The organism is uncultured Rossellomorea sp. (assembly GCF_947488365.1).
Classification (GTDB): Bacteria; Bacillota; Bacilli; order Bacillales; family Bacillaceae_B; genus Rossellomorea.
The window spans coordinates 1-230,686 of the sequence record NZ_CANKZT010000004.1 but is presented as its reverse complement, the minus strand read 5'-3'; the positions used below and the strand labels follow the sequence as shown (position 1 = coordinate 230,686).

The 230,686-nt window shown below is 42.8% G+C and carries 201 protein-coding genes, 1 pseudogene and 4 riboswitches (1 of these 206 cut by a window edge); of the genes and pseudogenes, 47 read left to right on the top strand and 155 right to left on the bottom strand.

Annotation, left to right across the window (positions count from 1 at the left end):
• The 9 genes from Q1B03_RS15645 to Q1B03_RS15605 all read right to left on the bottom strand — a co-directional run.
• On the bottom strand, window positions 1-477 hold the start of the coding sequence (locus Q1B03_RS15645; RefSeq protein WP_299743283.1) for a HEAT repeat domain-containing protein. The gene continues 567 nt to the left of window position 1, outside the view; only the first 477 of its 1,044 coding nucleotides appear in the window; its start codon is at window positions 475-477; its stop codon lies off the left edge, out of view.
• 4 nt (window positions 478-481) lie between these two features.
• Complete coding sequence (locus tag Q1B03_RS15640; RefSeq protein ID WP_299743280.1) at window positions 482-2,083, bottom strand: diguanylate cyclase; 1,602 nt, start codon at window positions 2,081-2,083, stop codon at window positions 482-484.
• Window positions 2,084-2,486: 403 nt separating this feature from the next.
• Window positions 2,487-2,744, bottom strand: a complete 258-nt coding sequence (locus Q1B03_RS15635) for an HPr family phosphocarrier protein (protein ID WP_044338500.1) — start codon at window positions 2,742-2,744, stop codon at window positions 2,487-2,489.
• 26 nt (window positions 2,745-2,770) lie between these two features.
• Complete coding sequence (gene whiA, locus Q1B03_RS15630; RefSeq protein WP_299743267.1) at window positions 2,771-3,715, bottom strand: DNA-binding protein WhiA; 945 nt, start codon at window positions 3,713-3,715, stop codon at window positions 2,771-2,773.
• A gap of 57 nt (window positions 3,716-3,772) precedes the next feature.
• Window positions 3,773-4,735: a YvcK family protein gene (locus Q1B03_RS15625; RefSeq protein ID WP_299743263.1), complete on the bottom strand. Its 963-nt coding sequence runs from the start codon at window positions 4,733-4,735 to the stop codon at window positions 3,773-3,775.
• On the bottom strand, window positions 4,732-5,625 hold the full coding sequence (gene rapZ / locus Q1B03_RS15620; protein ID WP_044338286.1) for an RNase adapter RapZ: 894 nt from the start codon (window positions 5,623-5,625) through the stop codon (window positions 4,732-4,734). The genes Q1B03_RS15625 and rapZ overlap by 4 nt, the downstream gene beginning before the upstream one ends.
• A gap of 48 nt (window positions 5,626-5,673) precedes the next feature.
• Window positions 5,674-6,132: an 8-oxo-dGTP diphosphatase gene (locus Q1B03_RS15615; RefSeq protein ID WP_113970858.1), complete on the bottom strand. Its 459-nt coding sequence runs from the start codon at window positions 6,130-6,132 to the stop codon at window positions 5,674-5,676.
• Window positions 6,133-6,567: 435 nt separating this feature from the next.
• Window positions 6,568-7,284 carry a GDSL-type esterase/lipase family protein gene (locus tag Q1B03_RS15610; protein WP_299743256.1) on the bottom strand — a complete coding sequence of 239 codons (717 nt, stop codon included), beginning with the start codon at window positions 7,282-7,284 and terminating at the stop codon, window positions 6,568-6,570.
• A 509-nt stretch (window positions 7,285-7,793) separates the two neighbouring features.
• On the bottom strand, window positions 7,794-8,108 hold the full coding sequence (locus Q1B03_RS15605) for a MerR family transcriptional regulator (protein WP_299743253.1): 315 nt from the start codon (window positions 8,106-8,108) through the stop codon (window positions 7,794-7,796).
• A 182-nt stretch (window positions 8,109-8,290) separates the two neighbouring features.
• Between Q1B03_RS15605 and Q1B03_RS15600 the strand changes: the two genes are divergently transcribed.
• On the top strand, window positions 8,291-8,443 hold the full coding sequence (locus Q1B03_RS15600) for a Fur-regulated basic protein FbpA (RefSeq protein ID WP_299743251.1): 153 nt from the start codon (window positions 8,291-8,293) through the stop codon (window positions 8,441-8,443).
• 83 nt (window positions 8,444-8,526) lie between these two features.
• Here the strand turns inward: Q1B03_RS15600 and trxB are convergent, their stop codons facing one another.
• From trxB to hprK, 15 genes are all read right to left on the bottom strand, one after another.
• Window positions 8,527-9,474: a thioredoxin-disulfide reductase gene (trxB, locus tag Q1B03_RS15595; RefSeq protein WP_299743248.1), complete on the bottom strand. Its 948-nt coding sequence runs from the start codon at window positions 9,472-9,474 to the stop codon at window positions 8,527-8,529.
• Between the two features lie 150 nt (window positions 9,475-9,624).
• Entirely contained in the window at window positions 9,625-11,136 is a 1,512-nt protein-coding gene (locus Q1B03_RS15590) for a tetratricopeptide repeat protein (RefSeq protein ID WP_299743245.1), read from the bottom strand.
• A 125-nt stretch (window positions 11,137-11,261) separates the two neighbouring features.
• The gene (hisIE, locus tag Q1B03_RS15585) at window positions 11,262-11,891 is read right to left on the bottom strand and encodes a bifunctional phosphoribosyl-AMP cyclohydrolase/phosphoribosyl-ATP diphosphatase HisIE (protein WP_299743242.1); all 630 of its coding nucleotides are present in this window, start codon (window positions 11,889-11,891) and stop codon (window positions 11,262-11,264) included.
• Window positions 11,888-12,646, bottom strand: a complete 759-nt coding sequence (gene hisF, locus Q1B03_RS15580; protein ID WP_299743239.1) for an imidazole glycerol phosphate synthase subunit HisF — start codon at window positions 12,644-12,646, stop codon at window positions 11,888-11,890. The genes hisIE and hisF overlap by 4 nt, the downstream gene beginning before the upstream one ends.
• Entirely contained in the window at window positions 12,640-13,374 is a 735-nt protein-coding gene (gene hisA / locus Q1B03_RS15575; protein WP_299743236.1) for a 1-(5-phosphoribosyl)-5-[(5-phosphoribosylamino)methylideneamino]imidazole-4-carboxamide isomerase, read from the bottom strand. The genes hisF and hisA overlap by 7 nt, the downstream gene beginning before the upstream one ends.
• Window positions 13,371-14,006, bottom strand: a complete 636-nt coding sequence (gene hisH / locus Q1B03_RS15570) for an imidazole glycerol phosphate synthase subunit HisH (RefSeq protein WP_299743233.1) — start codon at window positions 14,004-14,006, stop codon at window positions 13,371-13,373. Before hisH ends, hisA begins: the two co-directional genes overlap by 4 nt.
• A gap of 3 nt (window positions 14,007-14,009) precedes the next feature.
• On the bottom strand, window positions 14,010-14,594 hold the full coding sequence (gene hisB / locus Q1B03_RS15565) for an imidazoleglycerol-phosphate dehydratase HisB (protein WP_299743978.1): 585 nt from the start codon (window positions 14,592-14,594) through the stop codon (window positions 14,010-14,012).
• Window positions 14,595-14,651: 57 nt separating this feature from the next.
• A complete protein-coding gene (hisD, locus tag Q1B03_RS15560) occupies window positions 14,652-15,923 on the bottom strand; it encodes a histidinol dehydrogenase (protein ID WP_299743231.1) in 1,272 nt (423 codons plus the stop codon).
• A gap of 198 nt (window positions 15,924-16,121) precedes the next feature.
• On the bottom strand, window positions 16,122-16,745 hold the full coding sequence (hisG, locus tag Q1B03_RS15555; protein ID WP_299743228.1) for an ATP phosphoribosyltransferase: 624 nt from the start codon (window positions 16,743-16,745) through the stop codon (window positions 16,122-16,124).
• On the bottom strand, window positions 16,742-17,929 hold the full coding sequence (locus Q1B03_RS15550) for an ATP phosphoribosyltransferase regulatory subunit (protein ID WP_299743226.1): 1,188 nt from the start codon (window positions 17,927-17,929) through the stop codon (window positions 16,742-16,744). Before Q1B03_RS15550 ends, hisG begins: the two co-directional genes overlap by 4 nt.
• A 218-nt stretch (window positions 17,930-18,147) precedes the next feature.
• Window positions 18,148-18,687: a DapH/DapD/GlmU-related protein gene (locus tag Q1B03_RS15545; protein ID WP_299743223.1), complete on the bottom strand. Its 540-nt coding sequence runs from the start codon at window positions 18,685-18,687 to the stop codon at window positions 18,148-18,150.
• Window positions 18,684-19,334, bottom strand: coding sequence for a pyrophosphatase PpaX (gene ppaX / locus Q1B03_RS15540; protein ID WP_299743220.1), 651 nt, complete (start codon window positions 19,332-19,334; stop codon window positions 18,684-18,686). Before ppaX ends, Q1B03_RS15545 begins: the two co-directional genes overlap by 4 nt.
• Window positions 19,306-20,271: a nucleoside recognition domain-containing protein gene (locus Q1B03_RS15535; RefSeq protein ID WP_299743217.1), complete on the bottom strand. Its 966-nt coding sequence runs from the start codon at window positions 20,269-20,271 to the stop codon at window positions 19,306-19,308. Before Q1B03_RS15535 ends, ppaX begins: the two co-directional genes overlap by 29 nt.
• Before the next feature lie 19 nt (window positions 20,272-20,290).
• Entirely contained in the window at window positions 20,291-21,127 is an 837-nt protein-coding gene (lgt, locus tag Q1B03_RS15530; RefSeq protein ID WP_299743214.1) for a prolipoprotein diacylglyceryl transferase, read from the bottom strand.
• Window positions 21,128-21,191: 64 nt separating this feature from the next.
• Window positions 21,192-22,127 carry an HPr(Ser) kinase/phosphatase gene (hprK, locus tag Q1B03_RS15525; protein WP_299743211.1) on the bottom strand — a complete coding sequence of 312 codons (936 nt, stop codon included), beginning with the start codon at window positions 22,125-22,127 and terminating at the stop codon, window positions 21,192-21,194.
• A gap of 251 nt (window positions 22,128-22,378) precedes the next feature.
• Here hprK and Q1B03_RS15520 point away from each other — a divergent pair, with 251 nt between their 5' ends.
• The gene (locus Q1B03_RS15520; RefSeq protein ID WP_299743975.1) at window positions 22,379-23,059 is read left to right on the top strand and encodes an N-acetylmuramoyl-L-alanine amidase; all 681 of its coding nucleotides are present in this window, start codon (window positions 22,379-22,381) and stop codon (window positions 23,057-23,059) included.
• A gap of 127 nt (window positions 23,060-23,186) precedes the next feature.
• Here the strand turns inward: Q1B03_RS15520 and Q1B03_RS15515 are convergent, their stop codons facing one another.
• From Q1B03_RS15515 to uvrB, 6 genes are all read right to left on the bottom strand, one after another.
• On the bottom strand, window positions 23,187-23,543 hold the full coding sequence (locus Q1B03_RS15515; protein WP_299743207.1) for a phage holin family protein: 357 nt from the start codon (window positions 23,541-23,543) through the stop codon (window positions 23,187-23,189).
• Window positions 23,543-23,746, bottom strand: coding sequence for a PspC domain-containing protein (locus Q1B03_RS15510; protein ID WP_299743205.1), 204 nt, complete (start codon window positions 23,744-23,746; stop codon window positions 23,543-23,545). The genes Q1B03_RS15515 and Q1B03_RS15510 overlap by 1 nt, the downstream gene beginning before the upstream one ends.
• A gap of 21 nt (window positions 23,747-23,767) precedes the next feature.
• A complete protein-coding gene (locus Q1B03_RS15505; protein ID WP_299743202.1) occupies window positions 23,768-24,895 on the bottom strand; it encodes a DUF4097 domain-containing protein in 1,128 nt (375 codons plus the stop codon).
• 22 nt (window positions 24,896-24,917) lie between these two features.
• Window positions 24,918-25,232, bottom strand: coding sequence for a DUF4870 domain-containing protein (locus Q1B03_RS15500; protein WP_113970834.1), 315 nt, complete (start codon window positions 25,230-25,232; stop codon window positions 24,918-24,920).
• 630 nt (window positions 25,233-25,862) lie between these two features.
• Entirely contained in the window at window positions 25,863-28,736 is a 2,874-nt protein-coding gene (gene uvrA / locus Q1B03_RS15495) for an excinuclease ABC subunit UvrA (protein WP_299743193.1), read from the bottom strand.
• Between the two features lie 7 nt (window positions 28,737-28,743).
• Entirely contained in the window at window positions 28,744-30,726 is a 1,983-nt protein-coding gene (gene uvrB, locus Q1B03_RS15490; protein ID WP_299743190.1) for an excinuclease ABC subunit UvrB, read from the bottom strand.
• Between the two features lie 623 nt (window positions 30,727-31,349).
• On the opposite strand from uvrB, the gene Q1B03_RS15485 reads away from it, so the two are divergent.
• Entirely contained in the window at window positions 31,350-33,347 is a 1,998-nt protein-coding gene (locus tag Q1B03_RS15485) for an N-acetylmuramoyl-L-alanine amidase (RefSeq protein WP_299743187.1), read from the top strand.
• A gap of 71 nt (window positions 33,348-33,418) precedes the next feature.
• Here Q1B03_RS15485 and Q1B03_RS15480 read toward each other — a convergent pair whose 3' ends face one another.
• The 7 genes from Q1B03_RS15480 to Q1B03_RS15450 form a co-directional block, all read right to left on the bottom strand.
• Complete coding sequence (locus tag Q1B03_RS15480) at window positions 33,419-33,649, bottom strand: CsbA family protein (RefSeq protein WP_148970221.1); 231 nt, start codon at window positions 33,647-33,649, stop codon at window positions 33,419-33,421.
• A gap of 72 nt (window positions 33,650-33,721) precedes the next feature.
• On the bottom strand, window positions 33,722-34,363 hold the full coding sequence (locus Q1B03_RS15475; RefSeq protein ID WP_299743183.1) for an HD domain-containing protein: 642 nt from the start codon (window positions 34,361-34,363) through the stop codon (window positions 33,722-33,724).
• A gap of 77 nt (window positions 34,364-34,440) precedes the next feature.
• The gene (locus Q1B03_RS15470) at window positions 34,441-35,211 is read right to left on the bottom strand and encodes an alpha/beta fold hydrolase (RefSeq protein ID WP_299743181.1); all 771 of its coding nucleotides are present in this window, start codon (window positions 35,209-35,211) and stop codon (window positions 34,441-34,443) included.
• Window positions 35,212-35,281: 70 nt separating this feature from the next.
• A complete protein-coding gene (locus Q1B03_RS15465) occupies window positions 35,282-36,457 on the bottom strand; it encodes a phosphoglycerate dehydrogenase (protein WP_299743179.1) in 1,176 nt (391 codons plus the stop codon).
• Between the two features lie 2 nt (window positions 36,458-36,459).
• Window positions 36,460-37,539 carry a 3-phosphoserine/phosphohydroxythreonine transaminase gene (serC, locus tag Q1B03_RS15460; RefSeq protein WP_299743177.1) on the bottom strand — a complete coding sequence of 360 codons (1,080 nt, stop codon included), beginning with the start codon at window positions 37,537-37,539 and terminating at the stop codon, window positions 36,460-36,462.
• A gap of 220 nt (window positions 37,540-37,759) precedes the next feature.
• Window positions 37,760-39,082: a TrkH family potassium uptake protein gene (locus tag Q1B03_RS15455; protein WP_299743175.1), complete on the bottom strand. Its 1,323-nt coding sequence runs from the start codon at window positions 39,080-39,082 to the stop codon at window positions 37,760-37,762.
• 3 nt (window positions 39,083-39,085) lie between these two features.
• Window positions 39,086-39,742, bottom strand: a complete 657-nt coding sequence (locus Q1B03_RS15450) for a TrkA family potassium uptake protein (protein WP_299743173.1) — start codon at window positions 39,740-39,742, stop codon at window positions 39,086-39,088.
• Between the two features lie 242 nt (window positions 39,743-39,984).
• Window positions 39,985-40,122, bottom strand: a riboswitch (cyclic di-AMP (ydaO/yuaA leader).
• Between the two features lie 416 nt (window positions 40,123-40,538).
• Here Q1B03_RS15450 and Q1B03_RS15445 point away from each other — a divergent pair.
• Window positions 40,539-41,390: a DUF1206 domain-containing protein gene (locus Q1B03_RS15445; protein WP_299743171.1), complete on the top strand. Its 852-nt coding sequence runs from the start codon at window positions 40,539-40,541 to the stop codon at window positions 41,388-41,390.
• A gap of 58 nt (window positions 41,391-41,448) precedes the next feature.
• Here the strand turns inward: Q1B03_RS15445 and Q1B03_RS15440 are convergent, their stop codons facing one another.
• Window positions 41,449-42,399 (bottom strand): polysaccharide deacetylase family protein, encoded by a 951-nt coding sequence (locus Q1B03_RS15440; protein WP_299743169.1) that lies wholly within the window; start codon window positions 42,397-42,399, stop codon window positions 41,449-41,451.
• Between the two features lie 168 nt (window positions 42,400-42,567).
• Here Q1B03_RS15440 and Q1B03_RS15435 point away from each other — a divergent pair, with 168 nt between their 5' ends.
• From Q1B03_RS15435 to Q1B03_RS15420, 4 genes are all read left to right on the top strand, one after another.
• Entirely contained in the window at window positions 42,568-43,800 is a 1,233-nt protein-coding gene (locus Q1B03_RS15435) for a hypothetical protein (RefSeq protein ID WP_299743167.1), read from the top strand.
• A gap of 23 nt (window positions 43,801-43,823) precedes the next feature.
• Complete coding sequence (locus Q1B03_RS15430; protein ID WP_299743165.1) at window positions 43,824-44,516, top strand: response regulator transcription factor; 693 nt, start codon at window positions 43,824-43,826, stop codon at window positions 44,514-44,516.
• Window positions 44,482-45,891: a cell wall metabolism sensor histidine kinase WalK gene (locus tag Q1B03_RS15425; RefSeq protein ID WP_299743163.1), complete on the top strand. Its 1,410-nt coding sequence runs from the start codon at window positions 44,482-44,484 to the stop codon at window positions 45,889-45,891. The genes Q1B03_RS15430 and Q1B03_RS15425 overlap by 35 nt, the downstream gene beginning before the upstream one ends.
• Window positions 45,892-46,067: 176 nt before the next feature.
• Window positions 46,068-47,303 (top strand): dicarboxylate/amino acid:cation symporter, encoded by a 1,236-nt coding sequence (locus tag Q1B03_RS15420; RefSeq protein ID WP_299743161.1) that lies wholly within the window; start codon window positions 46,068-46,070, stop codon window positions 47,301-47,303.
• Window positions 47,304-47,349: 46 nt separating this feature from the next.
• On the opposite strand, the gene cobD is transcribed toward Q1B03_RS15420, so the two are convergent.
• The 33 genes from cobD to flaG all read right to left on the bottom strand — a co-directional run bounded on the left by cobD (window position 47,350) and on the right by flaG (window position 79,908).
• Window positions 47,350-48,429, bottom strand: a complete 1,080-nt coding sequence (gene cobD / locus Q1B03_RS15415) for a threonine-phosphate decarboxylase CobD (RefSeq protein ID WP_299743159.1) — start codon at window positions 48,427-48,429, stop codon at window positions 47,350-47,352.
• A complete protein-coding gene (gene cbiB, locus Q1B03_RS15410; RefSeq protein ID WP_299743156.1) occupies window positions 48,401-49,366 on the bottom strand; it encodes an adenosylcobinamide-phosphate synthase CbiB in 966 nt (321 codons plus the stop codon). Before cbiB ends, cobD begins: the two co-directional genes overlap by 29 nt.
• The gene (locus Q1B03_RS15405) at window positions 49,363-50,070 is read right to left on the bottom strand and encodes an adenosylcobinamide amidohydrolase (protein WP_299743152.1); all 708 of its coding nucleotides are present in this window, start codon (window positions 50,068-50,070) and stop codon (window positions 49,363-49,365) included. Before Q1B03_RS15405 ends, cbiB begins: the two co-directional genes overlap by 4 nt.
• An 87-nt stretch (window positions 50,071-50,157) precedes the next feature.
• Window positions 50,158-51,354 (bottom strand): PDZ domain-containing protein, encoded by a 1,197-nt coding sequence (locus tag Q1B03_RS15400; RefSeq protein ID WP_299743149.1) that lies wholly within the window; start codon window positions 51,352-51,354, stop codon window positions 50,158-50,160.
• A gap of 237 nt (window positions 51,355-51,591) precedes the next feature.
• The gene (locus Q1B03_RS15395) at window positions 51,592-53,037 is read right to left on the bottom strand and encodes a S41 family peptidase (protein ID WP_299743146.1); all 1,446 of its coding nucleotides are present in this window, start codon (window positions 53,035-53,037) and stop codon (window positions 51,592-51,594) included.
• 174 nt (window positions 53,038-53,211) lie between these two features.
• Window positions 53,212-54,285, bottom strand: a complete 1,074-nt coding sequence (locus Q1B03_RS15390; protein ID WP_299743143.1) for a homoserine O-acetyltransferase — start codon at window positions 54,283-54,285, stop codon at window positions 53,212-53,214.
• A gap of 403 nt (window positions 54,286-54,688) precedes the next feature.
• Window positions 54,689-55,984 carry an O-acetylhomoserine aminocarboxypropyltransferase/cysteine synthase family protein gene (locus Q1B03_RS15385; protein WP_299743140.1) on the bottom strand — a complete coding sequence of 432 codons (1,296 nt, stop codon included), beginning with the start codon at window positions 55,982-55,984 and terminating at the stop codon, window positions 54,689-54,691.
• Between the two features lie 332 nt (window positions 55,985-56,316).
• A riboswitch (SAM riboswitch) is annotated at window positions 56,317-56,435 on the bottom strand.
• A 95-nt stretch (window positions 56,436-56,530) separates the two neighbouring features.
• Window positions 56,531-57,670 (bottom strand): PLP-dependent aspartate aminotransferase family protein, encoded by a 1,140-nt coding sequence (locus Q1B03_RS15380; RefSeq protein WP_299743138.1) that lies wholly within the window; start codon window positions 57,668-57,670, stop codon window positions 56,531-56,533.
• 125 nt (window positions 57,671-57,795) lie between these two features.
• Window positions 57,796-58,179: a DUF302 domain-containing protein gene (locus tag Q1B03_RS15375; RefSeq protein WP_299743972.1), complete on the bottom strand. Its 384-nt coding sequence runs from the start codon at window positions 58,177-58,179 to the stop codon at window positions 57,796-57,798.
• A gap of 91 nt (window positions 58,180-58,270) precedes the next feature.
• Window positions 58,271-58,852, bottom strand: coding sequence for a redoxin domain-containing protein (locus tag Q1B03_RS15370; RefSeq protein ID WP_299743135.1), 582 nt, complete (start codon window positions 58,850-58,852; stop codon window positions 58,271-58,273).
• Window positions 58,845-59,468 carry a hypothetical protein gene (locus Q1B03_RS15365; RefSeq protein WP_299743132.1) on the bottom strand — a complete coding sequence of 208 codons (624 nt, stop codon included), beginning with the start codon at window positions 59,466-59,468 and terminating at the stop codon, window positions 58,845-58,847. Before Q1B03_RS15365 ends, Q1B03_RS15370 begins: the two co-directional genes overlap by 8 nt.
• Window positions 59,469-59,501: 33 nt before the next feature.
• The gene (locus Q1B03_RS15360) at window positions 59,502-60,071 is read right to left on the bottom strand and encodes a class I SAM-dependent methyltransferase (RefSeq protein WP_299743129.1); all 570 of its coding nucleotides are present in this window, start codon (window positions 60,069-60,071) and stop codon (window positions 59,502-59,504) included.
• Window positions 60,072-60,405: 334 nt separating this feature from the next.
• Window positions 60,406-60,780 carry a hypothetical protein gene (locus Q1B03_RS15355; RefSeq protein WP_299743126.1) on the bottom strand — a complete coding sequence of 125 codons (375 nt, stop codon included), beginning with the start codon at window positions 60,778-60,780 and terminating at the stop codon, window positions 60,406-60,408.
• A 60-nt stretch (window positions 60,781-60,840) separates the two neighbouring features.
• Window positions 60,841-61,086, bottom strand: coding sequence for a type B 50S ribosomal protein L31 (locus Q1B03_RS15350; protein WP_299743124.1), 246 nt, complete (start codon window positions 61,084-61,086; stop codon window positions 60,841-60,843).
• A 30-nt stretch (window positions 61,087-61,116) separates the two neighbouring features.
• Window positions 61,117-61,386 (bottom strand): 30S ribosomal protein S14, encoded by a 270-nt coding sequence (rpsN, locus tag Q1B03_RS15345; RefSeq protein WP_282138593.1) that lies wholly within the window; start codon window positions 61,384-61,386, stop codon window positions 61,117-61,119.
• Between the two features lie 198 nt (window positions 61,387-61,584).
• The gene (locus Q1B03_RS15340; protein ID WP_299743117.1) at window positions 61,585-61,821 is read right to left on the bottom strand and encodes a hypothetical protein; all 237 of its coding nucleotides are present in this window, start codon (window positions 61,819-61,821) and stop codon (window positions 61,585-61,587) included.
• 126 nt (window positions 61,822-61,947) lie between these two features.
• A riboswitch (cyclic di-GMP riboswitch) is annotated at window positions 61,948-62,038 on the bottom strand.
• Between the two features lie 145 nt (window positions 62,039-62,183).
• Window positions 62,184-63,533, bottom strand: a complete 1,350-nt coding sequence (locus Q1B03_RS15335; protein ID WP_299743114.1) for a murein hydrolase activator EnvC — start codon at window positions 63,531-63,533, stop codon at window positions 62,184-62,186.
• 39 nt (window positions 63,534-63,572) lie between these two features.
• Window positions 63,573-64,457, bottom strand: coding sequence for a permease-like cell division protein FtsX (gene ftsX / locus Q1B03_RS15330; protein WP_299743111.1), 885 nt, complete (start codon window positions 64,455-64,457; stop codon window positions 63,573-63,575).
• Entirely contained in the window at window positions 64,447-65,133 is a 687-nt protein-coding gene (ftsE, locus tag Q1B03_RS15325) for a cell division ATP-binding protein FtsE (RefSeq protein WP_299743108.1), read from the bottom strand. The genes ftsX and ftsE overlap by 11 nt, the downstream gene beginning before the upstream one ends.
• 508 nt (window positions 65,134-65,641) lie before the next feature.
• Window positions 65,642-65,956 carry a cytochrome c551 gene (gene cccB / locus Q1B03_RS15320; RefSeq protein ID WP_299743105.1) on the bottom strand — a complete coding sequence of 105 codons (315 nt, stop codon included), beginning with the start codon at window positions 65,954-65,956 and terminating at the stop codon, window positions 65,642-65,644.
• A gap of 79 nt (window positions 65,957-66,035) precedes the next feature.
• Window positions 66,036-66,908, bottom strand: coding sequence for a YitT family protein (locus Q1B03_RS15315; protein WP_299743102.1), 873 nt, complete (start codon window positions 66,906-66,908; stop codon window positions 66,036-66,038).
• 545 nt (window positions 66,909-67,453) lie between these two features.
• Window positions 67,454-68,555, bottom strand: a protein-coding gene (prfB, locus tag Q1B03_RS15310) for a peptide chain release factor 2 (protein ID WP_156142358.1) whose coding sequence is annotated in 2 segments (ribosomal slippage) — window positions 67,454-68,482 and window positions 68,484-68,555 — 1,101 coding nt in all. Because the reading frame shifts where the segments join, the coding sequence is not laid out codon by codon here.
• Window positions 68,556-68,928: 373 nt separating this feature from the next.
• Complete coding sequence (gene secA / locus Q1B03_RS15305) at window positions 68,929-71,439, bottom strand: preprotein translocase subunit SecA (RefSeq protein WP_299743096.1); 2,511 nt, start codon at window positions 71,437-71,439, stop codon at window positions 68,929-68,931.
• Window positions 71,440-72,044: 605 nt separating this feature from the next.
• Complete coding sequence (locus Q1B03_RS15300) at window positions 72,045-73,175, bottom strand: YecA family protein (protein WP_299743094.1); 1,131 nt, start codon at window positions 73,173-73,175, stop codon at window positions 72,045-72,047.
• 129 nt (window positions 73,176-73,304) lie between these two features.
• Complete coding sequence (locus Q1B03_RS15295; RefSeq protein ID WP_299743091.1) at window positions 73,305-74,141, bottom strand: DUF1028 domain-containing protein; 837 nt, start codon at window positions 74,139-74,141, stop codon at window positions 73,305-73,307.
• Between the two features lie 156 nt (window positions 74,142-74,297).
• Window positions 74,298-74,876, bottom strand: a complete 579-nt coding sequence (gene raiA, locus Q1B03_RS15290; RefSeq protein ID WP_113971339.1) for a ribosome hibernation-promoting factor, HPF/YfiA family — start codon at window positions 74,874-74,876, stop codon at window positions 74,298-74,300.
• 370 nt (window positions 74,877-75,246) lie between these two features.
• A complete protein-coding gene (locus tag Q1B03_RS15285) occupies window positions 75,247-75,810 on the bottom strand; it encodes an REP-associated tyrosine transposase (protein ID WP_299743086.1) in 564 nt (187 codons plus the stop codon).
• A gap of 239 nt (window positions 75,811-76,049) precedes the next feature.
• Window positions 76,050-76,805, bottom strand: coding sequence for an ABC transporter permease (locus tag Q1B03_RS15280; RefSeq protein WP_299743083.1), 756 nt, complete (start codon window positions 76,803-76,805; stop codon window positions 76,050-76,052).
• A gap of 6 nt (window positions 76,806-76,811) precedes the next feature.
• The gene (locus tag Q1B03_RS15275; protein WP_299743080.1) at window positions 76,812-77,156 is read right to left on the bottom strand and encodes an MmcQ/YjbR family DNA-binding protein; all 345 of its coding nucleotides are present in this window, start codon (window positions 77,154-77,156) and stop codon (window positions 76,812-76,814) included.
• Between the two features lie 88 nt (window positions 77,157-77,244).
• Window positions 77,245-77,586: a flagellar protein FliT gene (locus Q1B03_RS15270; protein WP_299743077.1), complete on the bottom strand. Its 342-nt coding sequence runs from the start codon at window positions 77,584-77,586 to the stop codon at window positions 77,245-77,247.
• A complete protein-coding gene (gene fliS / locus Q1B03_RS15265; RefSeq protein ID WP_299743074.1) occupies window positions 77,583-77,987 on the bottom strand; it encodes a flagellar export chaperone FliS in 405 nt (134 codons plus the stop codon). The genes Q1B03_RS15270 and fliS overlap by 4 nt, the downstream gene beginning before the upstream one ends.
• 22 nt (window positions 77,988-78,009) lie before the next feature.
• Window positions 78,010-79,533 (bottom strand): flagellar hook-associated protein 2, encoded by a 1,524-nt coding sequence (locus Q1B03_RS15260; RefSeq protein ID WP_299743071.1) that lies wholly within the window; start codon window positions 79,531-79,533, stop codon window positions 78,010-78,012.
• A gap of 15 nt (window positions 79,534-79,548) precedes the next feature.
• Entirely contained in the window at window positions 79,549-79,908 is a 360-nt protein-coding gene (flaG, locus tag Q1B03_RS15255; RefSeq protein WP_299743068.1) for a flagellar protein FlaG, read from the bottom strand.
• Window positions 79,909-80,053: 145 nt separating this feature from the next.
• On the opposite strand from flaG, the gene Q1B03_RS15250 reads away from it, so the two are divergent.
• Complete coding sequence (locus Q1B03_RS15250; RefSeq protein ID WP_299743065.1) at window positions 80,054-80,908, top strand: DNA endonuclease; 855 nt, start codon at window positions 80,054-80,056, stop codon at window positions 80,906-80,908.
• 435 nt (window positions 80,909-81,343) lie between these two features.
• On the opposite strand, the pseudogene Q1B03_RS15245 reads toward Q1B03_RS15250, so the two are convergent.
• The 14 genes and pseudogenes from Q1B03_RS15245 to Q1B03_RS15180 form a co-directional block, all read right to left on the bottom strand.
• A pseudogene (locus Q1B03_RS15245) lies at window positions 81,344-81,457 on the bottom strand (flagellin); the annotation flags it as partial.
• A 341-nt stretch (window positions 81,458-81,798) separates the two neighbouring features.
• The gene (locus Q1B03_RS15240; protein ID WP_299743063.1) at window positions 81,799-82,587 is read right to left on the bottom strand and encodes a flagellin; all 789 of its coding nucleotides are present in this window, start codon (window positions 82,585-82,587) and stop codon (window positions 81,799-81,801) included.
• Window positions 82,588-82,744: 157 nt separating this feature from the next.
• The gene (gene csrA / locus Q1B03_RS15235) at window positions 82,745-82,966 is read right to left on the bottom strand and encodes a carbon storage regulator CsrA (RefSeq protein ID WP_044338358.1); all 222 of its coding nucleotides are present in this window, start codon (window positions 82,964-82,966) and stop codon (window positions 82,745-82,747) included.
• 4 nt (window positions 82,967-82,970) lie between these two features.
• Window positions 82,971-83,414: a flagellar assembly protein FliW gene (gene fliW / locus Q1B03_RS15230; RefSeq protein ID WP_299743058.1), complete on the bottom strand. Its 444-nt coding sequence runs from the start codon at window positions 83,412-83,414 to the stop codon at window positions 82,971-82,973.
• An 18-nt stretch (window positions 83,415-83,432) separates the two neighbouring features.
• Window positions 83,433-84,023: a DUF6470 family protein gene (locus Q1B03_RS15225; protein WP_299743055.1), complete on the bottom strand. Its 591-nt coding sequence runs from the start codon at window positions 84,021-84,023 to the stop codon at window positions 83,433-83,435.
• A gap of 75 nt (window positions 84,024-84,098) precedes the next feature.
• Window positions 84,099-85,004, bottom strand: a complete 906-nt coding sequence (flgL, locus tag Q1B03_RS15220; RefSeq protein WP_299743052.1) for a flagellar hook-associated protein FlgL — start codon at window positions 85,002-85,004, stop codon at window positions 84,099-84,101.
• A gap of 14 nt (window positions 85,005-85,018) precedes the next feature.
• Window positions 85,019-86,581, bottom strand: a complete 1,563-nt coding sequence (flgK, locus tag Q1B03_RS15215) for a flagellar hook-associated protein FlgK (protein WP_299743049.1) — start codon at window positions 86,579-86,581, stop codon at window positions 85,019-85,021.
• Between the two features lie 29 nt (window positions 86,582-86,610).
• Window positions 86,611-87,105, bottom strand: coding sequence for a flagellar protein FlgN (locus tag Q1B03_RS15210; protein WP_299743047.1), 495 nt, complete (start codon window positions 87,103-87,105; stop codon window positions 86,611-86,613).
• 12 nt (window positions 87,106-87,117) lie between these two features.
• The gene (flgM, locus tag Q1B03_RS15205) at window positions 87,118-87,387 is read right to left on the bottom strand and encodes a flagellar biosynthesis anti-sigma factor FlgM (protein WP_341356996.1); all 270 of its coding nucleotides are present in this window, start codon (window positions 87,385-87,387) and stop codon (window positions 87,118-87,120) included.
• A 113-nt stretch (window positions 87,388-87,500) separates the two neighbouring features.
• Window positions 87,501-87,917, bottom strand: a complete 417-nt coding sequence (locus Q1B03_RS15200) for a TIGR03826 family flagellar region protein (protein ID WP_299743044.1) — start codon at window positions 87,915-87,917, stop codon at window positions 87,501-87,503.
• Window positions 87,918-87,978: 61 nt separating this feature from the next.
• The gene (locus Q1B03_RS15195) at window positions 87,979-88,527 is read right to left on the bottom strand and encodes a ComF family protein (protein WP_299743042.1); all 549 of its coding nucleotides are present in this window, start codon (window positions 88,525-88,527) and stop codon (window positions 87,979-87,981) included.
• 142 nt (window positions 88,528-88,669) lie between these two features.
• Window positions 88,670-90,163, bottom strand: a complete 1,494-nt coding sequence (locus tag Q1B03_RS15190) for a DEAD/DEAH box helicase (RefSeq protein WP_299743039.1) — start codon at window positions 90,161-90,163, stop codon at window positions 88,670-88,672.
• Window positions 90,164-90,361: 198 nt separating this feature from the next.
• A complete protein-coding gene (locus Q1B03_RS15185; protein ID WP_299743036.1) occupies window positions 90,362-91,213 on the bottom strand; it encodes a DegV family protein in 852 nt (283 codons plus the stop codon).
• A 215-nt stretch (window positions 91,214-91,428) separates the two neighbouring features.
• Window positions 91,429-92,331, bottom strand: coding sequence for a DMT family transporter (locus Q1B03_RS15180; RefSeq protein WP_299743033.1), 903 nt, complete (start codon window positions 92,329-92,331; stop codon window positions 91,429-91,431).
• Between the two features lie 281 nt (window positions 92,332-92,612).
• Between Q1B03_RS15180 and murB the strand changes: the two genes are divergently transcribed.
• The gene (gene murB / locus Q1B03_RS15175; RefSeq protein WP_299743030.1) at window positions 92,613-93,533 is read left to right on the top strand and encodes a UDP-N-acetylmuramate dehydrogenase; all 921 of its coding nucleotides are present in this window, start codon (window positions 92,613-92,615) and stop codon (window positions 93,531-93,533) included.
• A gap of 276 nt (window positions 93,534-93,809) precedes the next feature.
• On the opposite strand, the gene Q1B03_RS15170 is transcribed toward murB, so the two are convergent.
• The 5 genes from Q1B03_RS15170 to Q1B03_RS15150 form a co-directional block, all read right to left on the bottom strand.
• Window positions 93,810-93,935, bottom strand: a complete 126-nt coding sequence (locus Q1B03_RS15170; RefSeq protein WP_299743027.1) for a hypothetical protein — start codon at window positions 93,933-93,935, stop codon at window positions 93,810-93,812.
• 139 nt (window positions 93,936-94,074) lie between these two features.
• The gene (locus Q1B03_RS15165; protein WP_299743025.1) at window positions 94,075-94,536 is read right to left on the bottom strand and encodes a hypothetical protein; all 462 of its coding nucleotides are present in this window, start codon (window positions 94,534-94,536) and stop codon (window positions 94,075-94,077) included.
• Window positions 94,537-94,605: 69 nt separating this feature from the next.
• Window positions 94,606-95,493, bottom strand: coding sequence for a tetratricopeptide repeat protein (locus tag Q1B03_RS15160; protein ID WP_299743022.1), 888 nt, complete (start codon window positions 95,491-95,493; stop codon window positions 94,606-94,608).
• A 745-nt stretch (window positions 95,494-96,238) separates the two neighbouring features.
• Window positions 96,239-96,628, bottom strand: coding sequence for a VOC family protein (locus tag Q1B03_RS15155; protein ID WP_299743966.1), 390 nt, complete (start codon window positions 96,626-96,628; stop codon window positions 96,239-96,241).
• Between the two features lie 78 nt (window positions 96,629-96,706).
• The gene (locus Q1B03_RS15150) at window positions 96,707-97,633 is read right to left on the bottom strand and encodes a manganese-dependent inorganic pyrophosphatase (RefSeq protein WP_299743020.1); all 927 of its coding nucleotides are present in this window, start codon (window positions 97,631-97,633) and stop codon (window positions 96,707-96,709) included.
• A gap of 176 nt (window positions 97,634-97,809) precedes the next feature.
• On the opposite strand from Q1B03_RS15150, the gene Q1B03_RS15145 reads away from it, so the two are divergent.
• A complete protein-coding gene (locus Q1B03_RS15145; protein ID WP_299743018.1) occupies window positions 97,810-98,049 on the top strand; it encodes a hypothetical protein in 240 nt (79 codons plus the stop codon).
• 76 nt (window positions 98,050-98,125) lie between these two features.
• On the opposite strand, the gene Q1B03_RS15140 is transcribed toward Q1B03_RS15145, so the two are convergent.
• A complete protein-coding gene (locus Q1B03_RS15140) occupies window positions 98,126-99,160 on the bottom strand; it encodes a DctP family TRAP transporter solute-binding subunit (protein ID WP_299743015.1) in 1,035 nt (344 codons plus the stop codon).
• Between the two features lie 74 nt (window positions 99,161-99,234).
• On the opposite strand from Q1B03_RS15140, the gene Q1B03_RS15135 reads away from it, so the two are divergent.
• From Q1B03_RS15135 to Q1B03_RS15110, 6 genes are all read left to right on the top strand, one after another.
• Complete coding sequence (locus Q1B03_RS15135) at window positions 99,235-100,845, top strand: sensor histidine kinase (RefSeq protein WP_299743012.1); 1,611 nt, start codon at window positions 99,235-99,237, stop codon at window positions 100,843-100,845.
• Entirely contained in the window at window positions 100,829-101,518 is a 690-nt protein-coding gene (locus Q1B03_RS15130; protein ID WP_299743009.1) for a response regulator, read from the top strand. Before Q1B03_RS15135 ends, Q1B03_RS15130 begins: the two co-directional genes overlap by 17 nt.
• Window positions 101,519-101,677: 159 nt before the next feature.
• Window positions 101,678-102,676 carry a TAXI family TRAP transporter solute-binding subunit gene (locus Q1B03_RS15125; RefSeq protein ID WP_299743007.1) on the top strand — a complete coding sequence of 333 codons (999 nt, stop codon included), beginning with the start codon at window positions 101,678-101,680 and terminating at the stop codon, window positions 102,674-102,676.
• A 42-nt stretch (window positions 102,677-102,718) separates the two neighbouring features.
• Window positions 102,719-103,192, top strand: coding sequence for a DUF1850 domain-containing protein (locus tag Q1B03_RS15120; RefSeq protein ID WP_299743004.1), 474 nt, complete (start codon window positions 102,719-102,721; stop codon window positions 103,190-103,192).
• A gap of 12 nt (window positions 103,193-103,204) precedes the next feature.
• The gene (locus Q1B03_RS15115; protein WP_299743002.1) at window positions 103,205-105,370 is read left to right on the top strand and encodes a TRAP transporter permease; all 2,166 of its coding nucleotides are present in this window, start codon (window positions 103,205-103,207) and stop codon (window positions 105,368-105,370) included.
• A gap of 15 nt (window positions 105,371-105,385) precedes the next feature.
• Complete coding sequence (locus Q1B03_RS15110) at window positions 105,386-106,177, top strand: SDR family oxidoreductase (protein ID WP_299742999.1); 792 nt, start codon at window positions 105,386-105,388, stop codon at window positions 106,175-106,177.
• Window positions 106,178-106,226: 49 nt separating this feature from the next.
• On the opposite strand, the gene Q1B03_RS15105 is transcribed toward Q1B03_RS15110, so the two are convergent.
• The gene (locus tag Q1B03_RS15105) at window positions 106,227-107,297 is read right to left on the bottom strand and encodes an SDR family oxidoreductase (RefSeq protein WP_299742997.1); all 1,071 of its coding nucleotides are present in this window, start codon (window positions 107,295-107,297) and stop codon (window positions 106,227-106,229) included.
• A gap of 179 nt (window positions 107,298-107,476) precedes the next feature.
• A complete protein-coding gene (locus Q1B03_RS15100; RefSeq protein WP_299742995.1) occupies window positions 107,477-109,477 on the bottom strand; it encodes a penicillin-binding transpeptidase domain-containing protein in 2,001 nt (666 codons plus the stop codon).
• Between the two features lie 467 nt (window positions 109,478-109,944).
• Here Q1B03_RS15100 and Q1B03_RS15095 point away from each other — a divergent pair, with 467 nt between their 5' ends.
• Window positions 109,945-110,910 carry a rhodanese-related sulfurtransferase gene (locus Q1B03_RS15095; RefSeq protein ID WP_299742992.1) on the top strand — a complete coding sequence of 322 codons (966 nt, stop codon included), beginning with the start codon at window positions 109,945-109,947 and terminating at the stop codon, window positions 110,908-110,910.
• A gap of 49 nt (window positions 110,911-110,959) precedes the next feature.
• Here the strand turns inward: Q1B03_RS15095 and Q1B03_RS15090 are convergent, their stop codons facing one another.
• Window positions 110,960-111,493: a DUF6241 domain-containing protein gene (locus Q1B03_RS15090; RefSeq protein WP_299742989.1), complete on the bottom strand. Its 534-nt coding sequence runs from the start codon at window positions 111,491-111,493 to the stop codon at window positions 110,960-110,962.
• A gap of 233 nt (window positions 111,494-111,726) precedes the next feature.
• Here Q1B03_RS15090 and Q1B03_RS15085 point away from each other — a divergent pair, with 233 nt between their 5' ends.
• Window positions 111,727-112,893, top strand: a complete 1,167-nt coding sequence (locus Q1B03_RS15085; RefSeq protein WP_299742986.1) for a 3-phenylpropionate MFS transporter — start codon at window positions 111,727-111,729, stop codon at window positions 112,891-112,893.
• 314 nt (window positions 112,894-113,207) lie between these two features.
• Here Q1B03_RS15085 and Q1B03_RS15080 read toward each other — a convergent pair whose 3' ends face one another.
• Window positions 113,208-114,140 (bottom strand): LysM peptidoglycan-binding domain-containing protein, encoded by a 933-nt coding sequence (locus tag Q1B03_RS15080; RefSeq protein ID WP_299742983.1) that lies wholly within the window; start codon window positions 114,138-114,140, stop codon window positions 113,208-113,210.
• Window positions 114,141-114,630: 490 nt separating this feature from the next.
• On the opposite strand from Q1B03_RS15080, the gene Q1B03_RS15075 reads away from it, so the two are divergent.
• The 3 genes from Q1B03_RS15075 to Q1B03_RS15065 all read left to right on the top strand — a co-directional run bounded on the left by Q1B03_RS15075 (window position 114,631) and on the right by Q1B03_RS15065 (window position 116,380).
• Entirely contained in the window at window positions 114,631-115,677 is a 1,047-nt protein-coding gene (locus tag Q1B03_RS15075) for an acyltransferase (RefSeq protein ID WP_299742981.1), read from the top strand.
• Between the two features lie 148 nt (window positions 115,678-115,825).
• Window positions 115,826-116,077 (top strand): hypothetical protein, encoded by a 252-nt coding sequence (locus Q1B03_RS15070; RefSeq protein WP_299742978.1) that lies wholly within the window; start codon window positions 115,826-115,828, stop codon window positions 116,075-116,077.
• 60 nt (window positions 116,078-116,137) lie between these two features.
• Window positions 116,138-116,380 carry a hypothetical protein gene (locus tag Q1B03_RS15065; RefSeq protein WP_299742975.1) on the top strand — a complete coding sequence of 81 codons (243 nt, stop codon included), beginning with the start codon at window positions 116,138-116,140 and terminating at the stop codon, window positions 116,378-116,380.
• 138 nt (window positions 116,381-116,518) lie between these two features.
• On the opposite strand, the gene Q1B03_RS15060 is transcribed toward Q1B03_RS15065, so the two are convergent.
• Window positions 116,519-116,935: a hypothetical protein gene (locus Q1B03_RS15060; RefSeq protein WP_299742972.1), complete on the bottom strand. Its 417-nt coding sequence runs from the start codon at window positions 116,933-116,935 to the stop codon at window positions 116,519-116,521.
• A 362-nt stretch (window positions 116,936-117,297) separates the two neighbouring features.
• Here Q1B03_RS15060 and treP point away from each other — a divergent pair, with 362 nt between their 5' ends.
• The 3 genes from treP to Q1B03_RS15045 all read left to right on the top strand — a co-directional run bounded on the left by treP (window position 117,298) and on the right by Q1B03_RS15045 (window position 121,036).
• Window positions 117,298-118,713 carry a PTS system trehalose-specific EIIBC component gene (gene treP / locus Q1B03_RS15055; protein ID WP_299742969.1) on the top strand — a complete coding sequence of 472 codons (1,416 nt, stop codon included), beginning with the start codon at window positions 117,298-117,300 and terminating at the stop codon, window positions 118,711-118,713.
• Window positions 118,714-119,059: 346 nt separating this feature from the next.
• Window positions 119,060-120,745 (top strand): alpha,alpha-phosphotrehalase, encoded by a 1,686-nt coding sequence (treC, locus tag Q1B03_RS15050; protein ID WP_299742966.1) that lies wholly within the window; start codon window positions 119,060-119,062, stop codon window positions 120,743-120,745.
• A gap of 123 nt (window positions 120,746-120,868) precedes the next feature.
• Window positions 120,869-121,036, top strand: coding sequence for an aspartyl-phosphate phosphatase Spo0E family protein (locus tag Q1B03_RS15045; RefSeq protein ID WP_299742963.1), 168 nt, complete (start codon window positions 120,869-120,871; stop codon window positions 121,034-121,036).
• 51 nt (window positions 121,037-121,087) lie between these two features.
• Here the strand turns inward: Q1B03_RS15045 and Q1B03_RS15040 are convergent, their stop codons facing one another.
• Window positions 121,088-121,699 (bottom strand): hypothetical protein, encoded by a 612-nt coding sequence (locus Q1B03_RS15040; protein WP_299742960.1) that lies wholly within the window; start codon window positions 121,697-121,699, stop codon window positions 121,088-121,090.
• A gap of 118 nt (window positions 121,700-121,817) precedes the next feature.
• On the opposite strand from Q1B03_RS15040, the gene treR reads away from it, so the two are divergent.
• Complete coding sequence (treR, locus tag Q1B03_RS15035; RefSeq protein ID WP_299742957.1) at window positions 121,818-122,540, top strand: trehalose operon repressor; 723 nt, start codon at window positions 121,818-121,820, stop codon at window positions 122,538-122,540.
• Window positions 122,541-122,665: 125 nt separating this feature from the next.
• On the opposite strand, the gene Q1B03_RS15030 is transcribed toward treR, so the two are convergent.
• From Q1B03_RS15030 to Q1B03_RS15020, 3 genes are all read right to left on the bottom strand, one after another.
• Window positions 122,666-122,830 (bottom strand): hypothetical protein, encoded by a 165-nt coding sequence (locus Q1B03_RS15030; protein ID WP_299742954.1) that lies wholly within the window; start codon window positions 122,828-122,830, stop codon window positions 122,666-122,668.
• 146 nt (window positions 122,831-122,976) lie between these two features.
• Window positions 122,977-123,654, bottom strand: coding sequence for a response regulator transcription factor (locus Q1B03_RS15025; protein WP_299742952.1), 678 nt, complete (start codon window positions 123,652-123,654; stop codon window positions 122,977-122,979).
• 30 nt (window positions 123,655-123,684) lie between these two features.
• Complete coding sequence (locus tag Q1B03_RS15020) at window positions 123,685-124,827, bottom strand: sensor histidine kinase (RefSeq protein WP_299742949.1); 1,143 nt, start codon at window positions 124,825-124,827, stop codon at window positions 123,685-123,687.
• Between the two features lie 539 nt (window positions 124,828-125,366).
• Between Q1B03_RS15020 and Q1B03_RS15015 the strand changes: the two genes are divergently transcribed.
• The 3 genes from Q1B03_RS15015 to Q1B03_RS15005 all read left to right on the top strand — a co-directional run bounded on the left by Q1B03_RS15015 (window position 125,367) and on the right by Q1B03_RS15005 (window position 128,332).
• Complete coding sequence (locus Q1B03_RS15015; protein WP_299742946.1) at window positions 125,367-126,011, top strand: YigZ family protein; 645 nt, start codon at window positions 125,367-125,369, stop codon at window positions 126,009-126,011.
• 370 nt (window positions 126,012-126,381) lie between these two features.
• The gene (locus Q1B03_RS15010) at window positions 126,382-127,443 is read left to right on the top strand and encodes a glycosyltransferase family 4 protein (protein ID WP_044338402.1); all 1,062 of its coding nucleotides are present in this window, start codon (window positions 126,382-126,384) and stop codon (window positions 127,441-127,443) included.
• 421 nt (window positions 127,444-127,864) lie between these two features.
• Window positions 127,865-128,332: an SRPBCC family protein gene (locus tag Q1B03_RS15005; protein ID WP_299742939.1), complete on the top strand. Its 468-nt coding sequence runs from the start codon at window positions 127,865-127,867 to the stop codon at window positions 128,330-128,332.
• Window positions 128,333-128,348: 16 nt separating this feature from the next.
• Here the strand turns inward: Q1B03_RS15005 and Q1B03_RS15000 are convergent, their stop codons facing one another.
• From Q1B03_RS15000 to galU, 4 genes are all read right to left on the bottom strand, one after another.
• Window positions 128,349-130,160, bottom strand: coding sequence for an LTA synthase family protein (locus Q1B03_RS15000; protein ID WP_299742936.1), 1,812 nt, complete (start codon window positions 130,158-130,160; stop codon window positions 128,349-128,351).
• Between the two features lie 172 nt (window positions 130,161-130,332).
• On the bottom strand, window positions 130,333-131,469 hold the full coding sequence (locus Q1B03_RS14995) for a glycosyltransferase family 2 protein (RefSeq protein ID WP_299742934.1): 1,137 nt from the start codon (window positions 131,467-131,469) through the stop codon (window positions 130,333-130,335).
• 71 nt (window positions 131,470-131,540) lie between these two features.
• Window positions 131,541-132,845, bottom strand: coding sequence for a UDP-glucose/GDP-mannose dehydrogenase family protein (locus Q1B03_RS14990; protein WP_299742931.1), 1,305 nt, complete (start codon window positions 132,843-132,845; stop codon window positions 131,541-131,543).
• Between the two features lie 16 nt (window positions 132,846-132,861).
• Window positions 132,862-133,734, bottom strand: coding sequence for a UTP--glucose-1-phosphate uridylyltransferase GalU (galU, locus tag Q1B03_RS14985; protein ID WP_299742929.1), 873 nt, complete (start codon window positions 133,732-133,734; stop codon window positions 132,862-132,864).
• A 317-nt stretch (window positions 133,735-134,051) separates the two neighbouring features.
• Between galU and Q1B03_RS14980 the strand changes: the two genes are divergently transcribed.
• Window positions 134,052-134,852, top strand: coding sequence for a glycosyltransferase family 2 protein (locus Q1B03_RS14980; RefSeq protein ID WP_299742926.1), 801 nt, complete (start codon window positions 134,052-134,054; stop codon window positions 134,850-134,852).
• A gap of 486 nt (window positions 134,853-135,338) precedes the next feature.
• On the opposite strand, the gene Q1B03_RS14975 is transcribed toward Q1B03_RS14980, so the two are convergent.
• The 7 genes from Q1B03_RS14975 to Q1B03_RS14945 all read right to left on the bottom strand — a co-directional run bounded on the left by Q1B03_RS14975 (window position 135,339) and on the right by Q1B03_RS14945 (window position 145,207).
• Window positions 135,339-136,307, bottom strand: a complete 969-nt coding sequence (locus Q1B03_RS14975) for a hypothetical protein (RefSeq protein ID WP_299742923.1) — start codon at window positions 136,305-136,307, stop codon at window positions 135,339-135,341.
• A gap of 5 nt (window positions 136,308-136,312) precedes the next feature.
• Window positions 136,313-137,686: an O-antigen ligase gene (locus tag Q1B03_RS14970; RefSeq protein ID WP_299742920.1), complete on the bottom strand. Its 1,374-nt coding sequence runs from the start codon at window positions 137,684-137,686 to the stop codon at window positions 136,313-136,315.
• Between the two features lie 57 nt (window positions 137,687-137,743).
• Window positions 137,744-138,097, bottom strand: coding sequence for a hypothetical protein (locus Q1B03_RS14965; protein ID WP_299742917.1), 354 nt, complete (start codon window positions 138,095-138,097; stop codon window positions 137,744-137,746).
• A 603-nt stretch (window positions 138,098-138,700) separates the two neighbouring features.
• On the bottom strand, window positions 138,701-140,962 hold the full coding sequence (locus Q1B03_RS14960; protein WP_299742914.1) for a SpoIID/LytB domain-containing protein: 2,262 nt from the start codon (window positions 140,960-140,962) through the stop codon (window positions 138,701-138,703).
• A 62-nt stretch (window positions 140,963-141,024) separates the two neighbouring features.
• Window positions 141,025-141,834: a hypothetical protein gene (locus tag Q1B03_RS14955; protein ID WP_299742911.1), complete on the bottom strand. Its 810-nt coding sequence runs from the start codon at window positions 141,832-141,834 to the stop codon at window positions 141,025-141,027.
• A 12-nt stretch (window positions 141,835-141,846) separates the two neighbouring features.
• The gene (locus tag Q1B03_RS14950; RefSeq protein WP_299742908.1) at window positions 141,847-143,907 is read right to left on the bottom strand and encodes a cell wall-binding repeat-containing protein; all 2,061 of its coding nucleotides are present in this window, start codon (window positions 143,905-143,907) and stop codon (window positions 141,847-141,849) included.
• A 202-nt stretch (window positions 143,908-144,109) separates the two neighbouring features.
• Window positions 144,110-145,207 carry a glycosyltransferase gene (locus Q1B03_RS14945; RefSeq protein WP_299742906.1) on the bottom strand — a complete coding sequence of 366 codons (1,098 nt, stop codon included), beginning with the start codon at window positions 145,205-145,207 and terminating at the stop codon, window positions 144,110-144,112.
• A gap of 229 nt (window positions 145,208-145,436) precedes the next feature.
• Between Q1B03_RS14945 and Q1B03_RS14940 the strand changes: the two genes are divergently transcribed.
• Window positions 145,437-146,870 carry a lipopolysaccharide biosynthesis protein gene (locus Q1B03_RS14940; RefSeq protein WP_299742903.1) on the top strand — a complete coding sequence of 478 codons (1,434 nt, stop codon included), beginning with the start codon at window positions 145,437-145,439 and terminating at the stop codon, window positions 146,868-146,870.
• A gap of 674 nt (window positions 146,871-147,544) precedes the next feature.
• Here the strand turns inward: Q1B03_RS14940 and Q1B03_RS14935 are convergent.
• From Q1B03_RS14935 to Q1B03_RS14910, 6 genes are all read right to left on the bottom strand, one after another.
• On the bottom strand, window positions 147,545-147,826 hold the full coding sequence (locus Q1B03_RS14935) for a hypothetical protein (protein WP_299742900.1): 282 nt from the start codon (window positions 147,824-147,826) through the stop codon (window positions 147,545-147,547).
• A gap of 30 nt (window positions 147,827-147,856) precedes the next feature.
• Window positions 147,857-148,966, bottom strand: coding sequence for an LCP family protein (locus tag Q1B03_RS14930; protein WP_366141300.1), 1,110 nt, complete (start codon window positions 148,964-148,966; stop codon window positions 147,857-147,859).
• Between the two features lie 157 nt (window positions 148,967-149,123).
• On the bottom strand, window positions 149,124-150,959 hold the full coding sequence (locus tag Q1B03_RS14925; RefSeq protein ID WP_299742898.1) for a cell wall-binding repeat-containing protein: 1,836 nt from the start codon (window positions 150,957-150,959) through the stop codon (window positions 149,124-149,126).
• A 107-nt stretch (window positions 150,960-151,066) separates the two neighbouring features.
• Complete coding sequence (locus Q1B03_RS14920) at window positions 151,067-153,118, bottom strand: S8 family serine peptidase (protein ID WP_299742895.1); 2,052 nt, start codon at window positions 153,116-153,118, stop codon at window positions 151,067-151,069.
• 173 nt (window positions 153,119-153,291) lie between these two features.
• Window positions 153,292-157,515, bottom strand: a complete 4,224-nt coding sequence (locus Q1B03_RS14915; protein ID WP_299742892.1) for a cell wall-binding repeat-containing protein — start codon at window positions 157,513-157,515, stop codon at window positions 153,292-153,294.
• A 499-nt stretch (window positions 157,516-158,014) separates the two neighbouring features.
• Window positions 158,015-159,328, bottom strand: coding sequence for a cell wall-binding repeat-containing protein (locus Q1B03_RS14910; RefSeq protein ID WP_299742889.1), 1,314 nt, complete (start codon window positions 159,326-159,328; stop codon window positions 158,015-158,017).
• Window positions 159,329-159,753: 425 nt separating this feature from the next.
• Between Q1B03_RS14910 and Q1B03_RS14905 the strand changes: the two genes are divergently transcribed.
• Entirely contained in the window at window positions 159,754-161,598 is a 1,845-nt protein-coding gene (locus tag Q1B03_RS14905; protein WP_299742886.1) for a LamG-like jellyroll fold domain-containing protein, read from the top strand.
• Window positions 161,599-162,005: 407 nt separating this feature from the next.
• On the opposite strand, the gene Q1B03_RS14900 is transcribed toward Q1B03_RS14905, so the two are convergent.
• Window positions 162,006-162,953 carry an NAD-dependent epimerase/dehydratase family protein gene (locus Q1B03_RS14900; protein WP_299742883.1) on the bottom strand — a complete coding sequence of 316 codons (948 nt, stop codon included), beginning with the start codon at window positions 162,951-162,953 and terminating at the stop codon, window positions 162,006-162,008.
• A 305-nt stretch (window positions 162,954-163,258) separates the two neighbouring features.
• Here Q1B03_RS14900 and Q1B03_RS14895 point away from each other — a divergent pair, with 305 nt between their 5' ends.
• The 3 genes from Q1B03_RS14895 to Q1B03_RS14885 all read left to right on the top strand — a co-directional run bounded on the left by Q1B03_RS14895 (window position 163,259) and on the right by Q1B03_RS14885 (window position 166,847).
• Window positions 163,259-164,635 (top strand): cell wall-binding repeat-containing protein, encoded by a 1,377-nt coding sequence (locus Q1B03_RS14895; protein WP_299742880.1) that lies wholly within the window; start codon window positions 163,259-163,261, stop codon window positions 164,633-164,635.
• Window positions 164,636-164,761: 126 nt separating this feature from the next.
• The gene (locus tag Q1B03_RS14890; protein WP_299742877.1) at window positions 164,762-166,162 is read left to right on the top strand and encodes a cell wall-binding repeat-containing protein; all 1,401 of its coding nucleotides are present in this window, start codon (window positions 164,762-164,764) and stop codon (window positions 166,160-166,162) included.
• 127 nt (window positions 166,163-166,289) lie between these two features.
• Window positions 166,290-166,847: a hypothetical protein gene (locus tag Q1B03_RS14885; RefSeq protein ID WP_299742874.1), complete on the top strand. Its 558-nt coding sequence runs from the start codon at window positions 166,290-166,292 to the stop codon at window positions 166,845-166,847.
• A gap of 43 nt (window positions 166,848-166,890) precedes the next feature.
• Here Q1B03_RS14885 and Q1B03_RS14880 read toward each other — a convergent pair whose 3' ends face one another.
• Window positions 166,891-168,036, bottom strand: coding sequence for a heparan-alpha-glucosaminide N-acetyltransferase domain-containing protein (locus tag Q1B03_RS14880; protein WP_299742870.1), 1,146 nt, complete (start codon window positions 168,034-168,036; stop codon window positions 166,891-166,893).
• A 120-nt stretch (window positions 168,037-168,156) separates the two neighbouring features.
• On the opposite strand from Q1B03_RS14880, the gene Q1B03_RS14875 reads away from it, so the two are divergent.
• The gene (locus Q1B03_RS14875; protein WP_299742867.1) at window positions 168,157-168,891 is read left to right on the top strand and encodes a PIG-L family deacetylase; all 735 of its coding nucleotides are present in this window, start codon (window positions 168,157-168,159) and stop codon (window positions 168,889-168,891) included.
• Between the two features lie 216 nt (window positions 168,892-169,107).
• On the opposite strand, the gene Q1B03_RS14870 is transcribed toward Q1B03_RS14875, so the two are convergent.
• The 7 genes from Q1B03_RS14870 to Q1B03_RS14840 all read right to left on the bottom strand — a co-directional run bounded on the left by Q1B03_RS14870 (window position 169,108) and on the right by Q1B03_RS14840 (window position 182,731).
• Window positions 169,108-171,561, bottom strand: a complete 2,454-nt coding sequence (locus Q1B03_RS14870; RefSeq protein WP_299742864.1) for a cell wall-binding repeat-containing protein — start codon at window positions 171,559-171,561, stop codon at window positions 169,108-169,110.
• A gap of 172 nt (window positions 171,562-171,733) precedes the next feature.
• A complete protein-coding gene (locus Q1B03_RS14865; RefSeq protein ID WP_299742861.1) occupies window positions 171,734-175,705 on the bottom strand; it encodes a cell wall-binding repeat-containing protein in 3,972 nt (1,323 codons plus the stop codon).
• Between the two features lie 239 nt (window positions 175,706-175,944).
• The gene (locus tag Q1B03_RS14860) at window positions 175,945-177,474 is read right to left on the bottom strand and encodes an AbgT family transporter (protein WP_299742858.1); all 1,530 of its coding nucleotides are present in this window, start codon (window positions 177,472-177,474) and stop codon (window positions 175,945-175,947) included.
• A 193-nt stretch (window positions 177,475-177,667) separates the two neighbouring features.
• On the bottom strand, window positions 177,668-178,975 hold the full coding sequence (locus Q1B03_RS14855; RefSeq protein ID WP_299743963.1) for a hypothetical protein: 1,308 nt from the start codon (window positions 178,973-178,975) through the stop codon (window positions 177,668-177,670).
• A gap of 6 nt (window positions 178,976-178,981) precedes the next feature.
• Window positions 178,982-180,214, bottom strand: a complete 1,233-nt coding sequence (locus Q1B03_RS14850) for a M20 family metallo-hydrolase (RefSeq protein WP_299742855.1) — start codon at window positions 180,212-180,214, stop codon at window positions 178,982-178,984.
• Window positions 180,211-181,533 (bottom strand): amidohydrolase, encoded by a 1,323-nt coding sequence (locus Q1B03_RS14845; protein ID WP_299742853.1) that lies wholly within the window; start codon window positions 181,531-181,533, stop codon window positions 180,211-180,213. Before Q1B03_RS14845 ends, Q1B03_RS14850 begins: the two co-directional genes overlap by 4 nt.
• A complete protein-coding gene (locus tag Q1B03_RS14840; RefSeq protein WP_299742850.1) occupies window positions 181,520-182,731 on the bottom strand; it encodes a M20 family metallopeptidase in 1,212 nt (403 codons plus the stop codon). Before Q1B03_RS14840 ends, Q1B03_RS14845 begins: the two co-directional genes overlap by 14 nt.
• Window positions 182,732-182,987: 256 nt before the next feature.
• Between Q1B03_RS14840 and Q1B03_RS14835 the strand changes: the two genes are divergently transcribed.
• Window positions 182,988-184,160 (top strand): YecA family protein, encoded by a 1,173-nt coding sequence (locus Q1B03_RS14835; protein WP_299742847.1) that lies wholly within the window; start codon window positions 182,988-182,990, stop codon window positions 184,158-184,160.
• A gap of 84 nt (window positions 184,161-184,244) precedes the next feature.
• Here Q1B03_RS14835 and Q1B03_RS14830 read toward each other — a convergent pair whose 3' ends face one another.
• From Q1B03_RS14830 to Q1B03_RS14810, 5 genes are all read right to left on the bottom strand, one after another.
• Window positions 184,245-185,066 (bottom strand): MetQ/NlpA family ABC transporter substrate-binding protein, encoded by an 822-nt coding sequence (locus tag Q1B03_RS14830; RefSeq protein ID WP_299742844.1) that lies wholly within the window; start codon window positions 185,064-185,066, stop codon window positions 184,245-184,247.
• 21 nt (window positions 185,067-185,087) lie between these two features.
• Window positions 185,088-185,753 carry a methionine ABC transporter permease gene (locus tag Q1B03_RS14825; RefSeq protein ID WP_044338425.1) on the bottom strand — a complete coding sequence of 222 codons (666 nt, stop codon included), beginning with the start codon at window positions 185,751-185,753 and terminating at the stop codon, window positions 185,088-185,090.
• Complete coding sequence (locus Q1B03_RS14820) at window positions 185,743-186,756, bottom strand: methionine ABC transporter ATP-binding protein (protein WP_148970314.1); 1,014 nt, start codon at window positions 186,754-186,756, stop codon at window positions 185,743-185,745. The genes Q1B03_RS14825 and Q1B03_RS14820 overlap by 11 nt, the downstream gene beginning before the upstream one ends.
• A gap of 71 nt (window positions 186,757-186,827) precedes the next feature.
• Window positions 186,828-186,933: riboswitch (SAM riboswitch) on the bottom strand.
• A 478-nt stretch (window positions 186,934-187,411) separates the two neighbouring features.
• The gene (chbG, locus tag Q1B03_RS14815; RefSeq protein WP_299742828.1) at window positions 187,412-188,107 is read right to left on the bottom strand and encodes a chitin disaccharide deacetylase; all 696 of its coding nucleotides are present in this window, start codon (window positions 188,105-188,107) and stop codon (window positions 187,412-187,414) included.
• A gap of 20 nt (window positions 188,108-188,127) precedes the next feature.
• A complete protein-coding gene (locus Q1B03_RS14810; protein ID WP_299742825.1) occupies window positions 188,128-188,853 on the bottom strand; it encodes a GntR family transcriptional regulator in 726 nt (241 codons plus the stop codon).
• A gap of 221 nt (window positions 188,854-189,074) precedes the next feature.
• Here Q1B03_RS14810 and Q1B03_RS14805 point away from each other — a divergent pair, with 221 nt between their 5' ends.
• From Q1B03_RS14805 to Q1B03_RS14790, 4 genes are read left to right on the top strand one after another with little or no spacing between them, the layout of a single operon-like run.
• The gene (locus Q1B03_RS14805) at window positions 189,075-190,382 is read left to right on the top strand and encodes a 6-phospho-beta-glucosidase (protein WP_299742822.1); all 1,308 of its coding nucleotides are present in this window, start codon (window positions 189,075-189,077) and stop codon (window positions 190,380-190,382) included.
• A gap of 23 nt (window positions 190,383-190,405) precedes the next feature.
• The gene (gene celB / locus Q1B03_RS14800) at window positions 190,406-191,698 is read left to right on the top strand and encodes a PTS cellobiose transporter subunit IIC (protein ID WP_299742819.1); all 1,293 of its coding nucleotides are present in this window, start codon (window positions 190,406-190,408) and stop codon (window positions 191,696-191,698) included.
• Window positions 191,695-192,009: a PTS lactose/cellobiose transporter subunit IIA gene (locus Q1B03_RS14795; RefSeq protein ID WP_299742816.1), complete on the top strand. Its 315-nt coding sequence runs from the start codon at window positions 191,695-191,697 to the stop codon at window positions 192,007-192,009. Before celB ends, Q1B03_RS14795 begins: the two co-directional genes overlap by 4 nt.
• A 12-nt stretch (window positions 192,010-192,021) precedes the next feature.
• Window positions 192,022-192,327, top strand: coding sequence for a PTS sugar transporter subunit IIB (locus Q1B03_RS14790; protein WP_299742814.1), 306 nt, complete (start codon window positions 192,022-192,024; stop codon window positions 192,325-192,327).
• Between the two features lie 101 nt (window positions 192,328-192,428).
• Here Q1B03_RS14790 and Q1B03_RS14785 read toward each other — a convergent pair whose 3' ends face one another.
• The 5 genes from Q1B03_RS14785 to Q1B03_RS14765 form a co-directional block, all read right to left on the bottom strand.
• Window positions 192,429-192,647, bottom strand: a complete 219-nt coding sequence (locus Q1B03_RS14785) for a DUF2922 domain-containing protein (RefSeq protein WP_299742811.1) — start codon at window positions 192,645-192,647, stop codon at window positions 192,429-192,431.
• Window positions 192,648-192,687: 40 nt separating this feature from the next.
• Window positions 192,688-192,906, bottom strand: coding sequence for a DUF1659 domain-containing protein (locus Q1B03_RS14780; RefSeq protein WP_299742808.1), 219 nt, complete (start codon window positions 192,904-192,906; stop codon window positions 192,688-192,690).
• 128 nt (window positions 192,907-193,034) lie between these two features.
• Window positions 193,035-194,414: a Glu/Leu/Phe/Val dehydrogenase gene (locus Q1B03_RS14775; RefSeq protein WP_299742805.1), complete on the bottom strand. Its 1,380-nt coding sequence runs from the start codon at window positions 194,412-194,414 to the stop codon at window positions 193,035-193,037.
• Between the two features lie 178 nt (window positions 194,415-194,592).
• Complete coding sequence (locus Q1B03_RS14770; RefSeq protein WP_299742802.1) at window positions 194,593-196,011, bottom strand: hypothetical protein; 1,419 nt, start codon at window positions 196,009-196,011, stop codon at window positions 194,593-194,595.
• Entirely contained in the window at window positions 195,998-196,516 is a 519-nt protein-coding gene (locus Q1B03_RS14765) for an RNA polymerase sigma factor (protein WP_299742799.1), read from the bottom strand. The genes Q1B03_RS14770 and Q1B03_RS14765 overlap by 14 nt, the downstream gene beginning before the upstream one ends.
• A gap of 279 nt (window positions 196,517-196,795) precedes the next feature.
• Between Q1B03_RS14765 and Q1B03_RS14760 the strand changes: the two genes are divergently transcribed.
• The 5 genes from Q1B03_RS14760 (at window position 196,796) to Q1B03_RS14740 (ending at window position 201,736) form a co-directional block, all read left to right on the top strand.
• A complete protein-coding gene (locus Q1B03_RS14760; protein ID WP_299742796.1) occupies window positions 196,796-197,584 on the top strand; it encodes an ABC transporter ATP-binding protein in 789 nt (262 codons plus the stop codon).
• On the top strand, window positions 197,568-198,323 hold the full coding sequence (locus Q1B03_RS14755) for an ABC transporter permease (RefSeq protein WP_299742793.1): 756 nt from the start codon (window positions 197,568-197,570) through the stop codon (window positions 198,321-198,323). The genes Q1B03_RS14760 and Q1B03_RS14755 overlap by 17 nt, the downstream gene beginning before the upstream one ends.
• A 68-nt stretch (window positions 198,324-198,391) precedes the next feature.
• Window positions 198,392-199,387, top strand: a complete 996-nt coding sequence (locus tag Q1B03_RS14750; RefSeq protein ID WP_299742790.1) for an aliphatic sulfonate ABC transporter substrate-binding protein — start codon at window positions 198,392-198,394, stop codon at window positions 199,385-199,387.
• 73 nt (window positions 199,388-199,460) lie between these two features.
• The gene (locus Q1B03_RS14745; protein ID WP_299742787.1) at window positions 199,461-200,051 is read left to right on the top strand and encodes an SCO family protein; all 591 of its coding nucleotides are present in this window, start codon (window positions 199,461-199,463) and stop codon (window positions 200,049-200,051) included.
• A gap of 452 nt (window positions 200,052-200,503) precedes the next feature.
• Window positions 200,504-201,736, top strand: coding sequence for a helix-turn-helix domain-containing protein (locus Q1B03_RS14740; RefSeq protein ID WP_299742784.1), 1,233 nt, complete (start codon window positions 200,504-200,506; stop codon window positions 201,734-201,736).
• Between the two features lie 388 nt (window positions 201,737-202,124).
• On the opposite strand, the gene Q1B03_RS14735 is transcribed toward Q1B03_RS14740, so the two are convergent.
• The 6 genes from Q1B03_RS14735 to Q1B03_RS14710 form a co-directional block, all read right to left on the bottom strand.
• Window positions 202,125-203,255, bottom strand: a complete 1,131-nt coding sequence (locus Q1B03_RS14735; protein ID WP_299742781.1) for a hypothetical protein — start codon at window positions 203,253-203,255, stop codon at window positions 202,125-202,127.
• On the bottom strand, window positions 203,248-203,682 hold the full coding sequence (locus tag Q1B03_RS14730; RefSeq protein ID WP_299742778.1) for a PilW family protein: 435 nt from the start codon (window positions 203,680-203,682) through the stop codon (window positions 203,248-203,250). Before Q1B03_RS14730 ends, Q1B03_RS14735 begins: the two co-directional genes overlap by 8 nt.
• A 13-nt stretch (window positions 203,683-203,695) precedes the next feature.
• Window positions 203,696-204,118, bottom strand: coding sequence for a prepilin-type N-terminal cleavage/methylation domain-containing protein (locus Q1B03_RS14725; RefSeq protein ID WP_299742775.1), 423 nt, complete (start codon window positions 204,116-204,118; stop codon window positions 203,696-203,698).
• A 196-nt stretch (window positions 204,119-204,314) separates the two neighbouring features.
• Complete coding sequence (locus tag Q1B03_RS14720; protein ID WP_299742772.1) at window positions 204,315-205,436, bottom strand: HAMP domain-containing sensor histidine kinase; 1,122 nt, start codon at window positions 205,434-205,436, stop codon at window positions 204,315-204,317.
• 179 nt (window positions 205,437-205,615) lie between these two features.
• Window positions 205,616-207,082 (bottom strand): cell wall-binding repeat-containing protein, encoded by a 1,467-nt coding sequence (locus Q1B03_RS14715; RefSeq protein ID WP_299742769.1) that lies wholly within the window; start codon window positions 207,080-207,082, stop codon window positions 205,616-205,618.
• Window positions 207,083-207,327: 245 nt separating this feature from the next.
• Window positions 207,328-207,453 carry a hypothetical protein gene (locus Q1B03_RS14710; protein ID WP_299742766.1) on the bottom strand — a complete coding sequence of 42 codons (126 nt, stop codon included), beginning with the start codon at window positions 207,451-207,453 and terminating at the stop codon, window positions 207,328-207,330.
• A gap of 476 nt (window positions 207,454-207,929) precedes the next feature.
• Between Q1B03_RS14710 and Q1B03_RS14705 the strand changes: the two genes are divergently transcribed.
• Window positions 207,930-209,582 carry a M4 family metallopeptidase gene (locus tag Q1B03_RS14705; RefSeq protein WP_299742764.1) on the top strand — a complete coding sequence of 551 codons (1,653 nt, stop codon included), beginning with the start codon at window positions 207,930-207,932 and terminating at the stop codon, window positions 209,580-209,582.
• A gap of 53 nt (window positions 209,583-209,635) precedes the next feature.
• Here the strand turns inward: Q1B03_RS14705 and Q1B03_RS14700 are convergent, their stop codons facing one another.
• From Q1B03_RS14700 to Q1B03_RS14640, 13 genes are all read right to left on the bottom strand, one after another.
• Window positions 209,636-212,056 carry a bifunctional diguanylate cyclase/phosphodiesterase gene (locus tag Q1B03_RS14700; RefSeq protein WP_299742761.1) on the bottom strand — a complete coding sequence of 807 codons (2,421 nt, stop codon included), beginning with the start codon at window positions 212,054-212,056 and terminating at the stop codon, window positions 209,636-209,638.
• Between the two features lie 14 nt (window positions 212,057-212,070).
• Window positions 212,071-213,243 (bottom strand): beta-ketoacyl synthase N-terminal-like domain-containing protein, encoded by a 1,173-nt coding sequence (locus Q1B03_RS14695; RefSeq protein WP_299742758.1) that lies wholly within the window; start codon window positions 213,241-213,243, stop codon window positions 212,071-212,073.
• Window positions 213,244-213,516: 273 nt separating this feature from the next.
• Window positions 213,517-215,295: a LamG-like jellyroll fold domain-containing protein gene (locus tag Q1B03_RS14690; protein WP_299742755.1), complete on the bottom strand. Its 1,779-nt coding sequence runs from the start codon at window positions 215,293-215,295 to the stop codon at window positions 213,517-213,519.
• 124 nt (window positions 215,296-215,419) lie between these two features.
• Window positions 215,420-216,448 (bottom strand): MupG family TIM beta-alpha barrel fold protein, encoded by a 1,029-nt coding sequence (locus Q1B03_RS14685; RefSeq protein WP_299742752.1) that lies wholly within the window; start codon window positions 216,446-216,448, stop codon window positions 215,420-215,422.
• Window positions 216,445-217,803, bottom strand: coding sequence for a PTS transporter subunit EIIC (locus Q1B03_RS14680; protein ID WP_299742749.1), 1,359 nt, complete (start codon window positions 217,801-217,803; stop codon window positions 216,445-216,447). The genes Q1B03_RS14685 and Q1B03_RS14680 overlap by 4 nt, the downstream gene beginning before the upstream one ends.
• 84 nt (window positions 217,804-217,887) lie before the next feature.
• A complete protein-coding gene (gene murQ, locus Q1B03_RS14675; RefSeq protein ID WP_299742746.1) occupies window positions 217,888-218,790 on the bottom strand; it encodes an N-acetylmuramic acid 6-phosphate etherase in 903 nt (300 codons plus the stop codon).
• Between the two features lie 730 nt (window positions 218,791-219,520).
• Window positions 219,521-220,081, bottom strand: a complete 561-nt coding sequence (locus tag Q1B03_RS14670) for a competence protein ComK (RefSeq protein WP_299742743.1) — start codon at window positions 220,079-220,081, stop codon at window positions 219,521-219,523.
• 284 nt (window positions 220,082-220,365) lie between these two features.
• Window positions 220,366-223,443, bottom strand: a complete 3,078-nt coding sequence (locus Q1B03_RS14665) for a cell wall-binding repeat-containing protein (RefSeq protein ID WP_299742740.1) — start codon at window positions 223,441-223,443, stop codon at window positions 220,366-220,368.
• A gap of 336 nt (window positions 223,444-223,779) precedes the next feature.
• Window positions 223,780-225,408 (bottom strand): cell wall-binding repeat-containing protein, encoded by a 1,629-nt coding sequence (locus Q1B03_RS14660; RefSeq protein WP_299742737.1) that lies wholly within the window; start codon window positions 225,406-225,408, stop codon window positions 223,780-223,782.
• A gap of 463 nt (window positions 225,409-225,871) precedes the next feature.
• Entirely contained in the window at window positions 225,872-226,693 is an 822-nt protein-coding gene (locus Q1B03_RS14655) for a hypothetical protein (RefSeq protein WP_299742735.1), read from the bottom strand.
• A 189-nt stretch (window positions 226,694-226,882) separates the two neighbouring features.
• A complete protein-coding gene (locus Q1B03_RS14650; protein WP_299742732.1) occupies window positions 226,883-228,691 on the bottom strand; it encodes a hypothetical protein in 1,809 nt (602 codons plus the stop codon).
• 114 nt (window positions 228,692-228,805) lie between these two features.
• On the bottom strand, window positions 228,806-229,249 hold the full coding sequence (locus tag Q1B03_RS14645; RefSeq protein ID WP_299742729.1) for a hypothetical protein: 444 nt from the start codon (window positions 229,247-229,249) through the stop codon (window positions 228,806-228,808).
• Between the two features lie 350 nt (window positions 229,250-229,599).
• A complete protein-coding gene (locus Q1B03_RS14640) occupies window positions 229,600-230,436 on the bottom strand; it encodes a tyrosine-type recombinase/integrase (RefSeq protein WP_299742726.1) in 837 nt (278 codons plus the stop codon).
• Window positions 230,437-230,686: the final 250 nt, after the last annotated feature.

The following is a 230,686-nucleotide window of genomic DNA, read 5'->3' as shown; positions in this document are numbered from 1 at the left end:
GATTTTCAGCAATTGAATTTCTTCCGATCTGCTCATCGATTTGGAGTCTTGGAGCTCCCTTAATGCTCCAGTCATACTTTCCATCTTGAAATCCTGTATCCAGTAAAGGGCATTCATCCTAAGGCTCCACCTTCTGTGCCTCAGCTGTGACAGAATGAACGTTTGAAAATGGTCTTCTGCAAACCCTTGCAATCGTTCCTGAATGTCGAGAGATGCAAACATCTTTGAAAAGCCGGCCAACAACTCAATGAGCGCCCTGGTCTGTAAAGGCGAGCCTTGCATTAACTTCTCATCCTTCACGCCCTCATGTAAAAACTGAAAAAGGGCTAATTGATACTCCTCTTTAAACCTCTCGATCTTACCCCGATTTTTATTGTCGATCATCTTTTTTATCATTAAATACAGGCAAAGGCCCGTTAACACAACAAGCAAACCAACCAGCACAATAGAAAAATAAAAAAGTTCCTCAGAGAACAATGTTCTATCTCATCCTTTTTAGCATTTGACCCAAACGGGCCTCAAGCTCTAATAGTTTAAACGGCTTCGTCATATAATCGTCCGCTCCAAGCTGAAGGGATCTTGAAATGTCCTTTTCGCTCCTCCGGGATGTCAGCATGAGCACCTTGTAGCGATCGGAATCACTCCTTGAACGGAGGCGCTCCAATACTTCAAGCCCATCCATCTTCGGCATCACCCCGTCTAATATCACCAGACAAGGGTTTGTCATATGCCACTCTGACTCTATAAAAGCGGCCCCATCTTTGAATGTCTGGATGTCATACTGAATATGCTGCTCACCCGGCAGCTTCGACACGATGTCCATCATCACCGTCCGGATGATTGGATCATCATCGACAATGGCAATTTTCATCGTTTTATGAGGAGTATGCTCACTTGCTTTCCCATCCATCTTCACAATATTCCTGCCGCTGCTTTTCGCCTCATAAAGGGCCTGATCGGCAAGCTTAAGCCATGTATCGAAAGGCTTCGTCGGATCAGCAATTTCTGTGACCCCTGCTGAGAAGGTACAGAAAAAGTCAGACTCTGCCTGAAACTTCAATTGACTGAACCTCTTACGTATATCATCGACAAGAGTACACGCTTCTTTTATAGACGTATTAGGGAACAATACGACAAATTCTTCCCCCCCAAAGCGAAAGACAGTGTCCTGAACTCTTGTTTCGGACTTTAGCTGTGAGGCAAATTTCTTTAAGACTTGATCCCCAACAAGATGGCCGTACCGGTCGTTCACTCCTTTGAAATAGTCTAAATCAAGGACGGCCAAACAATACGAGTCCCCGGTCCTCGCCCAATTACTTTGCACTTGAGCATAAGCCTGACTCAGGTATTTACGATTATAAACCAGGGTCAATTCATCGATCAGTACAAGCTCTTCCATCTGTTTCTTCCGTTCCATCTGCCTCTCTACACGGACAATAAACTCATCAAGCTCAAATGGTTTTGCAATAAAATCATCGGCTCCCATCTGATAGCTTTTCATACGGACTTCCTTACTGTTCTCCCCACTCACCATGACAGTAGGAATGAATTGCTGCTTCAACTTCTTCTTGAAAAAATCCAGGACTTCGAATCCGTTCGTACCGTCCATATAAATATCGATGATGGCACAATCCGGCCTCACATCATAGTAGGATATGATCGCCTTATCAGGGTTGGCGATAGGGACGACATACCACCCGATTTTCTCCAGCTCTTCCTTCATGTACATAAGGAAGGACGTATCATCATCAATGAGTAATATAACAGGTTCTTCCCCAGACCTGCTTTGTTTACCTGGTAATACTCCGATTGATTCCTCCTCATATTGATAACAGTACTGGATGATATCGAACAGTTCTTCCTTCACTTCCGAAATCGTCCACGTCCGGCCTTCTTTTTCCTCATACCGGTCCATCAATTCGCGGGACCTATCCCCGATTTTATGTAAGCCAAGGACCGAAGCTGATCCAGCCAACGAGTGGATGAACCTGTACACCTCTTCATGGGGGATGGCGACGGCTGTTTCCCACTCTTGCAATTTTTTTCGAATATTATTAAAGAAATGCTTTGTGTATTTTTCCATTCCGGCATCGTCTTCCTTTATCGTCAGCGTTTTTTACATTCATACTGCCTTCATTTTCTTTTTATTCTTTTCTTCCAAACTCATTATATTATACTCTCGTGTTTTCTAGTTTAATAGGTGGAGACTGGAAATAATATGTGTCTTTTTATCCATTTCACCTTAAAAGTACAATGTAACAAAAAAGCAAATATTCTTCCATCTTAAAGTTGAACATTTATGGAAAAAGGTTTAATTTTTCACCTGGTGTTTGCCTCGGGTGAAATCATCTTGTGCGGGTATTACTCACAGAGAAAGCGGAGTCCATGGTAAGCAGAACGGCCACGTACGTAATCGCGCCACATCAGAAATCCAATAAAAAAAGCCGATGACCACTCCCCGGTCATCGGCTTTTTATCAAGTAGATCTATGCTTCTTTTTGTACAAATCTCTCCAGTGCAACCAATGCTTCTTCTTCGTCACTTCCGTCCGCTACTAACGTAATGGCAGAACCTGTAGAAATGGCTAAACTCATTAAGCCCATGATGCTTTTTGCATTTACCTTCTTCCCATCCTTTTCTAAGAAGATTTCAGATGAGAAGCGGTTCGCCTCCTGAACGAATAATGCCGCCGGACGTGCCTGAAGACCTGTTTTCAATTTCACTTCCACTTGTTTTTCCACCATAATCATTTCTCTCCCTTTGCCCTTAATTATTGCATCTTCTCTCCCGCTCTGAGTTTCTCAGCAAGCTGGTCAATTTTCCTTAAGCGGTGATTAATCCCTGATTTACTGATGGTGCCGCCTGACACCATTTCCCCTAGTTCTTTCAATGTAACGTCTTGATAATTCACTCGTAATTCTGCGATTTCTCTTAGTTTATCGGGTAATACCTGTAATCCTACATGCTTTTCAATAAACTTAATGTTTTCGACCTGTCTTAAAGCAGCACCGATGGTTTTATTTAAATTAGCCGTCTCACAATTTACAAGACGATTAACGGAATTTCTCATATCCCTGACAATCCGTACATCCTCAAATCGGAGCAAGGCATTGTGGGCCCCGATGATATTCAAAAACTCCGTGATTTTCTCTGCTTCCTTCAAATACGTAATGAAGCCTTTTTTTCGTTCAAGGGTTTTACTATTCAACCCGAAGGAATTCATCAGCTCGGACAACGCATCGTTGTGTTCAGAATAAAGAGAAAAAATTTCTAAGTGATAGGATGAGGTTTCCGGATTGTTAACAGAGCCTCCTGCAAGGAACGCTCCCCTTAAATATGAACGTCTGCAGCATTTCTTCTTGATTAAGTCTTCCGATATATTATGAATAAAGGTGAAACCCTCACCTAGAATTTTCAAATCCTCGAGAATCATCTTTGAATCTTCTTTGATTCGTACAATGTAGACATTGTTTTTCTTTAGCCGCATCTTCTTCCGCACTAATAGCTCTACCGGGGTGTCGTATCCCTTTTTGATCAATGTATAGATTCTCCTGGCAATGGCGGCGTTTTCGGTTTGAATATTGACGACGAGCTTTTGATTCGAGAATGACAATGAACCATTCATACGAATCAACGCGGATAATTCTGCATTCGCGCAACAATCTTTTACTTCAATGTTGGTTAATTCTTTTTTCGTTTCGGACGCAAACGACATCCCCATCACCTCCTAGCAAACGCTTGCACAACCTTATACAAAAGAAATTTTCGTAGTTTATCTGGTTGATTTTTTAAGATAAGAATAAATGATATCAGCGACCTTCTCCGTGTTATGACGAACAAGATGGTTGTCATAGGAGAGAATCTCTTCTGCAATCACTTCTAAGCCCATGGACCTTAATTTTTCCATATCAAAGTGAACGGGACTCGCTTGTTCTTCATTATATCGGGCCTGCACCTCTTTCGGTACCTGCTTTTTGTTGACTAAGATATAATCAATGCTTGGCGTTTCCAGGTGATCGTATAAAGCCTTCACATGGTCACTTGCTGAATAGTCCAGTGTTTCACCCGCCTGGGTCATGATGTTGCAGATATACATCTTCTTCGCTTTCGCCCGGCATACCGCTTCGCCAATCCCTGGAACAAGGAGATTCGGTAAAATACTAGTATATAGACTTCCCGGTCCCATCACAATTAAATCGGCTTCCTTAATGGCCCTTAAGGTTTCTCCCAATGGCTTGATGCTATCCGGCTTTAAGAAGACCCGTTTGATCTTCTTCCCGGCTTTCGGAATGGCCGATTCTCCAGTGACAATCGTTCCATCCTCCATCTCCGCCTTTAAGATGACACTTTGATTCGCCGAAGGCAAAACCTTCCCCTTCACATTCAATACTCTGCTCATTTCCTGAATCGCATGAACAAAATCACCTGTAATGGAAGCAAGGGCAGCGATAATCAGGTTTCCTAAAGCATGACCGGAAAGTTCATTCGTTGTTTCAAAACGATGCTGAAACATTTGTTCCACCAGTGGCTCCACTTCTGAAAGAGCAGCCAGGACATTCCGTATATCTCCCGGAGGAGGAATATCCAAGCTGTCACGCAAACGACCTGAGCTGCCACCGTCATCAGCGACAGTGACAATGGCCGATATATCGATAGGGTGTCGTTTTAATCCACGAAGAAGGACGGGTAGGCCCGTTCCTCCTCCGATCACGACGACCTTGGGTGTATGTGTCATGTTGTTAGACCCTTTCTCTTCTGAATATCTCGATGAGAAATTTTCGTTTGATAGTCCTTTTCAAAATGATGGCCAAGATACTCTGCCAACGCAACCGATCGATGCTGCCCGCCTGTACATCCAATCGCGACCACAAGCTGACTCTTTCCTTCACGCTTGTATTGTGGAAGCATGAACGACAGTAAATCGGTCACTTTCTCGATGAATTTATTCGTTTCATTCCATTTCAGCACATAGGTGGACACTTCTTCATCCAACCCCGTTTTCGGCCGCATATGATCAATATAATGCGGATTTGGCAGGAAGCGTACATCAAACACCAAATCGGCATCTATCGGGATACCGTGCTTGAAACCGAAAGACACGACATTCACCGTGAAAATCGTCTTTTTATTCACCGAGAATTCCGTTAGAATCTTTTCCCGAAGCTCTCTGGGCTTCATGGTTGAAGTTGTATAAATTAACTGCGCACGACCTTTTAACTCTTCAAGGAGCTCTCTCTCCTGACGAATTCCTTCAAGAGGCAAACCTGAAGGAGCCAGCGGATGAGAACGTCGTGTTTCCTTGTATCGTCTGACAAGAGAGGAATCATCTGCATCAAGATATAAAACCTGCGGTGTCACCCAGGAGGTTTCCGCCAATTCGTCCAATGCTTTAAAAAGATGGTCAAAAAATTCTCTTCCCCTTAGGTCCATAACGAGCGCGACCTTATTCATTTTATTACCGGACTCTTTCATCAGTTCCAAAAACTTTGGCAGGAGAGTTGGCGGCAGATTGTCCACACAGAAAAATCCTAAATCCTCGAAGCTCTGAATGGCAACGGTTTTACCAGCTCCGGACATCCCTGTTATGATTACTAATTGAACATCGTTTGTAGAACCTGTACTCATACTCTTCCCCCGCTTTTATCGTAATGTTGTATTTGAAAAGTTTGTTGATCAACTTGGATCTAATCGATAAGACAATAACTTGAAATCAGGAGTATAGGTAAACGTTCCATAAATCGTATTCTTTCCGTGTAAGAGGTAGTCCAGAATATGATAATCTCCTTCAGCCATCGGAAGGTCCTTAATATCCTCGATCGGATGCCATTTAATCTTACCTTCTTCCGATTCCTGAAGGTTGACCCCATCCGCTTCGGTTGCAAAGAAAGAAAACATCATCCACTCCGATTTAATCTGATCGCCTTCTTTAATAATGAACGTAAAGACACCTTTCAAATCAGGATTCTTTAAATAGATGCCCGTTTCCTCACGATACTCACGAATGACAGCATCCCTGATCGATTCGCCGGACTCCATTTTCCCACCTGGAGCGACCCACCAATTCCTTCTTGGCTTTTGGAGAAGGAGCACCTTGTCTCCATCCAGATATAAACAATTTGTGACACGTTGCACTACCTTCACCTCAATCTTGATGATTAGGGAGCCAATGAATACATTAGTCCCACTTTCAGTCATTCTCATTCCTTATATTATACTATGATTGAAGACAAGCTACAATGTCTTGGCTTGCTGTTTGAAGGTTGTCGATTGAAATCGAAAGATATTGGGACATGTTTTGACATCATGGGGAATTGTAAATAATAGGTACAGGCACATCGGAGGCACTATAACAGGGAAAAAAAAGCAAAAAAAAATAGACACAGGCGAGTCCTGTGTCGTCAACGGGATTTATTACTTAAAAGGGGGTCAATTTCTTATTTTCTATATTACCCGAAAATTGTTTCACTAGTGTTACAACAGATTTAAAACGGTATTACGGAATTGTTAATGTATAACAACAGGATTTACGAAACTTCATAGATTCTGTTGAATATTGTCATTTCAGGGTTAGAATTCATAGTTTTTCATGATTTGATCTGCAAGTAGTTCGTATCCTTTACCATTTGGATGAAGAGAATCATGGAAATAGTTTTCCTTGGACTTCCCTTTAAATAAGGGATTGGTGGAGACGTATTTCACGTTCTCATGTTTCTCCGCTTCTTTCATCATGGATTCATTCCAATCATCCACGTATGCCTCGATTTTATCACTATCTTTATCTGGATATGGATTGTATAAACCTAACACGATGATGTCAGCTTCTTTATTGGCTGTTCCAACGATATTTAAGATTTTATCCAAATGGTCGAGATAATCCTTCTTCGCCTCAACAATCTTATCATGATGAAGAGGAAATAAGTCTCCACCATTGTTTTTAATCAAATCATTGGTCCCGATGTTTATAATAAAGACATCTGCTTCACTTAAATCCTCTGCTACCTCTGGTTTCACAATCTGTCCCAAGAGCTGATCCGATTGCTGCCCCGGTACTCCGAGGTTTTGAAAGCTATAAGATATCTTTGTATGCTCTTTATTTACTTTCTCTTCCAACCGTCCAATATAACCCGCTTCTTGTTTATCACCATATCCATATGTCAGGGAATCTCCCAATGCGATTACCCGCTTCTTGGATGATGATTGGGTCTCATCGGCATAAAAACTAAAATACACGATGGGAATAAGGGCAAACAACGCTACTAAAGAAACGATTTTCCATATTTTCATTCATGATCCGACCTTCCGAAAAAACCAGGATGACTTTCATAATGTTGGTTATTCCCTTTTTAGAGGGTTGTAATCCTGTTTATTTTTGGAAGTTTCCTGACGATCGAATCGTTTTTCATTTCTTTTCTTATTCGTGTCGAGGGGCGTTTTTTGGATGTAGAAATTGTCTTGTAGATGGCTATTGCATGAGTCTAAGTTCACTTTACACGGCATGAGTCTATTGTTGGCTTGGTCCTCACGGATTTTCCCTTTATGAGCGGTAGTACCCTATGCGGTATAGGGTATTCATTGAGGTTTAGTTGAAAAAATCCGGCCGCTTTTGTTAATAATAGAGCCGAAATCGATAAAAATACAGCAGTTTTTGGGATTAATCCGGCCGAAATCAGGAAAAATCCAGCCATTTTACTTTTTTTACCACACACAAAGCATCATATACCCTAATACACACTTTGCAGATTCACAAAACCCCGTCAAAAACGAACGATCTCCGCTCCAGAGGTCCGTCCCCCTTATTTCTTCTGAACTCCAAACCGCGCATTGAGCTGGCCCCTTATCATTTTCTGCTTTGCTTCTTTTCTCTCTTTTCTGGATAATTCATGTTTGATTTCCTTTGTCGTGACCCCTTCTTCTCGCTGGTCGGCGATATCCATTAATCGTTCTACGTCGGAAAAGGAGTATTTGCGATAGCCTCGATTCGAACGCTGTGGAAAGATCAGATTCTTCTCTTCGTAATAACGGATCTTCCTCTCGGTTAATCCGGTCAATTCACTCACGACACCGATTGATATCACTTTTTTATCCTTATAGGAAGGTTCATTTTCCACGCTCTCCTCATCCTCCTAGGCAGGGAATATCTTGATTATACATGTCCCTCTAACGGATTTGGACTATTATGTTAGAAAACCTCACAAAGAATTCTAAATTGGAAGAAAACTTTACAAACTAGAAGATTTCCACATTCATTCCCTTTACACTATGGATAAGAATCCAAAAGGAGTGAACACGCATGCCATTTTTACGTGAAGCCGTTGAACGAGAGAGGCAGCAATTTATTCGTCGGTTAGTAGAAGCTGGTGTTTACAAGCCATGTGATGAAGGATTGAAGAAGCTGACGTTGTCGGAACTGGTGTATGTTTTTAACAAACATAAGAGGGAATAACTCATGTACTGATCCTACACTCTTACCCTAATAAAACAAAAAAAGCCTTACGAAAAGTCTCTCCTTCTCGTAAGGCTTACTTATTAACCGTTTTTAACTTTTTCTTTTAGCTCTTCGATATAATGCTGAGCCGTTTGAGCGGCGATACTTCCGTCACCCGTTGCGGTAACGATTTGGCGGAGTTGTTTTTCGCGGACATCTCCGGCTGCAAAGATTCCAGGAACCTTTGTTTCCATTTGTTCGTTTGTTTCAATATAACCTTCAGAGTTGATGATTCCAAGGTTAGCGAATGGTTTTGTCAGTGGAAGCATTCCGATGTAGATGAAGACACCATCTGCTTGGAAATCTGTCTCTTTTCCATTTTCTGTAGAAACAAGGGTCACACTGCCTACTTTGCCATCTTTGTCGTTGATTTCTTTCACTGTGTGGTTCCAGATGAAATCAACTTTTTCATTATCAAAGGCACGCTGTTGCAGGATCTTTTGAGCACGAAGCTCATCGCGACGGTGAACGATCGTTACTTTGTTAGCGAATCTTGTCAGGTAAACCCCTTCTTCTACAGCAGAGTCTCCTCCACCTACGACCACAAGGTCTTTTCCTTTAAAGAATGCTCCGTCACATACTGCACAATAAGATACTCCGCGTCCGCCAAGCTCTTTTTCCCCTGGTACGCCGATTTTTTTGTATTCAGCACCCGTCGTGATAATGACGGCACGCGCTTTGAATTCTTTCGAACCGGTTTTGACGATTTTGAAGTCTTCTCCGTCAACGATTTCTTTAATGTCCCCGTATGCGTATTCCGCACCGAATTTCTTCGCATGATCGAACATTTTATTTGAAAGATCTGGTCCCAGAATATGGTCGAAGCCTGGATAGTTCTCCACTTCTTCCGTATTCGCCATTTGTCCACCCGGCACTCCTCTTTCAAGCATAAGCGTTGAAAGACTTGCGCGAGACGTATAAACAGCTGCAGTCATTCCTGCGGGGCCCGCACCTACAATGATTACATCATAAATTTTTTCTTCAGACATAATGACATTCTCCTTCCGAAACAGTCGTAAGCATGTTCTTTATTTAAATACTATGGATCGTAAACGTAATGGTGCTAAACCTTCCACCCATAGTATTAACTTCCTACACCTATCCTATAAAAAATAGGTTCCCATCGTCCAAAAATATGCTCACGGAAGGTAACTTTCCACGACTGCAATGTATTTTGTCAAGGTACTCGCAGATAAATTGAATCGATCACATAGCTGCTTCTTCGTGACCTTTTCATTTCGCAGCCGATTCCATACAAATTCGGTTGCCGCTGCAAAAGCTTTGGCATTCTTGAAAGTTTCCCGTTCTTTTATGCCTCTGTAGGCAATTGTAAACCAAGTAAGAAACAATCCGGACTCCACGCTCGTGATCGGTCGGTGATCCCCATAAAGGTGCAGAGCCACTTGATGCATATTCCGTATCTCCTGATTCACTTTAATCGAGCTGTTTCCGTTGCTGTTTAACACTTGTGCTAAATACACCTTTTCAACAATCGACAGGTCCTCCACATCACAAAAGTCTGCGTGAGTCAGGATGGCTCTCTGATTATCTGAAATAGACGTAAGAAACAGACCGAATAACTTTTCTTCCGTATATTCACTTTGCAGTTTTTTTAAAATCGATGTGACGTGATTTTCAAAGCCCTCTGCCTGCTTTTGATCGTTCCAAGGCTCGAGTCCCTCTTTTTCCGGGTTGATATCAAGTACCCTTTTCCACGCATTACGGGCAGTATCCTCATGACCCGTTTCATAAGCAGAATACGACAACCAATAATAGAAGCTCGCATCGCCCTCGAAGCCAATCTTCTGAAGGGACTTCAACCAATCATACGCCCGCTTCGAATGACCAACAAGCGCAAACGTAGCCCCCAGCTTGTAACGATGCTCATGAAGTAAGGGACGGACCTTCTCAAGACCCTGTATCAATTCGTCCAGTTCGTCATGACGCTTCTGATAGAAATAAAAAACAGCCGTATTGCACAGGGCATGAAGATTTCCAGGATTCTTCTCCAGCACCTCTTCCAACGTAGCAGCTGCTTGATCGACTTCACCTAAATAGAAATAGGCAAGTGCCAGATTATTATAAGCTGACCAGAATTCCGGATAATCTTGAATGACCGCCTGTAAGGTATCCACGGCTTTTTGAAAATGTCCTGATTCAAGAAGGTCTCTTGCTTTCTCCTGTTGGACGATGAGCTCATCATGCTCGTATAAATCGTCCACAATCAGATCGGAATCGAGCTCCAGAAGTTCTAATAAATCTTCTGCATCCTCGACGAATTCACCATATTCTTCTTTGTCAAGATAAGCCGAAACCTGTTCGTACGCCTCTTTAAATAAGCCTAAATGGGCATAATTGTTGGCCAAAAAATAATGACACTCTGACATTCTTGGATCCAGATCATCCAAGATTTGATGCAATAGATCATTGGAGCGCTTGTATTCACCAAGCTCTGTATACACAATCGATAATTGACAGGCAATCATCGGTTCTACTGGTTCTAATTGAAATGCTCTATTTAAATATTTTAATGATTTTTTAAGCTCTCGACGTTGATAAGCCTTCATCCCTTTGTTGTAGTAATACTCGCCAGTCGGGACAAAAGACAACACTTTCGCTTGTTCACTACCTAATTTTGACCCTTTTCTCATCAAAGTCCTCCGAAACGTTCATAGTATAACTACAGTAGTATATCATACAATACCCCCGTACTAAACTACCATATTTTGAGGGACGGGCCTTTGCGCGTATGCGCGAAGGTCCGTCCCTCAGTAGGTTATTTATTATGACGTTCCACAAGGACTTCCAACACATCTTGAAGTGGAAGTTTTTGTTCTCTTAATAATACAAGGACGTGGTAGAACAGGTCGGCGACTTCCCATTTCAGTTCTTCACTGTCCCTGTTTTTCGCAGCGATGATCACTTCTGACGCCTCTTCGCCTACTTTTTTAAGGATTTTGTCTACACCTTCTTCAAAGAGATAGGTTGTATATGCTCCCTCTGGTCGGTTGATTTCACGATTTTCAATGAGTTTTTCCAGAGTGAGGAGGATATTTTCTGTTGATGATTTTTCCTCACCGTACACTCCTTCATGGAAGCAGCTCTCTTCCCCTTTATGACAGGCAGGACCTTGTTTATCGACGAGGACAAGGATGGCATCTTTATCACAATCCCACGTGATATTCTTGACCGTTTGGGTGTTCCCGCTCGTTTCACCTTTATGCCACAGCTCCTGGCGTGAACGGGAGTAAAACCACGTTTCTCCTGTCCCAACCGTTTTCTTGAGAGACGTTTCATTCATGTAGGCCAGTGTTAAAACTTCTTTTGTCGAAGCGTCCTGGATGATGGCAGGTACCAATCCTTTATCATCGTACTTCACGGATGCGATCCAACTGTCATTTGTCATCGTACATGCACCTCCTGCTCTCTTAAGTAGCTCTTTACTTCTTCAACGCTCGTTTCTTTATAGTGGAAGATGGAGGCTGCAAGGGCCGCATCGGCTTTGCCCTCGGTGAATACTTCTTTGAAGTGCCTGGCATTTCCTGCTCCGCCTGAAGCAATCACCGGAATCGAAACCGCTTCGCTGACTGCCTTCGTCAGGGCCAGATTGAACCCCTGCTTCTCTCCATCGCTATCCATGCTCGTTAACAAGATCTCTCCCGCACCGAGTGATTCTACTTCCTTCGCCCATTCCACGGCATCCAGGTCTTTCAGCTTTCTGCCTCCATGGGTATAAACTTTCCAACCTTTGCTCTCTTCATCAAGTTTGGCATCGATGGCCACTACGATACATTGAGATCCGAAATAATCCGCTCCTTCACGGACAAGCTCAGGCCGCAGTACGGCAGCTGTATTAAGGGATACCTTGTCTGCCCCTGCACGCAGGATGGCTTTCATATCTTCAACTGAGTTAATCCCTCCACCTACTGTAAAAGGGATCGCCAATCCCGCAGCGACATGCTGAACGACTTCCACCATCGTTTTCCGTCCTTCATGTGAGGCTGAAATATCCAGGAAGACAAGTTCATCGGCACCTTGCTCATCGTACACTTTAGCAAGTTCAACGGGGTCTCCTGCATCTCGCAGCTCCACGAACTGAATGCCTTTTACCACTCTTCCATCCTTCACGTCCAGACACGGAACAATCCGTTTCGTTAACATGTTTTCACCTCATTTATGGCCTCTCTCACCGTGAACTTTCCTGTATATAGTGATTTTCCACAAATCGCACCGGAGACACCTTGGTTTTCGTATTGCTTTAAAGTCTTCAGATCTTCAAGTGAGCTAATGCCTCCAGACGCAATCACTGATTTCCCCGTTTGTTTGGCAAGATCGACAACCGCTTCAACATTGGGACCAGATAGCATTCCGTCTGTGGCAATATCGGTGAAGATGAATGTTTCTGCACCAGCTTCAGCCAGTTCTTTTCCAAGGTCCACCGCTGTAAGGGAGGAAGTTTCCAACCAGCCATGAGTTGCCACATAGCCATCCTTTGCATCGAGTCCGATGGCAATCTTATCACCATATTCCGACAGCCATTCCTTCACTAATTCTGTGTTGGAAACGGCGATACTTCCAATGATCACACGATCCACACCTCGGCTTAAATAGTGCGCGATGTCCTCTTTCGACCGGATACCTCCGCCAATCTGAACCTTGGCATCCAGCTTTTCTGCAACGGCGATCACGAATTCATCATTGATCCGGGAGCCTTCCTTTGCCCCATCAAGATCTACCATGTGAATCCACTCGGCCCCTTCATCGGCGAATTTCTTCGCCATATCAAACGGAGAGTCTCCATAAATCGTTTCTTGATTATAGTCACCTTGAACGAGACGAACGCATTTTCCGCCACGCATATCGATCGCTGGATAAATCGTAAAACTCATGAGACCGCCTCCTTTACCCGTTTTGTAAAGTTTTCTAACAGCTTCATTCCAAGCTCACCGCTTTTTTCAGGGTGAAACTGCATTCCAAATATATTTTCCCGGCTCACGACTGCAGGGATTTCAACTCCCGCATAGTCAGCACTTGCCACTATCACGTCTTTGGATCCTTCGTGCACATAATAGGAATGAACGAAGTACACATAGCCTTCTGATAACCCATCTAAAAGGGGGGATTTTTTTTGGTAACGCAGAAGATTCCATCCCATGTGAGGGACTTTGAATGCGTTTCCTTGACTGTCCTTTTTCGGGATGTGAAGCACTTCTCCCGGAAGAAGAGCCAATCCTTTTGTTGCTCCATTCTCCTTGCTTTCTTCAAACAGTAGCTGCATACCCAAACAAATGCCTAAGAGCGGCTTCCCGCTTTGGGCAAAAGTGAGGATAGTGTCTCTTAAGTGAGTGGTTTCAAGAAGATTCATAGCATCTTTAAATGCTCCGACTCCCGGTAAAATCAACCCATCTGCGTTCAGTAACTCCTCTTGTTGATCACTGATATAATAAGGAACGTTCAACCGTTCGAGTGCTTTACTGACGCTGAACAGATTCCCCATCCCATAATCTACAATGCCGATCATGAATTATAACATTCCCTTCGTAGACGGAACCCCTTTTACCCGGGGATCGATCGTGGTTGCTTCATCCAGGGCACGTCCCAGTGCTTTAAAGATCGCTTCGATGATATGGTGTGTATTGTGACCATAATGAACGATGACATGAAGATTCATTCGCGCCTCAAGGGCAAGCTTCCAAAGGAATTCATGTACAAGCTCTGTATCGAAAGTCCCGACTTTCTGACTTGGAAGTTCTGCACGGAACTCAAGGTGCGGACGATTACTCAGGTCCACTACGACTTGGGCAAGGGCTTCATCCATCGGAACCATTGCTGAGCCGTAGCGCTTAATCCCTTTTTTATCTCCCAGCGATTCCAGTAATGCCTGTCCTAAGCAAATGCCGATATCTTCTGTCGTGTGATGGTCATCCACTTCAATATCACCGTTTGCCTCGATCACACAATCGAATTGCCCGTGCTTCGTAAATAAGTCCAGCATATGACTCATAAACGGGACGCCCGTCTTAATCTCCGAATTCCCCTCTCCATCGATCCCAAAATTCAAGCGAATATCGGTCTCATTCGTCTTTCGAACAATCTCTGCACTTCTCACCATGATGTCCTCCTTTTTGGAGGGACGGACCTCTGTGAGGTCCGTCCCTCTTCCCTATTATTCTTTATCGAATCGAATCTCAACTGCTCTTGCATGGGCTTCCAGTCCCTCTAAGCGGGCAAGCTTCGCGATTTTTTGATGATTTTGTCGCAGTGCTGTTTCACTATATGAAATGACACTTGTCTTTTTCATGAATTCGTCTACATTCAACGGACTTGAAAAACGCGCTGTCCCATTGGTCGGGAGAACGTGATTCGGTCCTGCAAAATAGTCCCCGACAGGCTCGGAGCTGTAGCGGCCGAGAAAGATCGCTCCGGCATGACGGATTTTGGCCATCGTTTCAATTGGCTTCTCTGTCAGTATTTCCAAATGCTCTGCAGCGAGCTTGTTCACAACATCTATTCCTTCCTCTATGTCTCTCGTCACATAGATCACTCCGTAATCGGTGATGGATTGACGGGCGATCTCTTCACGTGGCAGGGAAGTCAGTTGTTGTTCAACCTGTGAGGACACCGCCTCAGCAAGTGTCTCCGAATTCGTCACAAGAACGGCAGATGCAAAAACGTCATGCTCCGCTTGGGAAAGAAGGTCAGCGGCAATTTCATCAGGGCGTTGATGTTCATCGGCCAAAATCACGATTTCACTCGGGCCGGCGATCATATCAATATCCACATCGCCAAACACTTCTCGTTTTGCCAGGGCTACATAGATGTTCCCTGGACCTGTTATTTTATCTACAGGGGTGATGGATTCAGTCCCATACGCCAGTGCGGCTACGGCTTGAGCACCGCCAACTTTAAAGATGTCTTCCACACCGGCAATTTTAGCTGCGACCAATACGCCGGGAGATAGCTTCCCATCCTTACCCGGTGGCGAAACCATCGTGATTTGTTTGACCCCGGCTACTTTAGCCGGCAATACATTCATTAATACAGAGGACGGGTATGCAGCCGTCCCGCCTGGCACGTACACGCCTACTGAATCAAGTGGCGTCAGCTTTTGGCCAAGCATCGTCCCATCCTCATTGGTGGTAAACCATGAGGCTCTCTTTTGCTTAAAGTGAAAGTCACGGATATTATCCGCAGCTTCTTCAATGATCGAGACCATCTCAGAATCCAGAGAAGCAAAGGCTTCCTCGATTTCACTCTGTGTAACCTTGTAGTTCTCTAATTGAACCCCATCAAATTTCTCCGTATACTCACGGACTGCCTGATCTCCATTCTCTTGCACAGAAGAAATAATCCCCTGAACTGCTCTTCGCTGTTCCTCCGTACCACTATCGATCGAGCGCTTAATCGACGCCCCGCTAATATCCTTAATAATCTTCATACCATTTCACCAGCCTTCGACGGGGACGGACCTGCTCACCACAGCAGATGCCGTATTCCCTATGTAATCTATATTTGGAGGGACGGACCTTGACGTGAATGAACAAGGTTCCGAACCTCGGAGTCTCTTTATACGTGTTGTAATCCCTTTATTAACGGGCTCCAGGCAAGGTCCGTCCCTCTTACCCACTCTTACCCATTAACCGATGATGCGTGTCAGCCGGGTGACGAGGTCTTCGATTTTTTCGTCTTTCATACGGTAGCTGACGGGATTGACGATGAGTCGCGAGGTGATGTCGACGATGGTTTCGTATTCCACCAGTCCATTTTCCTTCAGGGTTCTTCCCGTCGAGACGATATCGACGATGCGATCAGCGAGGCCGATCAAAGGAGCGAGCTCAATGGAACCGTTGAGTTTAATGATTTCCACTTGCTCTCCCTGCTCCCGGAAATAGGAAGATGCGACATTCGGATATTTTGTGGCGATTTTCGGTGCCACATCACTCATCTTTGTATTCGGGAGTCCTGCTACCGCCAGATAACAGCCGCTGATCCGTAAGTCCAACAGCTCGTATACGTCCCGTTCTTCTTCGAGCATAACGTCCTTCCCGGCAATCCCTAAATCAGCGACTCCATGCTCTACATATGTCGGAACATCCATCGGCTTCGCCAGGATGAACCGTAAATCTTCCTGGGGAACTTCGATAATCAGCTTTCTCGAATCATCGAATTCAGGCGGCAGATTGTAATCTGCCTTCCTTAATAGTTCTACTGCTTCTTCAAATATCCTGCCTTTAGGCATGGCAATGGTTAATGAACTCATGATGTTTCACCGCCTTTCGGGTCCCGCCCCACAACGAAGTGTACATTGCTGAAGCCCTTCGTAAACTCATCCACGTCTCCTACGCCCTTCCAGTTCTGAAGAACAACCTCGATTCCTTCACTTCTCAGCTCATGAGCCAAACGGATCGCTTCTTTCCTGCGTTCATCACTGAATAGCACACATTGCTGAAGGGTTGAGGATAACTGAACCTGCATAGCTTCCAGCACATAATCAAGACGCAGCCCAAATCCTGTCGCACCTGAATTTTTCCCGAACTTTTCAAGCAGTTTATTGTAGCGGCCCCCATTTCCGATCGCAAACCCTACATTTTCTCCGTACACTTCAAATAATATCCCGGAATAATAACTCATGTGGCTCACCAGACTCAAGTCGAACTTCACATATTGCTCCACTTCATAATCTTTTAAAATACTCCATAGGTCTTTTAGCTGTTTGAGAGCGTTAAGCCCTTTTTCCCCCTCTAAAAGGGAATGCGCTTCTCCTATCACATTTTCAGATCCACGCAATTGAAGAAAACGGAATAGTCGCTGCTTATCGATGGACGAAAGCGCGAGCTCATTGACATGCTGGCGATATCCAACATAATTTTTCTCATATAAGTATCTTCTTAACGTATTCGCACGCTCTTCTGTCCCAACGATCTGAGTGAACAGCTCTTGAACAAATCCAATATGCCCGATTGAAATTTTGAAGTTTTCCAATCCAGCTTCTTTTAGGACCGATACCATTAACGCAATCACTTCAGCGTCGGCGCTGACTGAGTCGTCGCCGATGCATTCGATTCCGACCTGCTCAAACTCGGCCGGACGTCCGCCTTCCCGCTGTTGTGCTCTAAATACTGAATTTGAGTAGGCCAGTCGCAGCGGTGCCTCATCTTTCAACAATTTTGATGCGGCAATCCGGGCGATCGGCGCTGTCATATCAGGTCTTAACACGAGGGTATGCCCCTGCTGATCCAGGAGTTTGAATAGCTGTTGATCCAAGATGGCAGATGCCTCACCAACCGTTTCATAATATTCAAGGCTTGGAGTTTCAATAAATTTGTAACCCCAGAGCTTCATCGCTTGTTCCATTTTATTCTTCGTCTGATCTTTGATTTCGTATAAATCAGGAAATGTATCTCTCATTCCCAATGGCTTCTCGAACATAAATAACTTAGTCATAAGAACCACCTTTGGCGTATTAATTCATCTATTTTCCCCCGATTTGGGGATTGCTACTAATTGTAGATTATTCAGAAATCCTTTAGTTCGCTAATGTGCTAATAAAATAAAGTTATTTGTAGTGTAGCGCTTCTTTTTTTATTCGTCAACCGTTTGATTTGTGGATTTTTCAAAAAAAAAAGGCAAAAATAGAACTCAGTCTATCTTTGCCTTTTCCCTTATTCTTCTCTTTTCAATCCGTAGATGGCATCTTCTCGCCAGCGTTCGGCAAGTTCGTCTTTGGTATAGATGATCCTCATGGGATTTCCACCGACGAATGCGCCTGCCGGGACATCTTTATGTACTAGAGTTCCTGCCGATACGATGGCTCCGTTGCCAATCTGAACACCCGGTAATATCGTGGTGTTGGCCCCGATCATCACTTCCGATCCGATTTCCACATCACCTAATCGGTATTCCTTGATCAGGTATTCGTGGGCGAGGATCGTCGTATTGTACCCGATGACCGTATTACGCCCGACCGATATTTTCTCCGGAAACATCACGTCAAGCATCACCATGAGGGCAAATGACGTATGTTCACCGATCTTCATCCTCAAAAACGTCTTATACAACCAGTTTTTCATCCCCAAAAAGGGTGTGTACCTTGCCAGTTGAATCACGATGAAATTTTTGACGACCTTCCCGAAAGGAACGGTTTTGTAAACATGCCAGAGAGAATTTGCTCCTTCTACAGGGTAGCGGGTCGTTCGTCTCATGCAGTAGGAACTCCAACAATCGGTAATAAGTCTTTCATATTATCCAGCATGAAGTCCGGTTCGTAGTGAGCCAGATGCTCTCTTCCCTTTGCACTCCACGCGACACCTGCCGAAAGCACTCCTGCATTTTTCCCGGCTAAAATGTCGTGGTGATTGTCCCCGATCATGATTGCTTCTTCAGGCGAGGACCCCAATGTCACGAGAGCTTTCTCAATCGGTTCAGGATGAGGCTTCGCGTTCTCTACTTCGTCCAGGGTGATGATGACTTCAAAGAAGGGACGAAGATTCATAAGGTCCAGCCCTTTTAAAACAACATCACGGACTTTCGTTGAGACAATCGCTAATTTATATCCATTTTCATAGAGGGCTTGAACGGTTTCATACACCCCTTCAAACTCAGTCACTAGTGCGTCATGATGCTCATGATTATAAGCACGGTAGTGGGCACACATCTCTTCCACACGATCGGGATCCAACCCTCCAAATGATTCTTCCAATGGTGGCCCCATAAAAGGATGAACGTCCTTTTCCCCGTACTGTCCTGGATAATAATGATTCAATGTGTGCAAAAAGGAAGAAATAATTAAATCATTGGTATTGATCAATGTTCCGTCTAGGTCAAATAATATTGTTGTAATCCTGCTCATAATGTCTCTCCTTTTCTTTCTTTGCATCTACCCTGTTCCAAATGTAGGAAACCGCCATCGTTAACAAAATCGCAGTGACCAGCCTGATGATCAGAAGGGGCAGGACAGGGATCCCGAGTGGGATAAAGATTAACGTATCCTCCACCACTGCGTGACATGAGACTAAAAAGATGAAGGCAATCGTGACATCCTTCTTACTCACGCCATCTTCTTTTACTGCCTGAATCATGACTCCTGCTCCATATGCCAGCCCGATGACGAGTCCCGCTACCATCGTGGATGAAGTATTTGCATTCATGCCAAGTGCCCGGGTGGCAGGGGACATCCAGCGTGAAAAAACATCCATCCATTTCAAATCTTTCATCACTTGAATAATCATCATAAGAGGAATGACGATAAGAGCTAATTGCAGGACACCAAACCCTGCTTTCTCAATTCCCAGGAGAATGATTTCTCCCCATCCATCCGGCTCGGCTTGCTGAGGAGGCATCATTCCGTACTTGGCGATATCAGTTCCACCTTTCCAAACAAGGTTGATCACAACAGCAGACAGCAGAGCCAATCCGATCCTTACCGCCACAATCAGCCAGATCTTCACGCCCACTTTTGCAGCTACCGTTGATTCAATGAACAAATTATGAGAGAAGGAGAGCATCACCGCAATGATGAATACTTCTTTTACCGTTAAATCAAGGGATAGGATTCCCCCGATACCTGCATACAAGTTAAGGAAATTCCCTAATACAAGAGGAATGGCCGCATCACCTGAAAGACCGAGGAGCTTCATAAAAGGAGAGATTTTCTCCATGACCCACGGAAGGACAGGCGTGTATTGAAGCAAAAACACAATCAGCGTGATTGGAAAGATGACCTTCCCTAATGACCAAGTGGTTTTCAATCCTACGAGGCCGCCATTTTTCAATGATGACATCCACATTCTCCCTACTCCCCTTTTGTTAAGCGTTTACGCTATCCGTTTTCTCATCGTATGCCTTTTTCGCAAGGCCTGCTTTTCTTCTGTAAAAGAACAATACAAGAGATCCAATAATAAGAACAATGGATATCACTTGAGCAAAGCGTAAAGGTCCCAGCATCAGACTATCCGTTCTCAATCCCTCGACAAAGAATCGCCCGATGGAGTACCAAACCACATACGTAAGGAAAAGTTCCCCACGACGGAGGCTGCTTGCTTTCCTTCTCATGACAAGAAGTAGGATCAGGCCTGCGAAACTCCAAAGAGACTCATATAAGAATGTAGGATGATAATATGCTCCATTAATGTACATTTGATTGATAATGAAATCAGGCAGCATCAGGTTTTCAAGAAACGCACGGGACACTTCTCCACCATGAGCCTCCTGGTTAACAAAATTGCCCCAGCGTCCGATTGCCTGACCTAAAATAATACTCGGTGCCGCAATATCAACAAGCTTCCAGAATGGCAGCCCCTTTATTTTGGCAAAAACAATGGTGGTAAGAACCGATCCGATCAATGCGCCATGAATGGCGATTCCACCATTCCACACTTTAATGATATCCCCGGGGTGATCGGCATAATAATCATTCCATTCAAAGATGACATAATAAGCACGTGCACAAATGATAGCGATAGGAATTGCCCAAACGAGCAAATCGATGAATGTATCGGGATGAAGACCCAATCTTTTGCTCTCACGAATGACTAAATAGAGTCCTAATGCGATCCCAAGCCCGATAATGACACCGTACCAGTGTACTTGGATCGGCCCAAGAGAAATGGCAATGGGATCGATTGGCGTAATGTTCTCGTTCATTTTGTCTCTCCTTTATTAATTAGATAGCATGTGATGGATAACATCTTTACGTTTTATGTAAGGATCAGATATCTTCATTCTCTCCATCTTCAATCACATCAGACAGACGGCTTGTAAATTGCTCTGCTGCATTTACACCCATACGTTTCAGACGGAAGTTCATGGCAGCGACTTCAATGATAACCGCAAGATTTCGTCCAGGACGAACAGGTACGGTTAGTTTGGTAATATCTGTATCGATGATTCTCATTTTTTCTTCATCCAGACCAAGTCGGTCGTACTGCTTCGCTTTATCCCATAGCTCGAGATTAATACAAAGTGTGATGCGCTTATAATTGCGCACAGCTCCTGCTCCGAATAACGTCATCACATTGATGATGCCCAAGCCGCGGATTTCCAACAGATGTTCAATTAACTCAGGAGAGCTGCCGATTAACGTATCCATGTCTTCTTGACGGATTTCTACGCAATCATCTGCTACAAGCCGGTGTCCTCTCTTCACAAGTTCCAGAGCTGTTTCACTTTTACCAACACCGCTTTTTCCGGTGATCAATACTCCGACTCCATAGATATCCACCAATACACCATGGATGGCCGTTGTAGGAGCAAGCTTACTTTCTAAATAATTTGTGAGCCTCGAAGAGAATCGTGTTGTTTTCATTGAAGAACGCATGACAGGAACATCATATCGATTCGATGCCTCCACTAGCTCAGGCGGGATTTCCAGGTCTCTGGAGATGATGATACCAGGCGTGATATCTGTACAAAGAGCTTCCATTCGGCGCTTACGTTCTGTATCATCCAGCAAATCCAGGAAAGATAACTCGGTTTTTCCCAATAATTGGATACGCTCTGCGGGATAGTAGTTGAAATAACCGGCCATCTCTAATCCCGGACGGGAAATATCACTTGTTGTGATCGGTCTATGTAAACCTTCTTCTCCACCGACAAGCTCTAATTTAAACTTATCGACGATATCTTTAGTGCGAACTTTTGCCACTAATAGCTCCTCCTTCACGTTACACTCGCCTCATATTTATAAACGTTTCGTACTCTAACCTATTTTAGCAATTATAGAGAAAAGCGCAAGGCAGCTTACTTGTGACAAGGGGAAGGATGCGTATTTCCTCTTCTCGGTTCAGCTATATGCCTGCTCCTTCCTGAAATTTGAAGGTCCGTCCCTTTTCAGCGGTACCCTTGAAACGACTTTTTACATATATGAGAGGTGAGAAGTTCGTTTAAGGGAGGATGATGAGGTTGAAGATTATGTTGGATGCCGGGCATGGTTATGAGACTCCGGGGAAGAGGACACCGGATGGAATGAGAGAGTATGAATTTAACAGGGATGTCGCAGCATTTTGCAGAAATGAGTTGGCAAAATATGATGTGGAAGTTTACTATTCTCACTCAGATTCAAAGGATATCCCCTTACAATTGAGAACGGATCGAGCAAACAACCTAAAGGTGGATGTATTTGTATCGATTCACGCAAATGCGTTTGGTTCAGGAGGCTGGAACGATGCATCGGGCATTGAAACGTATGCCTACATTACACAGCCTTCCAAAAGTACTGCCTTGGCAAGAGAGATTCAATCTCACTTGGTCGCCTCTACCCAAAGACGGGATCGCGGTGTAAAGTTTGCCAACTTTCATGTACTAAGGGAAACGGACATGCCCTCTGTTTTAATTGAATGCGGGTTTATGACAAACCGTGAAGAAGCAGCCCTGTTAAGAACCAGAACCTACCGTCAAATATGTGGAAAAGCCATCGCCAAAGCCCTTGTTGCCTTCTACCAATTGAAGTCTAAAGAGCACACCTCCCTTTACAAAGTTCAGTTAGGAGCATTTTCAAACGAAGAAAATGCCCTTCAACTGGCAAACCATCTAAAAAAAGCAGGATTCGCTCCTTATATTTATATAGAATCAAAGTAACAGAACGGTGACCTGTGCTACGCACCATTAAGTGCTTCGATGACATACGTAAAGTGTTTGTGAGCTTGCTTTTGTTCATTACGAAAAAAGACCCTGTCTCATGGCCCGAGACAGGGTCTTTTCTTTATTACTTCTCTTTCATAGGTTCAAGGACCGTTTTTTGAATCACCAGATTGGCAAGAGACAAAATGATCGATGCCAGAAAAGCCATGCCAAAGCCGGATATCTCAAAGCTGCTTCCCATCAAACCATCTGTCAGGAGTAACGTGATGGCATTAATGACGAAGAGAAACAGTCCCAGTGACAAAATCGTAACCGGCAAAGTCAGGATGATCAAAATGGGCTTCACAAGAACATTCAGGATCGACAGGATAAAGCTCGCTCCTATAGCAGCGCCTATGCCGGACACTTCGAACCCCTCGAAAAAACCTGCTAATGCAATAAAGATTACTGCATTGATTAAAATTCCTATAATCCATCTCATTATCTGATGGCTTCCTCCTCATGTGGCAGCACGAAGGCTAATAAAGCGTATACGACGACCAGAGGAAAGAATCCCGTCGGAATGAGAAGGATGATGAAAATCACCCTTAGAATCGTAGCATCGATTCCCACATAACGGGACAATCCCCCAATCACCCCAGAAAGCTTTCTGTTTGACCTTGATCGTGCTAATTGTTTTTTCATCTTTATTCCTTCTTTCTCATCTTATGCGTTGTCCTTATTAACATTCTTCTGTTCATGCTTTTTTATGAGGACAGATCCTGCTTTTGTTTCTGCAAAAAGATGAAGCTTATCTAACGAGTTGGTTTTGCGACTGAAACGAATCGACTTTTGGACCACTTCGTTTTTTTCTTCTAGTACATCAATACCCTGCAACTCAAGCTTAAAACTACCGAAGTTTGATTTTGCCTCCCCGGAAATGTTGATGTTCTCAGGTACGAGTAAATCGATGTTACCCGTTACCGTCTTTGCGTGGAGTGTATCCGCTTTTTCCCCCGTTAAGGCACAAACGATGTTTCCATTGAGGGACTGCACATCTGAATAAGAGATATCTCCTTCAACATGCACCTTGCCGTTAATGGATTCCGCTTCAATATGGTCTGCTTTCGCATTCATGATGGAAATCGCACCATTGGAGGTTTCGACCTCGGCTTTCTTCGTCGTCAGATGGTCGATATGAATCTTCCCATTCGCCGCCTTGGCACGAAGATCCTGGACCTCTAAATTCTCGGCTTTTAAACCTCCATTGAATAAACGGACAGAAACCCTCTTATATTGATGCTTTGGAATGTATAGCTTAGAATCCACTTTCATCCACTTTAATTGCGTCGAGTAATACAGCGTATCCCCGTCGACGGCAAAGGATGTATTCTCCATGAACTGCTTTCTCGCCTCTTCGTGATTTTCCGTACGATAAACCTTGGCCTCGCATTCCACACGGACTTCCTCACCGTCCCACGGAATAAGCTCAACCTTCCCATTGGCCACATCTATATCAATTTTCTCAAAATGAGTATTGGGCTGCTGGTAAACATGAGATAATTCAACCGATTGATTCCATTGAAAGTCGAAGTCGAAATTCTTGATTTTGTTTAACGCCGAATTCATGAAATCAAGGAGCTTATCTTTCGGATTCCCCGAATGGGACGAGTGATCTTTTTCACCCTTTTTCTCATCTTGAAAGATGGATACAAACTCATCAAGGAAATCCTTCTCTTTTGCCTTAGATGTATTCGGCTTTTGATCAAGTGCTTCCAATAACGCCACTGCTTCCTGTGCCGAAATCGTCCCATTTTCCAACATATCCAAAATGCGTTTCCGTTCTTCATTCATATTCTTTCATCCCCTTTATTGATTATAAAAGTACTTTGATGCCCTTATACACGTTCCAAATGACTACGACAACACTAAGTAATATGGCTAAACCGATCATGATGACGGTGAATATCGGCAATCCCGCACCACTGGCGAAAACCCCCATATCCAAAAACAAGCCTGCAATGACAAGGGGAACCGCAACGACCGGTAATAAGTGAGATAAAAAGGCTGCTTTTGCGTCCTTTTTCACATAAGGATTATCTGATACAAAATAAACGATCAGCGGAAAAAGGAAGCCTGCAAAAAATATACTGAAATAGCACAGGGCGGATAATACCTTATTGGTCTCCATCTTCATCATCTCCTCTACTACTATTTACGATACGTGAAGCAAAAGGTTTCAATGCATTTGTTTGTAATCTTATTTTCACATAGTGGGAATGTTCTTCACTCCAACTTGAGGCTGATTTTAGGTAGGTATGGAGGTGTGGTTTGGGTTGGTGGATGGAGATGGTAATGGTGTAGTGTTTTAGTTAAAAAGAGGCTGGGACAAAACTAAAAAACCACGATATAAAAATGAACAATAGAGGTGGAGGTTCTTTATACCGCTAATGATTTCCGTGCAAGACTACGCTTTCCGCGGGTAGCCCGTGAGCCTCCTCGGCAAGCCTGCGGGAAGAAAAGCGGAGGGGCTTTGTTCAGAGGCGGGTGGCATAAGGGAAAGCGCCCACGAAGGCGTTCTTTGCCTTCTTGGACGATTTGACTTATGACATGTGCCTCTAAGCCCCGGAGCTGGACGGGTCTCACATAAGCTACTTTTCCCGCAGGAGTCTTCGTCTTGCACTCCAATCAACCGCTGGAAACAGCTAAAATCAAATGTACCGAAATTAAATAATAAACCCGAACAAATCTGCCTACTAGGAAGCAGATTTGTTCGAGTTTTACTTAGACTAAAACACTTTTGTCCCAGCCTCTTTAGTCACTAATTCGTCACTTCTTCTTTTTCCCTGATCTTCTTCTTCATCCGTTCACGATCGCGCTCAAGCACAGGTTTCAGGTATTTTCCTGTGTAGGAACCTTGTACTTCAGCCACTTTTTCAGGGGTTCCGCTTGCGACGATGGTTCCACCTTTGTCCCCACCCTCAGGACCAAGATCTACAAGGTAATCGGCTGCTTTAATGACATCGAGATTGTGTTCGATGACGAGGACCGTATCCCCGTTTTCTACAAGACGCTGAAGTACCACTAAGAGTCGTGCAATGTCATCCACATGAAGTCCTGTTGTCGGCTCATCTAAAATGTAGAGAGAGCGGCCAGTAGAACGACGATGCAATTCTGAAGCAAGCTTCACGCGCTGGGCCTCTCCCCCTGATAGCGTAGTGGCGGGTTGACCTAATGTGATATAGCCAAGTCCGACATCAAATATGGTTTGCAGCTTACGTTTGATCTTCGGGATGTTTTCGAAGAATTTCACTGCGTCTTCGACTGTCATCTCAAGTACATCGGAAATATTTTTATCTTTGTATTTCACTTCAAGTGTTTCCCGGTTATATCGTTTCCCGTGACAAACTTCGCATGGAACGTACACATCGGGAAGGAAGTGCATTTCAATCTTGATGATTCCGTCCCCGCGGCATGCCTCACAACGGCCGCCTTTTACGTTAAAGCTGAAGCGGCCTTTTTTATAGCCACGAACCTTTGCTTCGTTGGTTGTGGCAAACACATCACGGATATCATCGAATACCCCGGTATAAGTGGCAGGATTCGATCTTGGGGTACGGCCGATGGGTGATTGATCGATATCAATGACCTTATCAAGGTTCTCAATCCCTTTCACTTCTTTATGCTCACCAGGCTTCGATTTCGCATTGTGAAGCTTTTGAGCCAGTGACTTATGCAGGATTTCATTGATCAACGTACTTTTACCTGATCCCGACACTCCTGTCACCGCTGTGAAAATCCCCAATGGCAGCTTCACTTTTACATTGTTCAGGTTATTTTCTTTCGCTCCTACAATTTCTAAATACCTGCCATCAGGCTTACGTCTTTCCTGTGGAAGGGGTATGAATTTCTTCCCTGACAGGTATTGACCTGTCAATGAGTTCGGATCGTCCATTACTTCCTGAGGAGTCCCGGCAGACACCACTTCTCCCCCATGAACACCTGCACCTGGTCCTATATCGATAAGATAGTCCGCAGCCATCATCGTATCTTCATCATGTTCCACTACGATTAATGTGTTTCCTATTTCACGCATGTTCTTTAAAGTGTCAATCAGTCGATCATTGTCCCTTTGGTGCAGCCCAATCGATGGCTCATCCAGGATGTACAGGACACCTGTCAGACGTGAACCGATTTGAGTGGCTAAACGAATACGCTGAGCTTCTCCTCCTGATAAGGTTCCTGCTGCACGGCTTAGTGTGAGATATTCAAGACCTACATTCACTAGAAAACCGAGGCGTTCACGGATTTCCCTCAAAATAAGGTTGGCAATTTTCATATCCTTTTCGGATAGCTCGAGTTTATGGAAAAACTGCTCTGCTTCTTCAATAGAAAATGCGGTTACTTCCCCAATATGAAGAGAATCTACTTTGACTGCCAGGCTCTCTTCTTTCAAACGGTGACCGTTACAGGTTGGACAATCTTGCTGTGCCATGTATTTCTCCATCTGTTCACGGATATAATCAGAGCTTGTTTCACGGTAACGTCGCTCAACATTCGGGATGACACCTTCGAAACGAAGATAGTTTTCACGAACTTGACCGAAATCGTTCTCGTAACGGAAGTAAATCTCATCCTTGCCGGACCCAAATAGGATCTTATCCATTTGCTGCTTTGGAATATCCTTTACAGGCATATCCATCGGAATTTCATAGTGATCACATACGGCCTTTAGAAGAGATGGATAGTATTGGGAGCTTGTTGGTTCCCATGGAGCAATGGCATGCTCGTCTAGAGTGCGATCCCAATTGGGAATCACAAGCTCCTTATCGACCTCAAGCTTTGTCCCTAATCCGTCGCAGCTTGTGCAAGCACCATATGGACTATTGAAGGAAAACATTCTTGGCTCCAGTTCCGTAATGGAAAACCCGCAGTATGGACATGCATGATGCTCACTGAATAAAAGCTCTTCTTCCCCGATTACATCGATGATCACCTGACCGTCTGCCAATCTGAGTGCTGTTTCAAGTGAGTCAGAAAGTCGGGCTGCCACACCTTCCTTCACAACGATTCGGTCGATGATCACCTCGATGGAGTGCTTTTTATTTTTTTCCAGGGAGATTTCTTCCCCAAGATCCTGGACTTCACCGTTAATACGAACTCGAACAAACCCTTGTTTTTTGATTTCTTCAAGGGTTTTCACGTGCGTTCCTTTTCGTCCAGACACAACAGGCGCCAGTACTTGAAGCTTTGTTCTTTCCGGGTACTCAAGTATCCTGTCGACCATTTGTTCAATCGTTTGGGAGGAGATTTCGATCCCGTGATTTGGACAAATCGGTTTCCCTACTCTTGCAAACAGCAGTCTAAGGTAATCGTAAATTTCGGTTACCGTCCCTACTGTTGAACGGGGATTACGACTCGTTGTTTTTTGATCGATGGAAATCGCCGGGGACAACCCCTCGATGGCATCGACATCGGGCTTATCCATTTGACCTAAAAATTGACGGGCATAGGCAGAGAGGGATTCTACATAACGTCTTTGTCCTTCTGCATAAATGGTGTCAAAGGCCAGGGAAGACTTCCCGGAACCGGAAAGCCCGGTTAATACGACCAGTTTATCCCGTGGAATTTTAATATCTATATTTTTCAGATTATGAGCTCTGGCTCCTTGTACGATTATTTGATCTCGCGCCATATTTCGTTCATCCTTCCGCCTTGAGCTCAAGAATGGTATCACGAAGCTGTGCAGCGCGCTCAAAGTCCAATGCCTTGGCTGCTTCCTTCATTTCCACTTCTAAGCTAGCAATAAGTTTTTGTCGCTCCGGTTTAGACATTTTCGAAACCTTTGTCTGTTCTCCTTCATAAACCCCTGCTTCTTCTGCGGCATGTGTTGCCCTGATGACATCCCGGATTTCTTTTTGTATTGTCGTCGGGGTCACGCCGTGTTTTTCATTGTATTCTTCCTGTATCGTCCGACGACGTTCTGTTTCATCAAGTGCTTTTTGCATTGAGTCGGTAATTTTGTCCGCATACATGATGACTTTACCGTTACTATTACGGGCTGCACGGCCAATCGTTTGAATGAGGGAACGTTCAGAACGCAGGAAGCCTTCTTTGTCAGCATCCAATATGGTGACAAGTGACACTTCGGGGATGTCCAATCCTTCACGAAGTAAGTTGATCCCGACTAACACATCATATTTCCCCAAACGGAGATCCCGGATAATTTCAATACGCTCTAACGTCTTGATCTCTGAGTGCAAGTATTGGACTTTTATCCCGATCTCCTTCAGATAGGCAGAGAGATCCTCGGACATTTTTTTCGTTAAGGTGGTCACCAGGACACGCTCGTTTTTCTCAATCCGTTCATTGATCTCACCTAACAAATCATCAATTTGCCCTTCGATTGGCCGCACCTCGATGAGTGGATCCAGCAGTCCGGTTGGGCGGATGATCTGCTCGACCATTTCAGGACTGTGCTCCAACTCATATGGTCCCGGAGTTGCCGAAACATAGAGAAGCTGCTGGGTTTTCTTTTCAAACTCCTCGAAGCGCAGGGGACGATTGTCCATGGCTGAAGGCAGGCGGAATCCGTGATCCACAAGCACCTTTTTACGGGCCTGATCCCCGTTGAACATCCCCCTGATTTGAGGTAACGTCACATGGGACTCATCGACCACAATTAAGAAGTCGTCTGGAAAATAATCCAGAAGAGTATACGGAGTCGACCCGGCCGGCCTTAGTGTCAAGTGACGGGAGTAGTTTTCAATCCCCGAGCAAAAGCCCATCTCCCGCATCATCTCCAGATCGTAACGGGTACGCTGCTCTAAACGCTGGGCCTCTAGCAGTTTATTTTCTTCTTTCATGATGGCTAGCTGCTCTTCAAGCTCTTTTTCAATATTCTTGATGGCTACCTGTAATTTTTCTTCACGGGTTACGAAGTGGGAAGCAGGAAAAATCGCGATATGATCTCGATCGCCCATGATTTCGCCGGTCAGGGCATCCACTTCACGAATCCGGTCGATTTCATCTCCGAAAAACTCTACACGCATACAGTGTTCATCCCGGGAAGCCGGGAAAATTTCCACTACATCGCCTCGCACACGGAAGGTTCCACGCTGGAAGTCGATATCATTTCGTTCATATTGTATATCCACAAGCTTACGCAGCAATTGATTTCGTTCGATTTCCATCCCGGTTCTGAGGGAAAGGACGAGCTCCCGATATTCTTCCGGGTTACCTAAACCGTAAATACAGGACACGCTGGCAATGATGATGACATCTTTTCGCTCAAACAAAGAAGATGTAGCAGAGTGCCTGAGTTTATCGATTTCATCATTGATGCTGGCATCCTTCTCGATAAACGTATCCGTTTGAGGAACGTATGCCTCCGGCTGATAATAGTCGTAGTAACTGACAAAATATTCAACGGCGTTATCAGGAAAAAACTCTTTGAATTCGCTGTAGAGCTGTCCTGCCAACGTTTTATTATGAGCAATGATGAGGGTCGGCTTTTCAACCTGCTTGATTACATTGGAAACAGTGAATGTCTTTCCGGTCCCTGTTGCCCCAAGTAAGGTTTGATGACGTTTCCCTTCATTTATACCTTTAACCAATTTTTCAATTGCCAGGGGCTGATCTCCCTCTGGTTTATATTTAGACTTGAGCTCGAATTGATCTTTCACCGTGAAACCTCCTATAATAAAGGACTGCTACCTTGTATTTACCTACTTATACCCATCTTAAACACTGTCCATTCATCTATACACATTCTACCACATTTCCTACATTATTAACCAATAATAAGCGAACAAAAGTTCGTTTTTCTTGATATTTAAGGGTCGGACCTCATGAAACGTCCTCTTGGTTGTGGATAACATTCGGTGAAGTAGCAAATTAGAGGCTTGAATTGAGATTTCGACATTTTACGGGAGGTGACAAAGAAATTTTCGACACAATCCGAGCATTTCTATACACACCCTGTGTACAACTATGTGTATAAGTCGATATTCCTTGTGGAAAATCCCTAAACTTATTCACAATTCGTCAAAATTCTTGTGAACAATGTTGATGAATGCGTATTCAATCTGTGAATAACCCGTCCAACACTTCATTTATTCACACTATTCTTTATTTATCCACAATTAAGAAACCTCTAACTGAAATGCTTTCTACCACATCATAAGGCTTATCCCGACACAAATATTCATCTAGGCATATCCCTAATAATTGATTGACTATTCTGTCTTATTTCCAATAAGCTTTTTTATAAGTTCTACAAAAAATACATAGTGTTCAGGAGGAATGTATGAAAAAATCTAAATGGCTACAAGTCGCCGGTTCCCTTAGTTTAACGGGATTTCTGTTGAGTTCCACCATTACCCCGATGGCACCATCGATCACCTCTCATGGAGTGGCAAAAGCTGAAGTTGTCGATTCACTCGAGTTGCAAAAAGCGTTCCAACAAGCTGCGCAGGAATTCAATGTCCCAGTTGAAATTCTACTTGCAGTGGGGTATAACGTATCACTGTGGGAGCATCACGACGGAAAGCCAAGTGCTTCCGGAGGCTACGGATTGATGCATCTGACGGATGTTAATACTGATCGTTTAGAAGATACCCACAGCGATGAACCCGCTCATATGTTTTTATCCGGTAAAGAGGACGCAGACGCTCAGCCCTTAGAAAAATCAACACTGAAAATCGAATCTACATTAGACATCCATGATCCAAAACTTCACACTCTGAATACCGCAGCTGAACTACTCTCTCTTCAACCAGAAACGTTAAAACAAAATAAAAAGCAAAATATCCGCGGTGCTGCAGCACTTCTGGCACAGTATGCCAAAGATACCACTGGAAAAACACCCTCTGACATAAATGGATGGTATGGGGCAGTCGCAAAATACAGCGGTTCAAACGACTACTCGGGAGCGAAGGACTTTGCGGACCGTGTATACGAGACAATCAATAATGGGGTGACGAAACAAACAGAGGATGGATCTTCCTTAACGTTAGCGCCTAAACAAACCAGCCCTAATCAAGAATCAATCCAATCGTTAAACTTAAAAATGGATACTGAAGAAACTGGGGCCGATTGTCCGAATAGCCTTTCATGTCATTACGTTCCGGCAGCTTACAAGAAGATTGACTGGGGCGGCGGGACCTACTATGAAACTTCATACGGCAATTACGACATTGCAAACAGACCGCATGACAATCAGGAAATCAAGTACATCGTCCTCCACGACACAGAAATCAGCTATGATTTAACCAAAACCGTGTTTCAGCGGGAATGGACCCAGGCTTCCGCTCATTATGTGATCCGTTCTTCCGACGGTGATATCACGCAAATGGTGGACAATAAAGATGTGGCCTGGCATGCCGGAAACTGGTATTTCAACTCCAAGAGCATTGGTATCGAGCACGAAGGTATCGCCATTGAGGGGGCAGCCTGGTATAACGAACAACTGTATCATGCATCAGCCCGATTAGTAAAACATCTTTCTAAAAAGTTCAATATTCCATTGGACCGCGATCATATCATTGCACATGATGAGATACCTGGGACGACAGCTGCAAGACAACCTGCTATGCACTGGGATCCAGGTCCATTCTGGGATTGGGCACATTATATGCAAATCCTTGGAGCTCCCCTGGAGTCAGGAAAAGGACAAAAAGGCATCGTCCAAATCCGTCCGAATTTCGAAACAAACAAGCCAATCCTTCAGACCCCATCGGGAGAACCTGTACCTGAACAATCGGCAAATTTTGTGTATTTGTATACAGCCCCAAGCTTTGATGCTCCGTTAATCAAAGACGCTGCCCTACCGAACGCCCACCCACTCGATGCGTCCAATTGGGGTAACAAGGCGGTTACAGGGCAAACCTTTTACAAGGCAGAAGAACAAGATGACTGGACAGCGATTTGGTACGCAGGACAAAAAGCGTGGTTTTATAACCCTAAGGGAACGAATTCAACAAAAGCATCAGGTATTGTGATCACACCTAAAGATGGAACTTCGGGTATCCCTGTTTACGGACTGGCTTATCCAGAAGAAGAAGCTTTTCCTGATGGCATCCCGGTAAGAGGAATGTCCCCTCTTCAGTACACGCTGACTTCTGATCAAAAGTATGTAGCAACCGAAAAAGTAAAAGGAAGCTACTACAGTGCACCTGTTTACACGTACAATCCAGAGACGACACATAAAATCGTCTGGGGGAATGATGAGTTTTATCTTATCCACTTAAACCATCGCCTGGCATTTGTAAAAGCCAGCGATGTCGATGTTGTAGCTACTCCATAAAAAACACGGGCTGACTTTTAAAAAAAGTCAGTCCGTGTTTTTTCAGAACTTCTATTCATCTGTCACCCAAATCATGCACTTCTCTTCGCTTTTTTCATCATCCGGTCACTATACCAGAATCCGACGGTCAATGAAGCCGCGTCTACGACAATCAGCAACCAGGAGTCCGTATAGCCCTTTGAAACCGAAGCTGCAATGAGGGCTACGGTCAAGATCAAACCGACATAATGATTGTACGTCACCCGTGTGAACAGAACGACAAGCAATCCTGGTAAAAATAAACCTAAAATGATTTTGGACACGTTCAACTCTCCTTAAAGATAAGGGAATAACACATATTCTACCGAAGTTTTCCCTATCTGGAAAGGTTTTTCCTACTCTTCACCCTGCTGAATTAATTTCTGGGTCCTATCCTTCAACTCACTATGAGGGATGAATTTCTCAGAAAGCATATCAGGCAGAATGTATTCCAAGAAGTAATGTACGCACTCCAGGTCCTTGTATTTCACAATGGTGGAAAGTGCTTCTTGATAAATTTCAATAAATAGAGGCTCTGGATTCCCTTTTTGAATTTCTCCAAAGGATTCATACAGAAGATCGATTTTATCTGCGACAGACAAAATTCTTCCTTCAAGGGATTCGTCTTTTCCCTCTTTAAAACGTTCTCTGTACACTTCTTGAAATTGCGGGGGAAATTCTGTAGTGATGAACTTATTGACCATCTGATCTTCCACCTGGCTGAAAAGCTCACGTAACTCCCCCGATGCATATTTTACAGGGGTCTTGATATCACCTGTAAACAGTTCCGCGTAGTCATGATTCAAGGCTTTTTCATACAGTGCTTTCCAGTCAAGTTCTTTCCCGCTCTGTTCTTCCACCGTTCCCAGGAATTGTGCGATTTTGGTAACCTTAAATGAATGACTGGCTACGTTATGCTCATGATACTTGAATCGCCCCGGACAGCGAATGAGGGTTTCAAGGTCGGATAAGCTTTTAAAATAGTGATGAATTCCCATCGTATTCTCCTCTCATTGGTCGACTTTACTTTATGAAAATAGTATCAAGTAGAAGAAGTAAGAGCAAAGATAAACCATTACCCCTCAGCTGCCAACCCTTCTAATTCTCCTAACAGTATATTATTTAGAGCATCGTGATAACGTGTGGGAATTTGGTGAGAGGCACCTGGAATGATATATATTTTCTTAGGATAGCAATCGTTATACAGTTTAAGTTGAGAATTGATCCAATCCGACCTTTCCCCGTAAATTAAGAGTAGCGGGATGGGTAGCTTACTTACCTGCTCTACCCCATCATAATGAAGTGATTGCTCGTAGAACTGATACCAAATATGGGGGTTCGCCTTATTCATATGACCCCTGAGTTTCTCACGCTCTAGCTTGTCCTTGAAATGCGCTCTGGAAATAATCCCGGAAAGGCGGTCCGGATGTTCCCGAACCATTTTCATTCCCATTTGGTGCATCCATTTCAGCTTGGGATTCGTGACTTTCGGGTATCCCCCTACCAGAATGAGGGAGGAAACCCGATCTACATAAGTACAGGCAAACATTTGTCCCACTACTCCTCCGGCAGAGTATCCGAGCATCACACATTCAGCAATGTTCAGGTGGTCGAGAACCGCCTTTATGTCTTCTACAAACTCCGAAATACTTATACTCTGTTTCATGGTAAAGGAGTCCCCGTGACCTGTTAAATCCGGAATGATGAGGCGAAAGTGCCTGGAAAGCACATGCTGCTTTATAAATGTCATCCTCCCCATACCCGGGGGATGGATCAAGACCAGGGGAGTCCCCTTTCCTAAATCGTCAAAATAAAGATCTCTATTCTTAAAGTGGATCATCGCCATAAAAATAAATCCTCCCTCAACCGCTTTACTACACATTGTTCTCGGGTTAAGGGAGTTCTAGTCACTATATTTAAATGAGACGGACGGAAACAACACCGTGTATTTCTTTTATCCTGCTTTTCACTTGATGTTCTTCTTCTTCGAGGAGTTTCTGATCCAAATCGATCATGGTATAGGCCCACGTATATTTACTGCGGTTGATCATATCTGCGATGTTGACCGCGTACCCTGAAAGAACATTGGCGATTTGACTGACCATATTCGGAATGTTTTGGTGCATGACCGTTACTCGCATTTTACCGCTATAAGGCAGTTCCACATCAGGCAGGTTAACAGCATGCTTGATATTACCTGTTTCAAGATACGTTTTCAGCTGCTTTGTCGCCATGATGGCACAGTTTTCTTCAGATTCAACGGTAGATGCGCCCAAGTGAGGAACAGGGACGACGTTTTTCATGTTCAATACCTTGTTATTCGGAAAATCCGTCACATACTTTCGGACAATTCCTGCTTCAAGGGCCTTTTCGAGAGCCCCTTCTTCCACTAGCTCACCTCTTGAAAAGTTTAAGATCGTCATAGCCTTTTTCATCTTCGTGAAGCCTTCTTCATTCACAAAGCTTGCCGTTTTGTCCGTTAATGGAATGTGCAGCGTAACGAAATCACACTCTGCCCATACTTCTTCTATATGATGAGCTCGCTTCACATCCTGTGATAAACGCCACGCCGCGTCAACGGATATAAATGGATCATAGGCGACCACATCCATCCCAAGGGCAAGTGCATCATTTGCGACAAGGACGCCAATCGCTCCCAAGCCTACAACACCCAGCTTCTTCCCTTTAATCTCACTTCCTACGAATTCTTTTTTCTTTGCTTCTACGACACTTGGTACGTCTTCCTCTGTTTCTTTTAACGTGTTCGTCCAGCCGACTGCAGAATACAGGTTACGGGAAGAAGCGATCAAATTAGCCAAGACGAGCTCTTTCACGGCGTTTGCATTGGCACCGGGCGTATTAAAGACCACAATTCCTTTTTCCGTACAGAGATCGATCGGGATATTGTTGACTCCTGCTCCTGCCCGTGCAATGGCTTTGACTGAAGCCGGGAAAGAATAATCATGCAAGTTCTTTGATCTTACAAGAATTCCATCTGGATCCCCATTCCCATTCAAATGGTAGTTCAGGTCATCCTCTATCAGTGAAAGTCCGCTTTGGCTAATGGCATTGTACGTATTGATTGAAATCATTCTCATAATCCTCCTTGATCAGACTCAAATTTTTTCATGAAATCGACTAGTGCTTCCACCCCTTCAAAAGGCATGGCATTATATAAACTCGCACGCATTCCACCCACGGAACGATGCCCTTTTAAAAATTCAAACCCTTCTGCTTTGGCTTCTTTTAGAAACCGTGCATCCAGCTCCTCGTCACGTGTTGAAAAAGGAATGTTCATTAAGGAACGATTATTTTCCGGGACAGGGTTATGGAATAAAGATGATTCATCTATACAGTGGTATAAGAGACCGGCTTTCCTCTCATTTTCAGCCTGCATCCCTTCCACCCCGCCATTCTCCTTTACCCACTCCAGCACAAGCTTTAATACGTATATGGAGAAGGTCGGAGGCGTGTTAAAGAGGGAATCATGCTTTACATACGTTTCATAATTCAACATCGTAGGACATGTATTCGATGCTTGACCGACCAGACTATCATGAATGATCGCCACCGTTACACCGGAAGGACCAAGATTCTTCTGAGCACCTGCGTAGATCAGTCCAAAAGAGGAAACATCTATTTTCTCAGAAAGAATGTGGGAGGACATATCGGCTACAAGTGGGATGCCTCCTGTTTCAGGCCACTCATGGTAACGTGTTCCTTCAATGGTATTGTTGGAGGTAATATGTATGTAGCTTGACTGTGGTGAAAAATCTTCTGGTGTATAAGCAGGGATATCGAACTTCTCTTGAGGTGATAAGGTTCGAACATTCCCAACCTTCTCCGCTTCTTTGACAGCTTTCTTCGACCAGCTGCCTGTCAGGATATAGTCAGCCTCTTGATGTGAACCGAGCAGATTAAGAGGAATCATGGAAAATTGCAGGGATGCTCCACCTTGCATAAATACGACATGGTAATCATCCGGGATCGAGAGCAGTTCACGCAATAAACCTTGAGCTTCTTCTATTATTTTTTGGAAAGGAGCAGATCGATGACTCAATTCCATCACAGACATACCCGTTTCTTGATAGTTCAATAATTCGCCTTGAACCTTTTTCAGAACAGGCTCAGGTAACACCGCAGGACCAGCAGAAAAATTATACACACGCTTCAACAACAGCACCGCCTAAAGTTCAGAATTTTTCAACAGTATAATCGCGCCCAGTGGTTTAGTCAATATCAAAAACCCATGATGAAAACGCTTAACATAACCGTTTTTAGGCTCATGCGTGGTTATGGATTGATTCTTTGTTGTTTTTAAAAACGGACATAAAAAAACCGGCTCCTCCATTTACCCGCGAAGGGCAAGATGAAGGGAGCCGATTGTATGAACATTAACCTGTTAAAATATCTTCTTTTGGATAGCGGATCTTTTCTTTGTCTGGTCTGGATAGGGAGAAGGCCAGTGTGAGGGGCCCCAGTTTCCCGACAAACATCACGATGATGATGATCCATTTACCTATTGATGTCAAAGATCCGGTAATTCCCATGGACAATCCCACCGTTCCAAAGGCTGATACCACTTCAAAGAGAATAGCCATGAAAGAAGCATTCCTTTCTGTCATATCAAGAAAAAAGAGAGCCGTAAAGACAAGGAGCACACTGATCATAGACACCGCCAAGGCCTTAAAAATATAGTTTTGATCAATCGTACGACGGAAAATACGAATCTCTCTTTTCTCCTTTAAGAAAGCAAACACACTCAATGAAATGACGACAAAGGTGGTAAGCTTGATTCCTCCACCCGTGGAAGCACTACCGGCTCCTATGAACATCAAAAGAATCGTGAGAAGCAATGTGGAGCGCTCCATGCTGCTATAATCAAGCGTGTTAAAACCAGCCGTGCGGGGGGTGACCGCTTGAAAATACGAAGCGAATAGTTTATCCAGTAGTGGCAATTGAGCCAGTGTATTCGGGTTATTATACTCCAGGATGAAAATCATCATAAAAGCGAATACATTGAGAACAAATGTCCCAACCACCATGATCTTCGTATGAAGTGACAGCCTTCTGATCGTTTTCGATTTCCATAGGTCCACTAAAACAGTGAATCCGATCCCTCCTAAAATAAACAGAAACGAAATCGTGATATTGACGACGGGACTTCCCACGTAACCCATTAAACTATCGGACCAAAGAGAGAATCCAGCATTATTAAACGCAGAAATAGAATGAAATAAACTGAAGTACAGCCCTCTTCTCCATCCGAATTCCGGTACCCATTCCGATGCCAATAAAAGAACAGCGAAGCCTTCTACAAGGAACGAAAAGATGAATAAATATTTTACAAGCTTGATGACTCCTCCTACGGAAGTCTGATTTAACGCCTGTTGAAGAAGAAGTCGTTCTTTAAACCCAATTTTCTTTCCGAGCATCATAAAGATCAAGACGGCAAAGGACATGATACCCAGCCCTCCGATTTGGATCAGACTCATAATGACCACTTCTCCAAAAAGGGTGAAGGCATCTCCTGTATCCACGACCGCAAGCCCTGTAACCGTCATGGCGGAAGTCGTCGTGAACAAGGCATCAAGCCATGTAATCGATTCCGTGGTGGCAAACGGCAGCTTAAGCAAACCCATTCCTACTATGATAAAGAATAGGAATGTCACAACGAGAAGCTGAGGAGGGCTTAACCGGATCACCTTATGCTTCATAAGTTATACACCTTCTTTTTCAAATCGGTTGATATCCCTGTTATGTCCAATGACGATCAGTAGATCTTCCATTTTTATGACTTCATCGGCAGAAGGGGATACAATGACTTCCTCCCCGCGGTGAATGGCAATGATATTACAACCGAATTTTGCCCGGACATCAAGATCATTTAAGGATTTGCCCGCGACCTTTTTAGACGCACGCACTTCTACAATACTGTGTTCTTTCGATACTTCGATATAATCAATGATCTTTTCTGACGTAATGTGATGGGCAATCCTTCGTGCCATGTCACGTTCAGGGTGAATGACTTTATCGGCCCCGATCCGGTCCAACACCTTCTGATGATAAGCGTTCGAAGCTTTCACCCATACTTCTTTAACCCCTAATTCTTTTAAAAGTAAAGTGGTAAGAATACTTGCCTCTATATTATCCCCAAAGGACACGATCACGTGATCAAAATTTCTGAGCCCAAGGGATTTCAACACAGATTCATCCATCGCATTCGCCTGCACGGCATGCGTGGCAATGTCTATATACTGTTGGACAACATCGTGATGAATATCTATGGCTAACACTTCAACATCCAGGTCAGCTAATTCCTGAACCAGATTTCCTCCAAATCTCCCTAATCCAATAACGGCAAACTGCTTTTTCATGATGAAATCCTCCAAAACCTTTTTAATAGCTTAACCATCTAGTACTTCTTCCTTACAACAAAAGCGCAGACAGCTCAAACAGAGACGGTAACATAAGACGAACCTGGCGAAGACTTCCTTTGCCTTTTTGGCAGGTTTGACTCATGTCCTCTGGCCTCCAGCCTCCGGAGCCGGACTTCTAAAACAACGCAAAAAGACCAACAGGAACTAAGCCTGTGGTCATCCATAATCGATCACAAGTATCATCCTCTCCCATTACGCTTACGAGGTTAGCTGACGGATTCGGGTTATGGAAGTAGCCCTACCTTTCAAAAGAAAGGATTCACCCCTTTAAATACTCGGGTCCCCCGCTTCAAAAATGAATTAAGCGATTAAGAATATTTATTTGATGATAGATATATTACTCCTCTCCTAATTCGTTGTAAATAGGTTTTATGTAAAATTTTTTAGTCTCTTTTCGTAAAGTTTTTTGCTATTGAAAAAGCGAGTAGTGGTTGATTTCCGCTCCAGGTGCTCGCTTTCCGCGGGGCGTGAGTTGAGGAGGCTCGGCCGAACGTCCGCGGAAAGCGAAGCAGTTCCCCTCACCATCCAGCACATTCTGATTGACAGAGCCAAAGCAGACCTTTTGTTAAAAAACAACAATCATTTAGTAAAGAGCAATTTTTCAAAAGAAAAAGGAAAAATTAAATCAAGCCATCCAGCATTTACTGTTCGTTAAAAAGGTTTCTCTTTTCTATATCCGGGGAATAGCATACATAAGTATTGCGAAAATAGAACCAGAAGGGAAGAAGTGTTTATGGCAGGAGTTTCATCCATTACAACATCAAGCAGTTCATCTGTTTCATCAAATGATATAAAACCTTGGATTCGAGGGTTTGCACGAATTGGATATATTTCGAGAGGAATTGTTTATATGCTGATCGGTGCATTAGCCGTTATGGCGGCACTCGGAATAGGAGGAAGCACTTCGGACTCGAGCGGTGCCTTTGCAGCAGTGGCGAGCAAACCCTTCGGGGAAGTCCTTCTCTGGATATTAGGTCTTGGTCTGATTGGAATCGTTCTTTGGCGCCTCATTCAAGTGGTAAAGGATCCAGAACATGTGAAAAACGACGGGAAATCCATGTTTAGAAGGCTGGCTAATCTGATCAGCGGGATTGCATACGGTTCTTTAACTTATAATGCTTTCGCGATTGCAATGCATGCCAAAAGCTCCGGGTCGGGTTCGGGATCTAAACAGACCTTATCTGCTAAGTTATTGTCTCAGCCCTTTGGTCAATGGATTGTCGGGATTGTCGGACTTATCATTATTGGATATGCACTCTATGAAATTCATAAAGCTTATACTGAGAAATACACGAATAAATTTAAACGGCATGAAATGTCCGAGAAAGAATGGGAAATGGGAAGAAAGACAGGAAAGCTAGGGTTATATTCCCGAGGCATGGTCTTTTTACTGATCGGTTATTTCTTTATTCAAACGGCGATCACAGCCGATCCTGATAAAACACAAGGATTGGACGGGGCACTTTCCAAGATCGCTCAACAACCTTATGGACAATGGCTGCTTGGATTTGTGGCGGCAGGATTGGTCCTTTATGGCGTATTTCAGATTCTAACAGGAAAAAACCGTCATATGAGCATTTATTAAGAATGAAAAGGAGCAGCCAATCGGCAGCTCCTTTTTCCTTGTTCTTCTGGCATCAATGTTAAAATGTAACTGGATCCATTTCTTCTGTTAAAGTCTTCATATTATATCCTTGATCATTCAACTTCTTAAGTAAAGAATCTAAATAAGCGAGTGTCGTATGCTTTTCATGCATAAGAATGACTTTTGACTGATTTTCATATGGAAAATAAGCTAACTGATCCACAACACTCTGAACATACTCCCCACTATGAAATTTCCAATCTTCACTATCCACATTCCAATCCCATAATCTAAATCCTTCTTTCTTTACTGCTGTCAAATATTCCGGTTTCATATTGGGTACGGACCCATAAGGAACGCGAATCAACTCGCTTCGAATACCTGTAATGGACTCTAACGTAGATTGAGCCGTCAGCATCTCCCCTACAACCGATTTACTAGATTGGTAGATTTCGGATACATCATGGGTGACACCATGCAACCCGACGCTATGCCCTTCTTCCACCATCTGTCGAACGGCCTCACTATGTTTTTTCATATTCGGTTCCAGCATAAAGAAGCTCGCTTTTGCCCCATATTGATTAAGCACTTTAAGAATCGCTTTCGTATTTTCATTAGGACCATCATCGAATGTGATGTAAACCGTCTTTTCATCCTCGAAGTTCCCTTGTTCATTCACATTGGTCGAATGGTCTTCTATTTTCACTTCCTCATAGTAATTTTCGTCTTTCACACTCTCTGCTTCATTGGAATTAACTCCTTGTTCCTCTCCTTGAGTGCTGTCATGGTCCTCATTCCCTACTACAGGTTGTCCCGATTCGCCTTCCTCTTTTTCAGAAGGTTCTTCCTGGACTGCTTTTTGTTGAGTCGTTGGTTCCTTTGAAATCTTCGCTTCCCCGGTGTCCAATACCCACGAAGTTGAAAGAATGAGTAATAATACGATCGCGCCCGCCAAGCCTCCCAATTCAATGGGCTTAATCCATTTTCTTTTTTTCCGTTGTCTCCCCATATCGATCACCTTTCTCCATTCTTGTTATGTTAAATGATAGGGTCATAGGCGATGAAAAGGGTTACTTGCCGGTTACAAAGCAAGGCGACTTTTGTAACTTTTTTGTTACTTTTGTCGATTGAGTTTACACTATACTAGTGAAAGCTATAGGCAGGATGTGATGATCAATTGAAGAAGATTTTGTTCCTTATGGGTTGTCTTTTCGTGTGTACGGGTTGCTCATTATTCCAATCCAATACATCGTTACTGAAGCCGCCTGAACTTCCGGTTAAACAGCAGGAAGTGAAACAAGCGATCGGAAAATATGTTCCCTCACAGGCGGAATGGGTTTCACCGATTGAAGACAAACAAGCGAATAAAATGATTGAAGCAGATTTGGATCACGATCAAATGAACGAATTGATCGTATTTTATAGACTAACTGATCAAACCTCTCAAATAGAAGCCATTGTTCTAAAGGAAGAAAAAGGGGATTGGAAGGAAAAAATGAAATTGAAAGACCTTGGAAGGGAACTACATAAAGTGGAATTTCTCGACTTAAATCAGGATGGATACCAAGAAATATTGGTTGGGTTCTCTTTCTCAGAAGACACCTCAGACAAAGCATTGATCGTGTACGACCTGAGTAAAGGTAAGCCTCAGAAGCTGTTTGAATCCCAATATAGTGCGTTTTTTTCAGGGAACTTCACGAAAGATGATCAAGGGGAAATCCTCCTCGCATCACTGGTACCAAACCAGTCTCATTCTGTTCGTCTTTATCAATTCAGCAACCATAAAATGAACGTGTTAGATGAGCTGAAATTAGATCCATATGTATACCCTTACTACCACTCCTTAGCCGGGTCCATTTCCCCTTCATTAAAAGGAGCGATACTGGATGCAGGTGTAGGTGCTCATTCGTCTACGTCATTCATTATTGGTGTAGAGGGTGAGAAGTTGAGGAATGTCTTACCGGAAAACATGAAGGAGGAAGAGCTTTTCAGGGCATATGCCGTGAATAGTGAAGATTCGAACGGAGATGGAATCCTTGAATTCACTCTTCAAAAAGAGGCAGGCGATGATAATCTTGCCTATTCTGACATGCCTTTCATCAATGAGTATTATCAGCTCAGCGACCAAAAACAAGCCGAGCTCATTCATCGATACTACGACAATGCAGCTTATTTATACAGGTTCGAGATCCCCCAGGACTGGCCCTCTGTATATATAGAGGAATCAGAAGACGGACGTTATGTGGAATTTCTTTCTACTAAAGATGGGAGCGTGCTATATGATGTATACGCGATTGACAAGGGTCAACCACTGCCAAAAGGGTGGAGTCTATTGTATGAAAGCAATCAATTCACATATGTAACAAAATACTCAACGGCAATAGGCAAGCGCCTTTTCCAGCCAATCTGATGACAAAATGGAGGTGTAGTTGGATGAAGAACATTTTGATTATTGAAGATGAAGAATCCATCCGTGGCTTTATCGAGATTAACTTAATGCGATACGGATACGCCGTCTTTCAAGCTGGGAGCGCAGAGGACGGAATCCACCTGATCAAGAGAGCACACCCCCCCATCGATATTGTCCTACTTGATGTCATGCTCCCCGGTATGAACGGATTTGAAGCATGTAAAGAGATAAGAAATTGGAATCCATCCATTGGAATCATCATGTTAACAGCCAAAGTGCAGGAAATGGATAAGGTACACGGATTGATGAATGGGGCAGATGATTATATCCCGAAACCATTCAGTCCAAATGAACTCATTGCTCGAATCGAATCGTTACTCAGAAGAATGAATGTTCATCGGGACAAGGAGGATAGCCAATCCCCCATCACGCTAAACGAACAGAAGAGACTTCTATTCGTTCAAGGAAAGAAGATTGACCTTTCCCCGATAGAGTATGAATTACTCAGCATCATTTTCAAGGCAAATGGAGAAGCGATCTCCCGCAATGATCTCTTGGATGAAGTATGGGGACTTCAATACGCAGGGGATCCGAAGATTGTGGACGTAAATATTCGGCGAATCCGTCAAAAAATTGAAAATGACCCTTCCCGTCCTCACTATATCCTTACGGTTTGGGGATATGGGTATCGCTGGAATGACGAAAATGGGAATTAAAAGAAGATTACTCATTCAGAACGTCTCTCTTATTACCTTAACCATTCTGTTATTTTTGGGCATTCTCGTTTCTGGAATCTATTCTTATTACTACATCGGTACAATAGATATGCTGAAGAATCATGCTGTGAATTCATCACAGTTTGCCAATAAATATATGAACCTGCATTCCTTTACCTTGAGGAATGAATTGACTAATCTCCAAAAAAATTTCTCCATCCCTCAAGCCGAAACACAAATATTAAACGCACGTGGAGACTTATTATCCTCTTCTAGTGGTTTTATTCCGGATGAAAAGCCTGATTTCAAGGATATTGAGGAGGCATTTCGAAATGGCAGCGGAACTTGGATCGGCAACCACCCTATAACAGGTGAGCATATCTTGGCTGTGTCGGTACCATTAAATGGAGAGAATAACACCATTGGATTGATCCGGTTTATAACATCCCTGGAATCACTGGATAACAATTTCCGAACAATCTTGCTTTCTTTGTTTTTAATTGGACTCGTTATTTTGCTTATCGTTTTTATGGTGAGTACACTTTTTGCACGTAATTTAACGAAACCTGTGATTGAACTGACCGAAGCATCACAGAAGCTTGCCAAAGGAGAATTGGAAACAAGAATTGTCGGACAGTACAAGGACGAATTCCAAACCTTGAGTACATCCTTTAATGACATGGCGAGGGAACTCCTTAAAACCGAGAAAATGAAGAATGAGTTCATCTCTTCGGTTTCCCATGAAATTCGCACTCCCCTTACAAGTATTAAAGGATGGAGCGAAACATTGCTGACGGGTGATTTACAAAATGTTCAGGAAAACAAAACGGGGTTGACCATCATTTCAAAGGAAACGAATCGATTAATTGGACTGGTAGAGGATCTATTGGACTTCTCGCGTTTTTCAAATGGATCATTTACGATTCACCCCACTACCTTTTCTTTCATTCGAACTCTGAATGAAGTCATTCTACAGCTGAATCAAAAACGGAAAGAAAAAGGTATATCCATTATGTTGGAAAGCGATGAGACAGTGGATCTATTCGCAGATGAAAATCGTATCCGACAAGTGTTGATCAATCTCTTAGATAACGCAATAAAATACTCGGACCCGAATTCAACGGTTTTCATTCGTTATATCCAGACGAATTCCCATTTTACCTTTGAAATAGAAGATGAGGGGCAGGGAATCGACCCGGAACACCTGCAACACATTGCCACCTTATTCTATAAGGAGAGGGAGAATTCAGATGGGGTAGGGTTAGGATTAGCGATCTGTAAAAACATCGTTGAATTGCACCATGGAAAATTTTTTGTGAAAAGTGATAAGGGTTCAGGTACAACGGCCGGTTTTACCATTCCCTTACGTTCTTAAAGAGCTTGGATTTTGAATCCAGGCTCTTTCTTTATAATCGATTAGGCATGAATTTTGACACTCCTTTCATTCTATTGTATCTTATGACAATGAATCCTCACTAAACCTATCAGAATTATAGAAATAGTATTTTTGAGATATTTGGGGAAATCTACTAAATAGAAGGAGTGGCTACAATGAAATCTCTTTGGAAAGGTTATCTAGATACGTCCCTTATTGTGAAAATAACCGTTGCTCTTGTACTGGGGATTGCGGTAGGACTGATATTCGGAAAAGATGCATCCGTCCTTTCTCCCTTGGGCGATATATTGATTCGCTTGCTGAAATTTCTTATCATCCCTCTTATCCTGTTTACATTGATGGTCGGCGTGAACCAGACCAATGTGAGCAAACTCGGACGAATGGGAGGAAAAACGTTCTTATATTATTTATTCTCTTCAGCATTAGCCATTGTGGTAGGCATTGCCGTTGCCAGTATTTTCAACCCTGGAACGGGCATGACCCTCGATACAACGGAGAAATTTGAAGTACCGGAAAATCCAGGGATGACCAGTGTACTCCTGAACATTATTCCGGAGAATATCGTCACGGCATTCACGGAAATGAACCTCCTGGGAATCATCTTTACCGCCCTTGTGTTTGGTATTGCCATTTCCTATTTAAGGTCATCATCCGAGCATCATGAACTGGGTGAACAAGTATATACAGTCGTGAACGGGTTAAACGAAGCGACCCTTGCGATCATGAAGGTGATCCTTCAATATGTGCCGGTCGGTATCTTCGCCATCATGGCGGAAACGGTCGGGAAACAAGGATTGGATACACTTTTGTCTCTAGGGAACATGATCCTGGTTCTTTACATTGCTTTGTTTGTTCAAATTGCCATTTATATCATCGCGTTACTCTTCTTTAAAATCAGGCCAGGCAGGTTCTTTGCTCAAGCTAGAACACCCATGATTACGGCATTTGTGACTCAAAGCAGTTCCGGTACCCTGCCTCTTACTTTAAACGCAGCGAAAAACCTTGGTCTGTCGAAGAGCTTATACGGATTCAGCTTACCCCTCGGGGCCACAATCAATATGGACGGCGCTGCAATCCGGATCGCAGTGTCCGCTATTTTCGCGGCTAATGTAATCGGAAATCCACTAAGCTTGAATGATATGCTGGTCGTCGTCCTCGTCGGAACCCTGGCTTCAATCGGTACAGCCGGTGTTCCCGGGGCAGGTATCATCATGATTGCCACTGTCTTCGCCCAGCTTGGGTTGCCGATGGAGACGGTTGCCCTGCTAACTGCGATCGATGCCCTTGTTGGTATGGGGTGTACAGCTCTTAATGTGACAGGGGATTTGGTTGGTACGTCGATTATTGATAAGACGGAGAATGGAGACAAACAAGAAGCCGCTTCCATCTAAATATTGAATAAAAAACAAGCTTGAGTTGGACTCAAGCTTGTTTTATTTAAGGACGGGATTTCCATTCCGTTAAGGCATCCATCAATTTTTCGTGCTCTTTTTCTCCCTTAACAGCAAACCTTAACCACCTTCCATCCAGCCCTTTGAAATTAAGGGTATGGCGGCTCACAATCCCATTTTCTAACAGAAAACGGAATAACTCAGTTTGGCCGTTAAGCTCCGGATCCCTTAAGAGATAAAAGTTTGTCTGACTTGGTGAATAGTCAAATTGGCATTCGTCGAAAAATGCAAATAGCTCCTCCCTCTCCCGTTTCACCATGCATTGAGTATGACGGATAAAATCCTTTTCCTCCAAGAGTGTTTCCCCTACTTTTTGAGCGATCCCGTTTACACTCCAATGAACCTGATAGGTTTCCAATTCTTTCACTACTGTCTCCCCAGCCATAAGAAAACCCAGGCGGATCCCAGGAATACTGAACATTTTCGTCATGCTTCTTAAAACCATGAGATTTGTATATTTCTTTACCAGAGGGGCTATCGTTACCTCCTCCAAAGGAAAATCATAAAATGCTTCATCCACAATCACGTAACAATTTTTATTATTAGCTTCTATAATGATTTCTTCTAACTTGGAAGCAGAATACAACACACCCGTGGGATTGGTAGGATTACATATAAAGACAGCATCCATTTTCGGCAGGGTTGCTTTCAATTGATTCACATCCAGGTCCCAATCATTCTCTTTTAAAATAAAATGATGGATAGTGCAATCATTGATTTGACAAGCTTTCTCATATTCTGAAAAAGTGGGATGGATGATCAGAACATTGGAATGGGACAGCCATCTACCAATTAAATGGATCAGTTCTGCGCCGCCATTACCAATGAGTATCGCTTCTGCCTCTATCTCTTCCTTCCGTGCAATGCTTCTTCGTAATGCTGCAGAATGCGGGTCAGGATACGTAATGATCTCATCTAATAGATCTTTCCATATTTTTTTTAAGACAGCTGGTGGACCGTGTGGATTAATGTTTGCACTTAGATCAACGATTTGGTCAGGCATCCTGATATCCATTGCTTTATATGTATACTGTGGATTAGATCCATGATCTGGTAATACCAACAAGAATTCCTCCTATCCAAAGAACAATGATGAAGATGAAACAAGCCTTCTGCATTCGGGCAATGGTTTTCTGGATATGATTTCGTTCTAATTCGAAAACCATCCTTCCCATTTTCGCCCGATCAGAGACTATTCCTTTATATGTATTGAGTCCTCCCAGTTGTATTCCTAAATTCGCAGCTACAGCCGCCTCTCCCCAGCCGCTGTTTGGACTGGGGTGTTTCTTGGCATCTTCAAGTAGAATTCCAAACCCCTCTTTGTAAGTGAAATATTCAGGACGTTTACAGAAATATAGGATGACTCCCGTTATTCTACTTGGAATCCAATTCAGTACGTCATCCATCTTGGCTGACCCCCACCCAAAATCGATGTACCGCTTGTTCTTGTATCCCACCATGGAATCACACGTATTCACACATCTGTACACGATGGCTAGTGGGGCACCTCCGATCAACGCCCAAAACAATGGAGCCGTTATCCCATCGCTAGTATTTTCCGCAACGGTCTCAACAGTTCCTCTTACGATTTCACTTTCATTTAAGTGTTCTGTATCTCTGCCCACGATATAAGAAAGCTTCTCCCTCGCTGTTTTCATGTCGTTTTTTTCAAGTGGGTGAAATACTTCTAAAGCCGCCAATTTAAGGCTCTTCTGGGAGATGGTCGTCATGATGATGATTGCTTCTACCAAGACTCCCATAATTGTATGAATAGAATAACTTGCCCAAATGATGCAGGAGGTAAGAATAAATGCCGATACTACCAATATCGATACCATCACTATGCCTTTACTTCTTAGAAATCCCCCTTTATTCAAGCTACGATCTAAACGAGAAATCGCTTTTCCCATCCATTTAACAGGATGTGGCCACTCTGGTGGATCTCCGATCCATAGGTCCAGCACATAGGCAATGGTTATAGCAATCAAGTGATGAATCATCATAAGGCACCCACCCTTTTCTTATACTTGGAAATCGCTTGGATGGTGCACTCATAAACTCCTTTACTAATCCATTTTCCTAAGGGGGTGATCGTTCCAGCATATTTCAGAAGCACTCCCTCTTCAGTGCTAGCGATTAATATACTGTCAGTAGAGGTACCCGTTGCTCCACTCCTTGTTATGGGATCTTTTACATTATGAGCCTCAAGAGCTTTCACCTTGGCTTCTGTTGCAGTCATAATCCCCTGTATGCTTGCGGCCTCTGATACTCTCCCATTGATAAACACCCAGATGTTAATCGTGCCCGGTGAATGATCAAACGAATGACGGTCACTCATACTCGCATCAACGGCATTACCTACTCCTGCGGTAACGACAATAAATACAGAAAATGATCCCCCCTCATAAAATCCCCAGCAGACATCTTCCAATTGAACAGCCGTCATCATCCCAACCGTGTCTTCTACCTGGGCACCCATTTGCTGAAGGAATCTTTCCATTTCTTCATGGTGGTCCTCACTATTATAGCTTTTTGATACATGGCGATTGACAAATGTTGAATACCAACCTGTTCCGGCATTGGTGACTCCAGAGGATACTGTTTTTAGTGGGAGTGGTGATTGAAGGATGATCTGGTCCTTGGAGTGACTAAGTAAGTGCTGATTGATGATTAAAAGATTTTGAAACTCTTTATTTCCGTTATTCATTATTATCTGCTCCTCCCAGGCCATATCAATAACATTATTTCTATTAAAAAAGCAAACTACTGTCAGTAGTTTGCTTGAAAGAAAAGTCTATGAAACCCGATGGTGCTCCCACCCCGATGACTCATCCGCAAAAATGATTCCCAGCTCGTGATGATCACCTTCGTACAACGCTCCCTGCGTAAATCGGTTTTCCCCATTTGTCCCAAGTACCTCAAGCTTACAGTACGCCCCGTTCTTTTGAAGGGCTTCATAAAACGCTCTTTCCGTGTTTACTTCGACCCCGTTCACTTTCAGGACGATTTCTCCTACTTCCAGTGTCAATTTCCTCGCTGGAGAAGCTGGCAATATTCCCAGGATCATGACTCCCTTCGGCTGCCTTTTGAAGAAATATGGTTTTGAATCCTCAGAGATTCTGTAGCGGTAAGCAATCCATGCCCGTCCACCAACTGCCACAACCACTGCCCCGATTGAAAACGTAGGAGCCCAGATTCCTGCTACAGCCAGCGTTAAAACAAATGCTCCAAGCCAGAAAACCCTATAACCTGTATGCTTAATCGCAACTTCAGGCAAGGTACTTTTAACAAGCTGCTGAAAACCAATGAGAAACGGCACACAAAGGAGAGAATATGTCTCCGTCCCCAGTGGAAACACCGGCCACCATTCAAATGGAAGCGTCAATGTCCCGGTAGGAATCGGCACAAACATCGGCACAAGCCATAGTTTCTTCCCTTGATGGGCACCTACTTTCAGTCCACGTGCACTTTTAAGCAGGCGGGGTGAAGTATGATTCCACCCGTTCAATCGAATCAGGCTTCCTTCAATCATCGTCAACACTCCAAGAAGCACAACGATGGAGCTCAGCAGCCCTACATCCAAGTTTTCTACATATGTGTTCACATATGGGATTTCCCACTGAAAATAATCCACCGCAACCAGGATAAAATAAGAAAACCCTACCGTCATGGTCGCAGACATGAGGTGAAAACGACTCGTCAATGCAAACAGGATGGACACCAATCCTATCAGTATGATTCCGGCAAAAGGAATGACAACCCCTGCTCCAACAGTTACGACAGAAAACAGCAACCCAAGTACAATTCCATATGATAATAAAACCCGTGTATCATGATATCCGTCCAGCAATCTCGTATTAAAGTCTCTGCGTTCTCTTTTAACACGATAATAGCCCGTCATGATAGCGAAAAACACAGACAAATATAATACAGGATGAAGAAATAATTTTCCAAATCCCTTCACTACCTCCAGCAACCAAAGCTCAACCAATGATCCGTCACCACCTTTTTTAAGAAAATTTGCATTATCTACTATTTTATCAAAAGACTCCCCTAAAACCTATTGCAATTTTATATGATAGTTTTACGATTCGATTTCATTTCCGACAGTATTCTGCATATTTTCCCGGGAAATGATGTCGGATGGACAGGAAAAACAAGTGATTATGTGTGATTTTCAAAATAAAAATAGAGCCAACCATCATCATGATGGTCGGCCCCAAAATTATTAACGCTGTGCTGTTCTTTCTATATATTCTAAAGCGGCCTGCAGCTGCAGGTCATTCTTCTCATTCTTTACCGCTTCAAAGATTTCTTCCTGTAATTTTTCCGCTGTTACAGTATCAATGATCCCTGTAACATCAATACTCTCCTGGCTTTGAAAATCCTTTACGGCCTTTTCTGTTTCTTTGCTGAAATATCCATCCACGCGATCAATGGAGAATCCAAGTCCTTGAAGCATTTCCTGGGCGTTCTGAACCTGTTCATTGTTCATCCCTTCTTTAAGGGGCTTTTCAACTTGAAGCGGGTGGGCATAGAAATAGGCCGGCTGTCTGACAGGGATATCCGGTTTGATCCCCTTTTTATGAATCCAGTTTCCATTCGGTGTCAACCACTTGAACATCGTCAGCTTGATATTGCTTCCATCTCCCATCGGAACGGCTTGTTGCACGGTGCCTTTCCCAAAACTCTTCGTTCCGATAAGTGGATACCCTTCCGCTTCTTTTAGTGCTCCAGCCAGGATTTCAGAAGCTGAGGCACTTCCTTCATCTATCAACACCACAACAGGATAAGCCTTTCTTGCTTTACTGTTTGAGAAGGACTTCATCACTTCTCCACTTCGCTCTTGAATTTGCACATACGGCTTTTTCTCCGTTACAAATTCTTTGAGAATTTCTTCTACACTTGAAAGTAGACCTCCTGGATTCCCTCTCACATCAAGGACCAATCCTTCTACTTTTCTCTTTTCAAGTTCTTCTAATTGCTTTTTAAAATCAACGGCCGTATTTTCTGAGAAAGTAGTGATCTGGATGTATCCTGTTTTCTTCCCATTGACTTCCTTCACATCAGAGAGGACCGTCTCGACAGGAATCTCATCACGTTTCACAGATACTTTGATCGGATCCGTCAGTCCTTCCCGCGTAATTTCCAATTGAACCTCCGTACCCTTTTTCCCTCTGATTTTCAAAGTAGCTTCGTACAGGTCAAGTCCTTCGATGCTATTTCCGTCTACTTTAATGATACGGTCATTCGGTTTCAATCCTGCTTCTTCCGCAGGAGAATTTTTAAAAGGAGCAACAATGATCAGCTTTCCGTCCATGATCGTGACCTCTGCTCCGATTCCTTCGAAAGAAGAATCCAATGCGTCATTGAATTGGGAGGCAGTCTCGGCATTCATGTAAACCGAGTATGGATCATCGAGGGTCTTCAACATCCCTTGAATGGCTCCTTCCACAAGCTGCCCCTTGTCCACATCCTGAAAAAACTTGTCACTGATCAGATCATAAGCCACTTCCACTTTGTGCAGCTTGTCATTGAGCTCGCCTTTTCCGTCAAACTGAGCAAGCTCTTCCCCATCCTTGCCCGTCCATTCCAAGCCGCCATACATTCCTCCGGCACCGATCAGCATACTGATGATGATTGTGATGATGAGCTTTCTGCCCGTCCACTCCATATATTCCCCTCCAGCTTGTTGTTGGTCTTTGTATAGATAAGAGTGGTGCGACTAAGGACGCCAGCCTTTCTTATCCAACGAAAAAGACACCACACAAAAACGCGCTAAGGCGGTGCGATGTCTTTGCTTATCTAACTATATGCCGGAGGGGGACGAGTTATGATAAGAGAGCTCTCATTTTGTCCCTGTAAAAACTCTTTGAACGTGATGGTTTTTGAGGTGAGAAGCAATGATTCCTCCCCACTTTTCAAATTCAACCAGGAATCCGTCATGACCAAAGGCGGTGGAGATGAAGTAGTGTTCACTCTTTGGTACGAGATGTGTAAACTCCTTTAGATAGTGAGGTGAATAAATTAAATCACCTTCATAGCTAATCGAAATCAGTTCGCACTGATAATTCTTCGCTACCTCTTCTGTTCCTCCTCTCCCCCTTCCAATATCATGTGAGTTCATGGCTTTCAGCAGGGTAAGATAGCTGTTTGGATCAAACCGCTTTCCTAATTTCTTTCCTTGGTAATCGAGATAGCTTTCGACATTGAATTGTTCGTTTTGCTTTTCACGTTGGAAACGCTGATCGAACAGTACCTGAGTCCGGTACGTGACCATCCCAACCATTCTGGCAATCTCTAATCCTTTTAAGATAGCGCCTGGTGGATAATGTCCCTTTTGAAATCCGGGGTCCTCTTCAATCGCTGTGATCCCGATGTGATTAAAAGCGAGACCATAATCATTCAAGGAAGGTGTGACGGCAAGAGCGAAAACTTTATTTATATAGGCAGGATACAGGGCTCCCCATTCCAGGGCCTGCATCCCTCCCAGTGAGCCTCCGATAACCGCTTCGATGCGGTCGATCGAAAGTTGTTGGAGTGCTTCATATTGGGCATGGACCATGTCTCTTATCGTAACACCCGGGAAGCCCGGACCGTAACGTTCTCCGGTATGTCGATTGGTTGACGTTGGTCCCGTACTTCCTTCACATCCTCCTAATACATTAAAGGCAATCACATTAAAATGTTCGGTATCAATATACGACCCGGGACCAATCAGTCCATCCCACCAGCCCCGGTCTTCACTCGTTCCCTTTACGATATGGGTCCCGGTGAGGGCATGGCAAACCAGGATGGAGGGTCCTTCTTTGTTTCCTGTCCGTTCATACGTAAGATCTACATTTTTTAACGTGGTGCCTGACTCTAATGTGAGGGATGGGATGGTAATGGAGCTTACTTCATACGTGTATGACTTCTCCATTCCTCCACCTCCTTTTTTGGTGTTGTAGCGGGGGGATCAGGATTCCACACCAGATAGCCCCGCTTGTAAAACAGTTGACTTTGGACTGATTTTTGGATATTGCCATTAGGGCGTTGAGAATTCGTCGTTAAGACTTTCGTCAAGAATTCAGATATTCTTTCTAGGGGACGGCGCGTGCATCCTGTTCGCTGATACAATCCCGATTTTGCTGATATATAGGGAATTTCGCTGATAAATCGTCCGATTTCGCTGATATATTCGAAATTCCGCTGATAAAATCAGGTTTTCGCTGATATCTCCCTTAAGTAGACCCCGGATGCTCTATAAATAGTATCTAAATCCACCTTTTCACCCTGTAAAGTGATTTCAATGACGATTTTAGGGCCATATTCTCCAGTTTCTATCACACCCGTGATGTTTCCAACGCCACTTCAATAGCATGATCCAAGTCCTCGATCAGGTCCTTCGCAGACTCTAATCCAACAGAAAGTCTCACAAGATCCTCGGTTACCCCTGTAGCACGAATTTCCTGGTCGTTTAATTGCTGATGGGTCGTGGATGCCGGGTGGATGATCAGTGATTTTGCATCCCCTACATTGGCCACATGAGACCAAAGAGAAATGTTATCGACTACTTTCCGTCCGGAATCTCTTCCACCTTTAATACCAAATACGACGATGGAACCCGCTCCGTTTTTCAAGTATTTTTGAGCAAGCTTGTGAGACGGATGCTGAGGCAACCCTGGATAGGATACCCACGCAACGCCATTATGCTGATCTAAATGCTCCGCAATCTTAAAGGCATTCTCTGTGTGACGTTCGATGCGAAGATGCAGCGTTTCTAATCCCTGCAACAGAAGGAATGCGTTTTGCGGACTTAAGCACGCCCCTAAGTCACGAAGCAGCTGCACCCTTAATTTTGTAATGAATGCTGCCGGTCCTACATCCTGTGCGTAGCGCAGTCCATTATAGCTTCGGTCCTCTTCTGTGAAACCCGGGAACTTTTCATGATTCCAATCGAACTTCCCACCGTCAATGACAACTCCCCCGATTGCTGTACCGTGACCTCCGATCCATTTTGTTGCAGAGTGGATGACGATATCCGCTCCCCACTCGATCGGCTTACATACATATGGAGTGGCAAAGGTATTATCGATGATCAACGGGATATGATGGTCATGTGCCACTTTTGCTACCGCTTCAATATCAAGCACATGTAGACTTGGATTCCCGATTGTTTCAGCGAATACCGCTTTCGTTTTAGGAGTGATCGCTTTGCGGAAATTTTCCGGGTCTGTCGGATCTACGAAATGCACCTTGATACCGTATTTCGGGAGAGTGGTAGAGAATAGATTATAGGTTCCACCATAGAGATTGGTAGCTGCTACAATTTCATCACCTGCTCCGGCGATATTTAAGATTGATAGTGAGATAGCGGCCATTCCGGATGATACACCAAGTGCTCCGATTCCTCCTTCTAACAGAGCAAGGCGTTTTTCCAACACGTCTACAGTCGGGTTCATGATGCGCGTATAAATGTTACCCGGCTCTTCAAGGGCAAATAATTTTGCCGCATGATCACTGTTATCGAAAACGTAGGATGTCGTTTGGTAAATCGGCACTGCCCTCGAACCTGTAGATGGATCCGGCTCCTGGCCGCCGTGAAGTAGTAGTGTGTCGAAATCGAATGATTTTGTCATAGAGAATTCCTCCTAAATGGTTTTGGTGATTGGGTTTCCGTTTTGCGGTTGGATGTTTTGGACGTTTGCCTGTTAAAGTTTGTTAGAATTTTGACTGTTAAATTCAGAATGATATTTGACTGTTAAAATAATGCGTTTTTTTAACAGTTGAATTTTCGACTTATTTTAACTGTTAAATATCGTCCCATTTTCTCCTGTTAAATTTCCACCAAAATTCTGCTGTCGAACTCTGAAACTGAAAAATCGAAGAAGTATGTTTCCTTAAGAAGATAGAAGAGGAAAAAATAAAAAACCCTCTTCCTAAGAAGAGGGTCTAATTTAATAGGGTCCTCCTCTTATCTTTCAGGCAATCGCCTGCAGGAATTAGCACCTTTTCATGCGACGCATTACTGCGTACATGAAGGTTGCCGGGTTTCATCGGGCCTAGTCCCTCCACCTCTCTGGATAAGAGCATGTAGTTGTCAATGTGAAAATTCTTGCGTTGAGATGAATTATAAGGGGTAACCGACCTCAACGTCAAGAGTATTTTTAGAATTTTTACATTATTTAATTTTTAACCGAAGCTGTAATCGCTTCGTTAAATTGCACGACGATGTCTTCCCCATCCTCAATACCTAACGATATGCGCACGACATGTGTGTTTATTCCGAGTTTTTCCTGCGCATCCTTCGGCAGGGCACGATGAGACGTTCCTAATGGATATGAGACCGTAGTCTCCACGCCGGCAAGAGAAGGGATGATTTTAATCCAGCCAAGTGATTTGAAGAATGTACTGATGTCACATGTGTTGGATAGCTCGATCGTTACGATGGCTCCATTTCCTTTATCGGATAAATCCGTTGGGTAATAAACTTCCTTCACGTATTCATTTGCTCGAAGGTCCGCCGCAAGAACTTCGGCATTCCTTGCTTGGGTCCCCATTCGGAGAGCCAGTGTTTTCGCTCCGCGGCATGTCAGCCAGGCTTCAAATGGACTCAGGTTCGAACCGATGTTGACGACTTTTTCTCTCGCTTTTTGAACAAGATCTTCCTTCCCGACTATGACTCCTGCTGTGATATCACTATGTCCTCCGATATACTTCGTGGCACTGTGAGCGACCAGATCCACCCCTTCTAAGAAAGGGTGGCGCAGAAACGGTGTGGCGAATGTGTTATCGATCATTGTTTTCAGGTTGTGTTTTTCAGCGAATCCGACCATTTTAGGGATATCTTCCACTCGCATAAACGGGTTTGTAACGGTCTCACTGTAGATGAGTTTGGTTTGTGGAGTAATGGCTCCCTCTAATTCCTCTAAACTTGTAAAATCAACGAATGAAGTAGAAATACCGAGTGATTTCAGCTCTTCTTTCAGCATATGGAACGTACCCCCGTATAAATCCTCGGCAGCAATGATGTGATCCCCTGATTGCACAACAGCGAGGATACCAACAAGGATGGCCGATAATCCAGAAGAAGTTGCTACACCTGCCGGGGCTCCTTCCAAGTCTGCCACCATCTTTCCAAGCTCGTCTGTATTTGGATTTCCCGTTCTTGTGTAGAGATAAGGAGACTTCCCTTCATAGAAACCCTCCAACTCCTCTAAAGAAGTAAAAGAAAAAGCAGAGGTCTGATAAATCGGAGTCGTCTTACTGCGGATTTCCTCTGTTCCTTTTAACTGACTGTGCACGACCTTAGTTGTGAATTTCATCTCTCTTTCATCCTTCCTGAATCTATGTATTTTTAAAAGTGTATCATATTCAGAAGATTGTGAGGAGTAAGATCTTTTGGAGGCATAAAAAAACACCTGCCAAATTGCAACAGGTGCACTGCGTTTTATTGAACGTTTTCCAAACATCCGATCAGGCGATTTTCAATATCCAATGCCAGGCTTTTTAGTTCATCGTTATCCACCATCTCGATCAGCTTGCTTGGTTTTGCCATACCGATCTTGGTGGTACCGCCTTCTGTGTATACCGTCACTTTGCAAGGAAGGAAGTAGCTTACGAGCATGCTTTCTTCCAGCACCTTTTTAGCTTCATGTGGATTACACACCTCTAATACGACTACTTCTTCGTTGAAATCAAGGCCCTTATCCTGCAATTTCTGGGCAAGATCGAGATTCCATAGTACACCGAAGCTCTCATCTTTCAGGACAGTTTCTACCGCTTCCACTGCTTCTTTCACACTCATTGAAACTTCCTTTGTGTAATGAAACATGTTCACATCTCCTCCTTTTTTTATCACATTCATTTAATACCTCATAGAGTATAAGGTCAAACATCGATATTCAGAGGTCCGTCCCTCTCCATTATTCCATTCCTTCGACCATTTTACCCATCATGTCTTCGTTCATGGGGCCGACGATTTTGTGTTGGATGATGCCTTTGGTGTCGATCATGTAGGTGGTCGGGATGGTAAATACACGGTATTCGTCACCGACCGCCCCCTCTTTATCCATTGGGACAGGGAAGGTCAGTTCATAACCGTCGACAAATTGATGGACGGCCTTTTCCCCATCGTCCATGGAGGTCAGGTTGACGGCAAGGATTTCAACGTTTTCTTTCTCTGCATTGTTTTCGTAATAACTTTGCATATGGGGCATTTCAGCTTTACATGGTGGACACCAGGTAGCCCAAAAGTTCAGGATCACTTTCTTACCTTGATAATCTGAAAGCTTTACGGCTTCACCATCTAAGGTGGTTAATTTAAAATCCGGAGCGCGGTCCCCTTTTGCGAGCCCCTGCTGTGCATTAGAAAGATCCATGGATTCATTGGCTAATTGGGCAGCCTCTTCCCTGGCCTTCTTTTCCTGTTGATCCTGAAAAAAGTTCACTAAGAAAATGCCGATAAGAAGCGCAACGATGGCCAAAGCAAAATTTCGTTTATTCATTGTGTTTCCTCCTTATGTTTAAGAGAAAGATGAGATAGGTCATCATGATCAGATATGTCCAGGTGGTGACGGTAAATTCAAAGCCGCCGATGAAGGCACTTAGAAATAACTGGACTAAAGTAAACATGACTAATAACTGTCCTGCCCAGATATCACCACCGGAATCACTGGCTTTTTTAATAAAAAAGACAGTGATCAATAGATTGAGCAGTACTTGAATACCAGCTAGAAGATAGTGGTGATGAAGCATATGAAGGACAGCTTCAAAGACAAGAACTGTGACCATCCATGAAATGATGATAGTAGACGGATGATCCACTTTTTTAACAAATATGTAAGTAAGCGCCGCTATCAGTCCCAACCAGTACCCAACGACTCCTCCGTGAAAGTAGAGGATGGTAATGGGATGCTTCATAACCGTTTGAAAGTCAACCACAATCACACTCAGTTTCCAGACGAGTAAAAAGGTAAAAATACCATTGGAATACCAGTCGCTTGCCTTTCTATCCCAGAAGAAGAGGAACAGGAAAGTGAGTATGACCGAAGAGATAATGGCTCCCCACGAAGCCGGGAATGTGAAGGAGCCTATGGTGTACCACTGTTCAATCATAGCCATTCAACTCCCTCCAGTCACGTTCTGGTTTATCTATTATTCTTTTTTAACGACAATGTAATAAACCGATGGATGCAAGTGACCTATTGTTGTGTGGAACCCGGATGATTTGAGCTGTCGATCGAGTTCCCCGGAAGAAATGCGATGATCTAAAGGCGGTCCCATTTCTGATTCTACCTTTTCCCAATCCAGGATCAGCCAAATGCCATCTTCCTTCAGCATATCGTGTAAATCCTGAAATACTTTGATCAGATCGGGAACTTCATGCAAGACAAAGGCAGATACAATTTTATCCAAAGTGCCTTTATTGAAACTGAGGTATTCAAGGGACGATTTCACATAAACGATATTGTCTACATTTTCTTCATTTGCACGGTGTTTCAAGTATTCCAGCATTTCCTGCTGCAGATCTACTGCCTGGACATTCGATTCAACCGTTTTCGCAATGGGAAGGGTCAGGTAGCCATTCCCACAGCCCAAGTCGGCGACGATATCGTCTTCATTGAGTTTGAGAAGTTCGAGAACTTTTTCCACCGGTACGAGCTCTTGACGTCTTGGATCCAGGAGCTTTGAAGCTCTATGGTGTTCAAATAAATCTCCGGCCATTGGGAATTCCTCCATTCGTTAAATATACCCTTATATGTATTAGTATCTTAAATCTTTTATATACAAGCAAGTTATTTACTCATAGTGTATCCTATAGGAGAATTATTACAGATAGCATGGAGTAATGTGTGTCGAAATTTTGAATTATAAAAGGATTCCCCATGAAGGAGAATCCTTTATTTCTGCTTTTGTAGTATAGGGGTTTCCTCTATGTTTTTTGCAGTGATTGATCAGTGGACAGTATAGAAAGAAAAACACCGGTTCCCTGCTATTTCCTACTAAGTATTGCTTTTATAACGAAATGATTACGATTTAAACTCTAAACTTCTACTTATTATTTAGTATATGCATGATTCATGGAAAAGAAGAAGTATCTTGAATTTATTGCTTCTGTTCCTTTCATCGATCGAATGGTGTCTGTATAATCAATCCACGTTACATTTTGCAGCTTTTGATCTAATTTCGCATTAATCTCTTGTTCGATTTCCCTCATCCGCCTCATCAGCTCTCCAAAGCTCATTTTAAAATGAGTGGCTGCCTGTTGATGAGGAGAGTGTTTCACAAGTAAGGCCATAAATTCCTCAGACGTCTCGGATCGGCTCGCCAATTCATCTTCAAGACCGACCACATATTGATAGATGTCCCTTTTCTTATTTGGCAGGCCTTTAACAATATCCCGTGCGACAATTTCCATTAAATGTTCGTTCATCGTATTCACCTCGGCATAAGTTTATACCTTAACCTATTCTTTGTAGTGGTACGACATGCACTAGTTCATGTTGTATTTTTTCAAGAAGCGTTCTGCACGGCCTCCGCGATCAGAGAACTTCTGTCTTCCTGTATAAAATGGATGCGTGTCCGAACTTACTTCTACTTTTAATAAAGGATACGTGTTCCCGTCTTCCCACTCAATCGTTTCATTGGATGTTTTCGTAGATCCAGTTAAAAAGGAAAAACCGCTGTTCGTGTCCATAAATACCACTTGTTGATACTCTGGATGAATGTCTTTTTTCATTCTTAATTCCCCACCTTGAAGATTAATGTATTACCAACTTGATTTTTTGACGCCGGGTATTTGCCCTTTATGAGCAAACTCTCTGAAAGCGATACGGGACATCTTAAATTTACGGAGATAGCCTCTTGGTCTCCCTGTAACTTCACAGCGACTGTTTAATCGCGTCGGCGAGGAATCCCTCGGCAGCTTCCTTAACGCTTCATAATCACCCTTCTCCTTTAAATCCCTGCGCAAATCTGCATACTTCTGAACAAGCTCCTGACGCTTCTTCTCTTTTACTACCTTTGATTTCTTGGCCAAAATGATTCACTCCTTCTTTAATCGTAATCATTACGTTTTATAACGGAATAATGTCATTAAAACATACTCTCTATCTTTTTGCAATGATATTTACCTGCTATCTTTTGGAGTGAACTTTCCAGAACCGATCTAAAATGAAATCTATTAAAAATAGTTAAAACCGAATACCATTCAACCCGGCATTCGGTTTTATATGTCCTATGCTGCTTTTAAACCTTCTAAAATAAGTATAAAGTATTTAACTGTATCTCCGCTACGGCGATTGATGACTTCAATGTCCATTAGGATTTTCTTAACCTCTTCAGCACCTATACGTTCGATAATTATCTCTGTGATTTCTTCAGCTGTATATTCACCTACATCAGTAGACCTCAAAGCAGTCCTATTCCTTCTACAAAAACTTCTTAATTGCCTTTTTAATTCAGTCAATTCCAACATCATCATCCTTACTACAGATTCAAATCCTACCAAACACGTCGTATAGATAAAAAAGCCCACCAAAAAGGCAGGCTAAATGATACTAATAAACGTTCGGAATAGTATTCATTGTAATCCATTGTTTTCGGTAACCCGGCCATCGTTATTCTCATCTGAGAATGGTAGACCCGAGGCTTTGCGTCCTAATCTTTCAATTAGTTTGCCCTTATCAAATTGTAGGAACTACAGTTGTCATTATACTAAAAAACGTAATGTATGAGAAGATTCTTAATGGAATTAGTGAATATTCTCTAGACTTTCATATAACTAGAAAACCCGTCGTAAAAAAACCCCGCTTCTATTGAAGCAGGGTTTTAAGATTAAAAGTTAATATATTGACGTGGGTTTACAGCATTTGATTTCGATGCATTCCATGAACCTGCATGAAGTTCAAAGTGTAAATGCTGCCCGAAAGAGTATCCTGTGTTACCCATGTAACCGATTCTGTCACCCTTGTTAACTGCTTGTCCAGTGCTTACAGATGAAGAAGCCATGTGGGCATAAACAGTTGTGAACGTTTGACCGTTGATTGAGTGAGTGATGTATACTACATTTCCATAGCTTGAGCTATAGTGACTCTTGATGACATATCCATCAGCAGCTGCAGAGATTGGAACACTGCCGCGCGCTGCGATATCTGTACCATAGTGAAAACGCTTTTTACCGTTCAACACGTCCCAGCCAAAGTTTGTTGTAATCGTTCCGGAAGCTGGAGATGTCCAGGCACCGGCACTTACTGGTGCACTTGGAGCTGTTTCAGCAGGAGCTGAAGAAGAACCACCGCTGCTGCTTGTTGTTGCTTGTTGTTGAGCTGCTGCACGTTTAGCCGCTTCTGCTTCCGCTTGACGCTTGCGCTCGATCTCACGCTGACGTGCAAGTTCTGCTAAGCGTGCTTGTTCAGCCTGGATTTCACCTTCAAGCTGGTGTTCCATTTTAGAAAGCTCATCCGATTCTTTTTGAAGATCTTTTTTCTCTACTTCAAGAGAAGCCTGTTGTGCTTCAAGCTGCTTGAATAACTCAGCTTTTTGAGCTTTTTGACTATCAAGATCTTGTTTAAGAGATTCAAGACTTGCTTTAGTAGATTCTAATTCTGCAAGCTTTGCTTCTACTTCTTCTTGTTTCTTTTCTAATTCAGCCTGATCACGTTTTTGTTCGTCCATGATCTTTTTATCGGCACTTACGATTGTATTTACTGCTGTTACACGGTTGATGAAGTCACCGAAGCTGTCCGCGCCAAGTAGTACATCAAGATAATTTGCAGAGCCGCCTTTTTCCTGGATCGCACGTGCACGTTCTTTTAATAGTTCGTTTCGTTCTTCAATCTTTTTCTTTAGAACCTCAATTTCTTCTTTAAGTTTATTGATTTCTGCAGTTGTTTCATCAATCTCTTTTGTTTTTTCAGCTATCTTATTTTCAGTATCTTTTAATTTTGTACTGATTTCAGCAATTTGTGTCTGGATCTCTTGTTGTTTATTGATGTTTTGGTTAATTTCTGACTTTTTCTCATCAATCTTTCCGTTAATTTCTTCTTTTTTAGAAGAAATGTCATCTTGCTGTTTCTTTAGATCCTCCACGGAGGAATGAGCGTTAGCAGTTGTCCCCAATGTTGGTAGACTTCCGATTGTTAATGCTGCTGCAATTGATAATGATATGAAATACTTCTTGTTCAAGCGGCATGCTCCTTTCAGCTTCTATCAACCTATCAAATTTTACACTTTTAAGAACTTACGAACAGACATAAAGCTTCCCCATGCCCCGATCAAGCAACCCATTAATAGAATCAATCCGTTTACTTGATAGATAAAGGGGGTAAAATCCAATATCTGAATAAAATGGTTTTGTAGTTTTGGTTTAATAAAGTCATAGGCATAGTAGTAACCTGTTGTTACAAGAGCGATCGGGATAATAGAACCTAAAATTCCAAGCCATAATCCTTCTAGTATAAATGGCCAGCGTACAAACCAGTTGGTTGCACCCACGAGTTTCATTATCTCGATTTCCCTTCTTCTTGCGACAATCGTAATTTTTATTGTATTTGAGATGAGGAACATGGCGGTAAACAACAGACCGATGATTAACACCAGGCCAACGTTTCGGCTCATTTCCAGTACGTTAAATAATTTCTCGATCTTCGCTTCACCATACAGGGCTTCATTTACATTCTCATACTTGCTGATTTCAGCAGCAATCTTCCCAGTGTCTCGAGGATTCTCTGCTTTTACAATAAACACATCATATAATGGGTTATCTTGTTCAAATAATCTGAAATCGTCTCCCAGATCTTTCACAAGGTTCTGAAGTTCCTCTTCTTTAGAGGAATACTCGACGGATTCGACTCCACTTATTTGGTTAATCTTCTTATCTATTTCATCAATTTGAGCTTTTTCAGTACCAACCTCGAGTAGGACGCGAACTTCAACGTCTTTTTCAATATCGGTTGCAACCTTGTTCATGTTTAGCATTAGTACCATAAACACACCGACAAGCAGTAAGGTTACGGTAACGGCACTCACTGATGCAAACGTCATCCAGCCGTTACGTCCGATGCTTTTGAAACTCTCTCTAAGGTGTCGACCATACGTTCTAGCTTTCATAACCGTAATCACCTCGCTGTTCGTCACGAACAATTCGGCCATTCTCAATGGCAATTACCCGATGCTTGATAGTATTTACGATCTCCCGGTTATGTGTAGCCATGATCACTGTTGTACCACGGTTGCTTATTTCTTCAAAGATGTTCATGATATCCCAAGATGTTTCAGGATCGAGGTTTCCTGTAGGCTCATCTGCAATCACAAGCTTCGGCGTATTCACAATGGATCGTGCAATTGATACACGCTGCTGCTCTCCTCCTGACAGCTCATCAGGAAGCATTCTTGCTTTATGCTTTAACCCTACCAGGTCAAGTACTTCCATAACTCTCTTTTTGATTTGCTTAGGGTGTTCTTCTATTACTTCAAGTGCGAAGGCAATGTTTTCATAGATAGTAAGCGATGGTAGCAACTTAAAATCCTGGAACACGACCCCAACGTTTCTTCTTAAGTATGGAACTCTACTATTTTTTAATTTTGCCAGATTGATACCGTTTACGATGATATCTCCTTTAGAAGGTCTTTCTTCACGATACATCATCTTAATAAAAGTAGATTTTCCGGCGCCACTTGGACCCACAACATACACAAACTCGCCTTGCTTAATGTGGACGTTAAAACCATTAGCAGCCATGACACCATTGTTGTACTGCTTATATACGTCTTTCATTTCTATCATTATAAAATCACCTAATTTGTATTATGTAGTTCCCCTCTTGGCTGTTATCGACATATGTACACGGTATGAACTCAACAATGTTTTTACCATAATTAGACACGAAATGGCGAAAAACCTCGAATTGCTCTCCCGAAAATTATTATAACATCACTTTATACGATGTTAAGGAAAAAAATTATTACATTTACGTTTCAAAACATAAAATAATGTGAATTTTTTACCTTTTTCACTGACAATTGTACCTATTTTCACGAAAAATGTAGTCTTTTGTATCTAGTATCAGGTACTAACACCAGATTCGAAAGATTGAGAATCCTTGTTATAGGAATACTAATCTGGTGCTAATCTGATTAAGTTACTAGGTTATAATCGCGAACGGTTTAAGTGCTGATTTCTAAGAGCGGTTATTGGATTAGCTTTTGTAACAAATATTTAAAAAAGCGAGAGGATAAAATTTGTGGATATATAAAAAAAGAAGAATCCTCACGCAGGGACTCTTCTTCCTCACTTATTTCTTATTCGCCAACCACTCTGCCACTGCTTCTGCTTCTTCACCTTTGATGAGTCCTGCAGGCATTTGACCTTTACCATTTTGAATGACTTCCAAGATTTGATCTTTGTTTAATTCAGCACCAATTTTATTAAGGGCTGGACCCATTCCGCCTTCAAGGTTTCCACCGTGACAGCTGGTGCATTTATTATTTACGATTTTTTCAGGGTCTACTCCGCCAGAGCTTGTTTCTGTACTTTCTTCGCCTCCGCCACCACAGGCTGCAAGTACCAATGAAGCGCCAAAAACAATTCCAAGTAGCTTTTTCTTCATTTTTATCCCCCTAGGAAAACATTTTAAGAGTAACGGGAAGTATCAAGGTCCGTCCCTCTATTAGTTAATTATACCAAGGTTAAACCCGTTTGAAACCTTCACCTAACACCTCTGAGGCGTCCATTGTGACGACGAAAGCAGAGGGGTCAATGGTTTTGACCAGTTGTTTCAGTTTTGTGAATTCTGTTTGATCGACCACACACATAAGGATCGGGCGCTCATCGTCCGTATAACCACCGTATGCAGATAGTTTTGTCACACCACGATCAATTTTATTCAGGATTCCTTCGCGAACTTCTTCCTGTCTGTTTGTAATGATAAGAGCCATCTTTGAACGACTGATGCCGACTTGAACTAAATCAATTGTTTTACTAGTTACGTATAAGCCGATAAGGGCATATAAACCACGCTCGATGTCAAACACGATCGCAGCCGATAGAACAATCATTCCATCGATAAGCGCCACACATGTCCCAAGGGATAAACCTGTGAATTTGTTTACAATCTGGGCTGCCAGGTCCGTCCCTCCCGTGGATGCTTTACCTCGAAAGACGATTCCTAAACCCAATCCTACACCGATTCCGCCGAATAATGCGCCTAATAAAGGCTCTTCTGTCCAAGGCTCCCAACCTTCTGTTAAGAACACCACTAATGGCAAGAAGACCGTACCGATGGCTGTTTTGACACCAAATTGAAGGCCCAGGAAGATTAACCCTGCAATGAATAACGGAATATTAAATGCCCATTGAACAAAGGCAGGTTTCCAATCAAACAGACCTTTAAGGATGGTGGATATCCCGCTCACTCCCCCTGAAGCAACCTCATTCGGCAGTAAGAACACATTAAACGCAATGGCCACAATCGTTGACCCAATCACAACAAACAAATACTCTAACAACTTCTCTTTCCGCGGATTAAATGCCTGCTCACGACGTCTCTCTTTCAAACCCATCCAGTACGACTCCTTTAACCTATGTATTTATAGTATGAGTACAACCTCTTCCTTTATGCAGAGGGACGGACCTATAATCAAGGGTTTCGTCTCGTCTGTTAAGAGGAAGGTTGTTCACCAATAGTCTCTTTCAACTGATCGTAGAGGTAATGAATTGAGGTGACAAATAGAAAAATTCACCCTTCAAACATGCTCTGAATCAACCTTTGAGAGTATAGCATGGGCACATAGTGGTGTAAATAACACTTCAATAACGTGGTAAAGCATTAATGGGTTGGGGTGTTATAGTGGTGAGGGACGGACCTTGAGAAATGGGAGGTTATACAACTGAAGTCCGGTTTTCGCAAAGGAAAATTCAGATTCACCTTTCTACAAACGTAATAATACCAGTAGTTTGTGCGCTTGCCCGTGTATGTAGAGTATATTCCAACCTCACATTTATACATATAATGGAAGAAACTCATCTCTCTTTGAGGTCCGTCCCTAAATAAATTCAGAAAAAAGCTGAACCCTCCGTTGGATAGGTGGGTTCAGCTTGGGAATTATTATTGAATTTTGGAACGAAGGTAGGCATTGATGAATGGATCGATGTCGCCGTCCATGACGCCTTGTACGTTACCGGATTCTGTGTTGGTTCTGTGGTCTTTGACCATGGAGTATGGATGGAACACGTAGGAACGGATCTGGCTTCCCCACCCGATTTCCTTTTGTTCTCCACGAATTTCAGCAAGCTCTTGCTCTTGTTCTTCAATTCGCTTTTGATACAGTTTTGCTTTAAGCATTTTCATGGCTGACTCACGGTTCTTGATCTGAGAACGTTCAGATTGGCATGTTACCACGACATTCGTCGGTAAGTGAGTGATACGGACAGCCGAATCCGTCGTATTGATGTGCTGCCCACCGGCTCCACTTGCACGATACGTATCAATTTTCAGGTCTTCCGTACGGATTTCGATTTCGATTTCTTCATTAAACTCAGGCATGACTTCACAAGACACGAAGGATGTGTGACGACGGCCGGACGAATCAAATGGAGAAATACGTACAAGACGGTGTACGCCTTTTTCAGCTTTTAAATACCCATACGCATTGTGACCTTTAATGGCAAGGGTTACACTCTTGATTCCCGCTTCATCTCCAGGAAGATAATCAAGGGTTTCTACTTTGAAACCTCGTTTCTCACCCCAGCGCGTGTACATGCGAAGAAGCATGGAACCCCAATCCTGAGACTCGGTCCCACCTGCACCTGGATGCAGCTCAAGAATCGCATTGTTCTTATCATGTTCTTCACTTAGAAGAAGCTGAAGTTCGTAATCATTTAATCGTTTGACTAAATCACCCAACTCCTCTTCAAGGTCCTTTTGAAGTTCTTCGTCCGGTTCTTCTTTGATAAGCTCAAGGGTAAGCTCAAGGTTTTCATGGGATTCAAGCAATGATTTGTATTCATTCACAAGATCCTTCAATCCGTTTCCTTCATTGATCAGCCCCTGGGCTTTTTGCTGGTCATCCCAGAAGTCGGGTTGAACCATGATTTCGTCAAGTTCTTGAATTCTCGCCTCTTTGTTTTCTAAGTCAAAGAGACCCCCTGAAGTCCGCTAATGTTTTAGCTGATTTTTCTAACTCTGCTCTGATTTCTGATAGTTCCATGTGTGGTCACCTCTATAGTTATTTGGGTTGTGCATTTATTTTTTCAAAATATTCGATTGCTCTGTTCAATTAGTATGGGTGTTGATTGTAATGGGATTCGCTCCCTTTCCGCGGACGAACCGGCAAGCCTCCTTGCTTCGCTGCGGGGTCTTGCCCAGCTCGTTTTTCCGCAGGAGTCTCGCCATTCCCCTTACAATCATACAAAGAATCAATGAACAGAGCGATGAAAAAATTAAATTATTTTGCAACAATTGTTCTTGAAAGCCCTTGGCCCTATAAAAAAATACATGGGCCGAGAACCCATAAAAAACGGAAAAGTACCTGGGACTTATTTTAGCAAAATAAGTCCCAGGTATCATCTCATTTCTTTTATTTATCCAGTTATGCCGTGGCAGTGTTTGTACTTTTTGCCGCTTCCGCATGGGCATGGGTCGTTGCGCCCTACGTCTTCTTGCTTGCGGACTGGTTGTTTCTTAGCTTTACCGCCTTCTTCTTTCGGGTTCACCGCTTGACCTTTGGCTACTTCCTGACGTTCAAGATTGTTGCGGATTTCAGCTTTCATGACGTATTTTGCCACGTCTTCTTCGATTGCGAGTACCATGCTTTCGAACATGGCGAATCCTTCATGCTGGTATTCGCGCAGTGGGTCGGTTTGACCGTAGGCACGAAGGTGAATACCTTGACGCAATTGATCCATGGCATCGATATGGTCGATCCATTTCGTATCAACCGCGCGAAGCAGGATGACTTTTTCAAACTCGCGCATTTGCTCCGGAGTAAGCTCTTCTTCTTTTTCATCGTAACGGTGTTTCACATCTTCATAGATCAGATCCATCATTTCTTCCGGCTCTTTTCCGCGGAGATCATCGACTGTTACGTCGTTTTCAGGAAGAAGATTCGCGTTCACATAATCAACGATGCCTTGAAGGTTCCAGTTTTCCATATCTTCTTCTGCTGTATGGGCTGCTACCTGACGTTCGATCGCTGATTTGATCATACCCTCAACAATTTCACGAAGGTTTTCTGAATCGATTACTTCATAACGCTGTTTATAAATGATTTCACGCTGTTGACGTAAAACATCATCGTATTGCAGAAGCTGTTTACGAGCATCGAAGTTGTTTCCTTCCACTCGTTTCTGAGCCGATTCTACAGCACGGCTGACCATTTTACTTTGGATTGGCTGAGTGTCATCCATCCCAAGGCGCTCCATCATGCTCTTCATATTGTCAGATCCGAATCGGCGCATCAATTCATCTTCCATTGAAAGATAGAACTGAGTCACACCTGGATCTCCCTGACGTCCGGAACGTCCACGAAGCTGATTATCGATACGGCGTGATTCGTGACGCTCGGTACCGATAACGGCTAGACCGCCACGTTCGATGACGCCTTCTCCAAGCTTGATATCCGTACCACGGCCGGCCATGTTAGTCGCGATCGTTACAGCACCTGGCTGCCCGGCTTCTAAAATGATTTCCGCTTCACGGCCATGGTTTTTCGCATTTAATACATTGTGGCGAACGCCTTTTTTCGTCAATAGCTTAGAGATAAGCTCTGACGTTTCAACGGCAACCGTACCAACCAGTACAGGCTGTCCTTTTTCATGACGCTCTTTGATATCCTCGACTACAGCAAGGAATTTCCCTTCTATAGAAGCATAGATGAGATCGGCACGGTCATCACGAACGATTGGCTTGTTCGTTGGGATTACGATAACGTTCATATTGTAGATATTACGGAACTCTTCTTCTTCCGTTTTCGCCGTACCGGTCATACCGGAAAGCTTTTCGTACATACGGAAGTAGTTCTGGAACGTGATCGTTGCCATGGTCATGCTTTCGTTCTGGATTTCAAGACCTTCTTTTGCCTCGATCGATTGGTGAAGTCCGTCACTGTAACGACGACCTTTCATCAGACGTCCTGTGAAAGAGTCAACGATGACGATTTCACCTTCCTGAACCACATAATCCACATCACGGTGCATGCTGACGTGAGCTTTTAACGCTTGATTGATGTGGTGGTTAAGAGTTACGTGTGAAATATCGAACAGGTTATCGATGTGGAAGGCTCTTTCCACTTTGCTGATTCCTTCTTCGGTTAATTGAACACCTTTGGTCTTTTCATCATATGTGTAATCTTCATCTTTTTTCAGTGTACGTACGACGGCATTTGCCTGAATATAAAGCTGTGGCGTACGCTGTGCATTACCGGAAATGATCAGAGGTGTACGTGCTTCATCGATTAAGATCGAGTCAACCTCATCAATTACGGCAAAATGAAGAGGACGCTGCACCATTTGGTCTTTGTACAGGACCATATTGTCACGAAGGTAGTCGAATCCGAATTCGTTATTCGTACCATATGTGATATCCGCTTTGTATGCTTCACGTTTTTCGTCTTTAGACATCGAGTTTAAGTTCAGGCCTACAGTAAGTCCCAAGAAATTGTATAGCTTGCCCATTTCCTCGGCATCACGGCTGGCCAGGTATTCATTGACTGTAATAACGTGAACGCCTTTTCCAGTGATCGCGTTCAAATATACAGGCATAGTCGCTGTCAGCGTTTTACCTTCACCGGTTTTCATCTCGGAGATGTTCCCGCCATGAAGGGAGGCACCACCCATAAGCTGGACGCGGTACGGATATTGGTTCAGAACGCGGCGAGCCGCTTCCCTTACGACAGCAAAAGCCTCAACCATCATATCTTCAAGGTCTTCACCCTTTTGATAGCGCTCCTTGAATCGTTCTGTTCTTTCACGGATTTCATCATCCGTCAAACGCTCCATATCGGGACCTAATTCTTCTATTTGATCAGCCAGCTTTTCAAGCCTCTTTAATTCTCTTTTATTCGCATCGAACACTTTGTTTAATAGACCAAGCATGTATAAACGCTCCTTTATCTGTGTTTAAATGAGAGTCGAACGTCACTAGTATAACGAATGAAAATGAAATTCAGATGAGATTGTTGAAAAACTCATGTAAAAAGTCACCATCATCAGCTTCCAATCACTCTACTAAAAATTCGCTACAAAATCCAAATATCCTCCCACAAAAACACGATATATTCCCTACCAATCTTACCACTATCCTATATGGGTTACAACTCAGGGAGGGACGGACCTCTCAATCACAGACCTTTCAAAGGTTGGATGCTTTACTATCAACCCGGATTCCTGGACTCATCATGATTTGCGAAGCCCATCCCTCTAGAAAAAGCGTCGATTGGGGTTCCCTTTCAGGGACGGACCTCAACGAATATAGAAGTCATCCTATGTTTGGCGTTATCATACTAATTTCATATGTTGTGGCTCTGGGATGAGGGGAATGAGTGGGATGAGGGACGGACCTCACCTACCACATCAATCCGACAAGAGTAGGAGACTTTACAGCATTCCCTCATAAATTTGGTGAAAGGTGAGGTCCGTCCCTCAAAAAAACAAAAAAGCCGCCTATGCAGACGACTTTTGAATGTTGATTATATGAATGGTCAGGCTTTTGTTGCTTTCAGTAGTTCGTAGACGGTGTCCTGGTAGCTTTCCCAGATCTGTTTACTGCGTCTTGAGATGCTGTTGGCAGAGACATCGAAGTATTCGGCCAGTTCTTTTTGAACGTGGCGGATGCTGATTTCGTCGATGTTTTTCGCCATGTCCACAAGTGCTCCCGAATAGATTTTCGGATTGCGGATCGTTGGGCGCTCTATGTAGAAGTATTTCTCCAATACGGCTACTAGCAGCTCACTTTCTTCTTTATCTTCCCCTTTTTCAGTCAGGAAGTTTTGAAGAGAGGTGATCGCTTCAACATATTCAGGAGTCTTCCAGATTTCAACTCCTTCGATTGCGTCTTCAGACTTTTCATCTGAACCAGAAGGTGCGTCTGCCGCATCACTTGCTTTATTAGGCGCAGATGATTTTCCGGTCTTTTTCTTCTCAGCACTATAAAGAACGAATCCGACATCAGCTATTTCCAGGTATTGACCAGATAAGTAGTCATGCAGAGTTTCAAACTCACCTTGTTCAAATCGAATCTTAACCAATTCCATCGCTGCTTTCTCAATCGCAGGATAAATGAAGTACTGAGCGAATGGAAGATACTTCTCCCCATTCGGCAATAATAATCCCAAGAAGAAACTATTCTCTTCTAACTTACCGAACTTTTCAGTTACAATCAGCACATCACCAGTGATGGCTTCTTCCACACGTAACGTAATGTCATCTACCTTCTCTACGGTACCTGCTGTCACACGAACGTTTTTCCAAGACTCCAGTACTTCAGCTGTCTGAGGACGAGTCACCGTGCTCAACTGCTTATCAACAAAACGTTCGATCAAACGAACATCGTCAGAATCCTTTTGAGTCGCTCCGTACCAGCTGACAAATGCCATTTCATAAATATCCGGATCCGCTTGCATCAGATCCATTTTCGCTAAGTAGTGGTGATAGGATTCTTCCATCTCTTTTGACTGTGCCGTAGCAATATAATCATAAAGCTGCGCCTGGAGCACATCAAGCTCCTGGCTTACCAGCGTATCTATATTCACAACATTTTCTTTTTCACAGCATTTCTTATATTTTTTCCCACTGCCGCATGGGCATGGTTCGTTTCTTCCGACTGTACTCATGTTTGTATTTACCTCCAACTTCTTGAGTCCCGTACACAAATGTTCATTATATAACATTTCCAGCGTTCCTTAAACTGTTTTAGAACAAGAAAAAAGAACCAATCACTTTTGGACTGGTTCCCTTCCAATCTATTCTCCTTGTTTTTTCATATAATCCAAGACATCTAAATCGATATAATTCTCATCCTGTTCACGCATTTCAAAATTCTCGGTGTGGAGATAGTCTTTCAAGCTCTGATGAAGAGACTGTCTTTCTTTTGCATAGCCGAGACGTGTAAGTTCCCTCTCCACTTCATCGTGGATTTCACCTTCCAGCAATACGACTCTACCAGGCTCTGACTCTTTAAAGTAGAGCTGATGCAACAGGTAGATTCGTTTCAATTCTTTAATAGGAGAAGCGTGATCATCCACCCTCAGATCGATATACCGATCATTGAAGCCACCATATCCACCACTTTCCTTCACTACTAGAAGCGCAGCAGACTGCATGCCTCGGGAATCGCCTCCCGCTTCCTGACCGGCATCGAGTGCATGGAGTAATCGTTCAGCGAGAGATCCGGTCGTCGACTCGAATGTCTCTGCCATCGCCTTTACGGTATTCTCATCCACTAAAATATTTCCTTGAGCAGCAAAGTGCTTACCTGTTTGTCCACCAGCCCAATCATAGCAGCCTTCTCCTGTAAAAGTGGCGGGATTTCCTCCAGCATCAATTAACCCTACTTGTCGTAAAGGACGCTCCGGATCATCCTGTGTGATGATATCCAGCGCTTCCTCTGCCGTCTTTCCTTCTTCCATTAATTGAAGTGCGTGGGGCCCGTAAGAGGTATTTGCGTAAGACTGAGTCGCCACTGCTCCCACTCCCGCTTTCGCAAAAGGCACGACAGAACCGACACCGAGGAATTTGGATTGTACCGCAATCCCCCACTCTTTCTCTTCCGGGTCATAGCCTACAATGGAATATGTCATGGTGAAGTCCTCCTTAAGTTCTTCTACTATAAATATCCTATCTTTGAGGGTGAAAACATAATGTCTACTTACAAACTTCTACAATAATTGTCAAAAATCCTTCTTATTAAAAAGATCCTGCAGTCATGTAGACTGCAGGATCTTCTCATTTAATAGTTAGTTCGTTTCAATCAAGCCATACTTCCCATCACGACGCTTGTACACAATATTCGTTGCATTTGTCTCTGCGTCTGTGAAGATAAAGAACGTGTGACCCAGCATATTCATTTGAAGAATCGCTTCTTCACTGTCCATAGGCTTAAGATTGAACTGCTTCGTTCTTACTACTTCCGTATCGTCCTCTTCCTCCAGTTCAACCGCAGCTGCACCATTTGGAGAAACGTGATTAAGATCTTCCTGAGCCGCGAAAAACTCCTTCGGGCTGCCCTTTTCACGCATCTTACGGTTCACTCTTGTTTTATGTTTGCGAATTTGACGCTCCAATTTATCTACAATCAGATCAATGGCCGCATACATATCCGTGTTGCGTTCCTCTGCACGTAACACTAATTGCGGCATTGGAATAGTCACTTCAGTTTTCGTATTTTTATCAGGATACACTTTTAAATTAACATGTACATTTGCATCAGGAGTTTCATTAAAGTAACGGTCTAACTTGCCAATCTTTTTCTCCACGTGTTCGCGAATCGCTGGAGTTACCTCAATGTTCTCGCCTCGAATGTTGTAGTTCAACATGTAAACTCCTCCTTTTAAAAATAAAGCTATGTTTATATATTCTCCATTCCCTTTGTGAATCCTCCTTAAACTTTCTAAATTTTTTGTCAATTTTTCGTAAAGTTTGTAATGTGGTGTCGAAAGTGGTGTTGGATAAGAGCTTGGAGAATATTAGAGTGAGGTGATGGTTGCGAGTATGTAGGGTTCACCTTTCACTCTTTCTATTATTATTTTCTCACTTTTTGAGGAGAATAAACGGTGGGAATTTGGAGGATTTGTGAATGGTTTGGGGCGGAATTGTGAATGTCTTGGTAGACCTGAAAGTGCCAGGAACTATTATCATGTTTGGTGCCTGGCACTTTTTAACTCGTTTTGTGCCTGGCACCCATTATTATTTAATTACGTCCCAATCTTTCGTATTCAATTTGGTGTCCACATAAAATTTGTACTTATCATGAGGATTATCACCAAGGTTTGTTAATATCTTTGTGGGATCTGCAAGGTTCTTGTAACCGACTTTTATAAAGGCTTTATAGCTGCTCCAATGATAATCTTCCGGGCTTTTTACATACCTGGACCTTACAGGATTCAGATGGATATAACTACTGGTATCTATCATCTGCTTCCAGTTTTTGATTAACTTGGCATAATAGCGATCTTGAAATACATGACCAATGTAATCGTACCTTTTATTAAAATACTTGGCGTAGTTAGAGTGGAGGTAATGGATGATTTGAGACAAAGGGTGTTCAATGGTTTCGATGATGAGGTGGATATGATTTGGCATGAGGCAATATGAGTGAAGAATGAAGGGGATTTTCTCCTTTGCTTTTTGTATCAGGAGTATATAGTATTGATAATCTTTTCGGTCACGGAAAAGGTTGTTCTTTCTATTTCCCCGGGCAGTCGCATGGTATATAGCTCCAGGATACCAAATTCTAGGCTTTCTAGGCATTGAATCTTCCTTTCTTCTTTGAGTATTTTAGACAAATAATTACATTCGACATTTAGATTAAAAAAACCTCTTTTTTTGTCGGATTGATGGGTGTCCTACGTGAAAGTTGGTGCCAGGTACAAATTGACCCTTTGGTGCCAGGTACTTTTCTGCCTGTTTGTGTCTGGCACTTTTCCCCTAATCGGTGCCAGGCACCAAATCATGCTTCCGTGCCTGGCACCCTATCAAGAACGGACTTCCTAAACATCCACATCCCGCCGACCAAAAAACCACCCGGCCAATCCACCAAATCCAATCAAGTACACCACAATAACGCCAATAGAAAATAAAAACGTCATCCCTTCAAAAGGTGGTGTTCCGAAGAAATACTGCTGCAGATCCGTATTTGCAAACAACAAATACTTCCCCCACTCCATTCCCCTTTCGTTCATTACAAGTAAGAATGTCCCTGCAGAGAATGTCAGAAAGATGGTCGATCCAATGGCAAAGGAACTGCTTCTCGTCAGTACAGACAGAGTGAAAGCAAAGGAACAAATCACGACCAGCTCAAGAAATCTCAGCACATATGCTCCCGCTACAATAAAAACGTTCACGCTGAAATCAAAGAAGCTGTCATAGAACCAGAGTATGCCCAGTATGGACGAAAATACAAAATGTACAGTGGTCAGAAGTGTTGCTATGACGATAACCGTTAAGTATTTTGAGAGAAGAACCCTCACACGGTTGACCGGACGTATGAGCAGTAGCTTGATGGTACCTGACGAAAACTCGCTTGATACGATGTCCCCTGCTATGATGAGGCAGAAGACTTGCAGGACAATGAGCAGGTTCGAGCTGATTCTCATATATTCCCAGAAGGAGAATTGGATTCCGTCGAATAGCATGTAGACGAAAAGGGATGCGATGGTGTTGATGAATACGATAACCCCAAGGGAAATCCACATGCGGGGACGTGATAGTTGTTTTATAAGTTCATTGGTGATTAGGTTGATCATATGTCTTCATCCGTTTCGAACTTGATTTGCCAGTTTCTTGGGTGCCACTCTCAAATAGCCTTCGTGAATCAAGGCTTCAATTGCTTGCCATCCTACTTCCTCTATCTCTACCAACACCCAGCCGTGTCTACCGATATAGGGAGCTTTTATGTAGCCAGGCTGCTCCAGTAAGATTTCTTGCATGGTGGGGAGGGTTTTAATAGATAAGGAGAAATTGTTCTCTTCGCCAATGATCACAAATGGTTTGTCTTTCACTCGAAAAGAAGTGTGTCCAAAGCCGTCTATGTGTTCATGGACTTCAGGATAGGTGACGCAAAGACATCTGATTTCATCTACCAGACGATTTTTCATCCCGGCTTCCTCCAGCATTTTTTCTATTATTATAGCATGAGAGTATTTGGAAAAAGAAAAAAACCTCGAGTTGGTCGAGGTTTTTTCGCTATTTCTTTTTGTCGTAAAACATGCCGTCATGTTGTAAAGATTCGTATGGGTTGGAGTATTTCTGTACGGAGGTTTTTTTCTTGGATAACCCGTTCAAATCTCGTTTTATTGAAGACTGCATTTGTGAGAGTTTCCTATCTATTTCTTGGTTCCATATGATCATTTGCTTTCCAAGCACATGTTCCTCTTCAGTAAATGGAGGCTTGATCGCAGTGATCAAACTCTGTCTTTTATCTAAAAGAGACTCTATTGTTTCGATCGTGGACTCTCGATTTACCGTATGTTCGAGTGCTTCTTTCAATTGCTTCGTAACCGAATAACAAAGAACGACCGAGCTCATGCCTGCCCTGCCTGACCTGCGTGCTGCTTCTGTCGATTCAGTTGAATGACTTCTTTCCACGTATCACGGAACTCTGTGATGAGTCCCTCTATTTCTACTAGAATAGAAGCATCATTTTTGATGTTGGCTTCTGTTAAGCGACGGTTGATGTAGTCGTATAAGGACATGAGGTTTTGAGAGACTTCAAGATCCATGTTTAATGTAACCATCAGCTCATTCACGATGGCCTGTGTCTTTTGGATATTTGTGTTCTTCAGTTCAATATTCTTATCTTCTATCGCTTTTTTCGCGATATGGATGAATTTCAGGCTTCCGTTATAGAGCATAAGGGTGAGCTCACCTGGTGACGCGGTGTTAACCGAGTTGTTTTGATATGCTGCATACGGGTTGTTGATGGCCATAGTGACCCTCCTTTAATTGTGATTAGCCGCCAAATTGGTTCATAAGGAACATGGATTGTTGGTTGGAACGCTGGATGGCTTTTTCCATGGCGGTGAATTGGCGCCAGTAGCGGTCTTCGACTTGGATCAGACGATTTTCAAATCGATCCATTTGATTGTCCATATTGTTTAAGAGGCGACCAAGGGTAAATGTATTATTCGTACTTGATGCTTTACCGGCTTTTTTCTCAATGCTGTCCATGGTATTTTTCAACGTATCACGGAGGCGGCGGGCGATTCCCTGTTCACCTGGGGTCTCTCCATTTTTCGCAAAAATCTCGTATAAGGCATTCGGATCTTTGGAAATGGCTTCTTTCAGCTTGCTTTCATCAATGATCAGCTTTCCACGATCAAGGTAATTGCTTGACGTTTTGATACCGATTTGTGCCAGCTGGTCGATGCCTGATGTACCGCCTAAAACAGGTGTGTACATGTCTGTTCGCATTTTGTTCAGGCCCGACGTTAACACTGAATCATTCCGCAACGTTCCACTACGGGACTTTTCTTCCCATAATTCGATTTCCTTTTCTTCCATCGACTCTTTTTGTTCAGCAGTCAACGGTTGAAAGTCACGGTATTTCTTTTCGTTTACTTCGCCGTTTACTTTTTCGATGAGTTTGTTGTATTCGTCAACGAATTTGACGATTTTTTCTAGGATTTTATCGGTGTCAGGCTGTGAGGAGAAGGTTACATTGGTATTGGATGCATTCTCCAACGTTAATTCAAAGCCATTGATCGTAAACGTATTGGATGAACGTTCAGTCGCCATTCCATTGTATGTAAACTTGGCATTCTCTCCAATGGAGCCTCTATTATTTGCCAGGGCAGTATCATTGTCAGCATCAAGCTTCAGGTGGGTAGTAAACAGATCTCCCTGCAACTCAATTTCAGCAACACCGGCATTGGCACCTGTATTCTTACTCATGACAGACATTTGCTTAGTGTGTTGATCATAGAACATCGTCACACCGGTCTGCGCATTGATCTTCGCGATTAAACTGTCTAACGTTTCATCTTCAGCATTAAATTTGATTTCGGTAAAATCAGCCGCCATCGTTCCGTCTGCTTTGATTGCCTTTACTTTGATGCTCTGCTCACCCGTCATCCCGAACGATTCACTCAACTTCTTCTTGGGATCAAAGGCTCCCCCATCTGACTGGGTAATCGCCGAGCTGTACATAGTAGCGGCAGTAGCTAATTTTTCCACCTTCAATGTTCCTGAGAAGTCGGTGGTAGAATTGATATTTTTAATGGATACTTCATTTGGATTCGAAACAGATACCGTTTTCTGAGTATACGTCCCCTGCTTCATTACTCCGTCAAAAATTAGATTACTAAAATCAAACATCATTTTATTCATATCACGGTAATCATCCCGCTGCCATTCTAGGAATTGTTTCTTCTGTTCCAGTTTATCCAAAGGAATTCGCTCTGCCTTCATCAGGTCTTTAATGATTTGATCCGTGTCCATGCCACTGGCAAGTCCACCAATTCTCATATCAGCCATAAGTATCTCCTTCCGTTAAATCTTCCTATCGACCATTAAACCAACAAATTCCGTCATAGCGGCATGCATATCAAGCATTCTCTTTGCTGGTATCTCTTTCACTATTTCCTGCGTACGATCATCCACGATCGTCACATAATATTCCTGTAACTTATCATGAAATTCAAATTTGAGGTGTGTATTCGAAGTGGACATAAACTCATTCATCCCATGAACGACATCTTCCATCTCTTCTTTGGTGACAGGTTCTTGGGTTTTGGTTTCTTCATGGTGTCGTTCCTGTGCTTGAATTTGTTTCACTTCTTCACTGTTTTGGTTCTCTAATCTAGTAAATGATTGTACTCCTGAAATCCCGCCTGTCACTTTATCAATCATCGTTTGATCCTCCTGAGGGTTATATGGGTTATATCGGTTTTTGGTGGGGAAAGTTTAGGGAGGTTGGGTTTTATTTTGTTTCAATAAAGATGGTATAGTATAATAAAAATAGAACATAAGTTCCTATTCGAAAGGAGTGTTATGGATGGAGAAGTTCCTGAATCTATCTTCTATTCAACGAAACTTACTAGTAGGAAGCATTCTGGGTGATGGTGAAATCACAAAGATATACCGTAACTCACGCAGGAAAAATCATAGTTATCGTGAACATTATGGTTTAGAACAAGAGAATTATCGTATCTGGAAGGCCACCTTCTTCCCAGGTCTCTTCTACCTTACTAAGAAAAGCCAAACCATGCGTTCAAAATCTGATCCCCTTTTCACGGAGTTATTTCCTTACTTCTACAGTAATCGCTCTAAGCAAATCCCGATAAAACTTCTAAAATACTGTACCTCCCCCTACTTCTTAACAGCTCTATATCTAGATGACGGTTCTCTATCAATCTCTAAAAGAATTAATCATCGTAATAAGAAGATTTACTTAACTCCTCACATTTACTTATACCTTCAAAGCTACCCCAAAGAGCAACTTGAAGTATTAAAACAACACATTTTAGATACCTTTCAAATTGAATTTAAGCTGAACAAAAGAAGAGATGGTTACGGTTATATTTTAAAAGGAACCTCAACTGGCCTAACATACAATTTCCTGAATTTACTTTCCCCAATCACTTTGACATGTGAAAGTATGTATTATAAATCCAATTGGGAATGGAGGCTAAAACGCGAGGAGCAAGAGTTGTTAAAACAATTTCCTAATTATCAAATCGTCCCTTCTTCGTCGAGTAGATTCAAAAATTATACTGAAGACGAAGTAAGAAAAATAATATTACTGAAGAGGAGCGGTGTAAAAGATAAAGACATTGCGAAAAGTTTATGTAGAAGCTATTGGTCTGTAGTGTATAAGATACGAGAATTACGACTAGAGGGGATATTGTGATTTTTTTATAAGAAGAAAAAAAAGAGACCCTAGGAAGCCCAGAGTCTCTCGTAAACCACTTAAAATTAACGAAGAAGTTGTAAAACTCCTTGTGGTTGTTGGTTCGCTTGCTTTGCGACTATGTCTTTCGATCATAGAATAGACTATATCTTCACCCTTGTATGTATGGGGCTGGGCACTTCGAACAGGATTTCCTGCCCTACGAGATTCATAGTCATAGCTTTGCCTTAGACCGTGTTCTCTAGTCGTTGAACCTTCTCCAGAGTTTCCTCACAGGAGCTTGGCTGCTGATTATCCATTGGTGCATCTCTATCATTTTCCGACCATTCCGCCTACTGTTTCCAGTTTCGTTGTGGTTGATAAAGCTTTAGGAAGTTCCAGCAATTCACCCAGTAATACTCCAGCTCGTTACCAAACTGGACGCCCTCTAATCAACTATCTCAGAAGTTGTAAAACTCCTTGAGGCATTTGATTGGATTGAGCCAACATTGCTTGCGCTGCTTGAGAAAGAATAGAATTCTTCGTTTGATTCATCATTTCTTTCGCCATCGTGCGAACATTTACTTTCATAAATGACCAGACTATATCTTCACCCTCTAACACAGAGGGGTTGGGCACTTCGGATTCACAATGCTGATGACCACTGTTTCACCTACGGATTTCATCATCATAGCTTGCGCCTTAGATGGTCTATCCTAGTCGTTGAACCTTCTCCACTCTTTCAAGACAGGAGCTTGGCTGCTGATTGCCCAATCTCTTCTTTTGTTAAAGCCATCACGCTTGTCGTTTCCAACTACGTTGTGGCAAGAAAAGCTCTCAGGGGTTTCCAGCAATTCACCCAATTATGATCTCTAGCCGTTACCAGCCAGGACGACTGTGCTTGTCACTGCTTAGGCAGCTAAAGCATAATCTACGTCACGGATACGTGATTCTGCTGCAGTAAGGTTTTCAGAAGAGGTACCTAGATTGTTGATTGTGTGTTCTAGGCGGTTTTGATAAGCACCTAATTTAGAACGCTCACCAGAAACAGTCTCAATAGCAGTATTAATAACATCGATAGCAGAGTTAGCTGCAGTTTGAGTAGAGATATCTATTCCCCCAGTTGTTGCTGCATCCCCACCAGCTGCTGTAGCTGCAGTTCCTGTTCCATTTGAAACCAATAAAGTTTCTGCATCCATTGCTGTAATATCTAAAGTTACGTTTTGTCCAGTATTTGCTCCGATATGGAAAGTTAACGATGCACCAACACCACCAGAATCACGTGTACCATCGATTAATTTCTTTGTATTAAACTCAGTATTATTAGAAACACGAGTAATCTCTTTAGCTAATTCATCAACTTCTTTTTGAAGTTCTCCACGGTCAGTGTCAGTATTCGTATCATTTGAAGACTGCACAGCAAGTTCACGCATACGTTGAAGAATTGAATGAGTTTCGTTTAAAGCACCTTCTGCAGTTTGGATTAAAGAGATACCATCTTGAGCATTACGTGATGCTTGTTCTAATCCACGCACTTGTCCACGCATCTTCTCAGAAATCGCAAGACCAGCAGCGTCATCCCCAGCACGGTTGATACGAAGACCAGAAGATAACTTTTCCATTGATTTAGATTGTGCACCAGTAGCACTATTCAACTGACGATAAGTATTCAAAGCAGCAATATTATGATTAATTCTCATTCCAAAATTTCCTCCTTGAAAGTAAGCCCACATCCATGTGAACTATAAAAGTTTAGTAGTTTGCAACGAGTTACAAAGGTCGGCCGCCCTTCTCCTCATTGCTTACACTACTAATATCGGTCGTTTTGACTAGTGTTTAATAGCTTCAGAAAAATATTTACTCATTTTTTGGCAAAAGGTTAAACAAGTTGTCGATTCCCTTCGAAGCTTCAGTGTTTTCTTCCTGAATAGAAAGATATACTTCTTTCCGATGGATATCTACGTTCTTCGGAGCGTTGATCCCCAATTTCACTTGATCACCTTTTACAGAAATGACGGTCAGCTCAATGTCATCCCCTATCTGAATGCTTTCCCCTGTTTTTCTTGTCAGTACTAACATCCCCTCACCCCTTCTTCCCTGCAGGCTGAGCAAAGATCAGGTGCTTGGTTTGGTAGTCTGTGTTGTTTAGGATGACTTGTTTTCCTTTGCGATTGGCCAGATTGATAATAATCGGAGCCTGGAGATTGGCGGTGGATTCGGCAAGGTGTTCTTTCACTGTCAGAATAGAGAGAACCTGGACTTCTTTTTCGGATGGGTTTTCCAGTAGTTCGACACTCGCTTGATCCAATACAAAATCATACTCTTTGAAAAAGACAAAGGGATCTGTGACGACAAATCCTAGTTGAGGTGTGGCTACCGATTGCAAGATATGAAACCATTCATTTTCAGGAAGGGGCAGCAGAATAAATTGCTTTTCTTCTCCAAATCCGGGGATTCCGTGTTCAAATATCAGGACTTCCTCTGAATGGATGTCTATGACGCCGTGGTATTTTGTCTCTATGTTCATCCTTCTCATTCCTTCGTTTTATATTTCTTGTTCGTACTTAATGCCGACATGCTTCAAGTTCGCGAAGTCGATTTGTAAATCGGCGTATCGTTTCAGGCTGATGTCGACTTGGGCAGGCATATAGTGGATGGTCGGTTTATGTGGACGAGTATGGTTGAGCACTTTTTGAGGTTCGAAGTTCACTCTGACACTTCCCGGATCATACCCGATCTTGACGCTTCCGGCAGAGGGAATCCAGCCAATATTAAAGTTGTACATAGGGTTTTCGCTGTTTCGTTTTGCCTGATCGGCTATCGCGTTTCCTCCATGTTCAATCATCATGAGTTCATCGCCGTCCTGGGCCACCCGGGCAAGACCCCCTAACCAGTCTTCATATCCTTGTTGGGAGTATTCTTCTATCCTGCGGCGCACGGATTTCAAATCCATGTCTGCCCTTGCCTCTGTTTGATCGATGGTTAATCTGGATGGTCTCCGTTCAATCTCCATTTTCCCCGCCGGCTGTTGAATATCTAGTTCTGCTTTGGGTTGTTCGATATCCATTCGTCCCGGAGTCGTTTGGATCCCGAGTTCCGCTGGAGTGGATTGTAACCGTATTTGTGGAATGTTCAAGACTGTTCACCTCCAATGAAAAAGGGACTGTCCCCTAAGGTGACAAAACACCTTAAAGGGTTAGTCCCCTTGCTTTTATCGTAAGAAGTCCATTAATGTCGGCTGCATGATTCTTGCTCCTACGCTAAGGGCGGCACGGTGGACACTTTCTTGGGTTTTCAGGTCGGTGATCACTCTTTCGATATCTGCGTCTTCGTTATCCGAGAGAATACGGCTGGCGGTCACTTCCTGCTGAGCCAATCGGTCATCGATCATTTCCAGCCTATTGTATCGGGCGCCCAGGTCTGAACGTTCCGCTGAAAGTGTATTCATCACTTCATCCAAGTTTTCAAGTTCCGTATCAAGGCTTGAAACATCTCCCGATTCTAATGCTTTTTGGATTGAGTGTACTGTGTTGAATAGTTGTTGACTAAAAACATTTGATGGGTTGGCGTTTGCTTTTAGTGATACGCCCTGTGAAACTTCAATGGCGTATTCACCATTTGTTCCATTGAGTATGTTATCAGCTACCCTCGGGGCGGTCCCATCTGCAGGTGATCCATCCTTCATTGGAGAATTTCCGACATCTGTTCCATTAAAAATGTAACGGCCTGCCACTTTTGTTTCAGCCACACTGACAAGGTCCTTTTTTATTTGTTCAATTTCAACGGCCACCGCTTTACGGTCTTCTTCACTGAGGGATCCGTTCTTCCCTTGCAGTGTCAATTCCCGAACACGCTGCAGTCCCTGATTGGCATGATCAATCCCGGACTCTGAATTCTCCATCCATAAGTAAAGTTCTGATAGATTCCTTTTATATTGTTCGATTTCCGTTAGATTGGAGCGATAGAACATACCCTTCATCGCAACGACAGGATCATCGGAAGGCTTGGTAATCTTCTTCCCCGTCGCCAACTGGTCCTGTAGTTGCCCCATCCGCCCATAAGAAGAACTGAGATTTCTCATCGAGTTCGCCGTCAGCATACTTTGCGTTACGCGCATATTCGTTCACCTACCTACCTTCCAACGGTTCCCATGCCGTTGATGATTTTATCGAGCATTTCGTCCTGTAGTGTGATCATTCTGGCAGAGGCGTTGTAGGCATGCTGGAATTTGATCATGTCGGTCATTTCTTCATCAAGGGAAACGCCGCTTACCGACATCCTGCGTTCCTCAACAGCTGATCTCAGGACATTCGAGTTGCTCGCAAGCCTCAAAGATTCCTGTGATTCAACCGCCATGCTTCCAATAACTGATTCGAAATGACCTTGAAAAGATGATTCTTTTTCCCCATAAGGTAATTTAGTGGTTGTGATGATATCAGCAAGGGCCAGCGCATTTGTTGCATCCCCCAGGGTGGGATTTTCTGCACTGGCTGTGGCTATGTTGTCGAGATTGCTAAGTTCATCAGCTATTTGAATTCGTTGAGCGAATCCTTCTTTATTATCCGGATCCAGATCTGATGAAGGATCTTTTGAATCCTGAAAGAATTTAGGTGTTTCTGCTGCGGAGGTCGGATTATTGATTTGTTCCGCTGTTACGCCTTGTTGATGCTGATCATTAAAGGCTTTCGCAAATTCAAACGCCATGTTGTCTAATTCTTGGAGCATGGCGACGTAAGATCCTTCTGCCTCACCTTTTTCATTTTCGAATCCATATGTATCGATAAGGGCCCTCAATTTCCCTTCACCTTTTGATAAAAATTCTTTTATAGCAATCGTTTCCCCACCGATGGTTACAGAATCCACCGTATCTTGTTCTCCATTAAATGAAAGACTGAGTTCCTTAGCTCCACTCTTATCAACCAGATTCACCGGATTCTTTCCGTCTTTCCCTACTAATGTGATGGTCACGGAACCTTCAGCCATAGGAGAAGACCCTCCACCATTCGACTGGTAACTTGTTTTAATTGTGACCTGTTTTGATAACTCATCAATTAAACGATCTCGTTCATCATACAAATCGTTCGGAAGATAGCCGTGGGGCTCTACTTCGGCAATTTGTTTATTAATGCTATCAATCTGTCTTGTAAGAGAGTTAACTTGCGTTTCACTCACAGACAATTCACTTTTCAAATCGTTTCTCACGCTTGTTAAAGACGATGATAAATAATTGAACGTTTCAGCAACGGCGATTCCACGCTGACGCACGACAGACCGGGCACCTGAGTTGGTAGGATTGACGGCTAGATCCTGAAGGGATTGCCAGAACATATCCATCGTTTTCGACAAGCCTGAATCAGATGGTTCATTCATCACTTCCTCCATCTTCTTCATGGCTTCCATTTTCGTATCCCAGTAGCCAAGCTTATTATTTTCCCCTCTATATTGCGTGTCTAAGAAAGAATCACGAACCCGCTGGATCGAACCGGCTTCAACGCCTGTTCCAATTTGACCGGGAATTTGCGGACGGTTCATGGAGGGTGCCGGGTAAGGTTCTGTTTGTGCAAAATTGACACGTTGTCGGGTGTAACCGGGGGTATTTGCGTTGGAGATGTTATGACCTGTCGTATAAAGGGCTCCTTGTTGGGTGTACATCCCACGTTTAGCCGTTTCAAGGCCCATAAAAGTGGATCGCATGGTGTTGCCTCCGTTTCAAATGATTGATGTTATGCTTTCGAATCGAACATGGATCTTCCTGCTGGTATCGACTTGTCACCGTTTGGACGAGAATAAGTCAATTTTTCTGATTGAGGCTGCAGCATCGATAGGTTCATATTGACAAATTGAAGAGATTGATAGACAAGCTTTTGATTGAGTTCGTTCCGGGCCTTTAACTCGGCTATCATATCAACAAGTTTCTGCTGCCAGTATCCAAGAGTCTTTTGATCTTCAGGTGAACTGTACTGAATACAGAGAGAGATCGTTGGGTTTTTCTCCAAACGGACTCCAAGCGATTGAAGATAGTACTCTGACTCCCGTTGTCTATTCATCTCAAGCGTATTGATGGCCGCGATATGCTTTTGTTCGTCCTTTAGTACAACGTCCAGTTCGTCCATGGCACCTCTCTTGATAACATCCGTTTTTCCAACAGAAAGATCGAACAAACTTTTGTGCAGCTTATATAGTTTTTCTAACGTTGCAATTAGTGACGTTACCGGCATGTTTGTTCGCTCCTAGTTTCCGTTATAAAAATTCTTTAAACCTTTAGCAATCGCTTTCGGATCAATGGTGTAGTTACCGCTCTGCACTTGATCCTTTAATTCTTCAACTCTGGCTTGGCGTTCTTTTCCGAGCTTTGAAACCTCTTGCATCTCTTTAGCAGCAGAAGAGATCTCAATCTTGTCTGAAGCCAATTTCCCCATTTTGCTGACTTGATCCATTTTGTTAAGATTGCGCTTATAAGGATTAATGTTTTGATTTCCGATATTGTTAATCTTCATCATTTTCCCCTCGCTTTCATCACGTCCATTGTTTCTACCTAGTATATCGGATAAAAACGTGGTTTGTTTAGCTCAAGTGACTGGTTAGTTCTTCCTGATTTTCTTGTGTGACGTATCTAGTTCTTATTTCTCACTGTGTAATACGTTTTCAGACCCGATTCCTTCACTTTACTCTCCCATTCTCTCTCCGCTTCGAACTGTTTAAGGTCATTTAAAAGCTCACTGGAACACCCTTCGCAGATCCTCCCCGTCCCAATAATCTTCCCGCATTTATCACACGGATAACCCATGTTCGGAAATTGTTTCGTTTGAATCCTGCCCTTTTTCACCCATTTATAGAGAAGCTCCTCGTCAACACCCGTCACTTCGATCACACGGGCCATGGTGGCAGCCCGGTTTTCCCGTTTCTTTAGAAATTGGTAGACTGCTTCGTACATGTTTTCTTCTTCTTTATAGCACGTATCACATACATCCCTGAATTTATTTTTCATAAAAATCTCGTTACACCGTGGACAGTTAATAATTTCTGACATCGTTTCATTCCTCCCTGATTCACTTCTGTTATTCTCTATATCGGCAGAAATAAGAGTTGCTTTAACCTCTGGAAAGAGTCAAAGAGGATACTTCAACAGCTCCCGCTTCCCGCAGCAATTTAGCTGCCTGCCTCAACGTCGTTCCAGTCGTATAAATATCATCAAACAGAATAATCCTCTTTCCCTTAACATCCGCTTCACCTAACTGAAATACCTGCTCCTGCTGTAATCTTTCCTTCCGTGTCTTTTTCGACTGCTTTTCCGAGTGTGAGCGGGTAAGGAGACAAGAGGGACGGACCTCTGCTTCTTCCAGCAACGCAGTGGATTGATTGAACCCTCTTTCATATAAACGCTCGTTACTAAGCGGGATGGGGATGACTATATCAAACTCACTTTTTTCAATATAGTTTTTGAGAATGTGCGCAAATGGTTTAGCCAACGCATAGTCTCCTCTATATTTGTATCGAGCTAGATACTCTTTAAGAAAATCGTTATATTGATAGAGTGATTCGTTCTGTAGGAGCAACCCACTCCACTCAGCGTCAGACTCCCAACGGCTGCAATCCAGGCACTGCTCCCCTTTTATTAAGTCAGAAGATAACACTTCCATTGCACGGGAACACCCTGAACAACGCTTGCCCTCTATTATCATCAATTGTTTTTCACACTCAGTACACAGAAACGGGGGGACTCTGTAAAATAATCCCTTCCAGGACATGACCTCCACAAGTTCATTCCCACAGTACAAGCAATTACTTACCATCAATCAACCCCCGCTTCACGGCTTCCCTATTCATGCCGTCGATATGAAGGAGCGCTTTGATCATCTCACCGGTACGGCCGAAGTGAAAATAGACGACGTCACCCTTCGGATAGTCCGAACTCCGCCCCACTCTCCCTGCAATTTGAACAAGGGCGCTTTCCGTGAAAATCTTTTCTTCTGAGCCGAGTACAGCTACATCGATATTGGGTATAGTGACTCCCCTTTCTAAAATGGTCGTAGTGAGTAAAATGGGGATCTCGTTATTTCGCATTCTCATGACTTTTTCTTTTCTTTGGGGATCTTCTGCATGCACAGATTCAATGAGAGGATCGATTTCTTGAAAAAGAGGGAGGGCTTTTTCCATGATTTCAACGGTGGGGAAAAAGATCAGGGCTTGTTTTGATTGGTGGAGTCTTGTGCACGTCCATTTTTTCAATCCACGAGGAATCCGGTTTTTCTTAAGGGATTTTTTCCAAAGTCCGCACCATTTAAAGCGTGGCAGGGGAATCGGATGGCGGTGGAAGCGTGCCGGGATTTGGATATAGGATCGCTTCCCTGCCGCGCATTGCTTCTGGGTGTTCCGATCAGGGGTTGCTGTGAGGTAAATAATAGAAGAATCGGGTTTCCGTGCTTTTTCTACTGCCCATTGAAGAGAAGCGTCAAAGGAATACGGAAAAGCATCCACTTCATCGATGATCATCACGTCAAAGGCGTCGTGAAACCGGAACAGCTGGTGTGTGGTGGTCAGAACGAGCTCGCCATAGGTGTTTCTTTCTTCAGACCCTCCGTAAAGTGTGATGATCGTTGTGTCAGGAAAGACCTTTTTGAGACGGGGAGACAATTCAAGAATGACGTCGGTTCTAGGTGCTGCAATACATACCCGCTTGTTTTGTTGAAGAGCTTCATGGATTCCCTCAAAGAGAACCTCAGTCTTCCCTGCCCCGCACACGGCCCATACGAGCAGGTCCTTGCTGTCTTTAACAGCAGTGACCATTTGCTGAGAAGCAACTTTTTGCGCTTCTGAAAGAGTTCCAAGCCAATGAAAAGTCGGTGGCGATTCAGGAACCGGTGCCGGACCACACCATGTCAGAAGCGGTGTGCATTCAGACACCCTGCCCATCATGATGCAATTCCGGCAGTAGGTACAGTTGTTGTGGCATCTTGAACATGAAAAGGAAGCGAACAAATGAGGCTTGTTATTTCCACAACGATTGCACAACCTTTCCTCCACACCTTTTCCATAGGCAATACATCCATTTAAATAATGCTCATGAAAGACTTCAATGGAAATTGGGATTTCATCTAATAGCAGGGATCGGCTGCTAAGAAAGGATTGGAGTTCTGAAGAATAGGTGAAGGATTCATTAAGGGGTCGGGGTGGGATGGAAGATAGATCTGAAATCCGCTGCAAACTGTGGTGCTTCTCTTTCACAAGTAATTCCGGAATCAAACGATTGTCTACAAAAGCAAAACGCAAACACATCACTCCTTTCTTGGATAATGATGTATTCTACACCAGGTTATGAAAATCCTGCCTAATAAAAAGGTGCCAGGCACATAAACATTGTTTTGTGCCTGGCACCGATAGTTCGGAAGTGTACCTGGTACATGATGACCTGATTGTACCTGGTACAGATAGCGCAATTTGTACCAGGTACAACCAATCAAAAACACCCAAACTTTAACGACTCATCTTCCGAGCCCATCCCATCCCCATCGATCCCTCACCTAAATGAGTACCGATTACAGGACCAAAAATGCTGACATTAAATTCAACGTTCGGGTATTTAGCCTGAAGCTCATTCATCCACTCAATCGCCTCTTCTTCGCGATTCGCATGGATGATCGAAGCTTGAAACTCTTCTCCGGAAGACACGGCTTCTTCAAGCAAAGACTCCACCCGCTTCAATGCTTTCTTCTTCGTACGGATTTTTTCAAAAGGAACGATGACTTTATCCACAAAGTGCAGAAGTGGTTTCACCTGCAAAAGGCTTCCGATGATCGCCTGTGCTTGTGATAATCTGCCCCCGCGTTGCAAATGAGCCAGGTCATCAACCATGAAGTATGCCTGTACAGATTGCTTCATTTCATCCAATAACGCAACGATTTCTCCAGCCGTTTTCCCTTGACGACCCAGCTTGGCCGCTTCAATCGCATAGAAGCCCTGAATCATGCAGCTGATCTCGGAATCATACGCATACACTTCAATTCCTTCGACCATTTCCCCAGCTTGAACGGCCCCTTGATACGTACCGCTTATCCCACTCGATAAGTGGATGGAAATGACGGCATCGTAGTTCCGTGAAAGTTTTTCGAATAGCTCGACGAACTTCCCGACAGGGGGTTGAGAAGTCGTTGGTAGCTTTTGCTGGATGCTGACCTCTTCATAAAATTCACTTGCCGTAATATCAACTTCTTCTTGATAAGTTTCTCCTCCCAAAATAACACTGAGAGGAATCATATGTATGTTCAGTTGATCACGCAATTCTTTCGGGATGTAGGCTGTACTATCCGTTACAATTGCCGTTTTCATAGAATTACCATCCTTATTGTTTATTTTTATAGCCCTTGTTACGAGCTTGTTTAGTCTACCTTATGTATCTTTCTCATTTTATATGAAAACAAGTTGGTTTGCATTAGTTTCTAGGGACTTTCAGCTCCACAAAACTAAACAAACGTTTGTTTAAGACCCCGAACCCTAGAGCTATAAGGGATCCAATGTCCTAATCAAACGTTTGTTTAAAGGTCTTACCTCGTACCGACAGGCATGGTTGAGACCAGTTTTTTCGATTTTCTGGAAGACAGGAACACTCCCGCAAAGATAATCAATAAACCTAAAATGAGATTATGAGTCACAGGCTCCCTCAGAAGAACAAATCCCCAAATCATCGCTGTACCCGGAATCAAGTACGTCACCGTCGAAGCAAATTCAGGTCCTCCATTGGTCATGATGTAGAAATAAAGAAGCGTCGCCACTCCAGACCCTAAACAGCCTAACCCTAAAATGCCCAGGATGACCTCGCCTGATAACAACTCGCCAACTGAGATTGGATTCGTCAGCATCATTCCCACAAAACCTACCGCTGACCCAATCAACAACTGGAATGTAGAAATCACAACCACGCTCGTTCCAGCCAGATACTTTTTCGTAAACTGTGAAGCAAACGCGTAGCTCATTGTCGCAAGCACCATCGTCCCTACCCCTACAAAATCAGAAGTGAAAATCCCGCTCACTTCGAAATTCATCAGGACGAGGATTCCTATAAACCCAACGATAATCCCAATCCATTGAAATCCGGTCAATAGGACCGAGAAAAATAAAAATCCCGCAAGTCCAGTCCAAATGGGAGTCGTTGCGTTTAAAATGGAGGCAGTGTTACTGTTGATCTGTGTTTCACTTAACGCGATCAGAGTCCAGGGCAACGCCGCATTACCAATCCCGACAACAAATAACTTCCACATAGGGAGCGATTTCTTCTCTCCTTTTTTCCTTTGTATAAAAAAGATCGGAAGAAGCACAAGAGCACCGGCTAAACAGCGTAAGAATACCGTCCCCCACACACCTACTGGATCCACCAGCCACTTAATAAAAACGAACGACATCCCCCAAATCAAACTTAAGCCAATTAACGCTATATATAATCTGGCCAATTTGCTTCCTCCTCTCCAGATTGTATAATTTAATAGTTAAATAGACGTTATAACATATTTTGTTAGTTCTATCCTATCTTACTTTGCTGGCGATGAAAACATTCTTTTTTCGTATTTTTGACCTATGATCAAGCATTCTTTTCCTATTAGAATAGGTTCATTCGAAGGGGATTCACATCTGCCAACTGAAACCATTTAACTTTCATGGGTTTTCGTCATATAATGGTTGGGTAGGATTTAACTTAGAGAAGACATAAATTACTTTATAGGACTGATATAGAATGTACAATAAGGAAAAAGTGTTTGAAGAATTATCAAAGGTGATGCATTCAGACAATATCAAACGTGACGAATTGTTAAGAGAGCATCTGTATACGAAGTTAGGCGGAAAAGCAGATTTCTTCTTAACGCCAACCACTTATGAAGAAGTGCAAAACATCGTGAAGCTGTCAAATGAAGTGGATGTTCCTTTTACTCTATTAGGAAACGGATCGAATTTGATTGTAAAAGACGGTGGAATTCGCGGGATCGTTCTTCATTTAAAGAACTTCACAGACATCAAAACGACCGATCAACTGATTGTCGCTCAAAGTGGAGCAGCGATCATCGATGTGTCAAGACGTGCGTTAGCTGAAAAATTATCAGGACTTGAATTCGCCTGTGGGATTCCAGGTACCGTTGGTGGCGCTCTATTCATGAACGCCGGGGCTTATGGCGGAGAAATCAAAGATGTTCTGGATTATTGCCATGTCGTCGACCGTGAAGGGAACTTGGTAAAGCGTACAGCTGCAGAATTGGAGCTTGATTACCGTCACAGTAATATTTCTGAAAAAGGCGATATTGTACTGGAAGCAACCTTCAGCTTGAAGCCTGGCGACTACGAAGAGATCAAGGCCATCATGGACGATCTGACAGATAAACGGGAATCCAAGCAGCCACTGGAATATCCATCTTGCGGAAGTGTCTTTAAACGCCCGCCTGGATATTTCGCCGGAAAGCTTATTCAGGATAGTGAGCTTCAAGGAACGAACTTTGGCGGCGCTGAAGTCTCCACGAAGCATGCCGGTTTCATCGTGAATAAAGACAATGCGACAGCCTCGGATTATATTTCACTCATTGAACACGTTCAAAAAACAGTGAAAGAAAAATTTGATGTGGAACTTGAACGGGAAGTACGCATCATCGGTGAAGATCTAGAATAAAAAGTCAGGAATCCTTTGATTCCTGACTTTTTTGCTTTACAGCATCTACAATCCACGTTAAAAATTCAGGACCTCCATCCTGATTCAGATGATTGAACGACTTGGAGTGATAGATGTATCCTCCCTTCTCATTCCCATGTTCGAAATGAAACTCAAGCTCTTTTGATATGTACTGAATTGCGTTCTATGGACGAATGGCAATACCTCTTTTAAACGAAAAAAACAGCCTAAAAGAGTTTTAGACTGAGCAGGGATGATTCGATTTAATTTTTCACGTTATCTTTTTTTGACAATGGGGGCGGGCTTCGTTCTACGAAATTCTCTCAGCTTTATCACTTGGGATTGAGATACTTTCGCATCCAGCTCATAGGCTTCACGAGCTTTAAAATAGAGTAACGACACAGCTAATGCCCTCCTTTATAAAATAATTAGTTTCTTTTTACCCGAAAAATTCTAAATAAAACCAAATCAGAAGAAAAAAACAGACCTTTTTTAACTTTTATAAACCCCTTCCTTTTTCACCTCAAAATGAACGCTTTTTTCAAAAGCTATAATCCCAGAGTATCTTCCATTCTCCTTCTTCCAAGGCAACATAACAGGTTTGACTGATGGTCAGTTCACCGAATTGACTGTCAAAGAATAAATCGACCTCTGCTTTTCTTACATTTTTAAACGTAAGACCTTCCTCATTAAACGTGAACTTTTCTAATTTTTCTATTTTTCCCACTTCCACCTCAAACTCATCTACCACCATATGCCCCATGAATACATGGTTCTTCGTTTGAATATATGATGACTTGGGAAACTTGTTCTGCATTTCCGGATGAAATAATTCCCATGCGTTACCGAAATCACCGGATTGTTCAAACTGATAAAACTCCTTGATGACTTCCTCTGGTGTATCAGGTTCCCGGCTTTCCCCTACTATCATGAATAGGGCCACTACGATCAGAATGGAGGCAATTACTCCAATGACCAGAGGAACCGGGCTTCTTCTTCTCATTGCTCCACCACTCCCTGTCTATAGTAATCTTTATGAGGGACTTGCTGGATGTATGAAAATAAAAGACATTTATGAGAGTGTTTTTTGAGATATCTCCTCTATTTTGTTTGTCAAATAAGTTAAATGCTCATCATTTTCAAGCATTTCAAAGATCAAAATCGATTTTTTAATATAAAGTAAGGCTTGTTCGTAATTCTCTTCCAACTCAAAATTATACCCAATATGATAATGCAGCTGTCCTAAACCGTACAAATGCTCTTCTTCAATACACCATTTTATCGCTTCCTTACAATACTTTATGGAGTCCTTGTAATTTCCTAATCGTGTTAAGACCCTTGCAATATTGTATAGCAAGCGTGTTTTAATTGATTTATCATTTAGTTGCCCGGTAGTATTTATAGCTCCTCTGACTTCCTCATAGTAATCAAGAGCTTCTTGATATTTTTCCATACCAAAATAGAAGGCACCAAAAGCAAGAAGAATCTCCATCTCCCTTTCTGACAATGCTTTCTTACTATTTGCTGTCAGGGAAAATGCTTTTTCCAGTAGTGGAAAAGCATCCTCCCAGTTATGCTCAACCTCAAATTTATAGATTCCTTTATGCCAATAAAGAAGCTGAAGATTAGCCTCTTCTTTAAAGAGTGGGTTGTTTTCTTCTGCAGCCACCATCTCCATCATTTCTGTATATCTGTGCTTGATTCTTAATTTACGCAATTGACGCTCAACCTCTTTTATGTAATCAAGACGGGGAGTCGTCCCAATTTCAAAGAAATAGTTAACATCCACTCCGAGTTTCTTTGAAATTTGATAGAGAGAAGTAGCGCTTGGATAAATGTCTCCTTTTTCAATTCGACTGATGAGAGCTTGGGTACAAATCCCGTCTGCTAATTCACCTTGAGTCAATCCAACTACTTTTCTTAGCTCTTTAATTTTTTTCCCAATAACAGAATAATCCACAGTCTCACCACCCAGAAAATATTAATATATTTATATTTTAACAGAAAACAAGCAATTTTTTTAGGGAAATCCTCACACCTGTCCTCTCAAGCCCGTAGAGCGACAATACATACATTTTAAATCTATGTTTTAATAAACCTAACGACAAATTACAATACCTTTGGACGGCACTTCTCCTTGTGGGAAGTGCTCTTTTTTTGAGGGACGGACCTCGCATTCAATTGACTATACGCAAAGGGTGCCAGGCACACAATAGAGGTTCCATGCCTGGGAGCCATTTCACAATATTAATATTTTAATAAATATAAAGATAACAGAGATATTCATAAGAAATGCCTCTATATATCAGCCAAAATCGTGCCACAACGACAATACATGCGTTCACAATCTGTGCTTTAATATACATACGACAAATTACAATACCTTTGGACAGCACTTCTCCTTGTGGGAAGTGCTCTTTTTTTTGAGGGACGGACCTTGCATTCTAATGATGATACATGAATGGTGCCAGGCACAAAAAAGAGGTTCTGTGCCTGGCACCCCATTTCACCAATATTAATATTTTAATAAATATAAAGATAACAGAGATATTCATAAGAAATGCCTCTATATATCAACTAAAATCGTGCCACAACGACAATACATGCGTTCACAATCTGTGGTTTAATATACCTAACGACAAATTACAATACCTTTGGACGGCACTTCTCCTTGTGGGAAGTGCTCTTTTTTTAGGGACGGACCTCTACTCGCTTTCATATATTTCTAGTGGAAGTCCATCGGGATCCTCAAAGAAAGTGAAACGTTTATGAGTATATGGATCTAGTCTTATTTCTTCTGTTTCAATATCCTTTTCATTTAAACGTCTTACACTCTCCTCAATATCCTCTACTTCAAATGCTAAATGGCGTAACCCTTGAGCTTCCGGATAACTTGGGCGGACCGGTGCGTCAGGGAATGAAAATAGTTCGATGATGTATTCTCCATTTAGCGCTAAATCCAGTTTGTATGAGTCTCTTTCTTCCCTGTAGATTTCTTGTTTTATTTCAAAACCAAGTTTGTTGACATAAAAGTCTTTTGAAAGATGGTAATCTAAGCAGATGATTGCGATGTGGTGGATTTTTTTGAAATTCATGGTCATGGGCCACAGGCACCTCCCGTTTTTTGTCGAAAAAAAAGAAGCAGCCAAAAGACTGCTCCTCTCAATTCTTTCTTATTTCATCGCATCCGTCAACACAGGTACGATCTGCTTCTTACGTGATACAACGCCTTTTAATAGGGCTGTATTGTTTTGAAGTGTTACATTGAATGCTTTTTCCACTTCCGCAGTTTTGCTTCCAAGAGCCAATGCCGTTGAGTCATTTTCCAGAATGTCAGTCACAACAAGTAAGAAAAGATCCAATCCTTTTTCTTTGATCATTGTTTCCATCGCAGCTTCCACTTCCGCTTGACGTCCGAATACGTCATTCACATCGACAACGTTGATTTGAGCCACTTCCACCTTCGCGTTGCCCATTGAGAATTCTTTCGCATCAAGGGTTACAAGCTCCGCCACGGATTTCGTGCTCATGTTCGCACCGGCTTTTAACATGTCCAATCCGTACACTTGAGCATCAACACCAGCGATTTCAGCCAGTTCATTCGCTGCTGCTACGTCTTCATCAGTACAGGTTGGAGATTTAAATAATAGAGAATCTGAGATGATCGCTGAAAGCATTAATCCAGCCATTTCCTTCGTTACCTCTACTCCTTTTTCCTTGTAAATCTTGTTTAAGATCGTTGCCGTACAACCAACCGGCTCTGCACGGTAGTATAAAGGGTCTGCCGTTTCGAAGTTGGCGATTCGGTGATGGTCGATGACTTCAAGAACACGTACTTCTTCGATGTCTTCTGCGCTTTGCTGGCGCTCATTATGGTCAACAAGGATAACCGTGTCGGTTTCACCGGCAACCTTTTCAACCAAACGAGGTGCGTCAACGTTAAAGTAGTCAAGGGCATATTGGGTTTCACCGTTGACTTCACCTAAACGTACAGGCTCAACGTCCATCCCGATTTTTGTCTTCAAATCAGCATATACGAGTGCAGACGTGATCGTATCTGTATCTGGATTTTTGTGTCCGAAAATAAGTGTTTTACTCATCATCATTCTCCTAACTCTATGTAATAGTCATCATTGATTTCTCTCTTTACATTTTCTTATATTACCATATTTAATAGCAAAACCGTATCCGTTGGGGAAGATTTTTTCCAGTGATTATGAAGGCAGCATTCCCAAATTCTTTGTTATACTCGGGTGAAAAGGAGGTTACAAATAACTTGGATCAGATTTTACAAGCCGTTAGAGAGTTGCAAGGGCAGATGACTCGATTTGAAAACAACATGAATGAACGCATGACGAAATTAGAAACCCGTATGGTCAAGCTTGAATCCAGAATGACCGTCCTCGAAGAAAATCAACAAGACACCCAGGATAACATCACGATTCTGATAAAAGAAAACTGGGATCACAAAAAGGAACTTCATAAAGTAAAACGACGAGTGGGAATGGAGCAATAACCAAAACTTTTCACTCCCACTCTTTCCTCTTAGATAAACTTCAGCATTAACCACCAATCACATACCTGACCACTTTTCATTCAATCTCCCTCATTAATTCCTTCCCTATTTCATCTTTGTATTCTTTATACATAGGAGCCAGCTTCTTCATCCACTCTTCTTTTTCCGAATTCAACAGAATGTGAATATCCAAATCAGTATTTCTCTTTAATTCACGCATATGGTCATCATTGATTTCTATGGAATGCCGGCGGATCCATTCAGTCGTTTGCTTCATCGCTTCTTCAATTTCCACCCGGTATTCTTCAGGCAAGTCCTCCCAAAATTCTTCGTTCATTAATACAACATAGCCTAAATAAGTATGATTGCTGACAGTAAGGTAGGATTGATGGTCATAAAGCTTCTTGGAGTAAATATTCGAAATGGTATTTTCCTGTCCATCTATAAATCCTACTTCTAAGTTCTCGTATGTTTTATTAAAAGGCAGGTGACTTACGGCAGCCCCCATCCTTTGATATTGATCTTTTATCACCTCACCCGGCATTGTACGGAAGTGGAGCCGATTGAAATCACCCGGCCTGATCAAGGGTCGCTGACTATTGGTGATTTGTTTAAATCCGTTATACCAAAAGGTAATCCCCTTCACGTTTTCTTGTTTTTCTACCTTTTTAAGTAATATATCTCCTATATTCCCCTCAAATGCCCGTTGAACATCTTCATAACTATTAAACGCAAAGGGTAAGTCGAACACACTATACTCAGGAACATAAGCAGAGACTTTAGACGTGGCAGGGATAATCATTTGAACATTATTATTTTCAAGGGCATTCCATTCACTAATATCCGAATAGAGCGAGCCGTTTGGGTAGATTTCAACCTTCACTTTTCCCTTGGTATTCTTTTCTACTAGTGCTTTAAAACGCCTGATTGCTTTTCCTTTCGGTGTGTTTTCGGAAACAACATGACTGACTTTAATGACGATGCCATCTTTCAGCTTTTCTTGATCGTCATCATATTCCGAGGTAAAGCCGGTCTGAGATTGAAATCCAACAAAATAGGCTGTAGCAATTCCTGTTAAAATAAACAACCCTATAAAGAAAAATGTTTTCATTATGGGACCTCCCCTCTCTCCGTTCTATTAAAAATGGTACAATAACTTTGAATGAAGAGGAAGGAATATTCAGAATGAATCGAAAACAAATGCCCATCCGTTGGAAAATGACGATATTATCCTTTGGTGTAGTCCTGTTTGCGCTAATCATTGGATTTATTATATTTGTAGGAAAAGCGATTGAAATGAAGAAAGAAGAGTTAGGAAACCAGGCACTTATTACAGCTAGAACAGTAGCGAATCTTCCAACTGTACAAAGCCATCTCGAGGATTCCGGAGGATGGGGTGAAATCCAGCCCATTGTAGAAAATATCAGGACTGTAAATGGCTCTGACTATATCGTCGTCCTCAATATGAACCGGATCCGTTACTCACACCCGTCTGATGAGCAGCTTGGGATCATTTCTGCCGGAAAGGATGAAGGTCCTGCTTTTGCCGAGCATAGTTATGTGACGACAGCTAAGGGGGAAATCGGTACGGCGGTCAGGGGGTTCGTTCCGATCATGAACGATCAGCACCAACAAATAGGTGTGGTCATTGTAGGCATCCTGCTCCCTTCTACACTCGATATAATAAGGAATCTCCAAAATGAACTCATCATTATAGGTGCCATCACTCTCCTGTTCGGCATCATTGGTTCTTGGTTACTGGCAAGACAAATAAAGAAAGATACCTTTCACCTGGAACCTCATGAAATTGGAAAACTTCTGGTGGAAAGGACCGCTACTTTTCAAGCCATGAATGAAGGGATCATTGCCATTGATAATCAAAAAAGGATCACCGTCTTTAATGAGAAAGCCAAAGATATATTGGTGTTAAATGGAGATCCAACCGGAAAATCCATTCAAGAGGTACTTCCTTCTTCAAAATTACCGGACGTGTTACACAAGAAGGAACCGATTTATCATGAGGAAATGAGATTAGAGAATAAGATCGTATTAAGCTCCAGGGTTCCTATTCTGGTAAACGGGGACATTGTCGGAGCCGTCGCCGTGTTTCAGGATCGAACGGAGATGACTCAACTGGCAGAAGAGCTGACTGGAGTGAAAGAATTCGTTGAGGCATTGAGGGTCCAAAATCACGAACACCAGAATAAATTACATACCGTTGCCGGTCTGATTCAATTAGAAGAAGGAGAGAAAGCTCTCGATTATATCTTTCTATCCTCTCAAGAAGAGGAAAATCTCACCACCTCCCTGACACGGCAGATCAAGCTTGATAGTTTGACAGGATTACTATTAGGCAAGATCAGGAGAGGAAATGAAATGGGGATAGAAGTAAAGATCGATCCCGATAGCTATCTATCATTCCTTCCCCCTCTTCTGGATGAACATGATTTTGTCATTATCTTAGGTAACCTGATTGAAAATAGCTTTTATGCCCTAAAAGATTCTGAAGAATATACCAAGGTCATTCATGTCTATTTAAAAGAAGATCTGGACACTTTTCATATTGAAATAGAAGATAATGGAGCAGGAATGACGAAAGAACAGCTTCCCCACTTATTTCAAAAAGGATACACTACCAAAGGAAAAAATGGCTCAGGAATCGGACTCTACTTGATTCATAGCATTATAGAGAAAGCAGATGGTCATATTAAAGTGGAGTCAACCCCTGGTGAAGGGACGTTATTCCAACTTACTTTTCCAATGAATGGAGGGAACAATCATGAAGGAACCGATTAACGTATTACTTATTGAAGACGATCCCATGGTTCAGGAAGTCAATCGAATGTTCATAGAACGTGTACCGGGCTTTACAGTGTGTGCCATTGCGGGAAATGGACAGGAAGGTGCGGAGAAGGTTTCTTTCTATCAGCCTGACCTTGTCCTTCTGGATAACTTTATGCCTAAACAAAATGGTCTTGAAACCTTACAAGCTTTCCGGCAGCAGGATACAGACGTGGATGTAATTGTCATATCTGCTGCACAGGATAAAGAAACCATCAAGATGATGATGAGATTAGGAGTATTCGATTACATCATTAAGCCTTTCAAGTTTGAACGATTGAAACAAGCTCTTGAGAAATACCAAATGTTCAAACACCGAATGACAGGAGAGGGACCCGTGGGACAGCAGGAATTAGATCAGCTTCAGGGTGTTCCCTCCCCCATTGAACCACAGGAAAAGAAAGAAGAATTACCAAAAGGATTGAACCAGCAAACGTTACAGCAGATCATTCAATTTATAAAAGACCAAAAAAGCCCCTTATCAGCAGAAGAAACCGCTGAAGGAATCGGCATCGCCCGTGTAACAGCCCGAAGATATTTAGACTATTTACAGAAATCAGGCCAGGTTCAAATCACGATCGAGTACGGTGGAATTGGGCGTCCAATCAATCGATATCAATGGCAGTAAATAAGAATGAGGCGAAAGGTGGATGCCTCATTCTTTTTTATTCTCCTCAATCGCACTCCCAGACCAAAAAGACCAAAACGTCCTTTAAGTTCTAAATATTCTCATTTTAATATGTAAGCGTTACCATATTTAATAGGTAACGTAAAGGAGGACGAAACGATGAAAAAATTAAAATGGATTTCGATGGTAGCCATCATTTCATTATTATTGGCGGCATGTGGCAGTGATGGTGCAAGCGGAGACGATTCAAGCAGTGGCGATGACTCTTCCAGCCAATCAATCGTATTTGGGACAGGTGGAACGTCCGGTGCTTATTATGCGATTGGCGGATCACTTAAACCAATTTTCGAGGAAAGTGATTCGATCGGGAATGTAACAGTAGAATCGACAGGAGCTTCTGTAGCCAATATCCAGAACATTACAGACGGTCTAAATCAAATGGCGATTGTCATGAGTGATGTTGCTTATGATGCAGTAGAAGGAAAAGGACAGTTCGAAGGCAATAAAGTAGAGGTTCAGGCGCTTGCGGGCATGTACCAAAACGTTGTACAGGTAGTCGCTATGTCTGATAGCGGAATTAAGAGTATTGAAGATTTAAAGGGTAAGAAAGTGGGAGTCGGCCAGGTAGGTTCCGGCGTGGAACAGAGCGCTAAGAAAGTATTGGAAGCGGCCGGCTTAACGTATGATGACCTTGAAAAAGTCACTCACACAGGGTACGCGGATTCAGTACAGGAAATGAAAAATGGCACACTTGACGCTGCATTTTTCACTTCAGGTGTACCGAACAGCAATATTACAGACCTTATGCAGCAAAATGATGTATCGTTTGTTGAAATCAAAGGAGATCTTGCTGATAAGCTAATGGAGAAATATCCGTTCTATAAAACATTTACGATTGAGTCAGGAGACGAGGCAAAATATAATCTGGATTCAAAAGTTGAAACCGTCGGGATTCAAAATATGCTGATTGTATCGAAGGATGTAAGTGAAGACACAGTATACGACTTAACAAAACGTTATTACGACTACTTAGGAACAGACGCAGTTGCGGTTGCACCGCTTAAAGAAGTCAACCGGGATGAAATGGCGAAGGGTCTCATAACTCCCCTGCACCCGGGAGCGAAGAAGTTTTATGAAGAAAAAGGATTACTGGAATAATAGAGAAAGGGCATCAATCCTGGTGCCCTTTTCATTCTATCTATGAGAAAAAGATTTCTGGGCGCCTCTGCCCTTCTCCTTCTTACCCTTCTCGCCATTGTCCCGATGAACACGATCATCTTATCCTATGAGAATAAAAATATAGTCGTGCAGCCTGTTTTCAACCAAAAGGAAGTATCCATCCGCTGGACACATTCTGTTGAAAAAGAAGATTGGGAAGAATTTTTTCACATTAAAGATACTACCATCACCTTGACCTCCACCCGTTTCAAAACGTTTGGTGCCGGTGTTCCGGACCATGCAGGCGAAGACACATATATTAAAGACGGATGGGTGTATATGACGAATATCCATCAATCGATTGGAGACTCATTGCGCTTCCAGACAGGTAAGAATACGAATCATCGAATTTCATTCAATGAACGAACTCTAGTACTCGATTCTCAGCGGTCCTACCAATTATCGGTGAGGTCCGTCCCTATGTATCAACTGATTTATATGATTGTTAATGATTAAGCGAGGTGACTCATGATGAGAAAACAAAAGAACACATCTGTGGAAGAGTTGGATCGGGAGGGAAATACGAGAAGCCAGTTCCCCAAGGTGATCGGTTTATTTATTTTAGTAGTGGCAGCCGGGATTGCACTCTTCCACTTATACACGTCTTATGCAGGTGCATTAGTCGATGTAAAGCAGCGAAGCATCCACTTATATGGCTTAATGGCGATTGGATTTATCCTGTACCCTATTATTAGTAAAAAGAAAGGCCACCCTGTTCCATTTTATGACTATATCTTAAGCGGGTTGTCCTTATTCGTTGGTATTTATCTGTTATTCAGTGCGGAGCGCATCATTAAAATGGGGGGACAAATCAACGATACCGATTTCATCGTCGGGATACTCGTCATTGTCCTTCTTCTCGAACTGACAAGGCGTGTGACCGGATGGGGCTTGACCCTTCTTGCCCTTGGATTTTTAATCTATGGTCTCTATGTAAAGCTGGCCATCTATCCGGAATTGAATTCTCAAATCACATTGACTGTGACAAAGAAAATGATTTCCCAGCTTGTTTACATTACGGAGGGGATCCTTGGTACAGCGATCGGCGTCTCGGCAAGCTACATCATTCTCTTTATCTTGTTTGGAGCATTCCTTAGCCGCTCCGGCATGGGGAAATTATTCAATGACCTTGCACTGGCAGTCGCTGGTCATACAAAAGGCGGGCCTGCTAAAGTTGCCGTTATCGCCAGTGGATTTCTCGGTTCCATTAATGGTTCGGCTGTTGCCAATGTCGTGACAACAGGGGCTTTCACCATTCCATTGATGAAAAAAATCGGCTATAAGAAAGAATTTGCAGGAGCGGTTGAATCAGCGGCAAGTGTCGGTGGGCAGATCCTCCCTCCCATCATGGGTGCAGCCGCCTTCATTATGGCAGAGAATCTGAATATTCCTTATACCAAAGTGATCTTGGCAGGTATCATCCCAGCACTGCTATTCTACATCGGTATCCTGCTTCAGGTGCACTTTAGAGCTTCCAAACGCGGATTGCATGGGGTACCGAAATCAGAACTTCCATCCGTGAAAGCCGTTTTGGCCGAACGGGGACATTTGATCATCCCGATGGTGATTCTCCTGTACTTATTATTCTCAGGAAAAACACCGTTCTACGCTGCGTTCTGGTCGATTTTGGCAACGATTATCATTTCTGGTTCGAAGCAGGTCCTGGCGTTATCAGCCCTTCTCGGAGTATTTTTCATTTTCCAACCACAGGTCAATGGCATCCTTTCAGGAGAAGGCATCCCTCCCCTCAAAAACGGATGGTGGGAACTCCTGTTGATTGTGGTAATTCCATTAGTCATCAATCTCGTTAGGAAAACCAAAAACCTGGAAGCCGAAGAAATAGGCTTAAAGGATTGCGTACAAGCATTGGAAGAAGGAGCGAAAACGACGATTCCGGTTGCAGTCGCCTGTGGTGCTGTTGGAATCGTCGTCGGAATTGCTTCACTCACTGGAGTTGCACTGGAGCTCGCAAACAGTATTGTCGGTATTGGTGAAATGATTGACAGCCCGCTCCTTCAGCTCGTTATTACATTACTGCTGACAATGGTCACTTCCATCGTGCTGGGAATGGGCTTACCAAGTATCCCAACCTATATCATCACGAGTACGATGGCAGCACCTATCCTTTTACAGCTGCCATTGTTCCGTGAATTGGCCGGATCGACGGAAACGGCCGTGTTTGTTGCTCACATGTTCGTGTTCTACTTTGGAATCTTTGCGAATATCACCCCGCCTGTCGCCCTGGCAGCGTTTGCCGGAGCAGGCATCAGTGGCGGTGACCCGACTAAGACCGGATTCCAGGCGATGAGACTTGCGATTGCAGGGTTTATCGTGCCGTTTATGTTTGTGTTTTCCCATGAAATGCTGATGGTTGATGCATCTGTTACGAGTATTCTTGTCCTGACCGTTACATCTGTTATCGGAGTGTTCCTGTTGTCGGTTTCCATCGAGGGTTTTTTCAAGAAGAAAATCCCTGTCAGTATGCGCTTGATAAGTGCAGTAGCCGCTTTTCTCCTGATCTATCCTGGCTGGATGACGGATATCATTGGCTTCACCGTCTTCGTCTTTGTTCTGTTTTGGAATTACCAAGGAAAGGGTAAACCGATGAATAAGGAGATCAATATTCCCAATTAAACGAGGTGGATTTTAATGGATTTTGGCTTAAAAAATAAAGCAGTGATTGTCACTGCTTCCAGTAAAGGATTAGGAAAAGCAACGGCACTCGAGCTTGCAAAAGAAGGAGCTCACGTGCTTATTTCCAGCCGAAATGAACAAGAGCTTAGATCTACTGCAAAAGAAATCATTGAACTGTCCGGGAATCACCAAGTCTATTTTGCAACATGTGACATGACGAAACCAGGAGACATTCAAGCACTCGTTGAAACAGCGGTAAATAAACTTGGAGGAGTCGACATTCTCGTCAACAACACAGGAGGTCCACCTGCAGGGGGCTTCCAGCAATTCGATGATGAAGACTGGCAATATGCCTTTGAGCTTAACCTGCTCAGCTATATCCGGACCATCAGAGAGGTTATTCCCCATATGAAAAAGAATAAGGGCGGACGGATCGTCAATATCGCTTCTTCCTCCACGAAGCAGGCAATTGATGGTCTGATTCTATCCAACACCTTCAGAACAGGTATCGTCGGCTTATCGAAGAGCTTATCAAGGGAACTGGCCCAGGATCATATTCTTATCAACACGGTGGGTCCAGGTAGAATCGCAACAGAACGAGTGGCTCAGTTGGATCAATTAAACGCAGATAAACAAAATGTTTCTCATGAGGAATTTAAGAAGCAAAGTGAAAAAGCGATTCCGATGGGAAGGTACGGCGAGCCTGAAGAATTTGCCCGGGCCATTACCTTCTTAGTTTCAGACGCCAACACTTATTTAACCGGTCAATCCCTCGTCGTTGATGGCGGATTGGTTACCGCACTATAAAAAAGCAAAGCCCCAATGGCTATTACCATTGGGGCTTTGCTTATTCTGTTTATACCGTAACTTTCCCACCGTTAGGCTCGCAACCCATCCGTATGATCATCTCAATCGTCTCATTCGACATATCCAAATGGGACACCCCGGTACCTTTCATCAGGTCTTGAGTATTGCGATCATCAAACGTCAACGCCCCTGCCAGATACACCTTGAACACATCAATCAAGGTATTAAGCTTTACTTCCTCTTCATCTAACTCATACTCACCCGTGTTTTCAACGACCGATAAGTTCTCAAATTGAAGAGCTTCTTTTAACATCTTCAAAAGCTCGATGTTCTCAGGAGGATTCGGATTCGTAATATGATAGATTTTGTTCGCTTGGGCTTTTTCTGGAGCCAGGCTTAGAATGTCCGCAACATAATCCACTGGAACAAGATTGGAAGTACCGTTTTTCGCAGCAACCAGTCTGTAGGTCCGCTCTTCTCCCTTGCGCCTTGCCGTCTTACGCTTGAACACCCCGAGAGCACGCATGAATCCGTACAGTGTGAATTGAGAGTCCGCTTCCCCCGTTTTAGAATCTCCTACAATAATAGCCGGGCGGAAAATGGACACATCCATTTTGTCTCGATAAGAAAAAACAAGATGCTCCGATTTCACTTTGCTCTCCTCATATGGATTATGGAACTCTCCATTTGTTGGATAGAGCTCTTCAATCCCTTTATTCAGCTTCCCGACCGTGTAAGCCGTACTCACATAATAAAACTTCTTCACTTCTAGAAGTGAAGCCAATTCAAGGATATGCTTGGTCCCATCGTAATTAGCAGCAAACAATTCATCACGCAATTCCAAATCAAACTTTACCAGGGCAGCGAGGTGATAAACCGCATCAATTTTTCCCGTTAACCATTCAAGGTCATCCCTGCTCAGGCCGGCATTGGGAATGGTAATGTCCCCTTGAAATATGTGAATTCTCTTTTGCTCATCCGCTTCAAAGGAATCTCTTAATCTTTCAGCCTTCTCTACATTTCTCACTAAAATATAGACTTCGTTCACTTTATTTTGTAAAAGGTTCTTGATGAGCCTTCCACCAAGGAAACCTGTCGATCCCGTTAAAAATAAATTCAAATTGATCACTCCTGTTGAATTTCAACCTCAAGGGCTATTTTGTCTATCATAGCACATATTGAAAGCGGAATCGTTGTGAATGAGAGAGTTGGAACATGATGTCAAAATGCGGAGCTTTAATAGAAAAAAAACGGTGAGACTATGCCTGCTCACCGTTTTTGATTCATTTTCTTTCAACTTCACCAGCTATCATAAAATCTCTTCGTCACTTCTACCGTATGCGTACTACCTCCCGCATCTTCTACATCTTCAAGAAGCATGGCAAGGAGCATCGTCGGGTCATTTTGATCATAGGATACAAATAATCCATTTTCAGTCCCGGTTGTCCCCTGTTCAGATTTGATTTCTGCCGTACCGGTTTTACCGGCGATTGCTTTCCCTTTTACACTCGCTTTTCCGGCAATTCCTTCCGTGACAACTTTTCGCAAATCTGTTTTCAGCATGTCAGCTTGTTCTTTCGTCAGTAAGTTTTCCTTCCAAACCTCATGTTCTTCATCCATTAGAAGCCTCGGTTTCATCATTTTTCCATCATTGATGATGCCGCCATAGGCGCTGGCAAGATGTACGATACTCATGAGAACTTCACCTTGACCAAAGGCTGAATCGGCCAGTTGGACCTCTTTGGAGATTGTTCCGTCATTTGAAATCTGTGATTTGTAAATCGGATAGGAAGATGGGATCTCCTCACCAAAACCAAAGTCTTTCAAACCGGCGATAAAGGTTTCTGCCCCCATCTCCAACCCGACTCTTGCGAAATAAATATTATCCGAGAATTTCAACGCACTTTCTAAGTCAACCTTACTGTCATTGTCAAATACACGGACGACCTTGTAATTTCCCCAAGAATCATCCTTTTGCCACTTCTTCCCCTTAATATCATAGATTTTATTTGGATCTAACTTTCCGGATTTCAATCCAACGGAAGCGGTGATCCCCTTCATGGTTGAACCGGGAGAATAAGCAATAGGGAAACGATTACGGAATGGCTTTTTCGGGTCATCCGCAAGTTTCTTATACTTCTCAGAAGATATTCCCAGTACAAGCTCATTTGGATTATAAGCAGGTGTGCTGACAAGGGCCAGTGCTTCACCTGTTTGCGGATTAAGAGCGGCAGCTGTTCCTGTTTCACTCTTCATCTGTTCATAAAGCTTCTTTTGCATTTCGGCATCGATGGTCAAGGTGATGTTTTTGCCATCTTCCACCGGTTGTTCTGCAACGGTGACTACTTCTTCAGATTCTTCTTTTTTTAAATAAATCCGCTGTCCATCTTTTCCTCGCAACTGATCTTCATATACTTCTTCAGCACCGCTGAGACCCATTAATGACTGAGCTGTATAGCCTTCACCTTTTAGTTTCTCCAGCTTTTCTGCAGTCAGCTTTCCAATATATCCGGTCAGGTGGGCGGCAGCTTCTCCGTATGGGTATTCTCTTGCAGGCACCCGCTTAGAGTACAGACCGCCTAATTCTATAACTTCCAGAGCTAAAGGTCGCTCAGTAAGGGCGATCTTTTTAATCGGCACAAAAAATTCCGGTTTCACCCAGCTCTGATCAAGCTTACCCTGTATGGATTCCGCTGACATATCGAGCAGGGATGAAAGCTTCTTTAAGTCACTCTCGTTAAACTCTTTCGGTACGATCCCCAGTTCAAATGCTTCTCCATTCATCGCAAGGGGCTGTTGATTCCTGTCAAGTATATCTCCACGCTTGGCGGTAATACTTTCTACGCCTACTTTATCTCCCTTTTCCAATTCCGGCAGGATAAAAGAAGGCTCCCATTCTACAAACCAATTTTCATCTTCACCCTGTTTTTCTTTTGTTAAAGTGATTTCTTTATCATAGGAAACCTGACCAGCCAAAGTATTGAACGAAATAGTCAAAGGAAATCCCGCTTTTGTTTCTTTGTCCCAGTCCACTTCTTTTTCCGGCTTTTCAAAAGATACCTTTACATCCTTCACTTCTAAATCTTCATAGATGTCCTTGTATCTCGTGACGAAATCTGCTTTTTTGAACGAATCTTGAGTGGAAGTGTTTAGATACCCGTCAAACATATGATCGAACTTTTCTTTATTCCAAAGATCGACGTATTCCTGCAAGCGATCATCAGGCTTAGGCTTTTCTTGACATCCGGCGACCAACAGGCTAGCAACTAAGAGACAAAACAGCATGACTTTTCTATACATATGTACTGACAACCCCTATATTAGACTTTTCATCTCACTTCTAATTCTTTCAAAAATAACAAATTTTTTCAAATTTAATGTATCTATATGCTTGTATCTCTCGGTTATGATGATGACCTGAAAGGGGAGCGAAATTTGTCGTATATTGATAAGTGGCAGATATATCAGATTTTTGGCAGATAAAATGAAAATATGGAAGATATATTTTCAAATATGGCACGTAAATCCGAAATACGGCAGATAAATCTCAAATACGGCCCATAACACTCCGGAAAAGCCGATTATGCGCACCTCTCCCCCTCCAAAAAACCAAAATCCACCACTTTTTCCTCACAATCCCCAGCTTTTCTCCACCATACATAATGCATTTCTTTAAAAATTTGTTATAATAGTACATCGTAAGAGTAATAAGGAACAGAATCCTAAGATTATATCTTGCAAATATATATCGATAGGTGGAAATAAACATGAAAAATTATCGAGTACTACTGTATTACAACTATGTAGCCATTGAGAATCCCGAGGAGGTTACGGCCCAGCATAAGCAATTGTGCGAGGAGCTTGGCCTTATGGGACGCATCCTGATTTCATCTGAAGGAATCAACGGAACATGTTCCGGTACGATTGAACAGACAGATGCATATATGGAAGCGATGAGAAAGGATCCTCACTTCTCCGACACAGTGTTTAAGATCGACGAAGCAGACGGTCATGCCTTCAAGAAATTGAAAGTTAAGCACCGTCCAGAGTTAGTGACACTTCGTCTTGAAGATGATGTGAATCCGAATGAACTCACAGGTAAATACCTTGAACCAAAAGATTTCTTTGAACAAATCCAGCAGGAAGATACGATTCTTCTTGATGCACGTAATGACTATGAATATGAATTGGGACACTTCAGAGGAGCCGTGAAGCCGGATATCAAAAACTTCCGTGATCTTCCGAATTGGGTCCGTGATAATAAAGATAAACTGGAAGGCAAGAAAATCATCACGTATTGTACAGGTGGTATCCGTTGTGAAAAATTCTCAGGCTGGTTAGTGAAAGAAGGCTTTGAGGATGTGGCTCAGCTTCACGGTGGAATCGTCACCTATGGCCAGGACCCTGAAGTTAAAGGTCAGCTATGGGACGGTCAGCTTTACGTATTCGATGAGCGTATCGGTGTTCCTGTAAACCAGACAGAGCATGTCGTTGTCGGGAAAGACTTCTACACAGGTGAACCTTGTGAACGCTACGTAAACTGTGCGCACCCGCCTTGTAACCGAAAAATCCTTTGCTCTGAAGAAAACGAGCATAAATATATGAGAAGCTGCTCAGATGAGTGCCGCAAGAGCCCTGAAAACCGCTATATTAAAGAGCATGGTTTGACGGAGGAAGAAGTGGCAGAGCGTTTGGCAGTGATTGAGAATGAAAAGGAAACAGCAACAATCTAATTAATACTAAAAAAGAACCGTCTGCAATGAGCCGGTTCTTTTTTAGTATTTATCGCTTCTCTCTCTTCTGACTCTCCATATACTTCTTTTCTTCCTTAGTCGACAGCAATCCTGTTGCTCTTCCGATATTCCCGTTTCTCATTCTCCAAACGGCATTATGATCGCTGACTGCATCTGAAAAGTCTCCTTCTTTCCAGCTTACTAAGATTTCGTTGTAGGTATGTTCATGCTTATATTTGTTAATCTCTAATTGTGAAAGCAAGTAATCGATTCGTTCATCGGTGATTTTAAAGTACGACCATTTTTCATCTGCCTCAACCTTTTGATGACTCATCGCGTGTATGTATTGTTGGATCAGATCTTCACTTAGCGGCGTCTTTACTTTTTCCCCGAATGGGTTTTCCTTCCCCGTTTTGGTTTGTGGTGCAGTGGTTTCCACACCAGCGGTAGAGACTACGTCAGTCTGGGTTGTATCTTCATTGGTGCTGGTATTGTTTAAACTGCCTACGGCGATATACACTCCGATGGCCGTTAAGAGCAGGACGCTTCCCACTATAATGATAAATGATTTTTTTCGTAGCACGATGATACTCCCCCTGTATGCTATGGAATCTGTGTTTTTTCTGTAGTACTTCCTTCTATATATTAGGCTAAATGTCCTGCAAGGATCTGTAAACGAATTGTAATACTACCATATTTTTCTTTGATACTAAAGAGATAGTCGCTAAGTTGGTTGTATTCCCCATCTAACTTCTATATAATTACTCAATGTTTGTAAATTGATTTCCAGTCTACATAAAGGGAGTTTTGATAGATTTGAAGAATCAGACGTGGTTGTCCGTTCAATTCTTTACGATTTTTTTCACTTGGGGAATTTTCATACCTTATTGGACAGCGTGGCTGGTGGAAAGTAAGGACTTTTCCATTTCGGCTGCAAGTACGGTGATTGCAGTTGGGATGATTGCGCGGTCGTTTTCGAGCTTTTTCTTATTTCCAAAATTGAGTCAGACGGTTGCATTGGGACGACTTGCTCGTTGGCTGGTATTGATTTCCGGGGCTTCATTGCTGCTGTTCCTGCCTATGAATTCGTTTGGGATGATTTTGGTTTGCATGGTGTTATTCAGCCTTGTTTATCCGATGCTGCTTCCCATGGTTGAGAGCATGGCGGCTGTGATGATGAAGGAAGATGGCATCGATTATGGCCGGAGCCGTTCGTGGGGATCAATTGGATATACGGTTGCGCTGCTTGCGGTTGGATTTTTGACGTCACTTTTTACCGAGGGTGCCGTGATTTATCTGTTATTCGGTGGGATTGTGGTGATATTACTGTCTTCTCTTGCGAAGCTGCCTCAGTCCATGAGCGGGACCCGTGGTCAGGAGAAGCTTTCGTATCGCGGATTGCTGAAATCCCGTAAGTTTGTCTGGGCAATGGTGATTGTCGTGTTGATTCAGGGTGCTCATGCTTCTTACTATAATTATGGTGTCCTTTATTTAAAGGAATTAGATGTAAGTTCTTTATATATAGGTGTTATTTTAAATGTTGCCGTTCTATCTGAAATTCTGTTCTTTACGTTTTCAGATCGGTTATTAAAAGGCAAGAGCATTTCCATTATGTTTATGATTGCAGCAGGGGCTGCTGTGACGCGTTGGACTTTGTTGTTCCTGTTCCCCAGCACCCCTGTGTTCATCTTTACCCAAATCTTTCACTCTCTAACCTTCGGATTGACACATTATGCATTTATGCGATTGATTTATGAAGAATTGGAGAGCAAAGACATCCCGGCTGCCCAGGGAGTGTATACGTCGTTGGGTATGGGATTGAGTACCGCGATTCTGACGTTTATCGGTGGATTCCTGTATGATATCTCGCCTGGTTCTGCGTTTCTTGGAATGGCTGTGGTAGTAGTTCCATGCGTGGTTCTTGGTGGATGGATGTATTGGAAGTATGATCGAGTGGCGGATGGTGTGTTTAGTTATAAATAGAGTTTGTTGGGAGGCCGTTCAGGATGTGGATTCTGGGCGGTTTTTTTATGTGAAGATGTTGGTGTACACGGTGGATTTGGTGGAGCCCTCCGTTTTGAGGTTGAGGGATTGCAGGATTAGTGTGGCTGATCTAGGCGATGACAGGTTCAGGAAGTTTCGCAGTTCCTGATTGGTGATGGTGGGTTTGGTGAGGAGGAAGAAATCCAGAATCTGATTTATCAATCCTATTTTGAATTAATTGATCCTCCGTGTCGAATTTCCTCGGAAATAACACAAATAAAAAACGCCCCGCCAAGGCAGGACGCTCCATAAAATTAGTTAAATCGCTTATATCCGACAAACTTCGGATTCCAATACGTGTTGCTCAACTTGGAAATCGTCACACCGCTGTCTGAAGCGTGGATGAATTCTCCGTTTCCAAGGTAGATTCCCATGTGGCTGATGCCGGCTTTGTATGTATTCTCGAAGAATACCAGGTCGCCTGCTTTCGGGCTTGAGACGAAGGATGATTTGCTGTAATAGCCATCTGTGTTGGTGCGTGAAATCGATTGTCCCGCTTGGTTGAATACATAGTAGATGAACCCGCTGCAGTCGAAGCCGGATGGTGATGTTCCGCCCCATGCGTATGGAGTTCCTACGTATTTTTTCGCAATGTCGACTACGTTTGAAGTAGGAGCAGGAGTTTGCGTTCCGCCGTCAGACGTTCCTTTAATAGAAAGTTTTTGACCGACGTAGATGTTATCGGAAGTTAATCCGTTCCATGACTTGATGGACGAAACACTTACATTATAGCGGACTGCGATGTGTGATAACGTGTCACCGGATTGGACCGTGTATGTACTTGATCCCGTTGGGGCTGTCGGAGTCGTGCTTGTTCCCCCTGAAGAAACGATCAGCTTTTGACCAGGATAGATGACATCACTCTTCAAGTTGTTCCATGCTCTAAGTTCAGCCAGATACACATCGAATTTGACACCGATTTTTGACAGGTAATCACCTGATTGAACGGTATAAGTTTTGGCAGAAGTACTGGTTGGTGCTGATACTTCAAGGACTTGGTTTACATAGATCATGTCGGAGCTCAGGTTATTCCAGCTCTTCAGGTTTGAAACAGATGTATCATATTTATAAGCAATCACCGAAAGGGAATCCCCTGATTGTACGCGGTAAGAAGCCGCTTCCGATGAATTGACAGCAACGGACGAAAGTAATGCAGCAGTAGTGAAGGCAATAATGGTTTTCTTCAAAAAAATGTCTCCTTTATCGATAATGTCGAATTTTGTTGCTTGTCCATTATGGAGGAAGAAGACTGATATTTTAATAGGCTAAAATTCTTATATGAAGAAAAATAAGGAAGAAACCCCAGTATAATAAGGTTTAGTAATTTATGGTTCTATTACCATAATCGGTAACTAGATGCCGATCCGTGGCTATTACATATGTTTTTATAGGTGAATGTCCTTATTTCCCCAAATATCCGGTTCATCCCCTCCCTCACGCACTTTAGAAATTTATGGTTGCGCTTCCATCCTTGTAATGACCGCTTTGTAGGTCTTTACTCGCGATTCTTTCCCATCTCATTCACCCTCTCACCTTTCCTATGGACCAGTCGATCCCAGGCAATCCCTCCCTATTACCCACTCCCCGATTTCATCAAGAAAATTCTGAATGACAAGACGATTTTTATAGATTAAAATGAATAGAATTTATATTTATGTAAACAAGGGGCGGGTTGGATTGGCGGAGAAAATTAGGCTGTCAAACTTTGAATCTCTCAGGGTACTGTCGATGGTCATGATCGTCTTGTTGCATTTCGGTACCTACGGATTTTCAAAATATATTTCGATATCAGAGTTAAGCATGGTGAATCAATATCTATTCCATTTCATAAAGGTGCTTTGTATCGTTGGGGTCAATGTGTATGTCTTGATTAGCGGGTATTTTTTATGTAAGTCACAATTTAAGATGAGTAAAGCGTTCAGAGTCGTAAGGGAAACATTCATTTTCTCGGTTCTTATTTTTGCAGGACTGACCGTTTTACAATTAACGGATGGGTCCTATACCAGCTTCATCAGGTCGGTATTCCCGGTGTATCTGTCCACCTACTGGTTCATCACCGTGTACATCGTATTGTTCTTGCTTTCACCTTATTTAAATATCTTGATCTATCAGCTCTCGAGGAAAGATTACGGAAAATTTCTCTTCTTATTATTTATGATCAATTGTGTATGGCAGTTCTTCCATCCGTTGGGAAGCTTCGGGGTGAACGGCGGCTATAGCATCGTGCATTTCATATTCCTATATTTTGTGGCAGGGTATTTACGGCAGCATGGACAGTTCCTGTCTTCCTTTAACAAGCACTATTATTTAAGCGTTTACATATTACTTGGGGCCGTTACGGCTTTGGTGATATTGCAAGCGTGGGAATTACCATTTAAGCTGTTGTCGTATAACTCACCTGTCATCGTGGCGATGTCACTTGCGCTATTCCTCTTCTTCTCGAAGCTTACGTTTGTATCAAGACCGATCAACTTCATATCGGGATATGTGTTGGGGGTTTACTTGATCCACGAGCATCCGTTGATCAGGCAGCGATTGTGGAATAACGTGATGGAATGGATGAGCACGGGGAATGAATCTTTATTGATTGTTCAATATCTTCTATTTGCAGTTGTAGTATTCGGAATTTGCCTGGGAATTTCGTACGGAGTTTATTCGATGATTAATTATAAGGCACTACTTAAGAAGAAGAAGCCAGTTGAAAAAGTGAAGATGGCCGGTTGATGGCATCCTTTAATATATGAAAGCACGCCAGCTTGCAAACAGCTGGCGTTTTTTTATTGGAATTACTGACGAATTGTCCCAAAGTGGTTTACACTTAGAAAAAACAGGTAAATTTACATATAAGTGTAAAATACTTAGGAGGGGTACTTTGGAAGCTTTATTTTATTTGTTTAATATTCTTATTGCCGTTTATTTGTTTATCGACGCGAAAAAGCATAACAAAAATAAATGGTTATGGGCCATTTTGGGACTGATTTTCAGTTTCGTCACGCTTGGGATTTACTGGATCCTGACGGGAAAGAAGGTTTTAGGCTGGGTGCTCACCATCGCTGCTCTCATTTGGATGATATTAGGGGTAATCGGTGTGGTTGCGGTTGGTTTGTTTAAAGCTTTCAATTAAAAGCCATGGAGAGTCATGGGTCGTGCATTTGCGTTTCTTCATCTTGAAAGGAGGTTCGATATGTGGGAAGGATATACGGAGAAGGTCGACAAAGGTTTTGAACTGATTTATTTCAGGCTCAGTTATAGAAGGAAAATGATCCGAACCCTTTGGATGACCCTGCTTTTCCCTGTTTTGTATGTTCTACTAAGATTTTTGGGCCTGGACCTTTTTTATACGTGGATTTTTATGGCGGCCTTCTTGCTTGGTCATGTTGCACAAATCGCTTATAACTATTATATGTGGAATAAGTATGAGAAATAGTCTAATGAAATAGATACTTAATTCTTACTGAAAACTCCTGTCTTGTGGAATTTAAATATAATACAATGAGGGAGTTTAGGTTAAAGGATATATGATGGAGTGCTGGGAAAGAGTCATTATTGGCTCTTTTTTTTGTCTTCACTTCACTCTATGTAATTCGATATTTTCAAATTTCCCGTTCCAACGCACCTTTACAATTAAGACCTCCTCCTTATTGGTTCTGTCTCTATTTTTCGATCCACCCTGAATAGTAAAACGTTTTGTGTTTAGTGGCTGATCAAATGTTGACGTAACACTAGCCTGATCGACGGTTGATTGAAAAGAGTAGGACAATAATTCGGTTGTTGCCAACTCTTCTATCGGTCCTTTATACGTTACGATGAGTTCATCCTCAACTTTGTTGAAAGCAGCAGTTTCACCGGTCCCCCGCTCTTTGTACTCTGCTTCCCAATACTCACTCTCACCAGTAAAAGTATATTCGTAATTGGTTGTTTCACTCGATGTGCACCCGGATAGAAAGATGCAAAATAAAACGCCACTCAACCATTTCTTCAATGCTCCATACTCCTCTTCTTCTATTAGTTCTTACATATATCTATTCAATTTTAAGTATCGCAAACCAATAGAGTTATTTCAATTCCCCCTCCCTCAAAATCACATAAATGAAAACGGCTACACTTTTCCATTGACAACTTGTATATACATGAATACAATAAAAGGAGATCTTGTATATACAACAAGACCCCCATTGGTTGAAAGCGTTTCGTTTTATCGGAAGTTTTTTACGAAAGCATAGGTAGAAGTGTTTTCCACATACTATTTAGGGGAATTCCATTAATAGAAATGAAAGCGGGTTCAAGACAACTTTCGACATTTTATGAGAGTTGCCATGGACCATCACTAAGGGAGGGAATTTCATGAGCGTGAAACGTGAAGACGTTCTGGAAATCATTGAAGCAATTGGCGGCAAGGATAATATCCGCACGGCTACTCATTGTGTGACTCGTCTTCGGCTGGTACTGAATGATGAGAAGAAAGTGGATAAAGAAAGATTAGAGGCGATTGATCTTGTGAAGGGTTCATTCTCTTCCAACGGTCAATTCCAAGTTGTCATCGGACAAGGTCTTGTAAATAAAGCGTATCAAATTTTAGCGGAGGAAACGGGGATTGAGCATGCATCCAAGCAGGATGTGAAGGATGCCGCTACTCAAAACCTGAATCCATTGCAGCGTGCGATCAAGGTGTTGGCGGATATCTTCATTCCGATCCTTCCGGCGATCGTAACAGCCGGTTTGTTGATGGGTCTGAATAATATTTTGACGGGTCCCGGGATTTTTTATGATGAGAAATCGGTCATCGATGTTCATAAACAGTGGGCTGATTTTGCATCGATCATCAACTTGATTGCCAACACGGCCTTTGTATTCTTGCCAGGGTTGATCGGTTGGTCAGCGGTCAAGCGTTTTGGCGGAAGTCCATTACTCGGTATTGTATTAGGTCTTATGCTCGTTCATCCGGACTTACTTAACGCATGGTCTTATGCAAGTGCAGAAAAGATTCCTACGTGGAACTTATTCGGATTTGAAGTCGACAAGATTGGATATCAAGGACAAGTCCTGCCGATTTTATTCGCTTCCTATCTATTAGCGAAAATTGAAATGTTCTTGGATAAGAGAGTTCATGATTCCATCAAGCTCTTGGTAGTAGCGCCAGTTGCACTCTTAATTACTGGATTTGCTTCATTTATCTTGATTGGACCGGTTACGTTCTTTATCGGTAACCTATTAACAGACGGTGTGGTTTGGGTATTCGACTCTGCTTCCTGGTTAGGAGGATTGCTGTATGGTGGTCTGTATGCGGTGATGGTTATCACAGGTATGCACCATACCTTCCTTGCAGTAGACTTACAGCTGGTCGGAAGCCAAGGCGGAACATTCCTATGGCCAATCCTGGCACTATCGAATATCGCACAGGGTTCCGCTGCCCTGGCTATGATGTTTGTAGCGAAAAAGGAAAACGAAAAGCTCCGTGGTCTTGCAGGTACGTCTGCCATCTCGGCTTATTTAGGAATTACAGAACCAGCGATGTTCGGGGTTAACCTGCGCTACCGCTACCCATTCATCAGTGCCTTAATCGGATCTGCCATCGGTGGTGTACTGTTAGCGATGACAGGAACAAAAGCATTCTCCATCGGTGTAGGTGGATTACCCGGATTCCTATCGATCATTCCTGAATACTGGCTATCCTTCTTCATCGGAATGGCCATCTGTATCGTCGTACCATTCGTCCTGACAATCGTATGGTCAAAATTCAGCAAAAACGAAGCAGCCTAATAAATAGATAGAAAAAACAGTTGTAACAACTTGTATATACAAGTTAAACTAAGGGGGACAAATCAATTCTAACCACTCGCCTGTTCAGGTTGTGTGTGATGGATGCTTGTCTCCCTTTTGTTTAGGGACGGACCTCCTAAAACCCTCTAGTGGTGCGGGGTGGTCGGTCACGTTGGTCAGAAATCAAAGGAATATGTGTTGGAGGTCCGTCCCTCTTCCGTGATGCGGGGACGGACCTGATGATAACTAAATCGCAGAAGAGTCATGTTTGACGGCCATGATGGTGTATAAGTGAAATCGATTGAGGTCCGTCCCTCAAAATTTAATCTAGGATGGTGTTTTAGATATGAAGCAGCCTTGGTGGAAGAAGTCGGTTGTGTATCAGATTTATCCGAAGAGTTTTTATGATACGTCGGGGAATGGCGTTGGGGATATTAAGGGGATTACTGCGAAGTTGGATTATTTGAAGGAGCTTGGGGTTGATGTGGTGTGGTTGACGCCAATTTACAAGAGTCCTCAGCGCGACAACGGATATGACATTAGCGATTATTTCAATATTCATGATGAATACGGGACGATGGAGGATTTCGATGAGTTATTGGAACAGGCTCACGAGCGTGGGATCAAGATCATCATGGATATCGTGATCAACCATACGTCCACGGAGAATCAGTGGTTCGTCGAGTCCCGTAAGTCGAAGGATAACGAGTACCGTGATTTCTATATTTGGAAGGATGCCAAGCCGGACGGTTCCGAGCCGACAAACTGGCAGTCCAAGTTCGGTGGCAACGCGTGGCAGTATGATGAGAAAACGGGTCAGTACTACCTTCACCTCTTTGACGTGACGCAGGCCGACTTGAACTGGGAGAACGATGAGGTCCGCAAGAAGCTTTATGACATGATGCACTTTTGGCTGAAGAAAGGTGTCGACGGCTTCCGCCTGGACGTTATTAACCTGATATCGAAGGATCAGGATTTCCCTGATGATGACGGTTCAGTGGCACCTGGAGACGGCCGAAAGTTCTACACAGACGGTCCCAAGGTCCATGACTATATGCAGGAGATGAACAAGGAAGTCTTCTCTCAGTACGACATCATGACAGTTGGTGAGATGTCTTCTACAACGATCGATCACTGTATCAAATACTCACGACCTGACCGGAACGAGCTCAGCATGACGTTCAACTTCCACCATCTGAAAGTGGATTACCCTAATGGGGAGAAATGGTCTGTCGCTGACTTTGATTTTCTTAAGCTGAAGGAAATCCTATCTACCTGGCAGCGTGAAATGAATAAAGGCGGCGGCTGGAATGCTTTGTTCTGGTGCAACCATGACCAGCCTCGTATCGTTTCCCGCTACGGCAATGACGATGAATACCGTAACGAATCGGCGAAGATGCTCGCGACGTCGATTCATATGATGCAGGGCACGCCTTATATCTATCAGGGTGAAGAGTTCGGGATGACGAATCCGAAATTCACAAGCATCGATGAATACCGTGACGTTGAGTCGATCAACATCTTCAATATTTTGAAAGAACAAGGGAAATCAGAGGAAGAAATCCTGGATATCCTGCGCCACAAGTCCCGTGACAACTCAAGAACGCCGGTTCAGTGGAATGGTGAAGAAAATGCCGGATTTACGAGCGGCACTCCTTGGATTCCGGTAGCTAAGAATTATAAAGAAATCAATGCTGAACAAGCATTGAACGACGAGAACTCTGTCTTCTATCACTATCAGAAGCTGAATCGCCTTCGTAAAGAATATACCATTATCGTGGATGGCGACTATCAATTGATTTTAGAAGATCACCGTGATATTTTCGCTTATGTCCGTAACGGCGATGGTGAAAAATTACTGGTAGTGAATAACTTCTATGGACATGAAACGAAATTTACTCTTCCTGATGAAGTCGATGTAGAAGGCTGGTCGAGTGAGGTATTGTTGTCGAACTACAGTGATACGGCGAATGTTTATAGGAATATTAGGTTACGCCCGTATGAATCAATTGTATTCCATTTTACTAAATAATGGTTGGAGAACCTGGCATCTACTTTAGATGTCAGGTTCTTTTTTACTGATAATTCAAAAAATATATACGAGAGTGATGAGATGTGTCATAATAATGGTAATTTATTTAAGGAGGATTCAGCGATGCCCCAAATTATAGAAATTCAGCCTACTCTTCAAGTAATGGAACAAAAAAGAATCGAGCTTCAGGAATATGCTCTATTAAATGGGGTCTCAAATCCTACTACCATCCAGATGAGTCAAGAACTTGATAAACTGATTAATGAGTTTACTCAACAAAAAGCTACATAACAAAAAGCCTGTGTGAGTCTGGAATGATTCGCACAGGCTTCTCCTTTATGATTATTCTGCCGCTTCCGCTTCCTCTTCCCCTTCACTAGCTAAGAAGAAAATCGCCGCAACCTTCCATCCATCTTCTTTCTTATGGAAGACGGTCACTTGCTTACCGGAACGAGTCACTTCTTTATCGCTGTTCGGGTCCTTCGTCGTCGCTTGAATTTCAGCATAAACGTCTGCTTTTTTACCAGCTGCGTAATTGATGATCTTCACGTTTTCCACCGTACGTTTCGAATCTACGGAGTCAAAGATCTGTTTGACATAGCGTTCTTCGTCCGCGTATTCGAAATTCACCGGTGTCTTCGAGATGACACTCATATATGATTCGAAGTCTTCTTCGTTAAATGCATTGATATATTGATCAAAGGCTGCGTTGATCGCCGTTTTCTCTTCTTCCGGGATACCCTCTGCTTCTTTCAGCTCGCTCGCATCCTCAACGATTTGTGTCATCTGATTCAGAGATGCCGCTTCGTCTGTTGCCGGGTCTTCACTTGGCTTTACCTCTTCCGTACTGTTCGTGTTCTCTTCCTTCTTCTCTTCATCTGCACCACAAGCACCCAATAGTAACGTACTCATGCCAATTCCCAACATAATTTTCTTCCAATGCTGTTTCGACAATGCTCTTCACCCTTTTCTAAAATTTGCGCTATCTCCATTCTATTGAAAATATTCACAACACTCAAGTTCAATCTCATTTCTTCCAATTAATTATGGTAAAATAATAGCAGGTGATATTATGACGAAAAGCAATAAATACAAACAAATCTTCGAGGACCTCTCTGAAAAAATACAGGATGGCACCTATACAGCGAATTCGATCCTGCCATCAGAAAACGAGCTCTCGGTGATCTATGCCACTTCACGTGAGACGATTCGTAAAGCGCTTACATTATTGGCTCAAAAAGGACTCATCCAGAAACTGCGTGGAAAAGGCTCCCTTGTACTCGATGTATCGCGGATGAGCTTTCCGATATCGGGGCTTGTCAGCTTTAAAGAGCTGCAGACATCGATGGGCCGGGATCAGATTGAGACATATGTTCATGACTTCGGCTTGATCGGTGCTGATGATCAGGTTGCATCACAACTCGAAGCCACTGCCAATGCTGAAGTATGGAAAGTCGTCCGCTCGCGTCGAATCGGCGGTGAGCGAATCATCCTCGACAAATCCTACTTCCTGAAGGAGCAGGTGCCGCTTCTGACAAAAGAAATATGCGAGAACTCCATATATGAATATTTAGAAGGCGAGCTTGAGCTCCCCATCGATTTTGCCAAAAAAGAGATTGTCGTCGAAGAGTGTACGGACGAGGACCGGAAGTACCTTGATTTACATGACTATGATCACGTGGTCGTCGTGAAGAACTATGTTCACTTGAAGGATGCGACTCTGTTTGAGTATACGGAATCACGCCACCGGTTGGATATGTTCCGGTTTGTTGATTTTGCGCGGAGAAAGCATTAAGGTGGGTCCACTTCCTGGTTGGGGAGTGGATTTTTTTGTTGAACCTTTGTCGTTGTTGCAGATTGAGAGTGGTAATGGACGGTCCTAACGCATGCCTACTAGTAAAGAATATTGGACACGGAGGATCAATTATTAGCAAAGAGGATTAATAAATTTGATTCAGGATCAATAAACCCCGTCAAGGATTGATTATCCCCATTCAGGATTGAAACCCCTTCAACAGGGATCAATTCCTTCGCGAGGGTATCCTTGATCAGGTATTTCACTCTTATTTCGGCCTTCAATCCCATCGAAAATCCCACTCCCGGCTAAAAAAAGACAATCTAAAGCCCTAAACCCATCCAAAACCCCTCCAAACAAACCAAAAAAACGGCCCTTCTCAAAGAAGGGCCGTTTTCTCAACAACAAATTAACAATACGCATGTCTCTCTAAACGTTATCGTACCTCTACCCAACCGTTCTTAATCGCAGTTACTACTGCCTGGGTACGGTCATTCACGTTCATTTTTTGTAATATATTACTTACATGATTTTTAACAGTTTTTTCACTGATGTACAGTCCTTCACCAATACCGCGGTTGCTCTTACCGTCAGCCAGCATTTGCAGTACTTCACACTCGCGGCGCGTTAATAGGTGAAGCGGGCGGCGAACTTCGGATTGTTGGAATCCACCTGAGTTTTGGGCGTTTGCCAGGCGCTTGTATTCTGCTACCAGGTTATGGGTTACCTTCGGATGAACGTAGGAGCCGCCATCTGCGACGATCTTCACTGCATCAACCAGTGCTTCTGAGTCCATCTCTTTTAATAGATAACCGAGTGCTCCTGTTTTTAGCGCATGGTTTACATAGTTTTCGTCATCGTGAATGGATAGAATGATGACTTTAGTATCCGGGTATCTGTCCATTAGTTCACGAGTTGCTTCTACGCCGTTTGTTTCAGGCATATTGATATCCATCAGGACAACATCTGGTTCGTGTGCTTCTACTAGGTTCATGGCTTCTGAACCGTCATCGCCTTCTGCTACTACGTTGAAAGAAGGTTCGAATTCAAGGATTCGTTTTACTCCCTCTCTGAAAAGCTGATGATCATCAATGATAACAATATTTGTTGCCATGTCTTTCGCCTCCCTAAACCTTGGAAAAATTTACATATTAAGCGGGACTTGGATCAGGATCACCGTTCCTGTCCCTACTTTTGAGTCAATCGTGATGTCTCCTTCGAGAAGGTCGACACGTTCTTTCATCCCCATGATGCCAAAGGATCCAGTTTTCTGTTTATCTTTATCGAATCCTTTGCCGTTGTCTTTGACAACAACTGTTATTTGGTCTTTCTTTACTTCTACTTTAACTTGGACATGTGACGCTTCAGCGTGCTTAAGTGCGTTTTGAACACTTTCTTGTACTAATCGGAACAGAGCGACTTCGAATTTTGAAGGAAGTCTGATATCAAGCCCCATATTCACAAACTGAATGGAGGTCTTCTGGTTATACTCTTCGATAGTACTCAAGTATTTTTTGAGGGTCGGAATCAACCCCAGGTCATCAAGTGCCATTGGTCTGAGGTCGTAAATGATGCGTCGGACCTCGTATAGGGCTGAGCGGACCATCCGTTTGAGGTCGCGGATTTCCTTGATGGCATCGTCTGTCCCTTTTTCACGGTAGACACGTTCGATCAAATCGGAACGCATCAAGACGTTGGCCATCATTTGTGCAGGTCCGTCGTGAATTTCACGGGATAAGCGTTTCCGCTCGTCCTCTTGTGCCTCGATGATTTGAAGGCCGAAATCCTGACGCTGCTTCGCGTCCTCCAGTGCCTCATTCACTTGCCTTAAGTCACTATTCAAATAATTGAGAACGACGGATATTTGCGAGCAAAGATTTTCTGCCCGTTCGATCGTGTCCCCGAGTGTGTGTAATCGCCTTTCGAGTTCATCGCGGCGATCTCTCAGCTGCTTTTCATGCTGTCTATTCATTGATAGTTTCATTTGCAGGTCATGAGCTTTCTCGTACGCTTCTCTAACCTGGTCTTCTGAATAGGTTTGAAAATGTTTGCTTACTTCGGAAAGTCTAAGCCGTGCAAACTTGGATTTCTGTTGGAGGTCATCTCCTTGATCAATCACCTTCAAGACCATTTCTTTTACATCCAGTAATTCTTTCATCAAATCTTCATAATCAGTTCGACATTGCTCGCCAATCTGGAAGATTTCATCCTTACTTTCGTCAACCGTATCGACCATCTTTTTCAGGATGCTATCTAACATCTTGGTGTTTATTTTTTTAAGTGACACGGTACACCCCTCTTTTGTTCCACAATAGTAGTCAACCTAGCATAAAGCTTTATGAAAAACTATTCTTGCATAATAATAATTGATTTTTCAGCTTGCGTTCGTTATGTCCATAGACCTACCACTCCGCTTTAAAATCGTACCTCTTATCATTTCAATGCAAAATCACAAAACTCCTTTATTCATCTAGGCATATTCCTATGTAATACCTCTACCAAGGGATCATTCGCTCAAGGTTCGAAGAGAATGAATGGGAATTATCTAGACCATTCGACTTCCCTTTAAAGAGCTTTGGAACAACTGAAGTATTACTATCAGCGTCCATTATACCATGTCATATATTGTCGGAGATTAAAGTTTGATTACATTGTATTACCATTATTTCATGTAGAACCAGTTTTTTCCGTAGGTAATTGGAAATTGATATTTATTTATGTGCAATCCGTTCTACTTTTATATATAGTAGATATAGGATGCAAATAGAGATTAAACGCGTATTTCGCCATTATTCATACATATGGAATTGGAAAGGAGAAACCGTATTGCTACATCACTATAATACCGTCAAGGGTTACGGAGAGCATGAAATTAATATAGAACGTTCCAGGTTCATCACCTACGTCAATCGGGTGGAATCAGAAGAAGAAGCACAGGAATTCATCGCAGCCATTAAGAAAAAGCACTCGGATGCAAATCATAACTGTTCCGCCTATATGATCGGTGAAAATAATCTGATCCAGAAAGCAAATGACGATGGTGAACCCAGTGGTACTGCGGGTGTACCTATGCTCGAGGTATTAAAAAAGAGGGATCTTAAAGACACCGTTGTCGTGGTCACCCGTTATTTCGGTGGGATCAAGCTTGGCGCCGGCGGACTGATCCGTGCATATGGACGTGCGACGTCAGAAGGCTTGAATGCTGCCGGTATTGTGGAAAGAAAGCTGATGCGCATCATGAAGTCTACGATTGATTATACATGGCTTGGAAAAGTGGAAAACGAAGTGAGGTCCTCCCATTATCAACTGAAAGACATTCATTACCTGGAAGCCGTCGAGGTCGAGGTCTATGTCGAGGAAGCCAAAAAGTCCGCGTTCAACGAGTGGATGACGGAGCTCACAAATGGACAGGCTGACATAAGAGAAGGCGATGTGGAATACCTTGAAACACCTGTTGAAACCAACCCGTAAAAATCTTTACATTGGAAAAATCTTTTTTCTTACAAAGCCATCATTAAACTCATACTAATTGTATAGAAGTAACACGGAAAAATGACTCTTTAGACGGATAGAGAAATAACCTTTTTTCGCCTACAATGGTGAAATTAATTGGACATCCTAACGTTTAGATTCATCTGGTTAATGGGTAGTAATAAATTAACTTGTTACTTTTGAAACTTTTCACTAAAATTCGACGTCTAATGAAGAAAGCCTCTGCTTTTTTTGACAAAATAGCCACTACGCATTTTAGTAATTGTTCCCTTAAAAAAAATGTTGCACATCATTAAATATGTGGTATTCTTACAATTGGAGTGCCCATTGAAGAAAAAGAGGTGAACGAATGTACTCTCTAATCGATTTTGTAATTGCTTTTGCTATTTCTTTAGTTGTTTCTGTAGCAGTGACTCCATTCGTAATCAAATTCGCCAAGCGATTTGGCTTTGTCGATAAACCAGACCATCGAAAGGTCCACAAAGGACTAATGCCTCGTGTGGGCGGCTTGTCGATCGTCATAGGTGCATCAGCTGGCTTGCTGTATTTGAATGATCTGATCGCTCCACTTTGGCCGGTCATTCTCGGGGGTGGAATCATCCTGATCGTAGGGATCCTTGATGATCGCTTTACCCTGTCACCAAAAGCTAAGCTTGTTGGACAAATCCTGGCAGCTTGTATCGTCGTGTTTGCCGACTTTAAAATTGACTTCATTACTTTGCCTTTCGTGGCAGAGCGTATATATTTAGGGAATTTCAGTTATGTGTTCGGTATTCTGTGGATCGTAGGGATCACCAATGCCATTAACCTGATCGATGGACTGGATGGACTTGCAGGGGGAGTATCCGTCATTGCCATGACTTCCATTATGGCTCTTGCAGCTATGAATGGTCAGTATATGGTGGTTGCCCTTACCGTTATCCTGATCGGAGGGACAATCGGATTCCTGTTCTTCAACTTTAATCCTGCGAAGATCTTTATGGGTGATACGGGAGCATTGTTCCTTGGCTATTGTATTTCCATCATCTCGCTCCTTGGATTGTTTAAGAGTGTCACGATCTTCAGTTTAGTTGTTCCAATTATCATCCTGGCTATACCGATTTTTGATACGTTCTTTGCGATTATCAGACGTATTCTGAATAAGCAAAAGATTTCAGCACCTGATAAGTCCCATTTACACCATCGCTTACTGGCAATGGGCTTCTCTCATAAAGAGACGGTCCTGATTATTTATGCGATTGGAGCATTTTTCGGACTATGCGCGATCCTATTCACTCGATCAACCCTTTGGGGAGCTATTCTCTTCTCCGCTGTCCTGGTGATTATCATTCAGTTGACGGCAGAAGTGGTTGGATTGATCGGTCAGCATAAGCCTTTGATCAATACGATGAAGAAATTACGCGAAAGATAAGCACACGCTCACGTTTATGCGTGGAAAATACTAGATTAGTAGAAAACCTTGGATGATTATCCAAGGTTTTCTTTTTGTCTGATTGAGATCGATTATGGCTCCAAATTGGCTGATTACAAGGATTTTCTTTAGATTGTCCTTTTTTAGCTGGGAATGTAGTTTAAAGCCAGCCTAAAGGCCGATTCTGGTGACGGATCTGTAGGTTGAGATGGGCTTCGCGGGAGAATTGATCCGGTTTGGGATATAATTGATCCTGATATCCGATAATTGATCCTTATTGGGCTGTATTAATCCTGAATCTGATTAATTGATCCTCACTTCATTTTATTGATCCATCGTGTCGAATTTTCTTGATAAGCGTACGATACATCGAGGACCGTCCCCCTTATTGATTGACCAAAGACAAGGAGTTGACTCTATTTTGCCCACCATTCGTCAAATCACGCATATAAACGCTCCTGTTTCTGTTTGTTTCGACTTAGCCCGCAATGTGGATATTCATACTCAAACGACCTCTAAAACGAAAGAGAGGGCCATAGGAGGCGTCACAAGCGGTTTATTGGAGATTGGAGATACCGTGACATGGGAAGCCGTTCATTTTGGCGTTAAACAGCGACTGACGGCTCAAATTGTCGAAATGGACGCCCCCCATTCGTTCACGGACGTTATGGTGAAGGGTGCTTTTACATCCTTTACTCATATCCATGAATTTAGCCAACAGGATAATGGCACACTAATGAAGGATACTTTCTCATATGAAGCTCCACTGGGCATAATCGGGACGCTTGCAGACAAACTCTTTTTAAAAAGGTACATGCACACGTTCATCAAGATGAGAGCAAACGAATTGAAGAAGATCGCTGAACAAACAAACACTCCTACCTCATGAGATAGGAGTGCGAGCGTTATTCTTTTTCCTCAAAATAATTGCTTCTGATGATCAGATCCGATACTTGCTGAGCTTTCAATTCGAATTCCTTCTTATCGTCGGACAGTTCACGATCTGATCGAATCGTATTCTCGAGTGGGATGACGGCAAAACTGTCATCCGATGTAAGCATGTTTCTTCCCATTACCACATCTCCATACTTCTTTTCCTCAATGCCCATGACATAGGCCAGCGTAGGGAAGATATCGACTTGACCGTAGGCCTTGTCCAGTTCCATCGGTTCCATGCCAGGATTGTAGAGGATGAACGGCACTCTGCCCTCTTCGTCGATCCCTTCAACCTTTGGATTTTCTTTCATCATTTGATCTTTGTAGCTGTTTTCGAAAGCGGCGTGATCACCGAAGATCGCAATCATGGTGTCATCGAGCATATCGTTCGCTTCAAGATCTTCCATCAGCTTACCGACCGCCATATCCGTGTAGTGTATGGACTGCAGGTAATGAGCAGCGGATGTATCGCTGTATTGAGCTTCAAATTCAAGACCTCTGAATTGTTCCGGGATGACGAACGGCGTGTGACTTGTCAGCGTAATCAAATAGCCAAAGTAAGGCTGCTCCTTTTTACTCAAGAATTCAACCGATTGATGGAAAAACTCTTCATCACTCAAGCCCATCCCGATTTCTTCGCCTTCATGAAACTCCTCAATGGCATGATATTCATCAATCCCGATATGCGGGTAAGCTTCACGTCTGTTCCAATACGTTCCCTCGTCCCCGTGGAAGGCATAGGTTGAATACCCTTCCTCTTTCAACAGTCCGGGAAGCGTCGTATAATCATTCGTCGGATAGCGGAAGAATGTGCTCCCCTCCATGACCGGAAGCAGGGATGTATTCACGACAAACTCTGCATCAGAGCTTCGTCCGCCCTTTGTCTGCGGATAGAAGTTGGACGCATAGATACTGTTCTTCAACAGTTTGTTCAGGTTGGGGGTTACTTCTTTCCCATTCACCTTTTTATTCAGCACCCAGTTTTCAAGTGATTCAAATTGAAGGATGAGCAGGTTTTTCCCTTCTCCGACTCCTTCGTACTTATTGTTTAAGTACAGCCTTTTTTCTCTATTTTCCTCTTTATTGTCAAACCATTCTTTTACGAGGGTTTCCTCTTCCTCGTTCAAGTCGATGTAGCGATTGTTTTGATAAAACAGGTACATATCCAGCACACTGTATTGAAGCGGATTGAACTTCAATATGTAATCATAGCGATCGTAAATCTTGAAGATCTGGGCATATGGAGTGCCATCGATATAGTGATTCTTCAAAGGCTTCACGGCAAGGATGCTGAAACCTGCCAGGAAAATGATGATAAAGGTTTTCCATTGTACCTTGGGAATCGAAAAGGATTTCTTTTTCGTCAGGATGAGCAATAGGATGATATCCACTACAAACAGGACATCCAGCCCGTTGATCAGTTCCATGATGCTCGGTCCGAGTCCTGAAAGATTGGACGTCTGCAGTAAGGCAAAGAACGATAGTGGTGTTCCAAAGTAGCGGATATACCATAACTGGGACAGCAATAGGAAGGTCGCGACAATATTTAGACCGATGATGGCCGTCTTTCTCGACCAGGTTTTAAACAGAAACACAAATGAAAATAACATCAAAATACTGCCCGGAAGCGTCACGAATAAGCTTTTCACTTCAAATAGGCCTTTTCCTAATAATAAATAGAATAATACGACTTTAATGGAAAGACCAACGGCAGAGATGAGCAGGAGTTTGTCCTGCCATATGGAAAGCAGTGCCTCTTTTAGCTTGTTTACTAGATTCATAATCTTAATACCTCGTTTACATAATTGTAATAAAATTTTAACACTTTTCCTTTTACTTATAAAGTCAGGGTTTGACATTTTATTGTAGAAATCGACTTTATTAGGGATGGACACGACAAATAAAGTCGCGAAAAAACCCGATTTGAGAGGCTCAAACCGGGTTTCGTTTCCATTATCTACTAGTCGGTGTCCATGTTGCCTGTCTCTTACCTGAGATCGCTCTCAGCGTACCAAGGAAGGCTGCATAGTTTACCAGGCAGAAGTAGTAAGGGATATACGTGATTTTGTTGCTCGTCACTTTGCCTAAAAGTGCGAGGAGGTAGAATGCCAATTGTAAGCCGAACATGACTTGATAGAATGGCTGATCCAGTAAGAAAAGATTAATGATAAAAATGGCAATCATATAGTAAGGAACAAGCCATCTCAAGAATTTATGAGACATGTATTTATAGAAGAAATCGAAATTCCTGAACGGATTCAACACATGCTTGTAGCTCATGATCCCTGTGAAGCTTCGCGTTACGATACGGACTTTCCGGCCAAATTCTTCTGATGATTTTGGTGATGTCTCTTCCATCGTGATCGCATTCGGTTCATAGACGAATCGCTTTTGCTGGTTGATGATGATCAGCGGGTTCTGCATATCATCGCCGACGTTCGGATTCATCTCTTTGAATAATTCTTTACGGAGCGCATAGATCGAACCATTTGCCACGATCGTCGTACCTGTTGCCGTTTCGAGCATTTTCAGGAGCTTCTCATACTTCCAGTAAGCACCCTCTGATTCTCCGATAGATGAGTTTGTTGGATTGGTTAATCTAAGCTCACCACAAACCCCACCGATTTCTTCATCTTTAAAGTGCTTCACTAAATGATGAACAGCATCCTTATTGTAAAGCGAGTTCGCATCCGAGAATACAAGGACTTCACCAGTTGCCAACGGAACGGACTTGTTCAGTGCCGCTGTCTTCCCTTTTCTTCCTTTTACGACATTCAGCTTCACGTTCGGATATTTCGCCACGAACTCATTGACGATGTCGTTCGTTCTGTCGGATGAATCATCTGACACAACGATGATTTCAAGCTTGTCCTGTGGATAATCAAGATCCACAGAATTTTGTACTTTTTCAGCGATGACTTTCTCTTCGTTGTATGCTGCGATAAAGAGCGTTACCTTTGGTTCATAGCCTGTATCCGTGATTTGATCCTTTTTGACAACTCCTGATATGAGCTTCAGCAGGATCGGATAACCGGCATAGATATAAACCGAAAGGAGGATCAGCAGCCAAAAGATTATTTCCAGTATCATATCATGACTTCCTCTCATCTATCCTTATTACCAATTGAAGGTGGACCCTGATGAAGGATCCACCTATCATGTTATGCTTTGACCGTTTTTCTTCCGATTGACGCATAATAGAATCCGTTCTCTTCCATATGAGCAGGATCAAAGATATTACGTCCATCAACGATGACTTTGCTGTTTACTAGTGTAGCTACTTTTTCTAAATCCAGCTCTCTTACTTCATCCCACTCTGTCAGAATCAGGATGGCATCCGAGTTCTGGATGACTTCATACAGGTCTTGTCCAGTACGAAGATTTGGAATGAGCGCTTTAGCGTTTTTCTCTGCAATGCGATCATAGGCGGTGATGTCCGCTCCCAGTTCTTGCAGTTTAGGAATGACATCAACAGAAGGTGCGTCCCTCATATCATCTGTATTCGGCTTAAATGCAAGACCAAGGACAGCAATTTTCTTGTTTGTCAGGTCGCCATCAAAGGCTTCTACCAGCTTGTTTACAACCTTAAAGCGCTGAAGACCATTCACCGCTTCAACGTCTTTGACGATTTTGAAGTCGTAGCCCACTTGATCGGCAATCTTGACAAGGGCACTTGTATCTTTAGGGAAACAAGAACCTCCGTAGCCGATTCCAGCGTTCAGGAATTGAGGGCCGATACGCGGGTCATATCCCATTCCTTCTGCTACCTTCGTCACGTCCGCCCCAACAAGTTCACACACGTTCGCCACTTCATTGATGAAGCTGATTTTCGTTGCAAGGAACGCATTGGACGCATATTTGATCATTTCAGATGTTTCGATGTTTGTCACGACGATATTTTTGGTAAAAGGAGCATGTAATTCCTTCAGGATCGCCTCTGCTTTCTCTGATTCCACACCGATGACTGCTCTTTCCATATTCACTGTATCATAAATGGCCGACCCTTCACGAAGGAATTCAGGGTTTGATGCCACATCGAATTCTTCATGGCCGACTACTTCTTTGATGACACCTTTGATCATGGCACCTGTTCCCACTGGAACCGTACTCTTCGTCACGATCACTTTATAGTCATGAAGGTGCTCTGCAATCGAGCGGGCAGCCGCTTCAATATATTGCAGGTTCGCCTCACCATTCTCTTTTGGAGGAGTTCCAACCGCAATGATGACAAGATCTGCATCCTTCATCCCTTCAGCATAATCCGTTGTGAAGGATAAGCGGCCTTCGCTGATGTTCTTTTCTACTAATTCGGTTAAGCCCGGCTCGTAAATAGGGATGATCCCATTTTTCAGGTTCTCTACTTTTTGAGCGTCTATATCCAGGCATGTCACTTTGTTTCCGGCGTCACTGAAGCATACGCCTGAAACAAGTCCTACATAACCTGTACCAATTACACAAATGTTCATCTTAATTTCTCCTTGTTCATTCTGAAATGATGTCTTTTAACCAGCTTTTCAATGGACCTTTAAGGTCATCTCTCATTAAAGCAAACTCTACTGTTGCTTGAACAAAGCCGTATTTGTTTCCAATATCATATCTTTTACCATTAAAAGAATATCCGTAAACATTTTGCTTCGTATTTAATTCTTGAAGAGCGTCTGTCAATTGAATTTCATTTCCTTGACCAGGCTCAAGGTTTCCTAGAATATCAAGGACATCCGGAGTTAGAACATAGCGCCCCATGATAGCCATGTTGGAAGGAGCATCCTCTAATTTCGGCTTTTCTACCAGTCCTTTGACTTTGAAAAGTGGACCATCGTTCGCAGGGTCTTCCACGTCGATGACACCATATTTGGATACGTCCTCGTCAGGAACTTCCTGTACGCCGATGATGCTTGATTCTTTCTCTTCGAATTCATCGATCAGTTGTTTAAGACAAGGTTTCTCAGAGATGACGATGTCGTCTCCAAGAAGGACTGCGAAAGGATCGTTCCCGATGAATTTTCTTGCACACCAGATGGCATGTCCGAGTCCTTTAGGCTCTTTTTGACGAATGTAGTGAATGTCCGCCAGATGAGAGATTTGTTTGATTTGCTCGAGCTCATCATATTTTTCTTTCATTGCAAGCATTTCTTCAAGCTCTAAAGACTTGTCAAAATGGTCTTCGATGGCACGTTTTCCACGGCCTGTGACGATCAGGATATCCTCTATCCCGGAATTCACCGCTTCTTCGATAATATATTGGATTGTAGGTTTATCTACAATTGGTAACATTTCTTTCGGCTGTGCCTTTGTTGCTGGTAAGAATCTCGTACCTAAACCCGCAGCCGGGATAATCGCTTTTTTTACTCTCAAAGAACTCACCTCTTAGTTTTGTGTAAATCATTTGTTCTTATTCTACTGATTCGAAGTCTTTTTAATAGTGTCTGCAGATTTTGGCTCATTTACGCCCTGTGGAGACAAAACGCCTGAGCAAATTTCTTTGCTCTTTCGTTTTGTTTCCACAGGGCGTACTTTCAGCTGCGCTGAAAGCGATTGAAACGTTCGTTTCAATCGATGAGCCAAAATCATTAATTTTCACGAGTATTATACCATATGTTGTTGATTTCTTAATCTCACAGGTTTATTGTGCTATAATATAGCGAGTAATTTCAGATGTGAGGATGAAGAAAATGATTAGTGTAATCGTACCAACTCTTGGAACGAAGCCAGAGGAATTGAAACGATTGTTTGAAAGTCTTAATAATCAATCATACAAAGACTTCGAAGTCATTATTGTATCACAAGACAATCACAATTATATTACATCCGTTTTAAAAGATGTTAACTTTAAATACAATCATATTGAAATTGACCGCAAAGGGTTGTCACTTGCCCGGAACGTTGGTATTGAGCATGCGAGTGGCAGCATTCTGACGTTTTCGGATGACGACTGCTGGTATAATGACGACTCGTTCCAGCTTGTTGTGGATTATTTCAACGAGAATCTCGAGACCGATGTCGCATGCTTCCAAATCTATGATCCGATCAAGGGCGTTTACTATAAAGAATATGACGAAGAAGAGCAGAAACAGGTTACAACCGGTAAGCTGTTGAAGAAGTCTTCTATTGAAATCTTTATTCAAACGGCGAATATCGAGCCCTCCCTGATTCGATTCGACGAGAAGTTCGGCTTGGGTGCGATTTATCCATCTGGTGAAGAGAATGTCTTCTTATTCGATTTAGCCAGAAACCATAAGTCCATCAGCTATTATCCGAAGGTTGTCGTGAATCATGAGAAGCCTGAGATGCAGACCCGTTTATATGAAAAATCGTTTATCGGAAAAGGTCCTTTGTTTAAGAGGATGTACAATACCCCTACAGCGGTGGTTCTATTGACCCTTTTTACGTTGAAAAAGTATCGTCATTTAGATGAGCCATTCAGCTATTACGGTAAAGCGTTTAGAGAGATTTTCAGGTATGAGAAGAAGTAGTGTTTGATCGTTATGATTCGAGTTGCGGCAGGTGCCCGGTTGTGGGCGCTTGCCGTTTTTTTGGTATGTCGTAGATTTAAATTGTGAACTGATGGCGGTTTTGGTTTATAGGGAATCGATTTCTGTTTGTTTTGGATGGGGATTTCTTTTAGATTGTCCATATTTGGGTGGGAATGTGCTGTTTGGGTAGGTTGCAGGCCGATTTGAGGATGTAATCTGTGGAGTTGGGTTACCTTCGCAGGATAATTCGGTCCTGTTTTGGAGGAAATTGATCCTGATCATCGATCATTAATCCTCGATTGGCTTTTTCAATCCTGAAATTGATTTATTGATCCTCATTTCAATGAATTGATCCTCCGTGTCGAATTTTCTTTATCCCGCAGGTACCAACCGTACCGTCTCCATCTACAGATATCGTTTGCACATCATGTGCCCAATGCAGAATAAAAAAGGTGCACCCATCTCCAATGGGTGCACCTCAAGTAATCACTTCTCTTTTAAAATGACTTCTGTAATCATGTCATTTTCTTTTGTTAATTTCAGCTCATTTTGTTCGAGATCGAGCTCATTTTCGAGATCGCCATGGATCTTTTCGAATTCCGCTGCGGGAATGTTTACCGGGAACTTGATTTCCACAAGTCGCTTATCTTCGTTTAATCCAACAAAGGAGTTGAACTCTTTGTAGTAGTAGTAGAATTCAACTTCGCCTTGCCCTTCAAAGATGTAAACAGGATCTCCATATTTACGGAACAGATTCTTTTCCGAATATCCGATTGGAAGAGGCGTTTCTGGTAAGAGGCCTGCGTCCACGTATTGCAGGAATTCATCGGATAGGACTTTTCTGTTGTTCTTCTCGTAATCGATCCGGAAGCTCAGCGTACCGGACTTTTCGAGAAGCTCTTCGTCCGTTAGCTCCAGGAACTCTTCCGTTGCCAGCTCTTCATTTAATGCACTTATTAATTCGACAATCGGAATTTCTTCTTGAGCCAGTAATATTTTTGTAATCTTGCCCTCTTCTACTTCGAACACAACGCTCTGTTTCTTGATGATCATATACACATACGATGTGGTCGCATTTTCATCTGCTTTGTATTCAAACATGTCCAGCTCTAAGTTGTTGTCAATGACCTTTTGGAGGTTATCTCCTACATTGATCGTGTCAGAAATCTTGAACTTTTTATTGGATGTGATCAGGTAGTCTGCTTCTCCGCCAGTGAAGTGAACGCGAAGCTTCTGTTCTGAATCATCCAGTACTTTATCCTTGGATTCGGGATCTTTCATGACCTTAAATACTTCCTGATACCTTTCTCCTAAGCCGAAATTCAGGAGTGAATATTCGTTTCCGACCGATTTATATTCACTTTTTTGCACCTCTTTTGTTTTCACGCCAACAATAATGCCAAACAAAAGAACCACAAAGATCAGATATGAAAGAAAGATTTTGTATGAACTCAACTGTATCACTCCGTTACATTTAGCTTATCTTTGTGTTTCATTTCACCGATTTTCACTAGCACGGCGATAACTAATAGAACTGCCCAGAATCGTGGTGTGACATAATCCGCTCTGTATAAGGATGTGACCATCAGGTGAAAGTACTCGACTAATGCAATGAAGTAGTACATGTTCTTCATGCCGTTCTTCAATAGGAATACGGCGATGGAAATTAATCCTGTCAGTAAAAGAAGGAGTCCGATGACACCTTGCTCAAATAGCACATCGATAAACATATTGTTTGCCGAGATGGCCAGGCTCATCTGGGTATGAGGTACAATCTTGGTCCCCGCCAGGAACTCATAAGCTCCCGGTCCATATCCAAATAGTCCCGATATGATGGAATGATCGAACAGCCACTGGAATGGCATGACGTACATATAAATCCGGCTTGATTGTGTCGGATCGAAAAGGTTATCTCTTCTTCCCCAAATCGGAGAGAAGAATTTGGCCAGTAGATCCGGATTCACCAAATAAAGACCTGCAATCCCGATGATCCCAACCAACGGAATCATCCACAGGATTTTCTTCGGGAATTTTGGATGGAACATTAAGTAAACCATTAAGAAGCCGATCACCAGTACCAGATTGAAATAGGCGCTCACGGAAAATGTAAAGGCCAGGATGAATAGCGTCGGAATAAGTACGGCGACCGCATACACCCATTTCCGTTTTACAAACAGGAATGCCAGGATAATCAAATCAATCAAGAACGGTCCCATATAGCTTGGTTCATTGGTGAATGAAGTGATCCGAAAATCGAACAGTGTCACTCCTTCCACACTATGAACAAAGGAACGGGTGTTTAGATTAAGGAATGGAATGTTGAACATGAAATAGGCAAGCTGCCAAAAGGCTACAGCCACTAATAACAATATCGACAACGGGTAGACTTTGATGATGCTTGCATTATCCTTTGGCTCATTCACAAGCAAACGGTAGCCGAAGTACACAAACATGAAAAAGCTGAGATAATAGGCAAGTCGCGTGATCATCGAGCTTTTCAAGTAGCTCATATACTCTACGCTATTCAATACCGTAGCCGTATAAAAAGCAGAAAGAATAGCCAGTGCCAATGAGATAAGGAAAAGAATCAGGAAGCGTTTCAAGTATTTATCAAACTCTGAGGTTTGCGTTAAACGTTTTCGATTGAGTACGTAATACAGGAATAATAATGAGCCAACTCCCAATGTCAGCACCGCAGGAACGGGTACGGGGAGAAGCTTGATGTATTTAGCTTGAGTAGAGAACTGGGCGAAGAACAAATATCCGGCCACTAATATCAAGATGATCTGTTTCACCCTCGGCTCATACTTGTTCATGAGTGTGGAAAAATTCATACTAAACTCCTCATTGTCTTTATAGTTTATGGAAGGCTTATTTGTTTCATAAGAGCCTTATTGAATATAGTCTATATCTTTCAGTAGAAGAATTCCGTCCTTCTTCTCCCATTCCGTCATATAAACCAATTCATTTTCTTTATTAAAACGATAGAATTTATTGACAGCTTCGGTATGAAAATAACTTTTACGCTGAGATGTCAGTTTCTCTTTAAGATAGTTGAAGTCCGTTTCTGTCACTGTGTTGTCAGGACTCAGCATATATTTAAAGGTATCCCAATCCGTGTTTTCAATATTATTGCGAATGTATTGATCAGCTTCCAGAAGGTTTCTGAATTTCAATGGCTGATCACCGCAGCCGCTTAAGAATAAAGTGATCAAAATTAGTAGAACGGCAAACTGTCTTTTCATTACAAACTCCTTTCCTATGAGGACCATCGTCTCTTTCGAATTCCTTGTTTCCTATGTAAAAAGGGACGCACCCTGTTAAGTCTTGATAATCAAACAACAATAAAAAATTATACATGAAAACCAACCATTTGAAAATGCTTTGTTCCCTGCCCCTATACGCTTTGTCACCCCTGTCAATACTGAAAAATGACGCAGATTCTCTATGATTCCGTTATGTTAAATATGTGTTACAAACATGTTTTATAGTCATAATTTTGGAAGATTGATCTATATGAGGGAAAGTTACGCTTTTTCAGCTACTCGTTAACTGCCTGTTGGCGGGGGTGGGAGCTTGTATTGGATGGGCAAATTGAGTGTGCATTTAAAGAAAATTCGACCCGAGGATTAATTATCCCGCGAAGACCGCTTCAAGTCATCGATTCACCACTCGAATCGGCTTTCAATCCAGTCTAAAACCACCCTCCCAGCTATAAAGAGACTATCTGATGCCAAAAACCTTCCAGAAGTGAAAAAATAAGATCAATCCATCGTCACAACCCGAAGATCGGAAGTTTGTCCATAAAAAAACTGCCATCCCTAAGAATGGCAGCTTCATGATTCATATTAATTTGCTAAAGCCTGTTGGATATCTTGACGAACAGATGCTGAAATGGCCCCTTTACCGCCTAAGAAGTACGTATCGGCCAGGACCGTACGCTCATCCAGCCATGTTGCCACATTATCCGGTAAGGCATCCTTACGCGTCAGGATTAATGGGGATTTCATCGCTGCTGCCAATGAAGACGCAGGCAGGGCATCGATGAAAATGTCTCCCCGTGCGAAGAATAATGTCTTTTCTTCAAACTCACTGCTGTATTTCTCTGCAATCGTCAGACTTGTTTGGTAACGGTCATCCCCGTATACCCTTGACACGTCTGAAGCAAGATTCATTAATTGGCGTTCTACTCCTGAAGAAACAGCAGACTGACCACCAATGATCGTTACTTTATTAATACTATTCTCTTTCATGTATGCTTCAACGCTCTCATGAAGGGAATCCTTTGTCGTATACAGAATCGGGATTTGCATCATGCTCGCATATGAAGCAATCGACAGGGCATCTGGGGATTTCTCGTCTTTTGTCACAACAAAGATTTCATCATTGTTGTTGATTTCGTCTGCCACCTTCACTGCCGTCTCGTAACGCTCTTTTCCGCTGATGCGGGTAACATCAGATAAGCCTTTCAGCTGACTCTCTACATTGCCGCTGATGGCATTCGTACCACCAAGTAAGTAGACTTTTTCAGGCTGAAGTCGCTTGATTTCAGCCAGTACTGTTTCTGGGAGTGAATTGGATGTGGTTAATAATAACGGTGAATCCATTTTCTTCGCCAGTACACTTCCTGTTAACGCATCGATCGATAAATCGCCGCGGCCGATGACTACTGCCTTCGATTTATTTTCCCAGCCATACTCTGATACACTGACGCTTGTTTCATAGCGGTCGATCCCTTCAAGCTCATGAGAATAGTCGTTTAAGTCCAATTCTCTATTCACGCTTGTTGTTGGATAGTAGTAGCCAAGGATCGTTCTGAAGTTGTTTCCGTCTTTCGACATCTGGTAAGCACCGTATTGGCTCATCCCGATTCCGTGGCCGAAACCGCCGCCGTTGATTGTAAATCGCTCATCCGTCTCGCCAAGACTCTTCACATAAGGACTCTTCATGATTGATGTCCCCAGCATAAAGCGAATGTTATAAGAGCGATCGTTAATCGTTTTGGTTTGCAGTTTGATGGTTTCGTCTTCATTTTTCACAAATCCACTATCTTTTTTCTCAAAATAAGTGAACGATACGGTTCCTTTCAACACATCTGTTGAAGTGAAAGATGAATCCGGGATATCAAAAGAGACATCCTTTATATCGACGATTTTAATTTCACTTTTATCATCAATATGGTTTTTATTTTTCAACCATGATTTCATGTTCGAAATGACCGTTTGATCTTGTTCCTTCACGTCCGACCACCAGAATTCCGGTTTCTTTAGATCCAGCTTGCTATCATCGAATTGAGATTTGGAGAGTGGGACTGCCCAATTTCCGTGTGGTGAGATTTTCGCATCATAGATGTCCGGCTTCGTCTCCAAGTAAGGAACTAATGGGGATCCCCAAACATTTTGATTCGAGAATACTCTTCCCCCATTTGATGAAGAATAAAATGCTTCCGCATAGCTGTCGCCTTTTTTCAGAACTTCACCTTGAGTTTCATTGACCGCTTGCGTAGTATGAGGGTTCCAATCGTACCCTTTATAGACTTGATCACTTTGGCCATCATAAATCGTCCAGTTCCCTTTTTTCAATACAAAGGTTCTGGCTGCGACAGCTTGAGCCTTCAAAGCATCCAGTCCGCCGTTATCGCCCCAGGAAGCAGGCATTTCAGCAGGGACCACGCCTTTTAAGTAGTCTTCGAGATTGATATTGTTCACAGGTCTCACATATTTACTGGATTCAACGGTAAACTCGACTTCTCCTAAATATTGCTTGTCAACATTTCCTTTGATTGTCATGGAACGATCCATCGCTTCTGTAATCGTCGGGATGATCGTAGCGTTCCCATCGAACTTCTTCACGAGTGTGGAACCTTTATATAGAGATAGTTTCCCTGATTCCACCTTCATGGTGTAGGATGCACCCGGCTGGATGAAGATCGACGTTCCCTTCACTTGGTAATCACCGTTTGTCGTAAAAGGAAGTGAACTCTTACTTCCGATATAATTTTGAAGTTTTACAGAAATAGGCTCACCCGCTGCACTTGTATCAATCGGTGCTGCCATCATTCCCGTAACCATTGTGGAAAGAACCAGCATAGATAGTAACTTCTTCTTCAATGTTTTTCCTCCTTGCAGTATGTATTGATGAAGGCGTTCCAAAACGGAACACCTTCAGGATTTTATAGCTCTTCTACTTTTGTCAAAACGGATTCGATTTTATATCCGTTATCCCCGGTTTCTTCATATACTTCTTTGATCATGCCGATCCCGGGAGCATAGTACATGGTATTGATGGTATTCACCTTTCCATTCTTCACCGTGCTTCGAACCGCGACGACATTTTCGTACGTGTCGTAAGGAACTTCGACCGTTTCATCTTCACTGATGATTTCCCATCGGGTTGTGTCACCTTTTCCTTTATGCTTGATGTCGGCCAGTGGTTTTGCTTCTTTATCCGGAGAAAAGCTGTCCAAAATGCTTTCTTTCACGTTCTTCGGATTACTTTCTTCATACACGACTTGAATGGCATCCTGATCCCATTTAAGGATTTGAAGAGTGACCATCTCTCCCACTTTGAATACACGCTGAACATGCGTTTCATTGTGATCGACTACCGTTTCCGTCAAGCTGAAATCCTTGTTTTCAAACGTTTTAACCATGTTTTTTTCAGGCTTCAGCTGTTGGAGTAACAGGTTCACTTCTTCTTTTTCTTTTTCCGTCGTTTCATTATTTTCTTCAGATGTGTCTTCTTCGGATGTTACTTCTTCAGAGCCTTCGGACGGCTCCTCTGCTTCCACTTCCTCTACTTCTTCCTGGTTATCCGACTCTTCATTTACAGAAGTATCTTCATTGGACGTTTCGCTTTCGGCTGTATCCGGTTCTTCCTTCGTTGTTTTCTCACTTGGAGAGGAAGCATTACATGCAGTAAAGACAGTCATAGACAAGATGAGCAGAGAGACTAGAAAGATATTTTTACGACTGTTCAACACGGGTTGTCCTCCTTAATACAAGACATTCTTCATTTTTGCAATGATGGCGTCATCAACTTTCCCGCCAACTTTAATGACTTCTTTTACGCCACCGGCAGGCTGATACTCGAGAATGAAATCTTCTAAGTGACCATCTAATGTGCCGCCTACCAATACGATTGGCGCCTTTGTTTTAACAGATAGGGCTGATGCGGTTAAAGCATCCGGGTAATTCGTTCCCGTGGAAACGATGAATTTGTCCGAGCCCATCACTGATTTAAATTCTGTCAGTACTTTTGCAAGTGTTTTATAACGGTCCGCTCCGGAGAGTCTTTCCACATTGGTTGAATAGCGTTTGATCGATTGTTCAACCGTTGATGAAATGGCACTTCCCCCACCGAGGACCTTCACTTGCTTTCCTTTTACATACGATAGAGCGCTAGAATTGATGCTATCTTTACCTGTCAGCACAATCGCCCATTGATTGGCTGAAGCAATCGGTGCTGCTCCAAGGGCGTCGGCGTAATTTTTGCCTGATGCCACGAACACGCCTTTTACATTCGTCAGCTTTTTATTAATAAGAAGATTCGTAGCATAGCGGTCAGCTCCACCGACTCTAGTAACGGTCAGTCCAAGCTTCGCCAATCGATCTTGAACCGCAGTTGAAACGGCTCCTTTACCACCGATCACGTATACTTCTTTCGCGTTCAATCTCGCAAGCTCATTTTCTACTTCTGAAGGAAGCTGGTCCTTACTGGTTAATAGAATAGGAGCGTTATCCAGTTGAGCTGCCAGAGGCCCGACTGAAAGTGCGTCTGCGAAGTCATATGCCGTTGCGAGTACGACGGCTTTTTTCGCTTTGGAGCTTGAGAAACCGCTAGGATAAAGGTCTTTAGAAACCTTGATCGCCGTTTCCATTCGATCGAGGCCGATCAGGTTTGTATCGTTAATGTAACGATTGATCTTAACTCCATCGATACTCGACCAAATGACTCCTTTGGAATCAATATCAACCACTTTTAATGGTGTTGCCTTCCATTTAGCGTAATCGATTGCACTCTTGACATCGTAATACGACCATAAACTTTTTCCTGCTTCTGTTTGAACACTGTATTTTTTGGGTAAATAATTAGACCAAAGGATTTTTTCAGTGTGTTCATCCACTACTCTGGTATTCGTCAGAGTTCCTGCATATTGGATCGCGTCTTCCTTGATCGGGTATGTTTTAAGCTTGTCATTCCCTTTTTGATAGACACTGTATTCATTCAGATTCTCGTACACTTTTTTCTGCTGGTATTTATCGAATACATATGTATTGGATTGAGACTTGGAATATTGAATGGCTTCCTCTTTCGTCTTATAGACTTTAAGTCTCTTATTCTCTGCGTTATACACTTCAAACACTTTGAAATAGGAAACGATTCCGTTCTTGATACCCTCTGCGGCATTATTTTGGAATGTCCATGTTTTGATCAGGGCTTCTTCTGTCGGATTCGACATATACCCCATCTCCAATAAGAGTGATGGCATTTGCGTGTTACGGATCACATAAAACGCCTGATCATTTCTCATACCTTTGTCTGTCAGGCCGATGGCATTCACCGTACTCGGGTGAATCGTTTCTGCTAATCTCTTGGATTCACTTCCATACGCTACCTGAATGGGATCCGGCGGATATTCCGCTTCCCAGGCATATTTATTATCATAGTGATACGATTCGAATCCTCGTACATACGGGTTTGTAGGTGCCGCATTGTGATGGACCGAGACAAATACTGTTTGATCATTCTTTCCTTTGGCAAATGCATTCGCTAGATCTGTACGTTCTTGAAGACTCAAATACTTTGTACCATCATTATGAGTCATATACACGTTGAATCCCGCTGCTTTTAGCTTATCCCGTAATTTTTCAGAGATTGCCAGATTGGCATGCTTTTCATAAAAACCAGTTGAACTCCCAGAATATCCTGTTGTACCTGAATCCCAACCTCCGTGACCTGGGTCAATGACTACATTCTTCTCAGCCGATGCCAGAATCGGTATGACTAGAAACATAGCCATTGTCACAACAAGCATCGCAATCTTTTTCTTCATTATTCTGCATTCTCCTCCATTATATTAAAATTTTCCTTTATTCTACCATTAATATCGACAACAGTTGACATACTTTTGACATGTTTTCGTAAACTTTTACATAATTATAAAAAAAGACACTCCATTCTCCTTTAACAGGATCTTTGAGTGTCTTTGATATTTATAGGTTTGGAAAAACGCAGCTTCTTGAAAATAGCGACGTTTATCTCTCACCTTTTACTATTTTATTATAAAGATCAATCATTCTCTTAGAATTCTCTTCCCAATCGTAATGATTGATGACGTGGTCCCTGCCGTTTCTCCCCAACTTCTCTCGTTCTAAGGAATCCTTATAGAGATATAGTAGTTTGTCGGCCAGTGCTGCCGGATCTTTAGATGGGATCAGATAGCCTGTTTCCCCGTCCAGCACGACTTCCGGCAGACCGCCGACATTGGTTGCCACAACCGGTACACCACAAGCCTGGGCCTCTACAGCTGAAACCCCGAAGCTTTCAATCAAGGAAGAAATGACAAATATATGAAGAGACGAGATAAAATCAGGAACATCCTCATGAGCGATTCTTCCTAAAAAATCTACATTCTCATTAATGCCCAGGTCTTCTGTCAGTTTCATATATTTCGTCATATAAGGTCCGTCCCCTGCCAGTTGCAGGCGAACGTACTGGCGCTCAGGTCCCAGGGTATCCAGAAATAGTTTAAATCCCTTCAGGAGATACTCTATCCCATACTTCGGCTCCATCCCTTTAGCAATCCCGATTCTGAATTGACCTTCGACCTTTTCCGTCAGGTTCGGTTTGAATTGTGTCGTATCCACACCGAATGGGGTGATGGCCAATGGCTTATTTTCATCTATATATTTTTTTGTTTCCTGTTCCAGTGCAGGACTGGTCGAACAAATATAATCTGCCCTCTTTAATGCGTATTGGAGGATGATCCGATTCATCACATTCCGCTTAGGGAAGTCGTAGATATCCGATCCCCATACCGATAGAATGTAAGGACTGAATCCTGTCAGCGCCCCGATCAGCCCGTAGCTCGAAGCATAATGGGAATGGATCAGATCAGGTTTATAGTTTCGAATGATTTTCTTCAATCTGGAAACCGTAAATAAATAAGAAATCTTGTGATTCAATTTCAGATTTAAATAGACTCTGCTTACATTCTCCCAAGGGATGTGTTCAGTAGAGTCTTTGTGGTTCTCTAAGCTAATATTCATGACCTCGATACCAATCGAATTATAGTAATCAAGCCATTTCTTCGTATGTACATTATTCGCTGGTGCTAATAATAAAACTTTCATAACTCGGGTACCACACTCTCTTTTTTACTACTGACTTGCTGCTATGCCGGTTAACATACTTGTTATGAACAGCCTGACAAAAGAAATATATTCAACAATATCGTTTGTGATATAATATACTAATTGATTTGATACTTCTTATCATAATATAAAAAGCGGTTAAATTGAATTTATTTGTAAAAACTATATAAATTTTGTTAATAAAATGGATCAACAGAGAGGTATTTTCATGTTTAAACATACGTTCATTTATTTTCTATCAAAAGGTGTCCCGGGGATCATCAATTTTGTTGCGATCGCCTTATATACACGCCTTTTATCGCCAAGTGAATACGGTGAATACGCCCTGGTCATTGCGGCGGTCACCTTTGTGAATACAACCTTATTCCACTGGCTCCGACTGGGACTGCTTCGCTACAATCCTAAATACGAAGGCAACCAGAAAGCCATGTTCATCAGCTCCATCACGGCAACCTTTATATCCATGACGATCTTGACGGTCTTCCTGGGTACCGGAGCTTTCATTGTCTATACTCCTTTCCATTCGATGGCTCTCTTATGGTTCCTGGGTATTGGATTACTCACCATGCAAAGTATGTTCGACCTGTTCACTGAATACTTACGTTCTGAGCTTTCGTCTAAACTTTTTGGTGTAGTGACAGCCTTAAAAGTGGTATTGTCCCTTATCGTAGCTGTTGTCCTGATTAAATTCTTCGGATTCGGTGCAGAAGGAATCATCCTTGGGTTGATCATCGGAATCTTCTTATCCATCGTCTTCTTTATTCCGAAGTATCTGCATTTGATCAATATGAAGTTGATCGATCGTGACATGATAAAAGAAGTCGTGAAGTATTCCATTCCGTTCATTGCGGCCCTTTCAATGGAAGCCATCATCCTGAATACGGACCGTTACTTGATTGGCTGGTTAATGGACAAGGCATCTGTCGGGATCTATGCCGTTTCATACGACCTGGCCAAACAAATCCTGTTTCTCCTGATGATGATCATCAATCTGGCCGCTTATCCATTAGTGGTCAAAGCACTTGAAACAGGCGGGATCAAAGAATGCCAGAAACAATTGAATGAAAACACGTCCCTGCTATTACTTGTATCGGTACCGGCGACAACGGGAATGATCTTGTTAAGCGACTCCTTTACTGGGATCTTCCTGGGGGAATCCTATCAAGGGAAGGCAGCGACGATCTTTTCACTGATTGCCCTCGCGATCTTTATCCAAGGCTTTAAAATGTATTATTTCGATCTGGCCTTCCAGCTCGGGAAAAATACGAAGCTTCAGATCTGGCCTGTGCTGGTCGCTGCTATACTGAATGTGATCCTGAACTTACTCCTAATCCCGGAGTACGGAATATTCGGATCGGCTTACGCAACCATCATTTCCTATGTCGTATCGGTTCTGATGAGTGCCTTAATCGGCAAGAAGATTTTCCCGCTCACCTTCCCGTTCAAAGAAGTCGGAAAGATCTTTATCGCGACCGGTGTCATGGCGCTTCTTGTATGGCCGGCCCTTGCCATTGACGGCATCTTCGGATTTAGTGTACAAATTGCAGTCGGAATTATTGCTTATGGGTCTGTAGTATTGGCTCTGAATATTAATGGAATACGTCAGCTTGTGATGCGACGATTGAAGAAATCTCCTCAGTGATTGGGGGGATTTTTTTATTTTTGGGTTTGGTGTTTGGTATTGGGGAGGTGGATTGGGTGGTTTGTTTTTGTACCTGGTCCAATTGGGGGTTGTTTGTACCTGGTACATTTCGGGGTTATTGTACCTGGTACATTTCGGGGTTGTTGTACTTGGTACACTTCGGGGCTGTTGTACCTGGTACACGGATATCAAAGCAATTTAAAGCTAGAGACCCCGCCAACAGGCAGACCATCTATAGAATAGCGACCGTTTTTGCAGTTTTCATTCACTCCTGGAATGTTTTTGGCTTAAGATTGTCCTTTTTTAGCTGGGAATGTGCCATTTGATTGGCATGCTGGCCGATCCAGGGGTTGAATATAGGATGAGGAGTGGTCGTCGCGGGGGAATCGATCCTGATAGGGAGGGGATTGATCCCGATTCATGATAATTGAACCGGTTTTGGTTTTTTCAATCCTCGATATGATTATTCGATCCGCATTTCCATTAATTGATCCTCCGTGTCGAATTTTCTTTAAATTGGTACACTTTATACCCATCCGGCTCAAGCTCACTCCCCCGCCAACAGGCAGACAAACAGTAGCTGAAAAAGCGTAACTTCCGCACTTCAGATTCTTCTTTCAATCGGTGAACGTTTGATAATATTTCTTCACTTTTGGAAGGGTTTCTCTTTAAGATTATCCTTTTTCAGCTGAGAATGTGCCATTTAAGTGGCTAGCTGGCCGATCCAGGGGTTGAATATAGGATGAGGAGTGGTCGTCGCGGGGGAATCGATCCTGATAGGGAGGGGATTGATCCCGATTCATGATAATTGAACCGGTTTTGGTTTTTTCAATCCTCGATATGATTATTCGATCCGCATTTCCATTAATTGATCCTCCGTGTCGAATTTCCTTTACCGATACCCGCACCAAGCTCCAACCCAGCCATTTCACAACAACAAAAAACCCACAGAGCATCACTTCACTCCATGGGTTCGATCTATCATTCTATTCCTCATAACTACTTGAATCCTCGATTTCAGACGATTCCTCATAGACACCTGCGTCCTCTGTTTCATCATAACTGCCGGTATCCTCAACACCAGTCGAATCCTCGACCACGGCATCGTCACTCAACGTTTCTTCCTCTACATATTCCGCATATGACTTAGGTTCTTCACCATTCAAAAAGTCTTTTAACGCTTCGGTATTCGCATCGAGGTCTACGTCTAACACGGCACCCGCGCCTTCATATCGGGCATTTTCGAACGAATTGTCGATGGGTAATCTCATGGTTTCGATCTTATCGACCGGATTCAGGACAAATTCTTTTGCAAGACTGATGCGGTCCATGGACCCGATATTCGTTTCGATGTAGGGTGAGACTGTCCCCATCAGTTTAGGGATCTTGGATACTCCGTTTAATGACAGCATTTCGTCTTTCAGGGCATTGATGACTTCCTGCTGGCGCTTGACGCGGCCGAAGTCTCCCTCTGCGTCATGGCGGAAACGGGCATAGCCCAATAATTCCTTACCGTTCAATTTTTGCAAGCCGGGTTCCAGTGTCACATTAATGTTTGTGGACATTTCTTTTTCTACATTCATTTCAATTCCATCTGGTGCCAGTGCGTCCACAACCTTCTGGAATCCTTTAAAGTCCATTAACGCATAATATTGGACATCTATATCAAAGTTCTCTTTTAACGTTTGACGAAGGAGTTCAGGTCCACCGAGAAAATAGGAAGTATTCAATTTATACTTTCCGTATTCCGGAACATCCACATACATATCTCTCATTAATGAAACCAATCTGGCCTCACCTTTTTCGGGATCGTATTGGGCAATCATGATCGTATCCGTACGGGATTTTTCCTCTCCCCTTGTATCGGATCCGAGAAGTAGAATATTCACTTTTCCGTGCTCATCTTTTTTACCATTGAATTCAGGAATTTCTTCAGATGCCGCCTGGGTTTTACCGGCATTCATTTTTCCAGTTTGATACTGGTAGAGAAAGTACGCCGTTCCAATGCTTAATCCCAAGAAAGAAAGTGCAAGAAAAATCCGGAAGAATCTCTTCCTTCTTCTCATCCGCTGTCTATAGTCATTTCGAGTATTCATGTATGTTTTTCACCTTTCAAATCGAAGATCAATACGAAGAATAATTTTATCATGAAATAGATTAAAAAAATAGAATCTTACATAAATGTAATCTCTGTTTAATAATCCTATCAAAAAAAGACTCTACCTTTGATCGATAGAGTCTTAGTTTTCTATATTAATAATACAACTTTTTATAAAGATCTCCAAGCTCGTCTTCCACATTCATGGCACTTGGTCCTCCGAGCAGGAAGAACTCTTTAAATTCTTTAGCAGCGATGAAATTGTTGACACTTGTAGGCAGCTCTTCCGGGTTGGATAGAAGAAGTGGTGCCTTTTGCTTTGCTGCGAGTACAGATCCCGATAATGCATCCGGGTAGTTCTTCCCGCTCGCAAGAAGTGCTTTCTCATCCGGGTTGGCAAGCGGCAGCTTCTTCGCAATTTCAAGGGAGGTTTCATAACGATCCACTCCGCTTACTCTCTGCTCGCCTTTTACCTTTTTCATGACACCATCGCTGATGACGCCCGCTCCACCGACAACGATCGTGCTGTCCACTCCGGTAAGGGCTTGACTCGTATAGGAAGAAACGGCGTCAGCCGCTGTTAGAAGGATCGGATATCCTTTTACAGATGCATATGGGGCCACGGAAAGAGCATCTGGGAAGTTCTTTCCTGACGCGATGATGGCTTTATCAGGATTCGGATTCACTTGCTCTGAAATAAGCTGGGCTGTTTCGTAGCGATCGATTCCACCGATCCGTTCGGCATCCAATCCCATTCCTTCAAGAGCATCCTTGACTCCCTTGCTGACTGCCCCTTCTCCACCTAAAATGATGACCTTGGAAGCTTTCAAGCGTTTGATTTCAGCTTTCGTTGCTTCAGTCAGTTTGTTTTTTTCCGTCAATAGAAGCGGAGCATTGTTTTTATAAGCAAGAGGGCCACCCGTCAGCGCATCTGGGAAGTTATACCCTTGGGCCAAAACGACCGTATCCGCCTGATTCCAACCGGCCTGGGAAATGTCAACAGCCGTCTTGATCCGGTCGGTTCCGGATAGTCGCTCACCGATCTTGTTCAGTTCGCTTGAAGCGACGTATGCCTCTTGTTTATTGTCTTCACGTTCGGCGTTGTACCAGACGAAGTGATTCGGATTCTTGGATTGATCATATTCAAATCCTTTAAGGATCTCAAGGACTTCGGTTTCACCGCTTGGAAGTTTCGCAGACACTTCCTTGGACTCAGAAGTTGGCCGTTCTCTAAAACGTGATCCATCCGCAGAAATCACTAAATCCCCCGGTTGATACGAATGTTTTGTTGTATGAGCAAGACCATTCACCTCATACTTCTTCTTATCGAATAATAAATAATAGTTTGGCTCTCCTGTATAGGTAAAATCCTCTTTGGCAAAAGAAAGCTCGACTCTATCATTCTTGAAGATGCCCGGGTTTCCACTTGAGAGCTCAGCATATACCCGATCCTGGTAGCTTCCGAAGTTTCTTTCACCCGTTGCCATTTTGATCGGACTATTTTCCTGCACCTGTCCATTGTAAGCTAAAAGGGCAAAATACCAGTTCTCGATGATATCACGCTCATTGTCTCCAACGGTTGGGAGGCTGGTGGAGCGATTCCAATCGGTTAGACCCTTCTCTCCAAGCTTCCACTTTTCGTTCAGAATCTTGATACCTGCTTCAATATTGAAGGCGATGTCACTTTTCAAACGTTCCTCATCATAGCCTGCTGTATCGGTCACCTGCATGATCCCGATCCCGCCATCACCCGAAATATTCGGTTCTCCATCTGCCGTGAATTGCTTCCAACCGCTCTCTTCAGCTGCTAAAGCCTTCACGATTTCGGCGGGAACATCATACTTCATTGCTGCTTCCGTCAACAGTTTATTGATTTCATATTTAGACGGGTTTTCATACCCCGCTGCCTTCGAAGTGATTGGACTCGCCAGTGTCGCGCTAAGTGCCACCGCGGCTATTCCTGATACAAGTTTCTTCATTTTAGGATTCATTGTATTCCCCTTTTAAATGTTATTTTATTCCATCTTAACATAGTATCTAGTAAACTATAACCCTTCTTTATCAAAAAAAAGATAGAGAGGCAATCTCCCTATCTTACTTATTTCATCATATACTGATCGATTTCCCATGCTTTTTCAACGGATAAAGCTCCTGGTCCACCAAGAATGTGATAGTTGTTGCGATTGGTTATCAAATGGATTGATTTCTTCAGGTTCACGTTATCGTTTCTATCCACCAATACAACCGGGCTGTCTGTTCTTGCAGCCAGCGGGCTTATGCTAAGGGCATCGGGGAATTTAGCGCCTGTGGCAAAATAAAGTGTATTCGAATCTGCAGAAGCAAACGTCTGATGAACCTTATAATTGGTTTCATAACGATCCAAGCCGAATATACGGAAATGTCCCGGTAGACTATCCACTACATTCTTAGAAAGGATACCTTGACCACCGATGACATACGTCTTGGAAATTTCATTCTCTTTCATATAGGTACTCACCGACTGTGGAACCTTGTCTTTCTGTACAAAGAGGACAGGATATTGCATGCTACCACTATAGGAAGCAACCGAGAGAGCATCAGGATAATTTTGACCTGAGACGACAAAGGCCTTGTTGGTTGTATAGGGAATCACGTTATTGATCGCTACGGCCGTTTCATAACGGTCCACGCCAAATAGTCGCTTGGTCTCGATTGATAGATTGTTAATCTCATTTTCTACTTTTTGAGAGATCGCATTCCCCCCTCCGATCATTAGAACATGAGAGGGATTCAATCTCTTCAATTCTTCCTTGACGGACTCACTCACTCGATTGTTCTTCACTAAAAGAATCGGACTATCCAAATGAGTGGCCAATGGAGAAGCAGCTAAGCTATCCGGGAATGAATCACCGCTTGCTAAAACAACAAATGATCCATTCAATATGCTGCCACCGATCGTCAACTCTTTTTCCTCTAATGAGGACCATCCATTTTCAGATATTTCTACGGCTGTTCCTACAGAATTCAGGCCGTAGAGACGATTTTTGGTTTGGACAAAGTTCAGAGCTTCTTCCGCATTGATTAACCCTGTTCCAAGCCTATCGACTTCTGGTAATGGAGTGGTTGAGTTTTCAAGCACATCCTTTACCTGCAGTCCTTTTAAAAAGGGGTACTGCTGTTTGACCATGGATGAAACCGAGCTTACAATGGCCGTTGACATACTGGTACCATCCAGTGCTTGATAGCCGTCCATCCATGTGCTGAAAATGTTCGTTCCCGGGGCAGATATGTCCACTGTCTCCCCAAAGTTCGAGAACGTTGATTTTGTCAATGTAGTAGAATCCACACTGCCTACAGCCAGGACTTCCGGGTAGGTTGCCGGGTAAAGGACGGCGTGCTCATCATCGTTACCTGCCGCTCCTACCACCAGGGCGCCTTTATCCACAGCGTAATCAATCGCATCTTCCAGCGCTTTCATATTGCTATAGCTGCCCAGACTCAAATTGATGATATCCGCTCCGTTGTCTGCTGCATAACGGATGCCTTGAATAACCGTGGACATATAGGTGGTCTTCCCTTCAAACACTTTGACGGGCATGAGTTTCACCTTTTCGGCAGCAGAAGCAATACCCATCTTGTTATTGGTCACAGCTCCTACCAGACCCGCTACATGGGTGCCATGCCCAGACCTGTCGACTGGTGGCTCTTCTTCATTCATGAAGTTCTTTCCTTCTACTAATCTACTGCGCAGCTCGGGATGTTTCAGATCAATACCTGAATCGACAATCGCCACGGTCACTTCTTCAATGGGATTATAGTTTTCCCAGGCTTCCAGTACCTTCATTACCTGAAAGTCTTGGGATTGATTATTAAAATATGTATCATTGGGCGCGGCAGCTTGTGTGTATACGAGCTGATCGACCTCAGCATATTCTATGTTTTCGTTATTATTTAATTTGGATAGAGTGCTGGAAACGTCTTTTCGAGGTACCGACAACACTTCAAATTTTCCTTCATCCTCATCTGAAGACTGTGTCGACACTTCACCTTCTTGATCCTTGTGAACCACTAATAATTGAACCTTCTTCCCATCATCCGCTTGCACTACTCCGTTCGGAAGCAGGGTACAACCCAATAAGAACACAATAGAAGCGATTATTCTCATTTTCATCAAGCCACTCCTCTCTCAGTTGAATGTCATTTACATCATCTGTAAAAAGTATATAAGATGGTGGAAGGCCTGTCCATGAATTCAAGAAATTTTCAGAATGATAGTCCGAAAGTCTTTAAAAGGAAAAAAGACTGCCCGCTGTAATAGCAGGCAGCCAATTCACACATATTCTATTAGTTTGAAACCTTTTCTTGAAGGTCTTCTCTAGCACCTTCACCTACTGCACCTTTACCACCAAGTACAGTGACAGAAGAGATTTTGTTCTGGTACAGATATTTCGTTAAGAACGCATCTACTTCTTTCGGTAATCCATTTGGATCAGTCAGTAATAATAATCCTGCGTTATCTGTTACAAGTGGAGCAGCAGATAATGCATCCGGGAAGTTCTTACCGCTGGCAACATATAACTTGTCTGTGCTAGAAGCGAACTCTCCAAGGATTGCTGCCAGTGTACCATAACGGTTCACACCAGAAAGGACTTTCACATCGACAGCTACTTTCTTAGCTTCAGCTACCACATTTTCAGGAACAGCTGATTTACCACCAAGCACATAGACTTTCTCGTCTTCAAGGATGGCTTTCGCTTCATCGGATAAATCTTTACCGTCTGTTAAAACGATCGGCATGTCGTTGGCACCGGCGATTGCTGCAGCACTTAGTGCATCGGCAAAGTTCTTACCAGTTGCAACGAATACACCATTTCCTTTGAATCCAAGCTCTTGAAGCTTCGAAACGATGGCAAGGTTTGTACCGTAACGGTTTGGCATTCCATCTGTTTCTAAACGTTCGATATCAGAAGAATCGATCGAGATACTGTTTAATTGAGTAAATACATCGGCAGAAACGACACCTTCTCCACCAAGGATGTACACATTTTCAGCACCAAGACGCTCAATTTCAGCAAGAACTTCCTTAGAAAGCTTCCCATTGCTGCCTACAGGCAGGATTGGAGCATCAATAGCAGATGCTAATGGACCTGCAGATAATGAATCCGGGAAGTTATATCCAGTTGAAAGGATAACCGTTTTGTACTCATGATCATCGGCAAAGCCATCTTTATGGAGCTTCTTGGATACTTCGATCGCTGTTCCGACACGATCTTGACCGGAAACTTCAGTAATGATGTCCCCGTCTACCTTGATTGGAAGGAGAGATAACACTTCATCTGTTTTCGCATCAAGTAAATATACCGCCCCGATTGAGCTCATTGACTCAGATGGAGTTGTAATGTTTACATCCGTCGTTAATGATTTTCCTACTTTAAGGTTTTGTGAAGCTTTAACATCTACTTTACCTTCACCTTTTTCACCAGGAGACAGTACACCGAACTCATTGATTGATAGATCAAGAGTCGTCGTTGGATCCATTGTTGCGTATCCTTCAATTGCAATTGTGTACGTATCATCCGGTAATGAAGTCAGGGAAACTTTTTCGTCAGATGTAGCACCTGCAGAATATGCTACCATGTTCCCTTTGGAATCATAGATATATAAATCGACATCATCAGTAGCATGTGATGGATTTGACGTTTGAACTTCTAAAGATACATTGTTCTTCACTTTGATATCTTGATAGTAGAATTCATTGTTACCAGGTACCTCTACCTTCTCAGAAGACAGCTTAGGCATGCTGAAAGGTGCACCGACAACCTTCACTTCTCTTGCTTCAGATAAGTAGTTTGAGAATGTAACAGATTTGGTCGTTTCAGTTTCAGGTGCAACATGACCTAAATCAATTTCACCTGGTTGAGCAACTACATCCTGAACAACAGCCTCTAATTGATATTTATTTACTTCCTTACCTGCTTGTGGTCCGGAAGTTCCATATACATGTACTTCCCATACCCCTGGTTTAGGAGACTTGAAGACATGATCTTCAACGCCTAATCCACCGGCACCGTATCCTGCATATCCTTGGAATTCACTTACTTCCACTCCGTCAGGATTGAAGACGATCGCGCGTACGCGGCCTTTATAATCGTCATTTTCACTGATTGCATTCAGTGAGAAACGAACTTCACTCACGCCAGGTTTTACGTCAAATGTATAACCTTTTGTTTGAGAAGATTGAACTTCACCTTCTTCGCGGAAGCGGAAACGATTTTCCTGGTTAAACTCATGACCCGTAATAATTGTTTGAGCTGATCTAGCTTCTACATAAGGAGTCGATGCATCATCAAATACTAGAGTCTCAGCATTTACGCCTGTCTCTAATTTCGACTCGTCATACTTCACTGTAATCGTTTTACTTTCTCCAGCCTTAAGATCTAACTTTGATACAGATGGGCTAATCCAATCGCCAGTCGGAGATACATCCAGGCTCTTGGCTTCATCTGTCTTGTTCTCTACTAATACTTCAACCGTTTCAGGAATTTCTTTATTTCTTACATATAGACCCGGACCGCCGGAGATTTTCTCTCCATGGTAGACCGTAACGTCCACGTCTTTAATGTCTGTGATGAAGTTTTTGCGCAGATACTCATAAGCTGCCGGAACATCGATCAGTCCGCCACCTTCTTGAGCACGGTTGTATCCATCTAAGTGATTGGCCGTTGCAATCAACGCTTCACGGGCAATTTCGTAGTTAAATGGAATACGATCTTTCTCCGCTGCCGATTTAAGTAACGCCACCGCTCCAGCTACGTATGGTGAAGACATACTTGTACCCTGCATGACTACATAAGGTCCGTTTTGTACCGGATGAGCAGCATAAGCAGATCCCGGTCCAACGATATCAGGCTTTTGATTCCCTACTTCGTTCGGCCCTACAGAAGAGAAGTACCATAAACCTTGTCCTTCTTTCGGAGTACCGTCTGCGTTTTTACCGTATGGATAAGAATTGTACTCTTTTGCCCACATGTCAGCCGTAATATGTGCCCCAACAGAAATGATAGGTGCTACGTCACCAGGTGAACCGACTGTGTCTGCACCAGGACCGGCATTACCGGCAGATGTAACGAATACGATGTCTGTATCTTCACTTAATACCGTCATTAATTCTCCATAGGATCCTAAACCATCGTTCAGATCCGGGGAAGAACCTAAGCTCAAGTTTGCAACATCGACGCCGAATCCACCTTCGGATTCAGGAAGCGCAGCATCAACCATGGCCTTCTGGATACTGAATGTAGGAGCTCCTCCTGCCGCTTTGAACACACGCATACCGACAAGCTCTGCTCCAGGGGCAACCCCTTCACCCGCAACGGCTCCGAATGCATTCGCTTTTGCCGGTCCGTTAGCCGCAGAGATACCTGAGACGTGAGAACCATGGCCGTTGAAATCAGTGAATAAGTTGATTTTCTTCAGACCTGCACCAAACCAGTTCAATTCCATATCATTGACACGGAAGTTCGCTCCAAGCATGTCATCATCCACATTTACATCGAATGTGCCTGTTTCATTGTTTGCATAAGCTGTTTCATCCGTGAAGTCATTATCCATATCTGTATCGATATAGACTTTATCCCCTACCAATAGAACAGCGAAATTATCAGAATTACCATTCACTCCATCCGCATTTAAATCCTGATTCGTCCAGTTAGAATTCGTTTTCGGATATGGGTTAGATTCAAATGCTGTTTTCCCGAAGAAAAACTTGTCATCGGAAGCGTCAAGTCCTGCTGTATTATATGTAGTTTCCCCTACTGTAATAGAGTCACCCTCAGCATGTCCACCATCAAAAAATACATCGCCCTCTGAAAGGTAGTTGATTCCATCACCGAGATATTTTTTATAACGCTCTTCGATACCGTAAGCAAGTTGACGGTTTGAAATTGTGTAGTCTCTTACTGCAACAATTTTTGAATCCCCGTATTTACGCGTTCCTTCTTCAAGGCCTTCTGTAAAGGATTCGTGACCCGGATCTGGACCTGAGTCAATGATCCCGATACGTGTACCAGTGCCATCAAACTTATCGTGGAAGTCATCCACTCCGGTTGGAGCATGGGTTTCAGCCTGATTAGGTTTTACTACCGCATCTTCATCGACTTTATTTTGATCTTTCACTTCAAGCTCAGGGTCATTCACTTCCCCTAATTGGATTTCAGCATTCTTACCTACCGTACGGACACTCTTAAGATCAAGAACTTCCATCACCTTGCGTGTTGGTACATCCGCTAAGTAAACATAGTTCTTATAATTTTGTTTTACTTTAACGCCAAGCTTCTCTAATTGACCAGTCGCATCCACTTTACCGTTACCTACGATAACAAGCTCTTGTACAGCTTGATCACTCATAGACAATGCCACAACTTCTGAGAAATTCGAAACCTTGAACTTTTTCGTTTCCTGTAAAGCGGCTTCCGCTTTATCAGGATTGAAAGCTGTTACTCCAGCGAACGAGGAAGCTACTAAAGCTGCACTTGCCATGACCGAAAATACCTTTTTCTTAAACGTCAATCCCTTTTCCCCCTTGATAGATTAATAGTAATGGTCCGAAATACTCCGCATCTTCCAAAATAATATAATTATGGAAAAATTCGAACTCTATTTTCCATTTTAATCTCAGTTAGTTCTTTAGTCAACAAAAGGAGATGTTATTTTCAGAAAAAATAATATATTTTTACTATTGCGTTTTTCGGATTTGTTTAATTTTATAAACTGTATTTGTAAACATTGTCTCTTAGCGAGTGGTGGTTGATTTCCGCTCCAGGTGCTCGCTTTCCGCGGGGCGTGTGTTGAGCCTCCTCGGGCTTTGCCCTGTAGGGTCTCAACTTTCCCGCTATTCCCGCAGGAGTCGAGCACCTTCCGCTTCAATCAACATCATGGGAGATATTTCACCTATTACAAATCACAATTAAAATCCAACTATCAAAAAAGAACATGTTTAAGGACTATTGATTCGGGTAAATAGAAAAAAACTGCTTGCCATGTGACAAACAGTTTTTCTATCATTCTATTAATTTACAACTTTCACTGCGCCTAGATAACGAGGCTTCCAGTATACGTTACTCATACTTGTAATTTCTACTCCATCATTTCCGGCATGGATGAACTGGTTGTTTCCAATATAGATCCCTCCATGTGACGGGCCTGGTTTGTATGTTTCAAACATAACGATATCGCCGACTGCCGGTGAGCTTGAGCGGCTACCGAAGTTCCAGATATCTGATGTCGTTCTAGGGAGATCAATCCCATATTTATCGTATACATAGTTTAAATATCCACTGCAGTCAAAACCGCTTGGCGTCGTTCCACCCCACTTATAAGGTGTTCCTATATACTGTTTCGCCGTCTGGATCAGACCAGCTGTATCAAAGCCAAATAGACTTTGGGCTTTCTCTGATATAACTGACGTTCCACCAATGATCGTAAACTGATTGATACCCAATTTATCCACCGTCGACTTAACGGAAGTAGGGACATTATTTGATTGAATCAACATAACGGGTGAGCCTTTTTTGGCTGCCAGAACGGACCCGGTCAATGCATCTGCATAACTTTCTCCCGTAGCGATGACTGTACTATTTGAAGCGGAATAATATTTCTCGGCGACTTTTGTTGCCGTATCATAGCGATCTTTCCCGGAAATACGGGTGGCTCTTGGCAGTTGATTCTTAACGCCGTCACTTACCACACCTGTACCTCCTACAAGAATGGAAGAGCTATATTTACTTAACGCTTTTTTTGTCTCTTCAGGGACATGGTTTTTTTCTGTTAATAGGATCGGCATTGATTTACTGGCAGCAACAGGTGCAATCGCCAGACTATCCGGGAAATCCCTTCCATATGTAACGATGGCTTGAGACCCTCCTACCAATGCAGCGATCTTAGCCGCTGTTTCGTATCTGTTTTCCCCTGCCACTCTTGTACTGGTAATCCCTAAACTCTTAAGTTGGGTTTCTACTGAAGATGAAATAACGGAACTTCCACCTAATATGTATGCTTTACTTGGCTTTAATCGTTTTAACTCTTGTTTCACACTATAAGGAACACTATCTTTGGTTACCAATAGGATTGGAGCGTTATACTTATCCGCTAACGGTGCACCTGCCAGAGCATCCGGAAAGTTATTTCCCACTGCAATGACAACGGTATTGGCACTGGTCCATCCTTCTCTGGAAACTTTCACTGCCGTTTCATACCGGTCAACACCACTTACTCGATCTATCTGTGTACCTGCAGCTGATGCAGGGTTTTGGAAAAATAATAGGAACATGAAGCTTAATACCGTGACGAAAGTAATAGATACAGGTTTGCGATCATTTAACATTTCTCAATTCCCCTTCTCTATAAATCTACAAAAACTATCTTATCATTAAAATTTTCAAAATAATTTTACAGTTATGTAACAAAATTCGTCATATTTACCCCTTTTTTTGTAATATTCCTCCCTCTAAACGACATAAAAGGCCTCTTACTGTAGTAATAAAGGATGTGTTTTGAGTTACTTGAACTACACCCTAGAGACATAGTTACACACTTTTCGGCACTCTAACTAACACGATAATAGAAAAAAGACTCATCGAGTTGATGAGTCTTTTTTTATTATCGCTCTATGTTATCACTGGTCTATTTACGAAATTTTAATACAAACTTACAACTATTTAATTACCCGTTCATTAGAGAATAACACTCCCTCAATATTCTTGAATTAACCTTAATAAGGATTCAATACCAATATAATCAAGGAGATGAATGATCAAAATGAAAGTAATCCTAAAAGCTGTAAAGATAGGGATTGTTGGCTCCATTACGTTATCGTTATTTGCATTTTCACCTTCAGTTTTTCACGCAAATAACAAACCAGAAAATTCTCATGATATCACAGAATCAATTGTTGCAGATTGGAAGTTTCAAAAAGAGTATGTAAAATCTGGTTCTATTAATGAAGCAAATCTTATTATTGAAGATACAAGCGGTAATGAAAACAACCTTCAACTCACCTCCGCCACAAAAGATGGCACTATCAGTGGCAGCCCCTTTATTCAATGGTCAGAAGAAGATTACTACAATGAAGATGCGGTAGAAAGTTTAGAGTTTAAGAATAAAAAAAGTTATTCGGAAGGGCAATATTTTCATACAGTTGATGACGCCCCGATTAACGGTGAGACGTTTGAAAATGGTTTCACAATTGAAGCCGTTTTGAAACTACCAGCGAATTTCTCGCCTGAAGAACATAGCTGGATGGGGATATTAACTCGAAAAGGACAAGCGGCTGATATTAACAAAACGGGTGGAGAAAAAGAAATCCTTAGTACTTTATCCGTTTCGAGTTTAAGAGAAATCCAATGGACTAGCCATCCTACAAATCTCGATCATAATGAAACAAATTGGTCTTTTTCTCTAGACAGTAAAGATGACTGGTATCATATTGCAGTAGTAAATAACGGGAAAAATTCAACATTGTACATTAACGGTGTGACTGATTTTCGAAATACAGACTCTGAAATGATCGGAATTGATTTAGTAGAAGGTAAAGGTTGGAATATTGGAGCATCAGAATGGGCGAATGAACTCGATACCTTATTTGCTGGGAATATTCAAGAAATACGGATCGCCGATCAACCTCTACCTCAAGAAAATTGGTTGATTTCAAAAGCTGTTGAAGTTGAAGGACACGTGGAAAACGGCTCAAATGAAAAACAAGCATTATTAACAAACAAGGAGAACTATAACTTCTTATTTGTTCCAGATCCTCAAAAAACCGTTCGTTATATGCCTGAATTATTTTATGAACAGGTAAAATGGATTTCAAAAAAAGAGCAGAACTTAAACATTTCCATGACAGCTTTCTTAGGTGATATGGTTGATCAGAGTCATTCATTGGAAGAATGGAATAACTCGTCATCAAGCGTAGACATTCTAGATAAGCATAAGACCCCTTATGTTACAATTGCAGGGAACCATGACTATGGTGAAGGAGATCCTTATTTAGATTATTACGGGCCGGAACGTTTTGCAGACAAACCTTATTACAAAGGTGCCTCACCAACGGGATATAGTTCTTATTCTGTTATTAAAGCCGGGAATTACGAATACTTATTCTTATCTCTCGATATGCAACATATAGTGGAAGATATCCCCTGGGCAAAACAGGTATTGAAAAACCATCCCAGTACACCTACCATTCTTCTTTCTCACCAAATTATCAACATTGGTGGAGATGGTGAAACTATGATTGATACTTGGAGAGGTTCTCTAATTTGGGATGAATTAGTTAACGATCATAATCAGGTATTTATGACAGTTAACGGTCATCATCATGGGGCTGGTCATAGAATCAAAGAAAATGCGCATGGCAACGAAGTTATTCAAATGCTGGTTGATTATCAATCAAGCTATCAAGGAGGCAATGGTTGGATGAGATTTGCAGAATTTAGCGAGTCAGATGATAAAATATCTTTTAAAACCTTCTCCCCTTGGGTAGAAAAGCTCTCGAAGTCACAGATGACATATTTCGATGTAACGCATTTAACTGGAACTGCTGATCAATTTGAAATCCCATTTCATTTTGAAAAACGATTCGATTTTTCTAATTAACCATTTTTACGCTTACATTAATAGTATTTATTATATTGCAAGCGAATAGACGCGCCAATAATGCTCAGAGGACCTCTGGGCATTTTTTATTATGCCTTTCTTCTGTTGAAGCTGCCTTTTAATTGATAAAGGAAAAGTTGAAGACCCATAATAAATCTCCTTCTATTTCCCCGTTTATTAACAAGAAATATCGTTAATGGAAAAACTCCATATCTATTATTTCCCCCTTATCGTATTCCAATCTATCTTTTAATTTACCTGTAATGAACTTACATATTGGTTAGTTGATATACTTTAATACCAAAAGAAACTGACCAATGCCATTTCATTGGTCAGTTTCTTTGTCATTTGTGCAAATAGTACCCGAAAACGGAACGATTCACTGTTAAATAAACAGGCACTTTCCACTATTCGTTTTCTTTATTCCAATACTCCAAAAGTCCTTCTCTCATAGAGAACTTTGGATCGAACCCTAAGGATTTAAGCTCAGATATATCAGAGTAGGATTCTTTAATATCTCCCGACCGTTCTTCCAGCTGTTCGATAGGAAGTTTCGTATTTGTTATCTCTTCATACATTCCGATCAGTTCGTTCAAGCTTGTCGAGTCGCCTGTACCGACATTAAATACTTTACCGATGGCTGCCGGGTCTTCCGACACGAGAAGATTCGCTTGAACGACATCTTTCACGTAGATGAAATCTCTCGTTTGTTCTCCATCACCATAAAGAGTAAAGGATGTTTCTTCATTGTTTACCAGCTGTTTGAATTTATCCGTCAGGATCGATACCACACCTGAGTATGGTGATGATGGATTTTGCCTGTTCCCAAAGACGTTGAAGAAGCGAACGGCCGTCGTCGGGATATCATACAACCGGCTGAATGCCAGCACATATTGCTCAGAGGCAAATTTATCGATGGCATATGGCGTCAATGGTCTGATCGTTGACGTTTCTTTCTTCGGAAGCGTTGGCTCATCCCCGTACACCGCTGCAGAAGAAGCAAATACAAAGCGCTCCAATCCGCCTTGTTTACGTGTTTCCTCCAATAAGTATAAAGTCGCTTCCAAATTGGTTTGATGGGTATGGAGGGGATCTTCTACTGAAGCCGCTACACTGGCAATCGCACCTAAATGAAAGATTTTCTTGAATCGATGTTGTTGAAATAACTTTTCAATGGTTTCTTTAGAAGAGATATCCCCTTCTACAACGGTTAGCTTATCGTCCTTCGGCAGGTTATCCATTGAACCCATCGAGAAATTATCTATCACTACCACTTGTTCGTTTTTATTTAATAATTCTTCTACAATATGAGAGCCGATAAATCCGGCACCGCCTGTGACAAGGATCTTGCTCATTTATGTTGTTCCCCTTTCAGTTTGGAGAGTTATACTTTTAATATTTCACTGATGTAAGTATAGCAAAAATCACAATCGGATTCTATTCGGTCATTAAAATGTAAAACACCCTTAATTTTACCCTATTCACTCTTTCTAAAAACGTTTCTATTCCTGTCAAAAAAAGGCGAAAAATATTTAACTCAAACTATCTATGCAAACGTTTAAAACGCGATTATACTATTCTAGATGTTATGAAAGATTGGTACGGGATTGCCAAGGACATCAGCAAAAAAACAAGATTATTACTATCGGGGGAAAGAAAGATGAAAAAGTGGTTCCTTGCTTCAGTTGGTTCAGCACTACTTGCATCAAGTGTATTCAGCACATCTGTATTAGCGGAAAGTCCTTCTCAAGAAAAGATGGAGCTTTTAGGCTACGATCGCGAGGGCTTCTTCGTTGAGGAAGAACCGAATAATACATTTACCAATTCCAATGAAATTCTTCTTGAGGATGCCGTTAAAGGGACATTCACGAAAGATGATGTGGATATGTATAAGATTCAAGTCGACAATGAAGATCCATTGGTTATATACGGAGGATCATGGGATGAAAACCCTGGGATTCTATTAGATATTACTCTATACGATGAAAACAAGAATGTTATAAAAGCAAATGAAATCAGCTCAGATGTGATAGATGGATTAATGGCCGATTACACTGTTACCCCAGGCACCTATTATATGGCTGTAAAGGATAAAAAGAATCTCGCAACTGGTGAAGAGTATGTAGTGTTCCCGTCTCAATTCACAATTGAGCCTTATGTAGACAGAGTATTCGGTGCAGACCGCTATGAAACCGCTCTTGAAATCGCTTTACAGGGCTGGGGATACGGAACAGACGAAATCATCCTTGCTACAGGAAGCAACTTTCCGGATGCATTGGCCGGCGCACCGCTCGCGTATCATAAAGACGCTCCTATTCTATTAACTACAAAGGGTTCCCTTCACCCATCAGTCGAGGAAGCCATTTATGAATTGGGTGTCAATAAGGTGACGATCCTTGGAGGGCCAGGTGTCATTTCAGATAAAGTTGTTCAGGAATTAAAGGCACTGGATGTATCTGTTACACGCATAAGCGGTAAAGATCGTTATGAGACGGCAGTGGCCATCTCTAAAAAGCTGCCAAACAATGACGCAGCCGTAGTCGTCAGCGGAAAGAATTATCCAGATGCCCTATCCATTGCATCCATCGCTGCACAATACGGATATCCTATTCTACTATCTGACAAAGAAAGCATACCGGCAACAACGCTGACACAGGCGAAAACATACGAGATGAACTATGTTATCGGCGGGACCGGCGTCATCAGTAATACAGTTACCAAGAAGCTTAACGATCCGATGAGGATTGCAGGTGCAAATCGCTATGAAACGAATGCAAATATCATCCGTGACTTTAACGTTCCTACTAACTTCGTCTTCGTTGCGACCGGCACTCATTTCGCCGATGCGTTAACAGGTTCCGTTCTTGCAGCCAACTGGGGAGAGCCGTTGTTACTGACACCTCCAAATGAGTTACACACTGACATCAGGGACCTGATGATGGATTACACATTCGGTGTGACGATCCTTGGTGGAGAGAAAGCGATCCAGCCGAAGGTAGAGGAAGACATCTGGTCCATTATAGAAGGAAACGAATAATACTGAACGCGCTCTTTAAAGGAGCGCGTTTTTTCATGTTACCCCACATAGTGAAAATCATTGTGATAATATGGTATTATACAAGATTTCACAAAAATAGAGAGAATATCAAAATGGGGGAAAAAGATGAAAAAGTGGTTTATTACTTCGGTTGGATCCGCCTTATTGGCATCCAGCTTATTTAGTGCGTCTGCATTCGCAGAAAATCCGGCAGCTACACTACAACAAAAAGTGGAGCTTTTAGGTGATGAAGAAGAAGAATTATTAACAGAAAAAGAACCAAATAATACGTTTGAAGCTGCAAATGATATCGCAGCAGGTGACCTTGTCAAGCCGACATATGTAAAAGGAACGCTTCCAGCAGAGGATGTCGACCTGTATAAAGTAGAGTTAGATTCCGACATCCCGTTGTATTTATACGGCTGGTTTTGGCAGGAAACAACCAGTATCCCATTGGAAATCACCTTATATGATGAGAACAAAAATGCCGTTGAACCAAACGAATTCTTTGTTCATGAAGAAAATGGATATGGGGCCCTTTACCCTTCTACGCCTGGTACTTACTTCGTATCTGTTAAGAATAAAAGTGATTTAGGAGTGGATAAAGAATATGTGTTGATGGTCTCCCAGTTCTATTTCCAGCCTAATGTAGAACGGATCTACGGTGCGGATCGATATGAAACGGCTCTTCAAGTTGCATTGAAGGGTTGGGGATCCGGTAGTGATGAAATGATATTGGCTACAGGAGCCAATTACCCTGATGCCCTGGCCGGAGCACCACTGGCTTACCATAAGGATGCTCCTATTCTATTAACCTCCAAACATACCCTGCATCCTTCAGTTGAAAAGGGAATGGAAGAATTGGATGTCAAAAAGGTAACCATCCTGGGCGGACCAGGCGTGATATCTGATAACGTAGTGGAAGAGATTGAGGATTTAGGGGTTTCTGTTACCCGTATCAGCGGAAAAGATCGTTATGAAACAGCTGTTGCCATTTCTAAGTCTCTTCCCAACCGTGATGCGGCGGTTGTCGTGAGTGGAAAGAACTACCCTGATGCCCTTTCGATTGCTTCGATAGCTGCACAAGAGGGCTATCCGATTCTGTTATCTGAGAAGGACACAATCCCTGCTTCCACCCTTGCTCAAGCGAACACATATAAGGAAAACTACGTCATTGGGGGAACAGGTGTCATCAGCCAGTCAGTCCTGACAAAATTAAACCATCCAACAAGAATTTACGGTGTGAACCGGTATGAAACGAATGCAAGCATCATTCAGAAGTTCAATGTCCATACTGGTTCTGTGTTCTTGGCAACCGGGACTCAATTTGCCGATGCATTAACAGGTTCCGCTCTTGCAGCACATACCGGTGAACCTTTATTATTGACTACCCCGGAAAAATTACATCCAGCCATCAAAGACCTGATGATCGATTACACGTATGATGTGAAGATCCTTGGTGGAACAAAAGCCATTCAACCGAATGTAGAAAAGGACATTTGGGCAGTCCTGGAAGGCAATCAATAATCCGTAGAAAACGCGTTCTATTCAGAGCGCGTTTTTTTACCGCAAATAATATATAGAATTTTCTGTATATTAATGGTAGAATAGTAGCGTATTCCAAACCATACATAAGAAAGAAGGCATACTACCCATGGAGTCTCTCACACAATCAGTCGCAACCATCTATAAAAAACTGGTCATCCACCTTGATAAGGACGAGCTTCGTGAAGAGGTGAATAATCAATTACTCCAAACGATGAAAAGCTCATCAATAGAGGAAGAATACACAAAACATTTGGTGAGGGCCATTGTATTTCATGTTGAAACAACCAAAGCTCTTCATGGAATTCTGCAGCCACTTCTGTTAAATGAAAAATATCCTAACCTAGACGGTGTTTCACAGCTTTTGAATCGCGCACAAGTGCGCATTGAAAATGAAATGGATGAACTAATCCCCCTTTATCACGAGAAGATCGAGAGTGAAGAATCCAATAATGATCTCGTTACACAATTGGAAATATACTTTACGACGACCTTCACAGAACTTCAATTAACGTACCGTTTTGTCGACGCATTCGGTACAGAGAGCAATAAAGAGCTGTTCCAACCTTTATTTGATTTTCCGGCTGAAGAGGTTGGAGAAACCATTCTGAAATACACAAGAACCTATGCCAGCCTTATATTTGAAAAGACTTTGAACCAGAAATAGAAGAAGGTCCGTCCCTCAGAGTAAGGGACGGACCTTCTTTCTTTTATACTTTCAAATACCACTTCTTTTTATGACAGACAAAGGCAACGACTGTCCAGAAAATCAGGTTCAATAAGCCGTAAGCCAGCTGCGGATGAGGGGCAAACGTTGCCACCCATTCATTTATCACTCTGGACAACGATTTTTCAATGCCATCATCTGTCACCGAAAGATGGATCAGCACGGAACCGAGCATGAATTTACCGAAATAGATTAAAAAGCTGTTGCGGCCATAGGCTTCCAGAAACCAAACTACCGGCTTCAGCGCTGTCTCTTTGGCATCTCCTTTTCGTTTATCAAAAATCAGATAAAGAATCGATAGCATACCAGCTGCGAATCCTGCTGCCAATAGAGCAAACGCTGGCGTCCATAAGCGTTTGTTATATGGGAGGAAATGATCCCAAACGAGAGAGGCGGCAATCAATAGAACACCTAACCCCAATAGTTCCCGCCATGCCCCCGTCTCTTTACGGGTCAGGATCAATCGTCCAAAGGCATATCCGAAAAGGACATTTGATAAGGCGGACAAACTGGTGACCAGTCCTTCAGGGTCATAGCCACGCTCCCCATGATGGTATAAATGCTTTTCGCCGAAGACTGCGGTATCAATTGCGTGAGAAGGATTACATTCCGGCTGAGGCAATCCGCCTTCGCAGGATTGACCTGTATAGAGGATGAGCCCCCCATATACCGATGACACCAACAAGGCAATCATCATCAACTTCAAAGGAGATTGCACAAACTTGGTGATCGCTACTGTCACAATTCCCAGAAGTGCAAACATCTGTAGTACACCGGTCAGTCGAATCGTCGGGAAATCCAACGTCCATTCCACTATGATCGTAAAAATGATGCCGTACACGATCAAGCGAACGGTCCTCTTTAAAATCTTCTCCCATTTCACCCCGCGCTGATAGGCAATCGCCATACTCACACCAAAAATGGTGATGAACGTAGGTAAAATGATATCAATCAACGTGACCCCATACCATTCCGCATGACGGAAATAGGGATAGTCCACCTTCCCATAAGGAATTGTACTCAAAAACACGGATAATGCTACAATAATCCCTCGCAGCATATCGAGGGAATACACTCTTTTTTTCTTTTTCACTTGTACCTGTTTCTCTGTTGGTTGAACTTGTTCCATACTCCGTTCCTTTCACTTCACGTTCTATACTTTCCTACTATGAAAGTATACACCAGCCCCTAAAACTTTGATAGAATCAATTAGTAAAGATTTAACTATTTTTCTCACCTGGAGGTCCACATGCGAGTTGCCTATCTATCTCTCATTCTATTACTATCCGCTTCACTAAGCGCCTGTACCTTTTTCGAAAAAGAACCTGATACCTCTGTCTTTTACGCTCCACATGCAGACGACGAAACGCTAAGCTTGGGTCCTTCCATCCTGCGTCAAATCGACAAGGGAAATGAAGTGGCCGTGGTGCTGCTCTCACATGGTGAGGCCAGTCAATCGATCAAACAAATCAACGAGAACTTACAGGAAAAAAATCTGCCTCCCATCTCTAAAGAAGAGTTCGGTGATTCACGGGTGAAGGAATTCAAGAAATCCGTTGAAGAATTGGGAGTCGAGCCAGAGAATGTTTACATATACGACCTTCCCGATGGAGATATAAAAGAAGATGAAGTCATGGCGATTATGAAGGAAATGAACGAACGTTACCCTGAAGCAAGACATCATGCCTTATCCTTTCATGACCCTCACCGGGACCATGCCGCGTCAGGAGCAGCTTTGAAAAAACTGGTTGAAGACGGGACAATACAATCCGCTCTTTATTATCTACCGGTTCAAGAATTTGAGAATTTGGAGTACGATGACACTTATCCTGTGCCTGATGATCTTAGTGATGAGTATACTAAGAGTTTGGATGCTTATCGGATTTGGGAGCCTGATGAAGGGTTCTATCGGATTGGGTATACTTCGGTGGAGTCTTATTTTGTGGAGGCTGGGAAGTTTGGGGAGAGTCGTTGGCATAGGTAGGAAGAACAACTTTGATCATAAGTTCCTTCCTTCTTTACATTTCTTGTGGGTTCCTGCCACCCAATGTTTGAGAAGAACAAATTATGAATAAAATTTATGGTAATCCTCCAGACACCTAATCACTCTAGCCTTGATCATCCAGGGCTTTTTTTAAATCATATATTAAATAAGAAAAAGCCATCAAAAGAATTCGATGGCTTTTCTCTTTATTAAAAGTTATTTCATTAATTTTTCTACCACAGTCTCACTTACAGCATTCTCTCCGCCAAGAATTTGGAAATCCTTCGCTTTCATCTCTTCAATGGCATCAGAAGTGACATCCGGAAGATCATTAGGCTGTACTAGAAGCATAGAAGCATTTTCTTTAGCTGCAAGGACAGAACCTGCCAATGCATCGGCAAAATTCTTTCCAGTCGCTAAGTATACCTTAGTTGATGGATTAAGTTCAGTCGCGATCTCTGCTGCTGTGCCGTAACGATCTTGACCGAAGTAACGAGTCGCTTCAGGAAGTGATTTCATCACGTCCTTGCTTACTACAGCTTCTCCACCGACTACAATCGTACTGTCGATTCCTTTTAAAGCTTTCTTTGTTTCAGTTGGAAGTATATCAGAATCCGTTAACAAGATCGGGTATCCATTGCTCGCTGCATAAGAAGCGATGGCAAGGGCATCAGGGAAGTTTTTACCGTTTGCCACTACTGCTTTCTCCGGGGATCCCCCAAGACTCGCTGCGATGTTCACGGCTGTTTCCCAGCGATCATCTCCGCCAATACGGTCTACATCCAGACCCATTCCTTCAAGCTGATACTTCACATAGTTACTTACAGCCCCTTTTCCACCAAGAATAATGACATTCTTAGCACCAAGGCGCTTGATTTCTGCTTTTGCTGCTGCATTTAATGTACCTTTTTCCGTTAACAGGATCGGTGCATCATGTTTGTATGCAAGAGGAGCTCCTGCAAGGGCATCAGGGAACGAATCTCCGCGGGCAAGGATCACTGTATCCGCCGATTCCCAACCTTCTTTCGAAATTTCAACGGCTGTCTCATAACGAGTATTACCAGTCAGGCGTGTCACTTCTGGTGCTTCTTCTTGAACGATTCGATCTTCAACCTCCGGGGAAACAGGGTTGTTCTTTTCAAGGTAAGAAGTGAACACCTCGAAATCGACAACGAATAATTCTGTCATTCGTCCTTCTTCTTTCGCGTCCTTGAACATTGTATACCCGTCTCCGCCATCGGCAGTGAACGCGTTAGTAGCGACAGAGTACATCATGTCTAAGTCAATTTCTTCAAACCCGTCCTCAGTCATGACTTCTACATGCCACACACGTTCTCCGGCAGGTTTGGTCACATCATACTTATAGTTAATGCCGGATACTTGAAGGAATTCACCCGGTGCGTCTTCTCCTTCTACTCTCTTCACACTGTGCTCAAGGGCAGCTACGATTTCTTCGCCGGTTAGGTCAAGTGTCACAAGATTGTTTCCGAATGGCATCGTCGTCAGAACTTCTCCAAGAGTGATTTCACCTGCATCGATTGACGCACGGATTCCCCCACCGTTTTGAAGGCCGATATAGGTTTCCACGAATTCATTTGCTTTCGCAACCATACCGTCAGCAATCAAGTTTCCTAGGTTTGTTTCTTTCCGGCGTACATCGGCACGTTCTCCATCAAGAGCTACCTCTGTGTTTCCAACCACTTCTTTCTTCATATCATCAAGAGGCTTTTTGAACTCTTCTACCTTCGCAAGAGCCTCAGCATCTTGTTCATAACCTTCAAGGTCCAGCACTTCTCCGTTATGGCTTGTTACGACACCTTCATCATCGAAGGTTACATCCAATAATCCAAGCAGGTTCAAGTATTCACCAGCTTGAACAATCAATGTCGGTTCTTCTTTGTCAATGACTACAGGCTCGTCAAGGACCGTATGGGAATGACCACCTACGATGATATCAAGTCCATCCACTTCCTCAGCCAATTCTAAGTCATTTGAATATCCAAGGTGAGAAAGGGCGATGATTTTGTTGACGCCTTTTTCTTTAAGCATCGCGATCGTGGCCTTCGATTTTTCAACAGCATCTTCAAAGACAACATTTTCTCCCGGATTAGCGATGAATTCTGTATCTGGAGTCGTTAATCCGTAGATTCCCACTTTCTCTCCGTCTACTTCTTTGATCATGGCAGGGTAGACGTTGCCGCCGTCACCTGGTTGTCCGATTTCATTTTTGAAAAGGGGCTCCAAATCCGTATCACCTGTAAGAGTAACATTTGATGACACCATCGGGAAATTCATATTTTTAATGAAGTCTGCAAGGGTTTTAGAATCTTTATCGAATTCATGATTACCAAGAGTCATGGCATCGTAGCCAAGCTCGTTCATAAAATGTAGGTCCGCTTGTCCAAGATATTGACGGAAGTAAAGGGTACCCGAGAATACGTCACCGGCGTCTACCAGTAAAGAGTTCGCTTTTTCAGTGCGCAGCTCGTTTACTGCTGTTACTAAACGGGGATAGCCTTCAACATGAGCATGGGTATCGTTGGTATGCATGATCGTTAAATCAAACTCTTCCCCTTCTGCTGAAGCTGAAGTTGCAGGGGTTAATGCAAAAATCGCAGCAGCCAGAGCTGCAGTTGATAATACACCGTATAAAGGTTTTTTAATATTCATTTGGTTAATCCCTTCCCTTTCTTATGTAGGTTTTTGTCGGAACTTCATCCACAAAACCCATTATATAGTAATTTTATGGCAAAATGTGATTATTTTACTAAATATTAAAACAAATCTGGTTCTTTTTACATATCAGGGCAGGGGAGGTATCCCCCCTGCCTTTTTCTACAATCTATTTCTTTAGTTGCTTCACAACTTCTTCACTAACGGCATTTTCCCCACCAATAACACGAAAGTTAGAAATATCATCCATATCAATTGCTTCCATAATATCCTCTGGTACTTCCTCTTTCTTCACAAGGAGGATTTCAGCACCCTCTTTTGCTGCAAGGACCGAACCTGCCAGTGCATCGGCAAAATTAGTCCCTGTTGCCACAATCGCATTGTTAGTTTGAGGAGTTAAATGTTTCGCAATTTCGGCTGATGTTTCGTAACGGTTCAAGCCACTATAGCGAGTCGCTTCTTCAAAGCTGTCGAAAATTTCAGTGCTGATCGCATTTTCGCCACCAACGACGATTTTTTCATCAATTTCTATTAATACTTTATTTGAGGCTTTTGACAATTTGTCTTGAGCAGATAGTACAATCGGATATCCATTCTGTGCTGCATAAGAAGCAACAGAAAGGGCATCAGCGAATTGATAGGCATTTGCCACGATCGCCTTTTCGGGATCCCCATCCAATTTAGCAGCGATATTGGCCGCTGTTTCAAATCGATCGTCACCTGAAATACGGTCTGTTTTCAAACCTAATCCTTTAAGCTGATATTGAACATACTTGGATACCGCACCTTCACCACCAAGGATGATCGCTTTCTTCGCACCTAAACGCTTGATTTCATCTTGTACTTCAGCGTTCAAACTGCCTTGCTGTGTCAATAAGATCGGTGCATCATGTTTGTATGCAAGTGGAGCTCCTGCAAGGGCATCAGGGAATTTTTCGCCTCTGGCAATGACCACTGTGTCAGTGGACTCCCAGCCTTTTTTAGAAATCTCAATGGCCGTTTGGTAACGATCGTCACCAGAAATACGTTCTACCTTATTTTCAAACTGAATCTTAGCCAGGACAGGATCATGGTCACTCGCACGTCCATCTTCTTCACTAAAATCAGAGTTGATGTTGATACTATCGATCATCGTTGACTTTGCCAGATTATTCGTCACTAGAATATGATCAAGAACTTGAGAGTTCCCTTGATAAATATACGTGTAGCGTTCCTCTACAGGGAGCTTTTCCATCATATTGGTCAAGATGTCCCCTTCGAGAGTATTGATTGGAGCAGAAAATTCGAAGTCGTTAAGGTCACCAAGAACCACAACATTTGCATCTTCGACCTTTTCGTTCACATCATTCACAAAGTCATTTAGTACCTCGGCTTGTTTCAGTCGCTGTACCTCACTACCAAGCACAACCGGATGATCTGCACCGAATAAAGCTCCGTCTCCACCTTTGGAGTTAAAGTGGTTTGCTACGACGATGACTTTTTCACCGTTAAACATGAATTCAGCTGCAAGGGCTTTACGGGAATCGTCAAATGCTTCGTTTGTTGGATCGATGCGTCCCGGGTTATGAGTAAGTCCATTTTCATCAACACCCACGGAAGTCACCGCATCCCCGGCTTCTTTTTCTGTTAATTGGACACGCTCAGGGTTGTAGATGAAACCTACACGGATGTTTCCACCAGGCTGCCCGCCATCTGTTTTATCAACAGGAGCGATATCGGTGAATTCATAAGTAGGTCCGCCAGCTTCCTCAATGGCCTTGATGATTGTCTGATAGGACGCACTTGCATCTGTCGTACCATCATCTGTTGGTCCATTATTATCTTGAACCTCGACCAGGCCAATGATATCCGGCGTTTTCATATTCGAAACGATTGAATCAGCAATCTTTTCTACTTTGCTTTCTTCAATTCCAGCATAGAAGTTTTCAATATTATAAGAAGCAATCGTTAGATCTTCTTCTTCAGGAGTGATCGACGTTACTTCCTGTGCTGTTCCCCCATCAACTACTGTAGGGAAAGTTCCTGTTGGACGGATCTTAAAGTTGCTATAATCATAGCTTACGTTTCCAATAACGGAACCATCCAGCATATCACCTGTTTTCACATTGATATTCATGCCGTCCACGTCGATCAGCATGCGCTCAGGGTTATAATCTTCAGGAGATATCAATACTCCCCCTGCTCTTGTGCGAAGTTGATCTTCGCTTGTATTCACTACTACAGGAAGTTCATCATATTTTACCGGACCTGTAATCGTGGCATCAGGGATTTCAATCAGCATCCCTTCAAGACTTTCATAAAAGTCCAGGCCATCTGTTTCGGGATCGAATGAGGTCATTTCATCATCTTCAATGATTTCAGTCGGTGGTACGCGGTCTTCCCCCATCACGATAGCTGCAGGCACAGTGTTGCCTGAAGATTCTACTGTAACGGCCGATGCCGTGATTTGAGTTGTCAGAAGGTCTTTGGCATCAGCGTAGCCATCTTCTCTCCACTCTTTTACCTGACCTGCCACATTTACTTTGTCTCCGACTTTGACAGAATTGCCCTTTGCATAAACATAAATTCCTTCAGAAGTCGCCAGACTATCGTCCGGGGTCTCTTCCTGCATATAAAATGCATTGGAACCTGCCTTCGCTGTCACTATTCCTTGAACGTTAGAGACGGTCATATTTTCGTAAGGAGAGGTATGGGAATCTCCTTGAATATCATGAATGCTTAAACCATCAGCTGATTTAAGGATTTTGTAAGTAAAAGTGGAAACATCGCTTGTGTTGCCCTCTTTTACAACAACTGCTTTAACCGTTACATCAGCAGTAAGTTCGATCGGTGTTGTATATTCTGGACTGGAATCTGTCGGATCAGTTCCATCCAATGTGTAATGAATGGCTCCACCTTCAGATGCCGTTTGAAGTGTAACCTTCGTTCCTTCTACAACAGATCCTGAAGCTGGATCAGCGGTTACAGAGAAGGCTGTTTCAATGACATCTGACGTAGTACGCGGGACTAGTTTATATTCGTCAAAGTTATAATCAACCACGCCACGTAGAATTTCGTACGTTTTGCCAACTTCAAGCATCGTACTATCAGTTGGTTTGATGACGAACTCCCCGGAGCTGTCTGTTGCAGTGAAATTACCGTTGCTGTCTTTTGATTCCACTGTCACATTCGTAAATTCAACAAACATTCCTTCGTGATCTTCACCATTTTCAGCTGAAAGGTCTGTAGAGATAAGAGAGGCTGGTGAAGGAACTCCCTTGTCTACTTCTGTAATTTCAACGTTAGAAGCAGTCGCTTCGATTTGCTGCATTCCATAATAATCGCTAAGTTTTCCTTCAGCTACTACTTCGTCCCCTGGCTCAGCAGTAAGACCGCTGGCACGGACGATGACACCGGCTGTTCCATCCTGGATGAATAGGTTCGTCTGTCCGCCTGCTTCAAAAGATGCTGTCGCAATACCTTGTACTTTAACAACCGTGCCTTTAGGGGCAGTGCGAGCTTCAGCGATGGTGGATAGTTCGACTGGTGTCGGTTCAGGAGCCGGTTCATCTGATAGATGTGTTCCAAGATCACTGAATACATCTTTGCCTAAATTCGTCCATTCTGCAGATGGATCAAATGCATCGGTTACATCTATATCCCCTGTCATCACGGAATCCTTACGGACGATGGAGACGTCACTTGCGAAGGAGGCTTCTGAGCCAACTTGTCCGATCGAATCAATCACAGTCCCGTTTTTCTTTAAGGTAATGGGATCATTTCCATTGAAATTGATGATGAAGCTGTCTTGAATATCCGCTTTTTCAAGGATGGCTGGATCTGCCTGTTTGTGAGCAAGCACCAAGGTTTCCCCTGCATTGAGAGTGCCTGATAAAGGAAAGGTCTTATCCGTGGTTGTTGCACCATTTGTATGTAATTCTAAGGAGTAAGTCGATAAATCAATTGCTTCACCAGTACCGTTATAAAGTTCAATTGCTTTATTGTAACTGGATCCTTCGATATATTCAGAAATGATTAAGTCCTGAAATGCCTCATCTGCAGCAGATACGTGCTGAGATAGAGGAGGCGCAAACAAGCTTAAGGCCATACTGGAGGCAACTGTTACACTTAACAATTGACGCTTCATTGTTTTCCTGTTCATTTTCTTCCCCCTGTTCGTAGTTTAGTAAAGTGGTAGATTCGCCACCATCTACCAGTATACAACAGGATTTGTCATAATAGTGTAAAAATAGGGTAAATTAACTGAAATTTGTTAACGCTTACATTACTATTAAGTAAATTCGAACTATAAAAATTGACAAAGCCCGGTTCTGGAGCGAATTAACAGCTCCCGAACCGGGCTTATGATTATTTTCTAGTTAAATAGTAATAATTCCGCTTTTACAGATAGACTCCTACCCCTGGACCAAATGGAATGCCTAATAACGCAAAAGTCAGGAGTAATACAATCCATACAGATAAGAAAGCAATCGTATAAGGAAGCATTAGTGAGATCAAGGTTCCGAGTCCCGCTTTCTTATCATACTCCTTCATAAAAGCAAGGATCACGATGATATACGGGTTCATCGGTGTGATGATGTTTGTGGATGAATCCGCAATACGATAGGCGGCTTGTACAAACGCCGGGTTATACCCAAGTGTCGCAAACATCGGGATAAAGATCGGTGCTTCCAATGCCCATTGAGCGGAACCACTAAAGATCAATAGATTCAATAATGCTGTCAACAGGACAAATCCGATGATGGCTGCGAGCCCCGTCATATTGATCGATTCGAGGAAATTCGCTCCGCTGACCGCTACCCAAGTCCCTAGATTTGTCCAATCAAAGTAAGCGATAAATTGCGCGGCTGCAAAGATTAATACGATATAACCGCCCATGTCTTTCATGGCTTCTGTCATATACTTAGGTACGTCCCTTGACGACTGAATCTTCTTCACCGTCACCCCGTAAACAACACCGATCACGATAAAGAAGAATAGCGTGATGGGAATGATCCCGGATAAGAAGGTAGACGGAATAAGTCCCCCATCTTCATTTCTCATCGGAGAGTTCGGCCAGGCAATCGAAACGACTAACAGGACGATGAATGCTAATCCTGCCAGGGTTGCATTTCGGAGTCCTTTTCCTTCTAATGGACTTTCTTCTTCTAAGGTTTTATCTACTTTCCCTTTATATGTCCCTAAACGGGGTTCAACAATTTTTTCTGTGACAAAAGCTCCTACAGCTGTAAGAAGGACAACAGAAGCAATCATGAAGTACCAGTTATCCACCGGTGTGACCGTCACTTCAAATGCTTTGGCAGCTTCGGTTGATATCCCGGCTAGTAACGCATCGGTACCGGTAATGATAAAGTTTGCCGTAAATCCTGCCCCTACTCCGGAGAATCCGGCAGCGAGTCCCGCCAGAGGATGTCTTCCCACCGTATAGAAAATCATGGCGGCAAGTGGAGGAATGATAACGAAGGCTGCGTCTGACGCCAGGTTCCCCATGATCCCTACCATAATAACAGCGTATGTAATCAATCCTTTCGGAGCGTTCAACACCGTTTTCTTGATCGCTGTCTCAAGGAGTCCAACCTTTTCGGCCAAACCGATCCCAAGCATCATCGCTAATACCAGGCCGAGTGGAGCGAAGCCGGTAAAGTTATCGAGCATGGAGGTCAGGATGTATTGGAGACCTTCTCCGGATACGAGGCTCTTGATGGCTAACTCTTCTCCGTTTTTCGGGTGGATCACCGTCACACCCAGACTTGAAATGAACCAGGAAAACAAGATAATAAAGAAAGATAAGTACACAAACAACATGAATGGGTCAGGGAGTTTATTCCCTACCTTTTCGATTCCACCTAAAATTCGAAGATATCCCTTCTCCTTTTTAGGTGAATTCGGCTCTAAATTGGGATTTATCATGAGGTCACTCCTTCAAATAATGTTTTAAGGAATAATTCCTTTTTACTTCCGTTAATAAGTATTTCGATATCGATTGTATAAATCCTCTTTATTTTTTAATATTTATGAGAAAATTTTAAATTTACGGATTACTGACTCGGCGAATATAAAAAATCCCCTACTCATAGATAGAGAAAGGGATTTTAAGATACAGTTATTTAAGTTGAAAGCGATATAACTTCCTTGGTCTTCCTCTTCCGCCGCTTTGTTCTTCGCCGCTGATTTCCACAATCCCGATCCGTTCCATTTCAGTGAGAATTCTGCGCCCGTTCCGTTCGGTGCTTTTCAGCCAGCGGGAAAGGTCTTGGGATGTGATTTCCTCTTTGTCGTAATGGCGGGAAAGAGAAAGGATTTTTGAGACGATGGCAGAACTGACCGAGGCCTCTTTAAAGACTTCCTTCCATTCATTGCCCAAGTTGTTGAGAGCGTATGTAATGGACTCTGACGATGGAAGAATTTCCGTTACCGTCTTGTCTTCATTGACACTTATGACGATGGAAGATTCGTGCTTTCTCGCATGTTGAAAAGCAAGACGGACATGATGCTCAGCTTCCAATACGGTCACACCAAACCCTAACCCCACACGGATATCCAGATCTGTATGTGCCTTCACTTCCTGAGTCAAAGTAGTGAAAACAGACTCCTTCTCATGAAGATCGAGTTCCCCTCTTGTTGTATAAACGAAGAATAATCCGTCCCCTAATTGAACCATGGACCCATTGATCTTTTGGGCGATATCAAGAAGATTGCGTTTCAGGTCCAGCTCTTGATGCTTCATTTTATAAGAAAAATGGGACTCGTCCAATGTCTGGGTCGAATAGATGACTTCGATTCCAACGATGGCAATTTGGGATTTTTGATATTTTCTCGATTGTGCCCTCTCTAATAAATACTGCAAAATCATCCGGATGGATAAATTCGTCGGTACGACTCGGTAACAAGGAATGCCTGCTTCAGTGAGTTGCTTCTGAACACTTTGAATACACGTGATCGCCGTTTCAATTTCTCCTTTTTCATAGAGTGAACGGTGATAGTCTACCAGCTCATCAGCACTCCGGTATCCTTCATATGGATAGGTTGCGATTTCCAGTTGATCAAAGGAGTGAAATTGAACCGCGGTTTCAATTTCCTCTTTTGAAATTGTATCTATACTAATTTTATTTAATAGAGTCTTTTCTTTCATTTGCGCTTCTAATAATGCTCCAAAGAAACTGGATCCATGTAAGGGCGGAAAGCTCCCTTCCTTTTCCGTGATCCATCCTTTTTCAAGCGCAAAGTAGAAGGGGGATTGTCCCGAAAAGAACCATTGATCTACTAGACCGCGGTTCTTCTCAAGAATCTCTTCTATCTCATTCACCCCGTGATAAGGAAAATTCATAAGTTCGATATTGTCAAAATGAGCGGCCACATGATTGATCCGCTGAATCGAATCATCAGGGCCGATGACACCAATTTTTATCATCAACTATCATTCACCTGCTTCTTGCCGCAATACTTCAGCTAGAATCTCGACTCCTGCATACATGTCTTCTAACGAGCTATGTTCCTTTGGATGATGGCTGATCCCTTTTTCACAGGGGATGAATACTAAAGCGGAAGGCCATTTCGCTGCCATATTCATGACATCATGCCCTGCCCCGCTGTCCATTTCAAACGTTTTGTACCCCAGCGTTTCCCCGGCTCGTTTGACTCTGGCTGTCAGCTCTTCATCTAATAGAATAGAAGGATTATCTACAAGAGTTTCTATGTTGATTGTAACATTAAATTCACCCTCTAAGCTTCGGCACTTTTCTATTATTTTATCGGCCATTGTACGCTTTAGGTCATCGTCGACGGAACGGATATCGATTCCCGCTTCTGTATGACCCGGGATGACATTCATGACGTTCGGTTTTACGTTCATCGTGCTGACGGTTGCTACAAGTGGTTTCCGGGACTGCTTTGATAGCTTTTCCGCTTCTTGAGAAACGAAGGGAATAAGTGGAGCGAGAGCCACTAGAGCGTCCGCCCGTTTCCCCATTGGAGTCGTTCCTGTGTGACCCGCCATCCCTTCGACCTTTACCTTCAAGCGGATCGGACAGGCTACACCCCGGACAATTCCGAATTGAGCGTCATGATCTTCGATTTGGGTCCCTTGTTCAATATGCAGTTCGATGAATGAGAGGATTTCCTCTTTTGATCGTTCAGCTTTTTCAATGGATGACCAGTCTAAGCCCGTTGATTCTACCGCTTCTTTAATGTTGACCCCATGGCGGTCCCTGACGCTTTCTACTGATTTATCAAGAATTCCTGCCACACTCTTACTTCCCAGGGTAGATACGCCGAAACGCGCTGACTCTTCTGAAGCAAAACAGGCCACTTCAATGGAGTGATGGGGTTCGAAACCACCGTCTTTTAATGCTTTCACGGCTCCCAGTCCACATAGGACACCGGCTGCCCCGTCATAACCTCCTCCGTTTTCAACCGTATCAAGATGAGATCCGGTCATGACAACTTGACCGGTGGCCCCTTCCCACCTGGCAAAAAGGTTTCCTGCCTGATCTCTTATAACGGATAACCCTAACGTTTCTGCAACGTCCCGAAACACATTCATGGAAGCAGTCTCTTCCTCGGAATAACCCAATCTCGTAAATCCATTGGGCTGTTCCATCGTTTCAACAAGATTTAAAGCTTCTAGAGTTGTACTTAACCATTCTTTCAACTCGTAACCTCCTCTTTGTGGTGAGATAATTTGAGAATAAGACGCGCGAAGGCATCCACAGCCACTTTTAATACTCCTTCTTCAAAATCAAATTGATGATGATGATGTCCGTTTTTCAATCCGGTTCCGAATACCATGAAGGTTGCTTTGCCCCCCTGATTTTGCACCTCATTCATCATATAAGTAACATCCTCTGATGCCTTTAAAGGTAAACCATCATGAATATCGGATATAAATGGACTTTCCTCGCCCATATCCTTTAACCACTGAATCCATTCAGGGTTACATGCTGCTTCAACCGTCTCTCCCACCACATCGATTCCGGTTTCCACCCCATAAAGGTCTCCCGATGCTTGAAGGATCCGCAGGGCTTCTTTCTGCATGTACTGATTGATGGCAGTCGTTTCCCCTCTTGTTTCCATTTCAAGGTGAGCTTCATCGGCAATGATGTTTCTGCCTGCTCCCCCTTGAAGCCTCCCGACATTGACCCTGGTCGCCCCGTCAGAATGGCGCGGGATATTGTAAAGGTGAAGAGTTGCTGCAGCAGCTGCCAATAAAGCATTCTTCCCTTTTTCAGGCTCGAGACCTGCGTGGGCCGCTTTTCCTTTATAAGTGACGTTGATTTTGGAGGAAGCGAGAAATGAATGAGTTGTAGCATACACTCGCCCAAGCTTTGTATCCCGTATGCCGATATGACCGCTTGCAAAATAATCGACATTCTCCAGCCAACCTTTTTTCACCATGGCTTTGGCTCCCCGTCCACCTTCTTCAGCTGGCTGGAAGAGAAGGGTGAACCTTCCAGAAAGCTGATCTATGTAAAGCGAGAGGAAGTTTGCCACACCCAGACCGATAGCAGCGTGACCGTCATGACCACAGGCATGCATGACCCCTTCATATTGTGAACGAAAGCCTTCTCTAGTCGGAAGGTGGTGTTGCGGATCATCCGATTCTTTGATGGGTAGAGCATCGATATCGAATCGGAATGCCATATGAGGACCAGGCTTTCCTGTATCAAATGTGGCAGCCAATCCTGTATGACCGCCTTTCATTTTGTCGATCCAGCTCTTTTCCACGCCTTCCTTTATGGCCCGTTCTTCTTGTTTGGCTAAATATTTTGGTGAGGGAATCCCGATTCGTTCGCTGGAATCCAATGCATCTTTTCCAAGGTGAATCGTGAAGCCAAGGTTGATTAATTCTTTTCCGATTAGATAAGTGGTGACATATTCAGTGAATCCAAGTTCGGGCTTCTGATGAAAGGTTCGTCTGAACGCAGTGAGTGTCGGTGATAGTTCATTGATAAAATGTTCAACAGTTCTCATCTTTCAAGACTCCTTTTTCAAGCTTTTTCAAGGTATCCAGTGCAAGTTGAGCCATCACTTCGACCCCTTTTACTAAAGCACTTTCATTTATTTTAAAACGCGGGTCATGGAGGGGATATTGGGTTTCTGTTTCCTTCACAGATGTTCCCAGCCAGTAGAAGGCACCGGGATATTCTTTAAGAAAACGAGAGAAATCCTCTCCTCCAAGAGACGGGGAAACCACTGGGGTGGAATTTTCTCCAAGAACTTTTTGTGCAGCGCCTCTCACTTCTTCTGCCCATTGTGGTGAATTGACTGTTGCAGGGTACCCATCTAAATAATCAATCGTCATTTGAGCATCGAAACTTTTTCCCACTCCTTCAATGATAGAGTGGAAACGATTCTTAACCATATCTTTCACTTCCGGTTTGAAGGTCCGGATGGTTCCCTCTAAGGATACTTCATCCGCAATGACATTATAGCGGTAACCTCCCTCGATTTTTCCGATGGTGAGGACGGCAGAATCAAGGGGATCCGTATTTCTGCTCACGATCGTTTGAAGCTGGGTAATGAGGTTGTTGGCAATAATGATGGCATCATTCGATTGATGGGGCATGCTCGCATGTCCGCCAGATCCATTAACCGTAATCTTAAAGCGGTCCGAAGCTCCCATGATTTCATGAGGCAGCACGCCGACTTCCCCGACAGGCAGATCCGGCCACACATGCTGTCCGAAAATGACATCAGGCTTATATTCATCAAATAAGCCATCGTCCATCATTTGCCGTGATCCTCCAACAGGAGCATTTTCTTCCGCCGGCTGGAAGACAAGAAGGATCGTTCCTGCCATTTCCGATTTCATCTGATTCAACACTTTCCCTGTACCCACCAGCATGGCGGTATGAGCATCGTGACCGCAGGCATGCATTTTGTTGTGAGTGCCGGATTTGTAAGAAAGGTCATTTTCCTCCTGAATTGGCAGAGCATCGATATCTGCTCTCAGTGCAACCGTGCCTCCTGGCTTTACTCCTTTAATGATGCCAAGCACTCCTGTTTTGGCATAGCCCGTTTTAAAAGGGATACCTGCTTCTGCCAATCTCACCTGAATCGTTTTCGATGTTTCAAACTCCTCACCGCTCACCTCTGGATGCTGATGAAAGTGTCTGCGTAATTCAATGACTTCCTTTTCTACTGATTGGACAAGCTGCTTTAACTTCATGAAAAATCTCCTTTTTCTGTCGAATGATTATTTAAGGAAAAGTTCCTTAATAATACCGTTAATGCATATATTCGATAAAAACTTGGAAAATCCTTTGAGATTGAAAAAAAAAGAGGGACGGACCTCCGTTTTTTTGCAGAAGTCCGTCCTTATCACGTTATCCTATTCTGACCTTGAGTTAGAGGTCCGTCCCTCTTCCCTTTTCCTTTCTCACCCATTACACTATAGGAAAATATGAAAGATAAAGGATGGTTGGATGGATCGTTTTGTTGAAAGGGTCGAACCGTATTTTTTGAGTGAGGACCCATTTGTGCAGAGGTATGCCATTGAAATGTTGGAGGATACTTATTTACCTGGAGGGGATACGTTTTTGACCGGATTGAAGGCCGTTGATCGGGGACCGGTTTCGGAATATTCTTCGCCTATTCTCCCTAATTTACTGTACTTACCTCTTAATGAAGAAGGATTGAATGAAGTAGTAAATCGTTTAGATGTCATGAGTAAAAAGGATAACAACCGACTGTTCTACATTCAATTAGTTACAAACGCCAGCACAGAATTATTAATTGCATACAGAAAAAAAGTAAATCAATACATAGGGGAGAAACAGTTAAAAGAAGTAGAGAAGCTTCCTTCTTTAACTATAGAAGAACTATACATGGCGTTGGCTGATGTTATGGTTTACCTGGATGAATATGAGTTTGACCAAGACTTTTATGATCATGGGAAAAGAATCATCAAGGAGCTTATAAAAAAAGGGGGCATTGAAAGCTGGGAAGTACAGAATGGACTTCAGAACATTATGGAGGAAGAGGAGTTTTTCGGATTTGAATGGATATATGTTGTCTACATGGCAGGTGAAATGCGGGAAGAAAGTGTAGTCCCCCTATTAGTGAGTCTCTTTAAAAACGAAGAGGAAGGCGACTTTTTATTTGAGGAAATTGCAAATACCCTCGTCAAAATAGGGACGGACCTGGTCGTACAAGAAGTTGAAAAAATAGCACTCTACGGAAACACCTTTTTCTACACTTTGGATGTACTTGGAAGGATCAAAACCAATGAAGCTGAACAAGCATTACTAAGACTGTTTGATCAAACCGAGGACCTAACCGCCAGAACAATCATGGCAGATAATCTATGTCGACATCTATCAACAGACGCGATTCCCAGGATAGAAGTTTTAATTGAAACAGGGTATGAAGATGGGCTGCTTTGCTTAGAAGAATCACTATATGTCAATTGCGTCATGAATGGCATCCAACACCCCAAACTTCCAGAGTGGAGACACTTACTGGAGGTAATGGAACTTGAAATGTTGAATGAACCAGCCGCGCTAATTCCACAACCCGTCATAAACGAAGAAAAAGTAGGACGCAATGACCCTTGCCCATGCGGCAGCGGTAAAAAATATAAGAAGTGCTGTCTATAAAATGAGGGACGGACCTCCGCATTTTGCGGAAGCCCGTCCCTATGGCTTTCTTATATTAAATATCCCGACTAGAGGTCCGTCCCTCTACTCCATCCACTCAGGCTTACCGAAGCCTTTGAATTCTTCGTCGATGATTTTCTCGAATTCGTCTGCTTCGACGACTGCTTTGATGTCTTTCACCAGTTGTGAGTCAACGTCCTTCGTATTTACAACCACTCGGTTTCGATACTGATCGGGCATGTCCTCCAGCTGAAGTGAATCAAGTAAGTCCATATCGGCAGCGAGTGCATAGTTCCCTGGAACCGCAGATAGATCAACACTGTCAACTGCTCTTGGCAGCTGTGCTGCTTCGATTGGTTTGAATTGCAGGTTTTTCACGTTTTCTGCAATATCTTTTTCTGAAACAGTCAATGGATCTGTATCCGGCTTTAACGTGATCAGCTTAGCATCCTCCAGAATCTGAAACGCCCGTGCTGCGTTCGTCGGATCATTAGGAATGGCAATGGCACTGCCTTCTTTTATGTTTTCAATCGAATCGAACTTCTGTGAGTAGATTCCCATTGGAGCCGTTGGTACGACAATCACTTCGGATAAATCCATATTATGCTGTTTCGCGAAGGTTTCCATGTAGATTTTATGCTGGAAAAGGTTCGCATCCAGATCTCCCTGGGCCAGTGCGTTGTTCGGCTGGATGTAATCACTGAACTCTTTCACTTCAACCGTGTATCCTTTTTCTTCAAGACCGGGCTTGATCGCTTTTGTCACCATATCACTGTATGGTCCGGATGTCGCTCCAATGGTTACCTCTTTTTTATCTTCCGCGCTTGAACTTGCTTCGTCCCCGCCGCAAGCTGCAAGAATGCTCATTGTTACCGCTAATGCTACGAATAAAATCCACTTTTTCACTTGTTGTTCCCCCTAAAGTAGTTATCGTTTATCGACTAATCGTGCAAACACATCACCCGTATACTGGATGAGCTGAACTAAACAAATTAAAATGACGACGGTCGTGATCATCACCGTGTTGTCATAACGGTAGTATCCGAAGCGGATCGCCAGGTCCCCGACTCCGCCTCCACCGACGATCCCAGCCATGGCGGAATAGGCGACTAAACTGATCGTTGTAATCGTGATTGCCTGAATCACCGCCGGTCGTGCTTCCGGTAACAGCACGTCCTTAATGATCATCCAAGGACTTGCCCCCACTGAAACCGAAGCTTCAATGACACCTTTATCAATCTCTCGCAATGACGTTTCTACCATTCTCGCAAAAAATGGAATTCCCGCAACAGAGAGTGATACGGATGCTGCCGTCGGTCCGATCGTGGTTCCGGTCAATAGTTTGGTTAATGGTAAGAGTGCTACTAATAGAATAATGAACGGAACCGACCGCACCATATTGACGACAAATCCAACGACCTTTTTAATCAAACTATTTTGTAAAAACAAGCCTTTGTCTGTTACAAAAAGAAGAATCCCAAGCGGTAATCCCACTAAAATCGCGACTCCAAGTGAAATCCCCACCATATAGACCGTTTCAAAAAAGGCTTTATTCAATTCTGGCAAAATCGCAGTCAATGAATCAGGCAGCATTCTCAAGCACCTCCAAGCTCTGCGTCTTCAGCGTGATGAATCGGATCGCTGCTTCGATTTCTTCATGGGAACCAATCAGCTCCATGATGAAAATCCCCAGTGGCACTTCCTGAATATATTCGATCTTGCCGTGCAGGATATTGCCTCGCACCTTGTATTTCTGGAACACTTCCGATACGACGCTTTCCTCTGCGATCGATCCTTTGAATTGGATTTTGATCAGTTTTCCTTTCCTTGATTCCACGAGGTGCGGCGGGAGTTCAAATTGAAGGATTGTTTCAATGAATTGCTTCGTTAAAGGCTGCTTAGGTTCTGCAAACAGGTCATAAACCGGCCCTTCCTCCACGATTTTCCCGTCCTGCATCACGGCCATCCGGTCGCATATCTCTTTCACCACTTCCATCTCGTGTGTGATGAGGACGATGGTCAAACCTAGTTCTTTATTAATCTTTTTCAATAGTTTCAAGATTGATTTCGTTGTATTCGGATCGAGTGCCGAGGTCGCTTCGTCGCAAAGTAAAACCGATGGGTTATTCGCAAGGGCTCTCGCAATCCCGACTCTTTGCTTTTGTCCTCCGCTGAGCTGGGCCGGGTACGCATCTGCTTTGTCCGATAGACCGACCATCTCAAGGAGCTCGACGACTCTGGGCTTGATTTTCGCTTTAGGTACACTAGCCGCTTTCAAGGCAAAAGCCAGATTGTCAAACACCGTTTTGGATTTGATCAAGTGAAAATGTTGAAAGATCATGCTCGTTTTTTGACGGGCGAGTCTTAATTGTTTGGACGTGAGTTTCGTGAAATCCTGTCCGTCAATGATGATTTCTCCTGATGTAGGGGTTTCTAATAAATTCAGGCAGCGAATGAGTGAACTCTTCCCCGCTCCACTGTATCCGACGATTCCAAAAATCTCACCCTTTTCGATTTTTACGGAAACGTTATCGACACCGACCACCGTTTGCTTTTTTGTACTGTAGGTTTTAACTAGATTTCGAATCTCGATCAATGTGCACACCCCTTTTTTCATCCAATAAAAAATGCCTCTTTCAACTGAAAGAAGCATCGCCTGTTTATCTCGACTTATCTCTCAGAATGAAATCATTCTGCAGGAATTGGCACCGTTCCAATACTGGAGGTTGCCGGACGTCGTAGGGCCTGATCCCTCGGTCACTCTGGATAATTGAAAGTATGTAATTTTCTAATTTTTTAATCTTATAGAGGATAATACTGGGTATGGGAATGGAAGTCAATAGGGAATTTTACAGTTGTTTTTATGTAAGCGTTATCTTTATTGTTGTACTAGGGAAGGTTTTTTTGTGTTGTTGGACTAGGGTTTGATCTTGGGGTGGAATATATCCACTTTTTTACAGTTAATAATATATTCCTAAAGTTGATAATAAAAGGGGGAATGTCGATAATAAAACTCCTCGCACCCTATCAATCCATGTATCTCACATCGATTTCAGTTAATATCCTGCCTTTACACCATCTCAAAGACTCAAAAACCATACATATTATCCAAAAACATTCCTTTCCACCTCCAATTGGGACTAACCTCCATTACCAATACAAAAAGGCACTACCTTCAATAGCAGCACCCCGATCATTTGTCATAACAACTCACTACAAATATTCTAATCTCTCAAACAACCAAACGAAAACTAAAACGTCCACTCCTTAATCACTGTCAACACATCCAACTCCCTCAACCGCTGCTCACAATAAGAAGAATTCATCTTCAAATAGGAATCAACATAAGCCGGATGACACATAATCTCAAGCGTCTCACCTCCATCCCTGCTGTCCAAAATCCTCTTCAATCCTTCAACCGACACTCCGTCCCCATAAAAGTCCATCGAGAACCGATCGGTTAACACATCCATTTCGCCACCCTTATCACCAAAAACATTCCGGACCGGTACCCCAAAGCGCTCTGACAATCTCTTCACCACCGGGATCAGTGGTCGAAAGCTATGAACATGATGATGACTGTCAATATGAGAAAGGGGCAGACCGAATGATAGAAATTTATCCACCTGAGCCTCCCACTCCATTTCAACCTCATCCACATTGATTTCTTTTTCTTCAAAAATCCTGCTGGTGTAACGGAAAAAGCCTCTTTCATCCTGTAGTGATGGTACCCCGGCCGAAACCGGTCTCCCGCATGTCAGTGTTAAATGGATCCCAACCTCTAATTCAGGAAAAACCTTCGCCAATTCCAACGCATGCAGAGTCCCGGGCATATTGACAAGCATCGTTGTTGAGTTGACAATTCCAAACCGGTGACTATCAACGATGCCATAGTTCACTCCCCGGCATAAACCAAAGTCATCTGCATTGACGATCACGTTCCTCATAATCCCCCATCCCCTTTTTTCTAATAGGTTCTTTCTACAAGAAAGCTCGCTTTATCTCCTCTGAAGATCGCTTTGGAAAATTCGATCACGGATCCATCCTCTACATAAGCTGTCGTTTCGATCATAAAGCAAGGTGTCCCCTCTGGTACCTCAAGCTTCCCTGCCACTCGCTCATCTGCTAAAAATAGCTCGATGGTTTCGATGGTTTTTTTAATTTTTATCTCAAACTGTGTTTCCAGGAGCTTGTAAAGAGATCTTTCACATTCGTCTTTATCAAGGCCTGGCGTCTTGTACCAGGGCAGATAGGCCACCTCATATTGCAGGGGCAGCCCGTCTGAATATCGGATCCTCTCTAACCGATTGACGGGATCTCCATTCTTCAATTCCAACGCTTTTTCCACTGTGGATTCTGCCGGGATGACATTCATGCTCAGTACCTTGATCTTAGGTTTCTTACCTTGTAATCGCAGTTGCTCTGTGTAGTTGTCGATCGTCGAGGACAGGATTTGACTGACTTTCTCTTCTGCGACAAAGGTTCCTCTTCCTTGCTCGCGATACACGTAACCTTCAAGTGTCAGCTGCTGGAGCGCCGTCCGGATCGTCGTACGGCTGACATTAAACTTTTCGCAAAACTCCGCCTCTGTCGGCAGTTTTGTATTCGGCGCATATTCTTTATTTTTAATCATGTGGATGATTTCTTCTTTTACATGCGAATGCAGGGCCTTTGCTTCTTGTGTCTCTTTCATTCTGTTTCTCCCTTCCACTTTCTTCCTATATTTGTTATAACACATCCACGTGCAATTCTCTATTCCTAATCATTTTATCATAAAAATAATTTGTTATTACAATTAAATAAAAAATAGTCATAAAATTTATATTTGTCATTACAATATATAGACGAGTGAAAATTTGTATGATACATTATAGAAAATAGAAATCGCTTTCAAAATGAAGGGAGCTCGACAGAATGTCATTAAAGGTGGTCATAATCGGAGGCGGATCAAGCTATACACCAGAAATTATCGAGGGGTTCATCCACCGATACAAATCTTTTCCTGTCACGGACATAACGCTTGTAGACATCGAAGCAGGGAAAGAGAAGCTTGAGATTATCGGGCAATTTGCTCGTCGAATGATCCAAAAAGCAGGTGTGCCGATTGAATTGGAATGGACCCTTAACCGCAGGGATGCCTTAATTGGCGCTGACTTTGTGACAACACAAATCAGGGTGGGCGGCCTCTCAGCCAGGGAAAAAGATGAACGGATACCGTTAAGTCATGGTGTCATCGGTCAGGAAACCAATGGAGCAGGCGGTATATTCAAGGCCTTGCGCACCATTCCGGTCCTAATGGAAATTTGTCATGACATCCAACAGATTTGTCCCCATGCATGGCTTATTAACTTTACCAACCCGGCAGGCATTGTTACGGAAGCCCTGCTTAAATACAGTACACATCATAAAGTCATCGGGGTGTGCAATATTCCTTTCAACATGAAAAACAGCGTCGCCGAGATGATGAATTGTTCTGCAAATGAAGTACAAATCGAGTTTGTAGGGATGAATCATTTTGTGTTTGGAAAAAAGGTTTGGGTCAAAGGTCAGGATGTCACCGATCAGGTTCTGCAAAAACTGATCCATCAAGAAGTGGATTACTCACCGGCCAACATCGTCTCACTCGGATGGTCGAAGGAATTTTTACAAGCTCTCGGGATGCTTCCCAATCCTTATCATCAATACTACTTCCAACGGGACTCTGTGTTGGAAAAGGACCTTCAAGCTTATAGAGAAAACGGTACACGGGCAGAGGTTGTTCGAAAAGTTGAAAAAGAACTTTTCATACAATATATGAAAGAGGAGTTAAATGAAAAACCAAAAGAACTGGAAAATCGAGGAGGTGCCTACTACAGTGATGCTGCCTGCAGCCTCATGGCGAGCATTTACAACAACTCAGGAGACATCCAAACCGTCAACACACTGAACAACGGAACCATCCCGGACCTGCCACACGACGCTGTCATCGAAGTAAACGCCGTCATTACGAGGGACGGACCTCGGCCAATCGCCACCGGCCCGCTGCCTCCATCTGTTAAAGGAATCATCCAACAGATGAAAGCTTTCGAAGAATTAGTGATACAAGCAGCACGATCTGGTGAGTACTCCGACGCCTACAGAGCCATGGTGATGAATCCGCTAGTACAGAACGAAGGGGTAGCAAGACAACTAGTCGATGAATTATTGGAAGCTCACAAAGAGTTTTTACCGCAATTCAATTAATCTAGTAAATGGGGGAAAGAGAAATGAGTAAAGTAATGGGGTTTATGGAAAGCAAGTTTATGCCTATTGCAGGAAGAATCGGGTCCCAACGACATCTCGTTGCCATCCGTGATGGATTCGTTTCGATCATGCCGCTGATCATCGTGGGATCTTTGGCTGTCTTATTAAATAATCTGCCGATTGATGCCTTTCAAAATTTTATGGTCTCTGTATTCGGCGAAAGCTGGAAATCCGTCGGGGGGAATATGTGGAATGGATCATTCGCCATCCTCGGACTGCTCGTCGCTGCATCCATCAGTTATCATTTAGCCAAGTCCTATCATATCGATGGGTTGTCAGCAGCATTAGTATCGATAGCTTCACTCATCATCCTCACACCGGTAACAGAAGACTGGGGGATTTCCTACGCCTGGACCGGAGCACAAGGGATATTCGTCGCCGTGATCACGTCCCTCCTTGTCACAGAATTATTCAAAGTGTTGATTCGCTCGAAGTTTACGATCAGTATGCCGGACGGTGTACCTGAAGGGGTAGTGAAATCATTCAAAGCTCTGATCCCGGCTACGATCATTTTGATTCTTATTGGTCTCATTCAAGCTCTCTTAACTTCTTTTGCAGAGAAAAGTATATTCGAAATCGTGTTTACGGTGGTTCAGGAACCATTGCAAGCCGTCTCAAACTCACTGCCATCAGCTATTGTTGTAGCCTTCTTAAATCATTTCCTTTGGTTCTTTGGCTTACATGGCACAAACATATTAGGTCCGATCATCGAACCGATCTACCTTCCTTTAATTGAAAAAAATCAGCAGCTGTTCGCAGATGGTATGAGTGCCTTTGACGTGCCATACATTGTGACAAAGCCCTTCTTCGATGCTTATGTGTACATGGGTGGATCCGGTACGACGATCGCCTTGATCATCGCCATCTTCCTTGTGGTGAAGACGAAGCATTACCGCACAGTCGGAAAATTGTCTGCTGCACCTGGTGTCTTCAATATAAATGAACCGGTCATCTTTGGATTGCCGATCGTGTTAAACCCGCTTATGTTTATCCCGTTTTTACTGGTCCCAGTCGTGCTCACTGTTACATCTTACCTGGCACTGAGTTTAGGAATTGTACCAAAAACCGTCGCGATTGTTCCTTGGACGACACCACCGATCATCAGTGGCTACCTTGTAACGGGGGGATCCTGGAGTGGGATTGTCCTTCAACTAGTGAACCTGACGATTGCCACACTCATGTATATCCCATTCCTGCTCGCATCGGAACGGGCCCAATTAAAGAAAACAACCGAAACGAGTGATAAAATCGCATGAATGCAAATCTGACTTTAGAAGAGATTTCTTTTCATATCATATTACATGCTGGAAACGCACGGTCTTCCGCCATGGAAGCCCTCCAAGCTGCAAAGAAGAAACAATTCGAAATAGCGGAGGAAAAAATGGCTGAAGCAGCGAAAGAAGTACATCAAGCTCACCACTATCAAACGCAATTACTACAAAAAGAAGCAAGTGGTGACACACAGAATCCTACGATTCTATTGATTCACGCCCAGGATCATCTCATGAATGCCATCACCGTTAAAGAACTGGCACAGGAAATCATCGAAATCCACCAAAACAAGTAAGGAGTGCTTTATATGAATATCATGCTGGTCTGCTCGGCAGGCATGTCAACGAGTATGTTAGTCCAAAAAATGCGGAAAGCCGCTGAAGAAAAAGGCCTTGAAGCCACCATTAATGCTACATCTGAAGCTGACTTAAGCAATCATTTAGATAAACTGGACGTCATCCTGATCGGACCTCAAGTCCGCTATCTATCTTCTAAAATCATTGAAAAGGCAGAGCCTTATCATATTAAGGTAGATGTCATCGATGGGATGCACTATGGAATGATGAATGGTGCGAAGGTGTTAGAGCAGGCAGAAGGGCTGTTGGGAAAATAATTGTTTCATGATTGAGAGTGACCTGGAACAGGTTACTCTTTTTTCATATTGAGGAACATGAAGAAAGTGCCCCCCCTATACAGGAGAACACTTCCAATCGATTACATTACTTCATAATCCGTCACATTACGTTCTACCACACGGGCTCCTTCCACACTCACGAGTGCACCATTGGAACTTCCAAACACATTGGTCGCGATCAGGTTATCCATCGCTGCTTTCACCGCCACAGTATCAATCGGCTCGATTGGGTCATTAATGGTTAGTTTCGCCGGCTTCCCCGTTTCCGTTTGGAATTCCAGTTCTAATACTTTTGCCATGCTGCATCTACCTCCTTTCTTTTAAAATATCGATCTACCCTTACTCGTTAATGTCGAAGCTTTGGACCTTCTCGATGTTGGACAATCCTTTTGATGAAAGACTAGCCAGCGATAAAGCTGCGCTGTTCATCTCATCCGCTGTTGCCAGTGCATTGATGTAGCTGTACGATTTATACACAAACTTAGGATTCCCTTTCTCGTCCAGGCCATCATTGTAAGCCAGTCGTATTCTCGTAGACTTTAAATCCGCTGTTGCCATGTGCCTCACCTCCTTTCACCCTTTATATAGGGAATAGGAAGAGCGAAGGACACCCCGTTTGAAAAAAAAGAGGGACGGACCTCCATTCCTAGTACCAGCTCCTAGGAATGGAGGTCCGTCCCTTGTTCTTAATAAAGTTTTCCTTGCCTGTATAGAACCGTCGATAGTTTCATGACGGAGTGGATGTAGCAGTTTTGGCGCAGTGGGAATGGATCGCCGAAGAATAGCGGCAGGACGGTGTCCATGGTTGATTTCATTTTGTCGTAGAGGAGGTTGAATACTTCTTCCTCTGTGTAGAACTGGGTTTCCCGTCCTTGCAGCCATTCAAAGTAGGAGACGATGACCCCTCCGGCATTGGCCAGGATATCGGGGATGATAATGACTCCTTTATCACTTAAATATTTATCCGCTTCCGTTGTGATTGGAGCATTGGCTCCTTCCACTATGATTCTTGCTTTCACTTTTTCCACGTTTTCCTTGTGTACCTGATCCTCTAACGCCGCTAACATCAGAACGTCCACATCCAGGTACAGAACCTCTTCACGACCACGGACCTCAGCCTTCACGCCGATTTCCTTCAGCTGTTCATCCTTCGTGGGAAGATCTCCTTTATTCTTCATCGTAAACTCAACCAATGCCGGAATATCAAGACCATCCGAGTTAAACAACGTAACATTCCGGTCACTCACCGCCACCACTTTATTCTGTAAATGAGTGGATTGATAGGCTTCAAGTGCCGCCACCGACCCTACATTCCCGAACCCCTGCACTGAAATCGTCAAGGGACGATCCTCAAAATCCAGAGCCGTTTTCGCAAAAACATTATCCGTCTTCGTCAATAGACTCTTCTGTTCCTTCACAAAATCATGAACGAGATAGCGGAATGTAAAGAAGACACCTTTTCCCGTCGCTTCCCTCCGGCCCAACGAACCGCCGTTCACAACGCTTTTTCCCGTAAAGCTCCCTCTATAAGGCATCCCCGGCCGGATACTCTTGTACTCAGCCATCATCCAGTCCATTTCACGTTCTCCCGATCCCATATCAGGCGCAGGAATGTCTTTATCGGGTCCAAGGACATCGCTGAAATATTGGACATACTTCCTCGCAATCAAATGAAGCTCCTTCTCGGAATACTCACGGGGATTCAGGATGATCCCGCCTTTTCCCCCACCGAATGGAACATCATGAAGGGCATTCTTCAACGTCATCAAAGAAGCCAGGTTCACGACTTCTTCCTCATTCACCGTTTCGTGAAAACGTATCCCTCCCTTATAAGGCCCGAGGGCATTATTGTGCTGAACACGGAAAGCGGGGATACGGACCACCTTCTCGTCCTCCAACGGAATCCGTAAATACGATTTATGTACGTGATTCGGTGTCGACAGAATGGAAGTCAAAGACGTAAACGCTTTCTTTCTTGTCTCACTTTTCACTTCAGGTAAAAAAGATTCGTCCTCTAATAAAGCATCCAATGACTTCTGAACAATATCTCTTGTTTGGCTGATCAAATCGGGTCCCTCCTATAAATGAATGAAAATAGTGGTATCTACTATAATGTTACCCTTCTATCCCTGGATAAAAACGACTATTCTTAAACTCTCAAATCGGCCAATCTGATCAAACAGAAAAAACCACACCTTATCCAAAGGGTGTGGCCTTTCAATATCTACTTTTTCTGATAACTCTCTACCACCCATGATAAACCAACACTCCATTTTTCACCTGGAGTAACTCCCCCGAGTCCCCTTCCTCCACTTTATAAGGCTCACCACTCTGGATGACCGTCTCTACAATGGAAGCGAATCGGTCCCTTGTATATTTCTTGGATCGAAGTGACATCAAATCGATAAAGAGGTCTTTATATTCCACATCAGCTGCAGACACGAGAGAAATGGTCGCTATGATCTTTCTGCCTATAATGACGTGTGACATATCTGAGTTAGGAGTATAGTAGAAGCGCCCTCCGTACCTTTTCGCAATGTCGTCATATCCCTTTCCGATTTTATATATTTCGAAATCACGACTTAGCTTAAACGTATGTCCATTTGAATCAGTCATGGTGAATTCCATTGGGTATAGCTCGTCTTCAGGACTATCTTGGTTTGTATCTTCTTTTTCTTTCTCATCTGCAGAGGCACTTCTTACCTCGCCGCTGCTTACCTTTTCCTTTTCAAGTCTCGCTTCTTCTTCAAGGCGCTTTTTGTTCTCCGCCTCTTCTTTCACCTGATCGAACGCATCTTTTGCCGACTCTATTTCTTCTTTCATCTCAGCAGTCGTCTGATTATCCGGCAAAATTGTAACCTGTTTCATCACTCTCTCTGCTTCTTGCCCGAAATCCTCTTCGTTTAAAGATTGTTCTTCTGCAATCGCTTTAAGGTTTTCGATTTCTTCTTGAACTTCCTTGTATTGACTAAAGGTTTGATCCATACGATTCACCTGTGTGGAATATTGATTAGTAAAAAACGCTCTAAGGGATGGGCTTTCAAGTTTGTCGAATGTCTTTAATTTATCTGCCAGTTCCTTTTTTATTGAAGCTACCTTATCGGCCATTTTTTCTTCTAAAGGACTTTTCTCCAGGAGACTGCGTATATCGTTTATATCCTGTTGAAGCTCATTTGCCACTGGAACGATTTGGTTATAATCCTCTATTTCTTTCATCATCGGAATTAAATGTTGACGCAGTTCCCTTTCCTTCTCTTCTCCACTTTTCAACATTTCCTTCTCAGCATTTTTCAGTGATACTTGAGCCGACTTTAGTTCTGACGGTTCAATCGTTTTTAGTAATCCGCCTTCTTCCGTTTCTTGCAGGTTCAATTCCATTTCTTCATAAACCGCTTGAATGTTCTCCTCTGCATCAGCGAATAACTGATTTGCTTTCTCTTTTTCTGTTTCGGAAATGACATATAACGTCAAGATTGAGAAAACCAACAATCCTACCGCTGCAGCGGCAAAGCTTTTAAACCTGCCTTCTTTCCAGGCTTTCATCCGGAAAGCCGGAGAAGGCTCATGATGTAGGATGGCTGTATGAATCCGTTCTTTCGCCTCGTCATTTAATTGAAGCGGGGGAAGGTTTTTAGATAGATTGTCTTCATTATGATTCTTCATTTGTATATCCTCCTGTTATGGATTGAAGCTTTTTACACGCACGGTGATAGGTGATCCGAACTTTATTCTCCGTCCACCCAAGAATGGTGGCCGTTTCTTTTACATCAAAGCCATTTATTCCTTTTAAAACCACCACATCCCGATAATTGGATTTAAGCTTCTGAATAGTGGTTAGAAGTTCGCGACTTCCTTCATTCAGAAAATAAAGAGATTCCGGTGTTTCTAATGAAGCGGCTTCATGATTTGTTGGGGAAAAAGATGTAATGGACCATTTATTCCTCTTCTTCTTTCTCAGTTCATCAAGGGCCAGATTCCTGGCAATGGAATATAACCATGTTTTCGGATTCGCTTTTGCCTCAAACGATTCCACGGAATTCAGTGCCCGAATGAATACTTCCTGAACAAGATCTTCCACATCAGTGGTACCCATTCGATATACCAAGAATGTATATATAGGATCACTGTAAAGCCGAAACCAATCTGCGACCAATCTATTGTTGGACATCCCATTCCCCCGCTTTTTTTCTTTTATATATTAGACGATATAGAAGTTGAAATCATTTCACTTTTTAGATTAAATTTCCAATTCCTTATAAAAAAACTTATCCTGCTGCATGAATGATTACATTCGGTGCAAGGCACTAAACCACCTATTAGTGCCTTGCACCCGTTTATCTAACCCCTTCAAAATAAAGGAAACCTTGACAACCATCCGCTATATACTATAATTGTATTATTTATATTCCGACTAAACTAATAAGATTTATAAGATAAGGATGATGACATGTTTATACAGATCAACCATCTCAATAAGCAATACCTCGATAAGTCAGGAAATCCAACCGATGTACTGAAGGAGATTAATCTCGGCATAGAAAAGGGTGAGTTTGTTTCAATCCTGGGGCCTTCGGGATGTGGAAAGTCTACCCTCCTCTCCATCGTGGCAGGACTGACCTCCTCTACTTCGGGAGAAATTCTTGTAGATGGAAATCCGATCAAAAAACCCGGAAAAGACCGGGGGATGGTTTTCCAGCAGGCAGCCTTATTCCCGTGGCTGAACGTGCGGGACAACGTGACATTCCCTCTCAAAAAAGAAATGTCTAAGAAAGTGGCACGGCAACAAGCAGCTAAATACTTACATATGGTCCAGCTGGGAAACTATCAGGATCATTACCCTCATGAGCTGTCAGGAGGGATGCAGCAACGGGTGGCCATTGCCCGGGCTCTCTCCATGAACCCGGAAATCCTTCTCATGGATGAACCATTCGGCGCGCTGGATGAACAGACCCGCTCCCGTCTTCACCATCAGCTTGAAACGATCTGGATGGAAACGAAGAAAACCGTCCTGTTCGTCACACACAGTATCTCGGAATCTATTAAACTCTCAGACCGGATCATCGTCATGGGTACCCGACCTGGTACGATATTGGCGGATATCAAAGTAGATCTTCCTCGTCCACGGGATGCTCATAAAGAAGAAATGGTAAAGATCGAAGAACATATTATGGGTTATTTGAAGAAGGAAATCGACAAAGTGATAAGTGAGGAATTGGCCTATGAACACAGCTCTTAAACGCATTATCTTTTTCGCCCTCATTATAGGCCTTTGGGAATCGGGATCACGATTCGGACTATGGACAGAAGTTGTCCTCCCCTCTCCCAGTTCCGTTTTCCAGGCCCTTTTTATAGGAATTGCAGATCAAACCTTGATCATTGACCTTATTGCGAGTTTCAAACGCTTATTCATCGGATTGGGGATTTCGCTCGTTATCGGAACCAGCATCGGCGTTCTTCTTGCCAAATCCAAAACAGCTGACGATACGCTGGGCTCATTACTGCTGGCATTCCAGAGTGTACCGAGTATCGTGTGGCTGCCTCTAGCCATCATGTGGTTCGGCCTCAATGAAAAAGCGGTGATTTTCGTCGTCATCCTTGGCGGCACATTCGTCATGGCCCTCAACATTCGAATGGGCATAAAAAACGTCTCCCCCCTCTTTTTAAAAGCAGCTCAAACCATGGGATCGAGAGGTTTGGACTTATTCATTCGAGTCATCTTCCCGGCATCGATCCCTTATGTGGTCACGGGTTCACGTCTTGCATGGGCATTCGCCTGGAGAGCTTTGATGGCAGGGGAACTGCTGAGCACCGGACCCGGCCTTGGATACACCCTCCGATACGCATCGGATTTCGGGGATATGAGCCTCGTCATTGCCGTGATGATCATCATTGGAGTCATCGGTGCCATCGTGGATCAGCTGATCTTCCAGCGTATTGAGAAATCAGTCATTACGCGTTGGGGATTGGAGTCATAAGCATAGTGGAGATTATACGGCAGGTACTCATTTCCTGCGTCATTAATAAAAAAACAGGAGGTTACAAAATGAAAAAAGCTTTTCTACTCTTAACGATTTTCTTTACTTTCCTAGGTGTTCTGGCAGGCTGCGGGACTGAAAAGAGTTCAGGCGGTAACGTAAGCGAGAAAGTCGTCATCGGCTATTTCCCTAATATTAACCACGTTCCAGCTATGGTGGCGAAGGACAAAGGATTTTATGAAAAGCAGCTGGGAGACGGTACAAAGATTGAATATAAAACCTTCCCCGATGGATCATCGTTTATGACCGCATTGAAAACAGGTGAAATTGATGCCGGTCTTGTCGGGCCAGGCCCAGCCATGAACAACTACATGACCGGTGCTGACGTGAAGATCATCGGTGGGGGATCCACTGGTGGAACGGTGGTTCTTGCAAGTAAAGAAAGCGGTGTGAAATCCGTCGCCGATTTTGCAGGCAAATCCTTCATCACCCCTGCGGTCGGGTGCACGCATGATGTGCAGGTCGAAACATTCCTTCAAGAACATGGGATTGAATCTCAACGTATCGGCGGGACCATGAAACACGTAACCGGAAATCCGGCACAATATGCGAGCATGCTGAAATCTGGTAAAGTCGACATCGCCGTTGCCCCGGAACCATGGGCAGCAGTGATTCAACAGGAAACAGGTGCAAATGTAATCATCGATCATGATGAAATTTCTTTCGGTGAAACACTACCTGCTTCAGTACTTGTAGCGTCTGGAAAATCTGTGAAAGAAAACCCTGACACCATCCAAAAAATCGTTGACGCCCATAAAGAAGCGACTTCTTTCATTAAAGAAAATCCTGAAGAAGCAAAAGAAATCACCATTAAAGACGTGAAAGACGTAACCGGTCAAGAACTAAGCAAAGAAGCCGTCGACCAGGCATGGGAACGCATCGGTTTCACTTACAAAGTGGACTCCGAGGCCGTTCAAGCATTTGCCGACTCATCCTATGAACTGAAATTCCTCAAAGAAAAACCGGAATTCACCGATCTAATTGACAAACAATTCATAGACTAACCTGACCAGGTCCGTCCCTCGCTGATTTGTAACCTGCGAGGGACGGACCTCTGTTTCAGAAGGAGGATGTTAAGTGAGAGTAAAGTCTATTATTGCTGCGATTGCCTTATCCCTTTTCTTGCTGGCTGGCTGCCAAGGTGAAAATAGTGAAGAGTCTTTTCCCATGAAAGTAGAGGTCGGTGACTTGGTTGCTGTGGATCAGAATGGGGAGACCACGTCATTAGCGGATCTCAATAAAGGAAAGATTGTGATTGCTGATTTCATCTTTACAAATTGTGATACCGTTTGTCTCCCCATGACAGCGAATATGTCGAAGCTTCAAAAGAAGATAGCAGATGCGGGATTGGATGATGATGTACAGCTGGTTTCAATTAGTGTGGATCCTGAACATGATACTCCTGAGGTGTTGAAACAATATAGTGGACGATATGAAATGGATGATGAGAATTGGAGCTTTTTAACGGGATACTCCCGTGATGAGATTGAATCCTTCGCCAATGTTTCGTTTAAAACTCCTGCTGCTCAAGTAGAAGGATCGAATCAGTTTGTTCATGGAACGTCATTTTATTTAGTGAGTGAAAATGGGGTTTTGTTAAAGCAGTATGAAGGAGTGTCCAATCCTCCTTACGAAGAGATGATTGAGGATATTGAGAAGTTGAAATGACCTTTTCGATTGAGATCGAAGAGGTTTTTTTATGTGGATCACGTCTGAAGTTTGTATGGAACTCTTTTTTAGCTTGCTTCTTTAGTTTATCGGCACCGTTTCCGGGAAAATTTGTGTGGAATAGTAGGATTATTTCATTTAGACTTTATAATTTATCCACTTTCACGGTAAATTAATCCCGATTCGAATTTTTTAATCCCCATTTCAAATAATTGATCCCTAAGTGGGAATAATCAATCCTGTATTTAAATAATTGATCCTGCTTGTCGAAAAATCTTTATGCTTAAATTCTTCCCTACTCTCCATCCTCTCTCCGATTGCCAAACCAAATTCCACCAAAACCCCATGCCTATCCACTCATTTAACTTTCACCATCACTCTCAAAGCAGGAAAAACCCCTCACCCTAACAAATACTACTCGTAAAGGGATATTTTTAAGGAGGGGGTTACCCATGCACACAGGGGAAATCATTCGATTTTATAGGGAAAAAGCAGGTCTCACTCAGTCTCAATTGGGGGAAGGGATATGTACAACGACGCATGTCAGTAAGATCGAGAGGGGTAAAACGGCTTATTCCGACGATATTATTTCACTGTTCTCAGAACGGCTGGGAATCGACATTCTTCACGAGATCAACTCCTCAAATCAAGTCGAAAAGCAGTTGCAACTATGGCACAATAGCATCATTATGAGGAGGATGAACCTCGTTGAACAAATGAAATCCGAACTTGAAAAGTCCCCGTTTCTCGAATCCTCGAAATATGGTGTCTATTACCACTTACTTAGGGCGAGGTACTACATCCTGCATAATAAAGATGACCTCTCTTCAAACATACTGGATTCCATCCAAAGGGGTTCAAGTCCTCTTACAGCCTTTGAGACCAATCTGTTTTATCACGTTCAAGGGCTTATTTATATTAGAGACACTACGGAAGAAAACCAGCAAAAAGCCGTAAAAATCTTAAAGAAAATAAATATGGATGAATACAAAAATGAAGAATGCCATTATCATATATCCATTGCTTATCACTGCATCGGAAATAAAGTAATGTCCTACTTTCACGCCGGTAAATCCCTCAGTTATTTTAAAAAGACGAATAATTACTCCGGTGCAATTAAGGCTGAGTCCTTAATGCTCCTTCAGCTGAGCAGTGAGATGTATCTCGAATTTGAAGATCTGGTGGAAAGGTATGAGAGCCTGATTCAGGACAGCGATTCACTTGGGTATTTAGATCAAAAAGGGACTCTCTTAAATAACTTAGGGTACGAGTATTACAATCGTGAAGAATATGCCCTAGCCAAAAAATGCTTTAAAGAAGCGTTGGATCTAGCAAAAAAAGGTTCTATGTCATATTTGCGGCGATTATGTAATTATACGGATGCATGCATCGAAGGAAATCTCGTCCATTCTAAACAGATAAAGAAACACATCCAACGCGGTCTATCAGAGAGCAAAAGCGCAAACAGTACATTATTCATTACATTATTCGAACTTTTTTCTCTCCGTATAGACAACAAAATCGATGACTACTTCTCATATCTCGAAAACAAAGCACTGCCTTATTTTTTTGAAGCGAAGAATGTGCTGTTGATTGAGAGGTTTGGGAAAGTGCTCTATGAGTATTACGTAGAGTCCGAGGAGTATAAAAAGGCGGTTCAATTATCCACTCAATTAATGACATAGTGGATGAGAATTGCGGTGCCTGGCACTAAACCCAATAACGGTGCCTGGCACACCTGTCATTACAAGTGTACCAGGTACATCATGTGGGGGACGTGCCTGGTACAAAAACGGCGATTTGTACCTGGTACACATTCAATCCTCATTCTTCCTCACCCAAGAAAAACGTTCACCAGCTTCACCCATCCAAAAAACGAGATCCAAAGGGGTATACTGAATAACACACCCCAAAACAAACCTTCAAATAGACTTCCTTTTTTTTCTATCATCCTGCATCTCCCGACTTTATGTATTTTACTAGTCAGCTTTAACAGAAGAAGGAGTAGATATACCGTATGAATATCTACTAAAAAAACCTTCCACCAAAAGTGAAAGGCTTGCATTTATACCATCAATAATCAACTTCAGTGGAAATATCATCCCACATAATGGATAACGCTTGAGAAGAAACGCTTACACCGCAATTTTTCACAAAGTCAGTGCGGTTGACATAGGTTGGCTGACCAGACTTAACATCCCCACTTACAGAACCTTTCACAAATAACTTACCATTTACATGTATCTGACTGGCTTCTAGGTTACCGGCCACACACATTTTTGAGTTTTTACGAATGGATAAGTGTTTGGAAATAGAAGCGCCCCCCCCAACATACGTATAGGAATTGTCTTCTATATCCATATGCCCGTCAAGGCTCATGCTGCCTCCGACATATACCTTGGAACTGTCCAATCTTAGGTGTCCTCCAAAGCTCATCGCACCCTTTACTTCAAGGATCACGTTTGAAGCATTATTCATATTCTTCCCCAGTGACATGGATCCGTCAGAATGAATTTGTGTAGTGTTCATGTTATTGGCATTACCGTCCAGTATGAGTGCTCCGGTTGTATAAATAAGCTTGTCTTCCAAGTCATTATGATTTTGAGGATAGGATCCCGATCCCAGAACTAAAATTTCGTCGCAACGATCATAAATAATCGGTGGGTTTTTGCATTCCCCCCTTAGGTTTTCCGGTTTCCGGATTTGATTGAAATCTGGTAGTTCTTTTGAAGAGGTTGATCCGATTGTAATAGGTATCGTCATGGTCGTAAGTAAGATAGTTTCTTTACTTTCCGAACTTCCTAAGCTTTTAAAATGGATGAATAGTTCATTCTTTTGTTCATTAAGGTCACTAAAGTTCGTTAAATCATCATTTTTAGTGATTTGAAAATAAGAACCCAATTCTTCATCTTCTATCTCTACCTTTTCATTTTCCAGGGACCCTTCAACTTTCACCTTTAAATCTTCACTATTTGTTGCCCCCTCTACCTCTGCTTCTTTCAAGACATTCCTGATCTTACCTTCAAAATACTCCACGCCCATCTCCGCCAATGCAACCGATTGATAGTCCTTCTCTACTTCCTTATTTTGCTTCACACTGCTAAAGGATTGGCCCATGAAGGATAATGAAATCACCATAAAAACAACCATCATTAATAAGACGGTTACCAATGCATATCCTTTTTCGTTTTTTAGATCATTCACTATGGTTACTTCCCTTCAGTCTATATAAGGTTGTATCGATGACGAACTTATTGTTGGGATGGTGCTTATCTGTGATCGTGACGAGTAAAGGGTAATCGATCTTGCTTGGTTTGATGGGTTCTTCCGGGGCATTTTCCAGTGAAAAACACAGATCGTTATGATGAAACTCCTCTTCTTTTTCACTGTATTTCACTTTGATGGTACAATCCGGGTTTTCCAATTCATAGGATTCAGAAGTCTGATGAATCCTCGTCAACTTCATCGTTAAAATATTCGCTTCCTGCTGAATACTATTTTGTGAGACTGCCTTTTTCGTATAATTAATTCCCTGAAAGAAAACGTTCCACACAACTGCACCTATAATCGACAAAATCGTTAATGTAGCAAGGACTTCAACAAATGATAATCCCCGTTCGTTATGTATCAATGTAGAAGCCCCCTTAGTCATTTACCATCACGTATCCGTAGGTTTCACTTACTATTTTTTGATCTTCAACCACTTGAACGAGTAATTGATGAGCTTTTGTTGGGGATGGAGATTCCGCTGTATCCAAATCCGAGTGTTTATTGATCGTTACATTTACCTCAAATCCATCGATTGTGGAAGTGAAATAATGATAGTCATTGGGGTCTGTTCCTTCATTTTTTATGTAATGTGGGGGCGGTGTGTCAAGACTTCCCCTTTCCTTCCACGCAGCAAGTTCTCCCCTGGCCACGTTCACAGCCTTCATTTTCTCGCCATTATACGTATTCATCCTGCCCATCTGGGGAAAGAAATACACAATTGTCAAGAGAACGATCGATAAGATCACCATCGACAAAAGCACTTCAAGTAACGTAATCCCTTTTTCATTTTGTGTCATGATCTCATCCAACCTCCTCTTCAACTGATTATATTTTCCAATATCGATTATATCATTCCCATTCTACTAATCACTCAATCATGTGTTAAAATCAACCCAAAAAAAAAAAAAAACGATGCCAATCTATCGGTGCCAGGCACAAAAACCACGTTGTGTGCCTGGCACCGATAGATTGCACCGATAAGCCGGTATTCCTTTAGATAACCAGATTGGATTCAACAGGAATACCGATCGTAAACGTCGTCCACTCATCGTTCGAATGACAACGAATTTCACCGCCATGCTTCTCAATCAACTTTTTACAGATATATAGACCGATTCCGGTTCCAAGATCTTTCGTCGTGTAAAAGGGTTCAAAGATGGCTTCGATGGTCTCCTCCTTAATCCGCGGGCCATTATTGGAGATCTCCAGTTTTGTCTTGCCTGCTTCTTCTTCACAGGAAACGATGATCTGACGGTGGCCTTCCACTTCTTGAAGAGCGTCAATCGAGTTCATGATCAGGTTAAGAAAAACCTGTCTAAGCTCATCCCTGTTCCCCAATACCCTGATGGCCGTATCACACTTAAAATCAATGGTTACATCGCCATCCAGAAGGCTGGGATACAAGAATTCAATGGTTTCTTCAAGATGGTCGGAAAGGATGATCTCTTCCCTTACACTCTCAATTAAATCTTTTCTCGACACATGTAGGAATTGAGAGATACGGTAATTCAATTGCTCAAGCTCATGCTGCATAATATCCAGATACGGTAAGTCAGGATAACCGTTCTGCAAGAGCTTGGTGAACCCGATGATGGAAGTGAGTGGGTTTCTAAATTCATGGACAAAGCTCGAACTCATCTGTCCCAGAATCGTCAGCCTTTCTTTATGGGTCTGGTCGATATACGACTCTTTTTCCTGGAGCTGCTGCTCTTTGATTTCCGTATATTTTCTGACGGCCAAGTAGGAAAAACGGTCGAATAACGCATTGATTTCTTCAAAGATGGGCTGTAATTCCCGGAGCTCGATCCCTGAATTACTTACCCATTTTATGATGATGCTTTTTCCTATATTCACGTTGTACACAAACTCACTGATATTGACGTTTGCGTTGACTCGTTCCAGTGCAGTCTTGTGGGCAAGGTAGGTAATTTCTTCTTCACTGAGGGGCTTCTCGATCGCACGTTTCACTAATTGAAACATTTTCACCCCATTTTTCAACACTTCTTCTTTATATAAATCGTTTTCTGAAATAACGATGTCTTTTAGCCAATTATGTAAAAATTCATCTGAATGATTTTCCAGAAATTGTATCAGCGTGGTTGAAGCACTAGTCATTGAATGGCAGTCCCTTCATTCCGTTTATTGTCAAAATATTCGTTGATATCATCATAACAGAAAATAAGGGATAGGATGAGAGTCATTTGGTATTTTATTAGTTGGGGAATAATTGAAACAGATGAAAATAAAATAAGACCAATGAACACCCGAGGCGTCATTGGTCTTTCTGATATTTCCTATAAACCGCTGAGCTCCTCTACCACTTTTTGAGAAACGGCACCTTCTCCCCCAAGTACAGTATAGTACCACGTTCCATTTTCTGAAATATATTTCCGTACAGCGTCAGGAACCTTATTTTTTTCTACCAGGATGATAGGTTCGTAGTATTTGGAGGCGAGTACAGAACCAGTCAGTGCATCGGCAAAGTTTTGACCGGTGGCAACGGTGATGATATCTCCGGGCATTTCAAGTTGTGTGGCGATGTTGACCGATGTTTCATAACGGTCTTTACCTGAAATCCGCACAGGATTCTTTGTAGCAAGTTGCTTTTGGACTCCGTCTGAAATGGCTGATTTTCCTCCTACGATGATTGTGTCCGTGACATTTTTCAGAGCTTCCTTCGTTTCATCTGCTAATGCATTAGCAGGACTTAACAGGATAGGTATTCCACTTGAGGCAGCAAAAGGGGCAATAGATAAAGCATCAGGGAAATTGCCGCCGTAGGCAATGACTGCCTGATCGTAATACCCTAATTCTTTTGCAAGTTTCGCAGCCGTTTCATATCTGGTTTTCCCCCCGATTCGACGGACATCCAAGCCGTTATTCTGTAAATCCTTTGCAACTTTAGCTGATATTGCACCCTCCCCCCCTAAAATGACAACCTTCTTAGCCCCTAATTCTTTTATTCGTTCTTTCACCTTACCATTTAAGCTATCCTTTGGATTTAATAGGATCGGTGCATCTTTTTGATAAGCGAATGGGGCACCTGCCAAAGCGTCAGGGAATGTGGTGTCTCTTGCCAAAACAACCGTTTCAGCACCGTCAGGCCATCCTACCTTTGAGATTTCAATGGCGGTTTCGTGCCGGTCTTTTCCGTAAATCCGATACACATTATCCACGGTTTCCTCTCCAGTGAATGCGGTCAATCCATATACTCCATCCCCGCCGAACATATTCAGGTCAGTGGCTGCAAGATAATAGGAACCTGGAGGAAGAGAATAATAGATCTGGAGATTGTCGCTACCATCTTCCAGCCATTCATCGGGATAGACAGGCTCTCCTTCCTGGGTGAAAAGCAAATACCCCAGATCATTGAGAGTCGTCAATGTCGATCCGTAAATATACGTATCTTGCATTTCATCGATATCCAAGCTGTAAAAGTCCAAGTCTTCAGACCACCAAAAGGTGCCGAGTACGATGTCGTCGAGGCGGATGTAGTCAGCCTGGTAAGGGTAATCATTGGGTTCCAGTTCATACACTTCACCCATCAACTTCATTTCATCGGGCTTGTTTAATCCTTTCATCCTTTCTTTCAGCCTGGTGAAGGTAGAGTCATCCAGTGTTGATGTAGATGGTTTCTTTGAGAGAGATTGAAGTTCTTCTTTAATCGTTGTGTAATCAAACGCACCAGCGGCAAACGACGGCGAAACACTCAAACAGAAGATCAATAGAATGACAAATAAACCGGTACTGATTTTCTCCATGACTCCAGCCCCTTCGGATTGAAAATATATGTAACGCTCAACATCGGTTTACAAACTTATATTATTTGAGAAAGCTGAATTCTAGACGTGAAAAAATTGGTTCCATTATTTTCTTATATATAATGGATAAGTGGAAAAAGGAATATTTTTAATACGCGATTTAGCATAAAAAGTGAGGTTTTGGAAAGAAAAGCAGTTGGGAATGAAGGATGGAAATATTGCAAATTAGATTATCAAACTATATCTTAGAAAATACGTTTTCTTGGTTTGTTGAGAAACTTCATAAATACTCGTTTTTTTTCTGTTTTAAAGATTTTTATCCCTACTAATTTTAATGGCGTCCATACTTCTTTCATATAATATCCGGACATTGTCATTCCTCCTAACAAAGTGATATATTAACATATATTTCCTACACTTCTATTATAGGATATATTTCAGAATAATCTATAAATTAAGAATAAATACTTATCGACAACTTTTTCAGAGAAGTGCATTACTATCAAAGGTTTTATTAAAACCGGCGGCTAATTAATTTTATTATTGTAAGGTTTATCTCTTCACATAATTCTAAGTACCCACAAAACTAATATTTATAACCTATTATTATCTAAATAATCTTCCCCATTATTCTTTAACTTTCGACAATAACTAGTTCATACTTATTACTTTGAAATCCGAAATGAATGAGAGGAAATAGTGTATTGCTCTAATATACCTATATCCACCTTCTCCTCCCGCCAATAAATACCTATTTATTCAGACTATTAAGATAATAGAAATGAATCATGTAATTATTTTCCACCCTCTCTATACTTGTACATAAGTTACTAAAGGAGGAAATAATTTGAAGAAAATACTAATCGCACCAATTATCCTTTCTACTACTCTCTTTTCTGCCGCCCTTCCGTCCAGCGATGCCCTTGCCGTCCAACCCCAGGAACACGCTGTAAATACAGCCTCAAAAGAATGGAATGAGATTGCCAATGTCCCTCTTTTTGTAAAAGAAAAGCAGGCAGTCAAACGCCTTGCAGTTAATTCTAATGATGCTCTTAACTATCTGGATCAACATAAAAGTAAAATTGGAATGAAGAATCCCAAAGCCAGTTTGAAAGTGAAGGAATCAAAAAAAGATGAGCTGGGGATGACCCACGTCCGCTTCCATCAAACAAAGAATGGACTGCCTGTTGAAGGATCTGAAATCATTGTTCACTATAACAAAAACAGTGAAATCACAGCTGTGAATGGCTCTTACAATGAACAAGTGGAAACGAGCGAACTGAATACGTCTACGCTCGTTACCAGCGAAAAAGCGGTAGAAGCAGCGAAAGCCTCTGTTCATGCTCCAGAAAAAACAGAATACACTCCTACATCGGAACTCGTAATCTACCCGTTTGAAGGGAAAAATCATGTGGCCTATAAAGTGAATGTGAACTTCCTGGGAGAAGAGCCTGGAAACTGGTTTGTGTTCGTTGATGCGAAAAGTGGAAAAGTGGTGGATCAATACAATGGAATCATGCATTCCGAAGAGATCAAAACTCAAACAGGAACAGGAACAGGTGTATTGGGTGAACATCGTCTTCTACATATCTCACAAGTAAAGGAACCGCATTCAGGCACCGAATTCCAGATGGCGGATTATAGCCATGAGGATTTGGAGGGGATTTTAACGTACGATTATCCTTCAAGAGAGATATTCTCCAATAAGGATGCTTCATTTAAATCAGAGTACGATCGTCCTGCCGTGGACGCCCATTTTAACTCAGAGAAGGTGTATGAATATTATCTTAATGAGCATGACCGAAATTCCCTTGATGATGAAGGAATGGCGATCATTTCTTATGTTCATTATGGAACAAATTATAACAACGCCTTCTGGAACGGTCGCCAAATGACGTACGGTGACGGTGATGGAGAATTCATGGTTCCATTATCTGCCGGTCTTGACGTGGCCGCCCATGAAATGACTCATGGGGTCATTTCCAACTCCGCCAACCTTGTGTACCGCTTTCAACCAGGGGCGCTAAATGAAGCTTTCGCAGATATCTTCGGTGCATTGATCGATGACGAGAACTGGGAGCTCGGTGAAGACATCATGGCACCGGCTGCCAAAGCAGACGGCAGAGAATCTCTTCGCAGCTTAAGTGACCCAAGCAAATACCCGGTAGGAGCAAAATATGTAGAGTACGGAAATGGTGAAGGCAAATATCCATCGCACATGGATGAATTTTACGATCTTCCCCGTTCCTTGGATAACGGAGGTGTTCATATTAACTCGTCCATCATTAATCATGCCGCCTACCTCACGGCTCAGGATATTGGACGCGAAAAGCTCGGAAAAATTTATTACCGGGCATTGACGATTTATTTGACGCCTGTGTCTGATTTCAGTGATGCCCGTCAAGCGATCATTCAATCTGCTGTCGACTTGTATGGAGAAGGCAGTGCAGAGGCAGAAGCAGCTGCCGGTGGCTTTGATTCTGTGGGGATTATGGAGTAAAATAGGATATTAAAAAAGCATGAAGATCCATTCTTCATGCTTTTTTACGTTTCTCATAACCATTCAGGTAAGGAATTTTCTAGAAATACATTTTTCTCGAACTCCTCTGGAGACATTGGGTGACCAATCCCATATCCTTGCACCAAATCACAGTTACTAGTTTTCAAGAACAGGTATTCCTCCTGACTCTCCACCCCTTCTGCGGTTACGTTTAAGTGAAGGTGTTTTGCCATGGATATAGTGCTTCTTACAATGGCCTGGTGATCTTCATGAGAAGTAATTCCTCTAATGAAGGATCGATCGATTTTCAATGTATCTAAGGGATATTTCTTTAAGTAACTAAGAGATGAATAGCCCGTTCCAAAGTCATCCATAGATAAACTTACTCCTAACCTCTTTAGTTCCTGTAGTTTAAACACCATCACTTCTTGATCGCACATGGCAATGCTTTCTGTTACTTCTAAATCAATGTAAGCTGGATTAATACTGTATCTCTTGATACTTTCTTCTACTTTACCAACAAATGATTTGTCCAGAAGTTGTCTAATCGATATATTAACGCCTACTTTCAATGCTTTGTATCCCGCTTTTTGCCATTGCTGATTTTGTTTCAAAGCATGATCGAGTACCCATTGCCCAATAGGGATAATCAGCCCGGTTTCCTCAGCTATTGAAATGAATTCAGCTGGTGATACATTACCTAAGCTGCTACTTTCCCAGCGGATGAGTGCTTCCATTCCACATATCGATCCTGTCTTCACATTTAAGAGTGGCTGGTAAACAAGGTGAAATTCTTCCTTTTCGAGAGCATTGCGTAATTCTTTCTCAATAACCATTTTCCTATAAAACTGTTGATTCATTTCTTTGCTGAACAGTTGAAAGCTGTTCTTTTCTCGATCTTTAACATAATACATTGCTGTATCCGCATTTTTCATTAACGTTTTTGCATCTTCACCATCTTCCGGATACATGCTGATTCCGATACTGGGGGTAATATAGAATTCTTGATCCATGATTAGAAACTCTTCGCTAAATTGTTCAAGAAGGAGCTTGGCTGTTTTAGTCGCTTTTTCTCTTGAAAAATTAGGAAACAGTAAAGTGAATTCATCGCCACCCTGTCGATAGACCTTTGAATTAGACAGCTGATTTATTTCAAGGAATTTCTCTAATCGTCTTGAAACTTCTATTAATAGCAAATCTCCAAAATCATGACCCAAAGTATCATTAATATATTTAAACCTGTCCAAATCAATCAACATGATAGCAGCGCTGATGTTATGAGAAGTGTGATCTATTAAAACAGAGGTTAAATCCTCATTGAACAGTCTTCTGTTCGGTAAACCTGTTAATACGTCATGATTTGCTTGATGAATGAGTTCGTCTTCATGCTTTTTTCGCTGTGTAATATCTGTTGATACCCCCAGCAAAATGGTATCGTCCCCACTGACGATCGGAATTTTCGTCGTTTGCAGCCACCTGATATTCCCTTCTTTATCAGTGAAATATTCCTCGGGAATGGATACACCTTTTAACTCTGAAAGGATCGCTTTATCATTACGATAAATAGAAGCAGCCATTTCTTTATCAATTTGTATGTCGAAGTCCGTTTTCCCGAGCATTTCTTCTTTGGTTAAACCATAAAGCCCTGCATAGGATCCATTCACTAGAGAATACCGTCCATCTTTATCTTTTGCATAAATGTAATTAGGATTTAAATCAATTACTGTTCTTAGGAAAAGCCGTTGTTCATCAAGCTGTTTGTTCATATCTCTAACAATTCCAACATGCATTCGGTTCGAAAGAATTAAAATGGATATGGCAAACACCATGACTGATATGGCACTGGGAAGCAATCTGGATTCAGGAAACATATTTAAAATCCCTATTCCATACCCAACAGCTGTAGAGAGTAGAAAATGAAACAAAAATGACCGCAAAGCTGAATGATGTATTCTTTTAGAAATAAAGAATGAAAGGATCATACTTAATCCAAATAAAAACACATTCGTATGGAAGACCCATGATAATTCCCCGTATACAGGAAAATAAAATTCAAAGGATCCCTTTGGTTTTATTAGAATAAGTGTATCAATTCCATGCCTGCTCCAGCCTACTAAATAAACAATAAAACTCCAGACATAAAAGAAGATAACGCTATATTTATTCATCACAAAACGCCATTTACTCCTTTTAAAGCTTGGAAATTCTTCTTGATAAATGGTGTATGCCACATAATACAACGTTGGAGATACAAGGATGGATCCTATTCGAAATAATCTGAAATACAGATCGATGGTTTCCTGGGATAATACACCATAAGCAAACAATAAAGCTACATCCACCTGCCAAAAAGACGCTAATAGCAGGAATAGAAATAAGACTTTAGAAAGTTTACTTTTCTTGAACAATAAAAGAACAGTAATCCCAATACTAAGTGGAATAAGGGCGACTAGAAGTAAAAAAAGAAAAAACATATGAAGTAAACCCCCTATTTAGTAACGATGACACAAGCGTTATTCCCACTATTTCCATGAGTCGTAATACTTACAGTGCTTACTGGTTGATATACGGTTTGGTACACAATCGGTAAGTCTTCAAATCCCTTCCCTCCTGTCTTAATTGTAGGAGGTATGAACCCATATTCAATAGAAAGTAAAGCAGAAATCATTTGTATGGCTCCCATCGCTGCAAAGGAGTGACCAGTCATTCCCTTTATGGATGTTAGCGGAACTGTGTTTGTCAATAGTTTTTTATGTATGATCCCTTCAATTCGATCATTGGTTTTGAGTCCCAGGGCTTGACTATTTACATAGCAAGGAACTGTATTCCCTAACGTTTCTTTATAAACAGAAAGCATCTCTTCTCCCGTTTCATCAGTATGCAAAATAGGCTTACCTTCATTCCTTGAGCATACTTTTTCAACTCTGCCATATATGGTTTTACCATGCTTTAGCGCTATCTCTTCAGTCTCTAATACCATAATCCCTGCACCTTCTGAAAGAACAAAACCTTGATGATCTGTTGAAAAAGGGACGCCTGTTTCATTGATATGTACACCGGAAGTAATGGCCCTGGTCTTAATAAATCCATTGATACTCCATTGTCCAAGTGGTGCATCTGTCCCACCAACTATACAAGCATCAACTTGTCCGGCTTCCAATAAGAGTTTTGCCAATAGAACCGCATCTAAACTTGCTGTGCACCCTGTGGTTATGGTAAAGGTCGGACCTCTTGTACCTATATGTTCCGCTACGGTAGCTGATAATGTATGTGAGTCAACAAGTGAGACTCCATGCAATGGATACTTCTTCATGTTCAGTGCGACTGAAGAATAGTGCTCCACTTCAAGAATGGCTCCAGCTGAAGTACCTATAATGATAGCAATTCTATGGGGGGCGCATGATAATCCAGCCATTTCAACAGCATCATTCGCAGCAGCTAATGCCATTCTTGTGGACCGGGGATACCTTGTATAATTTTTTTCTCTCAAAATCGCAAAATCATCTTCTATTAATCCGGCAATTACACTGGACTGATCTTTGCCTCTATTTTCAAGAACGGAGTGAGTGCATATACCGTTCCTTAATACCCTTTGAAAGTCTTCTTTACTTAATACACCTGGTGCCTTAATTCCGTACCCTGTTATCACAATGTTGCCCACTGAAATCATCCTTTAAATTAGTAGAAGACGGTGTTACTATAACACGTTACAATGCTTATTATATATGAGATAACTAGACATAACCTATCATTTCACGACAAATATCTAGGAAGATAGATACATTTCTTAAAGGCAAATATAAAGTTAAAACAGTGGATAACACGAGACGATTAGTTCTAGTCTTCTTATAAGGATTAAAAAGTTGAATTATATAGAAAAGCATGAAGATATTTCTTCATGCTTTTAAGAAAATGCATATTGCACCGTTATTAACTACTGCCCAAAATCAAACCGCTCTTCAAAATCAAAAGGTATCTGGAATTGATCACGTTCCCCCGTTAAATACGCCACATCAAAATACGTCTTCTGAGGCCTTGGCAGTTTATCCACCCATGGGGAGTAGGTTTTAAACCTAATCACCTTATCAGATTCATCGAATTCTGCAAATCTCATCCAGCCATTGCCACCGTGATAGCTTGACTGGTAGTCGACCAGCATTTGTAAAACCTGATTACCTGCTGCATTTTTTTTCACTCTGTGAGTGGAGCCTTGATGATGGCCATTGACCGTCATGAATACCTGGTTAAAAGGATGGACCAGTTCATCCCAAGCCAGTGTCCCCCTCTCTGTCTCAATGGGAGTGTCTCCCTCTATGTTGAGGATTTGATGAGAAAGAAGGATGGTTGGTGTTTTGGGATGTGCTTTTAGAACCTTTTTTGCCCATGGAATGTCCTCCTTCATATGTTCCATGTCGAGGGATAGGAATAAGTAATGATAGCTTCCCGCTTTAATGATGGAATACGAACTATATCCAGTAGGGGAAGCCCCTTTAAAATACGATTTGTCCTTAAAACGACCTGACCCATAATATTTAAGATAGGGATTTCCTTTACCGTAGTCATGATTCCCGGCAATCGTTACATACGGTACCTTCCCCTGGTCGAGGAGACCGACGCTTGTAGACGAGTGGACCCATTCCTCCAACGAATCGCTTTGATCGACCATGTCTCCTAAGAAAGCGGTCATGGCGAAATTCAACTTTTCATATTTCTTTGAAATCCATCTCATTTGTTCTTTGAAAATTTCTGGTTTAGAGCGTACCGTTTTTTGAGGATCAGGGACAAAAAGAAAGGAATAATTTTTCTTTTTTGTTCGTAAGGATTGATAGTGATTGGACCCGTTTTGGACGTGGTCACCCGCCTTTTGTTGGATAAGCCATTCTTCTTGTGGAAGAGCTCGATTGGCGATGCGTATTTCCTGTAAATTCCCCGAAAACAAGGCATCTGCTTTGTTCTCTTTTTCTGATGCCCCGATATTCCATCCCTTTCCTTTTGCAACATCAATCCCGAATATTTCAGCGTCAGTGGAGTGCCTGAAGTCAGCCACTCCATTTATATAGATGCTTGAATGTTTCCCATCATTAACGACCGCTACATGATACCAGTTTTCTACACTATCAAGGGCAAGGGACCAATCTGTCTCGCTGCGTTGAAGATTTAATGGCTGACTGGCCCACTGGACTTGTTTAAAATCGGAGACAGATAAGGTGGAGCGCCCGCCACCCCTTGACATAATGCCCATTCCACCGTGATCTTTAGGAGAGAACTGTTTCGGCAGTTTGAATAATACCTCGATGGTATATCCGTTTTTAAAGCGATTATGATTCAAAGGGGCATCCTTGTCGGTTTGAAAATATTGACCTCCGGCATCACTTTTTTTGTGATGAAACTGCAGAGTCTCCACCCCATCCTTTTGTTCGTAATCTTCTTCAGACCAGCGTACGGAAGGAATCTTTTGATTGGAGTCTTCCAGGTTGATTAACCGGAGATGATTCGCGTTCCCACTTACATCTCTCATCACCAGATCCTTTTCGGTGATGGTCCCGGATTGAATATAATCCTTTGAGAAGATCCAGTGGGCGGCAATGGCTGAAGAAGGACCTTTCTCTTCCATGTCCCGTCCGGAAATGACAGGAGGGAACAACACCCAAAGCAGAACCATCAAACCCGCAAGTCCCGTTATGAATAGCAGGTGTTTTTTGTCTAATCTCAATGTCGTCCCTCCTTTACAGGCGTTTTCTAGTTAGTATGGACCGTGTCGAATAATAGATGTATCGCATTGAAACAAAAAAAAAATCCTCTAATGAATCATCATTAGAAGATTTTATTCGAGCACTTCACTCACTGAGGTCCGTCCCTCTCCTCAACCGGATTTTTTGACCAGGCTCCACTAATTCCAATAGTTCAAGGTCTTTCTCGAGAATGCTTCCGATCACGTTCACGGCAGGGTTTTTCTCCAGGTCATTTCGGACAATCTGCATTTCCCCTTTGTAGCGTCCATACAGAGCATTGTCCTGGGTGATGGTGCCTCGTGGTCTTTCTACAGTATTTGAAGGGGGAACATCGTGACTCGCCCTTGTATCCAGCAATCGATACACATCTCTTCCCGGATCAGGTCGGAGCTGATATTGTCCTTCCATTTCAACGCCGCCCTCATATGAAAGCTCCAATACATTTTCTTGATCAACATCCGCTAGTTTACGAAGTAATTCCTGTGAACATCCGGGATCCCCAATGAATACACCCTGAACACCCCAGTACCTCAATTGTATGGCACTCACAAATGGGTTTTGATCACGATGATCTTCCAAAGTTGGGAGACCCTTGTATAACGGTCCTCTTTTTTCATCGTCACCCGGGATAAAGGCATAAACCGGAATGTTTATAGCTTCAAACAGTCTTTGCTGTTTCATAAAGTAAGCCCGATCCAATCCCGTTTCAGGCTTGGGGTAGAAATTATGCCACGCAATCATGCTTCCTGTTTCCAGTCCGCTGTCGATCCAATCTTTCAGTTCCCTTTCCTCGACGGTACTGGCATTGATGGCAATCTGGAAGTGATGGGATAACGCCACCATCTCTTCTGCCGTAAACCCATCATCCAGACGCAGTGCCGTCAAACCCAATCCTTTTAACTCTTCAAAGCTGTCTAACCCTAAAAAGGAAGGCGTGTTCTTTGAAACATCAGCAAACACTTCGAATCCTTCTCTTTGAAAAATGGATAACAGGTGACGGACATGCTCCCTGCTATACACCGACTCTTCAGGAATGTGAAGAGAAGTGAACGCAAGCTTGATACCTAATGAAGAAGCTCGAAGAATTCTCTCTTCGGCTCCTTCGTCAGATAAATAAACGGAGATCCCGATCATTCGAACTCACTCGCCATTTCGTCTTTAAAGCCAACCAGATACGTGATGGCAAATCCGGCTGCATAGGCAATTAAAAGTCCGATCGTGTAGTATAGAATTTCTCCTGCATTAACAAGGAAAATCAGGGGCAATCCTGATACACCGATCGCGAATGTCGCAACATCAAAGTACGCTTGGAATGCTCCTCCGAATCCGGCACCTATACAAGCTGTCAGGAATGGTCGGCCTAGTGGTAACGTCACACCAAAGATAAGCGGTTCACCAATTCCAAGCATCCCTGCCGGAAGTGCTCCGCCAATCGCTCTCTTCAACTTCTTCTTCTTCGTTTTCATGAAGATCGCGAAGGCTGCTCCAACCTGTCCTGCTCCACCCATTGCAAGGATCGGAAGAAGCGGGTCGTCCCCGATCGTGTTGATCAGTTCCAAATGAACCGGTGTCAATCCTTGATGCAACCCGGTTACGACGAGTGGCAGGAAGGTGGCACCAAGTACAAATCCAGCGACCAATCCACCCATTTCAATCAATGAAAGGAGTCCGTTCGTGATTAAATCTGAAATAAATCCACCTACCGGCATGAATACCGTGTATGTTAATAATCCTGTGACAAGTAACGCAATGGTCGGTGTAACGATAATGTCCACAGCCTGGGGAATCACTTTGCGAACATTTTTCTCCACGAACGCCATGAAAATGGCTGCAATCAATACCCCAATCAATCCGCCCCGGCCTGGAAGCAGATTTTCACCAAATAGCGTGACATCACCAATGGCAGGGTTGATGATCAGAATACCCGCCAAGCCACCAAGTGCTGCAGATCCACCGAACTCCTTCGCCGCATTCATCCCGACAAGGATACCAAGGTAGCCGAATAACCCACTTCCGATGATTGATAGCATCATCACAAGCTGTGACTCACCATTTAACCAGCCGGCTTGAACGAAGAACTTCGTAAATCCTGTAATCAATCCTGACGCAATCAACGCAGGAATCAGTGGAATGAAGATATTTGCCACTCGTCTCAGAAGTAATTTAAATGGTGTGCTGTTCTTCTTTTTCAAATCCGCTTTTTGCTCAGCGGCACGGGCTTTCAGATCAAGATCACCTGATCCGGATGCAACCAGTTTCCCGAATTCTTCCGTTACTTTATTGACCTTACCCGGCCCTAAAATGACCTGATACGTTTCGTCTTCTACAAATCCCAGTACTCCTTCAATTTTCTTGATGTTGGCTTTTTGCACCAGATCTTCGTTATACACTTTCACTCTCAGTCTGGTCATACAATTTTCATAGCTTGCTATATTATCGGCACCGCCAAACTGCTCTAAAATGATGCCAGCCAATTCTTTATTCGTCATTGTTCACCTTCCCCTTTCAAGTTGTATTCATTTCCCCTTCTATTCCTATGAAGAGAACTGGACAGGTACCCCTATACAAAAATCCTATTTTTCAATGGCTAATCGAACATAACCATTGGCATCTTCTAATCGGCTCTTCGCTTCTTCATAGCCACAGCCAAGAGTGATCATGACAATGGATGGTTTCACTTCGTTGTTCGCTTTCTTTAAGGTGGATGCTGCGGTTTCTCTATCAGCACCTGTGATGCTTTCAATGATCCCGATCGCCCGCTGTTCAAGCTTGTAATTACTGATATTCACATCCACCATCAGGTTTCCATAGGCCTTTCCAAGCTTGATCATGGCCGCTGTCGAAATCATGTTGAGGACCATTTTCTGTGCAGTACCGGCTTTTAATCGAGTGGATCCGGTCAATGCTTCCGGTCCGGCATCTACTTCAATCGCATGCTTTGCTTCAGCAGAGATTTTCGAGCCTGTATTACAGGACAGGGCAACCGTTGTCGCACCGAGTTTCCTTGCATATCTTAGACCACCGATGACATAAGGGGTACGTCCGCTCGCTGCAATCCCGACGACCGTGTCCACCTCTGCCAGCCCTATTTCTTTCAGGTCGGATACACCTAGCCCCTCATCATCCTCTGCTCCCTCAACCGCTTTGACGAATGCTTTCTCCCCGCCGGCAATCAATCCGACCACGACGTCACTGCTGACACTAAAGGTCGGTGGACATTCCACCGCGTCAAGCACACCGAGTCTGCCGCTTGTACCTGCACCTATATAAATCAATCTCCCGCCTTGAGAGATGGACTTCACTACTTCGTCAACCACTTGTTCCACTTGAGGAATCACCGCTTGAACGACCGAAGCGACCTTCTGATCTTCCTCATTCATCATGCGAAGAATCTCACCTGTACTGGCCGTATCGATCCCCAGCGTATTCTGATTCACCTTCTCTGTTGATAATTCAAAAAATTTATCTTCTTTCATAAGTCATTCCTCCTAGAAAATCTGAATGCGTTTTCATTACTTATATTAATATCACTTTTAAAATAATATTTCAATTGTATTTTTAAATATATGAAATTTTATTTTAAAATAGACCGATGTTTTTTGTGGAAAAGGAGGAGAAGTTTTCTAGTTGGGGGTACATTCATTAAAGTAAACATGGTTGTTTTTTAACAGTAGAAAGTACTGGTTGATTTCCGCTTCAGGTGCTCGCTTTCCGCGGGGCGTGAGTTGAGCCTCCTCGGGCTTTGCCCTGCGGGGTCTCAACTGTCTAGCTCCGGCGGCTAGCCCCTCGAGGTCATAAGCTAAATGGTCCAAGAAGGCAAAAAACGCCTTCCCGGCCCATTCATCTTATGCTTGTCGGGGCTGGGCGAGCCGCCTCCGCTTTTCGTACTTTCCCGCTATTCCCGCCGCAGGAGTCGAGCACCTTCCGCTCCAATCAACTTTCGCAGCATAAAGTTTTTTATATGAACCAATATAAATGAATGTGTAGAAGACAACCTTTAAAAGAAAGCAGTTATCCTTTTAAAAATTAGAAAATCTGTTATCTTTATATTATTTTTTACTCTGCTGGAAGAACTTGTTTTACATGACAATACAGTCCCGTTAAGAGCAAAGAATTTAACGACAAATAGGAGTTGGAACAAGCTTCCTACTCCTGTTTTTTCTTTATTTCATGTTTGTCTTTCTTTACACCCAGAGGGTCCGTCCCTCAAAAATCGATCTGTGGATCATTTGGAATGTCTGCTGAATCAAGCATACCGGGATGAAAGCCTGGAAGATATAGTTCGCTTTCGGTCCTTCTCAAAGCTCGGCGGGATGGGAAGCTGGCGAAGTGATTCATGGTGGCAGCCGCCCGTTCCCGTTGTTTGGTGATGACTTTTTCAGAACAGTTGATTTCCAACCGCTCACCATTCGTAAACTGGATGTATGTTTTCCCTTCAGAAGTGGATGATGACTCGATATGCTGGCAGAATAACCAGATGCAATCATAGTGTGTTGGGGCCATGGTAGGTATACAATAGATGAACTCTTGTGGGCAAATCATGAGAGGTGTTTTTCGTAAATATTTGGTAGCATGCCGAACGGCTTTGATCCTGCCGTCATATGTAGACCGGTAAGCCATACAGGATTCATCTAAAATCTCCATAATCGATTTTTTGCTGAACGTCTTTCTCCCCGAGTAGTCATAAATGATAGACCGATGGATCCCATCATAAGCAGGACAAATCGCCAAAGTCCTTCGAGTAACCAGCACTTCTAAACCATTCAATCAAAACACCTTCCTTTTCCTTTTTAATAAAGCCCCTTTTATCAGAATCTTCTTATATATGGGACTTTATTACTATTATATACTAATGTCAGGAGATTTCCATTTATATTTGTATATTTTTCGGGAAAAATCTCATAATTTGAGGAAATGGAATATTTCCTGTGAGATAGTGTCGAGAAAAGGAGCTCAAAATGGATGAATGAGTAGTGAGATCAGATATCATAAGGGATTAAAAAAGCCTCTATTCGATACACGAGTGCATCAAATGGAGGCTTCCTCATTTATTATTGTGCCAAAAGTGATTCAACCACCGAATCAGATATGGCTCCTTCTCCACCAAGAATATAATACATATCGGTAACCGGAGCGAACATAGCAAGAGTATCCATCGTTGTATACTGTGCCTCTTTTGGATGAGTCAATACTACGGGATTCCCTTCTACAGCTGCCAGTGCAGAACCAGCCAGGGCATCAGGATAGTTCTTACCCGTTGCGATGAATGGTGTGGACATGTTCAATTCACCAGCGAAATAGTTGATGATACTGCTATTCGTTTCATAACGGTCAATTCCACTTAAACGTTCATAGTTCATGAACTCCTCAGCCACCATTTCCGGGATGGCTGATTCCCCGCCAATTACGTAGAACTGCTCGAACATGCTCTCTTCCATGTAGCTGCGCACAGAATCCGGTGTACCGTTTTTCTTTGTTAATAAAATCGGCATTTCAAGGGAAGCCGCTATCGGAGCAATGGAAAGGGCATCTGCGAAGCTTTGCCCCGTTGCCACGACTGCACGATCGGTGAAACCTAATTGTTCAGCGATTTTCACAGATGTTTCATAACGATCGGCTCCTGAGATGCGTGAAATCGTCTTGATACCTAAATCTTTCATCTCTTTCTCGACATTGGCTGTAATAACTGATTTACCGCCAACCAGAATCACCTTTTTCACTTTCAAGCGTTTTAGTTCGTCCTTCACCGACTTAGGAAGGGTTGTCGTATTGGTTAACAATAATGGGGCATCTTGGTGATAAGCAAGAGGTGTTGCGCTTAATGCGTCCGGGTAATTACGCCCTGTGGCAATGACCGCTACATCAGATTGCTCCCATCCTTTACTTGAAATCTTCACTGCCGTCTCATAACGATCGGTTCCAAAGATTCGTTCCGTTCCAATATTCGCTTGATCGATCCCTGTAACGGCACTTAAGGCATCCAATCTTCCCCAGCCGGATACAGTATCATATCCCGGAAGCACCAATTCTGCAGGATACGGATACTCATCTTCGTAATAATAACCGTTGCCCGGGTTATCTTCTTCGTCAAACGTAATATCCACAGCTGTTCTTGTTAACACTCTCTCTACTTGAGCCGGCGTTAACCCGGCATCATGGGAAAGCAGTAAACCAGCTACCGCTGCCACATGAGGTGTCGCCATAGACGTTCCACTCATATAGGTCACGTTTCCATCTGGAACCAGACTGGGAATATTCGTTCCCGGTGCAACCAGGTCAATTCCATTTCCAAAGTTTGAGTAGTCTGAAACAAGGTCCATATTATTTGTCGCTCCAACAGAAACAACATACTTTGATGAACCAGGGTAAGAAATTTCTTCCATTCCGTCATTACCTGTAGCCGCTACCACGGTCACTCCATGGTCATCGGCATATTTCAATGCGTACTCAATCACACGGCTATATGACCCGCCAAGACTTAAGTTAATGACTTGAGCTCCGTGATCGACAGCATATTTGATCCCGTAAGCGATTTGTTCTGTATCACCGCTTCCGGATGCATCAAGCACTTTAACGGGAAGAATCTTTGTGTGAGGATTGATCCCTGCCATCGAATAGTGATTATTCGCTTCTGCTGCAATGATGCCTGATACATGGGTTCCATGTCCGTGGTCATCCATCGCATCTGAATTTCGTCCTACAAAATTATAACCGTCATCCTTTAGGACATGATGACTCAGATCTGCCAGCGTGTGGTCCACACCTGTATCCACTACAGCAATGACCGTATCTTCCAGGTCTTTTTCTTTCAAGATCTCCTGAAGCTGTTCGTACTGAATATCGGCATCAGGGGTACCTCCGTTGTCTCCATTATTCTTAAGGGACCACTGGTAAGGATATTGAGCATCGGAAGACAGAGCTTTATATTGTTGGACTGGTTCAACAAACTCGACTTCAGGCAGCTTCGCAATCTCTTTTGAAGTAGCTTTTAATGATGCTGTGGAGACTTTACCAGAAGCGTTTCCATCTACTTCTACTACATACATATTTGAGAAGAAAGAATCGTTCGCCTTTAAAGGGGAAATGGAGTCCACACCCATTGATTTTGTTTTCCCCTGGATACTTGCTGCATCTTTCTTATCTTTTAATTTCACGATTAAACGGGTTTCATCACTGGCAGCCTTAATAGGAGAAAGTCCTGCTTTTGCCAGAATAGTAGAAACCGTTGAGTTCGTCAGGTTTGAAATCCCGACGCTCTTACCTGTGTTCTCGATTTTCTCCTGGATGAACTCAGGAGTTGATTCAAGTGCATTGTTGTACAGATTATTGATCGCTTTTTGATCTTCTTTCGTGATTTTGTATGAACTTGCACTGCCATTGGCTGCAACATCAGTAAACAAATCCTTTAATTGAACAAGATCATGGTAGACACTATCACGCAGTGTTTTACTGAAGACCATTTTTGAACTGATAAACGGAGCCGCTTTGTAATACAGAGCAGACAACTCTTGACCTTTTTCCGTTTTCGCTAAGACCGTTTCACGGACGGTACGTAAATCTCTTAAAATACTTTTTCCATTTTCTCTTTCTTTCGTGCTTAATTCCGCTGGACACTCCTCAGCAATGGCTTCATCAGAAGGAGGTAACGTAATGCCATCATAGCTGACTGTGTACGGAATCGCCATATCTTCAAACTCTTCTTCGAACTCTACATACTCTTCTTCCATTCCATATGACTCAATCTTAATATAATAGGGACCGACCCAGGAAATCGGGAAGTCGATGATCGCTGGTTCATTTTGAAAAGAATAACCCATATATCGATCAAAGGCTCGATTATCGATCGCATTTTCCAGACTGGAATAAACCGTCACATTTAATTCCAATTCTGATTGAAGCTTCATCCGTAAATGGGTAAAATCTTCAATTTCACTTTCAGAAGGATCAACCTTATACCAATGAGCGTTTTCAGAGACATCGAATTCCCCATCGACCGGTGTCCCAATCGTCAACGTTCCTTCCTCATGCGGTACACCAGACTCTTCCGCCCCCGCTTCCGTCACGGAAAACTGGCTGAAAATCAACGAAAAAACGAAAACCAAAGCTACTAAACTGCGAATCTTTTTCATGTAGGACCTCCACCAATTTAAAATTAAACTACAGAATCTATTAAAACACATAAAGATAGAATTGGAAATATTTTATATTTTAAGGAAAAATATTGTTTTATGTTACCATGCCTTAACGGGCTATTTTTGAGTACATATTCCTGTATAAAATAATGTAACTTTTCTCCTTCAGACTGGTTTTAAACGTCTGGCTTTATTTAAACAAACGTTTGATTAATTAAGCCCATCCCTTTCACAGCAATATTTCAGGCTGTTAAACAATCGTTTAACACACAAAAGAAAGTCCTGGACTATTTGAATATAGTCCAGGACCCTTTTGATCGTTTTCGAACATCTTTACTCTACTAACTTTTCTGCAACACCACTCTCAACCGCACCTTCTCCACCCAATACCATGAAGTGCTTCAATCCGTTTTCCATCACTAAACCTTTGGTCTGCTGAGGTAAGTCATCCTTATTAACCAGCAATAACGGAACCTCATTTATGGCAGCAAAGACAGAACCCGTAAGTGCATCAGCGAAGTCCTGGCCTGTTGCGACTACCGCATGGCTCGTTGGACCTTGGAATTCATTATAGATGGCGGCAGCTGTATCGTAACGCGTGTCACCAGCCAAACGCTCTCCATTTTTAAATGATAACTCTTCACTAATGACCCCTGCTCCTCCAATCACATAGGTGTTCTCTACATCTTGAAGGGCAAAGCCTGTTGCTTCCGGAATGGAATCTGTGTCGGTTAACAGGATTGGATATCCATGTTGGGCAGCATATGGAGCAACGGCCAGGGCATCAGGGAAGTCATACCCATAGGCAACCACTGCGGTTTCTGAATTACCCAATTCATTCGAGACGAACGCGGCCGTTTCAAAACGGTCATCTCCCCCTATTCGATCCACACTTAATCCGAGATCGTCAAGCTCCGCCTCTATCTTCTCCGAAACGGCTCCTTCACCGCCAAGGATCACGGCATTCTTCGCTCCCAGACGATCGATTTCTTCTACAGTCTCTTTGGATAACTTGGCTCCATTCGTCAGCAAGATCGGCGCTTCCAACTGATAGGCAAGAGGTGTTCCGACCAATGCATCGGGATACTCGTTACCTCTCGCAATGATCACGGTTTCAGCAGCCTCCCAGCTTTCTTCTGAGATTTCAGCCGCTGTTTCGTATCGATCCTGTCCGTATAGACGGACCGTTGATTTTCCAACGGTATCGGTGACCGGCTCCATGACCTTCCAAAACTCGTCGGCCATGGCTTCATATCCCGCTTCACTCGGGTGGACATTTTGCGGGTTCGGCAGCTTCACCTGGAAGTTATCGGCCATCGCCTCTTCCACCGGAACAAATACGCCTCCACCTTGAACGCTCGCTGCTTGAATCGCTTGGTTCAGTCCATCTAAAGCAGGCTTTAACTGTGCCTGGGTTTCTTGTGGCAAGTAAGGGAATGCATTATAGTAACCCATCACATACACCGGTACGTCAGGGTTTAATTGATGGATGATGCCTAAAGAGGTGGCGATGTTTACCCCCACTTCCTGAAGGGCTGCCTGCACTTTAACAGGATCAATTGAAATTCTGCCATCCTTCTGTTCAATCAATTGCAATAAGTCGTTGGCACCTGCGTCCAGTGTGATGGTATCAGCGTCCATGATTTCTTTTTGTAAACCCTTTGCTGGATCTTGTATGTCCGCCAAGACTTGTTTGGACGTATAGCCCGGGACGGCAAAACTCTTGTTAAAATCTACATGAAAGCCATCTTCCTTGAATTCATCGGCCAGGAAATCCGGATATCCCTTACCCAGGGAGTTGTCATACAGCACCCCTGCCGCTAACGAATCTCCTAAAGCCAGATAATCTACATACGTATGCTCTTCTTTCATTTCAGCAAGAGCCATCGTTGGTGTCATCACTAATGCCATTGTCATTGCTCCGGTTAACATTTTCAAAGAATGTTTCAGGTTTTTTTTCAAAGTGGTTCTCCTCTCTATTTTGGCAATCCAATTATAGGTATTTGCCAGAACATTAGGATATTCCTCCTATTTTCAATCGACAAAACCCGCAATCTCATCCTTTTGGAGCAGTTATGTCCCATCCGGCCATTACGCCTGCAAATATTGTAATAAAAATAAACAACAATCCCTATATATTCGAGAACCTTTATAGTGGAAAATAAAATAAAAAAGGATAAGGGGAGTGAAGATCGTAATGAAGATGATCCATAAGTTTCTCGCCACTTACTATTACACCCTGATCCAAGACTGTCTTGATGAAAAAATGAAAGAACACCTAATCCGGAAACTACACTATCATGAATCTAAATTAAGCACCTAGATAGATCTTGCTGTTTTCGTCTACTTTTTATCCTTTTATAATGCCCTTTCTTCATTCAAAAAAAAAAGCCCTCAACCTCAATGGATTGTAGACCTCGGAGAGCTACCCCCTTATAAAATACTTCAATATATAATCGAGCCAGACCTTATTTCCTTTTTCATTAGGTATATTTTCCTCTGTTAAATAGTCCTTTATTTCTTTTTTATTGTAATCCGGCCATGCGTCCCAATGGTTAAGATACACGTATTTTTTCTCTCTGGTGTACTTCTCTAAATCAGCTTCTTCCTGAGGGTAGTAATAGGCACCTGAAATAGGATTGGCCGGTTGGATGATGAAGGTGATTTCAGGATTCTGTTTCTTGAAATCTCCAAGGATCGTCTCAAGATTTTTAATGCGGTTCGACATTCTTATTTCCCCGTTGTCATACAATAAAAATGGTTCCAGCAAGAGAATATCCGGCTTCATATCAGCCAGTGGTTTATGTAGTTCCTCTTTCACAACCTGTTGGGACGTTTTTTCGGCGATTTCTTTCAATGTCACGTTTATCAAATCGTGGCCGTACGTGTCGAGCAGCGCCTTTTCTAGTTCTTTCGGCCACGCCCCTTCCTTCCCAGGAGTAGAAGAAGAGCCAAGAATCATCAGGTGAACGGGTTCATCACCTTCAATCTTTTTCTTAAACGTGTCTTTTAATTCTGGCGGAAGATAATTCAGCTTATCCAGTTTTATCAGTCTCTTCCTTTCTTCCTCTGCCGCTGCTTTTTCTTTCTGCTCTTCTTCACTCACCGCCTGAACGCCGGCTACTTTTTCTGTATGGACGTTAACCTGGACGGCCTCGACCCTTTGATCCCAATGATACTTTCCGCCTGCAAGTGTTGAAAATGTAATCACGCCCAGACCGACTAACAATACTCTCTTCATCTTCATCCTCATCCCCCATAACGTAAAGTCTATGAATCATATGATAGAGGAGATAGAGTACAGAATTTGTATATACGTGTAGATGGCCGTTCGAAAAGTTACGACAAAATAACTGGTTTTATTGGGTGCAAAGCATGAAATAAACGATTATTATAAAAGAGCCTATCTATATAATAGATAGACTCCATCATTCACCTAACGGACAGGCACCAATTCAAACCTATCTTTCTCATGTTTTACCCGGTACACACCTTCTGATATTTCATGCTCTGTATACTGGGATAACCCATCATGTATGTATACGTCATGATCCAGCACCATCAGAAAATCAGATTTCATCAATACTTCCTTCAAATAGGAGAGCTTTTCTTCCGTTTCGGCCCCCTTGATGAAAGAGTAGTTCTTCGATAAGTGCTCATACCTGATCAAGTAGCTGAAATATCCTCCATCATCCGCACTTCCGGGACTATAATAGGTAATCATAGGTTCCGATACCCCTGATGTTTTAATAACAGAAGAATACTCCTTCACGTCGCCCCGCCGCTCAACATGTGCTTCCGGCCGGGTCACCAATACTTCAAGATGTCCGATGTACGGGATTAAGAAACAGACTGCCAACAGGATGCCCGTCACCCTTTTAAATGATTTCACATAGTTAGACCATACATAGACAACCACTGTCATGAGCATGCCTCCTACATACACGGTAATGGTCGACTGATAGCGGTTAAATCCTGCAAGCCTTGACGCCTCGTTCTCAGGCATCAGGTACACATACATATAATAAAGCGAACACATATACAGCACGTAAAAGAGATTTAACAGGAGAAACGACGACACTAGTTCATTAGGCGTATTGCGCTTCATTCTGACGATGAATAAAAGGGCAATCAGATTGACCACCAGCAAGGCCATTACATGAGGCGATGACAAAGGATTCAGAGCAGCGTCCAGCATCATTCCATCAAAACCTGCCAAGAACTCCTCCGATTTCTGAATATCGTTCAGTTTATCCTCGGTAATCGCAAACTTATTATCTCCATAACTCTCACTATAGGCTTGTAACGTATACGTGTGCCAAAGCAAACTCACCACTAGAGGAAGAACCAACAACAGAACCAAAGAAGCATAAGGAATGACTTTATCGATTCTCTTTTCAATTCCTTCCCGATGAGAAGCAATGAGTATCCCCAGCATAGCAATCCCATTAAACAGCAGAAAGATCTTTCCGCTATCTTTCAGTAGGATTAACAAGATCACAATCGGAAGGTTCACGAGCAGCAGTCGTTTCCAATCTTTACGGTAGTAATAAGCGATTAAAGGAACAGCTAACGCCACTGATCCCAGAATAATATCCACCAGTAAACTGTAGAAGATTTTCGCATTCACTAATAGGAGGGTAAAGGAAATAACCCAAGGCAGGATGACCGCCCATGGCTTTTTCCAGGAACTGATTAGAAAAAGCACTGTGAATCCAGCCATCGTCATGAATCCCTGTGCCATCAATGCCAAACTTTCATGGAATCCTAATAGATTGAGAAAATAGTAAATAAACACGGCACTTCCAGGCGGATAGTTCTGAAAAGTCACCAGCGTACTGGCATCCGGCAGGCCATCGAGCCTCACAATCTCCTTCACCACCAGTCCCCAGTGGCTGAAATCATCATAGTTTAAAAAGAGAGTCCCCCTCATATAAAGCATGACAAACAGAGCAGATATGGAAAAGAACACGAGCGAGGGATGCAGCAAAGGTTTATACGAGATCTTTTTAAATAAGAATAATACGAGATAAATCAAACATAAAAAGAAACCGGAATAATAGATGATATTCGCTGCCAATGACATCCGATGAAGCAGCCCGGCTCCGAATAGCACCGTCGTGACACCGGAAAATAGAAATAAAGGAATAAAAGCAGGATGTACCTTTATCTTATAGAGAAAAAACATCCCCCATCCGGCAAGGGAAAGGAATAACAAGAATAGTAATAGTATAGACGTAAGCATGAGTCCTCCTGATACTTGTAAAACATTAGTAGAATAATTAATTATACCATTCTTCATTGGGACAAAATCGCCAATCACATAAAAAAGGAATCTCCGACTTTCGGAAATTCCTTTTTATGCTTCATGCAGTTTTCTTCGTTTGTTTCTAAATTTTTCGAAGTGGTGAAGGAAGAGAAAGACATGATAGTAGATAAGCGTAGCAGGAACACTATAGATTGCAAAAAGCAATGTCAATCCAATTCCCTCTGACGCAATGGCAAGAAACATGCCAGGAAGAATGGCTATTAACGAATACATCAATAGTTGGAACAGATACACGTTTCGTTTTATTTTAAGAGCATCCGTCACTCTATCAATCAGATAAGCACCTAAAAGTCCAAACACAAGGTAAATGGGAATGGAAGGCATGATCGTCATGACAAATCCATCACTAACATTCATATAACAACATTCATATTCTCTCTCTTCAATTGGCGTATACATTGCCCACCCCATAAACAGAGCAAAAAACAGAGGTGAAATAATAGCAGCTAATGCTTTATTATAAAGATCCTTCATCGGACATCACCTAATATTTTTTTGATATTGTTTATTTTACCATATCTGTTTGTGAAATAAATCACATACTATACATAAAAAGAACTCCTTTACCATGAACTTGATAAAGGAGTTCTTTTTATTATGACTCAATGACTCTTGCTACTTTTCCTCCACATGTCTTGCAGCTTCCATGAAGGACAATAGTATGATTATCAGAATCCACACTGTAATCAACAATCGTCGTGTCTCCGCAAGCCCTACAAAATACATTTCCTTCAAATTTCTCTCGGATATGTGCAGGTTTTTGCAATCCACCTTTTATATGCTAATTCATCCCTCACATTTCCTACCTCACAATAAAATAATCTTCAACAATCCTTCGAAAAAGTCCGTCGAATCGCATTTTCGAACTCCGTTTCAGGAACGCGTGACTTCGCATACCTCTTCGTTACATTAATATCCCTATGCCCCGCCAACTTAGATACTATCTCAAGACTGACACCCTGATCAATAAGATGCTGACAAAATGTATGGCGCAGCTTTTGCGCATTTATATGGAACTTCTTAAGCATATACTGGACCGATCTCTCCGTTAAGCGCTCATTCGTTTTGGAAACGAACAACGCTTCCTGTGGTTGAATAGCATCCATGTAGTCATAAAGAGAATGCACCACTTCATCCGACAGAGGAATGATTCGTTGATCCCCATGCGTATCCAAAACGCTTACTTGTTTCGTTTCAAGGTCTATATCCGCTGTATTCAGGGCACAAAGCTCTGACACCCGTATGCCCGTATGAAGCAGCATATACACAATTGCTATATTTCTTTCATTTTCACTTTCTCTTACTTCTGATAAAAGTGATTCACATTCTTCTTTAGACAGCGTTTCGATCTCATCCTTTTTGCTTCCTTGTTTGATCTTTATATCAAACGTTATGTCAGGTCTCTTTAAATATTTAGCAAAAGTCCGTATCACACCCAAGATTTTATCCGTCGTGATCGGACTCTTACCTTTTTCTTCCAAAAATAGAATGTAGTCCTGAACATCACGCTGAGTAATGTTTATTAACTCTCTGTTATTCTGTTGGAGCCACTTTTCATATTTCTTAAGTTCCTGATGGTAAGTCGAGATGGTATTTGATGATTTTCCTTCATGTTCAAGCCATGTTAAAAACTGATCAATCGTAGTGCTAGATCCTTGCAAGAGTACCACCCTTTCGAATCAAACCTCTATTTACTATTATCCTAGAACTTATAGATGAAGAAGTCAACTTCTCCGAATGTAGCAGGGTGGAATGCGGAAGGAATGATTCGTTTTTTCAAGTTAGACTTTAAAACAAACGACAAAAAAAGAGTAACTCCTAAGAGCTACCCTTTTTCACATTTGCCTGGCGACGTCCTACTCTCACAGGGGGAGATCCCCCAACTACCATCGGCGCTGAAGAGCTTAACTT

What these genes read in the sequence shown, in the direction of transcription:
- Q1B03_RS14890 (WP_299742877.1), top strand. Translation starts at nt 164,762, where the DNA reads ATGAAAAAGTGGTTTATTACTTCGGTTGGATCCGCCTTATTGGCATCC.
- ppaX (WP_299743220.1), bottom strand. Translation starts at nt 19,334, where the DNA reads ATGAGCAGGATTACAACAATATTATTTGACCTAGACGGAACATTGATC.
- Q1B03_RS14845 (WP_299742853.1), bottom strand. Translation starts at nt 181,533, where the DNA reads ATGAGAACTGTTGAACATTTTATCAATGAACTATCACCGACACTCACT.
- Q1B03_RS14770 (WP_299742802.1), bottom strand. Translation starts at nt 196,011, where the DNA reads ATGAAGAATCATAATGAAGACAATCTATCTAAAAACCTTCCCCCGCTT.
- Q1B03_RS15260 (WP_299743071.1), bottom strand. Translation starts at nt 79,533, where the DNA reads ATGGCTGATATGAGAATTGGTGGACTTGCCAGTGGCATGGACACGGAT.
- uvrA (WP_299743193.1), bottom strand. Translation starts at nt 28,736, where the DNA reads ATGGCGCGAGATCAAATAATCGTACAAGGAGCCAGAGCTCATAATCTG.
- Q1B03_RS14835 (WP_299742847.1), top strand. Translation starts at nt 182,988, where the DNA reads ATGGATCGTTTTGTTGAAAGGGTCGAACCGTATTTTTTGAGTGAGGAC.
- Q1B03_RS15140 (WP_299743015.1), bottom strand. Translation starts at nt 99,160, where the DNA reads ATGAAAACATTTTTCTTTATAGGGTTGTTTATTTTAACAGGAATTGCT.
- Q1B03_RS15200 (WP_299743044.1), bottom strand. Translation starts at nt 87,917, where the DNA reads ATGTCAGAAATTATTAACTGTCCACGGTGTAACGAGATTTTTATGAAA.
- Q1B03_RS14750 (WP_299742790.1), top strand. Translation starts at nt 198,392, where the DNA reads ATGAAAAAAGCTTTTCTACTCTTAACGATTTTCTTTACTTTCCTAGGT.
- Q1B03_RS15390 (WP_299743143.1), bottom strand. Translation starts at nt 54,285, where the DNA reads ATGGAGAAGTCATACACGTATGAAGTAAGCTCCATTACCATCCCATCC.
- Q1B03_RS15475 (WP_299743183.1), bottom strand. Translation starts at nt 34,363, where the DNA reads ATGGGAATTCATCACTATTTTAAAAGCTTATCCGACCTTGAAACCCTC.
- Q1B03_RS14685 (WP_299742752.1), bottom strand. Translation starts at nt 216,448, where the DNA reads ATGATCGGGATCTCCGTTTATTTATCTGACGAAGGAGCCGAAGAGAGA.
- flgL (WP_299743052.1), bottom strand. Translation starts at nt 85,004, where the DNA reads ATGCGCGTAACGCAAAGTATGCTGACGGCGAACTCGATGAGAAATCTC.
- Q1B03_RS14940 (WP_299742903.1), top strand. Translation starts at nt 145,437, where the DNA reads ATGTTTAAACATACGTTCATTTATTTTCTATCAAAAGGTGTCCCGGGG.
- Q1B03_RS15275 (WP_299743080.1), bottom strand. Translation starts at nt 77,156, where the DNA reads ATGAAAAATCGTCTGGTAGATGAAATCAGATGTCTTTGCGTCACCTAT.
- Q1B03_RS15045 (WP_299742963.1), top strand. Translation starts at nt 120,869, where the DNA reads ATGCCCCAAATTATAGAAATTCAGCCTACTCTTCAAGTAATGGAACAA.
- Q1B03_RS14990 (WP_299742931.1), bottom strand. Translation starts at nt 132,845, where the DNA reads ATGAACATTTGTGTAATTGGTACAGGTTATGTAGGACTTGTTTCAGGC.
- rapZ (WP_044338286.1), bottom strand. Translation starts at nt 5,625, where the DNA reads ATGAGTACAGGTTCTACAAACGATGTTCAATTAGTAATCATAACAGGG.
- Q1B03_RS15515 (WP_299743207.1), bottom strand. Translation starts at nt 23,543, where the DNA reads ATGAGATGGATTATAGGAATTTTAATCAATGCAGTAATCTTTATTGCA.
- Q1B03_RS15640 (WP_299743280.1), bottom strand. Translation starts at nt 2,083, where the DNA reads ATGGAAAAATACACAAAGCATTTCTTTAATAATATTCGAAAAAAATTG.
- Q1B03_RS14900 (WP_299742883.1), bottom strand. Translation starts at nt 162,953, where the DNA reads ATGAGCAAGATCCTTGTCACAGGCGGTGCCGGATTTATCGGCTCTCAT.
- Q1B03_RS15440 (WP_299743169.1), bottom strand. Translation starts at nt 42,399, where the DNA reads ATGGGGAGACAACGGAAAAAAAGAAAATGGATTAAGCCCATTGAATTG.
- Q1B03_RS15510 (WP_299743205.1), bottom strand. Translation starts at nt 23,746, where the DNA reads ATGAAAAAACAATTAGCACGATCAAGGTCAAACAGAAAGCTTTCTGGG.
- Q1B03_RS14655 (WP_299742735.1), bottom strand. Translation starts at nt 226,693, where the DNA reads ATGAAGATGAAGAGAGTATTGTTAGTCGGTCTGGGCGTGATTACATTT.
- Q1B03_RS14925 (WP_299742898.1), bottom strand. Translation starts at nt 150,959, where the DNA reads ATGAATCCTAAAATGAAGAAACTTGTATCAGGAATAGCCGCGGTGGCA.
- Q1B03_RS15395 (WP_299743146.1), bottom strand. Translation starts at nt 53,037, where the DNA reads ATGGAGTGGACGGGCAGAAAGCTCATCATCACAATCATCATCAGTATG.
- Q1B03_RS15125 (WP_299743007.1), top strand. Translation starts at nt 101,678, where the DNA reads ATGAAAAAATTAAAATGGATTTCGATGGTAGCCATCATTTCATTATTA.
- Q1B03_RS14825 (WP_044338425.1), bottom strand. Translation starts at nt 185,753, where the DNA reads ATGCTGCCTGATTCATTGACTGCGATTTTGCCAGAATTGAATAAAGCC.
- Q1B03_RS14965 (WP_299742917.1), bottom strand. Translation starts at nt 138,097, where the DNA reads ATGAAAAGACAGTTTGCCGTTCTACTAATTTTGATCACTTTATTCTTA.
- Q1B03_RS14665 (WP_299742740.1), bottom strand. Translation starts at nt 223,443, where the DNA reads ATGAAAAAGATTCGCAGTTTAGTAGCTTTGGTTTTCGTTTTTTCGTTG.
- Q1B03_RS15405 (WP_299743152.1), bottom strand. Translation starts at nt 50,070, where the DNA reads ATGAATAACGGAAATAAAGAGTTTCAAAATCTTTTAATCATCAATCAG.
- Q1B03_RS15380 (WP_299743138.1), bottom strand. Translation starts at nt 57,670, where the DNA reads ATGAAATTCACAACTAAGGTCGTGCACAGTCAGTTAAAAGGAACAGAG.
- Q1B03_RS14740 (WP_299742784.1), top strand. Translation starts at nt 200,504, where the DNA reads ATGCACACAGGGGAAATCATTCGATTTTATAGGGAAAAAGCAGGTCTC.
- Q1B03_RS14780 (WP_299742808.1), bottom strand. Translation starts at nt 192,906, where the DNA reads ATGGCAACAGCGGATTTAAAGTCTACGAGAATACGACTGGCTTACAAT.
- Q1B03_RS14980 (WP_299742926.1), top strand. Translation starts at nt 134,052, where the DNA reads ATGATTAGTGTAATCGTACCAACTCTTGGAACGAAGCCAGAGGAATTG.
- Q1B03_RS15470 (WP_299743181.1), bottom strand. Translation starts at nt 35,211, where the DNA reads ATGGCGATGATCCACTTTAAGAATAGAGATCTTTATTTTGACGATTTA.
- Q1B03_RS15385 (WP_299743140.1), bottom strand. Translation starts at nt 55,984, where the DNA reads ATGACAAAATCATTCGATTTCGACACACTACTACTTCACGGCGGCCAG.
- Q1B03_RS14930 (WP_366141300.1), bottom strand. Translation starts at nt 148,966, where the DNA reads ATGAATACTCGAAATGACTATAGACAGCGGATGAGAAGAAGGAAGAGA.
- whiA (WP_299743267.1), bottom strand. Translation starts at nt 3,715, where the DNA reads ATGTCGTTTGCGTCCGAAACGAAAAAAGAATTAACCAACATTGAAGTA.
- Q1B03_RS15120 (WP_299743004.1), top strand. Translation starts at nt 102,719, where the DNA reads ATGAGAAAAAGATTTCTGGGCGCCTCTGCCCTTCTCCTTCTTACCCTT.
- csrA (WP_044338358.1), bottom strand. Translation starts at nt 82,966, where the DNA reads ATGTTAGTACTGACAAGAAAAACAGGGGAAAGCATTCAGATAGGGGAT.
- Q1B03_RS15190 (WP_299743039.1), bottom strand. Translation starts at nt 90,163, where the DNA reads ATGTGTTTGCGTTTTGCTTTTGTAGACAATCGTTTGATTCCGGAATTA.
- Q1B03_RS14995 (WP_299742934.1), bottom strand. Translation starts at nt 131,469, where the DNA reads ATGATACTGGAAATAATCTTTTGGCTGCTGATCCTCCTTTCGGTTTAT.
- Q1B03_RS15100 (WP_299742995.1), bottom strand. Translation starts at nt 109,477, where the DNA reads ATGTATAGAAAAGTCATGCTGTTTTGTCTCTTAGTTGCTAGCCTGTTG.
- Q1B03_RS15550 (WP_299743226.1), bottom strand. Translation starts at nt 17,929, where the DNA reads ATGACTAAGTTATTTATGTTCGAGAAGCCATTGGGAATGAGAGATACA.
- Q1B03_RS15250 (WP_299743065.1), top strand. Translation starts at nt 80,054, where the DNA reads ATGGAGAAGTTCCTGAATCTATCTTCTATTCAACGAAACTTACTAGTA.
- Q1B03_RS15155 (WP_299743966.1), bottom strand. Translation starts at nt 96,628, where the DNA reads ATGAATTTCAAAAAAATCCACCACATCGCAATCATCTGCTTAGATTAC.
- treC (WP_299742966.1), top strand. Translation starts at nt 119,060, where the DNA reads ATGAAGCAGCCTTGGTGGAAGAAGTCGGTTGTGTATCAGATTTATCCG.
- Q1B03_RS15625 (WP_299743263.1), bottom strand. Translation starts at nt 4,735, where the DNA reads ATGACACATACACCCAAGGTCGTCGTGATCGGAGGAGGAACGGGCCTA.
- Q1B03_RS15590 (WP_299743245.1), bottom strand. Translation starts at nt 11,136, where the DNA reads ATGAGAAAAGGGTCAAAATTAGGTAGTGAACAAGCGAAAGTGTTGTCT.
- Q1B03_RS15285 (WP_299743086.1), bottom strand. Translation starts at nt 75,810, where the DNA reads ATGCCTAGAAAGCCTAGAATTTGGTATCCTGGAGCTATATACCATGCG.
- Q1B03_RS14785 (WP_299742811.1), bottom strand. Translation starts at nt 192,647, where the DNA reads ATGGCAAAAGTATTAGAACTGGAATTCCAAACGGAAACGGGGAAGCCG.
- Q1B03_RS14715 (WP_299742769.1), bottom strand. Translation starts at nt 207,082, where the DNA reads ATGGAGAAAATCAGTACCGGTTTATTTGTCATTCTATTGATCTTCTGT.
- treP (WP_299742969.1), top strand. Translation starts at nt 117,298, where the DNA reads ATGAGCGTGAAACGTGAAGACGTTCTGGAAATCATTGAAGCAATTGGC.
- Q1B03_RS14945 (WP_299742906.1), bottom strand. Translation starts at nt 145,207, where the DNA reads ATGAAAGTTTTATTATTAGCACCAGCGAATAATGTACATACGAAGAAA.
- Q1B03_RS15455 (WP_299743175.1), bottom strand. Translation starts at nt 39,082, where the DNA reads ATGAAGCATAAGGTGATCCGGTTAAGCCCTCCTCAGCTTCTCGTTGTG.
- Q1B03_RS15315 (WP_299743102.1), bottom strand. Translation starts at nt 66,908, where the DNA reads ATGGGTTTGAAAGAGAGACGTCGTGAGCAGGCATTTAATCCGCGGAAA.
- Q1B03_RS15280 (WP_299743083.1), bottom strand. Translation starts at nt 76,805, where the DNA reads ATGATCAACCTAATCACCAATGAACTTATAAAACAACTATCACGTCCC.
- treR (WP_299742957.1), top strand. Translation starts at nt 121,818, where the DNA reads ATGACGAAAAGCAATAAATACAAACAAATCTTCGAGGACCTCTCTGAA.
- Q1B03_RS15185 (WP_299743036.1), bottom strand. Translation starts at nt 91,213, where the DNA reads ATGAAAACGGCAATTGTAACGGATAGTACAGCCTACATCCCGAAAGAA.
- hisF (WP_299743239.1), bottom strand. Translation starts at nt 12,646, where the DNA reads ATGTTAACGAAACGGATTGTTCCGTGTCTGGACGTGAAGGATGGAAGA.
- Q1B03_RS14870 (WP_299742864.1), bottom strand. Translation starts at nt 171,561, where the DNA reads ATGAATATTAAAAAACCTTTATACGGTGTATTATCAACTGCAGCTCTG.
- Q1B03_RS14970 (WP_299742920.1), bottom strand. Translation starts at nt 137,686, where the DNA reads ATGAATTTTTCCACACTCATGAACAAGTATGAGCCGAGGGTGAAACAG.
- Q1B03_RS14905 (WP_299742886.1), top strand. Translation starts at nt 159,754, where the DNA reads ATGATCAAAATGAAAGTAATCCTAAAAGCTGTAAAGATAGGGATTGTT.
- raiA (WP_113971339.1), bottom strand. Translation starts at nt 74,876, where the DNA reads ATGTTGAACTACAACATTCGAGGCGAGAACATTGAGGTAACTCCAGCG.
- Q1B03_RS14910 (WP_299742889.1), bottom strand. Translation starts at nt 159,328, where the DNA reads ATGTTAAATGATCGCAAACCTGTATCTATTACTTTCGTCACGGTATTA.
- Q1B03_RS14645 (WP_299742729.1), bottom strand. Translation starts at nt 229,249, where the DNA reads ATGAAGGATCTTTATAATAAAGCATTAGCTGCTATTATTTCACCTCTG.
- Q1B03_RS14920 (WP_299742895.1), bottom strand. Translation starts at nt 153,118, where the DNA reads ATGAAAATGAGAATAATCGCTTCTATTGTGTTCTTATTGGGTTGTACC.
- Q1B03_RS14795 (WP_299742816.1), top strand. Translation starts at nt 191,695, where the DNA reads ATGAATGCAAATCTGACTTTAGAAGAGATTTCTTTTCATATCATATTA.
- Q1B03_RS14895 (WP_299742880.1), top strand. Translation starts at nt 163,259, where the DNA reads ATGAAAAAGTGGTTCCTTGCTTCAGTTGGTTCAGCACTACTTGCATCA.
- Q1B03_RS15600 (WP_299743251.1), top strand. Translation starts at nt 8,291, where the DNA reads ATGCCATTTTTACGTGAAGCCGTTGAACGAGAGAGGCAGCAATTTATT.
- cbiB (WP_299743156.1), bottom strand. Translation starts at nt 49,366, where the DNA reads ATGATGATTCATCACTTGATTGCTATAACCATTGCCTATGTGCTGGAC.
- Q1B03_RS15545 (WP_299743223.1), bottom strand. Translation starts at nt 18,687, where the DNA reads ATGAGACGAACGACCCGCTACCCTGTAGAAGGAGCAAATTCTCTCTGG.
- Q1B03_RS14885 (WP_299742874.1), top strand. Translation starts at nt 166,290, where the DNA reads ATGGAGTCTCTCACACAATCAGTCGCAACCATCTATAAAAAACTGGTC.
- Q1B03_RS15150 (WP_299743020.1), bottom strand. Translation starts at nt 97,633, where the DNA reads ATGAGTAAAACACTTATTTTCGGACACAAAAATCCAGATACAGATACG.
- Q1B03_RS15500 (WP_113970834.1), bottom strand. Translation starts at nt 25,232, where the DNA reads ATGGAGACCAATAAGGTATTATCCGCCCTGTGCTATTTCAGTATATTT.
- flaG (WP_299743068.1), bottom strand. Translation starts at nt 79,908, where the DNA reads ATGATTGATAAAGTGACAGGCGGGATTTCAGGAGTACAATCATTTACT.
- murQ (WP_299742746.1), bottom strand. Translation starts at nt 218,790, where the DNA reads ATGAAAGAAGATAAATTTTTTGAATTATCAACAGAGAAGGTGAATCAG.
- Q1B03_RS15445 (WP_299743171.1), top strand. Translation starts at nt 40,539, where the DNA reads ATGGCAGGAGTTTCATCCATTACAACATCAAGCAGTTCATCTGTTTCA.
- Q1B03_RS15635 (WP_044338500.1), bottom strand. Translation starts at nt 2,744, where the DNA reads ATGGTGGAAAAACAAGTGGAAGTGAAATTGAAAACAGGTCTTCAGGCA.
- hisA (WP_299743236.1), bottom strand. Translation starts at nt 13,374, where the DNA reads ATGAGTTTTACGATTTATCCAGCGATCGATATGCGTGGCGGAAAATGC.
- Q1B03_RS14765 (WP_299742799.1), bottom strand. Translation starts at nt 196,516, where the DNA reads ATGTCCAACAATAGATTGGTCGCAGATTGGTTTCGGCTTTACAGTGAT.
- Q1B03_RS15065 (WP_299742975.1), top strand. Translation starts at nt 116,138, where the DNA reads ATGTGGGAAGGATATACGGAGAAGGTCGACAAAGGTTTTGAACTGATT.
- fliS (WP_299743074.1), bottom strand. Translation starts at nt 77,987, where the DNA reads ATGGCCATCAACAACCCGTATGCAGCATATCAAAACAACTCGGTTAAC.
- Q1B03_RS15295 (WP_299743091.1), bottom strand. Translation starts at nt 74,141, where the DNA reads ATGACATATTCCATTGTAGGCTATGACCCGGAAGAGAAAGAGTGGGGG.
- Q1B03_RS14880 (WP_299742870.1), bottom strand. Translation starts at nt 168,036, where the DNA reads ATGGAACAAGTTCAACCAACAGAGAAACAGGTACAAGTGAAAAAGAAA.
- Q1B03_RS14860 (WP_299742858.1), bottom strand. Translation starts at nt 177,474, where the DNA reads ATGATAAATCCCAATTTAGAGCCGAATTCACCTAAAAAGGAGAAGGGA.
- Q1B03_RS15375 (WP_299743972.1), bottom strand. Translation starts at nt 58,179, where the DNA reads ATGTTTCATTACACAAAGGAAGTTTCAATGAGTGTGAAAGAAGCAGTG.
- Q1B03_RS15355 (WP_299743126.1), bottom strand. Translation starts at nt 60,780, where the DNA reads ATGAACGAACATTTAATGGAAATTGTCGCACGGGATATTGTTAAAGGC.
- Q1B03_RS14725 (WP_299742775.1), bottom strand. Translation starts at nt 204,118, where the DNA reads ATGACACAAAATGAAAAAGGGATTACGTTACTTGAAGTGCTTTTGTCG.
- Q1B03_RS15420 (WP_299743161.1), top strand. Translation starts at nt 46,068, where the DNA reads ATGAAATCTCTTTGGAAAGGTTATCTAGATACGTCCCTTATTGTGAAA.
- Q1B03_RS15610 (WP_299743256.1), bottom strand. Translation starts at nt 7,284, where the DNA reads ATGAAAATATGGAAAATCGTTTCTTTAGTAGCGTTGTTTGCCCTTATT.
- Q1B03_RS15450 (WP_299743173.1), bottom strand. Translation starts at nt 39,742, where the DNA reads ATGAAAAAGCAGTTTGCCGTTATTGGATTAGGGAGATTTGGAGGAAAT.
- chbG (WP_299742828.1), bottom strand. Translation starts at nt 188,107, where the DNA reads ATGAGGAACGTGATCGTCAATGCAGATGACTTTGGTTTATGCCGGGGA.
- Q1B03_RS14840 (WP_299742850.1), bottom strand. Translation starts at nt 182,731, where the DNA reads ATGAAGTTAAAGCAGCTTGTCCAATCAGTAGAAAAGGAAGTCATTGAA.
- Q1B03_RS14855 (WP_299743963.1), bottom strand. Translation starts at nt 178,975, where the DNA reads ATGATAAAAATTGGTGTCATCGGCCCTGATGATTCGATTCAGCGGATC.
- ftsE (WP_299743108.1), bottom strand. Translation starts at nt 65,133, where the DNA reads ATGATAGAAATGAAAGACGTATATAAGCAGTACAACAATGGTGTCATG.
- secA (WP_299743096.1), bottom strand. Translation starts at nt 71,439, where the DNA reads ATGCTTGGTCTATTAAACAAAGTGTTCGATGCGAATAAAAGAGAATTA.
- Q1B03_RS15210 (WP_299743047.1), bottom strand. Translation starts at nt 87,105, where the DNA reads ATGCCGGTAACGTCACTAATTGCAACGTTAGAAAAACTATATAAGCTG.
- Q1B03_RS15520 (WP_299743975.1), top strand. Translation starts at nt 22,379, where the DNA reads ATGAGGTTGAAGATTATGTTGGATGCCGGGCATGGTTATGAGACTCCG.
- lgt (WP_299743214.1), bottom strand. Translation starts at nt 21,127, where the DNA reads ATGAACGAGAACATTACGCCAATCGATCCCATTGCCATTTCTCTTGGG.
- Q1B03_RS14720 (WP_299742772.1), bottom strand. Translation starts at nt 205,436, where the DNA reads ATGACTAGTGCTTCAACCACGCTGATACAATTTCTGGAAAATCATTCA.
- Q1B03_RS14950 (WP_299742908.1), bottom strand. Translation starts at nt 143,907, where the DNA reads ATGAAGAAAAAGATTGCGATGCTTGTTGTGACAATGGCTATGTTTCTA.
- hisG (WP_299743228.1), bottom strand. Translation starts at nt 16,745, where the DNA reads ATGAGTTCATTAACCATTGCCATGCCTAAAGGCAGGATATTTGAAGAA.
- flgK (WP_299743049.1), bottom strand. Translation starts at nt 86,581, where the DNA reads ATGCGATCCACTTTTATGGGCCTTGAAACGGCTAAACGTGGGATGTAC.
- Q1B03_RS15465 (WP_299743179.1), bottom strand. Translation starts at nt 36,457, where the DNA reads ATGATTTCAATCAATACGTACAATGCCATTAGCCAAAGCGGACTTTCA.
- Q1B03_RS15195 (WP_299743042.1), bottom strand. Translation starts at nt 88,527, where the DNA reads ATGGAAGTGTTATCTTCTGACTTAATAAAAGGGGAGCAGTGCCTGGAT.
- ftsX (WP_299743111.1), bottom strand. Translation starts at nt 64,457, where the DNA reads ATGAAAGCTAGAACGTATGGTCGACACCTTAGAGAGAGTTTCAAAAGC.
- Q1B03_RS15365 (WP_299743132.1), bottom strand. Translation starts at nt 59,468, where the DNA reads ATGGCTATGATTGAACAGTGGTACACCATAGGCTCCTTCACATTCCCG.
- Q1B03_RS14680 (WP_299742749.1), bottom strand. Translation starts at nt 217,803, where the DNA reads ATGACGAATAAAGAATTGGCTGGCATCATTTTAGAGCAGTTTGGCGGT.
- Q1B03_RS14710 (WP_299742766.1), bottom strand. Translation starts at nt 207,453, where the DNA reads ATGTCCGGATATTATATGAAAGAAGTATGGACGCCATTAAAATTAGTA.
- Q1B03_RS15025 (WP_299742952.1), bottom strand. Translation starts at nt 123,654, where the DNA reads ATGGCAACAAATATTGTTATCATTGATGATCATCAGCTTTTCAGAGAG.
- Q1B03_RS15425 (WP_299743163.1), top strand. Translation starts at nt 44,482, where the DNA reads ATGGGTATCGCTGGAATGACGAAAATGGGAATTAAAAGAAGATTACTC.
- Q1B03_RS15300 (WP_299743094.1), bottom strand. Translation starts at nt 73,175, where the DNA reads ATGAGTACAGTCGGAAGAAACGAACCATGCCCATGCGGCAGTGGGAAA.
- Q1B03_RS15535 (WP_299743217.1), bottom strand. Translation starts at nt 20,271, where the DNA reads ATGTGGATGTCATCATTGAAAAATGGCGGCCTCGTAGGATTGAAAACC.
- Q1B03_RS15240 (WP_299743063.1), bottom strand. Translation starts at nt 82,587, where the DNA reads ATGAGAATTAATCATAATATTGCTGCTTTGAATACTTATCGTCAGTTG.
- Q1B03_RS15135 (WP_299743012.1), top strand. Translation starts at nt 99,235, where the DNA reads ATGAATCGAAAACAAATGCCCATCCGTTGGAAAATGACGATATTATCC.
- Q1B03_RS15000 (WP_299742936.1), bottom strand. Translation starts at nt 130,160, where the DNA reads ATGAATCTAGTAAACAAGCTAAAAGAGGCACTGCTTTCCATATGGCAG.
- Q1B03_RS14790 (WP_299742814.1), top strand. Translation starts at nt 192,022, where the DNA reads ATGAATATCATGCTGGTCTGCTCGGCAGGCATGTCAACGAGTATGTTA.
- Q1B03_RS15360 (WP_299743129.1), bottom strand. Translation starts at nt 60,071, where the DNA reads ATGGCCGGAGATTTATTTGAACACCATAGAGCTTCAAAGCTCCTGGAT.
- hisD (WP_299743231.1), bottom strand. Translation starts at nt 15,923, where the DNA reads ATGAAGATTATTAAGGATATTAGCGGGGCGTCGATTAAGCGCTCGATC.
- Q1B03_RS15505 (WP_299743202.1), bottom strand. Translation starts at nt 24,895, where the DNA reads ATGAATGAAGAACGGAAACGCATTTTGGATATGTTGGAAAATGGGACG.
- Q1B03_RS15350 (WP_299743124.1), bottom strand. Translation starts at nt 61,086, where the DNA reads ATGAAAAAAGACATTCATCCAGAGTATCAACAAGTGGTATTTATGGAC.
- Q1B03_RS15485 (WP_299743187.1), top strand. Translation starts at nt 31,350, where the DNA reads ATGAAAAAATCTAAATGGCTACAAGTCGCCGGTTCCCTTAGTTTAACG.
- Q1B03_RS15010 (WP_044338402.1), top strand. Translation starts at nt 126,382, where the DNA reads ATGTACTCTCTAATCGATTTTGTAATTGCTTTTGCTATTTCTTTAGTT.
- trxB (WP_299743248.1), bottom strand. Translation starts at nt 9,474, where the DNA reads ATGTCTGAAGAAAAAATTTATGATGTAATCATTGTAGGTGCGGGCCCC.
- Q1B03_RS14865 (WP_299742861.1), bottom strand. Translation starts at nt 175,705, where the DNA reads ATGAACAGGAAAACAATGAAGCGTCAATTGTTAAGTGTAACAGTTGCC.
- Q1B03_RS14875 (WP_299742867.1), top strand. Translation starts at nt 168,157, where the DNA reads ATGCGAGTTGCCTATCTATCTCTCATTCTATTACTATCCGCTTCACTA.
- Q1B03_RS15430 (WP_299743165.1), top strand. Translation starts at nt 43,824, where the DNA reads ATGAAGAACATTTTGATTATTGAAGATGAAGAATCCATCCGTGGCTTT.
- flgM (WP_341356996.1), bottom strand. Translation starts at nt 87,387, where the DNA reads ATGATGAAGATTAACAATATCGGAAATCAAAACATTAATCCTTATAAG.
- Q1B03_RS14700 (WP_299742761.1), bottom strand. Translation starts at nt 212,056, where the DNA reads ATGTTTTTTCTTTTTTTACTTCTAGTCGCCCTTATTCCACTTAGTATT.
- Q1B03_RS15110 (WP_299742999.1), top strand. Translation starts at nt 105,386, where the DNA reads ATGGATTTTGGCTTAAAAAATAAAGCAGTGATTGTCACTGCTTCCAGT.
- Q1B03_RS15130 (WP_299743009.1), top strand. Translation starts at nt 100,829, where the DNA reads ATGAAGGAACCGATTAACGTATTACTTATTGAAGACGATCCCATGGTT.
- Q1B03_RS15115 (WP_299743002.1), top strand. Translation starts at nt 103,205, where the DNA reads ATGATGAGAAAACAAAAGAACACATCTGTGGAAGAGTTGGATCGGGAG.
- Q1B03_RS15270 (WP_299743077.1), bottom strand. Translation starts at nt 77,586, where the DNA reads ATGAGCTCGGTCGTTCTTTGTTATTCGGTTACGAAGCAATTGAAAGAA.
- Q1B03_RS14805 (WP_299742822.1), top strand. Translation starts at nt 189,075, where the DNA reads ATGTCATTAAAGGTGGTCATAATCGGAGGCGGATCAAGCTATACACCA.
- Q1B03_RS14810 (WP_299742825.1), bottom strand. Translation starts at nt 188,853, where the DNA reads ATGAAAGAGACACAAGAAGCAAAGGCCCTGCATTCGCATGTAAAAGAA.
- celB (WP_299742819.1), top strand. Translation starts at nt 190,406, where the DNA reads ATGAGTAAAGTAATGGGGTTTATGGAAAGCAAGTTTATGCCTATTGCA.
- Q1B03_RS15030 (WP_299742954.1), bottom strand. Translation starts at nt 122,830, where the DNA reads ATGGGATTGAAGGCCGAAATAAGAGTGAAATACCTGATCAAGGATACC.
- Q1B03_RS15370 (WP_299743135.1), bottom strand. Translation starts at nt 58,852, where the DNA reads ATGAATAAACGAAATTTTGCTTTGGCCATCGTTGCGCTTCTTATCGGC.
- hisH (WP_299743233.1), bottom strand. Translation starts at nt 14,006, where the DNA reads ATGATCGGCATTGTAGATTATGGGATGGGGAATCTGTTCAGCGTCAGT.
- Q1B03_RS15165 (WP_299743025.1), bottom strand. Translation starts at nt 94,536, where the DNA reads ATGAGAAGAAGAAGCCCGGTTCCTCTGGTCATTGGAGTAATTGCCTCC.
- fliW (WP_299743058.1), bottom strand. Translation starts at nt 83,414, where the DNA reads ATGAACATAGAGACAAAATACCACGGCGTCATAGACATCCATTCAGAG.
- Q1B03_RS14935 (WP_299742900.1), bottom strand. Translation starts at nt 147,826, where the DNA reads ATGCTCTGTGGGTTTTTTGTTGTTGTGAAATGGCTGGGTTGGAGCTTG.
- cccB (WP_299743105.1), bottom strand. Translation starts at nt 65,956, where the DNA reads ATGAAGAAAAAGCTACTTGGAATTGTTTTTGGCGCTTCATTGGTACTT.
- Q1B03_RS14760 (WP_299742796.1), top strand. Translation starts at nt 196,796, where the DNA reads ATGTTTATACAGATCAACCATCTCAATAAGCAATACCTCGATAAGTCA.
- Q1B03_RS14650 (WP_299742732.1), bottom strand. Translation starts at nt 228,691, where the DNA reads ATGCTTACGTCTATACTATTACTATTCTTGTTATTCCTTTCCCTTGCC.
- Q1B03_RS14755 (WP_299742793.1), top strand. Translation starts at nt 197,568, where the DNA reads ATGAACACAGCTCTTAAACGCATTATCTTTTTCGCCCTCATTATAGGC.
- hisIE (WP_299743242.1), bottom strand. Translation starts at nt 11,891, where the DNA reads ATGACAAATGACAGTTGGATCGCATCCGTGAAGTACGATGATAAAGGA.
- murB (WP_299743030.1), top strand. Translation starts at nt 92,613, where the DNA reads ATGTACAATAAGGAAAAAGTGTTTGAAGAATTATCAAAGGTGATGCAT.
- Q1B03_RS15095 (WP_299742992.1), top strand. Translation starts at nt 109,945, where the DNA reads ATGAAAAATTATCGAGTACTACTGTATTACAACTATGTAGCCATTGAG.